This window comes from Roseateles sp. GW821-FHT03B02, from assembly GCF_059421025.1.
Window position 1 is genome coordinate 1 of record NZ_JBWKUV010000009.1, and the last position, 221,114, is coordinate 221,114.

Genomic DNA, 221,114 nt, shown 5'->3' on the forward strand with positions numbered 1-221,114 from the left:
CAGGCCCTGACCTCGACCCAGCTCGGCAACCTGACCACGGACAACCTCAACGCGCTGGGCACCGCCCAGTTCGCCGCGCTGACGTCCACGCAATTCGGTGCGCTGACCACCGGCCAGCTCGCCAAGCTCGAAACGGCCGACCTGCGCGCCGTGACGACCGCGGCGCTGAGCGGCCTGTCGTCCGACCAGGTCGGGGCACTCGCCAGCGATGCCGTCGGCTCGATGTCCACCGCGCAGATCGGCGCACTGAGCACCGGCCAGATCAAGGGCCTGACGACCGGCGACATGGTCGCCCTGACCTCGGCCCAGGTGGGCGCGCTGAACTCGGCCCAGGCCGGTGCGCTGTCCACCGCCCAGCTCGCCGCCATCGAAACCGGCGACATCAAGTCCATCACGACGACGGCCCTGCGCAACCTCTCGTCCGATCAGCTCGACGCCTTCACCAGCGATCAGCTGCGTGCGCTCAGCAGCGGCCAGGTCAACAGCCTGACCACCGCGCAGATCTCCACGCTCGGCACGGCTGATCTGAACAGCCTGTCCAGCAGCCAGTTCGGCAACCTGTCGTCCACCCAGGTGCAGGCGCTGACGAGCACCCAGCTCGGCAACCTCGCCACCGACAACCTCAACGCGCTGGGCACCGCCCAGTTCGCCGCGCTGAGTTCCGTCCAGGTGGGTGCGCTGACCACCGGCCAGCTCGCCAAGCTCGAAACGGCCGACCTGCGCGCCGTGACGACCGCGGCGCTGGGCGGCCTGTCGTCCGATCAGGTCGGGGCGCTCGCCAGCGATGCCGTCGGCTCGATGTCCACCGCGCAGATCGGCGCACTGAGCACCGGCCAGATCAAGGGCCTGACGACCAGCGACATGGTCGCCCTCACCTCGGCCCAGGTGGGCGCGCTGAACTCGGCTCAGGCCGGCGTGCTGTCCACCGCCCAGCTCGCCGCCATCGAAACCGGCGACATCAAGTCCATCACGACGACGGCCCTGCGCAACCTCTCGTCTGACCAGCTCGACGCCTTCACCAGCGACCAGCTGCGTGCACTGAGCAACGCCCAGATCAACAGCCTCACGACGGCGCAGATCAACACCCTGGGCACGGCCGACCTCAACAGCCTGACCAGCAGCCAGTTCGCCAACCTATCTTCCACCCAGGTGCAGGCGCTGACGAGCACCCAGGTCGGCAACCTGACGACGGACAACCTCAACGCGCTGGGCACGGCCCAGTTCGCCGCACTGAACTCTGCCCAGTTCGGCGCGCTGACCACCGGCCAGCTCGCCAGGCTGGAGACGACCGACCTGCGCGCCGTCTCGACGGCCGCACTGAACGCGCTGAGCTCCGACCAGGTCGCGGCCCTGGCCAGCGATGCCGTCGGCGCGCTGACCACCGCGCAGGTGGCCTCGCTCGGCGCGACGCAGCTCGATGGTCTGGGCACCGCCGACATGGTGGCGCTGACCTCCGCCCAGATCGGCGCGCTGACCTCCACGCAGCTGGGCAGTCTGTCCACGGCCCAGCTGGCCGCCATCGAGACCGGCGACATCAAGTCCATCACGACGGCCGCGCTGCGCAACCTGTCGTCCGACCAGCTCGACGCCTTCACCAGCGACCAGTTGCGCGCACTGAGCAGCACGCAGGTCAACGCGCTGACGACCGACCAGATCAGCACCCTGGGCACGGCCGACCTCAACAGCCTGACCAGCAGCCAGTTCGCCAATCTGTCATCGGCCCAGGCCGAAGCGCTGACGACGGCGCAGCTCGGCAACCTCGCCACCGACAACCTCAACGCAATGGGCACGGCGCAGTTCGCCGCGCTGGACTCCGCCCAGATCCACGCGCTGACCACCGGCCAGCTCGGCAAGCTGGAAACGGCCGACCTGCGCGCTATCACGACGGCGGCCCTCGCCGGCCTGGATTCCGACCAGTTCGCCGCTTTCAGCACCGACCACATCGCCGCGCTGAGCACCGGCCAGGTGATGTCGCTGACGGCGGGCCAGCTCGACGGTTTCTCCACGGCCGACATGGTGGCGATGGGCTCGGCGCAGTTCGCCGTGCTGTCGACGGACCAGGTCGTCTCGCTGTCCACGGCGCAGGTCATGGCCATCGAAGCCGCCGACCTCGCCAAGCTGTCCACGTCTGCCATCCGTGCGCTCACCGACGCCCAGCTCGGCGCGCTGACCACCGATCAGCTGACGGGCCTGGGCGGCCGCGTGTCGGTGCTGTCGACGAGCCAGATCAACCACCTGGCCACGGACGACTTGAACGCCTTCACGAGCTCGCAGTTCGGCGTCATGACCTCCACCCAGGTCCAGGCCTTCAGCACCGCCCAGATGGCGGCACTGGAAACCGACGACCTGCGCACGCTGACCACGGCCAACTTCGCGGCCCTGGGCACGGCCCAGATCGATGCCCTGACGACGGCCCAGTTCAGCGCGCTGAAGGTGACCCAGATCACCGCACTGACGACCGACCAGGCCGCCGCGCTGACGACCGACCAGATCCACGCCATCACGACCGACCAGATCCATGGCCTGGAAACCAGTGACATCGCAGCGATGAGCATGGCCCAGCTCAATGCGCTGAACGGCTCGGTCTTCGCCGAGATGACCGGCTCGCAGCTGGACGCCTTCTTCTCCAAGACGCCCATCGTGCTGGACCTGGACGGCCACGGCGTCAACACGCTGGCCGCCGCCCAGGGCGTCAACTTCGACCTGCTGGGCACCGGCCAGGTCAACAAGGTCGGCTGGGTGGCCGGTGGCGACGGCCTGCTGGTGATGGACCGCAACCACGACGGCATCATCAACAACGGCAACGAGCTGTTCGGCATGGGCACCCTCCTGGCCAACGGCAAGCATGCCAAGGACGGCTATGCCGCCATGGCCGAGCAGGACAGCAACCACGACGGCAAGCTCGACGCCCACGACGCCAACTGGAAGGAACTCAAGGTCTGGGTCGACGCCAACCACGACGGCAAGACCGACGCCGGCGAGCTCAAGACCCTGGACGAGGCCGGCGTCGCCGCCATCGACTTGCACGCCGCCCAGAGTTCGGCCAGCGACAACGGCAACCTCATCGGCCTGGTGTCCAGCTACACGAGCACCGACGGCAGCAAGCACGACGTGGCCGACGTCTGGTTCACCAAGGACGTGCAGCCGCAGAAGGCCGACGACGGCAAGGACGCCACGGTCAGCCTGCACGACGTGCTGGCTCCGCCGAGCGAGGCGCTGCTGGGCGGCGCGCCGGCAGACCTCGTCAAGGCCGGCACCCACCCGGCCGGCCCCGACGCCCACCTCGCCAGCATCGACCGCAAGCTCGCCGAGGAAGACGAGCACCGTCGCAACAACAACGGCGGCAACTGGATCTGACGCCCTTCTGACCTCCCTCTCCCGGCTCGGCGGAGCCGGCCCAAAGGCCCATCGGATCGCTCCGATGGGCCTTTCTTCAGGCCTCCTCGCCCGACGACGCTTGTCCGATCAAAACCGGGCGGCCATGAAAAACGGCCCCGCGGGGCCGTTGAAGAGGATCTGAAAAGACCGCCGCGTCAGCCTCCGCCGGCCTCGGCAGAGAAGGAAGGGAACACCACCGTCTTGCCGCCCACCCCCATCGCGTTGTGGGTGTAGGCAAAGCCCCGCGGGTAGTTCGCCAGCTCCACCACCCAGTTGGCATGGAACAGCACGTTGGCGGTCAGCAGCTGAGCCGCGGGCGACTGCGGGTTGCGCACGAGCACATAGGTCGGAAAGTTCTCCATCGTCAGCACCAGGAAGTGCCAGCCCTCCCTGCGGCAGAACGCGTTGACAGCCTCCACGACGCCGAACCCCGACGCGCGCGCCGGCTGATGGTTGGTGTAGTCGTGGCCCAGCAGGAAGCCGTCCTCGCGCACCTTGGGTGCGAAATCGGCCAGGTCGGCCGCCACCCCGGCCTCGCTGTGCAGGCCATCGAGATAGACCCAGTCCAGCTGGCCGGTGTCGAAGCGCGGCGCCGCCCGGCTGGAGTAGTCGCGGATGAGATGGACCTGCCCCTGCTGCACTTCCGCTGCGAACGCGGCCGATACCTGCTGGAATCGCCCTTCCTGCACGTCGGCCGCCACGTTGCCATAGGCATCGGTCTGGTAGTCGTCACGGGCCTGGTGCTCCCAGGGGTCGATGAGGTGCAGACGCCGGGGCGCCGCCTCGCGCAGGATCTGCCGCGAGAAGGCGCCCTCGGCCACGCCGATCTCAGCGGCCTCGCCGCCCTTGGGCAGCAGCTTGAGCAGGTCGATCCGGCTCAGGTTGGTCAGGAACATGGAAGACCTCGTCTTTCAGGAGGGACAGCCGCAGGTTCAGCGCCAGCCGATCACGGCGCCGAAGCCGGGGTGCTGGGCCACGAAGTTCTCGCTGCCGTCGAAGTTCATCACGACATAGCCCAGCCCCTGGAGGAAAGCCTCGATCTCCGCCTTCTTGCCGGCATACCAGTCGAAAGCCCAGGCCTCGTAGATGACGGGCGGGAAACCGCTGCGCAGCAAGGTGCCGGCCGCGCCGCGCAGCACCTCAAGCTCCAGGCCTTCCACGTCGATCTTCACCAGCCGCACGCGTTCGAGATAGAGGCTGTCCAGATTGACGACCTTCACCTTCACCGTCTCGCCGCGGAATTCGCCACCCCGCACACCCTGGCGCATCGCCGGATCGAGGCTGAAGGAGCCGATGTTGATCTCGTCGGCGTAGTTGGGAAGCGCTACCTCGATCTCGCTGGCGCGCTGCGCCAGTCCGAACGGGTGGGCCGACACATTGCCCAGGCCGTTGAGCAGGATGTTGGCGCACAGCTGGTAGTAGATGGGCGGCTGCACCTCGTAGCTGTGGAAGGCCAGCGTCGGGAAGGCCCGCGCCATCGGCACCGTGAAGCTGCCGAGGTTGGCGCCGATGTCCAGCACGACGCCCTCGCCCGGGTTGGCGTTCAGCAACGCGCCGGCCAGCACCTGCATATTGGGCTCGTAGTTGCCCCTGCTGCGCAGGCTCTGCGAGACGCCGTGGGTGTCCGGGCCCCTCAGCAGCAGGTAGCGCAGGCCCTGGGGGGTCTGGATCAGGTCGACTTCGGGCAGGGCGGGCATCGGGCCTCCTTGGCGTTGTAATTGCTGCGCGCGGTGCGCGCTCGTCCGGCAGGCCGCCCGGCCCTCACCGGTAGTTGGTGAAACTGGGGGCGATCCGGTCGTGCAGCACGCGCTCGCGCAGCGCCAGCACCAAGGGGTGAAAGACGTTGCCGAGCAGTTCGGTCCAGGCCAGCGGATAGCTGCTGATGCTGCCGTCGGGCAGCTGCACGCCGGTTTGGTCCTGCGGATGGCGGGCGGGATGGGCCATCAACGCTTCGAGCTTGGCGTCCAGCAGCGCATGCGTGTTGGCCAGCCACGCCGTCGTGAAGGGCGAATAGCGCCGGCAGACGAAAGCGCACAGACCGATCAGGTGCTGGTAGTTCGCACGCAGCAGGTCGCCCATGGGCGGCGGCAGGGGAGCCACACCCTGGGGGCCGACCTCCGTGTAGCCCAGCACATCGTGCCCGGGCGCGGCGCGCAGCCGGACAAAGAACGGCGCCCAAGGCACGGAGGTGTGCTTGATGTCGGTGTAGCCCCCACCGTAGTGATGCATCAGGTAGACGCGCAGATAGTCCGCCTGGTGCACCGCACTCAGCTGCCCGAAGGCCGGGTGGAAGGGATGCTCCGGATGCTGCCAGTCGGGAATGTTGGCAGCCGTGAGCAACTGCACCGGGCAGCCCGTCTGAACCTGGATGGACAGCAAGGCCTGCACGCGCTGGACCGACATCGGGTTCAGCCCCGTCCAGGCGCAGAAGACCACGCCGCTGCGCAACCCGTCGAAGGCCCTCAAATCGTCTACCGCCTGCATGGCCGCATCCTAAGCGCCGTCCCCCGGCCGGCTAAGCCGGGAAATCCGCGCCCATCCCCATGCTGTTCGGCGCCTGCGGCGCCACGGCCCGTCTAGCATCGCGCCATGCAGAGCCCGACCCCAGCGCCCTTCTTCTCCATCGTCATGGCCACGCACAGGCGGCCGGCCACGCTCGCCCGCGCAATCGCTTCGCTGCGGGCGCAGACCTGCGCGGACTTCGAGATCCTGCTGGTGGCCGACGCGCTGGACGCCGAGACGGCCGCCGTCGTCGCCCGCGACCTGGGGCCGGCCGACAGCTTCCTCAAGCGCGTCGGCCCCAACGGCCCGGCCGAAAGCCGCAACCGTGGCCTCGCGATGGCGCGCGGCGAGTGGATCATCTTCCTGGACGACGACGACACGTTCGAGCCTCACCATCTGGCCACGCTGAAGCCGTCCTGCGAGCGCGTCGATGCCCAGGTGCTGTTCACCGACATCACCGTCGTCACCGAGGACCGCCAGCAGCCCGGCATCCCCGAACTGGGCCGTCAGGCCACCCCGCTGGGCGGCGCCGCCGTGGACACGCTGTGGGTGAAGAACTTCATCCCGCTGCACTGCCTGGCCTACCGGCGCAGCCTGCTGCAGGGGCTTGCCTTCGACGCCCACCTGGCGTCGCAGGAGGACTGGGACTGGCTGCTGGGCGTGTGCTCGCGTGCAATGCCCGTCCACGTGCCCGGTGGTGGCTCGGTCATGCACAAGGACTACGTCAACCCCGGCGCCCGCCGCGGCCAGCAGGAGGCGTCCAACAACACGACCGTCGTGCTGGACTTCCTGCACGTCTACCGCCGCTGGCCGGCGCCCACGCCGGCGCTGAAGGAGGCCCGTGCGGGGCTGCTCAAGGGCGTGGGGCTAGCGCTGCCGGTGGAGTGGTTCTGAGCGCTAGCTTCCCCACTTGCCGATGTACTTCCTGTAGCTCTCCAGCCAGCCATTCGACCCGAACCCACCCTCGCTCTGGTGGGTGATGGCGATGGGCCAGGTGGCCAGCCGCAGACCGGCGTTGCGGGCGCTGCGGCAGAAGTCCATGTCGTAGAAGTGGAAGTCGAAACGCTCGTCGAAGCCGACCTGCTTCGCACGCAGCGTGTCTCGCCGGGCGATCAGCAGCACGCCGTCCAGCAGCTCGCACTCGGCCGGCACGGGGCCGAAGGCCGAGAGGATGCCGAAGGGTGACGGGCCGTGGGACACCACGCCGCTCAAGTTGGCGCGGTCGTCCCACTCGAACTTCGTGGTCGGGAAGGCCCAGGAGGGCTGCATCGGCGCTCGGCGCTTGTTGCCGGCCACGCCGACGACGTCGAAGGTATGCACGGCGGCCATGGCGTGCTCGAAGAAGAAGCAGTCGTCCAGCCAGACGTCGTCATGAATGAAGGCCAGCACGGGCGCGCAGTCGGCAGCGGCAATGCGCTCGTTGTAGAGCGCCGGCAGGCCGCGCCGGTTCTCGAAGTAGACACGTGGCAGCAGTCGGTTCTCGTGCGCCATGCGGCGCAGCGACAGGCCCAGGGCCGACTTGCTCCAGAACTCCGCTTCGGTGGCGCGCGTGGCGCAGACGAGGTCGATCACGGCCGGCTACCTCAGGTAAAGCGCCAGCGTGTCGCAGGGCGGATTGCGCGCTGGCGGGCAGGGGGCGGTGCGGCGGGCGCCGTTCAGCGCATAGGCCAGCTCGCGGGGGTGGTGCCACTGCTCGTAGAAGCGCCGCGACGCGCGGGCCTGCCCGGCGAGGGACTCGGGCGTCAGCGCGGCCAGGACGCGTACGAGGTCGTCCGGCGTTTCCCACCACAGTGCCTCCTCGTAGATGAGGTCGCGCGTCGAATGGTGCTTGGACAGCGTGCTCTGCTGGATCAGCACCGGCAGGCCGGCGCCCTGGGTCTCGACCAGCCCCTTGGCGCCCTGGAAGGGGAAGGAGGAGATGCACAGGTCGACGTCGCCGTCGCGCAGATAGCTCCACAGGCCGCGCACCGGCGGCTGATGCTGGAAGCGGGCCGGGTCCACGCCGGCGGCGCTCAACCGCTCGCGGAAGGCATCGATGACAGGGCCGGGAAGCATGCCGATGTGCAAATGGGTGCCGTTCACTTCAGCCAGGCGGCGGAGCATGACGTCGAAGTAGTCGTAGCGCGCCGGGGCCATGAATTTGCCGGCCGAGCCGTGCGAGCAGGTGCGCAGCGCACCGGTGGCCATGTAGGCATGCCCGGCGCGAGCGCCCTGGTCCGGCGCCGTCAGCGGCCAGTAGACCGCGTTGTGAACGCCCAGGAAATGCTGGCACTTGTGGAAGGACAGGTTGGTGCAGTCCACATGCAGCGCGTGCGGCAGATAGACGCCCAGGGCCATGTCGTGGTCGGCATGGTGGAAGTAGGCGATCTCGCGCGCCACGCCCGGCTGCGCCGCGCCGATGGCCGCCACGTCGTAGTGGTGGTTGAACAGCGTCAGCAGGCCGGGCTTGAGCGCGGCGAGCTGCAGGTGCAGCCATTGCAGCTTGTCGCGCAGCTGCATGGGCGGCGCCAGCAGCATCTGCACGTTGGGCGGCAGGTCGGCGAGGAAGTTCTGCAGCGGCAGCTGGCGGTCGTGCAGGTTCGTGACGAGCACCACATGCGTCAGGTCGGGCCGCGCGCGGATCACGTCCTTCAGGGCCAGGGAGTGCCCGCCCTGGCCGTCGTACAGCTCGGTGGCCACATGCGCGGCGATGTGCGCGTGATGCCCCTCGGGCGGCTGCAGCTTGAGCTCGCGCGCCGCCAGGGCGCCCGCGGCCAGGCAGAAGCGGTCCATCTCGGCCGAGCCGAAGACCAGCCCCTTGGCACGCGGGTCGTTCAGCAGCGCGATGACGGTGTTGCTGAGTTCCATCAGCATGGCCGGCCAGTCGCCCGCGGCCTGCAGGCCGTCCAGGCGCTGCACGAGGTTCAGGTATTGGGTCATTGAAGGAGCGTCGGGTCAGCGGGCCACGACGGTGATGCCGTCGGGCAGGTACTTCCTGTACTTCTCGAAGGAGGCCTCGATGGCCTCGCGGGAGATGGCGTAGAAGTAGTCCTCGCCCTCCTCCCGGATGCGCACGGCGCCGAAGCGCTCGTGGAATTTCCACACCGATTCATTGCCCACGCGCACGCTGAAGTGCGAGGCCGTGAAGCCCAGGCTCAGCGCGTAGCGATAGACCATCAGCGCGGACTCGACCGCGAAGCCGCTGGGCCGGTCGTCGGCCAGGATCCAGGAACCCCAGGAGAAGGAATCGCCCTGCTGGTCGTACAGGCGGACCGTGCCGTGCCGGCAGCCCTCCCGGTCCTCGATGACGAAGTAGACCTGACTGTCGTCGCCGGCATAGGCCTGCAGCCAGGCGCGCTGCGCGGCCACGTCGGGCGAGGTGGTGGACAGGTACTGGCCTTTGACGGGGTCGGTGCGCAGGCCGACGATGAACTCGGCGTCATCGGGCGTCGCATCGCGCAGCACGATGTTCTTGCCCAGCACCCGGGCGGGCTTGACGAGGGTGGTCGGCATGGCGGCTCCTTGCATCAGGCCAGCGATCTCATGGCGCGGATCACCTCATCCACCTGGACCTCGCTCATGCCCGGCCACAGCGGCAGGCTCAGCACCTCGCGGTGGATGGCCTCGGCGACGGGGAAATCGCCCTGCGCAAAGCCCAGCTCGGCATAGGCCGGCTGCAGATGCGGCGGCACCGGGTAGTGGATCAGCGTGCCGACGCCACGCTCGGCCAGCGCGGCCTGCAGGCGATCTCGCGCCTCGTGTCGGATGACGAAGCAGTGCCAGGCCGGCTCGGCGCCCTCGGCGACCGCGGGCAGGATGATTGGCGTGCCGGCCAGGCCATCCAGCAGCCGGGCGGCGATGGCACGGCGCTGGTCGGTCAGGCGGTCCAGATCGGGCAGCTTGGCGGCCAGCACCGCCGCCTGCATCTCGTCCAGCCGAGAGTTCAGGCCCTTGACCTCGTTGTGGTACTTGATGCGCGAGCCGTAGTTGCGCAGCACGCGCACCGCGTCGGCCACGGCAGCGTCGTTCGTCGTCAAGCCGCCGCCGTCGCCCATCGCGCCGAGGTTCTTGCCGGGATAGAAACTCCAGGCCGACACGTCCGCCAGCCCGCCCACGACGCGGCCGCGCCAGCGCGCAGCATGGGCCTGGGCGCAGTCGTCCAGCACCTTCAAACCGTGCTTTGCTGCGATGGCATTGATCGCGTCCATGTCCGCCGGCTGTCCGTACAGGTGCACCGGCAGGATGGCCTTGGTCCGCGGCGTGATGGCCGCCTCGATGCGGGCAGGGTCGAGGTTGTAGGTGGCGGCCACGGGCTCCACCGGCACCGGCGTCGCGCCGCACTGGCTGACGGCCAGCCAGGTCGCGATGTAGGTGTTGCTGGGCACGATGACCTCGTCACCCTCGCCCACGCCGAGTGCGCGTAGGCCCAGGTGCAGCGCATCCAGCCCGTTGCCCAGGCCCACGGCATGCGCCGAACCGCAATAGGCCGCCCACTGGCGCTCGAAGGCCTCGACTTCCCTGCCGAGGATGAACCAGCCACTGGCGGCGACGCGGGCCAGTGCCGCATCGATGGCGCCGCGCGAGGCGGCATAGGTGGGCTGCAGGTCGAGGAAGGGAAGCTTCATGCAGATGCCTTGCCGACCGTGGCGAGGAAGTCGTCGTAGTCGCGGATGTAGTCGGCCGCGTCGTAGGTGTCGGAGGCCAGCACCAGCAGCACAGCGTCGGTCGAGAAGCGGTACTGGATGCCCCAGACGAGCGTGGGGATGTGCAGGCCCACCTTGGGGCTGTCCAGGCGCACCTCGTCGCGGTGCTCGCCGTCGTCCAGCACGATGGTGCAGCTGCCTTTCACGCAGATCAGGAACTGGTGGCAGGCCCTGTGGGCGTGCTCGCCGCGCACCTCCTCATTGGGCACGTCGTAGACGATGAAGAAGCGCCGCGGCGTGAAGGGCAGATGGGCGTCGACCTCGCCGAAGCTCAGCGCGCCGCGCAGGTCCACGATCTTGGGCAGCGCATGCAGCCGGGCGCCGCGCGCCTGCAGCGCGGGCAGTGCGTCACCCAGGCGCTGCGCCGAGATGGCAGGGCCACCGACCTGCACCTCGGGCGTGTCGAGATACCCCACGATGTGGGCCGGGTTGCCCGCGACGATGGCGCGCGGCGGCACGTCGCGCGTGACGACGGCGCCATCGGTCACGAGCGCTCCCGGGCCGATGGTCAGTCCGGCCTGGATGGTGGCGTTGGCGCCGATGCTCGCACCGGCGCGCACGCGGGTCTTCATGAACTCGACGGGCCTGCGCCGGCTGCGCGGCGCGGGGTCGTTGCTGAAGGCGGCATTGGCGCCGACGAAAACGTCGTCTTCCAGCGTGACGCCGTCCCAGAGATAGACGCCGCACTTCACGGTGACCCGGTCCCCCACGGTCACGTCGTTCTCGATGAAGACGTGGTCGCAGATGTTGCAGTCGGCGCCGATGCGGGCGCCGGGAAGGACGTGGGCAAAGGCCCAGACGCGCGTGCGCGGCCCGATCTGCGTGGATTCGACCAGGGCGTGCGAATGCACGAAAGCGCCGCTGCCAGCCGTCATCGATTCGTCTCCCATGCTTGGAGGTTTCAGTATCCCTCGGGGCAGCCTCACCTCAGCGGCGCGGCGACGCCCCGGCCCATGCTCCAGATCAGCGCCACGACCTGCTGCGCGTCGAACATCGCGTTCACATGGGCCACGCGCATGGAGTAGTAGTCGCCCTCGGCGGCCATCACGTCGAACAGCGAACGGCGGCCCAGCTGCTGCCACTGCTGCAGCGTGGAGGCCCGCACGCGGTCGCTGCTGCGCAGGATCTCGACGATGCGGCGCGCGCGGTCCAGCGTGGACGTGCCGACCTCGTTCATCTCCAGCAGTCGGTAGCGCTTGGCCTCGATGGCCTCGTCGCGCTGCAGCACGGTGGCGCGGTAGCGCTGCACGGCTGCGCTGGCCTGGGCCTGGGCGCCGGGCTGCAGGATGGGGATGGTGACGGACACGCCGGCGCCGATGTCGGTCGTGCGCTGGTCGTTCGGCCCCCCGCCGCGGAACATCGCGCTGGCACTGCCGGTCAGGTTGACGCTGGGCTTCTGGCCGGCGATTACGGACTCGGCAAAGCTGCGCTGCGAGCGCGCCTGGGCCTCGGCCTGGGCGACGTCGGCACCGAGCAGGATGTCGCTCTGCATCTGGTCCAGATCGGGCATCACGGACAGCTGGGCCGTCATGCCGATGCTGGGCGGCAGCGGCTCGCCCACCAGGCGCTTCATGCGCACCTCTGTCTGGCGCAGCGCCGACATGGTTTGCTCCAGCGACAGGTCGGCCTGCTGCAGACTCTTCTGGGCCTGCACCAGCTCGCTGGCACGGCCGCGGTCGGCCTGGGTGATGATCTGCAGCGCATCGACCAGGCAGGCCATCTTGCGCACGTACTGCGAGTAGACCTGACCCTGCAGCACGTAACGGCTGCGGTCCAGCGCCAGCGAGACGGCGGTCAGCGACAGCTGCTCCTCGGCGCTGCGCTGGCCCTGCTGCGCCACTTCGGCCAATTCCTTGCGCCATTCGGTCAGCTTGGCGATGCGGCCGGCGTCCCACAGCGGCATGCCGGCGGAGAGCGTCGCACCGAACTGCCCGCCGTTGCCGACTGTGACGCCGCCGACGGTCTGGCGCACGCCGTTGGCGGCCAGGCTCAGCGTTGCTGTCGGCAGGGCCAGGGCCCGGGTCTCGTCGAGATCGAAACGGGCCGCCTCGCTCAGCAGGCGCACGGCACCCAGGGCCTTGCTGCGCGACAGCGTCTTGTCGATCAGCGTCTGCAGCTCGGCGCGGGGATCGCCGCTGGTGGTCTCCAGCGCCGTCATGTCGCGGCCCAGCCGAGAAAGGCCGGCGTCGTCCTCGTTGCAGCGGCCGTTTTGCGCCGGCGCCTCCACGGGGGGCGGGGGCGGCGGCACGGCCTTCCTCGCCGGGCGCGCCTGTGCGAGCGCGAGCGAGCCAAAGACGGCGAGGCCGAGGGCGGTGAGGGGGCGGAGCAGGTACAGCATGGCCCCGTCACTAGACCATCCAGCCCCTTCACCCAAAGCCCGGAAAAGCGGGCCGCAGCGGGCGCAGTTACCGCTCGCGAAGCGCTTCCTGGGACTTCATCATCGGCCGCAGCAGATAGCTCAGCACGGAGCGCTCCCCGGTCTTGATCTCGACCTGAGACGTCATGCCCGGAATGACCGGCAGCTTCTCGCCCTTGTACTTGAGGTTGTTGCGCTCGGCAGTCACGATGACGCGGTAGTGCCCCTCGCCGGTCTTGTCGCCTTCGGTGACGGCGTCCGGGCTCATGTAGGTGACCTTGCCTTCCAGGCCGCCATAGGTGTTGAAGTCGTAGCCGGCCAGCTTGACCTCGGCCGTCTGGCCCAGGCGCACGAAGCCGATGTCCCTGGGCTTGATCCTGGCCTCCACCAGCACCTTGGGGCCGATGGGCGAGATCTCCAGAATGGGCGCTCCGCTGCCGACGACGCCGCCGATGGTGCCCGCCTTGATGCTCTTGACGACGCCATGCACCGGCGACTTCAGCACGGTGCGCGTGAGGGCATCCTGGCGCACCACCATCTGCTCGTCGAGCTGGGCCATCTCGCTCTGCACCCGCACCAGCTCCTGGCTGGCCTCCTGGCGGTAGCGTGACAGGCGCTCGGCGCGCTGCTGCTGGATCTCGTTGACCTGTCGGTTCAGCCGCATCACTTCCACGTCGCTCATCAGGCCGCTGCGGCTCATGTCCTGGGCCAGCTTGAGCTCCTTGGAGATCATGCCGAGGCTGCGGTTGATGGCGCCCACGGCCTCGTCCAACAGCCGCTTGCGGGCCTCGAAGGACTCGGCCTCGGCTTGGGCGTAGCGGGCCTTCGGATCGACATCCGCCGGCCAGCGCACGGCGGCGCGGCCGTTGGCCTCGGCGTCCAGCCGCGCGGCGGCCGCCTTCAGCGACAGCAGCTTGGCCTGGCCTTCGGCCTGCTGAGCCTCGACGCGGGTCGGGTCGAGCGTGGCCAGCTCCTGGCCGACCTGCACCTCCTGGCCTTCACGCACTTTCAGCTCGCGCAGGATGCCGGCATCCAGGCTTGCGATGACCTGCTCGCGGCCATCCGGCACGATGCGGCCGTCGCTGCGGGTGATCTCGTCCACCCTGGCCAGAGCCGACCAGGTGATCGCCGCCGTGACGACGATGCACAGCAGGTACAGCGCCCAGGTTGCGCGCGGCAGCGGCTCGTCGATGTGCGCGGCATGGATGGCGCTGACGAAGACGCCTTCTTCCTTGGTCAGCGAGCTCATACGGACGCGCTGCGCTGCACGGGCTGCGCCGACGGGTGCATGTGCACGCCCTCGCTGGGTGCGGCCGGACGCACGCCGGACAGCGCCGCGAGCACCTGGTCACGTGGGCCGTCCATGACGATGCGGCCACCGTCGACGACGACGATGCGCTGCACCAGCTCCAGCACGGCCGGGCGGTGGGTCACGACGACGAGCGTGGCGGTGCCGGCCGCGTCGCGCAGCTGGCGCAGGAAGGCCATCTCGCTCTGTGCGTCCATGGAGCTGGTGGGTTCGTCCATCAGCAGGATCTGCGGCTTGGTGACCAGGGCGCGGGCGAGCGCGACGAGCTGGCGCTGGCCGCCGGACAGCAGTTGGCCCATTTCGCCGACCGGCAGGTCCCAGCCCATGGGGTGGGCAGCGACGACGCGGTCCAGCCCGGTCAGCTTGGCCACTTCGACGAGTCGGCCGGCGTCCAGGTGGGCGCGGCCCATCAGCACGTTGTCGCGCAACGTACCGAGGAACAGGCGCGGCTCCTGGCTGACGAAGCCGACGCGCGAGCGGTACTCGGCGGGGTCGATCTGGCGCAGGTCGATGCCGTCGACCTCGACCATGCCCTCGGTCGGCAGATAGAGGCCGCCGAGCAGGCGCAGGATGGTGGACTTGCCGCTGCCGATGCGACCCAGGATGGCGACGCGCTCGCCGGCCTCCAGCCGCATCGTGACGTTGCGCAGCACCTTGGGCGAGGCCGCCTCGCCGGTCGTCTGGCCATGCGAGGTGGCCGCGGCCGGATAGGCGAAGCCCACATCATGCAGGCCGACCTTGCCGCTGACGTTGGCCAGCGGCACGTAGTTGCGCGTGCTGTCGCGCTCGACCGGCGCATTCATCATCTGGTTCAACGCCATCATGGCCGCGCGCGCGCCCTGGTAGCGGGTGGCCAGGCTCACCAGACTTCCGAGCGGCGCGATGGCGCGGCTGGCGAACATCACCGAGCCGATCAGCGCGCCGGCACTGATGGCGCCATCGTGGATCAGGTAGACGCCCCAGACCAGCAGGATCAGGTTCACCGCCTGCTGCAGCGTGCTGGAGAGATTCATGCTCCAGCTCGACAGCGCGCGCGAGGTGAGCGCCGTGTCGGCCACCACGGCCGTCGTGCGCTCGTAGCGGCGCAGGAAGCGGCCCTCGGCACCCGAGGTCTTGAGGTCTTCCAGACCCTCGAGCGACTCGACCAGCGTGCCGTGCAGGTCGGCCGTCTCCTGCATGTTGGTACGCATGGCTCGGCGCAGCGCGCCCTGGATGGCCCAGGACAGGCCGATGATGACCGGCACCGCCAGCACCAGCACCCAGCCCAGCGGCCCGCCGATGACGAAGGTCATGCCGATGAAGATGACGAGGAAGGGCAGGTCCGACAGCGCCGACAACGTCGCGCCAGTGAAGAACTCGCGCACCATCTCGACCTGCGCCAGATAGGCGGCGTAGGCGCCGGCCGAGGCGGGCTTGTGCTCCATGCGCACGCCCAGCGTCTGCCGGTAGAGCTTGGCACCGATGACGAGGTCGGCCTTACGGCCGGCCAGATCGATGAGGTGGGAACGCAGCTGGCGGGCGAACAGGTCGAACAGCAGCGCCACGGCCGCGCCCACGGCCAGGGTCCACAGCGTGACCATGGCCTGATGGGGGATGACCTTGTCGTAGATGACGGACGTGACCAGGCCCGAGACCAGCATCAGCACGTTGGACAGCAGCGCCGCCAGCATGGATGCGCGGTAGTAGGGCGTGAAGCGCTTGAGCGTGCCCCACAGCCAGTGCGAGGACAGGCCCTGGTCGCCGAACTTGAGCAGGGAGGATTCCGGGCTCTTGCCCGGCGCCGACTCGACCGGCGACACGGCCAGCATGAAGCCGCTGTACTCCGGTTCCAGCTCGGCTGTCGTGGCCGGCACGGCGGCCGCCTCGGGGCCGGGGAAGACGACCTCGTAGCGGCAGGCACCCGGGGCCACGGCGGCGGGGTCGTCCAGCCGGCGCACAAGCACGCAGGCGTCGCCACCGCCCAGCAGCAGCACGGCCGGCAGCAGCAGGCCGTTGATGTCGTCAATGGTCTTGCGCAGCAGGCCGGCGTTGTAGCCCGCCTCGCGCATGATGCGGATGGCGGAGTCCGGCGTCAGCGCGCCCTCCACCGGCGCGCCGGCGCGCAGCGAATCGGGCGAACGCGGCTTGCCGTGGTGGCCCGTCAGCCAGGACAGGGCCTGCAGCAGCGGATCGCCGGCGGGCTGGTTGGCGAGGTTCTCCAGCGGGTCCGGCGGCGCCGCCGGCTCGCCGTTGGCGGCCAGGCGCAGGCCCGGCGCCTGGGGCTGGCCGTCGAAGAAGGGGTCGTGCTGGCGTGGCATTTAGGCTTTCGCGCGCGCCTCAAGGGCCAGGCGCTCGAACTCGTGCTCTATATCGCGCACGATGGCCGGGATGTCAAACAGCGGCGAACTGTGGCCGTACTCGGCCAGGTAGCGCTTGTAGGACGCCGCGCGGGCCGGCTGGTTGCCGATCTGCACGGCGCGCTGCTCGTACTCCTCGATCGTCGTGGTGACGAGGTCGGGCAGGCCGACAGCCGTCAGCAGGCTGCCGGCCATGCGGGAGATGTAGGTGCGGCCCGAGCGCGTCAGGATGGGCGTGCCCATCCACAGGCAGTCGCTGGCGGTCGTGCCGGCGTTGTAGGGGAAGGTGTCGAGGAACAGGTCGGCGAGCTGGAAGCGGGCCAGGTAGTCGGCCGGCTGGGCGCGGCCGGCAAAGACGAGGCGCTCAGGGGCGATGCCCTCTTCCACCGCCACGCGGGTCAAGTTGGCCTTGGCGAAGGGGTTGTCGGCCAGCAGCCACAGCACGCTGCCGGGCACCTGGCGAAGCACTCGCATCCAGCAGCGCCAGACCTGCTCGCTCATCTTGTGGTTGTTGTTGAAGGCGCAGAAGACGAAACCGTCCTGCGGCAGCCCGGCTTCGGCGCGTGTGGGCGGGGCGCTGGCCACGCGCTGGCGGTCGCTGACCTGGTAGCAGTGCGGCAGGTAGATGGGCTTCTCGGTGTAGTAGGGCAGCGCCTCGGGCGGCATCACGAAGCGGTCCGCCAGGATCCAGTCCACGCCCGGGATGGCCGAGGTGGCCGGCAGGCCGAGGTAGCTCACCTGCACGGGCGCGCCGCGGTGGGTGAGGATGCCGGCACGGGCGCCGCTGGTCAGGCCCTGCAGGTCCACCAGCACGTCGATGCCGGCCTCGGCGATCATCTCCGCAGCGCGCCGGTCGGGCACGCCGTGCAGCGGGGTGTAGCTGTCCATCGCCGCCTTGATGCGGGCGCGCAGCGGCGTGCCGTCCTCGCGGCTCCAGCTGAAGGCGTGCACCTCGAACCTTCTCTTGTCGTGCAGTTCGTAGAGCTCGGCCGTCAGCAGGCCGACGGCGTGCATGTGCAGGTCGCCGGACAGATAGCCGATTCTGATCTTGCCCTCGCGCTTGCGCCCCAGGTGCAGCGGCGGTGCGCTGACCTTGGGCACCTTCTCCAGCACGAAGCGCTGGGAGGTCAGCAGCTGCAGCGCCGGGTCGTCGCTCTCGTCCAGCATGCCCAGCAGCGAGGTGCTCATCAGCAGGTGGTTGTGCGTGACCTCGCCGAAGGTCTGGTAGACCGGCCAGGCGCATTGCTTCTGGCGGATGTGGACGTAGTGCTGGGCAACGTCGCTCTGGCGCGGGTCGATCTCCAGCGAGCGGCGCATCAGCGCCTCGGATTCGTCGTAGCGCTTGAGCTGCTCCAGCAGCCGCGCGGCGTTGTTGAAGGCGTGCAGACGCAGGCTCTGCGGTTCGGCGCCCAGGCTTTCCGGGCTGGCGTTCTCGTACACGGTGCGCCACTCGGCCAGCGCCTCTTCCTCGCGCCCCTGGTGTTCGAGCTGGTGGCCCAGGTTCAGCCGGGCCTGGGCGAAATTCGGCGCCACGCCCAGAGCCGTGCGGTAGACGGCCTCGGCGTCGGTGTGGCGGCGCAGTTCGCCCAGGATGGCGCCCCAGTTGAAGCAGGCCACATGGCGCAGCGGCGAGGCGGTGGCGGCCACCCAGGTCTGGTACAGCAGCGCAGCCGGCTCCAGCGCGCCGGCCGCCTGCAGGCGGGAGGCGGCGTCCATGACCTGAGGCAGCGGCCACTGGCCGCTGCGGGCCAGGTCCAGCCATTGCTCGACGAGGGCAATGCCCTGCATGCCTTGAGGCTGGGTGGCGGGAGGCGTCGACATGTCCATGCGGCAGGCGGCTTGAGCGAATGTTCCTCCGATTTTCAAGCCGCGCCGCTGGGTCTGGGCGGGGGAATAGGCTGCGGATTGCGCAGCATTTCCCGTCCCCGGGGGCGATTTAGCCGCCCAGGTAGTCGTTCTTGCCCAGCGGCACGCCGGCGTGGCGCAACAAGGCGTAAGTCGTCGTCGCGTGGAAATAGAAGTTCGGCAGGGCGAAATGACGCAGGTAGGCCGAGCCGTCGAACTTCAGCGGGTCGCCGCTGCGGCGCGGGATGGTGATCTCGCGCCCCTCGCTGCCCGCGAAGCCGGATGCAGGCACGGACAGGACGAAATCGCGCGTCTTCTTGATGCGTTCAACCAGTTCGTCGAGGGTGGCCTCGTTGTCCTCGTACTTGGGGATCTCCACGCCGCCCAGGCGGGCCACGCAGCCCTTGGCGGTGTCGCTGGTGATCTGGATCTGCTTGGTGAAGGGCAGCATGTCGGGCGCCAGGCGCAACGTCAGGTAGACGTCGGTCGAGAACTTCTTGGCTTCGGCATGGGCCTTGGCGGCCTCCAGCCAGTTGAGCATGTTGCCCAGCATCTTGACGAAGACGGGCGCACTGGCGTCGTGCATGGAAAGCGTGGTCATCGGATGGTCTCCATTGAGGGAAACCGATGGTAGCCAGCATGCCGCGAGCCTGCATCGCCCCGGGGCACAATGCCCCAAAACCTGAAGCCTTCACACGCTCGCGCTCGCCGCCCCGCCGCAGCGGCCTCGGTGCCCTCCGGGCGTCCGCGCGGGCCTAGCCCATGAACGTCATCATCCTCGACGACTACCAAGACGCCGTGCGCAAGCTGCGCTGCGCGGCCAAGCTGGAGCCGCTGAACGCCAAGGTGTTCACGAACACGGTCAAGGGCATCGGCCAGCTGTCAGTGCGGCTGCGCGATGCCGAGGTGCTGGTGCTGATCCGCGAGCGCACGGCCTTCCCGCGCCAGCTGCTGGAGAAGCTGCCCAAGCTCAAGCTCATCTCACAGACCGGGCGCGTCGGCAGTCACATCGACGTGGACGCTTGCACGCGGCTGGGCATTGCCGTGGCCGAGGGCGTGGGCGACCCCGTCGCACCCGCCGAGCTGACCTGGGCCCTGATCATGGCCTCCATGAGGCGGCTGCCGCAGTACATCGGCAACCTCAAGCACGGTGCGTGGCAGCAGGCGGGGCTGAAATCCGCCTCCATGCCGCCCAACTTCGGCGTGGGAATGGTGCTGCGCGGCAAGACGCTGGGCGTCTGGGGCTATGGCCGCATCGGCCAGCGCGTGGCCGGTTTCGGCCGTGCCTTCGGCATGGACGTGATGGTGTGGGGCAGCGAGGCCTCCCGGCTCAGCGCTGCGGCCGACGGCTACCGCATCGCCGAGAGCCGCGAGCATGTGTTCGCCGAGGCCGATGTGCTCACCATGCACCTCAGGCTGGGCGAGGCCACGCGCGGCATCGTCGTACCCGAGGACCTGGCACGCATGAAGCCCACCGCGCTGTTCGTGAACACCTCGCGCGCCGAACTCGTCACCGAGGGCGCGCTGGTTTCGGCGCTGAACCGGGGCCGCCCCGGCATGGCGGCCATCGACGTCTTCGAGAGCGAGCCCATCCTGCAGGGCCACCCGCTGCTCCGGCTCGAGAACGCGGTCTGCACGCCGCACATCGGCTACGTGGAGCAGGACAGCTATGAGCTCTACTTCGACGCGGCCTTTGACAACGTGCTGAACTTCATCAAGGCGCAGCCGACGAACGTCGTCAACCCCGATGCGCTGAAGGTCCATCGCTGAAGCCTCCCGTGCCGAATCGCCCGCAGTCCCTCACCGACCTCTTCCTGGCGTTCACGTGGCTGGCGCTTCAGGGTTTTGGCGGCGTGCTGGCGGTGGCCCAGCGCGAGCTGGTCGAACGCCTGGGCTGGATGAGCAAGGAAGAGTTCGTCGAAACCCTCGCCATCGCCCAGGTGCTGCCGGGGCCCAACGTGGTCAACCTGTCGATGATGGTGGGCGACCGGTTCTTCGGCGCACGCGGGGCCATGGCCGCCCTGGCCGGCATGCTGGCTGCACCGGCCGTCATCGTGCTGAGCCTGGCCGTGGCCTATGGCCAGCTGGCGCAGCATCCGATGGCTGCCAACGCGCTGCGCGGCATGGGCGCAGTGTCGGCCGGGCTCATCCTGGCCACCGGCATCAAGCTCCTGCCCGCACTGAAGAAGAGTCCGCTGGGCCGCCATGTGGCCCTGGGCCTGGCGCTGGCGGCCTTCGTGCTCATCGGCCTGCTGCGCTGGCCGCTGGTGGCCGTGCTGCTGCTGGTGGGCGGTGGCGGCATGGCGCTGGTCTGGCGCAAGCTGAAATGAGCGGGGCGGATTTCCTCAGCCTGTTCCTGCACTTCCTGGTGCTGTCGCCGATGTCCATCGGTGGTGCCATCACGACAGTGCCGGAGATGCACCGCTTCCTCGTCGACCAGACGGCCTGGCTGACCGAGACCGAGTTCACGACGTCCATCGCGCTGGCCCAGGCCGCGCCGGGACCGAACATCCTGTTCGTGGCCGTGCTGGGCTGGAACGTCGCCGGCCCGGCCGGTGCGGCGACGGCCATGGCCGGCATCATGCTGCCGTCGACGCTGCTGACGCTGACCGCCACGCGCTGGGCCGCCGCCCGCCGCGAGCACATCGCCGTGCGGGCCTTCTCGGCCGGCATGATGCCGCTGACGTTGGGCCTCATCATCGCCACCGGCTGGCTGCTGGCCCTGCCCTTCCTGCGCGCCGACGATCACCGCTGGGGCACGCTGGCGCTGATCGCCGTCACCATACTGTTGACGCTGAAGACGAGGCTGGGCCTCGTCTGGATGGTGCTCGGTGGCGGCGTGCTGGGGGCCCTCGGCCTGGTCTGAGGGCTCATGCCGGGTGGCTTGCAGGCCGCCCGTCTTCCGTGTGGTGTCGGACAGTCCGCGGGGACTGTCCTCGGTCCTGACTCAGCCTTCCTTCGTGCCGAAGATCTTGTCGCCCGCATCGCCCAGGCCCGGGATGATGTAGCCGACCTCGTTGAGGTGGCTGTCGATGGCGGCCGTCCAGCAGCGCACGTCGGGATGCGCCTCGTTGAGCGCCTTCACGCCCTCGGGCGCGGCCACCAGCACCAGCGCGCGGATGTCCCTGCAGCCGCGCGCCTTCAGCAGGTCGACGGTGGCGATCATGCTGCCGGCCGTGGCCAGCATGGGGTCGATGATGAGCGCCGTGCGGGCTTCAAGGTTGCCGACGAACTTGTCGAAGTAGTTCACCGGCTTGAGCGTCTCGTGGTCACGCGCCAGGCCCACGACCGACACCTTGGCGTTGGGAAGGATGTCCAGCACGCCATCCAGCATCCCTAAGCCCGCGCGCAGGATGGGCACGACGGTGACCTTGCGGCCGGCGATCTGGTCCACCTCGGCCGGGCCGCTCCAGCAGTTGATGGTCACCTTCTCCAGCGGGAAGTCCTCGGTCGCCTCGTAGGTCAGCAGCCGCGCGACCTCGCCGGTCAGCTCGCGGAACTTCTTCGTCGAGATGTCGGCCTCGCGCATCAGGCCGATCTTGTGCTTGACGAGGGGGTGCTTGACTTCGATGACGGCCATGATGGAGTTCCTTTTTCTACTAAGTAGTCGGAATTATCGACTGCGCTGGCGCAGCGCCTCGTAGAGGCAGACCCCGGAGGCGACGGACACGTTCAGGCTCTCGACGGCACCGGCCATCGGGATGCGCACCAGTTCGTCGCAGGTCTTGGCCGTCAGCTGGCGCATGCCCTCGCCTTCGGCGCCCAGCACGAAGGCGACGGGGCGCCTCAGGTCCAGGTCGTAGATGGAGCGCTCGGCCTGGTCGGAAGTGCCCACCACCCAGATGTCGCGCTCCTTGAGCTCATTGAGCGTGCGGGCCAGGTTGGTGACCATCAGATAGGGCACCGTCTCGGCGGCACCGCTGGCCACCTTGGCCACCGTGGCGTTCAGGCCCACGGCACGGTCCTTGGGTGCGACGACGGCATGCGCGCCGGCGCCATCGGCCACGCGCAGGCAGGCGCCGAGGTTGTGGGGGTCGGTCACGCCGTCCAGCACCAGCACGAGAGGCGGGCCTTCCACCGCATCCAGCACGTCGTCCAGCGAGTGCAGCTGCGCGATGGCCGCCACACGCGCCACGACACCCTGATGGCGCGGGCTGCCGGCCAGCTGGCTCAGGCGCTCGTCGCTGCTCTCCACCAGCTTGGCGCCGGCTTCCTTGGCGCGCTCAATAAAGGCGCGCATGCGCTGGTCGCGCCGGGCGGGGTCGAAATGAACCTCGGCGACGGAATCGGGGTGGGTCTTGAGGCGGACGGTGACGGCGTGGAAGCCGAACAGGACGGACTTGGGAGAACTCATGGCCGCATTGTCGGGCCGAGCGCCGGGCCGCCCCAAGCCGGCCCGGCGCCCCCACGGGGGACGGGCCAAGGTACACCTTGGACGAGGGGCTGCATACCTTTCAGCGCCCCGCCTGCTTCCTCGCTTCCTCCATGATGTTCACGAAGCTGTCGGTCCAGAAGCGCGCCTTGTTTTTCGCGAGGTGGTCCAGCAACTGGTCATGCGCCTCGCGCGTGACGCTCAGGTGCTCGGCGCCCACGCCGTGGAAGAGCAGCGACACCAGCGCGCCCTGGGCCGCCGCCTTCTCCACTAGCGCGATCAGTTGCTCGCCGCTCATGCCCTCGACGAAGTAGACCGGCATGGCGTAGGGGTCGAGCTGGGTTGCGTCCGACACCAGCCCCGGGCCAGCCGCGCGGTAAGCGACGAACTGCGGCTGCAGCGCCTTCACGAAATCCTGACCGCCAGCCTGCATGTCCAGGCAGGGCGGCGTGAAGGTGCGACGCGTCCTGCCGTCCAGCGACTGCAGCCAGGTGTTGGCCGCGATGACCTGCTCCTGCACGGCAGCCGCCATCTGCTTGTCCAGGTCGCGATGCGGCAGCACCCACTCCCGCCCTGGCCCCTTGGCCGAGCAACTGTGGAACAGGCTGTGGTTGCCCAGTTCATGGCCGGCCGCGGCGGCCGCCTTCCATTCGTTCTGCCGGCCGGGCAGCGTCGGCCCGTTGATGGGCACGTAGAAGCTCGCCCGCAAGCCGCGCTTGTTCAGCGCGGGGATGACGTGATCGAGCTGGCTGTCCAGGCCGTCGTCATAGCCCAGGCTGACGGCCGCCTTGGCGCCGCCCGGCCATGCCAACGGCGCCGCAGTGGCAGCCGCGCAAACGAGCAGGCCGAGCACGGCCACGAGCATCTTGCTTCGCATCACATCCCCTTCAGGAACTGAACCGCCATCAGCCCGCCGATCAGCACCGGCTGGTGGACCATGTAGAAGCTCAGCGACCAGCACCCCAGCACGGCCAGCGGCCGCGGCGCGCTGCCGGTCCACATGCCCGGCCGGGCACGCGTGACGACGAAGCCCAGCAGCATCACGCCCAGCCAGGGCAGCACGGGCACATAGTCCTCGGTGACGGGCTTGTGCGTGACGAGGCCGACCCAGTTGGTCCAGCGCGTGTCGAAAAACTCGGCCTGCACGAGCCGCGGCGCGGCGACGGCGAGCACCGCCAGCACCAGCAACGCCGCATTCGGCAGACGGCTCAGGCCCATGCGCAGCAGCAGCAACATCACCGCGATTCCATGCAGCACGCCGAAGCTGATCCAGCTGTTCGGGAACATGAACCACGAGCCCACCGACACCAGCAGCGCGCAGCCCGCCACCTGGCCCCAGCGCCTCCAGAAACGTTGCGCGCCTTGGCGCCCCAGCACGGCAAAGGCCTGCCCACCGCCAGCGCAGAACATGAACAGGCTGACGATGCAGATGCGCTGCCAGGTCCAGACCGGGTCGCGGTAGAAGTCCTGGCGGATCCAGCCGAAGTGGTTCAGGTCGAAGCCGAAATGAAACACCGCCATCCAGACGATGGCCGCGCCGCGCAGCGCGTCGAGGCGGTCGGAACGAGAAGGCTGCGCAGGCATCGAGGAAGATCAGGGGCTGGGCATAGACGCGGCATTCTGGCCCCTCTGCTGCACCAGCTGGTTACGGCGCTGCATCCTTTCCTCGGCGATGCGGCGGCGCGCGATGCGGTCGCCCTCCTCCGGGTCGGCGGCGCTGTGCATGGCCTCGGCGCGCAGCCGCGCGTCGGCGCGGGCCCGGTCGCTCAGCTGCGTCTGCGCGGCCTGGGCCGCTCGGCTGACGGCCCAGTCGGCCTCCGTGTAGCGGCCTCGCCCGCCGCGGCACTGCAGCGCGCGGCGCACCTCGTCCTGCAGAAACGCGCGCTCGGCGTCGCCCAGCGTCGTCGAGTTGCCACGCGTCTCCATGCCGCGGATCTCGCCGTCGCCCGGGCAGGCGTTGCCCGGCGGCGCGATGGGTGCGGAGGCCGCGGAAGCCCCGCCCATCGCCGCGCGCACCACCTCGGGCTTGAGGCTCTCCACCACGTTGGGCTGCAGGCTGCGCTCGGCCACCGGCTGGCCGCTGCCCGGGCAGGGCTTGTCGCTGAAGCGCACCTGGCCTGCCACCTCGCATTTCCACACCTGCTGCGCCCAGGCGCCCGACATCAACAGGCACAGCGCCAGGCCGAGGCCCGAACGCTTCACCGGCGCCATCGCGCCGCCCACCAAAATACGCACCATCGCCACCGCCCCTTTGCTCGGTCCATGCCCAAGCATCTGCTGACATTCGCGCTAATCCTAGGCTTGGCCGCCGGCCTCGCCGATGCCCAGCCCAAGACCCACGCCCCACCCCGGGCCGTCACCGCCCGCGGCGCGCTGGACGCCGAGGAGATGAACAACGTCGGCGTATTCAAACGCGTCAGCCCGTCGGTGGTGCACATCACGACGCTGAGCGTGCAACGGGATTTCTTCTCGCTGCGCACCAGCGAGCAGCCCAGCGGCACGGGCACCGGCTTCGTGTGGGATGACGCCGGCCACATCGTCACCAACTTCCACGTCATCCAGGGCGGCGACCGCGCCACCGTCACGCTGGCCGACCAGAGCAGCTACCCGGCCAGGCTGGTGGGCGCCTTCCCCGACCGCGACATCGCCGTGCTGCGCATCGAGGCGCCGCGCGACAAGCTGCCCGCCATTTCCATCGGCAGCAGCCGCGAGCTGCAGGTGGGCCAGAAGGTCTACGCCATCGGCAACCCCTTCGGCCTGGACCAGACGCTCACCACCGGCATCGTCTCGGCGCTGAACCGCGAGATCGAGTCCGTCACGCGGCGCACCATCAAGGGCGCGATCCAGACGGACGCCGCCATCAACCCGGGCAACTCGGGCGGGCCGCTGCTGGACTCGGCCGGGCGGCTGATCGGCGTCAACACAGCGATCTACAGCCCCAGCGGGGCCAGCGCGGGCATCGGCTTCGCCATCCCCGTGGACGAGGTCAACCGCATCGTGCCGCGGCTGATCCGCGACGGGCGCTTCATCCGGCCGGCGCTGGGGGTGACGGCCGGGCCGGCGAATCTGGCGCAGGCGCTTGGCGCGCCCAAGGGGGTGTTGCTGGTCAACGTGGCGGACGCCAGCCCGGCCGCGGCGGCTGGCTTGAAGCCGTTCGGCCGCGACCGCAGCGGGCGCATCGTGCAGGGCGACGTCATCACTGCCGTCGATGGGCAGGCAGTGGCAGACCTGGACGACATGCTGTCGCTGCTGGAGACGCGGCAGATCGGGGACAGGGTGACGTTGACCGTCTGGCGGGCGGGGCAGACGAGGAAGGTCGCGGCGACGCTGGGCAGCTCGGATTGAGCCCCTCGTAAAGTAGTGCCCCCTGCCCGACGCCACGCCGGGCTCACAGACAGACGACAGGAATCCCCATGGGCGCTCAATGGAAAGCCAAACACAAGGACATCGCCGCCAATGCCAAGGGCAAGCTGTTTGGCAAGCTGGCCAAGGACATCATGATCGCGGCGCGCAACGGCGCCGACCCCAAGGACAACGCCAGGCTGCGCATGGCCGTCGAGGCGGCGCGCAAGGTATCCATGCCCAAGGACACGCTGGAACGCGCCATCAAGAAGGGCGCCGGGCTGACCGGTGAGACCGTGCACTTCGAGCAGGTCATCTACGAGGGCTTTGCGCCGCACCGCGTACCGGTGATGGTGGAGGTGCTGACCGACAACACCAACCGCGCCGCGTCGGACATGCGGGTGCTGTTCCGCAAGGGCCAGCAGGGCACGCCGGGTTCGGTGAGCTGGGACTTCGACCACCTCGGACTGATCGAGGCCGAGTCCGCCACGCCGGGCGCCGATGCCGACACGGCCGCCATCGAGGCCGGCGCCCAGGACCTGCTGCCGGCCGACGAAGACGGCGTGACCGTGTTCCTGACGGACCCGACCGACCTCGATCTCGTCGCCCGCGCCCTGCCCGCCCAGGGCTTCACGGTGCTGAGCGCCAAGCTGGGCTACCGGCCCAAGAACCCTGTCGACCCCGCCAGCCTCAGCGCCGAGCAGCTGGAAGAGGTGGAGAGCTTTCTCGCCGCCATGGACGACAACGATGACGTGCAGAACGTCTACGCCGCACTGGCCGGCTGATACAGACACCACATGGTGCTTTCCCAACGCCTCCTGGCCACCGCGGCAGCAGTTCTGGCCCTGGCCTGCTCCGGCGCCTGGGCGCAACCCGCCTCGCAGGCCTCGCTTTACGCTCGGTTGGCCGCCTTGGCGCCCGCCGGCAATCCCGAGGTCCAGTACAACCTGGGCATGTTCCTGAACAACGGCATCGGCACCCCGCCGGACCGCGCCGCCGCGTTCAAGCAGATCTCGCAAGCGGCAGAAGCCGGCCACCTGCTGGCTGCCTACAAGGTGGGCTGCTATTTCGCCGGCCAGTTCCCAGGTGTCGTACCGCCAGACCCGACCCAGGCGCTGAAGTTCAAGCTTCGCGCCGCCGAGGCGGGCTACGAGCTGGCCCAGCTCGACGTGGGCACGCTTTACGCCCGGCAGGGTGATGCCGACCAGGCCGCGCGCTGGTGGGAACTCGCCTCTCGCCAGGGCAACCTGGAAGCGACGGCCAGGCTGGCGCATGCGTTGTCAGGCGATGCGCCGGCACATCGGGCCAAAGCTGTTGCGCTGATGCAGCGGCTCACGACGATGGCGCCTTCAGCCCCGAAGGAATTGCTCGCGCGCCTGGAAGACCTGCAGTCGCGCCTGACCGCCGAGGAAACAGCCACTGCCGCAGACATCGGCGCATCGTGGCTGCAAGCCAGGTCGCCGCTGACTGTTCAGGCCCAACAAGGCATGGCCGCCGTGCCGGCGCTGCTGGCTGCGCTGGAACGCCGCCCCTGAGCCGTGCCGTCAGGCTGGCGCGCACTCAGCCAGCAACCAGCGCTCGAAGGCCTGGACCGCCGGCCTTGACCGGGCCGCCGGGTCGACGATGAGCTGGTAGGCCCGCGCCGAGGCGATGCCGGCGTCGAACGGCGTGACGAGCTGGCCGCCGGCCAGCAGCGCGTCCACTAGCGGCCGCCGCCCCAGCGCCACGCCCTGCCCCGCCACGGCGGCGGCAATCGCCTCCGAGTAGCTCGAAAAGCTCAGCCGCGCCGCCGGCCGCAGGTCGGCCAGCCCCCAGGCGCTCAGCCAGGGCTCCCACTCGGCCGGCATGCCGGCGCTGTCGCCGTCCATGGCCAGGTGCAGCAGGGTGTGGCGGGCCAGGTCGGCGGGCTCGCGCAGCGGCAGGCCCAGTTCGCCCACCAGGCGCGGGCTGCAGACGGGCAGCATGGCCTCGGCGAACAGCTGCTTGCCCTGGCCAGTGCCGATGGGGCTGTAGCGGATGGCGAGATCAAAGCCCTCGCTGGCCAGGTTGCGGTTGCCGAGGCCCGCATCCAGCCGCACATCAATGCCCGGATGCGCCCGCGTGAACGCCGTGAGGCGCGGGATCAGCCACAGCGAGGCGAAGCCGGGCGTCGTCGTCAGTGCCAGCACCTGGCGCTGATGAGGCTCACGCACGGTGCGCACGGCCACGCGCAGCGTGTTCAGCGCCGCGGCACAGGCGGCGTGCAGGCGCTGGCCGTCCTCGGTCAGCACCAACGAGCGATGGCGGCGCTCGAACAGCGCGACACCCAGTTCCTCCTCCAGCGCGCGCATCTGCCGGCTCATGGCCGACTGCGTGACGAAGCGCTCCGCTGCGGCCTGCGTGAAGCTCAGATGCCGCGCCGCCGCCTCGAAGGCGGCCAGCAGCTGCAGCGGCGGGAGGTGGTCGAGCGGCTTGTTTGACATGCGCTGGCGGAATGCCAACCCTTCCGAATCATCGTTTGTCGGCAGAGGGCCGAGCCGCCACTATCCACGCCAGACGGCCCCGGCGCAAGCATGCCAACCCGGCATGCAGCGCGACCGCCCGAGGAGCACACCATGCTGATCGACGTTCCCCGCACCCGGCTGCTGCTGCAACGCGGCCAGACCTCCCGACTGCCCGAGGCGCGCGCCACCCACCTGTGCAGCGCGGCCGGCACGCTGTGGATCACCGTGGACCACGACAGCCGCGACATCGTGCTGGAGCCCGGCCAATGCTTCGTCGTGCCCAGCGACGAGGCCGTGACCATTAGCGCGCTGAGCGGCCCGGCCGTGCTGGACTTGCGGCCCGCCGGCGAGGCACGGCCGTGACAGCCGCCCTAGGCCTCGCAGCCGTCGCCACCCCGGCGGCCGCGCAGGACTGGCCTCTGCACGGCGGTCACAGCGCCCGCCTGCGGCCGCTGGCGCCGGGCGACGCCGGCGCCGAGCAGCGCTTCTTCAACGGCCTGTCACTGGACTCGCGCCACCAGCGCTTCCACTTCGGCCTGCGCGAGCTGAGCCCGGCGCTGCTGAAGCTGCTGACCGAGGTGGACCAGCGCCTGCACCGCGCCTGGTTGGTGGAACTGCCAGCGCCCGCGGGGCCGACCGTCATCGCCGATGCCCGCTTCGTCTGCGACCCGGAGCACCCCGCGGTGGCCGAGTTCGCGCTGGCCGTGGGCGACGACTGGCAGGGCCGCGGCCTGGGCCGGCGGCTGATGGCCCACCTCGTCGCCCAGGCGCGGCGCCAGGGTGTGCAGGCCCTGTTCGGCGACATCCTGGCCGACAACCGCCGCATGCTGGCCCTGATGCGCGACCAGGGCGCCCGCCTCACGGCGCATCCGGACGGCGCTCAAATGGTGCGGGCCATCCTGGATCTCTGAGGCCGCGGACCGGCGATCATGCCGGCATGCAACGACTCCTCATCGCCGGCCTGGCGCTGGCGGCCGCCCTCCTGCTCGCCAGCCTGCTGGCGGGCGAACTGCTGACGCGGCCCGCCCGTGCGGCCATCGGCCCGCTGCCGGCGGATCTGCAGGCCGAGGCTGTGCGCATCGGCTACGGCGACGGCCAGCAGGTCAGCGGCTGGTTCCTGCCCGGCCGCAGCGGCGCGGGCGCGGTGCTGCTGCTGCACGGCGTGCGCGGCAACCGCCTGCAGATGCTGGCGCGGGCCCGCTGGCTGCAGCGCGAGGGCCTGGCCGCCCTGCTGGTCGACCTGCCCTCGCATGGCGAGAGCAGCGGCGACCGCATCGGCTTCGGGCGCCTGGAGGCCCCCGGCGCCACGGCCGCTCTGGCCTGGCTGCGCCAGCGCCTTCCAGGCGAAAGACTGGGCGCCATCGGCGTTTCCCTGGGCGGGGCGTCGCTGCTGTTCGCCGAGCACCGGTCGCCACTGGCGGCCCTGGTGCTGGAGTCCGTCTACCCGAGCATCGACGCAGCCGTGCAGGACCGGCTCGCGATGCGCCTGGGCGACGCGGCCGCACGGCTGCTGTCGCCGCTGCTGCTGATGCAGGTCCCGCTGCGCCTGGGCTTTGGCACCGACCGGCTGCGGCCCGTCGATGCGCTGGCCCGCGTGACCGCGCCGCTGGTCGTGGCCTCGGGCACGGCGGACCTGCATACACGCTGGCCGGAGACAGAGGCCTTGTTCGCCGCCGCGCAGGACCCCAAGTCGCTGTGGCCCGTGCCGGGCGCGGCCCACGTCGACCTGCATGCCTTTGCCCCCGCCGCCTACGAGGCCAGGCTCGGCCCCTGGCTCCATGAGAAGCTCCGCACACCATGACCGTCACTCTCGAATCCGCCAACCAACCCGAAGTCGTCGCGCTGATCGCCGAGCTCGACGCCTACCAGGACTCGCTCTACCCCGCCGAGGCGCGCTACGCCCTCGACCTGGACGCGCTGTGCCGGCCGGACGTGCTGTTCGCCGTCGCACGCGACACGCAGGGCGTGGCGCTGGGCTGCTGCGCCGTGGTGCTCGGGCCTGAGCATGGCGAGGTCAAGCGCATGTACGTGCGGCCCGCGGCGCGCGGCCAGGGCGCGGCGCGGCGGCTCATCCGGGCGCTGGAGCAGGCCGCTCTGGAGCGCGGCTGCCGGCTGCTGCTGCTGGAGACGGGGCCCTACCAGCCCGAGGCACTGGCCTTCTACGCCAGTGAAGGCTATGCGCGACGCGGCGCGTTCGGCGACTACCCGGACCACCCGCTGAGCGTGTTCATGGGCAAGGCGCTGCAGGCACAAGCCGGCAAATCCTCGCCCTGACAAGGCCAAGCCCGGCTCGGCAAGATGGCGCCCATGCCTTCCCTGCCCCCGCTTTCCATCCTCGATCTCGCGCCCGTCGTCGACGGTGACACCACCCGCCAGGCGCTGCTCAAAAGCCTGGACCTCGTGAAGCTCGCCGACAGCCTGGGCTACCGGCGCTACTGGGTGGCCGAGCACCACAACATGGAGGGCGTGGCCAGCTCGGCCACGGCCGTGCTGATCGGCCAACTGGCAGCAGCGTCCTCGCGCATCCGCGTGGGGGCCGGCGGCATCATGCTGCCCAACCATGCGCCGCTGACGATCGCCGAGCAGTTCGGCACGCTGGCCGAGCTCTTCCCCGGGCGCATCGACCTGGGCCTGGGCCGCGCGCCCGGCACCGACCGGCCGACGATGCGCGCGCTGCGGCGCAGCCTGGAGAGCACGGGCGAGGATGCCTTCCCCAACGACGTGCTGGAGCTGCAGAGCTACCTCGCACCGGCGGCTACCGAGGCGCCCGTGCGTGCCGTGCCGGGCCAGGGCACGGAGGTGCCGATCTGGCTGCTGGGCTCCAGCCTCTACGGTGCCCAGCTGGCCGCCTACCTGGGCCTGCCGTTCGCCTTCGCCTCGCACTTCGCGCCGGAGATGCTGAAGCAGGCGCTGCAGATCTACCGCGCCACCTACAAGCCCAGCGCGCGGCACCCCAGGCCGCATGCGATGGTGGGGCTGAACGTCATCGTGGCGCCCACCGACGAGGAGGCGCGGTTCCTGTTCACGTCGGCGCAGCAGCGCTTCCTGGGCATGGTGCGCGGCCGGCGCGGCAAGCTGCCGGCGCCGGTGACGAGCATGGAGGCCCTGTGGTCGGCGCCCGAGCGGCTGCAGGTGGAGCGCATGCTGAGCGAGTCCATCGTGGGCTCGCCGGAGACGGTGCGGCCAGGCCTGCTGGCGACCGCGGAACGGACCGGCGCCGATGAGTTCATCGTGGCCTGCGCCGTGCACGACCACGCGCTGCGACGACGCAGCTATCAGCTCCTCGACCAGCTTGCTACTTGATCCGCTGCTTTTCGAGCTTGCGGGCCAGCGTGCGCCGGTGCATGCCCAGGCGCCGCGCGGTCTCGCTGATGTTGAAGCCGGTCTCGGCAAGCACCTCGTGGATGCGCTCCCACTCCAGCGTCTTGATGGACGCCGTCTGGCGCTCCGTCACCTCCACGTCGGCATCGCCCTGCCGGCGGGCAAAGGCGGCCTCGATGTCGTCGGTGTTGGCGGGCTTGGCGAGGTAGTGACAGGCGCCGAGCTTGATGGCCTCCACGGCGGTGGCGATGCTGGCGTAGCCGGTCAGCACGACGATCAAGACCTCCGGGTCCCAGGCATGCAGGGCCTGCACGCAGGCCAGCCCTGACGCGCCACCGGCGAGCTTGAGGTCGACCACAGCGTGGCCGAGTTCATCGTCCTCGGGCAGCGCATCGAGCAGCGCCTTCATGTCGTCCAGGCCCGTGGCGCGCATGACGCGCCAGCCGCGGCGCTCGAAGGAGCGGGTCAGCGTGCGGGCGAAGCTGTCGTCGTCCTCGACGATCAGCAGGAAGCGGTCTTCTTCAGCGGCGGGCATCGGGCAGGGATTGTCGAGGCAGCAGCGAGACCAGCGGCAGCGTAAGGACGACCTCGGCACCGCCCTCGGCGCGGTTGCGCGCTTCGAGCCGCCCGCCCAGCGTGCGCGCGACGTTGACGCTCAGGAACAGACCCATGCCGCGGCCGGGCTGGCCCTTGCTGCTCTGGTAGGGGTCGCCGAAGTGTTCCAGCATCTCCGCGCTGAAGCCGGGGCCATGGTCGAGCACGCTGAGCACCAGCGTGTCTTCGTCGGGACAGGTGGCCTGCAGCACAAGCGGCGTGCCGGGCGCCGCCTCGGCGGCGTTGTCCAGCAGGTTGCCGACGACCTGCTGCAGGGCCGTGTCGGAAATGATGTCCACCTCGGGCAGCATGTCGCTGACCAGCGCCAGCTCGGCCTGCGGCCGGGCGCTGCGCCAGTCGGCGGCCAGGCGCCCGACGAAGTCCGGCAGGCGGGTGAGGCCGGGCGCTTCGCCGCGCATCTCGCCGGCCGACATCAGGATGCCGGTGACGATGGCCTTGCAGCGCAGGATCTGGCGCTGCATCTCCTCGATCTCCTCGCGCAGCTCGGGCTCGCCGGCAAAGGGGGCCATGTGGGCCCAGTCGCCGAGGATGACGCTGAGCGTGGCCAGCGGCGTGCCCAGCTCGTGCGCGGCGCCGCTGGCCAGCAGGCCCATGCGCACGATGTGCACCTCCTCGGCGGCGCGCTGCTGCAGCTCGGCCAGCTCGGCGTCGCGCTGGCGCAGGTTGCGGTTGATGCGCACGATGAAGATGGACAGCAGCCCCACGTTGAGCAGGAAGCACAGCAGCAGGCCGCCCAGGTAGTTGGGCGACAGCGAGGTGGGCGTGGACGCATCCAGCACCAGCGGACGGTGCCACAGCATCAGCGCGACGAAGCCCGAGGCCGCGCTGACGATGACGGCCATCAGATAGGCCGGCCGCAGCAGCACCGACGCGACGGCGACCTGCAGCAGATAGAGGTAGATGAAGGGGTTGTCACTGCCCCCCGACAGGTAGAGCTGGCCGGTCAGCACGCCCACATCCACCAGCAGCGCCACGCAGAGCTCGATCTGCGAGACCGGCTGCGACAGCTTGTTGCGCCACAGGCTGAAGAGGTTGAAGACGACGAGGATGCCGAGCAGGCTGAGCATCTCGGCCCAGGGCAGCAGGATGCCCAGCGCTACGTGCACGACCAGCACGGTGGCAAGCTGGCCACCCACCGCCAGCCAGCGCAGCTCGATGAGCTGGCGCAGGTTGGCGCGGCCGGCGCGGCGTTCGGGCGCGACGGCAACGGCTTCGACGGGGACTGGCGTGTGGTGGTTCAAGGCGGCGCGCGCCGGCGCTCTTCGCGGACAAGATAGATCGCCGCAGCGGCGGACATGGCCGCGAGCGCCAGCCAGGTGATGGCGTAGACGGCGTGATTGTTGGCGAAACGGATGACCGTCAGGCCGGGGCGCGGCCAGCGCTGGGGCTGGGCGGGGTCGGCGGACTCGTCGACGAAGTACGGCGCAGCCGCGACGCCCAACTGGGCGGCGATGCCGGCCACATCGCGCGAGTACCAGCGGCCTTGCGCTGGCTCGTTCTTGCGCAGCGGCCCGCCGCCGGGCTCGGTCAGGCGCAGCAGGCCGATCAGCTCGACGGGACCGGTGGGCGCGGCGTGCTGCTCGGGAGCGCGCTGCTCGGGCGGCACGAAGCCGCGGTTGACGAGGATGGCACTGCCGTCATCCAGACGCAGCGGCGCGATGACCCAGTGCCCGCCGCCGAGCTCTGTCGTGGCCTGCACCAGCACCTCGCGCGGCTCGAACCGGCCGCGCAGGCGCAGGCGGCGGTACTCGTCGGCCTTGGAGACTTCCGCCAAAGCAAGCGGCGGCGCGACAGGCTCCGCGTGGACCCGCCGCTCGACGCGGGCAATCAGGTCTTGCTTCCAGCCCAGCCGCTGGAACTGCCAGGTGGCCAGCGCGAGAAAGCCCAGGCTGGCCAGCGCCGCAGCGGCGATCAAGGCGATCCGTGCGGCGCGGCCCATACCCATTCAGGGCATGTTGCGCATGGCTGCCGGGTCCGGCGTCGGCATCATGTTGGCGTTCATGTGATACATGACCCACACCGAGCCGGCCAGCATGATGACCACCAGCGCCACCGTGAACAGCAGCGCCAGCATGGACCAGCCGCCTTCGACCTTGGCGTTCATGTGCAGGAAATACACCATGTGTACCACCATCTGCACGGCCGCGAAGGCCAGGATGACCAGGCCGGTCATCTTGGGGCTCGGCAGCAGCTTGCCCATCACCAGCCAGAAGGGAATGGCGGTCAGGATGACGGACAGGATGAAGCCCGTCGCATAGCCCTTGTAGCTGACGTGGAAGTCTTCCTCGCCGTCGAGGTGGTCGTCGTGACCGTGATCATGTGCATGGCCGGCCATCACAGCACCCCCATGAGATAGACGAAGGTGAAGACGCCGATCCAGACGACGTCCAGGAAGTGCCAGAACATCGACAGGCACATCAGGCGGCGGCGGTTGGCCGGCGTGAGGCCGAGCTTCTGCACCTGGAACATCAGCGTGACCAGCCAGATGCAGCCGAAAGTGACGTGCAGGCCGTGGGTGCCCACCAGCGTGAAGAAGCTGGACAGGAAGGCGCTGCGGCCGGGGCCGGCGCCCTCGTGGATGAGGTGGTGGAACTCGTAGAGCTCGATGCCCAGGAAGCCCAGGCCGAACAGGCCCGTAACCGCCAGCCAGGCCAGCAGCGGGCCCTTCTTGCGGGCCTGCATCGCGATCATCGCGAAGCCGTAGGTGATGGACGAGAACAGCAGCAGGCCGGTGTTGACGGCCACCAGCGGCAGGTCGAACAGGTCGGCTCCCGACGGACCGGCCGCGTAGGAGCGGCCCAGCACGGCATAGACGGCGAACAGCACCGCGAAGATGAGGCAGTCGCTCATCAGGTAGAGCCAGAAGCCCAGCATGGTGCTGTTGGGCGGATGGTGCTCGCCGCTGTGGTCGTAGTAGACCGGGGCGCCGTTCACATGGGTGGCAATGCTTGCAGACATGTCAGGATCTCCCGGTCAGGCAGCGGACGCGAGGGCGCAGCTGCGCTCGTCCTCGGTACGCGTCACCGCATCGGCCGGGATGTGGTAGTCGCGGTGGTAGTTGAAGGTGTGCCAGATGGCCGCGATGACGGTGGCGGCGAAAGCCAGGCCGGCGAGCGGATACATGCGCCAGATCAAGGCGAAGCCCATGGCCGTGGCCAGCATGCCGATGACGAAGCCGGCGCCGGTGTTCTTGGGCATGTGGATGGCGACGAAGCCCTTCGTGGGGCGCGCGACGCCGCGCTGCTTCATGTCCTGCCAGGCATCCAGCTCATGGGTGATGGGCGTGAAGGCGAAGTTGTAGTCCGGCGGCGGAGAGGCCGTGGACCACTCCAGCGTGCGGCCGCCCCAGATGTCACCCGTCGTGTCGGCCAGTTCCTTGCGGCGCAGGATGCTGACGCCAATCTGGATCAGGAAGGACGCGATGCCCAGGGCCACGATGCCGCCACCGATGGCGGCGACGACGAAATAGGGCTGCAGCGACATGTCGTCGAAGTGGCTGACGCGGCGCGTGATGCCCATCAGGCCGAGGATGTAGAGCGGCGTGAAGGCGACCCAGAAGCCGATGAACCAGCACCAGAACGAGACCTTGCCCCAGAAGGCGTCCAGGCGGAAGCCGAAGGCCTTGGGGAACCAGTAGTTGATGCCGGCGAACACGCCGAACACCACGCCGCCGATGATCACGTTGTGGAAGTGGGCGATCAGGAACAAGCTGTTGTGCAGCACGAAGTCCGCCGCGGGCACGGCCAGCAGCACGCCGGTCATGCCACCGATGACGAAGGTGACCATGAAGCCCACGGTCCACAGCATCGGCACCTCGAACTTGATGCGGCCGCGGTACATCGTGAACAGCCAGTTGAAGATCTTGGCGCCCGTCGGGATCGAGATGATCATCGTCGTGATGCCGAAGAAGCTGTTCACGCTGGCGCCCGATCCCATCGTGAAGAAGTGGTGCAGCCAGACGAGGTAGGACAGGATGGTGATGACGACCGTGGCATAGACCATGGACGCATAGCCGAACAGCTTCTTGCGGCTGAAGGTGGACACCACTTCCGAGAAGATGCCGAACACCGGCAGCACCAGGATGTAGACCTCGGGGTGGCCCCAGATCCAGATCAGGTTCACGTAGAGCATGGCGTTGCCGCCGAGATCGTTCGTGAAGAAGTTGGTGCCGAGGTAGCGGTCCGCGGTCAGCAGCGCGAGCGTGGCGGCCAGCACCGGGAAGGTCGCGACGATGAGCACGTTGGTGCAGAGGGACGTCCACGTGAAGACGGGCATCTTCATCATCGTCATGCCGGGGGCGCGCATCTTGATGATGGTGGCGATCAGGTTGATGCCCGACAGCGTCGTGCCCACGCCCGCGATCTGCAGTGACCAAAGGTAGTAGTCCACCCCGACGTCGGGACTGGCGAGCAGGCCGGACAGCGGCGGATAAGCAAGCCAGCCGGTCTTGGCGAACTCGCCGATGAACAGCGAGATCATCACGAGGATGGCGCCGCCGGCAGTCATCCAGAAGCTGAAGTTGTTCAGGAAGGGGAAGGCCACGTCGCGCGCGCCGATCTGCAGCGGCACGACGTAGTTCATGAACCCAGTCACGAAGGGCATCGCGACGAAGAAGATCATGATGACGCCGTGGGCCGTGAAGACCTGGTCGTAGTGGTGCGGCGGCAGGAAACCGGCATTGTCACCAAAGGCCATGGCCTGGTGGGCACGCATCATGGCTGCGTCGGCGAAACCGCGCAGCAGCATCACGACGCCCAGCACGATGTACATGATGCCGATCTTCTTGTGGTCGATGCTGGTGATCCAGTCGCGCCACAGCGGGCCCCAGAGGCGGAACTTCGTCAGCAGGGCCAGCACGAAGAGGCCGCCGAGGACCACGGCCGCGAAGGTGCCGACGAGGATGGGCTCGTGGTAGGGGATGGCATCCAGGCCGAGCCGGCCCAGGAGGGGGTGAAGCTGCTCGGCAGCGGGGAGTTGTGCAGTGGACATGGGCGGACTCAGTTCTTCTGCGCGACGGTCTCGACGGGCAGACCCAGCAGGTTCGTGGGCGTGCAAAGGCCGGCGACGACGGTGCGCTCGCGCTGCACGCCTTCGGCATCACGCCAGGCGCTGCGCATGGTGCTGGCCACGCCGCCCTTGCCGGCACCGCCGGCGGCGTCGATGGCCATCATGGTGCTGGAGCACATCTTCTTGCCGTCGACGCAGCGGTCGACGATGGCGCTCCACAGGCCCGCCTCGACGCTGGCGAAGCGGCGGATGGGTTCCTTGGTGCTGGGCTGCTCCAGCTTCAGCACCTCGGCGCGGGTCAGCGCGCCGCCGGCGGTCTTGTTGGACTCGATCCAGCGCGCGAATTCCTCGTCCGTCAGGCCGTGGAACTTGAAGCGCATGTCCGAGAAGCCGGCGCCGCTGTAGTGCGCCGACAGGCCGTCATAGACGCCGGCCTTGTTGATGACGGCGTGCAGTTGCGTCTCCATACCCGGCATCGTGTAGATCATGCCGGCCAGGGCGGGCACGTAGAAGGTGTTCATCACCGTCGTGGACGTGAAGCGGAAGTGGATGGGGCGGTCCACCGGCGCGGCCAGTTCGTTGACGGTGGCGATGCCCTGCTCGGGGTAGATGAACAGCCACTTCCAGTCCATCGACACCGCATAGACCTCCAGCGGCTTCACGCCGGCGGCCAGGGGCTTGTCCTCGGCGATGCGGTCCAGCGGGCGGAACGGGTCCAGCTTGTGGGTGCTGATCCAGGTGATGGCGCCCAGCGCGATGATGATCAGCAGCGGCGCGCCCCAGATGACCAGTTCCAGGCGCGTGGAGTGGTCCCAGTCCGGCGCATAGGTCGCCTCGGTGTTGGACTGCCTGTAACGGTAGGCAAAGAACAGCGTCAGCGCGATCACCGGGACGATGATCAGCATCATGAGCAGCGTCGAGGTGACGATGAGCTGGGCCTGCTGGTTCGCGATGTCGCCATGCGGCTTCATGACGATCCAGTCGCAGCCGGTCAGCAGGGCGCTGGCTGACAAGACCAGAGCGCGGATAAGGAGAGTCTTGTTGGGGTACATCCTGAGAGGCACGCGAGGGTTAACGATCTTGCGGGCAGCGACGGAATGTAAGTTGATTGAGCCAGATCAACGATTGGACATTTTGTCCTAGGCACAGACGGAGACAAGCCGCCATGGCAAGCGCAAGCAGTACCTTCCAGACCCCCCAATCCGCCCCCCTGACGACCCGCACGGACGAGGACCTCGCACCCGGCGACATCGCTGTCGGCGTCATCATCGGCCGGGCTTCCGAGTATTTCGATTTCTTCGTCTTCGGCATCGCCTCGGTGCTGGTCTTCCCTCAGGTCTTCTTCCCCTTCGTCGACGGCCTGACCGGCACGCTCTACGCCTTCTTGGTCTTCGCGCTGGCTTTCGTCGTCCGCCCGGTCGGCACGCTAATCGGCATGGAGATCCAGCGCCGCTTCGGCCGCTCGACCAAGCTGACCGCCGCCCTCTTCCTGCTCGGCTGCTCGACGGTCGGCATGGGCCTGCTGCCCGGCTTCAAGGACGCGGGCAACACCGCCATCCTGCTGCTGGCGCTCTGCCGTGTCGGCCAGGGCCTGGCCCTGGGCGGCTCCTGGGACGGCCTGCCCTCCCTGCTGGCCCTGAACGCCCCCCCGCAACGCCGCGGCTGGTATGCCATGCTGGGGCAGCTTGGCGCGCCGCTGGGCTTCTTTGTGGCCTCGGGGGTGTTCCTGTACGTCTACGGCAGCCTGGATGCCAAGGATTTCCTCTCCTGGGGTTGGCGCTTCCCGTTCTTCACGGCTTTTGCGATCAACGTTGTCGCGCTGTTCGCCCGGCTGCGCCTCGTCGTCACGCACGAGTACGAGAAGCGCATGGAGGAACATGAGCTCGACCCGGCCCACCTGCACGAGTTGCTACCTGCCCAGGGCCACCACATCGTCATCGGCGCCTTCGCCGCGCTGGCCAGCTACGCCCTCTTCCACCTGGTGACGGTGTTCCCGCTGTCCTGGGTGAACCTGTTCGCCGAGGACCGGGGCGTGGTGGACTTCATGAAGATGGAACTACTGGGCGCCGCCTTTGCGGCGGTTGCCATGCCCATGTCGGGCCTGATAGCCGACAAGATCGGCCGCCGCAGCTTCCTGGGCACGCTGGCCGTGGCCATCGGCGCCTTCGCGCTGTTCGCCCCCTTCATGCTGGGTGGCGGCAAGCCAGGCCAGGCGGCCTTCATCCTGATCGGCTTCGTGCTGCTGGGCCTGTCTTACGGCCAGGCGGCCGGCTCGGTCACCTCCAACTTCCTGCCGCACTTCCGCTATACCGGCGCCGCGCTGACGGCGGACATGGCCTGGCTGCTGGGTGCGGCGTTTGCGCCGGTCATCGTGCTCTACCTGTCGTCGCGCTTCGGCCTCGGCTCGGTCAGCGTCTACCTGCTGTCCGGCGTGGTCGGCACGCTGGCGGCGCTGCGGGTGAACAAGCGGCTGCAAGCCGCCGCCGTGGTGCAGGACTGACTCAACCATCTCGACCGTTCAGCAAGGGCGGGCTGCGGCCCGCCTTTGTTTTCCCGGACAGTTTCCGAATTCGGAAAGTTTCAATACACTTAGCCAGATCGGCAACAAATGAGATCCCCATGGCCCTGACACTGCACTACCACCCGCTGTCCTCCTACTGCTGGAAGGTGCTGATCGCGCTGTACGAGAACGGCACGCCCTTCGAAGCCAGGATGGTCAACCTGGGCGACCCCGCCGAACGCGCGGCCTATGCCGCGCTGTGGCCCACGGCCAAGATTCCGCTACTGGTCGACGGCGATCGGGTCGTGCCCGAGACCTCGATCCAGATCGAGTACCTCGACCACCACCACCCCGGCCATCCCGGTCGTCAGCGCCTGCTGCCCGTCGACTTCGACGCCCAGCTCGAAGCGCGCCTCTGGGACCGCGTCTTCGACTGCCATGTGATGACGCCCATGCAGCGCTTCATCGCCCAGCAGCTGCGCCCCGAGGCCGAACGCGACGCGGCCACGCTGACCGGCACGGTCGCCGAGCTGGGCGTGTCCTACGACCTCATCGAAAGCCGCCTGGGCGAGCGCACCTGGGCGGCTGGCAACGCCTTCACGATGGCCGACTGCGCCGCGGCGCCAGCGCTGTTCTACGCAGCCATCGTGCGTCCCTTCTCGCCCGGGCACACGCGCCTGGCCGCCTATTTCGAGCGCCTGCTGGCCCGGCCGTCGGTGTGGCGCTGCATCGTCGAGGCCCGCCCGGTCTTCCAGTACTACCCTTTGCGCCATGCCCTCCCCGCGCGCTTCCTCGCCGACTGAGGGGCTGGACCGCCTCTTCGCCGCGCTGGCCGACGGCAACCGCCGTGCCATGGTGGACCAGCTCGCCCGCGGCCCGGCCTCGGTGTCGGACCTGGCCAAGCCCCTGTCCATCGCCCTGCCCTCGGCCCTCAAGCACCTGGCCGTGCTGGAGGCCGGCGGCCTGGTGCAGTCCGACAAGACGGGCCGCGTACGCACCTACCGCATCGCGCCCGAGGCCTTCAACGGGCTGGAGGACTGGGTAGCCCGGCGCAAGGCTCAGTGGCACCGGCAGTTCGACGCGCTGGACGCGCTGCTGGCCGAACAGGATCACAAGCCATGACGACCGCCCACACCAGCTTCGTGCTGGACCGGACTTTCAAGGCCTCGGCCGCCCGCGTCTTCGCCGCCTGGGCCGACCCCGCCACCAAGCTGCGCTGGAACGACTGCCATGTCGCAACTCACACGCCTGAGTTCAGCATGGACTTCCGGCGCGGCGGCTTCGAGATCTACCGCAGCCGGCTCGACGACGGCACGCCGCTGGCCGTGGACAAGGTATTCCTCGACATCGTCACGAACTCGCGCATCGTCTTCGCCTACTCGATGGCGGTGGACGGCCGCGCGCTGTCGGCCTCGCTCGTCACGGTGGAGTTCGCGGACACCGCCAGCGGGTCAATGTTGAAGCTGACTGAGCAGTTGGCCTACTTCGACGGCCACATGGACATCGAGCAGCGCCGCCAAGGCACCGAAGAGGGCCTCGACCGGCTGCTGCTCGAAGTCGACGCGGCTTAGCCGAGCGCCTTGCGCGCGTTCTGGAACATGCGCAGCCAGGGGCTGTGCGCGCTCTTGTCGCCCGAGGTCCAGCTCATCAGCACATTGCGGAAGACGCGCTCCGGGTGGGGCATCAGCGCGGTGAAGCGGCCATCAAGCGTCGTCACCGAGGTCAGGCCACCGGGGCTGCCGTTCGGGTTGAACGGGTAGGCCTCGGTCGCCTGGCCGTGGTTGTCGACAAAGCGCATGGCGGGGATGACCTTGCTGGCGTCACCTTGGCGGGCGAAGTTTGCAAAGCCCTCGCCGTGGGCGACGGCAATGGGCACGCGGCTGCCGGCCATGCCCTTGAAGAAGACGCTGGGCGAGTCCAGCACCTCGACCAAGGCCAGGCGGGCCTCGTACTGCTCGCTCTGGTTGCGCGTGAAGCGCGGCCAGGCCTCGGCGCCAGGGATGATGGGCGCGAGTGCTGCCAGCATCTGGCAGCCGTTGCAGACGCCCAGGGCCAGCGTGTCGGGGCGCGAGAAAAAGGCGCGGAACTGCTCGGTCAGCACCGGGTTGAACATGATGCTGCGCGCCCAGCCTTCGCCGGCACCCAGCGTGTCGCCGTAGCTGAAGCCGCCGCAGGCCACAAAGGCCGCAAAACCGTCCAGCTTGACCGCGCCGGACTGCAGGTCGCTCATGTGCACGTCGAAGCTGTCGAAGCCGCCCAGCGACATGGCATAGGCCATCTCGACGTGCGAGTTGACGCCCTGCTCGCGCAGGATGGCGACCTTCGGCTTGGCGCCTGTGGCCACGAACGGCGCCTCCGGCGTGAACGTGAGATGCACATGCAGGCCCGGGTCGTCGGCCTTGCCGGCGGCGCCGTGCTCGGCGTCGGCGCAGGCCGGGTTGTCGCGCAGCTGGGCAATGCGCCACGACACTTCGTCCCAGGTCTGCTGCAGAACGCCCAGATCGGCGCTGAAGACCTTCTTGGCATCGCGCCAGACTTCCATCTGCCGCGCCGCGTTGGGCTTGGCGACGACGTGGGAGTGCCTGGACAGGCCGTGGGCGCGCAACACCTGCATGACGGCGTCGCGGTCCGCGGCGCGGACCTGGATCACGGCACCCAGTTCCTCGGCGAACAGCGCGCGCAGCGTCAGCTCGTCGCGGCGGCCGCTGACCTGGGCCGCCCAGTTCTTGGAGTCGCCCGTGTCGGCGCGGCTGTCGCTGATGCCGTCGCCTTCGGTGACCAGCATGTCGATGTTCAGGCTCAGGCCGGTCTGGCCAGCGAAGGCCATCTCGCAGGCCGCCGCCCACAGGCCGCCGTCGGAACGGTCGTGGTAGGCCAGCAGCTTGCCCGCGGCGCGCAGTTCGTTGATGGCGTTGACCAGCGAGACCAGCAGTTGCGGGTCGTCCAGGTCGGGCACGTCGCTGCCGAACTGGTTCAGCGTCTGCGCCAGGATGGAGCCGGCCATGCGGTGCTGGCCCTGCCCCAGGTCGATGAGGATGGCGCAGGAGTCCTCGCGCTGCCACTCGGGCGTCAGCGTGCCGCGCACGTCAGCGATGCTGGCGAAGGCGGTGACGATCAGCGACACCGGCGCGGTGACCTGCTTGTCATCCCACTTGGTGCGCATGGACAGCGAATCCTTGCCCACGGGAATCGAGACGCCCAGGGCCGGGCACAGCTCCATGCCGACGGCCTTCACCGTGTCGAACAGCGCGGCGTCTTCGCCGGCCTCGCCGCAGGCCGCCATCCAGTTGGCACTGAGCTTGACGCGCGGCAGCTCGAAGGGGGCTGCCAGCAGGTTGGTGATGGCCTCGGCCACGGCCATGCGGCCCGACGCGGGCGCATTGACGGCCGCCAGCGGCGTGCGCTCGCCCATGCTCATGGCTTCGCCGGCAAAGCCTTTGAAGTCGGCCAGCGTGACGGCGCAGTCCGCCACCGGCACCTGCCAGGGGCCGACCATCTGGTCGCGGTGGTTGAGGCCGCCCACGGTGCGGTCGCCGATGGTGACGAGGAAGCGCTTGTTGGCCACGGTCGGGTGGCGCAGCACGTCGAGGGCGGCCTGCTCCAGCTTCACGCCGGTCAGGTCCAGCGTGCCGCCGTCGCGGACCACGCGGCTCACGTCGCGGTGGGTCTTGGGTGGCTTGCCGAGCAGCACGTCCATCGGCATGTCGATGGGGTGGTTGTTACCAGCCTGCTCATCGACGAGCTTGAGCTCACGCTCCTGCGTCGTCACGCCGACAACGGCGAACGGGCAGCGCTCACGCTCGCAGAAGGCCTTGAACTGTTCCAGGCTCTCGGGCGCGATGGCCAGCACGTAGCGCTCCTGGCTCTCGTTGCACCAGATTTCCTTGGGCGCCAGGCCGGACTCCTCCAGCGGCACCTTGCGCAGGTCGAAGCGAGCGCCGCGGCCGGCGTCGTTAACCAGCTCGGGGAATGCGTTCGAGATGCCGCCCGCGCCGACGTCGTGGATGGCCAGAACAGGGTTGTCCTGACCCAGGCCCCAGCAGTGGTTAATGACCTCCTGCGCGCGGCGCTCGATCTCGGGGTTGCCACGCTGCACGGAGTCGAAATCGAGGTCGGCCGTGTTCGTGCCCGCTGCCATCGACGACGCGGCGCCGCCGCCCATGCCGATGCGCATGCCGGGGCCGCCGAGCTGGATCAGCAGTGTGCCGGCGGGGAACTCGATCTTCTTCGTCAGGTCCGAGCGGATGGTGCCCAGGCCACCCGCGATCATGATGGGCTTGTGATAGCCGCGGCGCAGGCCGGCGACGGTCTGCTCGAAGACGCGGAAATAGCCCGCGAGGTTGGGGCGGCCGAACTCGTTGTTGAAGGCCGCGCCGCCCAGCGGGCCGTCGACCATGATCTGCAAGGCCGACGCGATGTGGGCCGGCTTGCCGACCGGGTTCTGCTCCCAGGGCTCGGACAGGCCCGGCAGATGCAGGTTGGACACCGAGAAGCCCGTCAGGCCGGCCTTGGGGCGGGAGCCGCGGCCGGTGGCGCCTTCGTCACGGATCTCGCCGCCGGCGCCCGTGGAAGCGCCGGGATGCGGCGAGATGGCGGTCGGGTGGTTGTGCGTCTCCACCTTCATCAGCACCTGCGCCTGCTCGGACCGGGCAACGTAGGCGGCGCCGGCCTGGGGCGCCGGCATCCACCGCTCGATGGCATGGCCTTCCATGATGGCCGCGTTGTCCGAATAAGCCACCACCGTGTGCTGCGGGTTCAGCTTCTCGGTGTTGCGGATCATGCCGAACAGCGACAACGGCTGGGCCTCGCCGTCCACCGTGAAGCTGGCGTTGAAGATCTTGTGCCGGCAGTGCTCGCTGTTGGCCTGCGCGAACATCATCAACTCCACGTCGCTGGGGTTGCGGCCCAGCTTTCTGAAGTTGGTCTCGAGGTAGTCGATCTCGTCGCCCGACAACGCCAGGCCGAACTCGACGTTGGCGGCCTCCAGCGCGGCGCGGCCGGCGCCCAGCACGTCCACATGGGCCAACGGCTCGGCGGTGCGTTCGTCGAAGAGGTGGGCCGTGTCCTCGCGGCTGAAGCAGGCCGACTCGGTCATGCGGTCGTGCAGCAGCGCGGCGCAGGCGTTCAGCTCGTCGGCCGTCAGCGGCTTGGCACCGCCGAGCAGGCCGCTCTTGGTGGCGATGCGGTACTCGACGACGCGCTCCACCCGCTTCAGCGCCAAGCCGCAGTTGCGCGCAATGTCGGTGGCCTTGGACGCCCAGGGGCTGACCGTGCCGAAGCGCGGCGTGACGACGACGAGGTCGCCCTGCGCCCCCTCGACGGCAGGCTCGCCGTAGGTCAGCAGCGCCGCGAAGCGCTCGCGGGTCTCGCCGTCCAGCGGGGCTTCCGTCCAGACCCAGTGCACCGCGCGGGCGCTGATGCCGGTGATGCGGCCACTGACCTCTTGCAGCCGGGCCAGCAGGGCCTGGGCGCGGAAATCGGAAAGGGCGTTGCCGCCCTCGAAATGGGTCAGATGCGAGGTCAGGGCCATGGAATCCGGGGAGGCTGGGCGCGGGCGGGCGCGCGGTTCTCGGAAATGCTCGGCCCCAACAGCAAGGGGCAGCGTGCGCAAGCACGGGATTCTACTGAGGGCCTCGACGCCCCCGGCCGGATTCGCGCAACTTGCCGCCCGATGGCCCTGGGCACCCAGGGCATGGCCATACGAACTGCCAAAATTGCCTGCCGATGAATGCGCTGCAGAAAATCCTCGCCCTGCTGCTGGCCCTCGTCGCCACGGGCAGTCTCGCCCAGGCCGATGCGGCGGCCGGTCTGCCCCGGGAGCGCCTGCACATCTATCTGCTGATGGGCCAGTCCAATATGGCTGGCCGCGACACGCGCGGCATGCTCTTCCAGCAGAGCGATCCGCTCGTCCTCGCGCTGAGTGCCGATGGTCGGTGGCTCGTCGCCCGCGACCCCATCCACGCCAAGATCGGCCGCTCGGCACCAGGCGTCGGCCCGGGGATTGCCTTTGCACGCGCCATGCGGGCCAACGACCCGGCAACGGCCATCGGCCTCATTCCGACCGCCGTGGGCGGCTCGCCGCTGCAGCGCTGGGTCAAGGGAGGCGACCTGTACGAGCAGGCCCTGGCACGTGCCCGCGCAGCGGCCGCTCGCGGCGTCATCCGCGGCGTGCTTTGGCACCAGGGCGAGGCCGACGCCGAGAACCCCGCCGACGCCGCCAGCTATGGCGAGCGCCTGACGCGCATGTTCCGGGACTTACGCCAGGATCTCGGCCAGCCCGACCTGCCCATCGTCGTAGGCCAGCTCGGCGACTTTCTGTCCCGCGTCCGATGGCCAGCGGCCTACAGGGTGCGCGACGCCTTACGCTGCATGCCCGAGGCCCTGCCCGGCGTGGGGTTTGCGGACGCCACCGACCTGGATCACCTCGGCGACGAGCTGCATTTCTCGGCCAACGCCAGCCGCGAACTGGGCCGGCGCTTCGCAACTGCGATGCGCACCCTCAAAACCCACTAGGCCGGACAGGTCACCACGGGGAAGTACGGATCGCCGCCCTTCTGCGCCAGGTTAGGATAGCGCTATCCAATCTTGCTGCCTTGAACCCGGGCGGCACCATCCCGCTTCTCAGCCCACGCCTCCCAATGACTTCTTTCACGCCCGATTCCCTCGTCGTCATGGGCGTTGCCGGCAGTGGCAAATCCACCCTGGCCGCCGCGGTGGCGGCGCGTCTGGGCCGCGTCTGGCTGGAGGGCGACCGTTTCCACAGCGAGTCCAACCGCCGCAAGATGGCCGACGGCCAGGCGCTGACCGACGGCGACCGCGCCAGCTGGCTGGCCAGCCTGTGCGAGCAACTGCGCCGGCATCCGGGCGGCGTCGTCGTGGCCTGCTCAGCCCTCAAGCAAGCCTATCGCGAGCAGCTCCGGCAGGCCTCTCCCGGGCTGCGCTTCGCCTACCTGGACATCGACAAGGCAGAGGCTGGCCGGCGCGTGTCCACGCGCGGCTCGCACTTCTTCGCCGCCAGCCTCATCGACAGCCAGTTCGAGACGCTGGAGTCGCCCGTGGGCGAGCCGGGCGTGCTGCGGCTGGACGCGCTTCAGCCCCTCGCCGCGCTGGAAGCCGAGGTTTGTGCCTGGCTGCAGCCATGACCCATGCCCGCCTCACCAAGCGCGAGATCGTCGGCTACGGCCTGGGCGACATGGGTTTCAACTTCTACTGGACCAACATCTCGACCTTCCTGCTGATCTTCTACACCGACACCTTCGGCATCACCGCGGCCGCCGCGGCAACGATGCTCTTCGTCGTGAAGATCTTTAACGCCTTCACCGACCCGATGATCGGCGCCTTCGCCGACCGCATGCAGACACGCTGGGGCAAGTTCCGGCCCTTCCTGCTCTTCATGCCGCTGCCGCTGGCCGTCATCGGCGTGCTGACCTATTCAACGCCCGACCTCGGCCCCACGGGCAAGATGGTGTGGGCCTACGCGACCTACCTGCTGCTGATGACGCTCTACACCAGCGTCAATCTGCCCTACAGCGCCTTGTCGGGCGTGATTTCGGGCGATGCACGCGAGCGCAACGCGATCAACGCGTCCCGCTTCGTCGCCGGCTTCGCTGGCGGCACGATCGTCACGGCCCTGTCGCCGCGCCTCGTGGCCTGGTTCGGCGGCGGCGACGCGGCCCACGGCTGGACGCTGACCATGGTGTTCTGGGGCCTCGCCGCCGCTGCCATCTTCGCCATCACCTTCAGCACCACCACCGAACGCGTGCAGCCGCCGCAGGCCCAGCCCTCCAGCGTGCGCCAGGACCTGGCGGACCTGCGCAGCAACCGGCCGTGGATCCTGTTGTTCTTCCTCGCGCTCATCATCATGGGCGGCATCACGCTGCGCATGACCAGCGCGGCCTACTACTTCAAGTACGTGGTCAACCGGCCCGAACTGCTGGGCAGCTTCGTGCCGGCCTATCTGTTGGCCGCAGCCGCGGGCACGGCGTTCACGCCGCTGCTCACGCGCTTCATCGACAAGCGCAAGCTGATGATCGGGCTCATGCTCGCATCCACCGTGCTGTCGACCGCCTTCCTGTTCGTGCCCAGCGACCAGATCGCGCTGATGTACGTGCTGCAGATCGCACTGGGCCTGGTGCTGGGCCCCAAGTCACCGCTGTCGTTCTCAATGCTCGCCGACACGGCCGACTACAACGAATGGCGCAACGGCCGCCGCGCCACCGGCATGACCTTCGCGGCCAGCTCCTTCGCGCAGAAGCTCGGCACGGCGGTCGCGGTCGGCGTCATCGGCACGCTGTTCACGTCGCTGGGCTATGTGCCCAATGCCGTGCAGTCGGCCGAGTCACAGGCCGGCATCGTCTGGCTGATGTCCGTGATCCCTGCGGCCTTCACGCTGATGGCCGCCGTCATCATGATCTTCTACAGGCTGGACAACCCCACCATGGCGCGCATCCAGGCTGACCTCGCGGCCCGCAAATCTGCTCCCTGACACCATGCTTCACCACCTCGACGACGGCGCGCGCTGCGAACTGCCCAGCCCCACCGCCCTGCCCCAGGCCGGCGGCTTCCTCTGGAACCGCCGCATGATGATCCAGGTGACCTGCCGCGGCTATGCCACCGCGCAGTTCATGCAGCCCGAACCGGCCAAGTACGCGCATGCGCCCAACCTGGAGGCCAAGACCTTCATGCAGCCGGAGCAGGCCTACTACGCCCACCACCCCGGCCGCTTCGTCTACGTGAAGGACGAGGACACGGGCCAGCTGTTCTCGGCGCCCTACGAACCCGTACGCGCGCCAGTAGACACCTTCCGCTTCACCGTCGGTCGGCGTGAGCTGGCCTGGACCGTGGAGCACCTGGGCCTGCGCGTGGAGATGACGCTGGGCCTGCCGACCGACGACGTGGTGGAGCTGTGGGAGCTGCGCGTGACCAACCTGTCGGGCCGCGCGCGGCGCATCAGCGTCGTGCCCTACTTCCCCATCGGCTACATGTCGTGGATGAACCAGTCGGCCGAGTGGCGCGCCGACCTCGGCGGCATCGTCGCCAGCAGCGTAACGCCGTACCAGAAGGTCGCGGACCACTTCAAGAACCTGCACCTCAAGGACAAGACCTACTTCCTCTGCGAGACACCGCCCGACGCCTGGGAGGCCAGCCAGGCTGCCTTCGAGGGCGAAGGCGGCCTGCACGCCCCCAGCGCCTTGCAGGCTGACCGGCTGGCCTGCGGCGATGCCCGCTACGAGACGCCCGCCGCCTGCGTGCAGTACCGGCTGGCGCTGGAGCCGGGCGACGGCCAGACACATCGATTCCTGTTCGGCCCCGCGCTGGACGACGCCGAGATCGCACGCGTCCGCGAGGCCTACCTGAGCAAGGCCGCCTTCGCCCGCACCCGCGAGGCCTACGCCGCCTACATCGACGGCGGCCGCGGCTGCCTGCGCATCACCACGCCCGACCCCGACTTCGACCGCTTCGTGAACCACTGGCTGCCGCGCCAGGTCTTCTATCACGGTGACGTGAACCGCCTCAGCACCGACCCGCAGACGCGCAACTACCTGCAGGACAACCTGGGCATGGCCTACATCGCGCCCGGCGTCACGCGCGCCGCGCTGCTGCATGCGCTGGGCCAGCAGCACGCCAACGGCTCCATGCCCGACGGCGTCCTGATAGTCGAAGGCGCCGAGCTGAAGTACATCAACCAGGTGCCGCACACCGACCACTGCGTGTGGCTACCCGTGTGCCTGCAGGCTTACCTGGACGAGACCGGCGACTTCGCGCTGCTGAGCGTCGTGGTGAATGGGCTGACCGTCGCGCAGCGCCTGGACGCCGCCATGGCCTGGCTGCAGCAGGACCGGGACGCGCGCGGCCTGAGCTTCATCGCCCAGGGCGACTGGTGCGACCCGATGAACATGGTGGGCTACAAGGGCCGCGGCGTGTCCGGCTGGCTGACCGTGGCCGCCGCGTTTGCAATGAAGCTGTGGGCCGGCATCAGCGCCGACGCCGGCCGCACCGAAGCCGCCGAGCGCTGGCGTACGGCTTCACAGGAGCTGAACGACGCCGCCAACCGCCACCTGTGGGACGGCGACTGGTTCGCCCGCGGCATCACGGACGACGGCGTCGTCTTCGGCGTCAAATCGGATGCCGAGGGCCGCATCTACCTGAACCCGCAGTCCTGGGCCATGCTCAGCGGCGCCGCGAATGACGAGCAGCGCAGGAGGATGCTCGCGGCCATCGACGCGCAACTGGAAACGCCGCATGGCGTGGCCATGTTCAACCCGCCCTACTCCCGCATGCGCGACGACGTGGGCCGCGTCACGCAGAAGCATTCGGGCTCGGCCGAGAATGGCGCGGTCTACAACCACGCGGCCAGCTTCTACGTGCACGCGCTCTACGACGCTGGCGAGGCCGACCGCGCCTTCAGCGCGCTGCGCCGCATGATCCCGGGGCCGGAGGAGGCCGACCTGCTGCAGCGCGGCCAGTTGCCCGTCTTCATCCCCAACTACTACCGCGGCGCTCACCAGCAATATCCGCGCACCGCCGGCCGCTCCAGCCAGCTCTTCAACACCGGCACGGCGGCCTGGGCCTATCGCAGCGTCATCGAGGGCCTGTGCGGCCTGCGAGGCCACGCCGAGGGCTTGCGGGTGGATCCGCAGTTGCCGACGGGCTGGGGCCGTCTCAGCGCCGAGCGCGAGTTCCGCGGCGCGCGCTTCCTGCTGCAGGTGCGCCGCACTGGCCAGGCTCGCGTGCTGCTGGACGGGCAACTGCTGCCAGACGGCCTGGTTCGCAGCATCGAGGCCGGTCGCGACTACCGGCTCGACGTCGAACTAGCTTGACGCCCGCCGCACCACCTGGAAGCCCAGGTCCAGATGCGGCGTCTCCACCGGCTGGCCGCGCATGAGCTTCATCAGCATCTGCGCCGCCTGCTCGCCGATCTCGCGGCGCGGCGTGGCCACGGTGGTCAGCGGCGGCACCATCTGGTCGCTGCCGGGCAGGTCGTTGAAGCCGGCCACCGCCACACGGCCTGGCACGGCCACGCCCAGGCGCAAGGCCGCCAGCAGCGCGCCCTGGGCCAGGTCGTCGTTGCAGAAGAAGATGGCGTCGGTCTCGGGCGCCTCGCGCAGCACGCGCTCCAGCATCGCGCCGCCCAGCGCCATCGACGACGGCTCGGCGCTCAGCACCTTGTTCACGCGGCCGCCCAAGCCGGCCCCGACGAGGGCGGCTTCATAGCCCTCGCCACGCTCCAGCGTGCGCGGGTCCAGTTGGGCGGCGACGTAAGCAATCCGGCGCCGGCCACCGTCCAGCAACTGCTGCGTGATGGCCCGCCCGGCATCGCGCTGCGAGAAGCCCACGCTGTAGCCACCCGCGTCCTCGCCGACCTCCATCACACGAACGCAGGGAATGCCGCTGCCTTCGATCATGGCCGTCGCCGCCGGGCTGCGGTCGCTGCCGGTCACGATGAGCCCCGCCGGCCGGTGGGCCAGGAAGCTGCGCAGCACGGCCTCTTCCTCGCCCGCGTCGTAGTGCGTGACGCCGATCAGCGTCTGGTAACCGGCCGGTACCAGCGTGTTCTGCACAGCGTCCAGCAGTTCCACGAACAAGGTGTTGCTGAGCTTGGGGATCAGCACCGCCACGTGAGAGCTGCGGGCCGAGGCCAGCGCCCGGGCTGCCGGGTCGGGCACATAGCCCAGCGAGGCGGCGGCCGCCTGCACGCGCTCGACCAGATCCTGCGCCACGGCGCGCTCCCCGCGCAGGGCGCGGGACACCGTGATCGGGCTGACGCCCGCCGCCTCCGCCACATCGGCCAGCGTGACCCGGCCTGTGGCCCGCGTGCGTCGTACTGGAGCGGCGGAATCGGGCTTGAAAGGGGGCATGGCTAGATAGTATCCCCCATACCATTGGGGTGACTCGGCGCGTAGGATAGCGCAATCCCACCTTGAAACACGCTGTACCTGCGAATGCTTCAAGACGGGCGACAGGCTCCGCTTGCCGAAGACCTGAATGGCTGACGCCATTTTTTTTGAATCTTCGGACAGCGCTATCCAGTTCATCGACAACAAGACAGCACACCCGCTGCCGAACCAGGAGACATCCATGCGTACCCCCGGTCATCGAACCCTGATCCATCTCGCCGCCCTCACCACCTGCGCCAGCCTGGCTCTGGCCGCCCACGCCCAGGACGCCGCGCCGCCCGCCGCCGAGGCCCAGCCCGCCGAGGGCAACGTGCTCAGCCCGGTCGTCATCTCCGGCTCGCGCATTTCCGCACGCGGCTTCACCCAGCCCACGCCGACGACGCGCATGGTGGCCGCCGACCTGGAGAAGGTCGCCAAGCCCAACCTCTTCAACGCGATTGCCGAACTGCCCGCGTTGCAGGGCAGCACAGGCCGCACCACCAGCACCAACAGCACCAGCAGCGGCATCCAGGGCCTGAGCTCGCTGAGCCTGCGGGGCCTCGGCCCCATCCGCACGCTGACGCTGTTGGACGGCCAGCGCGTCGTCGGCGCCAACGTGACAGGCGTGACAGATGTAAGCCAGTTCCCTCAGCTGCTCGTCAAGCAGGTGGACGTGGTAACCGGCGGCGCCTCGGCCTCCTACGGCTCCGACGCCGTCGGCGGCGTGGTGAACTTCATCACCGACAAGCGCTTCACCGGCTTCAAGGCCAATGTCGAGGCCGGCGAGACCAATTACCACGACGACCGCAACACCACGCTGCAGGCAGCCTGGGGCAGCGACTTCCTGGACGGTCGCGCCCACCTCGCCGCGAGTGTCGAATACAGCCGCGAGCACGGCGTGCCCTCCCCCCGCTTCGGCGGCGCCGGCGCCAACGGCCGCACCTGGTTCAAGAACCCGGCCTTCCAGGTGCGCCCCATCTCGCAGACGACGGATGGCAAGCCGCAGTACACGGCCATCGAGAACGCCCAGCAGTTCCAGTACGCCAAGTTCGGACTCATCACTAACGGCCCGCTGCAGGGCACGGCCTTCGGCAAGGACGGCGCGCCCTTCAAGTTCAACTACGGCTCCAACGGCGTGCCCACGGGCACCGGCGCCGTCACGGGTTGCATCACGCCCTTCTGCGTCGGCGGCGACCTGGCCGGCACGGTCGGCGGCGGCACGACGCTGGGCATGAACATGGAGCGCCAGGTGTTCTACACCCGCGGCAGCTATGAGCTGAACGACGACCACGAGGTCTTCTTCACGCTGAACTACGGCAAGGTGGACTCCCGCTTCACGCCCAACCCCGGCGCGGCCAAGAACGCCAACCTGACCATCCAGTGCAGCAACCCCTTCGTGCCGGCCTCCATCCAGGCGGCCTGCGCGAGCAACGGCATCACCAGCTTCCAGTTCGGCACGTCCAACGCCGAGTTCCCCAGCGACATCGACGTCAACCCGGTGCGCACGCAGGCGCGCCTGACGGTCGGCGCCAACGGCAAGTTCGACGCCTTCGGCAAGCCCTGGACCTACGACGCCTACGCCACGCACGGCCAGAACACCATCGACATCAGCGTGGCCAACATGACGCTGAACCCGCGCTACAACGCCGCCATCGACGCCATCAAGACGAGCGACGGCCGCATCATCTGCCGTAACCCGGCCGCCGCGGCGGCCGGCTGCGTGCCGCTGAACGTGCTCGGCGACGTTCCCATCGATCCGGCCGCCTGGGCCTACATCGCCCCGGCCAACGGCCCGCACCAGCACTCGCGCCAGCGCCAGTCGGTCGCCAGCTTCAGCGTCAACGGCGAGCCCTTCTCGCTGTGGGCCGGCCCGGTGGCCGTGGCCTTCGGCGGCGAGGTGCGCAAGGAGCAGTACTACGTGCTGGGCGACCCCTACGGCAACGGCGTCTCCGCCACCAGCCCCAACAGCGCCGAGTACCCGGCCGACCCGCTGCTCAACACCGCCATCGGCAACAACTGGTACGCCGGCAACTATCACAACGCCGAGGGCGGCTACAACGTCAAGGAAGGCTTCCTGGAGCTGAACCTGCCGCTGTTCAAGTCCGCCAGCCTGGGTGAAGCCAACTTCAATGTCGCCGGCCGCCACACGCGCTACAGCACCTCGGGCGGTGTCGACGCCTGGAAGGCCGGATCGACCTGGAAGACCGGCATCGATGGCCTACGGCTTCGTGCCGTGACGTCCAAGGACGTGCGCGCACCCAACCTCAGCGAGCTCTACGCCGCGCCGCTGGTTGTCAACAACACCGTCAACTACGGCGGCACGACGCTGACCGTCCAGCAGCGCACCATCGGCAACACGAACCTCCGCCCGGAGACGGCCCGCAACACCACCTTCGGCCTGGTGCTGGCCCAGCCGAGCTGGGCGCCGGGCTTCAGCGCCTCGGTCGACTATTTCGACATCAAGGTCAACGACGTGATCTCTTCGCTCAGCGCCCAGCAGGAGGTGGACCTCTGCGTGGCCGGCAACCAGGAGATCTGCGCCGCGATGGACCTCGTCAGCCCGACCAAGTTCGTCACGCTGCAGGCCTTCAACCTTGCCTCCATGCGCAACAAGGGCATGGACCTCGAAGGCCTGTTCCGCTTCGGCCTCGCTGGCCTGCCCGGCAAGATCACGCTGCGCGGCCTGGCGACCTACACGAAGAGCTTCGTGATCAACTCGGGCGTCGTGGGCACCATCCCGACCGAGGCGGCTGGCGTCAACGTCGCCAACGTCAACAACGTCGGCTTCACGCCCAAGTGGAAGGCGCAGTTCTCGCAGTCTTGGGAGAACGATGCCGTCAGCCTGACCTTGTCGCAGCGCTGGATCAGCAACGGCGTCTACAGCAACGAGTACATCGAGTGCCAGACCAACTGCCCGGTCGCCACGGCCGTCCACCCGACCATCCTGAACAACCAGATGAAGGGGGCGTTCTACTGGGACATCGGCGGGTCCTACAAGGTCAACAAGAACCTGTCGGTCTACCTCAAGATCGACAACCTGACCGACGTGGACCCGCCGTCCGCGCCGCAGACGGGCACGGGCTACGGCATCAACCCCTTCCTGTACGACGTGCTGGGACGCCAGTACCGGATCGGGGCGCGGATGCAGTTCTGAGCGTCAGCCGGCCTTCATCCGGCCAACGACGTCGCGCACCTCGGCCAGCAGGCCGGGGACGTCGATGGTCGTCGGCTGGCGGTCACGCAGCAACTGGCGGCCGCCGACCCACACGCTGCTGACGTGCTCGCGGCCGGCCACGTAGACGAGCTGGGCGGCGGCGTTGTAGACAGGCTGGCACTCAATGCTGTCCAGCGACACGGCCACGACGTCGGCCAGCTTGCCCACTTCCAGCGAACCGAGGTCATCGGCCCGCCCCATGGCCTTGGCGGCGCGGATGGTGGCCATCTCCAGCGCGGTGCGCGCCGACGCGACGGTCGGGTCGCCGGTGATGCCCTTGGCCAGCAGCGCGGCCGAGCGGATCTCGCCGAACATGTCCAGGCGGTTGTTGGACGCCGCACCGTCGGTGCCGAGGATGGCGTTGACGCCGGCTGCTTCCAGTGCTTTCAGCGGCATGACGCCGGAGGCCAGCTTGAGGTTGGAGTTGGGGTTGTGCACCAGGTGCACGCCCTTCCTGGACATCAGCTCGATCTCGCCCTCGTCGAGGTGGACCATATGCACGGCAATCATGCGCTCGTTGAACAGGCCCAGCCTGTCCAGCCGCGCGATGGGACGCATGCCGTGGGCCTTGAGGCCGTCCGACACCTCGCCGGCCGTCTCGTGGATGTGGCAGTGCATCTGGATGTCCAGCTTCTCGGCCAGATCACGCAGCTTGACGAAGGTCTCGTCCGAGACCGTGTAGGGCGCGTGGGGGGCGCTGGTCCAGTCCAGCAGTGGCTCACCCTTGTACTGCTCGTAGGCCGCCACACCCTTGGCGATGTAGTCGTCCGGGCCCGAGGCATAGCCGGTCGGGAAATCGATGACGTTGATCGACACGGCGGCACGCACCCCGGAGTCCACGGCCGCGCGGGCCATCGCCGTCGGGAAGAAATACATGTCGTTGATGTAGGTCGTGCCGCTGCGCAGACCTTCGGCAGCCGCGAGCTTGGAGCCCAGATAGGTCCAGGCTTCGCTGACCCACTTCTTCTCCAGCGGCCAGATGTGGTTCTGCAGCCAGTCCATCAGCGGCACGTCGTCGGCAACGCCGCGCAGCAACGTCATGGCCGAGTGGGCATGACCATTGATGAGGCCGGGGATGAGGATCTGCTCGGGCAGCTCGACGCGTGCGGCCTGGGGGTACTGGGCCAGCAGCGTCTCGCGCGGGCCGATGGCGGCAATGCGCTCGCCATCGATCAGCAGCGCATGGTTCTCCAGCGTGTCTTCGCCGGCCTTCATCGTCAGGATCCAGCGGGGCAGCAGCAGGGTCTGGGACATCTCTTGTTCTCCTTGTGGGATTCGATTCATTGCGCGAGCAGTTGCTCGACTTCTTCGCGGCGCGGCATGGCGTCCTGAACGCCGGGGCGGGACACGGCCAGCGCCGCCGCGGCCTGGGCAAAGGCAAGTGCCTTGTCGATGCCCTGCCCCTCAGCCAGCGCGGTGACAAGTGCACCGACGAGGGTATCGCCTGCACCCACGGTGTCGACCGCCTTCACGGGCCGCGCCGGCACGCGGCGAGCACCATCGGCGTCGACCCAGCACAGGCCTTCAGCACCCAACGACACGAGAACCGCCACCGGCCCCTTCGCCCGCAAGGCCCTGGCCAGTGCTTCGGGCTCGGCCACGCCGCCGCCCAGTGTCGTGACGAGGGCCTGGGCCTCCAGCGCGTTGACGACGAGCAGGTCGACATGCGGCAGCAACGCCTCGCAGCCAGGGCGAAACGGCGCGGCATTCAGCAGCGTCTTCACGCCTTCGGCATGGGCGCGCTGAAAGGCACGCGAGACGCTTTCCAGCGGCAACTCCTGCTGGGCCACCAGCCAGCGCAGACCTGCCAGTTCCAACGCCTCGACCTGCGCCAGCGGCAGCGTGCCGTTGGAGCCGGCGACGGTCACGATCTGATTCTCGGCATCCTCGGCCCCAACGACGATCAGCGCCACGCCCGGCACCTCGTCAGCCGGCTGAGTGACGGCACGCGTGTCGACGCCCTCACCCTTCAGCTGCTCCACCATCCCCGCACCGTTTTCCTTCAGACCCACGCGGGCGGCAAGCGCCACGGACGCCCCAAGGCGTGCCGCCGCGACCGCCTGGTTGGCGCCCTTGCCTCCCAGGCAGGAGCCGAACCGCTGGCCACGCAACGTCTCACCTGGCAGAGGCAGGCGCGGCGCATGCACGATGAGGTCGCGGTTGACGCTGCCGAGGACGAGGATCTCAGGTGCGGACATCAGGATTGCTGGCTCCAAAACGAAAGAACCCCTCGGGGCTCCGAGGGGTTCGCGTAAGGCGAGAAGCTTGTCAGCGCTGGGCGATGGGCTTGACGTCGCGCGGTGCCGCGCCGACGAAGAGCTGGCGCGGGCGGCCGATCTTGTACTCGGGGTCACCGATCATCTCATTGAGCTGGGCGATCCAGCCGACCGTGCGGGCCAGCGCGAAGATGGCGGTGAACAGCGGCACGGGGATGCCGATGGCGCGCTGCACGATACCCGAGTAGAAGTCGACGTTCGGGTAGAGCTTGCGGGCGACGAAGTACTCGTCTTCCAGCGCGATCTGCTCCAGCTTCATGGCCAGCTCGAACAGCGGGTCGTTCTGCAGGCCCAGCTCGGCCAGCACCTCGTGGCAGGTCTCGCGCATAAGCTTGGCGCGCGGGTCGTAGTTCTTGTAGACGCGGTGACCGAAGCCCATCAGCTTGACGCCGGAGTTCTTGTCCTTGACCTTGCTGATGAAGTCGCCGATGCGGGCCACGCCGCCCTGCTTCTGGATGTCGCCCAGCATGTTCAGGCACGCCTCGTTGGCGCCGCCGTGCGCCGGGCCCCACAGGCAGGCCACGCCGGCCGCGATGGCCGCGAACGGATTGGTGCCCGACGAGCCGCACAGGCGCACGGTCGAGGTCGAAGCGTTCTGCTCGTGGTCGGCATGCAGAGTGAAGATGCGGTCCATCGCGCGGACCAGCACGTCGTTGGGCTTGTAGTCCTCGCACGGCGTGGCAAACATCATGCGCATGAAGTTGCCGGCGTACGAGAGGTCGTTCTTCGGGTAGATGTAGGGCTGGCCGATCGTGTACTTGTAGGCCATGGCCACCAGCGTGGGCATCTTGGCGATCAGGCGGATCGCCGCGATCTCGCGGTGCTCGGGGTTATTGATATCGGTGCTGTCGTGATAGAAGGCCGACAGCGCTCCCACCAGGCCCGTCATGACGGCCATCGGGTGGGCGTCACGGCGGAAGCCGCGCAGGAAGAACTGCATCTGCTCGTTGACCATGGTGTGGTGCATCACACGGTCTTCGAAGTTGGCCTTCTGGGCCGGGTTGGGCAGCTCTCCGTACAGCAGCAGGTAGCAGGTTTCGAGGTAGTCGCAGTTCACCGCGAGCTGCTCGATGGGGTAGCCGCGATACAGCAACTCGCCCTTGTCACCGTCAATGTAGGTGATGGTGGAGTTGCAGGACGCCGTCGACAGGAAGCCGGGGTCGTAGGTGAACTTGCCGGTCTGGCCGTAGAGCTTGCGGATGTCGATGACATCCGGACCGATCGTGCCCTTGTACAGGGGCAGGTCCATCGAGGGGCTGCCGTCGGAGAACGACAGGGTGGCTTTGACGTCGGACGGGGTCATGGTGCAGTCCTTAGGGTTTTGAAATCAGGTGCGCAGATCGGCAAGGACGCCTCGCACGGCAGCAGTGTCAATTTCACCACTGGGCTCCTTGCGGCGCAGTAACAGGTCGAGAAGGTCGTTGTCGGCCAGGTCCATCAACATCGTCAAGCCTTCGGCTTGCGCGACGCTGATGCCCGAGTCGGCATGCCGGGTAAAGAATCGTTCGATGAAGAGGTCGTTCTCCAGCAGGCCTCGGCGGCAGCGCCAGCGCAGTTTGGAGAGTTCGCGTTCACCGATCAGTTCAGGCATGCGTCAGACCGCGCGGCGGACCATCAGTTCCTTGATCTTGCCGATGGCTTTCGTGGGATTCAGGCCCTTCGGGCAGACGTCCACGCAGTTCATGATGGTGTGACAGCGGAACAGCCGGTAGGGATCCTCGAGGTTGTCCAGGCGCTCGTTGGTGGCTTCGTCGCGGCTGTCGGCGATGAAGCGGTAGGCCTGCAGCAGGCCGGCCGGGCCGACGAACTTGTCGGGGTTCCACCAGAAGCTCGGGCAGCTCGTGGAGCAGCTCGCGCACAGGATGCATTCGTACAGGCCGTCCAGCTCCTCGCGCTCGACGGGCGACTGCAGCCGCTCCTTCTCGGGCGGGATGTTGTCGTTGACGAGGTACGGCTTGATCGAGTGGTACTGCTTGAAGAACTGCGTCATGTCGACGATGAGGTCGCGCACGACGGGCAGGCCCGGCAGCGGCTTGAGCACGATGGTGCCCGGCAGCGTGCGCATGTTCGTCAGGCAGGCCAGGCCGTTCTTGCCGTTGATGTTCATCGCGTCCGAACCGCAGACGCCTTCGCGGCAGGAGCGGCGGAAGGACAGTGTGGGGTCGACCGCCTTCAGCTTGACCAGGGCGTCGAGCAGCATGCGCTCGTGCCCGTCCAGCTCGACCTCGAGGGTCTGCATGTAAGGCTTGGCGTCCTTGTCGGGGTCGTAGCGGTAGATCTGGAAGGTGCGCTTCATGTCTGGCTCACTTAGAAGGTACGGACCTTCGGGGGCACGGATTCAACCGTCAACGGGGTCAGGTTCACAGGCTTGTAGTCCAGGCGGTTGCCTTCGGAATACCACAGCGTGTGCTTCATCCAGTTTGCGTCGTCGCGGTTCGGGTAGTCGTTGTGCGCGTGGGCACCACGGCTCTCGGGGCGGGCGGCTGCGGAGATCATCGTGGCCTGCGCGGCTTCGATGAGGTTCTCCACTTCCAGCGCCTCGACACGCTCGGTGTTGAAGACCTTGGACTTGTCCTTCAGGCCGATGCCGGCGACGCGCTTGGCGACTTCCTTGATCTTGGCCACGCCTTCGTCCATGGAGGCCTGCGTGCGGAACACGCCGGCATGCTTCTGCATGGTCGAGCGGATGTCGTTGGCAACGTTCTGGGCGTACTCGCCGTCGGTGGCCGACTCCAGCCGCGCCAGGCGGGCCAGGGTCTTGTCGGCGGCGTCCTTGGGCAGGTCCTTGTGGGACTTCGTCTTCAGGTTGAAATCGACGATATGGTTGCCCGCGGCGCGGCCGAAGACGACCAGGTCCAGCAGCGAGTTGGTGCCCAGGCGGTTGGCGCCGTGCACCGACACGCAGGAGCACTCGCCCACGGCGTAGAGGCCGTTGATGATGTCGTTGTGCTTGCCGTTTTTCGGAATGACGACCTGGCCGTGCACGTTGGTCGGAATGCCACCCATCTGGTAGTGGATGGTGGGCACCACGGGGATGGGTTCCTTCGTGATGTCGACGTTGGCGAAGTTGTGGCCGATCTCAAGCACCGAGGGCAGGCGCTTGGCGATGGTCTCGGCACCCAGGTGGGTCATGTCCAGCAGCACGTAGTCCTTGTTGGGACCGCAGCCGCGACCTTCCTTGATCTCCTGGTCCATCGAGCGGGACACGAAGTCGCGCGGGGCCAGGTCCTTCAGCGTCGGGGCATAGCGCTCCATGAAGCGCTCGCCGTTGGCGTTGCGCAGGATCGCGCCTTCACCGCGGCAGCCTTCGGTCAGCAGCACGCCCGCGCCGGCCACGCCGGTGGGGTGGAACTGCCAGAACTCCATGTCTTCCAGCGGAATGCCTGCACGCGCCGCCATGCCCAGGCCGTCACCGGTGTTGATGAAGGCGTTGGTGGAGGCCGCGAAGATGCGACCGGCGCCGCCGGTGGCCAGCAACACGGTCTTGGCGTGCAGGATGTGGACCTCGCCGGTTTCCATCTCCAGCGCGGTCACGCCGACGGCATCGCCTTCGGCGTCGCGGATGATGTCCAGCGCCATCCACTCGACGAAGAACTGCGTGCGGGCCTTGACGTTCTGCTGGTACAGCGTGTGCAGCAGCGCGTGGCCCGTGCGGTCGGCCGCGGCGCAGGCGCGCTGCACGGGCTTCTCGCCGTAGTTGGCGGTGTGGCCGCCGAACGGGCGCTGGTAGATGGTGCCGTCGGCGTTGCGGTCGAACGGCATGCCGAAATGCTCGAGCTCGTAGACGACCTTGGGAGCCTCGCGGCACATGAACTCGATGGCGTCCTGGTCACCCAGCCAGTCCGAGCCCTTGACGGTGTCGAAGAAGTGGTAGTGCCAGTTGTCCTCGGACATGTTGCCCAGGGACGCGCCGATGCCGCCCTGGGCGGCGACAGTGTGCGAGCGGGTCGGGAAGACCTTGGACAGCACGGCCACGTTCAGGCCGGCCAGCGCCAGCTGCAGCGAGGCGCGCATGCCGGAGCCACCGGCCCCGACGATGACCACGTCGAACTTGCGGGTCGAAATCTTTGCCGTCATCACAGTCTCCACAGCACCTGGATTGCCCAGCCGGCACAGCCAAGCAACCACACGATCGAAAACACTTGCAGGGCCAGCCGGACACCGACGGGCTTCACGTAGTCCATCCAGATGTCGCGCACTCCCACCCAGGCGTGGTAGGCCAGCGCCAGGATGGTGACGAAGCTCAGAACCTTCATCCACTGCTGGGAGAAGATGGCCGCCCAGCGGTCATAGCCCAGCGCGCCGGGCATCAGCAGCTGCGCGAGCAGCACGATGGTGAACAGGGCCATCAGCACGGCCGTCGCACGCTGGGCCAGCCAGTCGCGCAGGCCGTAATGGGCGCCCACGACGAGGCGCTTGGAGCCGAAAGTGCTCATTGTTGTTGTCCTTCCGAAGATGTCAGTACAGGCCGAACAGCTTGGCGCCGAGCGCCAACGTCAGCACCACGCTCAGGGCCAGCGTGACGATGGCCGAGCTGTGCCCCTGGGCCTTGCTGACGCTGTGCGTCGCGTCCATCCACAGGTGGCGCACGCCGGCAATGAAGTGGTGCAGATAGGCCCAGATCAGCCCCAGCGCCACCAGCTTCACGAACCAACCCGGAATGCCCGCGGCGCCGGCGACGAAGACGTTGGTGAACACGTCGAAGGAGATCTCCGAGCTCAGGCTGTTGTCCAGCATCCAGACCACGAAGGGCAGCAGCACGAACATCAGCAGGCCGCTGACGCGATGCAGGATGGAGACGATGCCGGCAGGCGGGAGGCGATAACTGACGATCTGCGTAACGTGAATATTTCGGTAAACCGGTCTTGCCTTGGCGCTGTCCGTCATGGTCTAGCCTGCGTAATCAGTGTGAAACCGAAAGATTCTAGGGCCAAGACAGAGTCCGAGCTTCGCGGTTGCTGCACTGCGGCATTGTCAGATTCAGTTCAACTCATTGCGGTAGTGGTCCACGTCCGTGTGGTAGAGGCCGCGGCGCAATTCGACCGGTCGGTCGCCGTAGGTGTAGGCCACGCGCTCGACGCTCAGCAGCGGCGCCCCCTCCCCCACGCCCAGCAATTTGGCAGCGTCGACCCCGGCCGCGACGGCGCGCAGCTTTTCCTCGGCGCGCACCATGTGCACCTGGTACCGCTCCTCGAACAGCGCATAGAGCGTGCCCGGATAGGCATTGATCACGTCGCTGTTCAGCCCCTGGAAGTGCCGCTCGGGCAGCCAGAGGTCGTCCAGCACGACGGCCTGGCCACGCCGCAGCAGCAGGCGCCGCACCTCGATGACGGGCTCGGAAGTGCGCAGGTGCAGTGCCCGCGCCGTCTCCGCCGTGGCGCGCGCGCGTCGGCAATGGACCAACTCGCGGGTGAAGCCCTTGACGCCGTCGTCGGCCACGAGACGCAGGAACCGGTAGGCGTCGCGCGGCGCCGTATGCGTCGCCACGAAGGTGCCGCTGCCCTGGCGGCGCTCGACGACATGGGCCGCAGTCAGTTCGTCAAGCGCCCGCCGCACCGTGCCCGGGCTGGCATGGAAGCGTTCCGCCAGGGCGGCCTCGCTGGGCAGAGCATCACCCGGCCGCCATTCGCCGGCCGCGAGGGCAGCCACGATCAACTGGCGAATCTGTTCGTACAAAGGCGCGGCGGTCTTCGGCATAAGCGCATTGCAGCACAGGGCCAGCAGGGTAAGCCCGTACACTTGCCCGCCTTCAGGCGATGCGCATGGCGCCGCCTCGACGTCAGCTTTATCAACTGTCCCCGGAGATTTCCATGAGCAAGAAACCCGTTCGCGTCGCCGTTACCGGCGCTGCCGGCCAGATCGGCTACGCCCTGCTGTTCCGCATCGCTTCCGGCGAAATGCTGGGCAAGGACCAGCCCGTCATCCTGCAGCTGTTGGAGATTCCCGACGAGAAGGCTCAGAACGCGCTGAAGGGCGTGATCATGGAATTGGAAGACTGCGCCTTTCCGCTGCTGGCCGGCATCGAAGCGCACAGCGATCCGATGACCGCCTTCAAGGACACCGACTACGCGCTGCTGGTGGGTTCGCGTCCGCGCGGCCCTGGCATGGAGCGCGCCGAGCTGCTGTCCATCAACGGCGCCATCTTCACCACGCAGGGCAAGGCGCTCAACGCCGTCGCCTCGCGCAACGTCAAGGTGCTGGTGGTCGGCAACCCCGCCAACACCAACGCCTACATCGCGATGAAGTCGGCCCCGGACCTGCCGGCCAAGAACTTCACCGCCATGCTGCGCCTGGACCACAACCGCGCCGCGTCGCAACTGGCCGCCAAGACCGGCAAGGCCGTCGCCTCCATCGAAAAGCTGGCCGTCTGGGGCAACCACTCGCCCACGATGTACGCCGACTATCGCAATGCCACCATCGACGGCCAGTCGGTCAAGGCCCTGATCAACGACGAGCAGTGGAACCGCGAGGTCTTCCTGCCCACCGTCGGCAAGCGCGGCGCGGCCATCATTGCCGCTCGCGGCCTGTCGTCGGCCGCCTCGGCCGCCAACGCCGCCATCGACCACATGCGCGACTGGGCCCTGGGCACCAACGGCAAGTGGGTCACGATGGGCATCCCGTCGAATGGCGAATACGGCATCCCCAAGGAAGTCATGTTCGGTTACCCCGTCACCTGCGAAGGCGGCGAGTACAAGATCGTCCAGGGCATCGAAATCGACGCGTTCTCGCAGGAATGCATCAACAAGACGCTGAAGGAACTGACGGACGAGCAGGACGGCGTCAAGCATCTGCTGTAAGCAGCGGCAGCCACCTGCCAGACGAAAGGGCCAGCGATGCTGGCCCTTTTTCGTTGTCAGCCGTGAGTTGCCGGCAACCTGAAGGTCGCCACAGTCTGGACCAGTTGCTGGGCCTGCGCCTTCAGACCGTCGGCCGCCGCCGCCATTTCCTCGACCATGGCGGCGTTCTGCTGCGTGGCCTGATCCATCTGCGTGACGGCCGCCCCCACCTGGGTCACCCCCGAGCTCTGCTCCGCGCTGGACGAGCTGATCTCGCCCATGATGTCGGTCACGCGCTGAATGCTGCTGACGACCTTCTCCATCGTCTCGCCGGCCTGATCGACCAACGTGTTGCCGCGATCGACCCGCTCCATGCTTTGCGTGATGAGCTGCTTGATCTCGCGCGCCGCCTCGGCACTGCGGCCGGCCAGCAGCCGCACCTCCCCCGCCACCACGGCAAATCCCCGTCCCTGCTCACCGGCGCGCGCCGCCTCGACAGCGGCGTTCAGCGCCAGGATGTTGGTCTGGAACGCGATGCCGTCGATGACCGAGATGATGTCGCCGATGCGGCGCGAGCTGTCGTTGATGCCCTTCATCGTCTCGACGACCTGGCGCACGACCTGCCCACCTTCGGCCGCCACATGCGAGGCGTTCTGCGCCAGCTGGTTGGCCTGCATCGCGTTGTCGACGTTGTTGCGCACCGTCGCGCCCAGTTCATCCATGGACGCGGCCGTCTGCTGCAGGGCGCTGGCCTGGCTCTCGGTGCGCGCGCTGAGGTCCTGGTTGCCGGAAGCGATCTCGGAACTGGCATTGGCCACCGACTCCGAGCCGTCACGCACCTGCCGAACGATGCTGGCCATGCTGTCGCGCATGGCCTTCACGCCCTGCATGACGCTGTCGTGATCGCCTGCCCGCACGTCGATATCGACGCTGAGATCCCCCTCAGCCAGCCGGTGCGTGATCGCATTCACCCGCGTCGGCTCGCCGCCGAGCTGGCGCGTGATGCTTCGCGTGATGGCCATGCCCAGGGCCAGCAGCACGCCGACGAGGACGACCACCCCCAGGCCCGCCTGCCAGACGCGGCGCCAGATGGTCGCGTCGACGGTGTCGACATAGACCCCCGAGCCGATGATCCAGCCCCACGGCGCAAAACCCTTCACGTAAGACACCTTGGGCACCGGCTGATCGCTGCCCGGTTTCGGCCACATGTAGGGCAGAAAACCGGCGCCGTTAGCCTTGACGATGTCCACCATCTCGACGAAGAGCAGCTTGCCCGTCGGATCCTTGCTGCCCGTCAGCGTCTTGCCCTCCAGCTCCGGCTTCATCGGGTGCATGACCATGACCGGCGTGTTGTCGTTGATCCAGAAATACTCGCTGCCGCTGTAGCGCAGCCCCCGGACCGCGGCGAGGGCCGCCTTCCTGGCGTCCTCCTCGGCCAGCTTGCCCTGGGCGACCTGGGCATGAAAGTGCGCGACGACACCATGCGCCGCCTCAACTGCCTGCTGCACCGCCTGCTGCCGCTCGTTCATGATGAGCGTGCGCTCCGAGTACAGCAGGAAGCCGGCCACCAGAAACACGCCGAGGACCGCACCCAGCGTCTGCAGGGCCAGGCGCCGGGCGCAGCTTAGGGATTCGAGTCGAATCATGGTTGTCTCCAAGTATCATTGATGACTTATGTTGACACATATGACATGTCGGTGACAGTGCGGATTACACGTCCTGGCCTCGGTACATTGGAGCAATGAGCACCCTCCTCCACCCCCTCCAGGCCCTGTTCGGCCACGAAGCCGCGCGGCCCACGCTGCCCGTCGTTGACCATTACTGCGGCGTCGAGGCCCGCATGAAGAAGAGCCTGGCCTTGCAGGCCGAACTTGGCCCCGTCTTCGACATCACACTCGACGCCGAGGACGGCGCGCCGGTCGGTGGCGAAGCCGAGCACGCGCTGCTGATCGCCGAACTGGCAACCAGCGATGCCAATCGCTTTGGCCGCGTCGGCGCCCGCGTCCACCCCTGGGGCCATGCGGCCTTCGAAGCCGACGTCGACACGCTGATCGGCAAGGCCGGCGCCCGCCTTGCCTACCTGATGATCCCCAAGCCCGAAGGCGCCGACGACGTGGACAGCGCCGCCGCCGCCATCGATGCCGCGTGCGAGCGCCATGGCCAGCCGAAGCTGCCGCTGCAAGTCCTCGTCGAAACCCATGGCGCGCTGCGCGAGGTCTTCCGCATCGCCGCCCATCCACGCATCGAATCGGTCTCCTTCGGGCTGATGGATTTCGTGTCGGCTCACTGCGGCGCCATCCCGAAGACCGCGATGGAGTTGCCGGGACAGTTCGAGCACCCGCTGGTCGTGCGCGCCAAGCTCGAAGTGGCCGCGGCGTCTCATGCCTTCGGCAAGACACCCTCGCATTGCGTCGTCACCGAGTTCCGCGACACCGAGCGGCTGGCCGCCGCGGCCCGCCGCGCCGCGCGCGAGTTCGGCTACACGCGCATGTGGAGCATCCACCCCGACCAGATCCGCCCCATCGTCGAGGCCTTCGCGCCGGCGGCCGACGAGATTGCCGAAGCCGCCGAGTTGCTGCTGGCCGCCCAGGCCGCGGGCTGGGCACCGACCTCTTTCCGTGACCGATTGCACGACCGTGCCAGCTACCGCTATTTCTGGACCGTGCTGGAGCGCGCCGAGCGCACCGGCAGGCCGCTTCCGGCCGAGGCTCGACGGGCGTTTTTCCCAGCCTCCATCGGGTAAAGCACGGGCCTGGGCGCCAGATGGCCGGGCGGACAATCCTCACACCTGCTCACCCATGGCCGGCCATGTCTCGGCCATGATGCACCGCCCCCATTCCACCCACCCCTCCCGCCGACCTCCGATGCTGTTCCCCACGCTCCGCGGCTGCGCCGCCGCCCTCGTCCTCTGCGCCACCCTGCCCACCCTGGCCCAGACCCAGCCGGCCAAGGCCGCTGCCGCCAAACCCGCGCCCAAGGCTGCACCCAAGGCCGCCCCTGCCAAGAAGACGCCCCCGCCGCCGCCCGAGCCCGTGCTGAACGACGCCGACGAGCCCCAGCTCGCCGCCGCCGAGCGCGCCTACCTCGGCGACTACGCCTGCGAGTTCAAGGAATCCGTGCACATCGACAAGCACCCCAAGGTCGCGGGTTACATCAATGTGGCGTGGAAGAAGCAGCTCATCACGATGAAGCCGGTGCTGTCGTCCACCGGCGCGCTGCGCCTGGAAGACGTGACCGGCCGCACGCTGATGATCCAGATTGCCAACAAGTCCATGCTGTTGGACACCAAGATCGGCCAGCGCCTGCTGGATGACTGCATCCACCCCGAGCAGGAAAAGCTGATCGCCGCCGCCAAGGCGGCCAAGATCGCCGATCCCGAGGCCGAAGCCGCCGAGGCCGCGCGCAGCGGCCTGGGCATCACGCCCACGGCAGCTGAAACGCCCGCCGCGCCCCCGGTGGCCGCAAAGTTGGCCAAGCCGGCCAAGACCGGCAAGTAAGTCCTACGGCTTGAAACAGGCCCGGCGAGGTATGTAGAATGCATGCATACTTTCTGATGCATACCTGAGCCGCCGCCTCCAGCGGCGCTCAGTCGCTGGAGGCCCCATGGAAGCCACCGTTGCCGAACGCGGGCAGATCACACTGCCCAAAGCCGTCCGAGACGCCCTCGGCCTGACCAAGGGCACCACGCTCAAGGTCGAACTGGACGGCGGCCGCATCATCCTGCGCAAGAACGTCGATGACGCGATCTCGCGCCTGCGTGGCCGCTTCAAGCTCGACGGCTTCGCCAGCACCGACGAGGCCATGCGCTCGATCCGCGGGCACGCCCCCGGGGACCCCTACCTGCCTCCCGAACCCGAGGCCGAAACGAAGGGTGGGGAGCCCACGCCTTGATCGCCACCGACTCCTCCGTGCTGATCGACCTGATCGCCGGTGACGACGAGGCCAGCACCAGCGCTGCCGAGGCCGTGCGCCAGGCGCTGCACGTCGGCCCGGTCGTGCTGTGCGAGGTGGCGCTGGCGGAGGTGTGCACCGCATTCAAGGGCGGCACCGACGTGCTCCAGTTCCTCGAGGAACTGGGCATCCGCTTCGACGCGATGGAGGCCAAGTCGTCCCTGCGCGCCGGCGAGATGCAGCGGCGCTACCGCCAGCGCGGTGGCAACCGCACCCGCACTGTCGCCGACTTCCTGATCGGCTCGCACGCCATGATGCAGTGCGATGGCCTCATCACGCGCGACGACGGCTTCTACAGAGACTATTTCAAAGGGCTGAGGGTGGTCGTACCAACCTCTGCCTGACCTGCTGCTTCAACGGAGAAACACCATGCTTCAAGCCTACCGCCAACACGCTGCCGAGCGCGCCGCCCTCGGCATTCCGCCCCTGCCCCTGGATGCCAAGCAGGTCGCCGAGCTGATCGAGCTGATCAAGGCCCCGCCGGCCGGTGAGGATGCCTTCCTGCTGGATCTGCTGACCCACCGCGTGCCCCCGGGCGTGGACGATGCCGCCAAGGTCAAGGCCAGTTTCCTGGCCGCCGTCGCACACGGCGACATCAAGGTCGGCCTCATCTCCAAGGCTAAGGCCACCGAGTTGCTGGGCACCATGGTAGGCGGCTACAACGTGCATCCGCTGATCGAGTTGCTGGATGATGCCGAAGTCGCCGGCGTGGCCGCTGCAGGCCTGAAGAAGACGCTGCTGATGTTCGACTACTTCAACGACGTCGCCACCAAGGCCAAGGCGGGCAATGCCAAGGCCAAGGAAGTCATGCAGTCCTGGGCCGACGGCGAGTGGTTCACGACCCGCCCCGAAGTCGAGAAGAAGATCACCGTCACCGTCTTCAAGGTCCCCGGCGAAACCAACACCGACGACCTGTCGCCCGCCCCCGACGCCTGGAGCCGCCCGGACATCCCGCTGCACTACCTGGCCATGCTGAAGAACACCCGCTCCGACGCGGCCTTCAAGCCCGAGGAAGACGGCAAGCGCGGCCCGATGCAGTTCATCGAGGATCTTAAGAAGAAGGGCAACCTCGTGGCCTACGTCGGCGACGTCGTCGGCACGGGCTCCTCGCGCAAGTCCGCCACCAACTCTGTCATCTGGGCCACGGGCCAGGACATCCCCTTCGTGCCGAACAAGCGCTTCGGCGGCGTGACGCTGGGCGGCAAGATCGCTCCCATCTTCTTCAACACCCAGGAAGATTCCGGCTCGCTGCCCATCGAAGTGGACGTCAGCAAGCTCGAGATGGGCGACGTCATCGACGTGCTGCCCTACGACGGCAAGCTGGTGAAGAACGGCGAGACCGTCGCCGAGTTCAAGCTCAAGAGCGACGTGCTGTTCGACGAAGTGCGCGCCGGCGGCCGCATCAATCTCATCATCGGCCGCTCGCTGACCGCCAAGGCGCGCGAGTTCCTGGGCCTGCCCGCCTCCACGCTGTTCCGCCTGCCCTCGGCCCCCGCCGAGACCAAGGCCGGCTTCACGCTGGCGCAGAAGATGGTCGGCCGCGCAGTCGGCCTGCCCGAAGGCCAGGGCGTGCGCCCGGGCACCTACTGCGAGCCCAAGATGACCACGGTCGGCTCGCAAGACACCACCGGCCCGATGACCCGTGACGAGCTGAAGGACCTGGCCTGCCTGGGCTTCTCGGCCGACTTGGTCATGCAGTCCTTCTGCCACACGGCCGCCTATCCCAAGCCCGTGGACGTGAAGACCCACCGCGAACTGCCCGCCTTCATCAGCAACCGCGGCGGCGTGGCCCTGCGCCCAGGTGACGGCGTCATCCACAGCTGGCTGAACCGCCTGCTGCTGCCCGACACCGTCGGTACCGGTGGCGACTCCCACACCCGCTTCCCCATCGGCATCAGCTTCCCCGCAGGCTCGGGCCTGGTGGCCTTCGGCGCCGCCACTGGCGTAATGCCGCTGGACATGCCTGAATCGGTGCTCGTGCGCTTCAAGGGCGAGATGCAGCCGGGCGTGACGCTGCGCGACCTCGTGCACGCCATCCCGCTGTACGCCATCAAGGCCGGTCTGCTGACCGTCGCCAAGGCCGGCAAGAAGAACGTGTTCTCGGGCCGCATCCTCGAGATCGAAGGCCTGCCTGACCTGAAGGTCGAGCAAGCCTTCGAGCTGAGCGACGCGTCCGCCGAGCGCTCGGCCGCCGGCTGCACGATCAAGCTCAACCCGGCGCCGATCAAGGAGTACCTGACCTCCAACGTCGTGCTGATGAAGAACATGATCGCCGACGGCTATGCCGACGCGAAGACGCTGCAGCGCCGCATCGAGAAGGTCGAAGCCTGGCTGGCCAAGCCCGATCTGCTGGAAGCCGACAAGGACGCCGAATACGCCGCCGTCATCGAGATCGACCTGGCCGACATCAAGGAACCCATCCTCTGCTGCCCCAACGACCCGGACGACGCCAAGACGCTATCCGACGTGGCCGGCACCAAGATCGACGAGGCCTTCATCGGTTCGTGCATGACCAACATCGGCCACTTCCGTGCGGCAGCCAAGCTGCTGGGCGGCCAGCGCGACATCCCGGTCAAGCTGTGGGTCGCGCCGCCCACCAAGATGGACCAGAGCGAGCTGATCAAGGAAGGCCACTACGCCGCATTCGGCACGGCCGGTGCGCGCACAGAGATGCCGGGCTGCAGCCTGTGCATGGGCAACCAGGCTCAGGTGCGCGAAGGCGCAACCGTCGTGTCCACCTCCACCCGCAACTTCCCCAACCGCCTGGGCAAGAACACCAATGTGTTCCTGGCCTCGGCCGAACTGGCGGCCATCGCTTCCAAGCTGGGCAAGATCCCGACGGTGGCCGAGTATCACGAGGCCATGGGCATCATCAACAAGGACACGGCCAGCGTCTACAAGTACCTGAACTTCGACCAGATCGAAGAGTACGCAGACACCGCCAAGACCGTGGCCGCCTGAGCCTGAACGACCTCAAGGCCAGCCCGCCGTGCGCAAGCCCGGCGGGCTTCTTTTCTTGGAGAGGCCCCGACCTGGCGCTCGACCAGGCTCCCCGAAAACGACCGACAGCCTGGGCACAACCATTGCTAGTGCCCATCCATGATCGTCCTGCTGACCCGCTTCAAGATCGGCCCCCGCCTGGCCGCCAGCTTCTTTGCGCTGCTGATCGCCATGGGTGGTCTTTGCGCGCTCGCCCTGTCGGGCCTGCATGAACTGGCAGGCCAGTTGCGCTTCATCCGCGACGACCGCCTGCCCAAGGTCGAACGCCTGGTGGCCGTGGCCGACAACGTCAACGTCATCGCCCGCCAGACCCGCAACATCCTGCTATTCGACGACACCGCCAAGCGCGACGACTGGCTGGCTTCCATCGACAAGGCGCGTGCAGACACCGCCGCGCTGTGGGCCCAGATCGACCCTGGCATCCGCTCCCCGGAGGGCCGCAGGATGATGGCGGACGCGATGCGACTGGGGCAGGCCTTCGACACCAGCCTGACGGCCTTCATGGGCCATGCCAAGGCCGGCCAGATCCGCGAGGCGAGCGAGCTGCTGCAGACCGGCCTGCGGGATACGCAGCTGGCCTACATGAAACAGGTGGACATCATCAAATCGCGCGAAATCGCCCGCATCGGCAAGACGGCAGACGACGCCGATGCCCTCTACGAACGCTCCCGCCTGCTGGTGCTGGCCGGTAGCGTCGCGCTGCTGGGCCTGGGCGCCCTGCTCTGCTGGGTCATCACGCGCTCCATCGTCGCGCCGCTGCGCCGTGCCGTGCGTGACGCTCGGCGCATCGCCGCCGGCGACCTCAGCGCGCCCGTCAAGGCCCGTGGCCGCGACGAAGCCGCCGAGATGCTGAAGGCGCTGGGCGAGATGCAGCAGGGCCTGCGCGGCATCGTCCACGAGGTGCGCGCGGGCGTGGCCTCCGTGGCCACGGCCAGCCAGCAGATCGCGCAAGGCAACCAGGATCTCAGCGCACGCACCGAGGAACAGGCCTCCTCGCTGCAGCAGACGGCCGCCAGCGTCGAGCAGATCAGCGGCAACGTGCGCGAAGGCGCCGAGCATGCCTTCGAGGCCAACGAGCTGGCGGGCCGCGCGCGCAGCGTCGCCGAGCGCGGCGGCGCGCTGGTGGAGCGCGCGGTCGGGCAGATCGGCCAGCTGGAGGCATCCAGCCAGCGCATCGCCGACATCGTCGGCGTCATCGACGGCATCGCCTTCCAGACCAACCTGCTGGCGCTGAATGCCGCGGTCGAGGCGGCGCGCGCCGGTGAGCAGGGCCGCGGCTTCGCCGTCGTGGCGGGTGAAGTGCGTCAACTGGCCCAACGCTGCGGCGAGGCGGCCCGCGAGATCAAGGGGCTGGTGCAGGGCTCGGTCGATCAGGTGCAGGGCAGCAGCCAATTGGTGCGCGGCACCGGCGAGGTGATGGGCGAGATCGTGCAGCAGATCCAGCGCGTGTCAGCCATGGTGGGCCAGATCAGCCAGAGCTCGCGCGAGCAGGACCAGGGCATCGTCGAGATCCACCAGTCCATGGGCCAACTCGACGACATGACCCAGCGCAACGCCGCGCTGGCCGAGGAGAGCACGGCCGCCGCCGAGAGCCTGCGCCTGCAGGCCGAGCGCCTGACCCGGGCCGTGGCCAGCTTCCGGCTGGAGGCCTGAGGCCGCTCAGCCGCGCGCCGCCCGCCAGCTGCGGTAGCGGCGCGTCAGCCGACGGGTGCGCAGCTGGTCGGCAATCAGCGTCCACAGCGGCGAAGCCTGCCGCTGCGGCGCCTTGCCGGCGGCCATGCGCTGCAGCTGCCGCCGCACCAGGGCCATGGTCGCCAGGCCCACCATCACCTTGTCCTTCCAGCCCACCTCGGGCCGAGGCGCCACGCGGGCCTCACCGGCCTGCCACTGGCGCGGCAGCTCGGGCGCCATGGCCAGCGCCGTGCCCAGGCCCACCAGGGCCACGCCGCCAGCCAGCACGCTCTCGGCCACGGCCGGGCGGCTGATGCCGCCGGTCGTCATCAGCGGCATTGTGGCCACGCCGGCCAGCGTTGCGGCGAACTCCAGGAAATAGGCTTCGCGCGCCAGCGTGCGCCCGTCGGCCGTGCGGCCCTGCATGGCCGGACTCTCGTAGCTGCCGCCGGACAGTTCCAGCAGGTCCAGACCCTCGCCGTTCAGCAGCTCGACCACGCCGCGCGCGTCCTCCTGGCTGAAGCCGCCGCGCTGGAAGTCGGCCGAGTTCAGCTTCACGCCGACGCCAAAGCCCGCCGGCACCGCCGCCTTCACGGCCCGCACCACCTCGATCAGCAGCCGCGCGCGGTTGGCCAGGCTGCCGCCCCAGCGGTCCTCGCGCCGGTTGCTCAGGGGCGACAGGAACTGGTTAAGCAGATAGCCGTGGGCGGCATGGATCTGCACGCCGTCGAAGCCCGCCTCGGCCGCCCGCCGCGCCGTCGTCGCGAAGCGCTGGATGACCGCGATGATCTGCGCCTCGCTCATCGGCTGCGGCGCGGCGAAGCGGCTGGAGTGCTTGCCCAGGTCGAGGGCCACGTCGGAGGCGCTCAGCGCCACCTCGCCCATGGCCGCGAACACCTGGCGGCCGGGGTGGTTGATCTGCATCCAGACCTGGCCGCCGCCGCTGCGCGCGGCCTCAGCCCAGGCCTTGAAGCCGTCCAGCGGCGAGTGCTCGTCCAGCACGACACCGCCCGGGCCGGTCAGGGCCGCGGGGTCCACCATGACGTTGCCGGTCAGCATCAGCCCCGCGCCGCCCTCGGCCCAGCGCCGGTACAGACGCCCGAACTCGGGGCCGGGCAGTTGCCCAGGGCCGGCCAGCCCCTCCTCCATGGCCGCCTTGACGAGGCGGTTGGGCAGCTGGCGGCCGTTGGGCAGGGTCAGGGGCTGGAACAGCGGGCTGGTAGGCATGGCAAGGCGCGGTGGCAGTTAAAGCGCTGCAGATGCTAAGCTTCAAGCCAACTTTAAAGTCAAGCCCATCCACCATGAAGATCGGCGAACTGGCCCGACGCACCGGCATGGCCACGTCAGCCATCCGCTTCTACGAGTCCAGCGGCCTGCTGCCGGCAGCCGAGCGCGGCGCCAACGGCTACCGCCAGTACGGCGACGCTGCCCTGCAGCGCCTGCAGATGATCCAGCTCGGCCAGAGCCTGGGCTTCGGCCTGGAGCAGCTCCGCGAGCTCTTCGCCGCAAGCGGCGACGGCCTGCCCCATGACCTCATCCTGGAGGGGCTGGGCGAGCGCTTGGCCCAGATCGACCGCCTGGCAGCCGACCTCGCACGCCAGCGCGCCGAGACGCTGGCCCTGCGCGAGCGCCTCACGGCCGAATGGGCTGCCGGTCGCTGCGTGAGCTTGGCCGAGCCGGCCAAAGAAAAAGCGGCCTGAGGCCGCTTCTGTCGCCGGTGGCGGGGCCGCTCAGGCCTTGATGTCCAGCAGCGCGCCGGTCGTGTTGATCTGCGTCTGCAGCACCTTCAGGTTGGCCACGAAGGCATAGGACGCCGACTGCTGCTCGACGATCTCGTTGGCCGGGTTGATCTCGCGTTCCGGCACCTTGTCGACATTCGTCGGCTCGACGCTGGCGCGGGCCTGGTTGCCGGCGGCCAGGTTGGCGATGTTGGACGCCGACGCCCGCAGGCGCTCGTTCGCGGCCGAGATGCCGGACAGGGCGGTGGAGATGGCGACGTTCATCTGGATCCAGTTCTTGAGCACTCACGCCGTACATCGGCAGCGCCCGGGTGAACTTTAGAACAATCGGCGAAAAACCCCGCATTTCCGGGGATCACCGCGCCGCTGACCGTGAAATCAGCCCGCCAGTTCCTCGTAGCCGCCGGCGGACACGAATACGCGCACGCTGTCGCCGCCCGCCGCCTTGGCCTCGGTACAGGCCAGCGCCCCCGCGCCGAGCACGGCGTCGACGGTGCCCAGCGTCGGCTGGATCTGCACCACGCCCAGCGAGGCCTTCACGCGCGTGCGGTGCAGGCCCCAGCGCAGCCGGTAGCCGGCCACGGCCGAGCGCACCTTCTCGGCAATGATCTGGGCGTAGTGCTGGTCGCAGTCGGGCAGCAGGATGGCGAAATGGTCTTCCTCCAGCCGCGCAACGAGGTCGGAGGCGCGCACCTTGCTGATCAGCATCTGGCCCAGGCCGTAGAGGAAATGATCGCCCACCTCGGCCCCCATGTCCTTGACGACCTCGGCAAACCGGTCCACGTCCAGCCACAGCACCGACACCGGCTCGTTGCGGCGGCTGCCCACATGCTCGGAGAGCCGGCGCTCGAACTCGCGCCGGTTGGCCAGCTCGGTGACGCTGTCGTGCTTGGCCGTCCAGGTCGGCTGCAGGCGCGCCGCGCGGGCGGCCGTCACGTCCTCGACGATCCACAGCGCCTCGCCCGTGGGTGCGTCCCAGTGCACTGGCGTGGCCTGCAGCCGGCCCCAGAAGCGATGGCCGTCGCGCTTGACGTACTCGATCTCCTCGTCCAGCGGCCGGCCGGCGGTGAAGGCCGCCGCGGCACGCTCCAGCAGGGCCGTGTGGGCCATGTCCGTGGTGTGGACGCCGCGCGTGGGCTGGCCGGTCAGGTCGCTGTCGTCGCCGAAGCCGAACAGGTGGTTGAACTCCTCGCTGACGACCTCGAAACGCTGGCCGGACACGAAGGCCATTGCGGTAGGCGCACGCACCAGCAGGGCACGCAGGCGGGCGGCGGTGGTGTCCTCGGAATGGGCGGGGGCAGCGCTGCTCATGAGGGTCTCCGAATCGATCTTCTAAGCCCGACTATCGCAGGACTGCCGGCTTTCGGCCATGACGCACATCACACCGTTAGAGTCCGGGGCTTCGCCGCATTGCGGCGCCATGACAAGACGCGACGATGCGCTTGCTTCCCCTCTTCTCGCTCACCCTGCTGGCGCTGGCCGCCCAGGCCCAACAACTCAGTGAAATCCCTCAGGGCCTGCGCGACGCGACGCCGCGCTGGCACGCCCTGACCGGCGCCCGCCTGGTGCTCGCGCCGGGCCAGGTGGTGGAGAACGGCACGCTGGTGATGAAGGACGGCGTCATCGTCGCCGTCGGTGCGGACGTCAAGCCGCCCGCCGGCGCGCGCGTCTGGGCCCTGCAGGGCCGCACCGTCTACGCCGGCTTCGTCGACGCGGCCAGCGGCCTGGGCCAAGGCCGCATCGAGCTCCCCAAGGCCAAGGGCCTGACGCCCGGCCAGCGCTGGGTGCGCGCCGAGTTCCACCAGGCCGCGGCGCTGGAGATCAGGCCCGACGAGCTCAAGGCCGCACGCGAGCAGGGCTTCACGACCGCGCTGTCGCTGCCGCCGGCCAGCGGCGTCTTCCGCGGCCAGAGCGCGCTGATCAGCCTGCGCGACGGCGCCGACGCCCGCAGCCTCGTGCTGGCGGCCGACGTGGCCCAGCACGTGGCCCACGACTACCAGGCCTTCGACTTCGAATCTGGCGGCCGCGCGGGTCTGGTGACCTACCCGACCTCGCTGATGGGCAGCGTCGCGCTGATGCGCCAGACCTGGCTGAACGCCCGCTGGGCGGCCGGCCCCCAGCCCGTGGGCGAGCGGCGTGAGTTCAACGCCGGCCTGGCCGCGCTGGCGCCCGCCGCGGCCGGCAGGCAGCCGGTCATCCACGAGGCTCTGGACGAGCAGGACCTGGCCCGCATCGCCAAGACCCGTGACGAGTTCGGGCTGAAGGTCATCGCCCAGGGCACCGGTCACGAGTACCGCCGCGCGGCCCAGCTCAAGGCCCTCGGCCTGCCCGTCATCCTGCCGCTGGCCTACCCGGCCGCGCCCGAGGTCGAGCAGCCCGAGAGCGCGCTCGACGTGCCCCTGCATCAGCTGCAGCACTGGGAACGGGCGCCCGGCAACGCGGCGGCGCTGCAGGAGGCCGGCGTGGAGTTCGCGATCTCCACGCAGGGCGTCAAGGATTTGCGCAAGGACTTCTGGCCCCGGCTGCGCCAAGCCGTACAGCGTGGCCTCAAGCCCGAAGCAGCGCTGGCCGCGCTGACGACCACACCCGCGCGCCTGCTGGGCCAGCCCCGTCTCGGCCGCCTCGCGCCGGGGCAACTGGCCGACGTCGTCGTCGCCAGCGGCGACCTGTTCACCAGCGACCAGGCCGAGGTGGAGATCGCCTTCGTCGACGGCCAGCCGCTGCCGACCGAGGCCTGGGAGCGCTTCGACGCCCGCGGCCGCTGGACGGTCAAGCCCGCCGGCAGCGCCGAGCAGAGCTGGCAAATCGCCGGCACGCGCGCCCGGCCGACGCTGCAGGTGGACGGCAAGGCCTGCGAGCTGCAGCAGCGCGGCCGCGAGCTGCTGCTGCGCTGGCCCTGCGAGGGGAACATCAGGGACAGCCTGCGCCTGGAAGGCCGCGGCGCGGCGATGGCCGGCGCGCTGACGATGGCCGACGGCCGCACCCAGGCCTGGACGGCCACTCGCGTCGCGCCGTATCAGCCGCCCCTGGCCCAGCCCGCCGCCCAGCCTTCGCCTCCGCCCGCCACCTTCCCGGCCGGCGTCTTCGGCCGCGCCGCAGCGCCCGAGCGGCCGGCTGTCGTACTCGTGCGCAACGCGACGGTCTGGACCAGTGCCGCCGCCGGCAACCTGGAAGCCACCGACCTGCTCGTGCGCGACGGCCGCATCGCCGCCATCGGCAAGGTCCTCGCCACACCGGCCGGCGCCCTCGTCGTCGACGCCACGGGCAAGCACCTCACACCCGGCATCATCGACGCCCACTCCCACACCGCCGTCAACCGCGGCATCAATGAGTTCGCCCACTCGGTGACGGCCGAGGTGCGTGTGGCCGACGTCGTCGACGCGACCGACATCAGCCTCTACCGCCAGCTGGCTGGCGGCGTCACGAGCAGCAACCTGCTGCACGGCTCGGCCAACGCCATCGGCGGGCAGAACCAGGTCATCAAGCTGCGCTGGGGGCTGGACGCCGAGGCGCTGAAGTTCGAGGGCGCGCGGCCCGGCATCAAGTTCGCGCTGGGCGAGAACGTCAAGCGCGCGAACTTCCCTGCCACCGAGACTGACCCACGCTACCCGACAACGCGCATGGGTGTCGAGCAGGTCATGCGCGACGCCTTCCTGGCCGCCAAGGCCTACCGCGAGCAGCGCCGCGCCGACCCGGCTACGCGCCGCGACCTGCAGATGGACACGCTCGTCGAACTGCTCGAGCGCAAGCGCGTCATCCACATCCACAGCTACCGCGCCGACGAGATCCTGATGTTCATCGCGCTGGCCAGGGAGTTCGGCCTGGAAGTGGCCACCTTCCAGCATGTGCTGGAGGCCTACAAGGTCGCGCCGGAGATCGCGGCACTGGGCGCGGGCGCCTCGGGCTTCTCGGACTGGTGGGGCTACAAAGTCGAGGTGCAGGACGCCATTCCCTACAACGGCGCCATGACGCAGAAGGCCGGGGTGCTGACCAGCTTCAACTCCGACAGCGACGAGCTGGCCCGCCGCCTGAACACCGAAGCCGCCAAGGCGCTGCGCTACGGCGGCAAGGCCTGGGGTATGACCGAGGCGGACGCGTTGAAGTTCGTCACCATCAACCCGGCGAAGCAGCTGCGCATCGACGGCCGGGTGGGCTCGCTGGAAGTGGGCAAGGACGCCGACTTCGTGCTGTGGAGCGCCAACCCTCTGTCCAGCGCGGCCAGGGCCGAGCAGACCTGGATCGACGGCCGCCGCTACTTCGACCTCGCCGAAGACGCGCAGCTGCGCGAACGCGACCGCGCCGAGCGCGCCCGCCTCGTGGCGCTGGCCTTGCCGGAACGCGCCAAGGCAGCGGCGTCACCCGAGGGACGCCCCGCCACACCGCTGGCCGCCGCGCTGGACCAGCTCGAACTGCAGCGCTGGCTGCACCAGGCCAACCGCGACCGTCAGAGCTACTTCGGCGGCGATGCCTGGCATGAGTGCACCCTGGATGCGTACTGACATGAAGCTCACCCTCACCCCTCTTCTGCTGGCCGCCGCCCTGGCTGCCCAGGCCACGCCCAACACGCCGCCCCCGCCGCAGCGCGAGCCGCTGCTGCTGCGCAATGCGACGCTGCACCCGGTCAGCGGCCCCGTCATCGCGGGAGGCAGCCTGCTGATCGAAGCCGGCAAGATTCGCGCGATCGGCACCGACATCGCGGCGCCGGCAGGTGCCAAGGCCATCGACCTCGGCGGCCGCCACGTCTACCCGGGCATGGTGGCGGCCAACACCAGCCTGGGCCTGGCCGAGATCCGCTCAGTCAATGCGTCCATGGACAGCACCGAGACCGGCCCGCTCAACCCCAACGCGCGCGCCCTCGTCGCCTTCAATGCCGACAGCGAGCTGCTGCCCGTCACGCGGGCCGGCGGCGTGCTGGCCGCGCTGTCCGTGCCCGAGGCCGGGCGCACGGGGCTCATCGCCGGCACCTCGGCGCTGCTGCAGCTGGAAGGCTGGAACTGGCAGGACATGGCGCTGGTGCCCGAGGTCGGCCTGCACATCGCCGTGCCGCGGCTGCGGCTGAACAGCGCCCTCTTCCCGACCCAGCCCGAGGCGCGGCTGGCCGAGATCCGCCGCTCCACCGAGGCGCGGCTCAAGCTGCTCGACGATGCCTTCGAGAGCGCCCGCGCCTACGCCCTGGCCCGCACAGCCGACCCGGCCACACCCATCGACACCCGCTGGGAAGCGATGCGCCCCGTGCTGCCCGCCACGCCGGGCGCTGCGCCTGCGCGGCCGGTCATCATGCATGCCGACGACATGGCGCAGATCCGCTTCGCGCTGGACTTCGCGGCGCGGCACGGGCTCAAGCTCATCCTCAGCGGCGGCGCCGATGCCTGGCGCGTGGCCGACACGCTGCGCGAGCGCAACGTGCCCGTCATCATCGACGGCCTGCTGCGCCTGCCCATGCGCCGCGACGACCCGCCGGACGCCCTCTTCAGCCTGCCCGCCAAGCTGGCCGCCGCCGGCGTGCGCTACTGCATCGCCGACGGCGGGCGCGATTCGACGAATGCCCGCAACCTGCCCTTCGAGGCCGCGCATGCCCGGGCGTTCGGCCTCTCCGACGACGAGGCGCTGAAGGCCGTGACGCTCTACCCGGCGCAGATCCTCGGCGTGGCCGACAGGCTGGGTTCGCTGGAGGTCGGCAAGCTGGCGAATCTCTTCGTCGCTGATGGCGATCCGCTGGAGCCGGCAACGCGCATCGAGCGCGTCTTCATGCAGGGCCGCGAGGTGGAGTTGAGCGACCGGCAGACGGTACTGAGGGACAAGTACCTGAAGCGAACGCCGTGACGCCGCTGGAAGTGGTGGACCTTGCGCTGTCGCTGGCCAAGGCACGGCTGGCGCAGGCGCCCACCTTCAGCCTCTACCAGTCGATCCACGCACAGCTCGACTACCTCCACAGCGTCCTCGCCGGCACAGAGCACAACCGCAGCCGGCTGCGGGATCTCAACTTCGGCGTGTACGCGGCCAAGGAGTTCGAGGACTCGGACCCCGAATTCGCAGCCGCACTGCACCCGGCCTACTGGGTCGCATCACAGATGGCCAAGGGCCTGAAGCTTGTAGACGTTCCGCGCTGACTACGGCGCGATCTGCTCGGCGTAGTCATACAACGCCGACAGGATCTCCTCGCCGCGCTCGTCCGCCGATTCGCCCAGCTGATCGATGCGCTCCATGAAGGCCGACAACGTCTGCGCGCCGCCCTCCCCTTCGTGCAGGCGCGCGGCCAGATGGGCCTGCCAGCGCTCGGCCTCCTCGGCCGACAAGGTCGCGGGGAAGTTGCGGGCACGCCAGCGGAACACCAGCTCATCAAGCCGCCCATCCTGGAAGGCCAGCTTGCCCTGGGCTGCACGTTCGGCGAGTTGCTCGGGCGCCGAGGTGCGCACGCGGTTCAGCGCGCGGCGGTCCTCGTTGCCGATGAAGCCGCCGTAGAGATCTTCATCGACGTCGGCCGGCGCGAAGGGCTCGCGCTGGAAGACGTCCAGCCACAGCCCGTCCAGCAGCCGGCCCTTCTCGGCCAGCAACTTCGCGTTCGCCAGTTGCGCCTCAACGTCATGCCCCCAGCGCTCGGCCATGGCCGGGCTGAGCGTCTTCAGGTTGCCGATGACGATGGGACTCTTGTTGACGTGTATGGTCTTGATCGGCAGCCGCGTGACGCCCTCGGGCAGCGCATCCTGCTTGGTGAACATGCGCTCGCGGATGGCTGCAGCGTTCAACGTCAGCAGCTCTTCGGGCGAGGCCGAGCAGTCCCAGACGATGAGCTCGTTCTTGTTGGTCGGGTGTGGCGCCAGCGGCCAGACGACGGCGATGCAGCCGCGCTCGGGGCCGTACATGCCGGAGATGTGCAGGAAAGGTTTGCCGATACCGATCTCGTCCCACACGGCCTGCTTGGTCCTCAGCTTGACGCAGAAGTCCCACAGCTTGGGCTGGGCGTTGCGCAGCTTGCGCGCCAGCGCCACGGTGGCACGCACGTCGGACAGCGCATCGTGCGCCGCCTCGTGGGACACGCCGTTGGCCACGGTCAGGTGCTCGAGCTTGAAGCTGGGGCGGCCGTCCTCGTGCTTCGGCCATTCCATGCCGTCGGGCCGCAGCGCGTAGGCGCAGCGCACGACGTCCAGCAGGTCCCAGCGGCCGCAGCCGTTCTGCCACTCGCGGCCGTAGGGGTCGATGAGGTTGCGCCAGAAGAGGTGGCGCGTGACCTCGTCGTCAAAGCGGATGGAGTTGTAGCCCACGCCCACCGTGCCCGGCAGGGCCAGCACGGTCTCGATGGCGGCAGCGAACTCGTGCTCGGGCACGCCGCGCTGCAGGCAGTGCTGGGGCAGGATGCCGGTGAGCAGGCAGGACTCGGGGTCCGGCAGGTAGTCGGGCGCGGGCTGGCAGTACAGCATCAGCGGCTCGCCGATCTCGTTGAGCTCGGCATCGGTGCGCAGGCCGGCGAACTGGGCGGGGCGGTCGCGCTTGGGCACGCGGCCGAAGGTCTCGTAGTCGTGCCAGAAAAAGGTCAGGTCGCTCATGCCGGCACGATAGCCGATGGGCCGCGGGCTCAGAGCTTGGCGATCTGGATCCTCAGCACGTACTGCATATTGCAGGGCGTCCCGGCGCACCGACCGGGCTTGAAGGGCGTGGCCGCCAGCACCTGGGCCACGAAGCGCGCAAAACCGGCATCGACCTTGCCGAAAGTGTCGACATGCCGGACCCGCCCCGTGCTGTCCACGTCGGCCAGCAGCGTGAGATCGCCCAGCGCGGGCAGCTTGTCGCCGCCGGTCTGGACGGCCCTGAAGACGGGCAGCAGCCCCTGTTCGGGAAAGGGTGGCTCGTCGCCGGCCGGCATGCCTTCGTAGTTGGCCCTCACCAGCGCTTTCTCGCTGGCGTCGAGTTCGGCATAACGCCGGTTCAGCGGCAGGCCATCCGCACGGCCAGCCGTGCCCGCGATGTGCGAGCCCACCTCTTGCACCCGCAGCTCGAACTGCTTGCGCGGCGGCTCCTGGCCGAAACCGGCCTGACTGGCCACCGAAAGCACACAGCAAGCCACCACCCGGCCAACAAGGAAAGACATGGAGACACTCCCTGGGTTGATTCTGCAGACATGCGACCGCCCCACGATAGCGGATGCGGCCCGCCCACAAGCACCCTACATTGCCGACGATGCCCCGCCACCGCGCCATGAAAGCCCTGATCCTCGCCGCGCTGCTCGGCAGCTGCGTCGCCGCCGAAGCCGACGACGCGATCTCGCCCGACCGGCCCGACTTCACCAACGGGCCCGACGTGATGGCCGCCAGCCGCTTCCAGATCGAAACCAGCGGCGCGTGGCAGCGCGACGGCTCGACACGGCTGCGTTCGACGCCGACGCTGCTGCGCCTGGGCGTGGGCCATGACCTGGAGCTGCGGCTCGAGACGGACGGCGCGCTGCGCCAGCGCAACCCGGATGCCAGCGGCCGCGGCGATCTCGCCGTCGGCTTCAAGTGGCAGTTGCAGGACGGCGACGAGGGCAAGCCCGGCATGGGCTGGCTGTTCGAGGTGCGCACGCCCACGGGCAGCGGCGATTTCAAGGGCCGGGGTCTGCGGCCGGCACTGAGCCTGCTGACCCAATGGCAGCTGCCGGATGGCTGGTCGCTCGGCACGATGGCCGGCGCCTTCGTCGACCGCAACGACGCCGATCAGCGCTACACGGCCGGCCTGCTGTCGGCCAGCCTCGGCATCCCGCTGGGCGAGAAGCTGCACGGCTTCGTCGAGATCGCCGGCCAGCAGCTCGCGTCCCGCCGCAACGGCGGCAATGTCGTCACGGCCGGCACGGGCCTGGCCTGGCAGCTGACGAACGATGCCCAGCTCGACAGCGCCGTCTTCCGCGGCCTGACCCGCAACACACCCGACTGGGCGTGGACGGTCGGCCTGTCGCTGCGCTTCTGATCAGCGCTTCTTCACGACGACGCTGCCGATGGAGTAGCCGGCGCCGAAGGAGCAGATGACACCGGTGTCGCCGGCCTTCAGGTCGGCGCGGTGGTGATGGAAGGCGATGATGGAGCCGGCCGACGCCGTGTTGGCGTACTCGTCCAGGATCAGCGGCGCCACCTCGCTGCCCGCCTCGCCACCCACCAACTTCTTGATGACGAGCTGGTTCATGCCCTGGTTGGCCTGGTGCAGCCAGAAGCGGCGCAGCTGCGTCGGCTCCAGGCCCAGCTTGGCCAGATGCGCCTCGATGTGGGCGGCGGCCATGGGCACCACTTCCTTGAAGACCTTGCGGCCCTCCTGGTAGAAGGTCAGGTCGCGGGCGTCGGGATCACGGTCTTCGGCGCGGTTCATGAAGCCGAAGTTGTTGCGGATGTTGCTGCTGAACTGCGTGGCGAGCTGGGTGCCGAGGATCTCCCAGGCGTCGGCACCCGTGGCCGTGTCGGCGCGCTCGACGACGAGCGCCGTGCAGACGTCGCCGAAGATGAAGTGGCAGTCGCGGTCGCGCCATTCCAGGTGGGCTGAGGTGATCTCGGGGTTGACCACCAGCACGCATTTGCTCGCCCCCGTGCGCACCGCGTTGAAGGCCTGCTCCAGCGCGAAGGTGGCCGAGGAGCAGGCCACGTTCATGTCGAAGCCGTAGCCGCCGGCGCCCAGCGCCTGCTGGATCTCGACCGCCATAGCCGGGTAGGCGCGCTGCATGTTGGCGCTGGAGCAGAGCACGGCGTCCACGTCGGCGCCCGTCTTGCCGGCGGCAGCGAGCGCCTTCTGCGCGGCGTCGACGGCGATCTCGGCCATCAGCGACAGCTCGCCGTCGGCGCGCGGCGCGAAGCGCGGATACATGCGGGCCGGGTCCAGCACGCCGTCCTTCTCGATGACGTAACGCTGCTTGATGCCCGAGGCCTTCTCGATGAACTCGACGCTGGAATGCGTCAGCGGCTGGCGCTCGCCGGCGGCAATAGCGCCGGCGTGGATCTCGTTCTGGCGGTCGGCATAGGCGTTGAAGGCCTCGACGAGCTCGGCATTGGTGATGACGTGGGGCGGGCGGTACAGGCCGGTGCCGGAGATGACGACGGCCGGGAATGATGCTTGCATGAGGAGGACGCCCTGCTGATGTACGAAGCCTGAAAGTTTATCGAGCCAGGCTGGTGCATCCTCTAGGCACTAGTCTGGAGCCGTGGACTCAGCCATGCACGAAGACAGCCTCCTTCCCCCCGACGACGCCCTGCGCCTGGCCCTGCACAACGAGGTGCATGCCCGCCCGCCAGCGCGCATCCGCCTGCCAGCCGTCATCGTGCATGTGGCCGTGCTCAACGACGGCATCAGCCGGGCCGACGAGCATGCGCATCTGCGCCGGCTACCCGGCCAGCATGAGCTGGTCGAGGAGGCGCTGAACGCCAACTTCCTGCGCCTGCGCTGCGGCGAGTTCTCGCTGAAGTGGGAACGCCATGCCGAGTTCACGCGCTATGCCGTCATCCAGCCGCTGCCCGCCGACGCCGAGCCCGGCGCCCAGACGCTGGACGGCCTGGCGCTGCGCGTCGCACCCGACTGGCTGGCCCGCATCCCGGGGCGCACCTTCGCAGCCATCAAGCTGGTCATGATCGAGCGGCCGCTGACCTTCGCGCCAAGCGCACTGGCGGAGGCCCGCGCCTGGTTCGGCGCCCATGCCGTCGTCGCGTCGACGATGGGCGGCCATTCGCTGGTCGTCACCGACTTCTGCCTGCGCGCCAGCGGCTTCGAGCACATCCTCGTGCTGGCCGAGCCCGGCACGCCCGAGACCCGCGCCGGCCGCATCTGCCAGCGCCTGCTGGAGCTGGAGACCTACCGGTTGATGGCCCTGCGCGGCCTGCCGGCGGCGAAGTCGCTGGGCGGCACCCTGGCCGAGGTCGAGGCGACGCTGGCCAGCATCACCGCCCGGCTGGAGCGGCGCGGCGCCTCGGAAGCCGAGCTGCTGGACGACCTGATCTCGACCGCCGCCCGCATCGAGCACGCGACGGCCGAGCACCAGTACCGCTTCGGCGCGACGCAGGCCTATCACGCCATCGTCGAAGCCCGCATCGAGGAGCTGCACGAAGGCAAGGTGGCCGGCACGCAGTCGCTGGGCGAGTTCATGCAGCGGCGCCTCTCGCCCGCCATGGCCACCGTTAACGCGACGGCGCAGCGTCTGGCGGGGCTGTCGCAGCGCATCTCACGCGCCAGCGCCCTGCTGCGCACACGGGTGGACATCGCCACCGAGGCACAGAACCAGCAGCTGCTGGCCCAGCTCAACAGCGGCCAGCGCACCCAGCTGCGCATGCAGGCCACGGTGGAGGGCCTGTCCATCGCAGCCATCACCTACTACGTCGTCAGCCTGCTGCTCTACTTCTTCAAGGCGCTGAAGGCCGAGGGCTGGCTGCCGGTGCAGCCGGAGCTGGCAGCGGGGGCGGCCATTCCACTCGTGCTGCTGGCCGTGTGGCAGACGACGCGGCGCATCCACCGCCGCTTCTTCAAGCACTGACGGTCACGATCTCCAGGCCCGGTCGGCGCAACGCCTCCACCTGGGCCGCGTCTGCCTGCGGCGTGACCAGCAGCGTGCCCAAGGCCGACAGCGGCGCGACGCGGTAGGGAGAAACCTTGCCGAGCTTGTCGCTGCTGGCCATCAGCACGGTCTCGGCCGCGCCGGCCATCAGCAGGGCCTTGACCTGAGCCTCCTCGGCATCGCCGGTGGACAGGCCGAAGCCCGCTTCCACGCCGGTCACGCCGAGGAAATAGCAGTCCGCCCGCAGTGCCTGGATGGCCTGGGCCACGCCCGCGCCGACGGCCACGCCGGAGTGCTTGAAGAGCCGCCCGCCCAGCATCAGCACCTCGACGCAGGGGTGCTCGATCAGCGCAGCCGCGACGACGGGGCTGTGCGTGGCCACCGTCGCGCGCAGCGTGGCCGGCAGCTGCCGGACCATGGCCAGCGTGCTGGTGCCACCGTCGACGAAGACCAGTTGGCCGTCGGCAATCAGCGAGGCGGCGTGGCGGCCCAGCGCCTGCTTCTCGTCCACCGCGATGACGCTGCGCCGCGCCAGGTTGGCCAGGGCCGGGGACACCGGCAGCGCGCCGCCGTGCACGCGCTGCAAGGCGCCGCGGGCGGACAGCTCGCGCAGGTCGCGGCGGATGGTGTCCTCCGACACCCGCAGGCGTTCGGCCAGTTCGCGGGCCAGCACACGGCCGGCGCGCTGCAGTTCTTCCAGGATGGCGAGGTGGCGTTGCTCGGTCAGCATCTGCGGGCTTGCATGGTTTTGCGAGATTGTGCATGCTTTATTTTCAATACAGGAATCATCATGCAAATATCGACACATTCAGGCATCGCCGATCTGCCCCTCGCCGAACGCGTGCGGGTGCGCCGGGAGACGCTGCTGTCCGACAACTGGTACACGCTGAAGACCACGCGCTTCGACTTCCTGCGCAGCGACGGCCGGTGGCAGACCCAGGACCGCGAGACCTATGACCGGGGCAACGGCGCCTGCATCCTGCTCTACCAGCGTGCGCGGCGCCGCGTGCTGCTGACGCGGCAGTTCCGCTATCCCGTCTTCGTGAACGGCTGGCAGCGCCTGATGGTGGAGGCGGTGGCCGGGCTGCTGGACGAGGCCGACCCGGTCAGCTGCATCCGCGCCGAGGCCGAACAGGAGGCCGGCGTGAGGCTGCGCGAGGTGCAGCCGCTGTTCGAGGCCTACATGAGCCCCGGCTCCGTCACCGAAAAGCTGCACTTCTTTGCCGCCGAGTACGAGGACGACGACCTGTTCGGCGAGGGCGGCGGCCTGGTCGACGAGGGCGAGGACATCGCCCGCTTCGAGATCGGGTTCGACGAAGCCATGCGCCAAGTCGAGGCCGGCGAGATCGTCGATGCCAAGACGATCATGTTGCTGCGCTGGGCCGCGCAGCATGTCTTTGGCACGACACCGCGGCCAGGGCCGCTGCTGGTCTTCATTGCCGGCCCCTACCGCAGCGGCACGGGCGACCGCGAGGACCTGATCGCGGCGAACGTGCAGGCCATGCAGGACGCCGCCGTGCAGGTCGCTGCCCTGGGCCATGTGCCCATCCTGGGCGAATGGGTCACGCTGCCGCTGATCGAGGCCGCCGGCGGACAGCGCGGCGACGCGGTCTGGGACCGCTTCTTCCACCCCCATGCCCAGGCCCTGCTGGAGCGCTGCGAGCTGCTGCTGCGCATCGGTGGCGCCTCGGCCGGCGCCGAGGCCATGGTCCGGGCCGCCCTGGCCCGCGGCCTGGCCGTGCACTATGCGCTGGCCTCGATGCCAACAAGGCCTGCGTAGAATCAATCACCGGGCCCAAATTTTGTCTTCGGCCCGGCGCGTCGCGCCTTGACCTCGCAAGCGAAGTCAAGGCGCGACGCGACGGCCTCCACGGCCGTCGAGGGCGCCCGCCCTCTTGCCGAAGCAAGTCAAGCGCTCGCAGCCCAGGTCGCGCACTGCCTAACGCGCGCCGCAACTGTGAACACCACTGACATGGAAATCTTCGACTACGACAACATCCTGCTGCTGCCGCGCAAATGCCGCGTGGAGAGCCGCTCCGACTGCGACACCTCCGTGCAGTTCGGGCCGCACCGCTTCCGCCTGCCGGTGGTGCCCGCCAACATGAAGACCGTGGTGGACGAGCCCATCACCGAGATGCTGGCCCGCGAGGGCTTCTTCTACGTGATGCACCGCTTCGACCTCGACAGCCTGGCCTATGCCAAGGGCATGCGCGACAAGGGCCTGCTCGTGTCGCTCAGCGTCGGCGTCAAGCCGGCCGATTACGAACTGGTCGACAAGCTCGCCGCCGAGGGCGTCGGCGCCGACTACCTGACCATCGACATCGCCCACGGCCATGCCGAGAGCGTGCAGCGCATGATCGCCCACATCAAGCGCAAGCTGCCCGCCACCTTCGTCATCGCTGGCAACGTCGGCACGCCCGAGGGCGTCATCGACCTGGAGAACTGGGGCGCGGACGCAACCAAGGTGGGCGTGGGCCCCGGCAAGGTCTGCATCACGCGGCTCAAGACGGGCTTCGGCACCGGCGGCTGGCAGCTCTCGGCGCTGAAGTGGTGCTCGCGCGTCGCCACCAAGCCCATCGTCGCCGACGGCGGCATCCGCCACCATGGCGACATCGCCAAGAGCGTGCGTTTCGGCGCCTCGATGGTGATGATCGGCTCCCTGTTCGCCGGCCACGAGGACTCGCCGGGCCAGACCGTCGAGGTCGACGGCAAGCTCTACAAGGAGTACTACGGCTCGGCCAGCGACTTCAACAAGGGCGAGTACCGCCACGTGGAGGGCAAGCGCATCCTCGAGCCGGTGAAGGGGCGTCTGGCCGACACGCTGCGCGAGATGCAGGAAGACCTGCAAAGCTCGATCTCGTACGCCGGGGGCACGCAGCTGACGGATCTGAAAAAGGTGAACTACGTGATCCTCGGCGGCGAGAACGCGGGTGAACATTTGTTCATGTGATTTCCTGCTGCCCCAGGGAATCACCGACCGCGCCAGCGTGAGCCTCGCGCGCCGGCGCAGTCAAAACGCCGCCAAGCACCTCTGCTTGTAGCAACCCGCCTGTGCACCGGCGTTGCGGCAAGCCCTTCGGGGTGCAGCCAAAATGCAGGCACATGTCTGCAAGCGCCCTCATGGACTTCGTCACCTACCGCCGCCACGATGCCACTTCCCTGGCCGCCGAGGTGGCGGCAGGCCGGGTCAGCGCCGCAAGTCTGCTCGATCTGGCCCTGGCCAGGCTGGCCGAAGTGCAGCCCCGACTCAATCCGGTCTGCCGGCCGATGGAGGCCGAGGCCCGCGCCCAACTCGCGCGCGGCATGGGCAGCGGCCCGCTGCCCGGCGTGCCCTGCCTCATCAAGGACGTGGCGGAGGACTACGCCGGTGTGCCAACGAGCTGGGGCAGCCGGGCGCTGGCCGCACTGCCGCCGCCGCGCGAGCACGCCCATGTCGTGCGGCGTCTGCTGAATGCCGGCCTCGTCGTCTTCGGCAAGACCAACGCGCCCGAGCTGGGGCTGAAGGGTGTCACCGACCCGCTGGCCTTCGGCCGCAGCAGCAACCCTTGGGACACGCGCCGCACGCCGGGCGGCAGCAGCGGCGGCTCGGCAGCGGCCGTCGCGGCGGGTGTCGTGCCCATGGCCGCGGGCAATGACGGCGGTGGTTCCCTCCGCATCCCGGCCGCCTGCTGCGGCCTGGTCGGACTCAAGCCGTCGCGGGGGCGCGTCTCGGTCGGCCCCGGCGCCGGCGAGGTCTGGTTCGGCGCCTGCAGCGAGGGCGTCATCTCGCGCAGCGTGCGCGACACGGCCCTGGCACTGGACATCCTCAGCGGCCCCGAGCCTGGCGACCCGGTCGCCCTGCCCGCACCGGCCACGCCGTTCGTCGAGCAGATGCGGCTGCCGCTGCGCCGGCTGCGCATTGCCTGGTGCGCGGACTCGCCCATCGGCGAACCCGTGCACGACGAGGCGCGTCTCGCTGTCGAGCGCAGCGTTGCGCTGCTGAAAAGCCTCGGCCATATCGTGGAGCCGGCCAAGCCCGATCTCGACGGCCGCGCGCTGGCCAACAGCTATCTGCACCTCTACTTCGGCCAGGTGCCGGCGGCCCTGCGGCAAGCCGTGGCCCAGGGCGGCCGCGAGGGAGACTTCGAGCCGCTGACCCGCCTCATCGCCACGCTGGGCCGCGCCACCAGCGCCGAGACGCTGACGCTGGAACTGCTGCGCTGGAACGACTACGCCCGCAGCCTCGCAGCGCTGCACGCGCGCTACGACGTCTACCTGACGCCAACGCTGGCCTCGCCGCCCGTGCTGCACGGCACGGGCGACCCGCCGGCGCTGCAGATCGCCGTGCTCGGCGCCCTGCGGGCCTCGGGCCTGCTGAGCCTGCTCAAGCGTGCCGGCCTGCTGGACGGTGTCGTGCGGCAGATGGCAACCGACAGCCTGCGCCATGTGCCGTTCACCCAGCTCGCCAACCTGACCGGCACGCCCGCCCTCTCGCTGCCCTTGCACTGGACGGCCGATGACCTGCCCCTGGGCGTGCACTTCAATGCCGCGCCAGGCCAGGACGGCTTGCTGCTGCAGCTGGCCGCCGAGCTGGAAACCGCACAGCCCTGGTTCGACCGCGTGCCGCCCTAGAAGCGGGCATTCAGCCCGCTTCCAGCGCCAGGCCGGCCTCGGTCCAGGCCTCGATGCCGCCGCGCAGCACCCGGGCCTGCCGGCCCTGCTGCTTCAGCCATTGCGCGGCCCGCACCGCCGAGGCGTCGTTGGGGCAGGCGCAGAAGGTGATGAACTCGCCGTCCTGTGGCCAGCCAGTCAGGGCGGCGCCACCCGGTGCGCCCAGCGCGCCGAGATCCAGATGCCGGGAGCCGGGAATGCGGCTCGCCAGCGGCATTCCCGGCGGCATCGCGCGCACATCGACGAGGACGAGGTCGCGCCCCTGCTTCAGCCACAGCGCCACCTCATCGGGCCCTACCCGTTCGAAACGGATCAGCTCGCGGCGCACCACGGCGCGCCGCCACAGCCGCCAGGCAAGATAGGCTGCGACGGCCGCCAGCGCCAGCAGCACGGCGGCACTGCCCAGGCTGCTGAGGGCGCGCAGCAAGGCGTCGATCTGCTCATGGAAGGCGCGGCCGGCGGCGATGGCTGCCCCGGCCCAGAGCGCCGAGCCCAGCAGGTTCCAGCCAAGGAAGCGCCGCGCCGACATGCCCAGGGCACCGGCCAGCGGCGGCGCGAGGATGGAAAGGCCCGGCACGAACTTGGCGATCACCAGCGTCAGCACGCCACGGCGGGCGAAGCTGGCCTCGTTCTGGCGCACGCAGCTGTCCGGCGAGATGGAGATGACGCACAGCGCTGCCAGCACGCGCCGGCCCAGGCGACGGCCGGCCCAGAACCACAGGCCGTTGGCGGCCATCGCGGCCAGCGTCGCGGCGAGGAAGGAGCGCAGCGCAAAGCCTTCGCGCAGGGCCGATTCCACGCCCGCCAGCAGCAGCACCGGCGTGGACGGCAGCGGCGCGCCGAGCTGCTCCAGCAGCACGGCCAGAGCCACGGCGACGAGGCCGTGGCGCGAGAAGAGGTCGGTCAGCAAGTCCATGGTGGCGTGCCGGCCAGCATAGCCCCGGGGCCTTTTCCCCGAAGGCGCAGGTCCATCGTGATGTAGTTGAGTACATTACGACAACATGCCTACCGATCTCTGGACCCAGTTCGATGCCGCTCCGCTGGTGCTGACGCTGCGCGTGGCCGTCGTGGCAACGCTGCTGGCGCTCGTGCTGGGCATCGCGCTGGGCTGGATGTTCGCCCGCACGCGGCTGCCCGGCCGCGGCCTGCTGGAGGCCGTCTGCATGCTGCCGCTGGTACTGCCGCCCACGGTGCTGGGCTACGGCATCCTCGTGCTGATGGGCCGGCGCAGCGCCCTCGGATCCTGGCTGCGCGATCACTTCGACTACACGGTCATCTTCAACTGGCATGGCGCCGTCATCGCCTCCACGCTGGTCGCTCTGCCCCTGGTGCTCAAGGGCGCCAGCAGCGCCTTCGCCCAGGTGGATCGAAGCCTGGAGGCCGCCGCCCGCACACTGCGCCAGTCGCGCTGGAGCACCTTCCTGCGCGTGACGCTGCCGCTGGCCTGGCCCGGCATCCTGGCCGGCACGCTGCTGGCCTTCGCCCGTGCCATGGGCGAGTTCGGCGCCTCGCTGATGGTGGCCGGCTCCATTCCCGGCCAGACGCAGACCGCCTCCATGGCGATCTACGACGCGGTGCAGGCCGGCCGCGACGACCTGGCCCTCATGCTCGCCGTCATCGTTTCGGCCGTCTCGGTCACCGTGCTCGTGCTGTCCAACCGCTATCTGCAACGCCCCTCGCCATGAATCGCTGCCTGCTCGTCCTGCTCGCCGCCCTGCCGCTGCTCGCCTCGGCGCAGCAGCTCACCGTGTCCGCCGCCGCCAGCCTGACCGACGCCTTCAAGGAGATGGCCCCGCGCTTCGAAGCCGTCCGCCCCGGCACCACGCTGCGCTTCAACTTCGCCGCCTCGGGCGTGCTGCTGCAGCAGATCGCCCAGGGCGCGCCGGTGGACGTGTTCGCAAGCGCCGACCAGGAGACGATGAACCGCGGCGCCGAGCAGAAGCTGATCGCTGCCGATACGCGGCACGACTTCGCGGCCAATGCCCTGGTGCTTGTCACGCCGCCCGCGGGCACGGTCATGGCCCTGGGCGACTTGACGGCGCCCGGCGTGAAACGCATCGCCATCGGCAAGGTCGCCTCCGTGCCCGTGGGCCGCTACACGCAGCAGGCGCTCGGCACGGCCCGGCTCTGGTCCGCGCTGAGCCCCAGACTCGTATTCGCCGACAACGTGCGCCAAGTGCTGGACTACGTCTCGCGCGGCGAGGTGGAGGCGGGCTTCGTCTATCGCACCGATGCCGAGATCGCCCGGGACAAGGTGCGCATCGCGATGACGGTAGGCGGCCATGCGCCCATCACCTACCCCGTCGCCGTGGTGGCGGACAGCAGGCAGGCAGCGCTGGCGCGGGAGTTCGTCAACTTCCTCGCCGGCGCCGAGGCGCAGGCCATCCTCGCCAAGCACGGCTTCGTCAAACCTTGATCGACGTCCGCCTCCAGCTCTCGGTCAACGACGGACGCCGCCGCTTCGACCTCGACATCGGCTTTGCCACCGACGCACCGTTCGTCGCCCTCTACGGCCCGTCGGGCGCCGGCAAGTCGCTGACGCTGCAGGCCATGGCCGGCCTGCTGGCCGTGCGCTCCGGCCACGTGAAGCTCGACGGCCGCACACTGCTGGACACGGCCGCCGGCATCGACCTGCCGCCCGAGCAGCGCGGCGTGGGCTATCTCTTCCAGCACTACGCCCTCTTCCCTCACCTCAGCGTCCGCGACAACATCGCCTTCGGCCTGACCAGCTGGCGGCGCCGGCTCGCGGCGGCGGACGCGGCGCGGGTGGACGAGCTCATCGAGGCCTTCGGCCTCGCGGCGCTGGCGCGCAGCCGCCCGGCCACGCTATCCGGCGGCCAGCAACAGCGCGTGGCACTGGCGAGGGCCCTGGCCTGCAACCCGCGCGTGCTGCTGCTAGACGAGCCCTTCGCCGCGCTGCACACGACGCTGCGCCGCCAGCTGCGCGAGGAATTGCGCGCGCTGCGCCAGCGCCTGGGCATCCCGGCCGTCATCGTCAGCCACGACCCCGACGACGTGCTCGCACTGGCCGACGAGGTCTTCGTGCTGGATGGAGGCGGCGTGCAGCGCCGCCTGCTGGCCAGCGACCAAGACCTGCGCGCGACGCAGGAGCAGCCGATTTGAGTCTCGCCGATCACCCCCTGCTGCAAGGCGAGCTGCGCCTGGCCGGCCGGCTGGACGGCCGCTTCTTCGACCTGCTCGCCGCGCTGGCACTGACCGGCTCGCTGCAGAAGGCTGCCCGCGTGGCCGGCTACAGCTACAAGGGCGCGTGGCTGGTGCTGGACGCAGCCCAGGCCCTCGCCCACGCGCCGCTGCTGGAACGCGCCACCGGCGGCAACGGCGGCGGCGGCTCCCACCTCACGCCCGAGGGCCAGGCCTTGCTCGCCGCCTGGCGCACGCTGCAAGCCCGCCACAGCGATTTCCTGCGCAAACAGGCCACCTGGCTCGCCACCCAACCCGCGCTCGACGCCCTTCTGAAGAGGATGGCCATGAAGACCACCGCTCGCAACCAGTTCACCGGCACCGTCAAGGCGGTGCAGCCCGGCCCGTCCACGACCCTGGTGCGCATGGCGCTGGCGGGCGGCGACCCCGACATCAGCATCTCACTGACCACGCCGGCCGCGGATGAGCTGGGCGTCGCCGTGGGCCAGGACGCGCTGGCCCTGGTCAAGGCCTCCGAGATCGTGCTCGTGGCCGACTTCGCCGGCTACCGCCTCTCGGCCCGCAACCAGCTCGCCGGCACCATCGCCCGCGTCGAACGCGGCGCGGTGTCGTCACTCATCGGCCTGACGTTGCCCGGCGGCACCACCGTCACCGCGAGTGTCACCAATGACGCCGTGGACGGCCTGGGCCTGGCCGTCGGCCAGCCGGCCACAGCCTGCTTCAAGGCATATGCCGTCATGCTGGCCGTGCGGGCCTGACGGCGGGATTCGCATAAGGAAATAAGAAAACTGTCCTTCCTCGAATAAGGGAGTTTGGGCACCCTCTCGGCTTTCGTTCACCCGACGACCCTGCCATGCCCTTCTTCCTGCCCAACCGCCGTACCGTTCTTGCGCTGATCGCCTCCACTGCCGCCCTGCCGGCCATGGCCGCCGACGCCACGCTGCTGAACGTCTCCTACGACGTGGCCCGCGAGCTGTACAAGCAGATCAACCCCGCCTTCATCGCCGCACAGAAGACCAAGGGCCAGACCGTCGTCGTCAACCAGAGCCACGGCGGCTCCAGCAAGCAGATCGGCGCCGTCATCGGCGGCCTGGAGGCCGACGTCGTCACGATGAACCAGGCCACCGACGTTGATCAGCTCGCCAGCGCCGGCCTCACGCCGGCCGACTGGCGCAGCCGCTTCCCGAACGGCGCGGCGCCTTATTCGTCCACCATGACCTTCCTCGTGCGCAAGGGCAACCCCAAGGGCATCAAGGACTGGAGCGACCTGGCCCGCCCCGGTGTCCAGGTCATCATCCCCAACCCCAAGGTGACGGGCAACGGCCGCTACAGCTACCTGGCCCTGTGGGGCAGCGTCATTGCCACCGGCGGCAGCGAGGCACAGGCCAAGGAGCTGGTCACCAAGGTGCTGACCAATGTGCCCGTGTTGGACGGCGGCGGCCGTGGCGCCACCACCACCTTCACGCAGCGCGGCATCGGCGATGTGCTCGTCACCTTCGAGGCCGAGGTGGAGCTGATCGAGAACGAGTTCGGCAAGGGTCAGTTCGAGCAGGTCAACCCCAGCATCTCCATCGAGACCGATGCGCCCGTGGCCATCGTCGACAAGGTGGCCGCCAAGAAGGGCACGGCCGCGCTGGCCAAGGCCTACCTGGACTTCCACTGGAGCCCGGAAGGCCAGGAAATCATCGCGAAGAACAACTTCCGCCCGCGCGACCCGGCCGTCTTCAAGAAGCACGCCCAGCGCTTCGCCAACATCAAGCTCTTCACGGTCGACCAGACCCTGGGCGGCTGGGCCAAGGTCAGCAAGCAGCACTTCGCTGATGGCGGCACGTTCGACCAGGTGATGGCCTCGATCAAGCGCTGATGGCTTCCTTCCTCTCGGCACGCCGCCGCGTGCTGCCCGGCTTCGCGCCGACGCTGGGCTTCACGCTGTTCTACCTGTCGCTGATCGTGCTGGTGCCGCTGGCCGCGGTCTTCCTGAAGTCCTCGGGCCATGGCTTCGACGCCTTCTGGGCGGCCGCCACCTCGCCGCGCGTGATGGCTTCCTACAAGCTCAGCTTCGGCGCCTCACTGATCGCGGCCTTCATCAACCTTTTCTTCGGCCTCATCCTGGCCTGGTGCATCGTGCGCTATGAGTTCCCGGGCAAGAAACTGGTCGATGCCCTCATCGACCTGCCCTTCGCCCTGCCCACCGCCGTGGCCGGCATCGCGCTGACGGCGCTGTACGCGCCCAACGGCTGGGTTGGCTCGATCTTCGCCAGGTGGGACGTCAAGATCGCCTTCACGCCACTGGGCGTGCTGCTGGCGCTGATCTTCATCGGCCTGCCCTTCATCGTCCGCACGGTGCAGCCGGTGCTGGAAGACATGGAGACCGAGCTGGAAGAAGCCGCCGCAAGCCTCGGTGCCCAGCGCTGGACGACCTTTCGCTACGTGGTGCTGCCCACGCTGCTGCCGGCGCTGCTGACCGGCTTTGCCCTCGCCTTCGCGCGCGCCGTCGGCGAATACGGCTCTGTGATCTTCATCGCCGGCAACATCCCCATGGTCAGCGAGATCACGCCGCTGATGATCATCGCCAAGCTGGAACAGTACGACTACGTCGGCGCCACGGCCATCGCGGCCGTCATGCTGATCGTCAGCTTCGTACTGCTGCTGGTCATCAACGGCCTGCAGGCCTGGAGCTCTCAGCGGGGAGCGCGCAAATGAGCACCGCCCTTCACCTCGCCCCGGCGCGTGCCCGCGCCAAATACCAGGACAACCCCGCCACACGTGAGGCGCCCTGGGTGCGTTTCTCGCTGCTCGCGCTGGGCCTGGGCTTCTTCGGCATCTTCCTGCTGCTGCCACTGGTCGCCGTCTTCACCGAGGCCTTGCGCAAGGGCTGGGCCCTGTATTTCTCGTCGCTGGCCGACGAGGAGACGCTGTCGGCCATCAAGCTGACGCTTACCGCCGCCTTCATCGCCGTGCCGCTCAACCTGGTATTCGGCGTCAGCGCAGCCTGGCTGATCGCCAAGCACGAGTTCCGCGGCAAGCAGCTGCTGATCACGCTGATCGACCTGCCCTTCTCGGTCTCGCCCGTCGTGGCCGGCCTGATGTACGTGCTGATCTTCGGCGCGCAGGGCTGGTTCGGACCGTGGCTGCAGGCGCACGACGTGAAGATCATCTTCGCCGTGCCGGGCATCGTGCTGGCGACCGTCTTCGTGACCTTCCCCTTCGTCGCCCGCGAGCTGATCCCGCTGATGCAGGCTCAGGGGCGGGACGAAGAAGAGGCGGCGACGGTGCTCGGCGCCAGCGGCTGGCAGACCTTTCGCCGCGTGACCCTGCCCAACATCAAGTGGGGCCTGCTCTACGGCGTCATCCTGTGCAACGCCCGCGCCATGGGCGAGTTCGGCGCGGTGTCGGTCGTGTCCGGTCACATTCGCGGCCTCACGAACACGCTGCCGCTGCACGTCGAGATCCTCTACAACGAATACCAGTTCGCCGCCGCATTCGCCGTGGCCTCGCTGCTGGCGCTGCTCGCGCTGGTGACGCTGGTGATCAAGCAATTCATCGAGTGGCGTGCCAGCCAGTCGACGACCAAGGAAGCGTGATGGGCATCCAGGTTCAAAATATCCACAAGAGCTTCGGCAACTTCACCGCCCTCGGTGACGTCTCACTGGACTTCCCCCGCGGCGAACTCGTCGCGCTGCTCGGCCCCTCGGGCTGCGGCAAGACCACGCTGCTGCGCATCATTGCCGGTCTGGAGCAGGCCGACCGTGGCCGCGTGCTGCTGGACGGCCAGGATGCGTCCGACACCCATGTGCGCGAGCGCCAGGTGGGCTTCGTGTTCCAGCACTACGCACTGTTCCGCCACATGACAGTGTTCGACAACGTCGCCTTCGGCCTGCGCGTCAAGCCCAGGAAGCAGCGCCTGCCTGAAGCGGAAATCAAGAAGCGCGTCACCGAGCTGCTCCAACTCGTGCAGCTCGACTGGCTGGGCGACCGCTTCCCGCCGCAACTCTCCGGGGGCCAGCGCCAGCGCATCGCGCTGGCCCGGGCCCTCGCCGTCGAGCCCCGCGTGCTGCTGCTGGACGAACCCTTCGGCGCGCTGGACGCCAAGGTCCGCAAGGAACTGCGCCGCTGGCTGCGCCGCCTGCACGACGAGCTGCACATCACCAGCATCTTCGTCACCCACGACCAGGACGAGGCCCTGGAAGTGGCCGACCGCATCGTGCTGATGGACCACGGCCGCGTCGAGCAGGTCGGCACGCCGCAGGAGGTCTACGAACGCCCGGCCACGCCCTTCGTCTACGGCTTCCTCGGCGCGGTCAACCGCTTCGTCGGCCATGCCCGCGGCGGCGTACTGCACATGGGCGAACACCAACTGCCCGGCGCCCACGGTGAAGGCGAATTCCAGGCCTATGCCCGCCCGCACGAGCTGCAGATCGCCACGGACGAAAGCGCTCCGGGCCTGGCCGCGACGGTGGAGCGCGTGCTGTCCTTCGGCGCCAGCGCGCGCGTTGAGCTGATCGGCCCGGATGGCCAGCCGCTGGAGGCGGAGCTGACACGGGACGAAGCCGAGGCGCTGAGCCTGCGCGGTGGCCAGCGCGTGAAGCTGAGCGCCAACCGCCTCAGCCTTTTCGAAGCCGGCGCTGGCATCTGACCCCTAACTTGCATAGCTGGCGGCCTCCTCAAGCCTGATGAGGCCGGCCCACTGCCTTCGACCGGGCCGCCTAGGCTCGTCTGGCAGGGCTGCTGCCGGCTTGGCCCCGCCCACGAAGACGCCGGCAGGGAGATGCCCATGTCCGGCCACGTCACCTCGCGGCTGCGTGCCGCCGCCGTGCTGATCTGCCTAGGCAGCCTGCTGCCGCTGGCGGCCGCAGCGCCCAAGACGCACAAGCAGACGCCGCTGCGCTTCGACCCGCCCGCTGCCGGGCCGGCCCAGCGCGGCAATCCTGGCTACGAAGCCTGCATCGACAACCCGGGCCCCGATGGCGCCATGATGGACTGCCAGGCCCTGCTGCGCCCGACCCTCGCGGCCAGGCCCAAGCCCCGGCCACGCTGATATTCGGCGCGCGCATGGGCTGCTGAGATTTGCTTCGTTCCCCGCGGCTGGCGGGCTGCGCACACTGGCTCCACATCATCCCGTCTGGAGCCAGCCATGAGCATCAACGCCATCAACGTCCGCAACCAGTTCCGCGGCACGATCAAGGAAATCATCGAAGGGCCGGTCGTGTCCGAGGTCGACGTCGTCACGCGCAGCGGCGACGTGGTTACCTCGGTCATCACGACGCGTTCGGTCAAAGACCTCGGCCTTGAAGTCGGCCGTGAGGTGGTGGCCCTCGTCAAGTCCACCGAAGTCTCGATCGCGACGCTCTGAGCCATGCCCTACCAGCCGCCGCGCGTCCTCATCATCCCGGGCCTGCACGACAGCGGCCCGGCCCATTGGCAGACCTGGCTGCAGGCCCAGTACCGCGACGCCCGCCGCGTCACGCAGCGCGACCCGAGCAGACCGGCGCTGGAGCGCTGGGCCGAGCGCATCCAGCGCACGCTGGAAGTGGCCGGCGACGGGGAGTGGCTGGCCGTGGCGCACAGCTTCGGCTGCCTGGCCCTGGCTCGTCACCTGGCCGAGCGGCCTGATTCGCCCATCCGCGAGGCGCTGTTCGTCGCGCCGGCGGAACCGGACAAGTTCGGTATCGCCGAGTCCCTGCCCCACCAGCGCCTACCACGCCGCACCCGGCTGATCGCCAGCAGCACCGATCCCTGGATGAGCGCCGCCAGCGCCGCCCGCTGGGCGCATCGCTGGGGCGCCAGCTACAGCAACCTCGGCAACGTCGGCCACATCAACGCCGAGGCCGGCTTCGGCCCGCTGCCCGTGGCCAAGAGTTGGGTCGAAGCCGCGCGGGCCCGCGCCGCGGCGGAGCAAAGGCCTCGCCACGCGGAGTTCCGCGAGTGGGCCTTCGCCGTCTGATCCTCAGCCGAGCGCAGCCTTGAATGCGGCCAGCGTGCGCTCCCAGGCGAGCTGGGCCGATGCGGCGTCGTAGCGTGGCGTCGTGTCGTTGTTGAACCCATGCTGCGTGCCTGCGTAGGTGAAGGCTTCGTAGCGCACGCCAGCCGCCTTCAGCGCTGCCTCGTAACCTGGCCAGCCGGCGTTCAGGCGCTCGTCGTTGCCGGCATAGTGGATCAGCAGCCGCGCCTTGATGCGCGGCACGTCCTCGGCAGCGGGCGCACCGCCGTAGAAGGGCACGGCCACGGCGAGCTCAGGCACTTGGGTCGCGACATGGTTGGCCAGGCTGCCGCCCCAGCAGAAGCCGACAACGCCCAGCCTGCCATTGGCATCCGCCAGCGAGAGCAGGCCGCGCGCGCCGGCCACGATGTCGGCGCGGGCCTTGGCCGGGTCGAGCTTGGCGAACAGCGCGCGGGCGTCGTCCTCGTTGCCGGGGTAGCCGCCCAGCGCTGCCAGCGCGTCAGGCGCGTAAGCCACGTAGCCGGCCAGCGCGAGGCGACGGGCGATGTCCTCGATGTGCGGGTTCAGGCCGCGGTTCTCGTGCACGACGAGCACGGCCGGCAGCTTTCCCGCGGCGCCGGCCGGCTTGGCCAGATAGCCCTGCACCTGGCCGTTGCCGTCGGGAGACGGGAAGGCCTGACGGCGCGTGACCAGACGTGCGTCGTGGGGCTTGACCTGCTGGGCCGCCGCGAAGTTCGGGCTCAGCGCGGCCAGCAGCGCCGCGGCGCCGGCCGGGCCGCCGCTGAAGGCCGCGGCCTGTTCAAGAAAGCCACGGCGGCTGAGTTCGCCGTGCACATAACGGTCGAACAAAGGCCAGGCCTGGGGCGGGATGGATGGCTTATGCATGAGTGGGCTCCTGAAGGGTGGACCGACTGTAGAGGTCGATCCGGCGTCCGCAACTGCCGGGAATCGAATAACGATATGGCGAATCATTCGACGACAGATGAAGGGCTGGTTCGCAGAATGCCTGCGCATGAACTTCCAGCAACTCCGCTCCGTCCGTGAGGCTCAGCGCCGCGGCTTCAACCTGACCGAAGTCGCCCAGGCCCTGCACACGTCGCAGCCCGGCGTCAGCCGCCAGATCCGCGAGCTCGAAGAAGAACTGGGCATCGAGCTGTTCGTGCGCGTCGGCAAGCGCCTGACGGGCCTGACGGAGCCGGGCGAACATGTGCTGCCCGTCATCGAGCGCCTGCTGCAGGAGGCCGAGAACCTCAAACGCGCGGCCGACGATTTCGCCCAGGCCGGCAGCGGCCGGCTTCGCATCGCCGCCACGCACAGCCAGGCCCGCTACGCGCTGCCGCCCGCGGTGCGTGACTTCCGCGCCCACCACCCCGACGTCAGCCTGCACCTGCAGCAAGGCTCGCCGCAGCAGATTGCGCGGCTGCTGCTCGACGGCGAGGCCGACGTAGGCATCGCCACCGAGGCGCTGGCGCAATACCCCGAGCTCGTCGCCCTGCCCTGCTACCGCTGGACGCACTCGGTCGTCGTGCCGCCGGGCCACCCGCTGCTCGACGGCCCGCTGACGCTGGCCCGCGTGGCGCAGTTCCCCATCGTCACCTACGAGCCCGGCTACACCGGCCGCTCCCACATTGACGACGCCTTCGCCGCCGCACAGCTCACGCCACACATCGTGCTCAGCGCCATGGACGCCGACGTCATCAAGACCTATGTGGAGCTGGGTCTGGGCGTGGGCATCGTCGCGGCCATCGCCTTCGACGAGGAGCGCGACCGCCACCTGCGTGCCATCGACGCCCGCCACCTGTTCGAGGACAACATGACTCGCCTGGCCGTGCGCCGCAGCGCCTACCTGCGCGACTACGTCTACGAGTTCATCCAGACCTTCGCCTCGCCGCTGAGGCGCGAGGTGGTCGACGCGGCCCGCCACGAGTCGCCCGCCGAGCCCGTGCTCGCCTGGTCGAAAGCTGCATGAGCTTGCGCGAACAACTTCTTTGCCCGCCCCACCCCCCATCCCTAGAGTGGACCGCTCCCTTCCCCAACTCGAAAGCCATGCGCCGCCTTCTCACCGCCCTCTCACTCGCCACCGCTGCCGCCGGCGCCGCCTTCCCGGTCTCGGCCCAGACCTCGCTGCTGAACGTCTCCTACGATCCCACCCGCGAGCTCTACCAGGACTTCAACAAGGCCTTCGCCGCCCAGTGGAAGGCCAAGACCGGCGAGACGCTGAGCATCAAGGCCTCGCACGGTGGCTCAGGCAAGCAGGCTCGCTCGGTCATCGACGGGCTGGAAGCCGATGTGGTGACGCTGGCGCTGGCCTACGACATCGACGCGCTGGCCGACCGCAAGCTGCTGCCGCTGGACTGGCAGAAGAAGCTCCCCAGCAACGCCAGCCCGTACACGTCCACCATCGTCTTCCTCGTGCGCAAGGGCAACCCCAAGCACATCGCCAACTGGCCCGACCTGGCGCGCAGCGGCGTCGAGGTCATCACGCCCAACCCCAAGACCAGCGGCGGCGCCCGCTGGAACTACCTAGCCGCCTGGGGCTATGCGCTGAAGAACGGCGGCACGCCGGACTCGGCCAGGGACTTCGTTAAGCGCATCTACGCCAACACCAGGGTGCTGGACTCGGGCGCACGCGGCTCCACGACGACCTTCGTCGAGCGCGGCATCGGCGACGTGCTGATCGCCTGGGAGAACGAGGCCTACCTGGCCGTGAAGGAGCTGGGGCCCAGCAAGTTCGAGATCGTCACGCCCAGCGTCTCCATCCTGGCCGAGCCGCCGGTCGCCGTCGTCGACAAGGTGGTCGACAAGCGCGGCACGAGGAAGCAGGCCCAGGCCTATCTGGACTATCTCTACAGCCCCGAGGGCCAGGAGATCGCGGCCAGGAACTACTACCGCCCGCGTGACGCGAAGGTGGCGGCCCAGTACGCGAAGACCTTCGCGCCGGTCAAGCTCTTCACCATCGACGAGCTGTTCGGCGGCTGGCGCCAGGCCCAGAAGACGCATTTCGACGACGGTGGCGTGTTCGACCAGATCTACACGCCCGGCGCCCGGTGACGCGCATGTGAAGTCTTGTTGCGCCGGTCATCTCCGGATCGACAGACGGCGTTGAGCGGCCTCATCATGAGGCCGCCATGAGAAATCTCGCACTCAGCACCGCCCTCCTCCTCAGCCTCGTCGGCTGCGCCACCGCGCCGCCACCCGCACCCTCGCAGCACGGCCCCGCCCAGGACGCGCTCTGGCTGGACCGCCTCACCTGGGGCGCCAGCAGTGCCGACCTCGCTGCCGTTCGCGCCAGAGGCCGCCAGGCCTGGCTGGACGCTCAGCTCAAACCCGCCAACCCAGCGGCATTGCCCGAGTCCGTCAAGGGGCAGATCCAGGCCCTGGCCGTCACCCAGCAGCCCCTGATGCCGCTGGTGCAGCAGATGGAAGCCCAGCGCAAGGCCGCCGACGCGCTGACCGATGACATGGCCAAGGCCGAGGCGCAGAAGGCCTACCAGCAGGCGCTGACCAAGCTGGCCCGCGAGGCCTCGGCGCGCCAGCTGCTGAACGCGCTGTACTCGCCCAACCAGGTTCAGGAGCAGCTAACCTGGTTCTGGTTCAACCACTTCAACGTTCACCAGTACAAGGCCAACCTGCGCGTGATGGTGGGCGACTACGAGCAGGGCCTGCGCGAGCGGTCGCTCGGGCGCTTCCGCGACCTGCTCGGCTACACGGCCCACCACCCGGCCATGCTGCGCTACCTCGACAACGAGCAGAACGCCGCCAGCCGCCTCAACGAGAACTACGCCCGCGAGCTGCTGGAGCTGCACACCCTGGGCGTGGGCGGCGGCTACAGCCAGCGCGACGTGCAGGAGCTCGCCCGCGTGCTCACCGGCCTGGGCGTGAACCTGAGCAACGTGACGCCGAAGCTCAAGCCGGCTCAGGAAGCCCAGTACCGCCGCGACGGTCTGATGGAGTTCAACCCGGCCCGGCACGACTTCGGCGACAAGCAATTGCTCGGCTTCACGGTCAAGGGCCAGGGACATGCCGAGCTGGACCAGGTGCTGGACCTGCTGGCCAGCCACCCCAGCACGGCCCGCTTCGTGTCGCGCAAGCTGGCCCAGTATTTCGTCGCCGACGAGCCGCCGCCGGCGCTGGTGGAGCGCATGGCCGAGCGCTGGCAGCAGAGCGACGGCCGCATCGCCGAGGTGCTGCGCGCCATGGTGGGCTCGCCCGAGTTCGAAGCGTCGCTGGGTCGCAAGTTCAAGGACCCGACGCACTACGTCGTCTCCGCCGTGCGCCTGGCCTATGCCGACAAGGTGGTGCTGAACACCGGTCCCATGATCGGCTGGCTCTACCGCCTGGGCCAGGCACCCTACAACCGCCAGACCCCAGACGGCTACCCGATGGACGAGAGCGCCTGGGCCGGCCCCGGCCAGATGACGACGCGCTTCGAGATCGCCCGCGCCATCGGCAGCGGCAGCTCGGGCCTCTTCAAGGTCGAGGGCGAGCCCAAGGACCGGCCGGCCTTCCCTCAGATCGCCCATCCGCTGTACTACGAGGGCGTCGCGCCGCGCCTGGCCGCCGCCACGCAGCAGGCCCTGGCCGCCGCCACCTCGCCGCAGGAATGGAACACCTACCTGCTGGCCTCCCCCGACTTCATGCACAGGTGATGCGATGAACCGACGCCTTCTGCTCCAACTCGGCCTGGGTGCCGCCGCGCTGCCGATGCAGCTCTGGGCTGCCGCACCCGACACGCCCCGCCTGCTCGTCGTCTTCCTGCGCGGCGCCTACGACGCGGCCAACCTGCTGGTGCCCACCTCGTCGAGCTTCTACTACGAGGCCCGGCCCAACATCGCCATCGCCAAGACGGCGGCCTCGCCGCTGAACGCCGACTGGGGCCTGGCGCCGGCTGTGGCCGAGAGCATTCACCCGCTGTGGCTGAAGCAGCAGGCCGCCTTCGTGCCCTTCGCCGGCACCAACGACACGACGCGCAGCCACTTCGAGACCCAGGATCACATTGAGCTGGGCCAGCCCGACGAAGGCGGCCGCGACTTCCGCAGCGGCTTCATGAACCGGCTGGCGGGTGTGCTGGGTGCGGGTTCACGCCTGGAAGCCATGGCCTTCACTGACCAGGTGCCGCTGATCTTGCGCGGCGAGCTGCCCGTGGCGAACCAGGCGCTGCGCGATCTCGGCAGGCCGGCCATCAACGCAGCCCAGGCCCAGGTCATTGCCGGCATGTATGCCAACACGCGCCTGGCCGGCACGGTCAGTGGCGGTTTCGAGGTGCGCGACGAAGTCTCGCGCGAGATGGCCGGCGAGATGGAGGCGGCGAGCCGTGGCGCCATCGCGGCCAAGGGCTTCGCGCTGGAAGCGCGCCGCATCGCGCGGCTGATGCGCGAGCGCGTGTCGCTGGGCTTCATCGACGTGGGCGGCTGGGACACGCACGTCGGCGAGGGTGGCGCCACCGGACAGCTCGCCACCAAGCTCGGCGAGCTGGGTCGCGGGCTGGCGCTATTCGCCGACGAGACGGGACCGCAGTGGAAGAACACCGTGGTCGTGGTGGTGAGCGAATTCGGCCGCACCTTCCGCGAGAACGGTAACCGCGGCACCGACCACGGCCACGGCAGCGCCTACTGGGTGCTGGGTGGCAGCGTGAAGGGCGGGCGCGTGGCCGGCGAGCAGGTGGAGGTCAAGGCCGCCACCCTCTTCCAGAACCGCGACTGGCCGGTGCTCAACGAATACCGCGCGCTGTTCGGCGGCCTGCTGCGCCGCATGTACGGCCTGAACGACGCGCAGCTGGCCACCATCTTCCCCGGGGCCACCGCGCGCGACCTCAGCCTCGTTTAGCGCGTCCAGCGCTCGACGGTCGCCTTCACGCGCTCGCCGAAGGCCTTGGCCGTGGCGATGTCGCCCGGCACCATCTCCTCGGCCGAGGCATCGCTGGGCGTCTGGGTGATGAGGCCGGCGTAGCCGCCGAGGTTGTTCAGGTCGTCGCGCGTGGCGGCCTTGTGGTTGGGCGCCTTCATGCCCATGCCCACCCACACCATGCCGTGCTGCTGGCTCAGCGTGTGCAGGTACTGCATGGTGCCCTGCTTGTCGCCGTTCAGCGTGGCGGAGTTGGTGAAGCCGGCGGCGATCTTGTCCTTCCAGACCTGGCTGTACCAGGGCTTGCTGCTGGCGTCGGCGAACTTCTTGAACTGCCAGCTCGGGCCGCCCATGTAGGTGGGCGTACCGAAGACGATGCCGTCGGCCGCGGCCAGCGTGGCCCAGTCGGCCTCGGAGATGTTGCCCTCGGCGTCGATGGGCATCAGCTGCGCGCCGGCGGCAGCAGCCACGGCCTCGGCGACCTTCTTGGTGTGGCCGTAGCCGGAGTGGAAGAGAACGACGATCTTGCTCATGGAGGAATTCCTCGGAGTGGGGGTGGGGAAATCAGGCGGCCAGGTCGAAGACGAGAACCTCGGCATCGCGGCCGCCGGCCAGGGCGAGGCGCGATGTTTGGCGAACTTGCAAGGCATCACCCGCCGTCAGGTCTTGCCCGTTCACGGTCAGCGCGCCGCGCACGAGGTGCACATAGGCCAGGCGGCCCGGCGCTAGGTCCAGCTCGGCGGCTTCGCTGCCGTCGAACAGGCCGGCATACAGCCGCGCATCGGCATGGATGGTCACCGCGCCATCGGCCCCGTCGTTGGCCGCGACGAGCCGCAACTGGCCGCGCTTGGAGCCGGCGTCGAAATGCTTCTGCTCGTAGCTCGGCGCAATGCCGCGCGCATCCGGCTGGATCCAGATCTGCAGGAAGTGCGTCGTCTGGTCCTTGGCATGGTTGAACTCGCTGTGCAGCACGCCGGTGCCAGCGCTCATGCGCTGCACGTCGCCGGGGCGGATGACGCCGGCGTTGGCCGCGCCCTTCTCGCCGTTGCCCATGCTGTCCTTGTGCGCCAGCTCGCCGGAGAGCACATAGCTGATGATCTCCATGTCGCGGTGGCCGTGCGTGCCGAAGCCGGTGCCCGGGGCGATCTTGTCCTCGTTGATGACGCGCAGCGCCCCGAAACCCATGCGGGCGGGGTCGTAGTAGTCGGCGAACGAGAAGCTGTGGAAGGACTTCAGCCAGCCGTGATCGGCATAGCCGCGGTCGCAGGACTTGATCAGTTGCGTTTGCATGCTGGGCTCCTTTTGGGGTCGATGCAGCCAATGTAGGAGCCACCCCGGCGATGACCACCCAGTCCGCCTTGAGGACATCATTCAAATAGACTGAACTGATGCCCGCCCCCCACGACAAACGCCGCGCCCTGACGCCCGAGGCCCTGTCCATGATGGACACCATCGCCCGCACCGGCAGCTTCGCCGCCGCAGCGCGCGAGATGGGCCGTGTGCCCTCGGCGCTGACCTACTCCGTGCGCCAGCTCGAAGACGCGCTGGACGTACTGCTCTTCGACCGCAGCTCCCGCCAGGCCGTGCTGACTTCGGCCGGCCAGGAGCTGCTGCACGAAGGCCGGCGCCTGCTGCAGGAGCTGGACGCCATCGCCAACCGCGTGCGCCGCATCGCCACCGGCTGGGAGAGCGAGCTGACGCTGGCCGTCGACGACGCCGTCGCCCGCCGCGCCCTGTTCGACCTGATGGCGGCCTTCTACGCCGAGCGCGTCGAAGGCGGCGGCCCGCCGCCGACCCGGCTCAAGCTCAAGGTGGAGGTGCTGGCCGGCACCTGGGAGGCGCTGCTGCACGGCCAGGCCGACATCGCCATCGGCGTGCCGGCCCAGCTGCAAAGCAGCAACATCCACTGCGAGCTTGGCGGCGAGCTGGAGTTCGCCTTCTGCGTCGCCCCCCACCACCCGCTGGCCGAGCTGCCCGAGCCGCTGACGGCCGCACAGATCGCCGAGCACCGCATCGTCGCCGTGGCCGACAGCGCCCGGCTGCTCGCGCCGCTGACGGTGGGCCTGCTGCCGGGCCAGGATGTGCTGACCGTCCCGTCGCTCGCCACCAAGCTGGAGGTCATGATGCGCGGCCTCGGCTGCGGCTCCCTGCCCGAGCCCATGGTGAGGCGCCACATCGAGGCCGGCCGCCTCGTGCGCAAGGCCACCTACGAAGGCCGTCGCGCCAGCAAGATGCACTACGCCTGGCGCGACACCGGCCAGGCCACCGGCAAGGCCCTGGCCTGGTGGCTGGACAAGTTGCGTGGAGAGACCACGCGCAAGGCGCTGCTGGAACAGCACGAGGGCCTTCTCCTTTGACGCGCTACCGCGGTCGATTCGCCCCCTCGCCCACCGGCCCGCTGCACGCCGGCTCACTGGTGGCGGCCCTGGCCAGCTGGCTGGACGCTCGCGCCCGGGGCGGCCGCTGGCTGATGCGCATCGAGGACGTCGACGGCCCGCGCTGCCCGCCGGGCATGGACGAGGTCATCCTCGGCCAGCTCGCAGCGCTGGGCCTGGCGCCGGACGAGCCGCCGGTCTGGCAGTCACGCCGCTGCGCTCTCTACCAGGCAGCACTTGACCGGCTCGTCGCCTCGGGTCACGCCTATGGCTGCGCCTGCACCCGCGCCGAGATCGCGGCGGCCGCCGGCCCCCGACCCAAGCACGGCGAGCTGGTCTACCCCGGCACCTGCCGCCAGGGCACGCAGGGCCGGCCGGTGCGGGCCTGGCGCTTTCGGGTGCAGGGCCGGGTGGACTGGCAGGACCGGCGCCTGGGCGCCCAGTCGCAGGATCTCGAAACCGAGGTCGGCGACTTCGTACTCAGGCGCGCCGACGGCCTGTGGGCCTACCAGCTCGCCGTCGTCGTCGACGATGCCGAAGCGGGCATCACCGACGTCGTCCGCGGCGAGGACCTGGCCGACAACACGCCGCGCCAGATCGCGCTGCAGCGGGCGCTCGCCCTGCCCACGCCGCGCTATCTGCACACGCCGCTGGTGCTGGCGGCGGACGGGCACAAGCTGTCTAAGCAGAACGGTGCCGCGGCGCTGGACCTGGGCGATCCCGTGGCGCGGTTGTGCGAGGCGGCGGCGCGCCTGGGCCTGGCCGCCCAGGGCGCCTCCACCGTCGCCGACACGCTGGCCGCCCTGGTGCCCCGCTGGGCGGCGATGCTCCCTGGCTGAGCGAGGCTCAGCCCTGGCGCTCGTGGTCGTCCAGCGCCAGCAGCAGACGTGTGCGATGCTCCCGCGCCACGAGCTGCCAGGCCAGGCCCAGCAACGCGCCCTCCAAGGCCCACAGCAGGTTCAGGCTGGCGTTCGCGCCACTGCGCTTCACGCGGCTGAAGGCCGCCACCGCCCCCAGCGCCCGCAGCTCGTCAAGCGTCGTCACGCCCGCGGCAGCCAGCATCTGCTGCGACTTCGGCCCCAGGTTCAGCTGCGACTGCAGTTCAGCGGCGGCCGGCACGGCACAGGGCTCACTTCCTGGCCTGCCAGACCGACGCGCTCCAGCTCGGCGCCGCGGCCTGGATGACGCGGAGCACCTCGGGCGGCAGGTCGCCGGCACCGGTGAGCTGGCGCACCTCCAACACATCGTCCGAGCCCAGGCCCGACGGCGCACGCAAGGCCCAGGCGATGGCCTCCTCCAGAGAATCCACTTCGAGGATGTAGAAGCCGCCGACCAGCTCCTTGGACTCGGCGAACGGGCCGTCCACGACGAAGCGCCTGCCCTGCGAGACCGCGATGCGGGCACCGCGGGCCGCCGGGTTCAGGCCCTCGGACGCCACCAGCACGCCGGCCTTGTGCATCTCCTCGTTGAACTTCATGTAGGCGGTCAACAGCGCCTCGTCCGGGCCGCCGCCTGGCTGCCGCCCGTTGCCGTCCGGGTCCGCCTGCGCCGTGATGATGAATCGCATCGTCTTTCTCCTTGGGTTGAATGGTGCCTCAAGGACAACGACGAGCCACCAGCCACCGGATCGACAGCCACCCCCGGCGGCAGGGTCATGGGAGGCAACAGCGACAATCGCCCGCTTTCCCAAACCCCGAAGGATTCCCCATGAACACCACGCCCAGCGGCCTGCAGTTTGAAGACACCGTCGAAGGCGACGGCAAGCAGGCGGCGGCCGGCCATGACGTGACGGTGCACTACACCGGCTGGCTCTGGGTCGACGGCGCCAAGACGACCAAGTTCGACTCCAGCCTCGACCGCCGCGAGCCCTTCGAGTTCGAACTGGCCGCCGGCATGGTCATCCGCGGCTGGGACGAGGGCGTGCAAGGCATGAAGATCGGCGGCAAGCGCACGCTGATCATCCCGGCCCAGTTGGGCTATGGCGCGCGGGGCGCCGGCGGCGTCATCCCGCCGAACGCGACGCTGTGCTTCGAGGTCGAGCTGCTGGGCCTGGCCGGCGGCCCCGAGCCCGTGGAGCTGAACCTGCACACCACCTCCAGCGGCCTGCAGTACGAAGACCGCGTCGTGGGCGACGGCGCCGAGGCCGCCCAGGGCCAGCGCGTGTCGGTGCACTACACCGGCTGGCTCTACAAGGACGGCCTGCGCGGCAAGAAGTTCGATTCCAGCAAGGACCGCGGTCAGCCTTTCAAGTTCCGCCTCGGCGGCGGCGAGGTCATTGCCGGCTGGGACGAGGGCGTGAAGGGCATGAAGGTGGGCGGCACGCGCATGCTGGTGCTGCCGCCCGAGCTGGGCTATGGCGCCCACGGCGCCGGCGGCGTCATTCCGCCCAACGCGACGCTGCTGTTCGAAGTGGACCTGCTGGCGGTCTGACGAAGCCCGGCCCGAAAAACGCCCGGCGCCCGCACAGGCGGCCACCGGGCAGCGTGCACCGGTCCGCGCCGCCGGCCGCCCCGGCCCGCCCCTTCACCACGGTGTCACGGGCGACTGGTCTTCTGCGTGGCGTTCGTATCATCCGCACGCCAATTGCAAGGAGTCCACCGCCATGTCCGGGTCCGACCAACGCCGCTTCCCCCGTGTCGAGTTCTTCCTCGTGCCCGACGAACACGAGCAGTTGCCGGTCTGGGTCATCAAGCCCGAAGGCCTGGCCGATGCGCGTGGCGGTGTGGTGGTCAACCTCAGTGAAGCCGGCCTGCAGGTGCTGGCCTCGGCCGAGCCGCCGCTGGATGCGCGGCACTACGAATTGCGCCTGCTGCTCGGCGAAGACGAGGGCGTGCCCCTGTTCAGCGCCGACGTGCGCCGCGTCTGGAGCCGGCCGCTGAGCCGCAGCGTCCAGCTCTGCGGCTTCGAGTTCGGCACGGCCAACTCCCAGGCCGAGGAATTCCTGCTCGCACAGACGGCCCAGATCACCGCGCGCAAGTGGGTGCGCTGCGTGCTCGTCGAGCGCATGACCGCGCTGGCCTGACGCCGCCCGGCGGCGTCCGCATCGGGGCCGCCCCCTCCCTCTCCCCATCTTCAACCGGCGCTGCCGGCCGCTGCGCCGCCTGCCGGGAGGCTCGCGCCATCGCCGGCCGGCGCCGAGGGCCCGGCCGCGCCAAATAGTTCCGGAAAAAAAGAATAGGCGCTGCCGCCTCGCCGGCGCCATGGCTTCCTTGCATCAAATTTGGCAAAATTGATATCAACAGATTCAATTTGCCAATTCTCCTGGCCTACAAGGCCGGGTTGCGCGAAGTTTTTCGCCTGCAAGACAGTCACAAATGATCAAAACAGCATTTTTGCCATTCGATGCACCGGGCTTGCAAGGAGTGGCGCTCCGCCGCTGGCTGCCGGCAGGCGTCGTGTGTGCCTGGCTGGCGGCCGGTGCGGCGCTGGCCGTCGGCGGCATGAGCATGGCCTGGCTGCTGTGGGGCCTGGCCGCCGGGCTGGCCGGCCTCGGCTGGCACCGCACGGTCGGCCACGACGACGGCGCCAGCCGCGCCGCCGGACTCCACGCCGAGCTGGCAGCCCGTGTCGACGAGGCCGCACAGACCTGGACGATCCATCTGGCTACGGCCCAGACTCAGCTGCGCGACGCCATCGAGCAGATGCTGGGCGCGTTCGGCGACATCCTGCAGCAGCTGGACGGGCTGATCGGCCCTGGCGGCGGCGCGGCCGCAGGCGACGCCCGTCTGGCCGTGCTGGCCCACTGCGACGGGCAGCTGCGCGGGCTGCTGCGCAGCTTCGACGGCTTCGTGCAGTCCCGCAACGAGGTGCTGGGCACCGTGCGCACGCTGGACGAGGCCTCGGGCCGCCTGCACACCATGGCCGAAGACGTGTCCAGCCTCGCGCGCCAGACCAGCCTGCTGTCGCTCAATGCCGCCATCGAGGCCGCGCGGGCGGGCCCGGCAGGCCGCGGCTTCGCGGTCGTAGCGGCCGAGGTGAGGCGGCTGTCGGCCGAGTCCGGCGAGACCGGCCACCGCATCGGTGCCCAGGTGGGGGATTTCAACCAGCGCATGCAGCAGGCGCTGCAGCAGGCCACCCGCACCGCGGCCGAGGACACCGCGGCCATCCAGCAGGCGGAACAGACCGTGGGCGAGGTCGTCGAGCAGGTCAACGCCACGGTGGCCCAGCTGCAGCAGCGCAGTGCCGAGCAGAGCGCCCAGGGCGAGCTCGTCAAGGCCCAGGTGGAGCAGCTGCTGATGGCCTTCCAGTTCCAGGACCGCGTGCACCAGATCCTGGATCAGCTGCGCGGCTCCATGGCCCAGGCCACCGCCACGCTGCAGGACGCCACCGCCAGCGGCCGGGCCCCGGATGCCGCCGGCTGGCGCGCGCAGCTGGCGGCCGGCTGCACGACGGCCGAGCAGCGTGCCGTGGCCCGCGGCCAGCCCGTGCATGCCACCCCGGCCCGAAACATCGCGACCACTTTCTTCTGAGGAGGCCAGATGGCCAAGACCATTCTCATCGTCGACGACTCCAGCTCGCTGCGCACCGTCGTGCGCCTGGCCCTGGCGCGCGCCGGCTACGACGTGCTGGAGGCCACCGACGGCCTGGGCGGGCTGGAGGCGCTGAGCAAGGCGCCCAAGGTCCATCTCATCGTCTGCGACGTGAACATGCCCAACATGGACGGCATCAGCTTCGTCACGCAGATCAAGCAGCACCCGCGGCACCGCTTCATCCCCGTCATCATGCTGACCACCGAGGGCGAGGAGGACGCCAAGAACCGCGGCCGCCAGGCCGGCGCGAAGGCCTGGATGGTCAAGCCCTTCAACCCGCCGCAGCTGCTGGACGCCGTCTCCAAGCTGGTGCTGGCTTGAACGGGAGCCAGGCCATGCAAGCCCTGCTGCTCCCTCCCGAACTGAGCATCTACACCGCCGCCGAGCTGCACCCGCTGTGGCTGGCCTGGGCAGGCCACGACGACGGCACGGGGCCCGAGGCGCTGGCCGACGGCACGGCCGTCGACCAGGTCGACGGCGCCGGCGTGCAATTGCTGGTGGCCCTGCAGCACTGCCTGGCCGCCCGCGGCCGCACGCTGCGGCTGCGCGCGCCCAGCCGGCCGCTGCGCGAGGCCTGCACCGCCCTCGGCCTGGACGGCTGGCTGGCCGGGCTGCAAGCCCCAGTCACTGGGGCGGCGACATGACGCAGGACGCCGATTTCATCGCCGAGGCCCTGCCCGCCTTCCTCAGCGAGGCCCAGGAGCAGATCGAGAGCCTGGAAGCGCTGCTGCTGCAGCTGGAGGACTGCCCGGACGACACGGCGCTGCTCAACGCGCTGTTCCGCTGCGCCCACACCGTCAAGGGTTCCGCCGGGCTGTTCGGCCTGGATGCCATCGTGGGCTTCACCCACCATGTCGAGACGCTGTTGCAGCGGCTGCGCGAGGGTCAGGTGGCCCTGACGCCCGCATTGAGCACGCTCCTGCTGCGCTGCAACGACCAGATCCGCACTCTCGTCGGCGAGGCCGGCGGCCAGCCCGCCGACGCTGCCGCGGCCGGCTTGCGCGGCGGCCTGGTGGCCGAGCTGCAGGCCGCGGCCGGCGTCACGCCCGCCGCGGTCGAGGGCAGCTCGCCGGCCGACGCGGCAGGCGCGCCGGCCTCCACGCTGCGCCCCTGGCATGTGTCGGTGGCCTTCGGCCGCGACGTCTTCCGCAACGGCATGGACCCGCTGGCCGTGCTGAACTACGTGCGCGGCCTGGGCGCGGTGCCCCACATCGTGTGCGACGTCGGCGGCATCCCGCCGCTGGACGCGCTGGACCCGGAAAGCTGCCACCTTGGCTTCATCTTCGGCCTCGCCACCGAAGCCAGCCGGGAGCAGATCGAGGACGCCTTCAGCTTCGTGCGCGAGGACTGCCAGCTCCACGTGCTCAACCCCGGCGCCACGCCGGCCCAGTTCGCCGACCTGATCGCCGCAATGCCGGGCAACCCGCGCCTTGGCGAGATCCTCGTCGCCGCCGGGGCCATCAGCCCGGCGCAGCTGCAACAGGGCCTGCGCAGCCAGCAAGCGGCCGCCGAGCAGGGCGACGCAGCCCTGCTGGGCGAGCTGCTGACCGAGCAGACGGGGCTGGCGCCGCAGGTGGTGGACGCCGCGCTGCGCAAGCAGCGCGAGCAGCGCCGCGGCGACGCCGCCACCGCCGGTGAAGACCAGCGCTTCATCCGCGTGCAGGCCAACCGGCTGGACGCGGTGATCAACCTGCTGGGCGAGCTCGTCATCGCCGGCGCGGGCGCTGCGCTGCTGGCCCAGCAGACCCGGCAGCGCCCGCTGCGCCAGGCCAACGACGAGATCTGCCGCCTCGTCGAGGAGATCCGCAACGGCACGCTGCAGCTGCGCATGGTGCCCATCGGCGAAACCTTTGCGCGCTTTCGCCGCGTCGTGCGCGACACCGCGGCCGAGCTGGGCAAGGCCGTGCAACTGGAGATCGTCGGCGGCGAGGCAGAGCTGGACAAGAGCGTCGTCGAGCGCATCGCCGACCCGCTGATGCACCTGGTTCGCAACGCGCTGGATCACGGCCTGGAGACGGCCGGGCAGCGCGAGGCCGCCGGCAAGCCCGGCCAGGGGCGGCTGACGCTGTCGGCCCGCCACGAGGCCGGCAGCATCGTCATCTGCATCAGCGACGACGGCCGCGGCATCCAGCGCCGCAAGGTGCTGGAGCGGGCCTGGGAGCGCGGCCTGGTGGAGCCCGGCGTCGTGCCGGACGACGCGGCCATCCTGCGCCTGATCTTCGAACCCGGCTTCTCCACCGCAGAGAAGGTCACCAACCTCAGCGGCCGCGGCGTCGGCATGGACGTCGTGCGCAGCAACATCGAGGCGCTGCGCGGCAGCGTGCTGCTGACCAGCATCGAAGGCGAGGGCTCGACCATCGAGATCCGCCTGCCGCTGACGCTGGCCATCATCGACGGCTTCCTCGTCGCCGTGGGCGCCTCGCGCTTCATCTTCCCGCTGGACGCGGTCGTCGAGGTCATCGAAGGCCGCGACAGCGAGGCCGCGCTGGACGCCCGCGGCCGCGGCGTGGTGGAGCTGCGCGGCCAGGTGCTGCCGGTCGTCAGCCTGCGCACCCTCTACGCCATCGAAGGCCCGTGCGCCGCGCGCGGCAGCATCGTGGTACTGAAGTCCGGCCACACCCGCTTCGGCGTGCTGGTCGATGCGCTGATGGGCCAGCACCAGACCGTCATCAAGCCCCTGGGCCGGCTGTTCCGCAGCCTGCGCGGCATGGCCGGCTCCTCCATCCTCGGCAACGGCGAGGTGGCGTTGATCTTCGACGTGCACGCCCTCGGCCAGCTGGCCGCCGAACCCGCCGTGCCGCAGCGCGCCGCGCTGCCGCTCGCCGAACGCCTCATCGCCTGAACACCCTCTTGCCTCCCGCGCCCCGACAGAAAAAAAGGATTTCGCCATGACCACGATCACCCCCTCCTGGATCGCCCGCCTGCTGGCCGGCAACGCCCTGCGCGCCGCGCACGCCGAAACCCGACAGGCCCTGGCCGCCCAGCAGGCCGCCGAGACCGCCCGTGCGGAGGCCGAGTCGCGGCTCAAGCAGGCCGAGTCCGAGCTCAAGGTGCGCACCGACATCATGAACGTCACCAGCATCGTCTCGGAGGCGGACAAGAAGGGCGACATCCTGAGCATCAACGAGAAGTTCCTGCAGGTCTCCAAGTACGGCCGCAGCGAGCTGATCGGCCACGGCCACAACACCACGCGCCACCCCGACATGCCCAAGGAGGTGTTCAAGCAGATGTGGGCCACCATCGGCCGCGGCGAGATCTTCCGCGGCGTCGTGAAGAACCGCGCCAAGGACGGCACGCCGTACTACGTGGACGCCGTCATCGCCCCCATCCTGGGCGACAACGGCAAGCCGATGAAATACCTCGGCGTGCGCTACGACATCACCGAGCAGGAGATCGAGCGCCAGAACGCCCGCGGCATCCTGGCGGCCATCGATGCGAGCTACGCCTACATCGAGTTCGACCTCACCGGCCAGGTGCTGCAGGCCAGCCAGAATTTCCTGACAACCATGGGCTACACGCTGGACGAGGTACGCGGCCAGCACCACCGCATGTTCTGCGCCCCCGCGCTGGCCGCCAGCCCCGCCTACGCCCAGTTCTGGCGCGACCTCAACGCCGGCCAAGCCCAGAACGACATCTATCCCCGCGTCACCAAGGCCGGCACGCAGGTCTGGATCCAGGCGGCCTACGCGCCCGTGAAGGACGAGATGGGCCGCGTGATCAAGGTCGTCAAGATCGCCACCGACGTGACCGCCCGCATCACTGCGTCGCAGATGCTGGAGCAAGCCGTCGAGCAGGCCCGCGAGGTGGCCACCGCCGCGCGCGGCGGCGACCTCTCGCAGCGCATCCCGATGGCGGGCAAGTCCGGCCCCATCGCCGCGCTGTGCGAGGGCGTCAACGCGCTGATGGAGACGACCTCCGTCATCTTCGACGACGTCGGCCGCGTCTTCGGCGCACTGGCCGCCGGCGACCTGTCGCAGCGCATCACGCGCGACTACGAGGGCGTGTTCGGCCAGGTTCGCAACGACGCCAACGCCACCAGCGAGAAGGTCGCGGCCATCATTGCCGACGTGGGCCGCGTCTTCAGCGCCATGGCCGCGGGCGACCTGACGCAGCGCATCAGCCGCGAGGCCGAGGGCGTGTTCCAGCAGGTCAAGGACGATGCCAACAGCAGCTGCGAGAAGCTGGCCGCCATCATCGAGGAGGTGCGCGCCGCGGCCGACTCGCTCACCGGCGCGGCCAACCAGGTCAGCGCCACGGCGCAGAGCCTGTCCCAGGGCGCCAGCGAGCAGGCCTCGTCCGTGGAGCAGACGACGTCGTCCATCGACCTGATCTCGGCCAGCATCAGCCAGAACAGCGACAACGCCCGCATCACCGACGGCATGGCCACCAAGGCCAGCCGCGAAGCCGCCGACGGCGGAACGGCCGTGACGCAGACGGTGTCGGCCATGAAGCAGATCGCGCAGAAGATCAGCATCGTCGACGACATCGCCTACCAGACCAACCTGCTGGCACTGAACGCCGCCATCGAGGCCGCCCGCGCCGGCGAGCACGGCAAGGGCTTCGCCGTCGTGGCCGCCGAGGTGCGCAAGCTGGCCGAGCGCAGCCAGGAGGCGGCCAAGGAGATCGGCGACCTCGCCGGCAACAGCGTCAGCACTGCCGAGCGTGCCGGCAAGCTGCTCGACGAAATCGTGCCCAGCATCCAGAAGACCAGCGAGCTGGTGCAGGAGATCGCCGCGGCCTCGCAAGAGCAGAGCCAGTCGGTCACGCAGATCGGCGGCGCCATGGGCCAGCTCAGCAAGGCCACGCAGCAGAACGCCAGTGCTTCAGAGGAACTGGCCGCCACGTCGGAAGAGCTCTCCGGCCAGGCCGAGCAGCTGCAGCAGGCCGTGGCCTTCTTCAACACCCAGGGCGAGTCCGGCCGCAGCCAGGTCGAGCCGGCGCCCTTCGTCGAACGCCGCGCGCCGAACTCGCCCATGCGCGGCCAAGGCGCCGCGCGCACCAGCCAGCCGCGCCCGCAGGCCACCGGCACGCACGGCAACTTCCGCCCCTTCTGAGCCCGGAGACCGGCATGAGCACATCCCCTGCCCAGGCAGCCGGCGCAGCGGCCCGCCAGTTCCTCAGCTTCTCGCTGGATGGCGAGCTGTTCGCGATGGACATCCGCACCGTGCGCGAGATCATCCAGCACGGCACGATGACACCGGTGCCGCTGATGCCCGACTTCGTGCGCGGCGTCATCAACCTGCGCGGCGCGGTCGTGCCCGTCATCGACCTGCAGGCCCGCTTCGGCCGCGGGCCGGCCAGCGTTGGCAAGAAGACCTGCATCGTCATCTTCGACGCGCTGCGCGATGGCGAGCGTGCCGAGCTGGGCCTGATGGTGGATGCGGTCAGCGAGGTGATCTCGCTGGACCCGTCGCAGATCGAGCCGCCGCCGCAGTTCGGCGGCGCCACGCGGCGCGACTTCATCGCCGGCATGGGCAAGCGCGGCGAGCGCTTCGTCGTGCTGCTGGAGCCGGACCGCGCCTTCGACATCGGCGAGATGGCAGCCCTTTGCGAGGCCAGCCATCCAGCCCTGGCCGCCTGAGAGCCGGGCATGAGCACGCCCCAGCTGAGCAGCCGCGGCTTCGACCGCATCGCCTGGCTCATGCACGCCTCGGTCGGGCTGTCGTTCGCGCAGAGCAAGATGCCGCTCGTCAGCTCGCGGCTGGCACGCCGCGTCCAGCACCTGGGCCTGGCCAGCTTCGAGGACTACGCCGACCTGATCGAGGACGCTGACGACGGCGGCGAGTTCCAGATGGCCGTGGATCTGCTGACGACCAACGAGACCTATTTCTTCCGCGAGCCCGCCCACTTCGCGCTGCTGCAGGCCGAGCTGCAGCGCAGCCGCCCGCAGCGCCTGGCCGTGTGGAGCGCTGCCTCGTCCTTCGGCGACGAGGCCTACAGCACGGCCATGTTGCTGGCCGACCTGGAGCTGCAGGGCTGCATCGGCAGCGACTGGTCCATCCTGGGCACCGACATCAGCGAGCGCGTGCTGCAAAGCGCGGTGCAAGCCATCTACCCCGCCGAGCGGCTGCGCGAGGTGCCCACGCGGCAGCTCAAGCGCTACTGCCTGCGCGGCGAGGACGAGAGCGCTGGCCTCGTGCAGATGCGCGAATCGCTGCGCCGGCAGGTGCGCTTCGGCCAGCTCAACCTGTGCGCGCCCATCGAAGACATCGGCACCTTCGACGTCGTCTTCCTGCGCAACGTGCTGATCTATTTCGACGCTCCCACCAAGAGCGCGGTCGTGGACCGCGTGCTCGCCCGGCTGCGCCCGGGCGGCCTCTTCTTTCTCGGCACCGCAGAAGGCCGCGTGCCCTGCAGCACGCCGCTGACCGTGCTGGCGCCCGGCGCCTATCGCAAGACCCCTGACCGATGAAACCCCGCATCCTGACCCTGCACCCCGGCGACGTCGCCTGCGTGGAGCGCGGCGATCGCCTGGAGACCCTGCTGGGCTCCTGCGTCGCCATCCTGCTAACTGACCCCCGCCGCACCGTGGGCGCGATGTGCCACGTCGTGCATGCCGGCGCGCCCAGGGGCGCCCCCACGCGCGAGACGGCCTATGGCGACGCCGCGCTGACCAGCATGCACAGGCTGCTGCGCGGCCGCGGCATCGACCCGCAGCAATGCCTGGCCTGGGTCTATGGCGGCGGCAACATGTTCCCCGGCCAGGCCGGCACGTCGGCGGAGCAGGGGCACGTCGGTGCGGCCAATTTCGAATGGGCGCTGGAGGCCTTGCACCTGACCGGCACCCGCGTGCTGGGCGTTGCGCTGGGCGGCTACGCCTACCGCAAGCTGCGCTGGACCGTCGGCCCCCAGGCGCCCGAGGTCGAGACGGTTCCCATGGCCCGCCCGCCGCTGCCGCTGCCGAGCCTTGCATGACCCGCGTCTTCGTCATCGACGACTCCGCCGTCGTGCGCCAGACCATGACGGCCTTGCTGCAGGGCGACCCCGAGATCGAGGCCGCGGGCAGCGCCCCCAACCCCCTCATCGCCGCGCCGCTGATCCGCAAGCAGCGCCCCGACGTGCTGCTGCTGGACATCGAGATGCCCGGCATGGACGGCCTGACCTTCCTGCGCCAGCAGATGGCCGAGGCGCCCATCCCCACCGTCATCTGCTCGTCCCTGAGCACGGAGGGCAGCCGCATCGCGCTGGATGCGCTGGCCGCCGGCGCGGTGGCGGTCGTGGCCAAGCCGCGGCTGGGCCTGCGCCAGTTTCTCGAAGACTCGCGCCGCGAACTCATCGCCACGCTCAAGGCCGCCGCGCGCTCGCGGCCCCGCCTGCCGCGCGTGCCGGCGGCGGTGGCAGCCGGCCCGGTCCACCGGAGCACCGTGGCAGGCCTGCATGCGCTGTCGGTCAACAAGCCCGTCGTCATCGGCAGCTCCACCGGCGGCACCCAGGCCATCGAGCAGATCCTGAGGGCCCTGCCGGCCGACGCGCCGGGCATCGCCATCGTGCAGCACATGCCCGAGCGCTTCACGGCCATGTACGCCCAGCGCCTGGACGGCCTGTGCGCCATGCGCGTAAAGGAGGCCCGCGACGGCGACCGGCTGGAGCGCGGCGTCGTCCTCATCGCGCCGGGCGGCAGGCACATGAAGCTGCGCAAGAGCGGCGGCCAGTACTTCGCCGTCGTGCTGGACGGCCCGCCGGTCAACCGCCACAAGCCCTCGGTGGACGTGCTCTTCCGCAGCCTGGCGGAGCACACCGGCGGCGACGCGCTGGCCATCATGCTGACCGGCATGGGCGACGACGGCGCCCGCGGCATGAAGCAGCTGCACGACCTGGGCGTGCGCACGCTGGCCCAGGACGAGGCCAGCTGCGTCGTCTTCGGCATGCCCATGGAGGCCATCAAGCTCGGCGCCGTGGACGAGGTGCTGCCGCTGGACGGCATCCCCGCGGCACTGACGCGCTTCGACGCACGAGGCTGAGGCGGGCGCACCCCGCTGGCGCAGCCTGGCGAACTGGGCTACGGTAGTGCCGCCCTGCCAACCACGCCCGGCCATGCTCGAAGCCGATCCACTGCAGCGCCAACGGACCCTGTCGCAATGGCAGGCCGGCCTGCCGAGGCCCCTGCGGGGCTGCGGGCACGCCTTGCTCGGCCGCGCGGCGGACATGCGCAGCCATGCCCTGGCCGGCCACCGCATCGCGCACGCGAGGACCGAGGGATGACGGGCCCGTCATGCGCGCGTTGATGAGGTTTCCCACCGCGACGAGCCGGGATGGGGCCGTCGACGCCTGGCTGGCGAACCACGGCGGCGACCTCGGCGACATCGCGGGCCGCTGGTTTGCCGCGCTGCGCCGCTGCGGCGCCGACGTGACCGAGCTGCTGCACGACGGCATGCCCACCGCCTGCGTGGGCGATGCGGCCTTCGCCTACGTCAATGCCTTCAAGGCCCACGTCAACGTCGGCTTCTTCTGCGGCGCCGAGCTGCCGGACCCCGCCGGACTGCTGGAGGGCCGCGGCAGGTTCATGCGCCACGTCAAGCTCAGGCCCGGCGCTGCGGTGAATGCCGCCGCCCTGCAGGCGCTGATCGACGCGGCCTATGCCGACGTGAAGGTCCGCCTGCGGGCGCAGGCGGATCAGTCGATCGCCGGATAATCGCCCAGCCCGTCCGGCCAGGGCGTCAGGATCTCGAAGCCATCGGCCGTCACTGTCACCATGTGCTCCCATTGGGCGGACAGCGAGTGGTCGCGCGTGACGACGGTCCAGCCGTCGTTCAGCTCGCGGATACCGGCGCCACCGGCGTTGATCATGGGCTCGATCGTGAAGATCATGCCCTCCTGCAGCTTCAGGCCTTCGCCGGGGCGGCCGAAGTGGTTCACGTGCGGGTCATCGTGGTAAATGTCGCCGATGCCGTGGCCGCCGTACTCGCGCACGACGCTGAAGCCGGCCGCGTGCGCGACCTGCTGGATGGCGAAGCCCACATCGCCCAGCGTCGCCCCCGGGCGCACCTGGCGGATGCCGGCACGCAGGGCCTCATAGGTCGTCATCACCAGCCGGCGCGCCAGCACATTGGCCTCGCCGACGATGAACATGCGGCTGCTGTCGCCGAACCAGCCGTCCTTGGTCAGCGTGACGTCCACGTTGACGATGTCGCCCTTCTTCAGCTTCTTGTCCTTGGACGGGATGCCGTGGCAGACGACATGGTTGGGCGAGATGCAGGCCGTCTTGGGGTAGCCGTGATAGCCCACGTTGGACGGGATGCACTTCAGTGTGCCCACGATGTAGTCGTGGCAAAGGTCGTCCAGTTCCCCGGTCGTCACGCCGGGCACGACGTGCGGCTTGAGCATGGCCAGCACCTCGGCGATCAGGTGGCCGGCCTCGCGAGCCTTGGCCACCTCGTCGGGCGTGCGCAGTTTCAGGCTCTTCATGCCCGGGCTCCCTTGGCCTTGGCCGGTTGAGCCCAGCCCGCCAGCCGGGCCAGGTCCAGCCCGCCCTCCTGCTCGGCGCGGATCAGCAGCTGGCAGATCTCGCTGTGGCTCAGCTGCGGATGCAGCTCGGCCAGCATGCCGATGCGCATCCAGTGCTCGGCCTGGGCATTGATGGAGCGCGACAGGGCCTGGCTGGCAACGCGCAGGCTCTCGTGCAACGGATCGGAGATTTTGACGATTCCCATGCCACGACTATATACGATTCATATACGAAACGTATAAGAACTTTTTACACCGCGGACCGTCGAGCGAGCCCCGTAGAGTCGCAGCATGCGTCTCACCACTGCCCTGCTGGCCGCACTGGCCCTGCTATCGAATGCGATTGCCGCGCCACCCTTGCCCGCCGCGGTTCGAGAGGCCGTGAACCGCATGACGGCCGACTGCCAGGGCGTCGGCGGCAAGCCCGGCGCCTCGCCGGGCCTGGTCAGCGCCGTAGATCTGAACGGCGACGGCCTCAACGACTACGTGATCTACACCGCCGCCTTCTCTTGCCAGGGCGCGGAGTCCTTGTTCGTCGGGGCCGGTGGAGGATCGGTCGAGGTGTACCTGTCGGCCGCCGATGGCAGCGCGGCCAGTGCCTTCGCGCATGGCGTGCTCGGCATGCGCGTGGCGCAGGGCAAGCTCTGGCTCGCGGTGGGCGGGCCGCTCTGTGGCCAGAAGGTCACCGACAACACGCTACGCAGCGAGATGCAGGCCTGCTGGCGTCCGCTTCAGTGGGACGCCGGCCGCCGCGAGCTCGACTTCGCGCCGCTGTCCAGCGTGCGCCCGTACCACTAGCCTTGGGTGACGACGGCCGCCTGGTAGCCCGCTAGGAACTCCGCCGGCATGCGCTTCGGCCTACCACTGCTGATCTCGATGCAGACCAGCACCCAGCGCCCCCGCACCAGCGTGACGCCATCGCTCGCCCGGCGCAGCTGGAAGCGCCGCTCCATAGTCAGCCGGCCGTCGCTGGCCGTCAGCCAGGTGCCCAGCACCAGCGCCTCGCCCTCGAAGGACGGCAGCAGGTAGTCGTAGTGCCCTTCGCGGATGGCCATGGCGCGGTCCAGGCGCCGGTAGTCTTGCAGCGACAGGCCCAACGCCTCGGAATGCGCCCAGCCCGCCTGCTCGCACCACTGCACGTAGACCGCGTTGTTGGTATGGGCCAGCCCGTCGATGTGCTCGGCCGCCGGCGTCAGTGCCAGCGTGAACGGCGACGGGTAGTCCCAGTCATTCATAGACCGACACTTCCGGCCGGCGCGCCAGCACGGCGATGGGCGGCGCCCAGCGTTCGCCGCGCGGCTTCTTGCTCGTCACCAGCGTGATCTCGCTGGGCTCGAAGACCTCGACGTTGTGCGTGATAGGCGTCGTCAGCAGGTACTGAGCGCGGGTCGAACGCAGGAAATGGCCGACGAGCTGGATGTTGCGCACGTCCAGGTGGGCGAAGGGCTCGTCGATGAAGACGAAGCCGCCGGGCGTCTCGTCGTCCTTCATCAGGCCCACCAGCAGGATCAGGCTCTTCAGCACCTGCTGGCCGCCCGAGGCCTCGCCGTCGTTCAGGCCCACCTCGCCCTTGCCGTCGAAGTTGAACTTGACCTGCAGGCCAGCCTGCGACAGCACGGTGTCGTCGTTGTCCAGGTGCGGCAGCACGGCCTCGGCCGTCGTGCCGGCCAGCTCGCCCAGCTCGGCTACGTTCTTCTTGTAGCGGCGCACCGTGGCGCGCAGCACGTCGATGTAGCGCTCGCGGGCGTTGAAGGCGGCGATGCGGGCCATCTCATTGCTGGCGCGGCGGTCGCTGAGCTGGCTGTCCTGCTCATGCACCTGGGCGGCCATGCGCGCGTGGCGCTCGACGACGCTGGCGTCCACCTCCCAGTGGCCGCCTTGCAATTCCTGGTCCACGTGATGCGCGCGGATCTCGGCCTGGCGGGCGTTCTCGAATTCGTCGCGCACGGCGGACAGCGCGGCGGGCGTGACCCAGGACTTGGGAAACTGGCGTTGCTGCTTGCGCGATTCCTGCGAAGCCTTGCGCAGCGCGTCGCGCTTCGCCTCGTGCTCGCGCAGCCGACCGGCGGCCGAGCCCTCGCCATCCTTCAGCGCGATCTGCGCCCCCTCATAGGCCTGCTCGCTACGCGTGGACTCGCGCACAACGCGGTCGTGCTCGCTGTCCAGCGTGCTCATGCGCGTGGACGCCTCGGCGCGCGCCTGGCGCAGCACCGGCAGGCGCGCGCGGGCTTCGGCGAACTCGTCGGCACGCTCGGAAAGCTCCTGCGCGGCCTTGTGGCCCACGGCAGCGCGCTGCACATCCTTGAACTGGCGCTCGACCTCGGCCTGCGCCTTCGCGATGCGGCTCAGCTCGCCGTCCCAGCGGGCCAGCTCGGCTTCCAGCGCGGCGCGACGCGAGTCGACGGCGGAGGCGCCGAACTGGTGGTCGCGCGGTTCGACGAACACGCTGCGGCCGCCGCGGCCGTCGCGGTAGTAAGCGTCGGTGGTGATCCATTCGCCGCCGACCTGGGCGCCCTCTTCTGTCGACGTCACGCAGCGGATGCCGCTGAGCTGTCGCGCCAGCCAGGCCGGCAGCGGCGCGCTGACGCTGAGCGCGGCCAGCAGCGAGCCGGCCGGCGCCTGCGTGACGGGCGAGGTGTCGGCCACGACGTAATGGCGGTAACGCTGCTTGGCGGCGATGTCGAAGGCACGGCCTTCGTCGCTGCGGTGCTTCAGCACGACGACCCAGCGCGATGGGCGCAGCAGGCCTTCGGCGGCGGCGCGCCAAGTTTCATCGGCGATGTCGATGCTGTCGGCGACAAGGTAGTGGGCGATGCCGGCATCGTCCAGCGCGCGCTTCATCGGCGCGACCTCGGGGGGCGGCGGGGGCAGGCGCTTGCCGCTCAGCTCGCCGAGCTGGGTCTGCACGCGCGAGGCCTTGTCGCTGGCGCGGGTGTAGTCGGCGCGCAGGCGTTCGCGTTCGGACGCCAGCTCCTGCATCCTGGCGGTCAGCGCGGCGGCGTCGGCCTCCACGTCGGCCAGCGCCTTCAGCTCGTCCTCGCGCTTGACCAGCGACTCGGCCGGCCGCTCGGCTTCGCGGGCGGCGTCGAAGGCGGCACGGGCCTCACGCCTCTCGACATCGAGAGACTTCAGCCGTTCCTTCGCGGCTTCCTGTGCCGTGAACAAGCCATGCAGCGCCGCGCGCTTCTCGCTCAGCGCCTTCACGTCACCCGAAGCGAACAGACGCTGGCGGTGCAGCTCGCGCGCATCGCGGGTGATGCGCTCGCGCGCCTCGCTCCAGCGCAGCACGGGCAGCACCTCGGTGGCCAGGCGCTCGCGCTCCTGGATCTTGAGCTGGTACTGGCGGTGGCTGTTGACGCGGTTGGCCAGGTCGCTGAGCTGGGCCTGGGTGTGGGCCAACTCGGCGCCGGCCTGCTCGACCTCCTTGCCCAGCTGCTGCTGGTGGCTGCGTGCCTGCTCGTAGCGGTCCAGCACCTCCTGGTCGCCAAAGACCTCGAAGACGAGGCGCAACAGCTCCTTCGGGCTCAGCTCGCAGAGCCGGTCGGTCTGGCCCTGCTCCAGCGCCAGCACGCGGCCGATGGCACGCGTCAGGCCAGCCGCTTCCAGCCGCTTCTTCCAGGCTTCGATGCCCAGCCAGTCGCGGTCGCCCTTCTCGGCGAGCTGCTCGATCTCGTGCACGCCGTCGAGAATGACGTAACGCCGCACCCAGTCGCCGCCGTGGCGCTCGATGCGGCAGGCCAACGTGACCTGGTCGGCATACAGCAGCGACGAGGCGAAGGGCCGGCTGCTGTTCTGACGCGTGCGCGGGCGGTTGTCCACCAGCGCGCGCAGCCAGGCCGTCTCGGCGTTGGCGTGGCGGGCGTAGGTCTTGTACGTGCGACCACCCGAGCACTCCAGGCCGAGCAGCGTGCGCATCGCGTCCAGCAGCGTGGTCTTGCCCGAGCCGTTGGGGCCGGCGATGGTGATGATGGCGCCGTCCAGCGGCAGCGTGACGCGCTGGCAGTAGTCCCAGTGCAGCAGTTCAAGCGATTGCAGGTGGAACATCAGTCGTCGATATCTTGTTGTTCGGCCTCGTCGGGGCGCGGCAGCGGATGGCCGGCGCGGGCCAGTACGTCGCCCAACGCGCCGTCGAGGATGCGCGGCGCCAGCAGGTCGTAGTCGATCAGCAGGTCCAGCAGCGGCCCTTCGGCGATGTCCTCGCCGCGGCGCGTGACGAAGCCGTGGCGCTCCAGCAGCTTGAGGTTGGTGTCCAGCCGCAGCTTCTTGCCGAGCTGGTCGCCGAAGTCGGCCAGCAGGCTGCGGTAGCTGATCAGCGGCGCGACGCTGGCGGCCTGCGGCATGGGCTTGTCGGTGGCGAAGAACTCGCCCTGCCCGGCGTGGATGGCATCGCTGCGCGCGACCTGGCGCTGACGCTTGGGCAGCACGATCAGCGACCACAGCACGACGAGAAGTGCCACGCCGTCGCGCGGCAGGTCGAGGTTGTTGTTGGCGGCCAGGCCCGTCTCGCCGAACACGGCGCTCTCGGCCGGGCGCAGCAGCGCGACCGAAATGTGGTCGGCGTGCACGTTGTCCACCAGCTGCAGGCCCACGCCGGCCAGTCGGGCGCTGAGCTGGTTCCACAACTCGGTGTCGATCAGCGCGCGCTTCACGAGAGGGTGGCTGCGCGGCAGCCAGCGGCGGGCCAGCAGTTGCGCGGCGAGTTGCTGGGAGTCGTCGAGTGGGCTCATGAAGCAGTTGAATCAGGGGTGAGGACGCCGCGGCTCATCCATTTGACGAACTCGTCGTCCACGGGGCCTTGTTCGGCGGACCAGCGCACCGACCACGGCTGGCGCGCCATGTCGCCGGTGGCGCCCTTCAGGTGGCGGGCCTGGGCATCACCCAGCAGCGGCAAGAGCTGGGCACGGTAGGCGGCGCGGGCATAGCTGCCACCGAGGATGGCGGGGGTCAGGTCGCGCTCGACGGGCTCGGCGGACCAGGCGGCGAGCAGCGCCTGCATCTGATCCATGTCGGGCGGCAGCTGCATGACGGCCAGCTCGCCGGTCGGCGCGGCCTGGCCCTGCGGCAGCGCGGCGGCCTCGGCGGGCTTGGGGCGGTCGCGCTCGAACTCGGCCTCGGCCGTATCGACGAGGTCGCGCTGCGCCACCAGCACCGGGTGCACCGGCCGCTCCCAGGCGCCTTTGATCAGCGCGGCCAGGTCGCTCTGGCTTTGCAGCCAGCGGCGCACGTCGGTCGTCGTGATGCCGGTGGAGCCCAGCGTCACGCGCTGGCGATCGGCTTGCTGCAGCGCACGGTTGAACTGGCTGGCCATCGCCAGCAGCCGCGCCTGGGCCAGGCCCAGCTCGCGCGCCAGGCGTTCCAGGCGCGCCTCGCCGGCGGACTCGGCCTGGGCAATGATTGCGCCCAAGGCCTCGCCAGCCCGGTCCACCAGCGTCAGCGCCTTCTCGAAACGGGTGCGGGCTCGCCGCAGCGCGAACTCGCTGCCGCTGGCGATGGCATCGGCAAACTCGTCGTACAGGCGGGACAGCTGGGCCAGCAGATGCTGCAGCTGCGCGGGTTGAAGCGTGCCGAGCTGGTGGGCGCCTGCCACGCCGGCCAGCAGCGAGGCCAGGTCGCCGTCAGGTGCCTGCTCCTGCGTCAGCGGCTGCAGGATGCCCACCAGCTGCTGGGCCAGCGGCGTGACGGCATAGGTCTGGGCCGTCGCGTCCCAGGCCAGCAGGTCGGCGTCGCGCAGGCGCTTGAGCACGCTGTCCAGCACTTCGTCGCGCAGCACGTGGAAGGCCTGGTTCAGTGCGTCCCGCGTCAGGCGAGATTCGCGCAGCGCCATCAGCTCGAAGAACACCCAGACGCGCAGCTTCACGAGTGGCGCAGGCCCGCCGAACAGCGCGCGCTGGGCGGCCAGCAGCGCGTCCTGGCGCTCCAGCTGCCACCACAGCAGCGCGTCCGCGGGGGCGGCGCCGTCGCGAAAGTAGTCCTCGACGCGGAGGGCGTCGTCGGCGGCTTCCGGCGGCGGTTGAAAGGAGGTGGGTGCGGCCATGGGGCGCGGATTATCGACGGCGGTCCGAATCGACCCGCCGGCACCCGACTCAGGGGTGTCGGCAGCTTTGACAACCACCCGGCCTTCGGCGCCCGTAAAGCCCCGCCGCTCCCCTGCGATCACTGGCGTGGCACCGAATTTGCCTCTCGTTTGAAAACCCCTGAGGAGGAGAAGCATGTCACGCCGTTCCCTGTTCGCCGCCGCTGCCTTGGCGCTCGCCGCAGCCGCTCCGCACGCCAACGCCGCACTGGTCATCGACTACAGCAGTTTCACCGGCGCCTGCGGCTCCACGCTGACCTGTGTCGGCTCGGCCGCCGACATCGCCAGTGGCGAGCTGCGGGTGACCCCCGCGAGCGGCGGCAACGGCGCGGGCTACAGCACGACCGCCATCGCACTGGGCGCCGGCGCGACCTTCAGCACCAGCTTCCAGTTCCGCATGAGTCAGGCCGGCGGCATCGACCCCGCCGACGGCTTCACCTTCGTGCTGGCCAAGGCCAGCAGCGGCCTGGGCGGCGCGGGTGGCGGCATGGGCTATTTCGGCGTGGCGAACAGCGTCGCCATTGAGTTCGACACCTTCGACAACGGCGAGGCCGGTGCCAGCAACCACATCGGCCTGGACGTCAACGGCTCCCTGGCCAGCTCCCCGGTCAGCAGCCCCTACGGCGTGTCGTACTGCCATCTGTTCGACAGCTCCTACCTGAACGACGGTTGCATGAGCAACGGCAAGGTCTGGTCGGCCTTCATCAACTATGACGGCACGACAAAGAAGCTCAACGTCAGCGTGCAGCAGGATGGCTTGGCGCTGATCCAGCTGATCACCGACTACAGCATCGACATTGCCAGCGATCTGACTACCAACGCGGCCTACGTGGGCTTCACGGCGGCGACAGGTGCCGGCCTCCAGAACCACGACATCCTGAACTGGCGCCTGGCCAACGACACGTCCATCAACCCCGGCCGGCTGCCGGAGCCTGCCAGCTTGGCCTTGCTGGCCTTGGCAGGGGGCGCCGCGCTGGCCGCAGGCCGCCGTCGCCGCGGCTGAACGCAGCTCCCGGCATCGGCATTCGACTTTTGCGAATGCCGGGCTCAAGTCGACTGAAACGCGCCCGCACTTTGCGGGCGTAGTCTTTCGGGCATGAAGACACGCATGCCCACCTTCTTCCTCTCCCACGGCGGCGGCCCCTGGCCGTTCATGGACGGCGACTACCGCCGGGCCCATGCGCAGCTGGAAGCCTCGCTGCAGGCACTGCCGTCCACGCTGCCCGAAAAACCGAAAGCCATCCTGATGGTCTCCGCCCACTGGGAGGAGGCTGCCTTCACGGTGATGACCTCGCCGGCCCCGGGCATGCTCTACGACTACGGCGGCTTCCCGCCGCACACCTACGAGGTGATCTACCCCGCCCCGGGCGACCCCGAGCTGGCCGGACGCGTCGTCGCGTTGATCCAGGCGGCCGGGCTGCCAGCGGCCACGGACGCCCGGCGCGGCTTCGACCACGGCGCCTTCTGCACGCTGGTGCCGATGTATCCCGACGCCCGGGTGCCCGTGGTGCAGCTGTCGCTGAAGCGCGGCCTGGGCCCGGCCGACCACCTCGCCCTGGGCCGGGCGCTCGCGCCGCTGCGCGACGAAGGCGTGCTCATCCTCGGCAGCGGCTTCAGCTTCCACAACTTGCGGCTCTACAACGAGGCCGGCCGGGCGCCCTCGGCCCAGTTCGATGCCTGGCTGCAGAGCGCCCTGCCCCCGCCGGATGGACGTGCCGAGCGCCTGCTGGCCTGGACGCAGGCGCCGGCCGCCCGGCTGGCCCACCCGCGCGAGGAACATCTACTGCCGCTGATGGTGGCCGCCGGCGCCGCCGAGGGCGAGACGGGCAGCTGCAGCTATCACGAGACCGGCTTCCTCGGCGGCGTGACGGCATCCAGCTTCCGCTTCGGCTGATGTCGTCATCCTGCTGAGCGCTACACGGTGCCGCTCTCCGCGACACTGCGGCAACGCCTGCCGGAGCCGCCATGACCCAAGCCCTCGTCGAAGCCCTCACCGCCTGCCACCGCCAGGGCACGCGCCTGAACGCCGCCGGCTGGGAGGGCACCGTGCGCGACGAGGCCGATGCCTATGCCGTGCAGGAGGGCGTCGCCGCAGCGCTGGGCTGGCCGCTGGACCGCTGGAAGTCCGGCGGCGCCGGCCGGCAGGGGCCGTTCAGCCATTCGCCGGTGAACCCCGTGGCGGGCACGGCGCTGCTGGGCGTGGAAGCCGAGGTGGCGCTGCGCGTCGGCGCCGACGGCACGCCCGAGGCGATGTGCATCGCCGTCGAGCTGGTCGCCTCCCGCTGGGAGGAAGGGCTGGACGCGCCGGCCCTGCTGCGCATGGCCGATCACCAGTCCAACGCCGGCTTGCTGCTGGGCCCCTGGCAGCCCTGGCGCGCGCTGGATTGGGCCCGGCTCGAATGGCGCCTGACCCTGCCCGGCCAGGCCGACATCGTTCGCCGCGGCGGCCACTCGCTGGCCGAGCCGGCCGGCGTGCTGCCGGCCTGGCGGGCGCACGTGACACGCCATGGCCGTGCAGTCAAGGCCGGCACCGTCGTGACGACCGGCGCCTGGGGCGGCCTGCACGCGCTCGACGGCGCGGCCCGCGGTCGCCTGGGCATCGAAGGCCTGGGCGAGTTCAGCTTCTGAACAGCGGTGTGAAGAGCGCGACGAAGGCCGCGATATTGACGGCGACCGTCAGCCAGTAGACGCGGCGGAACGCCGGCTTGGCGCTCTTGTGCCGAAGCAGCTGACGGGCCAGCAGGGCGCCTGGCCAGCCGCAGGCCAGCGACAACGCGTGCAGCGTGCCCTCGGCGACGCGCCAATCCCCACGCAGCGCCGCGCGCTTGTCCAGCCAATAGACGATGAAGGTGGCCGTGCTCATGGCCGAGTAGGCGCCCCAGAACCAGTTGGGCACGCCCCACCGCAGGTGCACGGCCAACACGAAGCCGGCGAAGGCCGGGATCAGCAGCAGCACGAGACCGCCGTCGCGGGCCTGGGACGCCACCGGCGCGGTGCGGGGCGCCAGGCTCTGCACATCCTGTGCGCGACGCTTGCCCTGGGCGTCCGCGCCTTCGCGGTAGCTCAGCCGCTCGCCGACGAAGGGCCGGTGAGGCCGCAGGCCGAAGGCCCTGATGTGCACGAACAGCCGCGGCCCGCCACCGTCGGGCGTGATGAAGCCATAGCCCTTGGCGTCGTCCCATTGCGTCAGGGTGCCCTTCATGCCGCCTCCGTCAGATGCGCCTTCAGCGCCGCGATGGCATGGCGCACCTTGGCGGGCTGGGCGTCGCGCTGCGGCGTCATGGCCCAGATGGGCAGCTCCGGCAGCGCAAACTCGGTGTGCAGACGCAGCAGGCGACCGGCGGCAACGGCTTCGGCCACGTCCTCGTCGCCCAGCGGCGCCAGCCCCAGGCCCGCTTCGCAGAGCTGCTGCAGCGTCAGCTGGTTGTTGCTGGTGAAGCGCGGCTGCACGCTGAGCTCCGTGCCGGGCAGGCGGCGGGCCTGGTCAGTGCCGTCCTGCAGCATCAGCCAGTCGGCGGCGAGCAGCGCGTCCAGCGTGGCAGGCACACCGCGCTGCGCGAGGTAGGCCGGCGCGGCGTAGAGGCTGGTGTGGACGCTGCCGATGCGCTGAGCGACCCACTGGCTGTCGGGCAGACGTCCGAAGCGGATGGCGAGGTCGATGCGGTGCACGACGAGGTCGGTGAAGCCATCTTCCACCTGCAGATGCAGGCGCAGCGCCGGGTGGTTCGCCAGCAGCGGCGCCAGCGCAGGCCCGAGCCGGCGGCCGAAGCCCACCGTCATCGCGATGCGCAGCTCGCCCTCGGGCGCATCGCGCAGCTGGGCGAGCTGGGCCTGGGCCGCCTCGGCGGCGGCCACCATGGCCGCGCAGCCCGCGTGAAAGCGCTCGCCGGCCGGCGTCAGGCTGAGCTTGCGCGTGGAGCGGTGCAGCAGCGTGACGCCCATGTCCTTCTCCAGCGCCCTCACCTGCTGGCTGACGGCCGAGGTGCTGGTGCGCAACTGGCGCGCCGCCGCGGCAAAGCTGCCGTGGCGCACAACGCTGGCCAGGACGGCCATCCGCTTGAGCTGGTCGAGCATGAAGTTTTTCTAAACAGTTCTGGCAATTCAACCCGTCTTATCGACAGATTGTGAAGCGAAAACAATAGCGCCATCGCAACTCGACAGATGGAGAACCCCATGAACATCGCCCTGATCGGCGCCACCGGCTTTGTCGGCAAGGCCTTGCTGGAAGAACTGCTGAGCCGCGGCCACCAAGTGCGCGCGCTGCAACGCGACACGGCCAGGCTGGCCGCCCGCCAGGGGCTTGAAGCGCGTGCGGTAGACGTGCTGAACGGAGCCAACCTCGCGGCCGAACTCCAGGGCGTGGACGCCGTCGTCAGCGCCTTCAATGCCGGCTGGAGCAACCCCCATCTGCATGACGACTTCCTGCGCGGCAGCGACGCCATTGCCGCGGCGGCGCGCGAGGCCGGCATGCGCCTGATCGTCGTGGGCGGCGCGGGCAGCCTCTACATCGCGCCGGGCCAGCAGCTCGTCGACTCGCCGGCCTTCCCGGCCGAGTGGAAGCAAGGGGCGCTGGCTGCCCGCGAGGCGCTGAACCGGTTGCGCGCCGACCAGACCTCCCTGGACTGGACCTTCGTGTCGCCGGCCATGCACCTGGAGCCGGGCGAGCGCACCGGCCAGTTCCGGCTGGGCGGCGAAGAACCGGTGTTCGATGCCAAGGGCGAGAGCCGCATCACGGTCGCCGACCTGGCCGCAGCCATCGTGAACGAGCTGGAGGCGCCCCAACACCGGCGCCAGCGCTTCACGGCCGGCTACTGACCGCAGCAACGAAAAAGCCCTGCAGGCCGTGAACGCCTGCAGGGCTTTGTTGCTTTCCTGGGCAGGCCGATACGGCCTGCCGGGGCTTCAGCGGCCGAAACCGCCCTTGCGCGGGCCGCCGGGACCGCGACGCTCACCGCCGAAGGCGGGGCGCTCTTCCCGGCCGAAGGACGGGCGATCACCGCCGCCACCGAAGCTGGGCTTGCCACCGAAGGCCGGCTTGCCACCACCGTGGAAGGGACGGTCGCCGCGCGGGGCGAAGCCGCGCTCGTCACCGCCACGCTGCGCGAAACCACGGTCTTCGCCGCGGGGGGCGAAGCTGCGCTCGTCGCGCGGCTGGAAGCCACGGTCGGCGCGCGGGGCAAAGCCGCGATCGTCACGGGGCTGGAAGCCGCGGTCTTCACGCGGCGCAAAGCCACGGTCGTCGCCACCACGCGGCTGGAAGCCCTCGTGGCGCGGCTGGAAGCCGCGATCGCCGAAGGGCTTGCCGCCGCCGTGATGCGGACGGCCACCTTCTTCACGGCGGAAGGGCTTGTTGCCGAAGCCGGGGCGGCCACCGCCGAAGTGGCCGCGCGGGCCGCGGTCGTCGAAGCTGCCTGCCGGGCGCGGCGGGAAGATGCGCGGCTCCTGCGTCTTGGGCTCCAGGCCGGCGATGTGGCTCACGGGAATCGTCTGCGTCGTGAACTGCTGGATGCGGCGGATCATGGACACGTCGTCGCGCAGGCCCAGCGTGATCGCCAGGCCCTGGCGGCCGGCGCGGCCGGTGCGGCCGATGCGGTGCACATAGTCCTCGGCCTTCATCGGCAGGCCGTAGTTGATGACGTGGCTGATGGTCGGCACGTCGATGCCGCGGGCAGCGACGTCGGTGGCCACCAGCACCTTCAGGTCACCCCGGCGCAGGCCCATCAGCACGCGGTTGCGCTTGCCCTGGGGCATGGCACCGTGCAGCGGGGCCACGGCATGGCCGATCTCGGCCAGGCGCTCGGCCAGCCAGTCAGCGTCGCGCTGGGTGCTGGTGAAGACGACGGCCTGGTCCAGCTCGGGCTGGGCCAGGATGGCTTCCAGCAGCTGGTCCTTGTGGTGGGGGTTGTCGGCCCAGTGCAGGCGCTGCTCGATGTTCTCGTGCGTGTCGGTGTGCGAGGCCACCTCGATGCGCTGCGGGTCCTTCAGCAGCTGCTGCGCCAGGCGGCCCACGTGGCCAGCAAAGGTGGCGCTGAACATCACGGTCTGGCGCTCGGCCGGCGTGTTGCTGGCGATCATGTTGATGTCGTCGATGAAGCCCATGTCCAGCATGCGGTCGGCTTCGTCGAGCACCAGCATTTCCACATTGCTCAGCACGCACTTGCCCGAGTTGATGTGGTCGATCAGGCGGCCCGGGGTGGCGATGAGGATGTCCAGCGGACCGGTCAGCTGACGGATCTGCAGCGGGTAGGGCATGCCGCCCAGCACGGTCGCGACCTTCAGGCCCGGGATGAAGCGGCCGTAGGTCTGCGCGGCCTTGCTGACCTGCATGGCCAGCTCACGGGTGGGGGCCAGCACCAGGATCTTGGGGCCGTAGATGACGCCCTTCTCGCGGCGCTTGGTGTTGTCGCCGCGGGCGGCGAGGATCTTCTCCAGCGCGGGCAGGATGAAGGCGGCCGTCTTGCCCGAGCCGGTGCGCGACGAGACCATCAGGTCCTTGTTCGCGATGGCCGCAGGAATGGCTTGCGCCTGCACGTCGGTGGCGTTCTCGTAGCCGGAATCTTTCACGGCCTTCAGGACCACGTCGCTCAGGCCCAGGTTCTCGAAACTCATGTCGTTCTTTCAGTCAAAAGCCCGTCCCTGCCGCTGTTCGAGCGGGCATGCGGGCGCCGAACAGCTCGTGCCGTTCAGCAGTCAAAGTCGCTGGGAGAAAGCTCGTGTCGGGCGGCTCGGGTTGCCTGAATCACTTCATGGGGCAACGCCGGGTGCGGCACGGGGGAACAGTCAAAGCGACGGCTTCATCGCCGCCGACCGATCCACGAGGGGTGTTCGAGATGCCGCAAGAACTGCGGGCCGAACGAGGTCAGAGGAGACGTACGAAGCTCGGGGTCAACCGAGCGAAGCTGCTAGTCTAGCACGGGATCAGGGTTTTCACCAAATTCCGGTCGGCCTGCGCCGAGAAACTGCCGGACGAGGACGCGATGGCGCCGATGCGGGCGCTACGCCAGCGTGGCAGTCAGCCAGCCCCGCAGGCTGTTGAAGAAGGCCAGGCCCGAGGCGCGGGCCAAGTCGTCACGCGTGAGCCGGGCCTCGCGGATGCGCCCCTGCGCCAGCAGCTCGGCGCGCAGCACGCCGGGCAGCAGGCCCGCGGCCAAGGGCGGAGTCAGCCATTGACCGTCGATCTGCAGCGCCAGGTTGCCGAAGCTGCATTCGGTCAGTTCGCCGGCCTCGTTCCAGAGGATGAGGTCGAAGGCGTCGGCAGGCTTGTCGAAGGCGTAGAGCTCGCGGCGCGTCGTCTTGTGCGCCAGGTATTCGGCGCGCGGCCCGAGCGTCGGCATGGCGCGGTCGGCCAGGGCGAGGCGCACGGGCTCGGCGGTCGGCGCGAAGGCGGCCAGCGTGTGCGAGAAGCGGCCGTCGGCGTCGCAGGTCAGGCGCAGCCGCCAGCTGCCCTGTGCGTTGCCCTCGGCAATCGCCTTGAGAAGAGCGCGCGCGTCGGCGAGCGAAAAGCGAAGCCCGAAGTGCCGCGCGGTACGCTGCATGCGGGCAAGGTGGGCCTCGCCACGGACGGCGATGCCGTTCTCCAGCCGCAGTGTCTCCAACGCCTCGACGGGAGCCTCCGCACGGGCCAGGAAGCGTGACTTGGCCCGCCATTCGGCAATCTCGGCGGCAGGCTCGCTGTCCAGCGTGATGGCGCTGCCGATGCCGCAGGTCAAGGCCTCGCCGTGGAACTCGACGGTGCGGATGGGCACGTTGAAAGTGGCGACGCCACCCGGCTGGATCAGGCCCAGGGCACCGCAGTACCAGCCGCGCGGCGAGGATTCCAGCTCGCGGATGATCTGCATGGCTCGGATCTTGGGTGCGCCGGTCACGGAGCCGCAGGGGAAGAGCGCCGCGAAGGCGCCGGACAGCGTCAGCCCGCCGCGGCCGACGGCAGTGACGGTGGATGTCATCTGCCAGACCGTCGGCAGGGCATGCAGCTCGAACAGCCGCGGCACGCGCACCGTGCCCAGCTGGGCGATGCGGCTGAGGTCGTTGCGCAGCAGGTCCACGATCATCAGGTTCTCGGCCCGCTCCTTCTCGCTGGTGCGCAGGTACTGCTGGGCCGCCTCGTCCTCCACGCGGTCACGGCCGCGCGGCGCCGTGCCCTTCATGGGCTGGGCGGCCAGCAGCCAACTGGCCTTGGCGCCGGGCACGGGGCGCCAGTCGAAGAACAGCTCGGGCGACACGCTGGCTGCACCGGCCTCGCGCAGGAACAGGCTGAAGCCGCCAGGCTGGCTGGCATGCAGGGCAAGAAAGAGCTGTCCGGGGTCCAGCGAGCCCGCCGCGGCGCGCAGCCGCGTCGTCAGGTTGACCTGGTAGCAGTCGCCATCCCGGATGTAGCTGCGGATGCGCTCGATGGCGCCGGTGGCTTCGGCCCCGCAATCGCACCAGCCGAGCAAGCCGCTGCAGGCGGGCGGCAGCTCCGGCCAAGGGTCGGGTTCGTCGTCGTAGACGGCGAATTCGGCCAGCGGCGCGTCCGCTGCATGCGTGACCAAGGCCTTGTCGAACGCCGCGGCGGCCTCGTAGCGCAGGCCGCCCAGCACCCAGGCCCCGGCCCGTGCCGCGGTCTCCGCCTCGGCGATGACGCCGCCCACATCCTCCAGCCGCACCGCTCTCAACCAGCGCGCCGGCGGCGTGCGCCAGCAGCCGCGGACACGCTCGCCGTCCTCGCGGGCCAGCGGATGTCGGGGAAAGTCGAAGGCCGCTTGGATCAAAGCGCCAGGAAGGTCGTCCGGTAGTGCACCAATTCGTCGATGGACTCGTGAATGTCCGCCAGCGCCGTGTGCGCCTGGGCCTTCTTGAAGCCCTCCAGTGCGGCCGGCTTCCAGCGCTTGGCCAGTTCCTTCAGCGTGGACACGTCGAGGTTGCGGTAGTGGAAGAAGCTCTCCAGCTCCGGCATGTAGTTGGCGAGGAAACGGCGGTCCTGGCAGATGCTGTTGCCGCACATCGGGCTCTTGCCCTTGGGCACATAAGCTTTCAGGAAGGCAATGGTCTGCGCGGCGGCGTCGGCCTCGGAGACGGTGGAGGCCTTGACGCGGTCGATGAGGCCGCTCTTGCCGTGCGTGCCCTTGTTCCAGGCATCCATCGCGTCCAGCGTCGCGTCGCTCTGGTGCACGGCGAAGACGGGGCCTTCCACGCGCTTGTCGAGGTTGGCATCGGTGACGACGACGGCGATCTCGATGATGCGGTCGGTGTCGGGATACAGCCCTGTCATTTCAAGGTCGATCCAGATCAGGTTGTTTTCGCTGGGGGCAAGGGTGTCGGACATGGCAGGTCTCTGCAGAGGATGCCGAATTCTCGCAGCCTAAAATTCGAGCCATGTCCCCCACGCTGTTGTCCCTCGCGTTCGCCGTCGCGCTCGCGGTCTCCACCCTCATCAAATTCTGGCTGTCCTCGCGCCAGATCCGCCATGTCGCCGCCCACCGCGGCCAGGTGCCGGCGGCATTTGCCGGCAACGTGACGCTGCCGGCCCACCAGAAAGCCGCCGACTACACGGTCGCCCGCGCCCGCTTCGGCCTGCTGGCCCTGGCCTTCAGCTCGGCCGTGCTGCTGGGCTGGACGCTGCTGGGCGGGCTGAACCTGCTGAACGGCTGGGTGCTGGAGGCGAGCCGCGCCCTGCCCGAAAGCTGGCAGCCCATGGGCTACCAGCTCGGCCTCGTGGCCGCCTTCGTGCTGATCGGCTCACTGCTGGACCTGCCCTGGGAGCTGTGGTCCACCTTCCGGATCGAGCAGGCCTTTGGCTTCAACCGCACGACGCTCAAGCTCTTCGTCGCCGACATGCTCAAGGGTGTGCTCCTGGGCGCGCTGCTGGGCCTTCCCATCGTGGCGCTGATCCTGTGGCTTATGGGCGCCGCCGGCCCGCGCTGGTGGCTGTGGGCCTGGGGCGCGTGGATGGGCTTCAACTTGGCTCTGATGGTCATCTACCCAAGCGTCATCGCGCCGCTGTTCAACAAGTTCGAGCCGCTGACCGACGTGGCGCTGAAGGCCCGCGTCGAGCAGTTGATGGCGCGTTGCGGCTTTGCGGCCAAGGGACTGTTCGTCATGGACGGCAGCCGGCGCTCGGCGCATGGCAACGCCTATTTCAGCGGCTTCGGGCCGGCCAAGCGCGTCGTCTTCTTCGATACCCTGCTGGCCAAGCTCAACGGCGCCGAGGTGGAGGCCGTGCTGGCCCACGAGCTGGGGCACTTCAAGCACCGGCACATCACCAAGCGCATCGTGCTGATGTTCACGCTGAGCCTGGCCGGCTTCGCGCTGCTGGGCTGGCTGGCGCAGCAGCCGGCCTTCTACCTGGGCCTGGGCGTGCAGCCCTCGCTGAGCGCACCCAATGACGCGCTGGCGCTGATGCTGTTCCTGCTGGCCGGCCCGGTGTTCGGCTTCTTCGTCACGCCGCTGGCCAGCCACTTCTCGCGCCGCGACGAGTTCCAGGCCGACGCCTATGCCCGCGCCCAGGCGAGCGGCCAGGATCTCTCCTCGGCCCTGCTGAAGCTGCACGAGGACAACGCCGGCACGCTGACGCCCGACCCGGTGTACGCCCGCTTCTACTACTCCCACCCACCGGCCGCCGAGAGGCTGGCCGCGCTCGCCACATGAAACTGCATTGGTCACCTCAGTACCGGGCCGAGCGACGGGCCGCCCCTGGCCGGCCCGGCATCCCCTCGGGGAATCGGCCGGCTTACTCGACAGACGAGGGACTCGCATGACAGACCTCCTGCTCGCCCAATGTGACCCCAAGGCCCCGTTGATGGACGCCGACACGCGCGGCCGCGTGCTCGCCGGCCTGCCCGGCTGGCTGCCCGATGCCGAGCACAAGGTCATCGGCCGGCGCTTCGGCTTCGACAACTTCTACCAGACCATGGCCTTCGTCGACGCCGTCGCCGAGATCGCTCACGCCCAGGACCATCATCCAGAGATGCTGGTCGGCTACAACGCCTGCACGGTCAGCTGGACGACGCATTCGCGCGGCGGGCTGACGCTGAACGACGCCATCTGCGCAGCACAAGTGAGCGCCTTGCCCGAAGCGTCGGCTGAATGAGCAAGTTCCAGGCGCTGGACCTGGGACTGGTCGTGCGCGGCCATGGCCGCCACTACATCGTCGAGGACGCCGACGGCCACCGCTTCGTCTGCCATCCGCGCGGCAAGAAGAGCGACGCCGTCGTCGGCGACCAGGTGCGCTTCGCCGAGTCCGGCGACGAGGGCGTCATCGAGGCCGTGGAGCCGCGGCGCAACCTGCTGTTCCGCCAGGACGAGTGGAAGACCAAGAGCTTCGCGGCCAACCTCGACCAGCTCCTCGTGCTGGTTGCCGTCGAGCCGGTGTTCAGCGAGTCGCAGCTCGCCCGCTCGCTGATCGCCGCCGAGTCGGCCGGCATCCGCATGGCCATCGCGCTGAACAAGACCGACCTGCCCGGCACGGCGGACGCGCGCGAGCGGCTCGCGCCCTACCGGGCGATGGGGCTGACGATGTTCGAGGTGGCGCTCAAGGCCGACCGCGACGGCTCGCGCGCCACGCTGGCCACCTGGCTGGCCGGCCAGCGCACCTTCGTCCTCGGCCCCAGCGGCACGGGCAAGAGCACGCTGATCAACCTGCTGGTGAAGGACGCCCAGGCCCAGGTCGGCGAGATCTCGCAGGCCCTGAACTCAGGCCGCCACACGACGACGACAACGCAGTGGTACTGGACCGACGACAGCCGCACGACGGCGCTGATCGATTCGCCCGGCTTTCAGGAATTTGGCCTGCGCCAGATCGAGGCGGCAGACCTGTGGCGCTACATGCCCGACCTGCGCGAACACGCCGACTGCCGCTTCCACAACTGTTCACATATTCACGAACCGGGCTGCGGCGTGCGCACGGCAGTGGACGGGGGCTTGATCAGCGCCAGCCGCTACCGCATATATGGCGAGATCCTCGAAGAGCTTCAACGCAAGACATGGTGATTCGCCGTTTTCTCTGCCTCTGCGCACCGGCCCTGCTAGCTGGCTGCGCAGCTACCGTCACGCCGCCTCCGCCCACCGCGCAGGGCTGGCAGCCCCTCACCCTGCCGGGCAAGGCACCCACGCGCTACAACTGGACCGAGAAGGACGGCCGCCCCGCGCTGGAAGCCACCTCCGAGCGCTCGGCCAGCATCTGGCGCAAGCGCCTGGAGCCGGCCGTGGCCAGCGTCGGCGAGGTCGACTTCTCCTGGTGGGTACAAGGCCTCATCCCGGGCGCCAATGTGTCGGACGTCGACCATGAAGACGCGGTCGCCCGCGTCATCTTCGGCTTCGGCGGCGACATCGACAGCCTGCCGCTGCGCACGCGCATGAAATTCGAGCTCGCCCAGGCGCTGACGGGCGAGGTCCCGCCCTACGCCACGCTGATGTACGTCTGGGACAGCAAGCTGCCTGTCGGCACGGTCGTCATCAACCCGCGCAGCGACCGCATCCGCAAGATCGTCGTCGACTCGGGACCGGCCGAGTTGCGCCGCTGGCGCGACCACCGCCGCGACCTGGCCGCCGACTTCCGCCTGGCATTCGGCGAAGCACCGGGCCCGCTGACCTCGATGGCCGTGATGACCGACAGCGACAACAGCCGCGCCTCGGCCCACACTTGGTACGGGCCGGTGGAGCTCAAGTAAGGCGCGTCAACGCCGCTCGGGCGCGCGCAACGGCAGCGGCACGGCGTCCTGGACCTCACGGGCCTCGACGTCCACGACATCGCCCGCCGGCTGCGTCCGGCTCGCCCAGGGGTTTTTGTTGACCCGGAACTGCAGATCGGGCTTGCGCCCGGTCAGCAGGCTGACCAGCAGGAAGGCGACGAAGACCAGCACGGCCACGAGGAACAGGCCGAGCCCGATGAGGGCACCGGCGGCGAGCATCAGCAGACGAAGCAGCGAACGGAACAGGCGCATGGGTTGGATTCTGAACCCGCTCAGCCCCGCCCGACAAAAGGCATGCTCGTCGCCATGACCGTCATGGTCTGCACATTAGCCGATAGCGGCAGGCCGGCCATGTAGACGACGGCGCGGGCGACGTCCTCGACGTCCATGCGCGGCTCCACCGCCAACGTGCCGTTGGCCTGGGGCACGCCGCGTGCCATCTTCTCGGTCATGTCGGTGGCGGCGTTGCCGATGTCGATCTGGCCGGCCGCGATGTCGAAGGCGCGACCGTCCAGGCTCAGCGACTTGGTCAGGCCCGTGATGGCGTGCTTTGTGGACGTATAGGGCGCCGAGAACGGTCGTGGCGCGTACGCCGAGATGGAGCCGTTGTTGATGATGCGGCCGCCGCGCGGCGCCTGCGTCTTCATCAGCCCGAAGGCCGCGCGGGCGCAGAGGAAGCTGCCGGTCAGGTTGGTGTCGACCACCGCGCGCCACTGGGCCACCGTCAGTTCGTCGATGGGCACGGGTGGCGCCGAGATGCCGGCGTTGTTGAACAGCAGGTCCAGCCGGCCGAACTGCTGCCGCAGCGTGGCGAAGGCGGCGTCCACCTGGGCCTCGTCGCAGACGTCGGCAGGCAGCGCCAGGGCCTCGGGCAAGGTCTCGCGCAGCGCCGCCTCGCGGCGCCCCATCAGCGCCAGCGTCCAGCCGTCGGCGGCCAGCGCGCGGGCGACGGCGCGGCCGATGCCGGAGCCGGCACCGGTGATGAGGGCAAACCGGGCCATCGGCGACCTCAACGGCCGATGGGCATCAGCAGCGTGCGCTGCACCCAACCGCTGAAGTTGGCCGCGTCCACCTTGACGAAGCCGTCCTTGACCTCGCCGGTGGCGACGAGTTCGTCGCTGCGGTTCAGCGTCGCGATGACCTTGCTGTCGCGCGACGGCGCGGCATAGGCCTTCACGTTGGAGATCTTGGCAGCCATCATCTGGCCGGCGTTGATCGGGGCCCCGGCCTGGGTGGAAGCGCTGGCGTTGGCATCGCCTGCGGCGCTGCCCGTGCGGATCAGGCTGCCCTGGTCGCGGATGGCCAGCACGATCTTGTTGTAGTTGTCCAGGAAACTGGCCGCGATGAGCTTGCCCTCGGCCGTGCTGGTGTAGCCGCCCAGGCCGCCCACGGCGCCGCCGCCGAAGCCCCAGCCGCCGATGGAGAAATCGGTCTTGCTGGCCTTGCCCTCGGCCGCCGCCACCTGGATGCTGGAGCGCACGTCGGCCAGCAGCAGGCTGGTGGAGGCGTCCTTGAACTTCAGGCCGCCGGCAATGGCGCCGACGATGCCCAACTTGCCGCCCAGGAAACCGCCCAGGCCGCCGCTGGTGTTGGCGCCGACCTGCACATTGGGCGTCATGACGAAGTCGGCCGCCTGCATCTGGCCCTTGCCGATGTTGGACTCCTGGCGCATCTCGCCGGCCGCGGCCAACGAGCGCTCCTGCTGGATGTTCTGCATGGCCTGGCCGCGCTCGACGACGTCGAAGCAGCCCGACTGCTGCACCATCATGCGCAGCAGCGACGCCGGCGAGCCCAGGCCGTAGTGGGACAGGTGGTTCCAGCCGTTCTGCGGCTCGGCCACGGCCAGCACGCCCAGCTTCTTCTGACATTTCTCGACGGTCGAATCCGCCTCGTCGGCACGGGCAGCCATCGAGGTTGCCAGGCCGGCCAGCAGCAGTGCATACAGGGTCTTGTTCATCGCAGCGGTCCTCCAGAAAACTCGCGAATATTGGATTGTGCCCAGCGCGCCGGGCGCCGGGCATCCTCAGCCCGCACGGGCGGTGTCGCCCGGATCAGGGTCGCAACACGAGCCGGTGCATCGTTTCGCCGGGCAGGAAGGGCAAGGGCTCGCCGGCCAGCCAGGCGGCATGGTCACCGCGGTAGAAGGGCGACAGCGGATGGCCACTCTGGCCACCAGGGATGACGAGGATGCCACGCTCCTCGTGGCCGGGCGAGACGACCATGCGCTCGCTCTGGCCATGGCCGTGGTTGTGCACGCGCGGCATGTGGCTGTCGCCGGCCATGCCCTGCGAGGCCTGGTCCAGCCAGCCGGCAAGCGGCGGCAGGGCGGCGCTCAGCGGGTGGCGCATGCTGGTCGTGTTGTCAGCCCCCCACGTGGCGGCGGCCAGGCTGCCGTACTTGTCGAGCAACTCCCTGCGGCTGTCCAGCACGGCGCGCTGCAGCAGCTCGGGCCAGCTTTTGAAAGCCGCCGGCAGGGTGTCCGGGCGAGCGGCCTGGATCAGCGCCCAGCCGGGAGTCTCGGGCACCATCTTCAGGTCGCCGAGCTTGAGCCCCTGCGCCTCCAGCAGGCCGGCCAGCGGCGCGAACAGGCTCTTGAGGGCCTGCAACCGGAACGAGCGCAGCAGCAGGTAGCCGACGGCGTCGGGCCGCGCGGCGCCAGCACTCTTCTCGATCTCGGCCCGGTAGTCGGCCAGCCCGTTGGCGGCGACGAAGTCCGGCGTCAGCACCTGCTCCAGCAGCAGCTTGCGCCAGCGCTGGTGGAATAGCGCGCGGTGGTCGAGCTGGAGGGCGTGCAGGCCGGCCTCGTCGAACTTGTCCTGGGCGCGCAGGCCATCGCGGATCTGCTGGGCGCGAGCGCCGAGGTCGTAGCCGCCGTTGCCCAGGGCCTTCAGCGCATCGCCGCCCACCATGCGCGAGTTGGCCGTCCACAGCCGGCCGTCGGCGGGGTCGACGATGCGCGGCTGCTCGGCCGCCGGCAGCCAGCCCTGCCAGCGCGAGCGGCCATCGCTCCAGTCCTGCGGGCGGTCCATGTCGCTGGCGTCACCCAGGCCGACACGGCGCGGCATGGCGCCGATGACGGTCCAGGCGATACGCCCGCTGGCGTCGGCGACGACGAGGTTCTGCGCCGGCATGCCGGCCCCCGCCGCCAGCTGCACGGCGTCGTCGACGCTGGCCGCGGTTTCCATGTGCATCAGGCGCAGGTTCATGCCCTCGCGGTCATGCGCCACCCAGCGCAGCGCATAAGCCTGGCCGGCCGGTGCCTGCTGGGGCATGACGGGCCCCCATTCGCTTTCCAGCACGACGTGGTCGACCGCCGCCTCGCCCGCCACCTCGATGCGCTCCACGACGCGCTGCAGCGGCTTCTCCGCGCCGCCTGCCAGGTAATGCGTGCCCGCGGCGTTGAGCTTGAGCGTGACGACGTCGGCCCAGTCGGAGGTCGTGTTCGTGAAGCCCCAGGCCACGCGGCCATTGCTGCCGACGACGAGCAGCGGCGCGCCGGGCAGCGTCACGCCGGCCACGTCATGGCTGCCGGCGGTGTCCTTCCACCGCATGCGCGCCTTGAACCAGGTGCCGGGCGCGCGCAGGCCCAGGTGCATGTCGTCCGCAACGATGGCACGGCCGTCCGCGCCATGCGCCGCCGCGACGGCGAAGTTGTTGCTGCCGAGATCGCGCGCGTCGCGCAGGCTGCAGTCGCTGCAGGCGGTCTTCGTGGCACGCAGGGCATCCGGCAAGGGGCCCGGCGGCAACGACACCGCGCTCGCGCGGCTGTCGTCCATGGCGGCCTGCCAATCGGCGCTGTGCTGGGTCAGGAAGGCGTACCAGTCGGCCGGCACGGCGTCGTGCAGCAGGCCTGTGGCAACGTCATCCCGGCCCTGGGCGCCCTGCAGGTCCAGGTACATGCCGTAGGCGACGAGGACGCTGTCGGCCAGACCCCAGGGCTGGGGCTGCTGGCGCAGCAGCAGGTATTCGGGCGGGCGGGCGCCGAGGGCGGACAGCCCGGCGTTGACGCCGCCGACGTAGGCCTCGAGCAGCGCGCGCTCGTCGGCCGGCAGGGCCGCCAGACCCGCCTCGGCACGGTGACGGAAGCGATGCAGGCGACGCGCCTCGTCCAGCGGCAGGGCCTTGGCGCCGACCAGGGCAGACAGCTCGCCGGCCGCGTTGCGGCGCATCAGGTCCATTTGGAAGAAGCGTTCCTGGGCGTGCACGAAGCCCAGCGCCCGGGCCGCGTCGAGGCGGTCCTCGGCCGTGATCGTCAGGTAGCCACGCGCATCGCGCTGCAGCTCGGCCGGCGCGCCCAGGGTTGCCACGGCGCGCTCGCCGTCGAGCTGGGCGAGGCTGCCGCGCAGCGTCAGCCACAGCGCCAGCGCCAGAAGGAGGACCAGCAGCAGCAGGCCGCCAAGGATGCGCTTGAGCCAGGTCATCAGAAGGTTCCCGGGTAGCTGCCGCCGTCGAGCAGGATGTTCTGGCCGGTCAGATAGCCCGCCTGCGCGCTGCACAGCATGGCGCAGATGGCGCCGAACTCCGCCGCCGTGCCGAAGCGCTGCGCCGGGATGCCGGCGCGCCGCCGGGCGGCCACCTCCTCGACGGCCTGCCCGGCCTTGGCGGCGCCGGCGGCCAGCGTCTTCTTCAGCCGGTCAGTGTCGAAGGCGCCAGGCAGCAGGTTGTTGATCGTCACGTTGGCTGCGGCCAGGCGCGGCTGGCGGGCCACGCCGGCGACGAAACCGGTCAGCCCCGAGCGCGCGCCGTTGGACAGGCCCAGCGTGTCGATGGGCGCCTTCACGGCGCCCGAGGTGATGTTGACGATGCGGCCGAAGCCGCGCGCCGCCATCGCGTCCACCGTGGCCTTGATGAGTTCGATGGGCGCCAGCATGTTGGCGTCCAGCGCCGCGATCCACTGCTCGCGCCCCCAGTCGCGGAAGTCTCCGGGCGGCGGGCCGCCGGCGTTGTTGACGAGGATGTCGACCTGCGGGCAGGCCGCCAGCGCTGCAGCACGGCCTTCGGGTGTCGTGATGTCGCCCGCCACTGCGCGCACATCCACGGCCGGGTTCAGCGCACGCAAGGCAGCCGCGGTGGCGAGCAGGTCTGCCTCGCCGCGCGCCGTGATGACGACGTTGGCCCCCTCCCCCGCCAGCGCCTGTGCGCAGCCGCGACCAAGACCTTTGCTCGCGGCGCAAACCAAGGCCCAGCGGCCCTTCAATCCAAGATCCATCACACCCTCCTTACGCAACCTGCAACGCGGGGCTGCATCATCGCGCGGCTCTCGCTGATGCGGCTGTGCCGGGCAGACAAGAGCGCCCCCGTCACGGGGCCGGCGCAGCCGGCAGGGGGTGGGCTGTCACCGCCAGAACTTGCCATCGGGCCCGACGATGGACACGTCGGTGAACTCCAGCCCGTTGTGTTCCTTGTCGCTGTAGTGCACCTGCAGGCCGCCGAGATCGATGCGAGCACCGTCCAGGGCCTTGGTGAAGGCCTCTCGGCCGATGTCCTTGCCGTTGGCCCGCTTGATGGTCTCGACAACCAGCTTGGCCGCCGCAAAGCCCTCCAGCTGGGCCGGCGTCAGCTCGGAACGGCCCGAGGCCTTGGCCAGCCCCAGCGCCTCGCGCACCAGCGGGTTGGCGGTGGACCGCTCGTAGGGGAAGAGCTGCGTCACGACGACGCCTCGGGCGTTCTCGCCGAGCTGCTTCACGAAGTCGCTGGAGGCGTTGTTGGACAGCGTCGCGACGTGGGCCGTGGAGCCCGCCGCGCGCAGCGCGTTGACGCCCTCGACGACAGCGTACGAAGGCCCGATCAGCACGACGGCCTCGATGCCGGCCTTGGCGATGGCCTGCATGGTCGGCGCGAGATCGGGCTTGTTGCGATCGAAGCGCAGGTGCGACAGCGCACGCAGCTTCATGTCGTCCAGGCCCTTGATGGCCCCCTTGCCGGCGTCGTTGCCGAAGGGGTCGTTGACCTGCACGATGGTGATGCGCTTGACGCCGATGCCGGCCAGGTGCCTGACCGCGCGCTCGGCCTCCTTCTGGTAGCTGGCGCGCAGGTGGTAGACCCAGGGCTGCACGGGGTCGCGCAGGCTGATGGCGCCGGTGGCCGGGGCGATCAGCGGCAGCTTGTTTTCCTTCAGCACCGGCAGCATGGCCTCGGTGGGGCCGGTGCCACGGCTCAGCATCAGGCCCAGCACGCCCTGGCTGGCCAGGGACTTGGCGGCAGCCACGGCGGCCGCGGGGTCGTACTTGTCGTCCTGGGTGACGAGCTCGATGTTCTGGCCCTTGATGCCGCCCTGGGCGTTGATGGCGTCGAAGTACAGGCGCGCGCCTTCGGCGCTCTCCTGCACGATGCCGGCCACAGGCCCGGTGAAACCGGCCACCATGCCGATGCGCAGCGTGCTCTGTGCGAACGCGCCATTCGTACTGATGCAGGCAGCGAGCAATGCCGCCAGGCCAACCCAACGCTTCACTGTTTTTCTCCAGGCCGGGCGCCGCAAGGGGCGCGTTGATGGCGGCGGATTGTGAGGCCAGCCCCCCCGCGGCCAGCAGACCCCTCGCCCCAGGAAAAACCCGGGCTCGGGCGGCTCCGAATGCGCATTTCCACCGCTTTCGCGCGGCCTACACTCTGGCGGCCTTTGCGCCCGAGTCGCTGCCCCACATGCCGGAAAGCTCTTTGCCATCGTCCGCTGCCCCATCGCCCCAGAAGCCTGCACACCGCTTCGGCTGGCAGCGCAATTCGCTGACCTTCGCGGTCGTGCTGGCGCTGCTGCTGGGCCTGCTGCTGCCGACGACGGCCGTGCTGCTCTACGACGGCCAGAAGACCCGCGAGACGGCGATGGAGGACCTCAGGCGCGACCTGGCGCGCGCCACCGAGGTGATGGCCCTGTCGCTGGCCGAACCGGTGTGGCAGGTGTCGCCCGACCTGGCCGACCCCATGGTCAAGGCGCAGATGGATGACCCGCGTTTCGTGTCGGTGCAGGTCATCGAGCCGGCGTCGTCGGCCCCCTTCCTGTCGCAGCAGCGGCCGGGCGATCAGGCCGACAACGACCTGGTGCTGGCCCAGACCCGCCCCATCCAGCGCGACGGCCGCGAGATCGCCAAGCTGACGGTACGAATGAGCGCAGCGCCCTTGCTGCAGGCCAAGCAGGCCGAGGTCTGGCGCACCGTCTGGCGAAGCGGCCTGACGCTGACCCTGTCGCTGGTGCTGATGCTATGGGTGCTGCAGCGCTATGTGCTGCGCCCGATGACGGAGCTGACCGGCGCGGCCGAGGCGCTGGCCGCCGGCCGGCTGGAGCAACCGCTGCACGTGGGCGGCGCCGACGAAATCTCGCGTGTCGGCGTGGCGATGGAGCGCATGCGCCAGGCCCTGCTGTCGGCCTTCGAGGCGCTGCGCCAGCACAACCTCAACCTGGAAGAGACCGTGGCCCAACGCACGGCCGAGCTGACGGCCAGCAATGCGGAGCTGTACGACGCGCTAGACACGCTGCAGAAGGCGCAGCGCGAGCTGGTCGAATCGGAGAAGCTGGCCTCACTGGGCCGGCTGGTGGCCGGCGTGGCCCACGAGCTGAACACGCCGCTGGGCAACGCGCTGACCGTCGTGTCGGCGCTGGAAGACCGCTACAGGCAACTGGAAGCCATGCTGGGCGGCACCGCGCAGCTGCGTCGCAGCACGCTGGAGGAACTGGCACGCGACACGCGGCGCGGCCAGGACATCCTGCAGCGCAATGTGCAGAAGGCCGCCGACCTGGTGCGCGACTTCAAGCAGGTCGCCATCGACCAGACGGCCGACCTGCGGCGCGACTTCGACCTGGCCAAGGTCGTCGAGGACGTGCTGGTCATGGTGGAGCCCAGCTTCAAGCACACGCCCTTCGTCATCGACACGGAGCTCTGCCGCGGACTGGCGATGAACAGCTACCCCGGCGCGCTGGGCCAGGTGCTGACCAATCTGCTGATGAACGCACTGCTGCACGGCTTCGAGGGGCTGGAACAGGGGCGCGTGCGCGTGCACTGCGCGCGGCTGAGCGAGACCGAGGCCGAGCTCAGCGTCAGCGACGACGGCCGCGGCATGGACGAGTTGGTGCGGCGCCGCATCTTCGACCCCTTCTTCACGACCAAGCTCGGCACCGGCGGCTCGGGCCTGGGCATGCACATCGTGCACAGCATCGTGACGAACGTGCTGGGCGGCCAGATCGAGGTGAAGTCCTCGCCCGGACAGGGCACCCAGATGCTGATGCGCCTGCCGCTGGTTGCGCCGCAGCGCGCCGGCGGCGAGGTGTCAGCGACTCACTGAGACGCGGCGGAGGCCGGGGCGGAAGCGGCCTCCACGACGGCCGAGGCGGCCGCCGAAGCGGCAGGCTCGTGTCCGCCGGTCACGTCGTGCTTCTCGCCACTCAGGTCGATGTTGCCGCCGCTCTTGGTCAGGATGTAAAGCGCCAGCGCGGCAAAGGCGATGAAGCCCACGATCAACTTCCACATGCTCGGGTCTCCCCAGGTTTGAACTGCCGGGGATTCTGCGGCCCGAGGCTGACGCTCAACTGAAGGCGAAACCGGCGCGGTCGCCGTCGTCGCTGCTGAAGCTCAGCTCGTGGGCCTGGCTGGCGAAGTCGACGCGCAGCTCCGCCCAGTCTGCGGCCTGCTGCCAGCGCAGATGCAACACCTCGTCGCCGCTGGCGAGCAGCTCGAAGCTGCCACCAAAGGCCGGGTGGCGGTTGCGCAGCCGGATCAGCTCGATGAGGCGGCACACGACCGGGCGCTCGCAGTCGCGCGCGATCTCGTCCTCGCCGTAGTAGTGGCGGTTGATGTCGCGGCCGACCTGGCTGCGCGCGAGCAGTTCCATGTCGTTGTGGCCGGCCAGCAGGCCCACGTAGTAGACCTGCGGCACGCCGGGCAGGAAGAACTGGATGGCGCGGGCCAGCAGATAGGCGGTTTCGTCGCGGCCCATCGCATCGAAGAACGTGCAGTTGACTTGGTAGAGGTCGAGGTTGCTGGCGGCAGCACCCGTGGCCTTGCGGCTCTCGCCGTTGCTCGCGGCATGGATGCGCTCGACCAGTTCATCGAGCTCCTGCGGCGGCACCAGGCCGGGGTGGCCGGCGCGGTCGCCCGCGTCGGCACCGATGTCGATGATGCCGATGCCGTCGTGGGTGTCGAGCACGGTCAGCGCATTGGTCGGGCGGACGGCGATCCAGCGCTTGAGGGCTGTGGCGGTGTGGAAGTTGAAGGCGTGCAGCACCAGCGGCGGCAGCGCGAAGTCGTAGACCCAGTCCACCCGGGAGGCGATCTCGATCTGGCGCTGGTAGTAGGAGTGGATTTCCACCAGCACTTCGATGCCCAGCGCCCGCGCCTCATTGGCGAACTCGGCGATGAAGTCGAAGGTCTCCGGCATCATGAAGCAGTTGGCGCCGGCCTTCTTGATGGCGTAGCCGACGGCATCCAGCCTCACCATGCGGATGCCGTTGGCGGCGAAGGTGCGCAGGATGCCGCTGAGGTAGGCCCGGCCCTGCGGGTGGCGCACGGCGATGTCGATCTGCGCGGCGGTGAAGGTAGTCCAGAGGATGCGGCGCTCGCCGTTCTTCAAGCTGGCATAGGTCAGCGGCAGACCGGGGCGCGGGCGGTAGACGGCCAGCAGGTCGCGCTCGCCGGCGCCGTCGGGGAAGACGGCGTCAAGCGTCAGGAACAGGCCGGCGTAGGCCGACGCCTCGCCCTTCTCGGAGTAGTCGCGGAACTGCGGCGACTCGGCAGACATGTGGTTGACGATGACGTCAGCCATCACGTCCAGGCTGTCGGTCAGCGCCTTGATGTCGCCCCAGCCGCCCAGGCGCGGGTCGACCTGGGTGTGGTCGATGGGGTCGAAGCCCGCGTCGGCGCCGTCGATGGCATGAAAGAAGGGCAGCAGGTGCACGCCGCCGAACACGCCGGCCAGCGGCGAGCCGGGCTGGCCGAGCAGGTTCTTCAGCCGCACCAGGTCGGCGCCGTCGCGCCGGCCGCCCAGGCGGTCGACATAGGTGATGAGCTGGACTTGGTTCTTCATTTCGCGTCGGAGTCAGAGGTTTTCACGCGCAACACGCACAGGGCGGCCAGGGCCAGCAGCACGCCGGCCAGGCGAATCACGTTTTCGGGGCGGCCGCCGAGCAGGCCGTCGTAGAACAGCGGCAGCGTCAGGGACTGGATGAGCATCGGGATGACGATGAACATGTTGAAGATGCCCATGTAGACCCCGGCGCGCTCGGGCGGGATGCTGCCGGCCAGCAGCACATAGGGGTTGCCCATGATGGAACCCCAGGCGAGGCCGATGCCCACCATGGGCAGGAAGAGCCAGGCCTTGTCGTGGATGCCGGGCAGGTACCACATGCCCGCAGCGGCACAGGCGAGCGCGAAGGCGTGCACCCATTTCGCGCCCAGGCGCTTGGTGAACGGCACCATCGCGAAGGCGGCGACGAAGGCGATGACGTTGTAGAAGCCGCCGACCTGGCCGTTCAGCAGGGCCGCGTCGCGAAAGCCCGCGCTCTTGGCGTCGTCGGTGCCGAAGATGGTGGCCGCCAGCGTCGGCACGATGTAGATCCAGTAGCAGACCATGCCGTACCACTGGAACAGCGCCATCCACCACAGCCGGCGCATCGTCGGCGGCATCTCGCGCAGCGCCTGCCAGATTTCGGTCAGCGCCGGCCCGACCCCGCGCGGCAGTGCGCGCAGGCGCGCCACCTCCTCGGGCGGCAGCGGCAGCTCGGGCACCCGGCGGATGGACCAGTACACCGTCGTGAAGGAGAGCAGCGCGCCCACCATGAAGGCCAGCGTCGTGACGACCGGGATGCCGTTGGCGCCCAGCGCGTCCTTGTTCATCCCCAGGCCGACGAGGATGCTGGGCGTCAGATAGGCCAGCGTCTGGGCCAGGCCGGTGAAGGAGGCCTGGGTCAGGAAGCCGCTGGCATGCTGCTCCTCGCGCAGGCGGTCGCTGACGTAGGCGCGGTAGGGCTCCATCGTCACGTTGTTGGCCGCGTCCAGGATCCACAGCAGGCCGGCAGCGAACCACAGCGTCGGGCTGAACGGCATCAGCAGCAGGCCGAGGGAGCAGAGCAGAGCACCGATCAGGAAGTACGGCGTGCGTCGGCCCATGCGGTGGGTGGTGCGGTCGCTCATCGCGCCGATCACGGGCTGCACCAGCAAGCCCGTGATGGGGCCGGCCAGCCAGAGATAGGGCAGGTCCTTGCCCTCGGCGCCGAGCATCTGGTAGATCGGGCTCATGCTGGCCTGCTGCAGGCCGAAGCTGAACTGGATGCCCAGGAAGCCGACATTCATGTTGACGATCTGGCCGACCGACAGGCGCGGCTTGTCGAAGAACGGTGTGCTCATGCCAGGGCCTCCTCGGGCTCGGTGCGCAGGGCCTGCAGGGCCTCGCGCCAGGGTTGCAGCACGGTCGGGTCGGCCGGCAGGGGCCCGCGCAGCCCGCAGATCGCCGCCGCATAGCGGTTGGCCAGGCCCAGCGTGACGGCCAGCGGCCGCCGCAGCGCCAGGCCCGCCAGCAGCATGGCCGTGAAGGCGTCGCCGGCGCCCACCGTGTCCACCAGCCGCGGCAGGGCCACGCCCTCCCCCGCCACCAGCGTGTCCCCCGCGGGGCCCAGCAGCGCGTAGCCTGCCGCGCCGCGCGTCAGCACTAGGCGCTGCAGCGCAAAGCGGCCCATCAGCGCCGCCACGCCCTCGGGCGCGAACCAGTCCAGCAGCATGGCCAGTTCGTCCTCGTTGACCTTGACCCAGTCGGCCAGCATCAGCGACTCGGCAGCCAGTTCCCGAAGTTCCAGCCCCGGGCGCAGGTTCAGGTCGAGGAAGGCCAGACCGCGCCCGCGCTTGACCGCAGCGCGCAGGCTGGCCCGCGACGTTGCGCTGCGCTGGGCCAGCGTGCCGAAGTAGACGATGCCGCCCTCGCGCGCGTCGCCCGGCGCCTCGATGTGGTCCCAGGCCGCATCGGCGTGGATCTCGAAACGGTGGCCGTCATCGGCCAGCTCATGCACGCTGACGCGGCCGGTCGCGTGGCTGGCGTCGCGCTGCAGGCCGGCCGTGTCCAGGCCGTAGCGGCTGGCACTGTCCAGCAGCAGCCGGCCGGCCGCGTCGTCGGCGCCGATGCGGCTGACGAAACGCACCGGCGCCCCCAGCCAGGCCAGCGACCGCGCCACGTTGAAGGGCGCGCCGCCCGGCACGGCGCCGTCGCTGAACTGGTCGACCAGCGCCTCGCCAAGCACGAGGACGGCCCGGTCCGCCGGCTGCACCGATTGCATTGCTGTCTCCTGTCGTTGTCGTCGCGCCAGCCATTGGGTGGACCGGCGCCTGGGCGGATTGTGGGCTTAAGGCAGCCCGATTGCAATCGATTGCATCTCAGGGAAAACCAACCCGCGACCGCGGCCACATGCGCCGCCGTCGAGCGATCTCGCCCTGCAAGGCCGGCGCCGCCGATGAGGGCCTGTCAGCACGCGCCGGCACCGGCACTGGCCCGGCAGACCCAGACGGTCGGCGCCTCGCCACCGGGCGCGCGGTAGCCGGATTCGACCGCCGCCCGCACCGCGTCGACACGCTCGCGCGGCATCAGGCCCACCACGCAACCACCGAAGCCGCCTCCGGTCATGCGCGCCCCGCCCTGCGGGCCGATGGCCTGCTGCAGGATCTCGACGAGCCGGTCGACGGCCGGCACGGTGATTTCGAAATCGTCGCGCATGGACGCATGCGAAGCCGCCATGAGCCGGCCCAGCGCCGTCAGGTCGCCGCCGGCCAGCGCCTGGGCCGCCGCCTCGGTACGGGCGTTCTCGGTGACGATGTGCCGCGCGCGGCGGTAGACCACCTCGTCCAGCCCCGCGGCGCCGGCTTCCAGCCGCTCCAGGTCGACGTCGCGCAGCGCCGGCACGCCGTAGTGCCGCGCGGCGGCCTCGCACTGGCGGCGGCGGGTGTTGTATTCGCTGTCCACCAGGCCGCGCTTGACGCGCGAGTGCACGATCATGACCGCGAGGTCCGGCGGCAGCGGCACCGGCACGGCGGCCAGGCTGCGGCAGTCGATCAGCAGCGCATGGCCGGCCTCGCCGCGAGCGGAGATGAGCTGATCCATGATGCCGCAGTTGCAGCCGACGAACTCGTTCTCGGCGCGCTGGGCCGTCAGCGCCAGCGTCGTGGCATCGAGCTCCAGCCCGTACAGCGACTTGAAAGCCTGGCCCACGGCCACCTCGAACGAGGCCGACGAGGACAGCCCCGCCCCCTGCGGCACGTCGCCGGCCACGGCGAGGTCGGCGCCGCGCAGCGGCAGGCCGCGGGCGGCCAGCATCTGCACCATGCCGCGCGCGTAGTTGGCCCAGGCCGCGTCCTCGCGGTGCGCAATGGCCGCGCCGACGCGGAAGCGGTCGATGGCGCCGTCGTAGTCGGCCGCGACGATCTGCACCTGGTCGTCGTTGCGCGGCCGCGCGGCGATGCGGGTGCCGAAGTCGATGGCGCAGGGCAGCACGAAGCCGTCGTTGTAGTCGGTGTGCTCGCCGATCAGGTTGACCCGCCCCGGCGCCTGCACGCGCAGCGTGGGCTCGACGCCGAAGGCAGCGCGGAAAGCCTCATCGGCGCGTGTGCGGGGTGTCATGCCGGCTCCCGGTAGTGGACGTCGCTGACCGCACGCAGCCGCTCGGCCGCCTGCTCGGGCGTCAGGTCGCGCTGGGCCTCGGCCAGCATCTCGAAGCCGACCATGAATTTGCGCACCGTGGCCGAACGCAGCAGCGGCGGGTAGAAGTGGGCGTGCAGCTGCCAGGGGCGCGCATAGCTGGCGTCGAAAGGCGCACCGTGCCAGCCCATCGAGTACGGGAAGGCACAGCGGAACAGGTTGTCGTAGCGCGAGGTCAGACGCTTGAGGGCGTCGGCGAGGCTGGCCCGCTGGGCGGGCGTGAGCTGCGGCAGGCGCTGCACGGCGAAGCGCGGCAGCAGCAGGATCTCGAAGGGCCAGGTGGCCCAGAAGGGCACGAGGGCCAGCCAGTCCTCGTTCTGCACGACCACGCGCTCGCCACCGGCCTCGCGCTCCGCCACGTCGAGCAGCAGCGGGCGGCCCTGGGCGGCGAAATAGGCGCGCTGCTGCGCATCTTCGGTGGCGGCCTCGTTGGGCAGGAAGCCGGTGGCCCAGATCTGGCCGTGCGGATGGGGCTGGGAGCAGCCCATGATCTCGCCCTTGTTCTCGAACACCTGCACCCAGGCATGGTCACGGCCGAGCTCCGCGCTCTGCGCGCACCAGGTGTCGACGACGCCGACGATCTCGGCCTGCGACAGCTCCGGCAGGGTGCGCGAGTGGTCTGGCGAGAAGCAGATGACGCGGCTGGTGCCGCGCGCGGCCTGGGTCTGGAACAGCGTGTCGCCAGCCGGCGCCTCGGGCACCTCGGGCATCAGCGCAGCGTGGTCGTTCGTGAAGACGAAGGTGCCGCGGTAATCCGGGTTGACCTGGCCGTTGACACGGGTGTTGCCGGCGCAGAGGTAGCAGGCCGGGTCATGGCGAGGCAGCACAACCTCGGCGGCGGCCTCCTCCCGCCCCTGCCAGGGCCGCTTGGCGCGGTGGGGCGAGACGAGGACCCACTGGCCGGTCAGCGGGTTGCGGCGGCGGTGGGAGTGTTCGGTGGGGTCGAAGGTCATGATCTGTCAGTGGCGATCGCAGCCAGCGCGTCCAGTGGTAGGCGCAGGAGGGCGGGCAAGCCTGATGCTTCGTGTCCCCCGGCCCGCTGCGCGGGCCTCCTCCTTTACCTGCGCATCAGGCCTGCCCGCCCTCCTGCTGTCGTTGTGATCGGTGGACGCGGAAAACCACCGGCGCCAGCGGCGGGATGTGGCGGGGCGCAATTGCGCAGGTAAAGGAGGAGCGCCGCGCAGCGGCGCGGGGGACACGGAGCAATGGCGCCCCGCCGCAGCCCGTCGCTCGTCCATCACGGCTCGAATGATTCACAGCCTCTCCAGCTTCACCATGAAGCAGGTTTCCGCCACGCAGCGCTGCACCGGCAGACCCGCGTGCATCAGCCAGGCGCCATCCGCCTCCACGCCCTGCTCCAGCGCGTCGAAGAAGGGCGCCGAAGGGCCGAAGCCGTCTTGACCGGTGGACGGCGCCTGGCGGACTCGCGTGACGCGGTAGCGGGCGCCGGCGTCCAGCATGGGCAGGCGCGCGGCGGGGTTGTACTTGAAGCTGCTGGGCTCCGTGCGGTAGACCATCAGCAGCAACTCATCTGCCGCTTCGTCGCCATGGGCCTGCCACACCAGCCCATCGCCGGCCTCGCCCAGCCACACGCGGCCGTGGTGCAGGCGTTCGCGCCATTGCTTGTAGAGCGCAATCCACTGCGACACCTCGGCGCGCGTGGCCTCGTCGAACAGCCGCGCATCCAACTCCACGCCCAGATGGCCGGGCAGTGCGACGGCGGCGCGGAAGGCCATGCTCTGCGTGCGGCCGGTCGTGTGGGCCGGCGAGGTGCCGATGTGGGCGCCCATGATCTCGGGCGGGAAGAACTGCAGGAAGCCGCGCTGCATGCTCACGCGGGAAAGTGCGTCGATGCAATCGCTGGTCCAGACGCGATGCGTGTGGCGCAGCACGCCGAAGTCGATGCGCCCGCCCCCGCCCGAGCAGCTCTCGATCTCGACCTCGGGGTGGGTGGCGCGCAGACGGTCCATCAGCGCGTAGGCGGCGCCCACCTGGGCGCGGTAGCCGGCCGTGCCGTCGGCGAGGCCGGCGGTGGTGAGGTCGCGGTTGTGGTCCCACTTCAGGTAGCCGATGGGATGGGCGGCCAGCAGCGCGGCGATCTTGCCGAACAGGTAGTCCGACACCTCGGGTCGCGAGATGTCCAGCACCAACTGGTTGCGTGCAGTGATCAGCGGCCGGCCGGCGAGCTGCAGCGCCCAGTCGGGATGGGTACGGAACAACTCGCTGTCGGGGTTGACCATCTCGGGCTCGACCCACAGGCCGAACTCCATGCCCAGCCCGTTCACGTGGGCGATCAGCTCGCCCAGGCCCTCGGGGAACTTGCTCGCGTCGGGCCACCAGTCACCCAGGCCGGCGCGGTCGTGGTGGCGGGCGTTGAACCAGCCGTCATCCAGCACGAAGCGCTCCACGCCCAGGCCGGCGGCGGCGGTGGCGAGCTCCTTCACCTTCTCCGGCCGGATGTCGAAGTAGAAGCCCTCCCAGGTGTTGAGGTGAACGGGCCGCGGCTTCATCGCGCCGCCATGCCAGGGCAGCCGGGCACGCAGTTCGGCATGGAAGTTGGCGGCCAGGCCGTTCAGGCCTTCGGTGGAGCAACTGGCGACCAGCTCGGGCGTCGTCACCGTCGCACCGGGCGCCAGGCGAAGCTCACCGGGCGCCAGCCATTCGCCGAACTGCCACTGGTACTGGCCGTCGTTCAGCCATTCGATGGTCTGGGCATGGTTGCCAGACCAGGCCAGGTGGGCGCCAAACACCAGACCGGCATGCGCGGTGGCACCGGGCGTCGTGACAACGGCACCGGGGAAGCAGTCCTGCGTGGTGCGGCCACGCCGGCTCTCGCGCCGCCACAGCGAGCGCGTCAGCGCCTCGGTCTGCAGCAGGAACTCGTGCATGTGCTGGCCAGCGTAGAAGCGCACCTGCTCGGCGTCGCCCGGCAGCGGCAGCGTGGCGGCGGCCAGCCATTGCACGTCGAGCTCGGTGGCGCCGAGGTTGGTCAGCGTCGAGCACGCGACGAGCACGTCGCTGGCCTCATCCAGCCGCAGCTGCAAGTCCAGCCGCAGTTGCGCAACCGTGTCGGTCAACCGCAGCACGACGGCCCGGCCGGGCACCGCCCACTCGACCTCGCACTGCGTGAAGGCCTGGGCGAAGTCGCGCCCGCCGCGGTGGGCCAGGAGCGCGCTCTGGCCGAACCAGCCGACGCCGAAGGTGGGCGCCACCGTCAGCGGCTGGTCGACGTCCAGCATGAAGGACGGCAGCGGCCGCGTCTCGCGCAGCGCCGCGCCGGGGGCCACGGAATCGGGCAGGCGCGGGCCCCAGTAGCGCCACAGCGGCGCCTCGCCGGGCGGCAGTTCGAGGACAAGGCTGCTGCGGCGGCTGTGCAGGAAAAGGAAATCGGTCGTCATGGGTTCAGGCGGCGACGGGCAAGCGTTGATCCGGCTCGGGGATACAGCGTGGCAGGGCCAGGCCTTGTCCGTCAAACAGGTGCAGGGCCATGGCCGGCAGCGTGACGGCGATGCGCTGGCCGGCGTCGGCATGAGCCTGGCCGGGCGCCTTCACGGTCAGCTCGCCGTCGAGGTAGAGGTAGGTGGACTCGCCCAGGCGCTCCTGCCAGCGCACTTCGCGGACGATGTGCTGGCTGGCCGTGCCGGGCTCGGCATGCTCGGGCCGCACGCCCACGGTGACGGGCGCGCCCGCAGGCAAGGCGGCGGCGTCCACAGCCACGTCCAGCAGCTCGCCGGTGGCCAGGCGCACGCGCGCGCCGTCGCTGCGCCCCTGCACCAGCGTGGCCGGCAGGAAGTTCATCCGGGGCGAGCCGATGAAGCCGGCCACGAAGAGATTGCGCGGCCGGTGATAGAGCTCCAGCGGAGAGCCGCACTGGGCCACGCTGCCCTCGCGGGCGACGGCCTCGCCGGCGTTGAGCAGCAGGATGCGGTCGGCCAGCGTCATGGCCTCGACCTGGTCGTGGGTGACGTAGATGGTGCTGGCGCGGCCGAAGTCGCGGTGGATCTTGGCGATCTCGAAGCGGGTCTGCACGCGCAGCGCGGCGTCGAGGTTGGACAGCGGCTCGTCGAACAGGAAGACGCCGGGCTCGCGCATGATGGCGCGCCCGATGGCCACGCGCTGGCGCTGGCCGCCCGACAGGGCCTTGGGCTTGCGGTCCAGCAGGGCCTGCAGCTGCAGCTTGGCGGCCACGCCTTCGACCTTGGCGCGGATGGTGGCCTTGTCGACCCCGGCCAGGCTCAGGCCGAAGCCCAGGTTCTCCTCGACGCTCAGGTGCGGGAACAGCGCATAGCTCTGGAACACCATGGCCACGCCGCGCTTGGCGGGCGGGGTGTCGTTCATGCGCTGGCCGCCGATGCGCAGCTCGCCGGCGCTGATCTCCTCCAGGCCCGCCACCATGCGCAGCAACGTGGACTTGCCGCAACCGCTGGGGCCGACGAAGACGCAGAACTCGCCGTCGCGGATGTGCAGGTCGACGTTGCGGATGACGGGCACGCCACCGGCGTAGGTCTTGCAGACGGAGGAGAGTTCGATGCCGGCCATGGGTGTGCGTCGTTGGGCGTTCAGGGTTGCAGCAGGCGCTGCACGCGGGCGTCGACCGTGCGCAGGGCGGTGGCGGCGTCGACCTTGCCGATGAGGACCGACTCGATGGCCGTGCCGACCCAGTCGTAGATCTCGGCGCCGTGGTCGGCGATGGGCATGGGGAAGTTGCGCTCGCGGCTCATGGCCAGGAAGGCCGTGCTGTCCACGCCGCGCTTGGCCTGGGCCTGCACGGCCAGCTCGGCCATGCCCTTCAGCGCCGGGTAGGTGACGCCGGCCTCGGCCACCAGGCGCTGACACGCCGGCGTGGCCATGAAGCGCACCCACTGCCACGCTTGTTCCTTGACCTTGGAGCCGGCCCAGACGGAATCGCCCAGGCCGTTCATCATGCTGGCCCGCTTGCCGATGGGGCCCACGGGCAGCGGCACCCAGGCGTGGCGGAAGCGCGCGTTGCGCGCGAAGTTGGCGATCATCCAGGAACCCTCGGGCACCATGGCTGCCTTGCCGGCGATGAACATCGCGGCCGAGCCCAGCGAGCGGGTCAGCTCGAAGCTGGCCGACACGCCCTTGGCGGGCAGGCTGGCGATGTAGCCGATGGTCTGGGCCAGGCGCGGGTCGTCGTAATGCAGACGGGGCGACCAGGGCTGATCCTGCAGCGTGAAGCCGGTGGACGCGGCGAAGTGGCTCCATTCGGTCTGGCCCAGGGCGCCGCCGGGGCCGGGGGTCTGGAAGCCGTAGACCTTCACGCGGCGGCGGTCGAAGCCGGGGTCGGCAGCGGAGCGGCCCTCCCGGTCGCGCGTGAGGCGGCGGGCGATGCGCTCGAAGCTGCCGCCGTCCACCGGGTTCCAGGTCATGGACCACAGCTCCTCGCGCGTGATGCCGGCGCGCTCGGCCACGTCCAGGTTGACGGCCAGGGCCACCATGTCCCAGTCCTTGGGCAGGCCGTACTGGCCGCCGGCGCGGCCCCAGATGCCGAAGGCGCCCGTCACGTAGGCGTCGGGGTCCAGCGGCTCGCGCTTCAAGTAGGGCGCCAGGTCCAGCAGCTGGCCGTTCTTCATCAGCTCGGGAAATTTGGCGAGGTGGTTGACGAAGACGTCGGGCGCGGTGCCGGCGATGAAGCCGGTGGACAGGGCCGTCCAGTAGTCGGCCCAGCCGGCCTGCTGGAACTTGATGGTGATGCCGGGGTGCTGCTGCTCGAAGCGCTGGGCGCACTGGCGGTAGGCGGGCTGCTGGTCGGAGTCCCACAGCATGTAGCGCACCTCGACGGCCTGGGCCAGCGAGGCGGCCAGGGCGAGGGCTGCGGCGAAGAGTCGCTTCATCGTCACTTGCCTCCGCTGTGCTGCACCGACTCGATGACGCGTCGACCGAACACAGCCAGCAGCAGCAACACCGGCAGCAGCGCCACGACGGTGGCCGCCATCAGGCCGGTCCAGTCCGGCTGGCCCTGGGGCGTCTGCGCCTTGAAGGTCTGCAGGGCCACGGTCAGCACCTGGTGGGCCTCGTCCTTGGCGACGAGGTAGGGCCAGAAGAACTCGTTCCAGAGATTGATGCCGGTCAGCATGGCGATGGTGGCCAGCGCCGAGGACGACAGCGGCAGCACCACGCGGGCGAAGATGTAGGCCTGCGAGGCGCCTTCCAGCAAGGCGGCCTCTTCGATGTCGCGCGGGATGGCGAGGAAGAACTGGCGCAGGAAGAACACCGAGAAGCCCTGCATCAGGCAGAACGGCGCCACCATGCCGGCGAAGGTGTCGAGCCAGCCGAGTTCCTTGATGAGGATGAAGTTGGGGATGAAGGTGACGACGCCCGGCACCATCATCGTGCCGACGAAGAGGGCGAACAGCAGGTTGCGGCCCGGGAAGCGCAGCCGCGCGAAGGCATAGGCCGCCATCGCCGCGCAGCCCACCTGCAGCGTGACGATGACGACGGTGAACAGCACCGAGTTGGCCAGCGCCCGCAGGAAGTTGATTTCCGCGCCCGAGCCGCCGACCGCCAGGCTCTGCTCCGGCGACAGCAGGCCCAGCACGCGGCGGAAGTTCAGCAGCGTCGGGTCGCGCGGCACCAGCGTGGCGGACTGGTCGTAGAGCTGCTGCGGCGGCACCAGCGCCGTCTTCAGCGCGAACCACAGCGGCAGCAGCGTGACCAGCAGCATGCCCAGCAACGCTGCCCAGGCGAGCACGCGGCCCAGGCTCCAGCGGCGACCCGCGGCGCTCATGCCAAGTCGCTTTCGTTGGCGCGCATGATGCGCATCTGCACGACGGTGTAAGCCAGCATGACAAGGCACAGCACCATGGACATCGCCGAGGCGTAACCCATCTTGTAGAAGCTGAAGGCGTTCTGCACGATGTAGTAGACGATGACCTGGGTGGAATCCAATGGCCCGCCCTTGGTCGTCACGGCGATGGTGTCGAAGATCTGGAAGGAGCCGGTCACACTGGTCACCAGCACGAAGACCATGACCGGCCGCAACAGCGGCAGCGTGATGCGGCGGAACATCTGCCACTCCGACGCTCCCTCCAGCCCGGCCGCCTCGTAGAGCGAGCGCGGGATGTTCTGCAGTCCCGCCAGGAAGAGCAGCGCCACCAGCCCCATGTGGCGCCAGATGTTGACGGCGGCCACGGTCAGCAGCGCCTGGTCAACGCCGCCGAAGAAGGGCTGGCGGTCGATGTCCAGCGTGGCCAGCATCTCGTTCGTCCAACCGAGCAGCGGGTCCAGCATCCACAGCCAGATCATGGCCACCAACACGTTGGACAACAGATAGGGCAGCAGCACGATGGACTTGACCCACAGCGAGCGGGTCAGCCGGTCCATGGCGACGGCGAGGAAGAGGCCGAAGGCAATCTGCAGCGGGATGTTCAGTAGCACATACCAGGCGCTGAGCTTCATGCCCTGCCAGAAGCCGCCGTCCTGCAGCAGCTCGGCGTAGTTGGCCAGGCCCACGAAGCGCGGTTCACGCAGCAGGTTCCAGTCGGTGAAGCTGATCGTGATGGCACGCCACGTGGGCCAGGCATGGAAGAGCAGGAAGCCGACGAAGGCCGGCCCCACCAGCGCGATGGCGGTCAACGTCTCGGCCCGGCGAGCGGAGCCGAAGGCGGCGACTAAGGGGGCGAGAAGGCGGCTCACTGGTGCATGCATCTTCGGTGGATGCACTCATTCTGGGCGCGTTTGCAATCGTTTGTATTCGGGATTATCCCAGGAAGCTGAAACGAGGCTGACATGCGCCGCCCCACAACTGAACCAGGCTTGCTTCATCACCACGCCCCGGCGCCCGCCGACCACCTCCCCACAGCCCCAGGACCAAACCGCCACGGACTCGACCCCCGCGATGAATGCCTTCCACATTGGGAAAACCTCCCACGACACCGAGTGCAGTCCGATCCGGCGGCGCCGCCATGACACCATGACATGCACAGCCATCCAGGGCACCCCACGGCATCTCCATTCAGCAACATCACTGGTTTTCCCTAGCATTGCAATCGATTGCTTTTTTTGCCACCAAAACCTATCCTTCGATCGACAACACCAGAAAGGCGCCGCCACGGCAGGCGCCACCGACAAACCATTCCAATGAAGGAGACAACGTGAAGTCCATCCCCGTTCGCCACCCTGCCCTCACCCCGCTGGCCCAACTGCTGGCCGCGTCTTTCGCCGCCCTGGCCTTGCCGGCCCTGGCGCAGAGCACCGAGGCCGCCAAGTCCGACGTCGTCGGCCTGGACCGTGTCGTCACGACCGCCACCTCATCCGTCAAGTCCAAGCTGCGCAGCTCGGTGTCGGTCACCGACGTCGACCAGGAACAGGTGCAGGCCCTGGGCGCGCGCACCGAAGCGGAAGTGCTGTTGCTGATCCCCGGCATCCGCACCGAGGCCACGGCCGGCCCCGGCGGCAACGCCAACATCTCCGTGCGCGGCCTGCCCATCTCCTCGGGCGGTTCCAAGTACGTGCAGTTGCAGGAAGACGGTCTGCCGACCGTGCAGTTCGGCGACATGAACTTCGGCAACAACGACTACTGGACCCGCTTCGACAACAACGTCGACCACATCCAGACGCTGCGCGGCGGCTCGTCGTCGGTGTTCGCCTCGCACGCCCCCGGCGCCGTCATCAACTACATCAGCAAGACCGGCAAGCAGGCCGGCGGCAGCATCGGCCTGTCACGCGGCCTGAACTTCAAGGAAACGCGCGTCGACGGCGACTACGGCGCCAAGCTCGCCCCTGACCTGTACTACCACGTCGGCGGCTACTACCGCGAGGGCGAAGGCGCCCGCCATTCAACCTCGAACTCCCTGCTCGGCTACCAGCTCAAGGGCAACATCACCAAGGAGTTCAACGGCGGCAAGGGCTACATCCGCGCCTACTTCAAGGCCCTCGACGAGCATGCGCCGACGACGCCCCAGACCTTCCTGACGGCCAGCAAGTCGGGCAACTTCATCGGCGGCTTCGGCAAAGTCGCCAACTACGACGGCACCCGCGACTCGCAGTACTCCATCTACAACGCCAGCGTCCCCGGCATCGACCCCATCACCCGCGAGCGCATCAACTCGTCGCTGGTCAACGGCATCACGGTCAAGTCGCAGTCGCTCGGCTTCGAATTCCACAACGAGCTCGCCAACGGCTTCACCGTGGACGACAAGTTCCGCGTGTCGCGCAACTCGGGCGCCTTCCAGGCCCAGTTCTGGGACGTGCAGACGCTAGCCAACCTGCTCGGCGGCTTCGGCACCGGCGCATCGGCCAAGTACTTCAACAGCGCCAAGGCCGGCACCGCCGTGACGGCGGCCAACCTGTCCACCGGCCTGGTGTCCAAGAGCGCTGCGATCAACACCCAGCTGCCGGACATGGGCAACCTGGTCAACGACCTGTCGGTGGCCAAGCAGTTCAAGACCGACGTGGGCACCGTGGACCTGCGCGGCGGCCTGTTCTACTCGCGCCAGAACGTCGTGCAGCGCTGGATGATCAGCGAGCGCGTCATGGAAGCCGGCCGTGACGGTGCCGTCATCGACGTCTACGACGCTGCGGGCGCGGCCCTGACCAGCGCCGGCCTGACGGGCTACAACAACCAGTGGGGCGGCTGCTGCGCCCGCGACATCGACACCCACTTCACGACGACGGCGCCCTACCTGTCGCTGAACCTCGGCGCGGGCGACCTCGACCTGGATGCCGGCGTGCGCCGCGAGAGCTTCAAGGCCAACGGCAGCTACGCGGCCGGCGCAGCCCAGGCCTACGACGTCAACGGCGACGGCAAGGTCACCGGTGCCGAGAAGAACGTCTACCTGATCGACACCAACGCGCCGCGCGGCCTGGCCAACTATTCGCGGGACTACACCAACTACTCGCTGGGCGCCAACTACCGCCTGACCACCGACCTGAGCGCCTTCGTGCGCTACAGCAAGGGCACGCGCGCCGTCGCCGACCGCCTGCTGTTCTCGTCCAACATCGACGCGGCCACCGGCCTGCTGACCTCCGGCGGCATGTCGGCGGTGCTCGCGCCGGTCAAGCAGTCGGAAGTGGGCGTCAAGTACCGCGGCTCGGCCGACTGGGGCAACTATGGCCTGGCCGCCACCTTCTTCCACTCGACCACGACCGAGTTCGACTACGACCAGACGCGCCAGGACGACCCGAACAAGCCCAACTACCAAGGCCCCAAGCTCAACGTGCTCGGCTACAAGGCCGACGGTGTCGAGATCGAGACTGCAGGCGGCATCGGCAACTTCGCGCTGAACTTCAACGTCGTCTACTCCAAGGAGGTCATGACCTCCAACCTGGGCGACGCCAGCCAGGTCGGCAAGACTTCGGGCGGCGTGCCGAAGTGGCGTTACACGATCTCGCCGCGCTACGCCATCGGCGACCTGACGCTGAGCGCGACCGTGCGCGGCCAGGGCGAGGTGTATGCCGACAACAGCAACACCACCAAGATCAAGGGCCACTACATCGTCAGCGCGGCGGCCAACTACGACTTCGGTGGCGGCATCTCGGCCGGCGTGAACGTCAACAACCTGTTCGACAAGGTCTTCCCGGCCAGCGGCGGCGGCTTCATCGGCGGCTCGACGACGGTATTCGGCGCCGGCGTCGAGACCGGCCGCACGATCAACGCCAACGTGCGCTACACCTTCTGAGCGCGTGCGCCGGGCAGGTGGCCAGCCTGCCCGGCCTTCAACGAGGCCTCGCGTCATCCCCATGTCCGACTGGCAACTCGATCCGGCCGACGCTGCGCTGAGCAGCGGCGGCCGGACCCATTTGAGGCTCGCGCCCGGCTGGCGCCTGCTCGCCGACGCGGGCGGCGTCGGGTGCTTCCTCGCACCGCCCGATGCCGAGCCTGCAAGCCATGTCGAGCACGCGCTCGGCCGTTTCGAAGGCCTGGAGCGCTTCACCAGCCTGCAGCGCTTCTCGCCCTTCTGGACAACGCCCGCCATCGGCGCGGACGAGTCCGACGTGCAGCCCGAGACCGTCTGGCTGCTGGCCCGCGATGCGCGCGGCTGCTACACGCTGCTCGTGCCCCTGCTCGACCCGCGCACGCGCTTCTCGCTGTGCGCCGGCCCGGCCGGCCTCGCGGTCTGCGCCGAGACCGGCGACCCCGACCTTCCCTGCACCGGGGGCGCGGCGCTCTTCGTCGGCCACGGGGCCGACCCTTACGCCCTGGTCCACGCCGCGGCGCGCGCCATCGCAGCCCGGCTCGGCGGCCGCCTGCGCGCCGACCGCCCGCTGCCCGACTTTGTCGATCTCTTCGGCTGGTGCACCTGGGACGCCTTCTACAAGGACGTGTCGCCCGAGCAGGTGCAGGCCGGCCTGCGCAGCTTCGCCGAGGCCGGCGTGCCGCCGCGCCTGCTGATCCTCGACGACGGCTGGCAGCGCTGGCAGCGCGCCGCCAGCGGCGAGGACCGCCTCGTCGCGCTGGCTCCCAACGAACGCTTCGGCGGCGATCTCGCCCCCCTCGTGCGCAGCGCCAGGGCGGACTTCGGCGTGCGGCGTGTCATCGTCTGGCACGCGCTGCTGGGCTACTGGGGCGGCCTGGATGCCGAGGCTTTTCCGGACTGGGGCGTGCGCCGCGTCGCGCGCTCGTTCGGCCCGGGCCTGCTCGCGCAGGAGCCGCGCTGGAACGTCTGGCCCTGGGGCGCCCAGCTCGGCGTGCCGTCCACCGCGAGCTTCGCCCGTTTCTACGACGACCTGCACCGCAGCCTCGCCAGCCAGGGCGTGGACGGCGTCAAGGTCGACGCCCAGGGCCTGCTCGAAGGCGTGTCGGCCGGCCAGGGCGGCCGCGTGGCCCTCGGCGCCGCCAGCCGCCGCGCGCTCGAAGCCTCGGTGCAACGCCACTTCGATGGCCGCCTCATCAACTGCATGGCCTGCACGCCGGAGTGCCTGTACCAGAGTCGCGACAGCGTGGTGCTGCGCACCTCCGACGACTTCTTCCCGAATCGCCCCGAAAGCCACGGCCTGCATCTCTTCGCCAACGCCATGGCCGGCATGTGGTTCGGCGAGTTCATGCTGCCTGACTGGGACATGTTCCAGTCGGCCCACCCCCGCGGCGCCTTCCATGCCGCGGCCCGGGCGATCTCCGGCGGCCCGGTCTACGTGTCCGACGGCATCGGCCGCCACGACGCCGAGCTGCTGCGCAAGCTCGTGCTCAGCGACGGCAGCGTGCTGCGCGCCGACGGCCCCGGCCGCCCCTGCCCGGACAGCCTGTTCACCGACCCGACACGCGAGGCCGCGCTGCTGAAGATCTTCAACCGCAACGGCGCAGCTGCCGTCGTCGGCCTCTTCAACGCCGGCGAGACCGCTACGCTGAGCGGTCAGGCCGGCCCGGGTGACGTGCCCGGCCTGGCCGCAGACTGCATCGCCTTCGCACACCGCCTCGGCCGCGCCTGGCGCTGCGGCAGCGACACGGCGCCGCGCTTCGAGCTTGCGCCGGGCGAGTGGGAGCTGGTGTCCTTCGCGCCCATCGAGCGCGGCGTCGCCGTCATCGGGCTGGCCGACAAGTTCAACTGCGCGGCGGCCATCACGAGCTGCAGCTGGCAGGAAACCGAGATGAACCTGAGCCTGCGCGACGGCGGCCGCTTCGTCGCCTGGTGCGAACGAGCGCCGCTCGCGCTGCTTTGCGACGGCTTACCCCTGCCCTTCCACCACCTCGACGGCTTGCTGAGCGCCGACCTGCCAACTGGCGGCCCCAGAATGCTCTGCCTGCGAATGGGATGACCGACATGCACGACACGCCCCACCCCCGCGCGCTGCGGCGCATCGTCATCGTCGGCGGCGGCTCGGCCGGCTGGATGGCCGCGGCCTCGCTGGCCACCGCCCTCGCCTCGCGCCGCTGTGCGATCACGCTGGTCGAGTCCGACGAGATCGGCACGGTCGGCGTCGGCGAGGCCACCATCCCACCCATCCGCACCTTCAACCAGACCCTGGGCCTGAACGAGGCCGAGTTCCTGCGGCGCACCCAGGGCAGCTTCAAGCTCGGCATCCAGTTCCTGAACTGGGGCCGCCAGGGCCAGCGCTATTTCCACCCCTTCGGCCCGCATGGCGTGGCCTTCGACTACGCGCCGCTGCACCAGCACTGGCTCAAGAGCCGCCACGACGGCGGCGACACGTCACTCGACGACCACTCCATGGCCTGGGCCGCCGCGCAGCTGAACCGCTTCGCACCGCCGCTGGCCGACCCGCGCGACGTGCGTTCGACCTACGACTACGCCTACCACTTCGACGCCGGCCTCTACGCCCGCTACCTGCGCGAGGTGTCCGAGTCGCGCGGCGTGCAGCGCGTCGAGGGCCGCATCGACGGCGTGCAGCTCGATCCCGGCAACGGCCACGTCGACCGCGTCAGGCTGGCCGACGGCCGCGAGATCGAAGGCGACCTTTTCATCGACTGCTCGGGCTTTCGCGGCCTGCTCATCGAAGAAGCGCTGCAGACGGGCTACGAGAACTGGAGCCACTGGCTGCCCTGCGACCGCGCCATGGCCGTGCCCTGCGCACGCAGCGCCGACTTCACGCCCTACACCCGCTCCACCGCGCATGCCGCGGGCTGGCAGTGGCGCATTCCGCTGCAGCACCGCACCGGCAACGGCCATGTCTACTGCAGCCGCTTCATCTCCGACGACGAGGCCGCGGCAACGCTGCTGGCGCACCTCGATGCCCCGGCCCAGGCCACGCCCCGGCCGCTGCGTTTCACCACCGGCCGTCGCAAGCAGTTCTGGAACCGCAACGTCGTCGCCCTGGGACTGGCCAGCGGCTTCATGGAGCCGCTGGAGTCCACCAGCCTGCATCTCGTGCAGTCGGGCATCTCGCGGCTGCTGGCCCTCTTTCCCGACCGCGACTTCGACCCGCTGACGATCGCCGAATACAACCGCATCGGCATCCAGGAGTGGGAACGCATCCGCGACTTCCTGATCCTGCACTACAAGCTGACCGAGCGCGACGACAGCGAGCTGTGGCGCTACTGCGCGGCCATGCCCATCCCCGACACGCTGCAGTGGAAGATCGACCACTTCAAGCGCTGGGGCCGGCTCGTGTCGGAGGGCAACGACTTGTTCGGCAACCAGAGCTGGCTGGCCGTGCACATCGGCCAGTTCAACTGGCCCGAGCGCCACGACCCGCTGCTGGACCTGCGCGGCGTGGACGGCGCCGCCATGCTCGAACGCCAGCGCCAGGCGATGCGGCAGGCGGCGACTGCCATGCCTTCGCACCAGGACTTCATCGAACGGCACTGCAAGGCACCCGCGCCCTGAAGCAAGGCGCGGCCGCCGCGCACCAGACCTCCCAACCTCCAACGCGACCGCCATGGCCTGCGACCCCACGCCTCAATACCGCCCCGCCTACCACTACACGCCCGCGGCGAACTGGATGAACGACCCCAACGGGCTGGTCTTCCATGAAGGCGTCTATCACCTCTTCTACCAGTACCACCCCGACGGCTCGACCTGGGGGCCGATGCACTGGGGCCACGCCACCAGCGCCGACCTGCTGCACTGGCAGGAGCAGCCCGTCGCCCTGGCCCCGGATGCGCTGGGCATGATCTTCTCGGGCAGCGCGGTGGTGGATCACGGCAACCGCTCCGGCCTGGGCCCGCCCGGCACCTCGCCGCTGGTGGCCATGTTCACGCACCACCGCCCGGCCGATGCGCAGGCGGGCGTGGTTTCAGAGGAAAGCCAGAGTCTCGCCGTGAGCCTGGATGCCGGCCGATCCTGGGCCAAGTTCGATGGCAACCCGGTGCTTCCCAACCCGGGGCTGAAGGACTTCCGCGACCCCAAGGTCTGCTGGCTGGCGGCGCAGCAGCGCTGGCTGACCGTGCTGGCCTGCGGCGACCGCATGCGCTTCTACAGCTCGCCCGACCTGAAGGCCTGGACGCTGGAGAGCGAGTTCGCACACGACCTCGGTACCGGCGGCGTCTGGGAGTGCGGCGACCTGTTCCCCCTGCGCGCCGCTGACGAGTCGACGCACTGGGTGCTGTTGGTGAGCGTAACCCTCGGCGGCCCCAACGGCGGCTCCGCCACGCTGTATTTCATCGGCGACTTCGACGGCCATCGCTTCACGCCACTGGACACGCGGCTCCGCTGGCTCGACCACGGCCCCGACAACTACGCCGGCGTCACCTGGTCGGGCGTGGAGGACCGCGCCCTCTTCATCGGCTGGATGAGCAACTGGCTCTACGCCGCGGCGCTGCCGACGGCCCCCTGGCGCAGCGCGATGACGATGCCACGCGAACTGCAGCTCCGGCTGGGCGCCGACGGTCCGCGTGTGGCGTCGGTGCCCGCTCGCGAGCTGCTCTCGCTGCAGGGGCCGGTGGCGCTGGCCCTGAACGAGGTTTCGCTGCAAACGCCGCTGGACCTCGGCGCCGGGTTGCAGACGGCAGAGGGTGTTTTCGTGCTCCGCCTCGGCATCGCCGTCTTGCGCAGCTTCGCCCTGACACTGGCGGGCCCGGGCGGCGACGAACTCGTGATCGGCTACGACCGCGACACCGACACCTGGTTCATCGATCGGCGCCGTGCCGGCCGGGTCGACTTCCACCCCCAGTTCGCCGGACGCCATTCGGCGCCACGCCTGGCCGGAACGGCGACAGCCGATCTGCAGCTCTGTTTCGACACCACCTCGGTGGAGCTCTTCGCTGACGGTGGGCTGAGTGTGATGACCTGCCTGTTCTTCCCTCGCGAGCCCTTCGCCTCTATGAGCCTGTCCTCGCAGGAGGGCCTGATTCTGGACACGCTGACCGTGCACCCGCTGAACGCACAGCCTCGGCGGTGACACGGCCCTGAGCTCGTGTCTCAGGTGTCGCCGTCCGGCGCGCTCTGGCGCAGCTTCAGGTAGACCGGCATGGTGCGCGGGCCGGCGCGCTCGCCGCGCAGCTGGCCCAGCAGTGCCTCGACAAGCTCGGCGCCGGCTTCGGCCACCGGCTGGTGCACCGTCGTAAGCGGCGGGTCGCAGTAGGCGGCCAGCGGCATGTCGTCATAGCCGATGACGGCCACGTCGCCCGGCACGCTGCGGCCGGCGGCCCGCAGGGCCTGGATGGTCAGCAGCGCCAGCACGTCGCTGCAGCAGACCACGCCGTCGAAGCCCTGCTGCCCGGCACAGAAATCGCGCACGACATCGGTGGCCACGCCGGGCTCGAAGGGCGCCGGCAGCTCCAGCGCCGGATCGGCCTCCAGGCCGGCCTCACGCAAGGCCTGGACATAACCCTGACGACGCAGCCACACCTCGGGCAGCTGGGCGTCGCCGATGAAGGCAATGCGCCGCCGCCCGTGGGCCAGCAGATGACGCGTCGCCAGTTCGCCGCCCAGCACGTTGTCGCCGCCGACGCTGCAATACAGCTGCTGCTGCATCTCGCCGCCCCAGACGACCAGGGGCAGCTTGCGCGCCGCCATCTCGTTGAGCTGGTCGTGATGACGCCACTGGCCGATGAGGATGACGCCGATGGCCTTGCCGGAGTCGAACCAGTGCGAGGCCAGGTCCAGGCGCTCGGCGTCCACGCGCGACAGCAGCATGTCGTAGCCGCGATCGGTCAGCGCATCGGCAATGGAGCCGACGATGGACAGGAAGAAAGGATCGGAGATGTGCTGGCGCGACTTGGCGTCGTAGGGCACGACGACGGCGACCGTCTTGTTCTCCTGCAGGCGCAGATTGCGGGCACCGAAATTGATCGAGTAGTTCAGGGAGCGCGCCAGATCGGCCACGCGCTGGCGGGTTTCGGCGTTGACGAGCTCGCTGCCGTTAAGGGCGCGCGAGACGGTGGAGACGGACACGCCGGCGAGGCGGGCGATGTCGACCATCTGAAGCCGGCGCTGTTCGCTGGCGCCGCCGTCGGCAGGGTCGGGGGAGGCTTTGGACTTGGGCATCCCTGAAATGGTCGCAGGCTGCGCCGCAATCGACAAGCAGGGGTTCCCGGGGAATGGGGTACGCCAATGAGAAGGCCGGCTGAAAGCCGGCCTCGGGTCTTCACAGAACCATGCCGCGTGCAAGCGGCATGGCCTTGCATGGGCGTCGCTGAGTCCGCACGGACTCAGCCCGGTCCCACCTCATGCCACGGCGCCAGCAGGCGCCGTGTCCTTCGGCAGCCGTCGTACAGGCCGCAGGGCCTGTCCTCGGCGCTGCCTCAGTCCTTCGCATAGATGTCCACGTCCTTGGTTTCGCGGACGAAGAGCATGCCGATGACGAAGCTCATCACGGCGATGACGATGGGGTACCACAGGCCGTGATAGATGTTGCCGTTCTGGGCCACCATCGCGAACGTGATGGAGGGCAGCATGCCGCCGAACCAGCCGTTGCCGATGTGGTACGGCAGGCTCATCGAGGTGTAGCGGATGCGGGTCGGGAACATCTCCACCAGCATGGCGGCGATCGGGCCGTAGACCATGGTCACGTACAGCACCAGCACGAACAGGATGGCGATGACCATCGGCACGTTGGCCTTGGCCATGTCGGCCTTGGCGGGGTAGCCCGCGGCCTTCATGGCATCGCCCAGTTCCTTCTTGAAGGCGGCGATGGCCTTGGTGCTGGCTTCGTCGAACTTGTGCTCGGTCAGCTTGGAGGCGGTCGGGACGGCGATTTCCTTCTCGCCCACCTTCACCACGGTCGCGGCGCCGGCAGGGGCCTCGACGGTCTCGGAGCTGGCCGACGACACGGCCAGGGCGCGCTTGGCGATGTCGCAGGCGCTGGTGAAGTCCACCTCACGTGCCAGCGGGCTGCCCTGGAAGGAGCAGCTGGCCATGTTGGTGCTCAGCGTGACCTTGGCGCTGGCCTGGGCCTTGGCGAGGTCGGGGTTGGCCGCCTCGGTCAGGGCCTTGAACAGCGGGAAGTAGGTCACCGCGGCGAGCAGCAGGCCGGCCATGATGATGGGCTTGCGGCCGATCTTGTCGGACAGCGTGCCGAACACGACAAAGAACGGCGTACCCAGGATCAGCGAGATGGCGATCCAGATGTTGGCGCTGGAGGCGTCGACCTTGAGCACCGACGTCAGGAAGAACAGCGCGTAGAACTGGCCGGAGTACCAGACCACGCCCTGGCCGGCCACGAGGCCGAACAGCGCCAGCAGCACGATCTTCAGGTTCTTCCACTGGCCGAAGGACTCGGACAGCGGCGCCTTGGAGGTCTTGCCCTCGGCCTTCATCTTCTGGAAGGCGGGCGACTCGTTCATCGACAGCCGGATCCACACCGAGATGCCCAGCAGCAGGATGGAGACGATGAAGGGCACGCGCCAGCCCCAGTCGGCGAAGTCCTTCTCGCCCAGCGAGGTGCGGGTGCCCAGGATGACCATCAGCGACAGGAACAGGCCCAGCGTCGCGGTCGTCTGGATCCACGAGGTGTAGGCGCCGCGCTTGCCGTGCGGCGCGTGCTCGGCCACGTAGGTGGCGGCACCGCCGTATTCACCGCCCAGGGCCAGGCCCTGCAGCAGGCGCAGGCCGACCAGGATGACCGGCGCCGCGGCACCGATGGTCGCGTAGGTGGGCAGCACGCCGACGATGAAGGTCGACAGGCCCATGATCAGGATGGTGACCAGGAAGGTGTACTTGCGGCCGATCATGTCGCCCAGGCGGCCGAACACCAGCGCGCCGAAGGGGCGCACGATGAAGCCGGCGGCGAAGGCCATCAGCGACGCGATGAACGCGGCCTGCGGGTCCAGGCCCGCGAAGAACTGCTTGGCGATGATGGGCGCCAGCGAGCCGTAGAGATAGAAGTCGTACCACTCGAACACCGTGCCCAGCGAGGAGGCGAAGATGACCTTCTTCTCCTCTTTGGTCATCGGCGCGGCGGCCGTCGAAGTCGCAGTTGCCATGAAAAAGTCTCCGTCAGTTGTCGGGCCGCCCCACAGGCTTCCCTCGGCGCGACTATTGCCACGGCCTCTGACCGTGTTCTGACGCGAGTCTGAATCGACGCTGACAAACCCCGCAGGAACCCGCAGTCGGCGTTTCTCATTGCGAGAGCCAGTGCCTCTCACGGGTAAATCCCGAGACGGTTTGCGTCAGGCTGGAGCGGCCGTCGCCGGCGCGGACAACCCCGCCTAGTGTTTACGCGTGATGCCGGGGCGGGGCTGCGCTGCGGACTCCCAGATGCCGCTGCGGAACCAGGGATCGCCGTCCATCGCGGCGCGCAGCATGGGCAGCGCGTCCTGGCCCCAGAACAGCCGGCCTTCGAACTCGATCGTCGGCACGCCGAAGACGCCCAGGGCGAGGGCCGCTTCGGTTTCGCCGCGCAAGCGCTGCTTGACGGCTTCGCTGGCCGGGTCCTGCACGGGCGCGAGGCGCTCGGTCAGCGCTGCCAGGCGCGCCGGGTCGCCGGCATCGGCGCCGGCGCCGCGCCAGACGTGATGGAAAAGCTGCTCGACGACCCAGCGCCCCGGCGTGTCGCCCGGCTGCCCCTCGGGCGCCGCACAGGCCCAGGCCAGCCGCAGCAGCGGCAGGGGGTTGAAGGGGTGCTGGGCCGGCGGGTCCAGCACCACGCCCTGCGCATGCGCCAGCCAGGCCACCTGTCGGAACGTCCAGCGCCGCTTGGCCTCGATCTCGGCCGGGCCCTTCTGCCCCAGCGCCTGCAAAAGCGCCGCGAACAGGATGGGACGGTAGACCACTTCGACGCTATGCCCGGCCAGCGCCTCGGGCAGCGCCTCGAAGGCCAGCGCCGCATAGGGCGAGATGGGGTCGAAATAGAAGGTCAACTGCTTCATCGATCCTGCTCCTGCGAAAGCGGCCAGGGCCCCAGCCACAGGCCGTGGCGATGCATCTCGACGCGCCGCTCGGGCAACTGGTCGAGGATGTGGCGCTGCACGTCTGCAGGCGCCCCGCCCCACCCGGCGATCTCGTTGATGCTGCGCGCGCAGCCACGGCACCAGCCGGTGGCCGCATCCATCTGGCAGACGTTCACGCAGGGCGAGACAACAGCGGGCCTCATGCCTGGACGACGTCGATCACCGGCGCTCCGGTCAGCTTCTCCAGTTCGCCCGGCGTCAGCTTGAACACCCCGTTCGGATGCCCGGCCGCGGCCCAGATGATGTCGAAGCGGAACAGCTCGCGGTCGATGAAGAGCCGGGGCGCAGCAAAGCCGTGCACCGGCGCGAAGCCGGCGGGCGACACGCCGCCGATGGAGAAGCCCGTGCGGGCCTTGACGAAGTCGGCATCCGCACGGCCCAGCGCGCCTGTGTGAGGCTTGAGCTTGGCTTCGTCCACACGCCGGTCGCCCGAGGTGATGACGAGCACGGCCGCGTCGTCCGCCTTGCGGCGGAAGACAACGGATTTGGCGATCTGGCCGAGCGTGACGCCAAGGGCGTCGGCGGCTTCCTGGGCGGTGCGGGCCGCGACGTCCAGCCACATCGGCTGGTGGGGATGGGCAAGCGCCGCCAGCGCGGCGCTGACGCGTTGAAAACCTTCGGGGCGGGTGTCGGTGTCAGCCATGCCCGCCATTGTGTCGCGGCCGGCGCAGGCGGCCTCAGTCCTTGTCCTTGCCTTTGCCGTGGCCCTTGCCATGTCCCTTGCCGTGGCCCTTGCCCTGGTCGTTGTCGTCGCCACGACGGTCGTCATAGTCGCGACGGCCATCGTCACGGCGGCCGTAGCGCTGTTCGTACCAGTCCTCGCGCACGAAATAGACCGGCACGCCGCAGGCGTTGTAGCTGGCGCAGTGCTTGGCCCAGTTCTTCTGGTGGCCGGGCGGGACACGCATGTAGACGGGCGCCACGTTCACGGGACGGCGCTGGATCCAGACGGGCTCGGCCAGCACCACGGGCGGGGGTGCATTGCCGATGTCGATGCGGCCGTAAAAGCCGGGCTGGCCGACCTGGATGGACACGCCGACATCGGCGGCATGGGCGCCCGCCCCCAGCAGCGCAGCGGCAAGGACGAACGGGGTGATCTTTTTCATGGTGATGGCTCCTTCGCCTTCAGTCGGGCAGGGTGAACTCGAAATCATAGAAATGCTTGTGGCCCTCGACACGGATGCGCATGCTGCCGGTCAGGCCAGCGAGCGCGCCGGTGCCGGAGTCGGGCACGACGCCAATGACCAGCGTCGGCCGGCCACGGTCCATCTCGCCATGATGCACGAGGGCGAAGCTGCCTTCGCGGCCCAGCAGCGAACCGGTCACCGTCTCCAGCGCCACGTAGGCCGCCGAGCCGGCAACACTGCCATGCATGGCCAGCATCTGGCCGGCGCCGTGCGCCTGCAGGGCGCCTTGGTAATGCTTGTCGAGCAGCATGCGCCCGATGGCCGGGCTCTCGACCTGCGCATCCTGGGCTTTCATGCCGACGCTGAATTCGCCGCTGATCTCGCTCATCGCCGTTCTCCTTGCAGCCGTGGCTCCGATTCCACCACGCGCAGCGGCTCGGCCGCCAGCGGCGTGAACAACGGGTTGGCCACGCGCACCGGCACGACGTCGAGGCGGGCACCGAGCACGGTGTAGTCCGCGCTGCCGAGCAGCGCGCTGCACCAGCCGACGAGTCCGGGCTCGCGGCGCAGACGGAACTCGAAGCCGATGTCTGGCTTAGGCTCCCCGGGCCTGGGATTGGCGCGGTAGGCCAGTCCGCGCACCTCGGGCGCGGGGCCGTCCAGCAGCTGGGTCAGCGCTTCGAGGATGCAGCCATCGCCGAGGATGTCGAGGAAATAGCGGTCCGACTGGAGGCCGGGCTCGAAGCCGGGCGCAGCCGGGTCGATGCGGGGTTCCAGCAACTTGTGCGCGGCCGGCGTGGTCTGCCCGCTGGCGAGATCGTGGCGGTCGCCGTGGTCGAGATAGGCCAGGCGGGCGCCACGCAGGTTGAAGGCCGGCAGCGCAGCGTCATGGGTGGCCTCGCCGAGGTCGACGAGGACGGCGCCGCTGCCGCCAATGACCTCGAACCGGCTGCCCTGGATGACGACGGCCGCGTTCTCGTCCACGCCCAGGCCGAAGCGGTAGCCCAGCGCCTGCATCGCCGGCAGCATGCGGCCGATGCGGCCCCGTCTGAGGAAATGCTGGTCGACGAGGAGGTCTGGCGCGAGGAAGCCGAAGCCGCGGTCGTACTCCCGCCCCGCACGCCACTGGCCGCGCAGCACGGCCAGGTTGTCCATCGCGTCGCGGAACATCAGCCGGCTCATGACGGCTGCGCCCGCACTGGTGCCGGCGATGACGCCACCGGCCGCGAAGACGGCGCGGATGGCGTCGAGCATGGCGGTCGCTCGGCCGCCGGGCTGCAGCGTGTCGACGAGGTACTCCTGGGCGCCGCCCGAGAAGAACACGGCCTTGGACGAAGCAACGCGGGCGATCAGGGCCGGGTCGTCGAGCGTGGCCTGCAGGTCCACGCCTTCCAGGTGAGGTGCGAGCGGGATGGCCTCGGCACGGGCGCCGCACCGGTTCAGCGCGGCAACGATCTGGGCCGAGATGCGCTCGGGCTCGTAGGCCGCCGTCGGGAAGACGGCGATGGGCGCACCGGCGCCGCCGGCCTCGTCGACGATGCGCTGCCAGACGGCCTCGCTGTCGGCTTTCAGCGCGCCGCCGATGACGATGACGATGCCGGCTTGGGGGGAACTGTGCAAGATGGGTGCCGGGTGGCGAAAGTCACAGGCCCGCCATCTTGGCAGGGCTGGGCGCAAATCAACAGCGGGTCAGGCCCGAGGAAATTCGACGAAGCGCAACGCTTGTGAGCAGGCGCGGCGGGAGCTGCGCCGCTACTGGCCCGACGGGGCCGAGGCCGGCTGGGCCGGCTGGGCCGACGCCGCAGGCAGATCGACCGGCGCCTTGGCCGGGCCGCCCCAGCCGCCGTACAGCGGCATGGGAAGCCGCACGGGGCTGATGTCGAGGTAGAGGTTGGTGACGGTGAACTGCTCGCCGCCGAACTCCTCGGTGCTCCAGCCCAGCGAGTCCGAACCCTTGTAGAGACGGAACAGGAAGCCCAGTTCGGCCAGCGGGTCGTTGGTGCGCGGCAGCACATCGAAGGCCAGGCCCTTGACCTCGCGCTTGACGCTGTCGATGAGGCGGCTCATCGCGCCGGAGATGGTCGAGTCACCCAGCATGTCGAGGTGGAAGACGTCGTCGGTGTAGTAGGGCTTGAAGCTGGGCGACTCGGCATCGTGCAGGTCGCCGCGCAGCTTGGGCGCCGAGGGCGTCGCCGAGCGGGCGCGCATGTGGTAGCGGTCGCCGTGCTCCAGGTAGGACAGGCGCGCGCCCTGCACGTTGAAGGCCCCCAGGGTGGCGTCGGTCCTGGCTTCGGTCAGGTCGACGATCATGCAGCCGCGGTCGCCGATGACCTCGATCTCGTCGCCCCGGATGATGGCCGCGGTGTTCTCGTCCACGCCCAGGCCCAGCTTGTAGCCCTTGGCCATCATCAGCGGGATCATGCGGCCGAAGCGGCCGCGCTTGAGGAAGTGCTGGTCAACAAAGAGATGCGGGCCGACAAAGCCCAGGCCGCGGTCGACCTGCTTGCCGTCGGCGAAGCGGCCCTTGAGGATGTTCACGACGCTGGGCGCATCGCGGAACATCACGGTGCTCATGATGGCCGCGCCGGCCGAGGTGCCGGCCACGACGCCGCCCTTGCGGTAGACCTCCCAGATGGCTTCCAGCATGGGCGTGCTCTGGCCGCCGGGCTGCAGCACGTCGACGATGCGCTCCTGCACGCCGCCGGTGAAGAAGATGCCCTTGGCCGCCTTGACCTTGGCGATGAGGGCCGGGTCGCGCACGACCTTGTTCAGATCCACCCACAGGAACTTCGGCGCCACCGGCAAGGCTTCGGCGATGGCGCCGCGGCGCTGCAGCAGGTCGACGACCTGCTTGGCGCTGGCCTCGGGATCCTCGCTGGCCGTGCCGAAGACGACGAAGCGCGCGCCCTTGCCGCCGGCCAGCTGCACGATGCGCTGCCAGACCTCCTCGTTGTCGGCCTTGAGCGCGCCGCCGATGGGCACCGCATAGCCACGGATGGCGGGCTCGGACTCGGGCAGGGGCTGCAGCGCGCCGGAGGGCGGCGCCGAGGCCGCCAGCGCGGGTTTGGCGGGAGCCGGTGCTGCCGCCCGCGGCGCCGAGGCGGCCGGCGAGGGCCGCAGCAGCTTGAAGCCCTGAGGCGCACTCGCCGCCTGCGCTGTCGTCGGCGGGGCCGCCTGCACGCCCATGGCCATCGCCATTGCTGCCACACCAGCCCAGATCCATGCCCTCATGCCCACAACCCTCCTTGGTCAGACCGCGCATCATGACAGAGCGCCGGTGACGATTCGCCCCTAATTCGAACGACGCCGCCGTGGCGCGGGCGAGACGAATCCGGGCCCGATGCCCGGGTGGCTAGCAGCACCGTGCCTAGACTCGACCGAACCACGGAGAGCGCCCATGACGACACCCCCCTGCCCCACCCGCATCGCCGCTGCCGCGGCCCTGCTCGCGCTGAGCTGCGCCGCCCAGGCTCAGTCAACGCTGGAGCGCGTCGAGATCACCGGCACGGCCATCAAGCGCATAGAGGGCGAGACAGCCCTGCCGGTGCAGGTCATCACCCGCAACGAGATTGACAAGGCCGGCGTGACGACGGCCGCCGAGCTGATCGCCCGCATCAGCGCCAGCGCCAACAACCTGACCGACGGCGGCAGCGTGGGCTATGGCGGCTTTCGCGACCAGATGGGTTTCAACGCCGCCAACCTGCGCGGCCTGGGCGTGTCGTCCACGCTGGTGCTGCTGAACGGCAGGCGCATGGCCAACTTCGCCTCGCCCGGAGACGCCGCCGGCGTGGACCTGAACAGCATCCCGGCCGCCGCCATCCAGCGCGTCGAGATCCTGCTGGACGGCGCCTCTTCGCTGTACGGCTCGGATGCCATCGGCGGCGTCATCAACTTCATCACCCGCAAAGACTTTTCCGGCGTGGACATCAACGCGCTGGCCGGCAACACCACCGAGGGCCATGGCGCGGCCAAGCGCTCGGCCACGGTGGCCGGCGGCTTCGGCGACTTCGCCCGCGACGGCTTCAACGTCTTCGGCGTGCTCGACGTGCAGAAGACCAGCAGCCTGAACGCGTCCAAGCGCCAGTTCATCAAGGACCTGGACATCCCCGGCCAGCTGCCGGACCTGCTGTCCAGCGCCACCTTCCCGGGCAATATCCGCCTGTCGCGCTACCAGATGCGCACACTGGCCGGCGAGGGCTATTCGAGCAACGGCAGCACGGTCATCGACTCGCGCACCGTCAACCCGGCCGCCGCCACCGGCTGCAACCCGCCGGCCAACCTCTACCTGCCCGACGGCATCGGCGGCGCGGACGGCTGCACCTTCGACTACATGCGCGACATCGAGCTGTATCCGAAGTCGACCAAGAGCAGCGGCTTCGTCCGCGGCGTGTTCAACCTCGGTGGCGGCCACCAGCTCTTCGCCGAGGCCTCGCTGGCGCGCGCCCGCACGCTCTACACCGGCACGCCCAACCGGGTCGATGCCGACATCGACGTGGCCCTGGTGCCCGCCTTCAAGGGCAGCGCCCTGAACAGCCTGGCGGCCGACGACGAGGACCGCGTCATCACCGTGCGCACCCGCATGGTCGAAGCCGGCCTGCGCACCAGCGAGCTGGTGTCCAACACCAACCGCTTCGTCATCGGCACGCAGGGGCTGGTGGCGGGCTGGGACTACGAATGGGCGCTGAACCACAGCACCAGCAAGGTGTCCGACCGCGACCACCAGGGTTATCTGAACGAACAGATGATCCGCGACGCCTTCGCCAATGGCACGATCAGCCCGTTCAAGACTTCCGACGCCAAGGGCCTGGCGCTGTACGAGAAGGCCCAGATCCGCGGCGAGGTGCGCCGCGCCACCGGCACCATGGACAGCCTGGACTTCAAGGCCTCCAAGGCGCTGGCGACGCTGGCCGGCGGCGACCTGGCCGTGGCCGTCGGCGGCGAGCTGCGCCGCGAGAAGCAGGACTACCACCAGTCCGATGCGCTCAAGCAGGACCTCATCCTCGGCGAGACCTCGCAGGGCCCGGACTCCGACTTCGGCAGGTCGCGCAAGGTCAGCGCGCTATTCGGCGAACTGAGCGCTCCCATCACCAAGCAGCTGGAGCTGCAGGCCGCGCTGCGCTACGAGCACTACCAGGTCAGCGGTGGCGCCGCCAGCCCCAAGGTCGGCCTGAAGTACGTGCCCATGCCGGAGCTGCTGCTGCGCGCCTCGGTGGGCAAGGGCTTCCGCGCGCCCAGCCTGTCGGACCTGTACCGCCCCGTCACCCAGGGCTCGTCGGCCACGCTGGTGGACCCGGTCTGCCTGGCCGCCGACCCGAGCAACACCGTCACCGACTGCTCGGACATCTGGAACACGCTGAACTACAGCAACAGCAAGCTCAAGCCCGAGAAGTCGCGCCAGCTCTCGCTGGGCGCCGTCTTCGAGCCCAGGCGCGGCGTCAGCCTCAACGCCGACTACTGGAACATCGAGAAGACCAACCTCATCAGCACGCTGGGCGTGGACGTCATCCTGGGCGACCTGGGCAAATACGGTTCGCTGGTGCACCGCGACGCGGACGGCGTCATCGACGCCATCGACCTCGTCAAGCAGAACCGCGGCAAGCAGCGCATCTCGGGCCTCGACCTGGGCGTCAACCTCAGCGGCCTGAAGACCGCCTTCGGCCAGTTCGGCCTGCGCTTCAACGGCACGCTGACGCTGAAGTCCCAGCAGCAGACCGGCGACGGTGATCCCTTCGTCAGCAACCTGGGCGTCTTCATCAACGACGGCGTCGTGCAGCGCTGGCGCCATTCCCTGGCACTGGACTGGGACAACGGCCCGCTGTCCATGACCCTGTCCAACAGCTATCTGCAGGGCTACGACGACCAGCACGTCATCGGCAAGGCCGACCGCAAGGTGGCAGCCTATTCGCTGTGGAACCTGTCGGCCGGCTGGGAGGCCACCAAGTCCCTCACGCTGCGCACCGGCGTGCAGAACCTGGCGAACAAGGCGCCGCCGTTCTCGCAGCAGGCCTACTTCTTCCTGTCGGGCTATGACCCGAGCTACACCGACCCGCGCGGCCGCTTCATCTACGCGAGCGTGAAGTACACCTTCCGCTGATCAGGAGACGATCTCGCGCACCCAGTCCGGCAGGGCGATGGCCTTGTCGGTCTGGGCGTCGAACCACAGCGTCGTCGCGCCGCCCTCGGCGTAGATGACGCCGGGTTCGTCGAGCCGCTCCAGCGTGATCCAGGTCTCGAAGCTGGTGCGGCCAGGGTCGCTGACGTAGTGCTTCGCGAGCACCTCGCCCGGCACTTTCAGCTGCCGGTAGAAGTTGCAGAAGGCATTGACGATGACCGGCCCCTGCCCGCCCGGGTTGGGCGGCGCGCCGATGGAAGACAGCCAGTCCACTCGCGCCATTTCCAGGTAGCGGAAGTAGAGCGTGTTGTTGATGTGGCCCATCGCGTCCATGTCGCCCCAGCGCATCTGGATGCGCAGCTCGAAGGTCAGCTTCTTCTCGGCCGGAACGACGTACCTCATGGCTGTATGCCCAGTTCGGCCGCGATGCGGTTGACGAGCTGGCGCAGCGAAGCCACCTCGGCGCGCAGCAAAGCCACCTCCTCGTCTCGCGGCTGAGCCACGGCGGCGGCCTGTTCGACGGACGCCACCGGCCCGCACAGCAGATGCGCCCAGCGGGCTTCTCTGGCGCCGGGGGCCTTCGGCAGCTTGATGGCCATCGGCGGCTCGCGCTCGGCCAGCTCTTCGAGGAAGCCTTCCACAGACGACACATCGGCAAAACGATGCAGCCGCTCGGTGTTCTGCCGCAGCTCTGCCGCCGTCTGCGGGCCACGCAGCATCAGCTGGGTCAGCAGGGCCATCGCCGCACCGGGCACACCCAGGCCGCGGGCGAAGTTGTGCTCGTAGCGCAGCACGCGGCTGCCGCTGACGGTGTTGACCAGGCTCAGCGACTTCAGCTCCTCGACCGTGGCCAGCACCTCGGCTTCGGCAACATCCATGACCGGATCACGCGCTGTCTTCTGGTTGCAGCCCGCGGTCAGCGCGTTGGCCGACAGCGGGTAGCTGTCCGGCACGGTGGATTCCTTCTCGACGAGGACGGCGAGGACGCGGGCCTCCAGCGGGGTCAGGTCTCGCTTGGACATTCAGACTCCGAAGCCGTCGTCGGCTTGGATGACGGCGCCGTTGATGAAATGGCTCTCGTTGGCGCACAGCATCAGCAGCGAGGTATCCAGGTCCTGGGGCTGGCCGACGCGCTTCCTGGGCAGCAGCTCGACGAGCTTCTTACCCTGCTCCGTACCCCAGTGGTGGTGGTTGATCTCGGTGTCGATATAGCCCGGGCAGATGGCGTTCACGTTGATGCCGTACTTGCCCCATTCCAGCGCCATCGCCCGCGTCATGTGGATGACGGCAGCCTTGCTCATCGCATAGACGCCGATCTGGCCCAGCACGCGCAGCCCGGCCATGGAGGCCACGTTGACGATGCGCCCGCCGATGAACGTGCCCGGCGCCGAACCGCGCGCGCGGGCGAGCATGCGCTTGCCCACCTCCTGCGCGACGAAGAAGGCGCCGCGCGTGTTGGTGTCCATCACGTAGTCGTAGTCGTTCTCTGTGACGTCGGTGAGGCGCTGCGTGGTGGACACGCCCGAGTTGTTGATCAGGATGTCCAGCGTGCCGACCTCGGTCTCGGCGTGGGCCACGGCAGCCCTGATGCTGGCCACATCGGTCACGTCCAGCTGCACGACATGGGCGTCGCCACCGTTGCCCTCGATCTCGGCACGCAGATCCTTCAGCCGCTCGACGCGCCGGCCGGCCAGCACGACACAGGCGCCGGCCTGCGACAGGGTCTTGGCGAACTGAGCTCCGAGGCCACTGGATGCACCGGTGACCAGGGCCACGCGGCCTTCGAGATTGATGGAGTAACTCATGGGACTGCCTCTTTGGAATGCTGCGCCGATCCTACCGGGCTAGAGCCGCGGCACTAAAAAAGCACGATCGTTCGATTTGCGATCCAGCCTCTCTAGAATCCCGCGCAATTCAATACCGTCGGAGACCCGCATGACGTCCGAAGAAATCCTGGCCCAGTTCGGCCCCCGAGAGTCCATGGAGTACGACGTGGTCATCGTCGGCGGCGGCCCGGCAGGACTGGCCACGGCCATCCGGCTCAAGCAGATCAAGCCCGACGCCAACATCGTCGTGCTGGAGAAAGGCTCCGAGCCCGGCGCCCACATCCTGTCGGGCGCCGTCATGGACCCGCGCGCCATCACCGAGCTGTTCCCGAACTGGAAGGAGCTCGGCGCGCCGCTGAACCAGGCGGTCACCGGCGACGACGTGCTGTTCCTGTCCGAGACCGGCAGCACCCGCACGCCCGACTGGCTCGTGCCGCGCAACTTCCACAACCATGGCTGCTACGTCATCAGCCTGTCCGACGTCGTCAAGTGGATGGCAGCCCAAGCCGAGAGCCTGGGCGTCGAGATCTTCCCGGGCTTCGCCGCCGCCGAGGTGCTGTACGACGAGCAGGGCCGCGTGAAGGGCGTCGCCACCGGGAACATGGGCATCGGCAAGGATGGCCAGCCCGGCGACAACTTCCAGCTCGGCATGGAACTGCTAGGCAAATACACCATCTTCGCCGAGGGCGCTCGCGGCCACCTGGGCAAGCAACTGCTTGCCAAGTACAAGCTGACAGAAGGCAAGGACACCCAGACCTTCGCCATCGGCATCAAGGAGCTGTGGGAGATTACGGCCGACAAGGCCCAGCCGGGCAAGGTGGTCCACACCGCCGGCTGGCCCATGGAGGGCGACACCTTCGGCGGCGGCTTCCTGTACCACCTGGACGGCAACAAAGTCACGCTGGGCTTCGTCATCGGCCTGGATTACGACAACCCCTACCTCAGCCCCTTCGAGGAAATGCAGCGCTGGAAGGCGCACCCGGCCATCCGCGCCCACATCGAAGGCGGCAAGCGCATCGGCTACGGCGCCCGCGCCATCAACAACGGCACGCCGCAGGCACTGCCTAAGACGGTGTTCCCGGGCGGCGCGCTGATCGGCTGCGACGCCGGCTACCTAAACGCCGCCCGCATCAAGGGCAGCCATGCGGCGATCAAGAGCGGCATGCTGGCCGCCGAGGCGCTCAGCGCCGCGCTGGACGCCGGCCGCGCCCAGGACGAGCTGGCGGCTTATCCCGAGGCCTTCGAGAAGAGCTGGCTCAACGAGGAGCTGCAGCAGACCCGCAACTTCAAGCTGTGGTTCAAGAAGGGCAAGTCCACCGGCCAGCTGATGACCGGCATCGAGCAGTGGCTGCTGCCCAAGCTGGGCGTGGCCTCGCCGCCGTGGACGCTGCACAACCACAAGGCCGACAACACCGCCCTGCGCCCGGCTGCCGAGTGCCAGCCCATTGCCTACCCCAAGCCCGATGGCAAGCTGACGTTCGACCGCCTCTCGTCGGTGTTCATCTCCAACACCAACCACGAGGAAAATCAGCCCGCCCACCTGACGCTGAAAAGCGACGCGGTGCCGGTGCAGGTCAACCTCGCCAAGTACGCCGGCCCCGAGAGCCGCTACTGCCCGGCGGGCGTCTACGAGTTCGTGCCCAACGAGGCCGGCGGCGGCGAACGCCTGCAGATCAACGCTCAGAACTGCGTGCACTGCAAAACCTGCGACATCAAGGACCCGACGCAGAACATCGTCTGGGTCACGCCCGAAGGCGGCGGCGGCCCCAACTACGCGGGCATGTAAGCCCGCTTGCGCGCCGCCCTCTCTGGCCGATAGACTGGTTTTCCATACAGTCATCAGCCAGGAGTCGGCGTGAGTTCAAAAACCATCAGGGTCGGCATCGGCGGCTGGAACTTCGAGCCCTGGCGCGACAACTTCTACCCCAAGGGTTGGCCGCAGGCGCGTGAGCTGGAATACGCCAGCCGGCGCCTGACGACCATCGAGATCAACAGCACCTACTACGGCGCCCAGAAGCCGGCCACCTTTGCCAAGTGGCGCAAGGAAACGCCCGACGGCTTCATGTTCTCGCTGAAGGCCATCCGCTTCGCCACGCAGCGCCGCGTGCTGGCCGATGGCGCCGACTCCATCCGGCGCTTCATCGAGTCGGGCATCGCCGAACTGGGCAACAAGCTCGGGCCCATCGTCTGGCAATTGGCACCGACGCACAAGTTCGACGCGGCCGACCTGACTGCCTTCCTGGAGTTGCTGCCGGCCAGCGTCGACGGCCTGCCGCTGCGCCACACGCTGGACGTGCGCCACGCCAGCTTCCAGAGCCCGCAATACCTGGCCCTGGCCCGCCAGTACAAGGCGGCGACGGTGTTCACGGAGTCTGACGACTACCCGCCGATCGCCGAGCCCACGGGCGACTTCGTCTACACCCGCATCATGCGCACCCATTCGGAGGAGCCGCTGGGCTGCAGGCCCGAGGTCTTCCCGTCGCTGGCCGCGTCAGCCCGCGCCTGGTCCGAGGGCTGCGAGCCGCAAGGCGTGCCGCGCATCGAGCCGGCCGCGCCCGCGGCAGCCCCGCGCGACGTCTTCGTCTATTTCATCAGCGGCGCCAAGGAACGCGCCCCGCATGCCGCCATGGCGCTGCGACGGGCCCTGGGCGAAGAGGTCGCCGGCTAGGGCGCGACCAGTCCCTGCGGGGCCAGCTCGGCAGCCGGAGTTCGGCGGGCGCTGCCTGGGTGCAGCCCGGGTAGGCGGCCAAGGTCTGCGCCGTGGCCCGGGCAAAGGAGTCGTGCAACACGCTTCAGCCCTGCATCGGCCACGCCGATGTCTGCCTGCACCTGGATGCTTCAGCCTGCTGCAGGCACCAGGGCCCGCCGGCGCGCCAGGCCCATGCCCACCAGGCCGGCCGACGCCACGCCCATCAGGAGCGCCGCCGCCGAGCCGGCGAACACGCCGCGCGGCATGCCATGGTCCAGGATGGCGCCGAACACCGGCGCGGCCAGCGCGAAGCCGAGGTCCAGGCCCGAGTAGACGGTGCCGTACACGCGCCCCGTCGCCCCGGGCGGCGCGGCGCGCTTGATGAGCATGTCGCGCGAGGGGCCGGCCAGGCCGGTGCCGAAGCCGGCCAACGCAGCCACCGTGGCAGCCATGAGGCCGGGCAACCAGCCTGTGGCCGTCAGCAGCAGCAGGCCTGCCGCCAACGCCAGCGCGAAGGCGATGGTGCGCTCCAGCCGCTCGGCCCGGGCCACCAGGAAGCCGCCGCAGACCATGCCCGCAGCACCCGCCAGCATGTAGCCGGTGACGACATAGGCCGTCAGCCCCAGCGGCAGGCCGTACATCTGGTGCAGGGCCGGGCTGGCGAAGCTCTGGATGGCCGACAGCGCCGCCGTGCTCCAGAAGAAGAAGGAGAAGCACAGCCACACCGATGGCAGCTTCAGGAAGGCCATGGGGTGCTCTTCCTTGGCGCCCGGCGCCGGCTTGGCGTGGCCCCAGGAGCCCTGGCGGTCGTCGATGGCCGCGCGCTGCCAGAACAGCAGGCCCATCACCGTCAGCGCCACCAGAGCCGTGCCGAGGTAGGCGAAGCGCCAGTTGCCACTCGCCTCGGCGATGCCGATGGAAAACACCGGCGCGAACGCCCACCCCAGGTTGCCGCTGATGCCATGCACCGAGAAGGCATGGCCCAGGCGTGGTTGCGACACGCGCTTGTTCAGGATGGTGAAGTCCGCCGGGTGGAACGGCGCGTTACCCACGCCGGCCAGGGCCGCTGCCAGCATCAGCCCGCCGAAGCCCTGGGCCAGAGCTGCCGCGACGGACGCCAGGAAGAAGCTCGCCATCGCCGCGAACAGCACCGGCCGCGCGCCAATACGGTCGACGATGAAGCCCGACAGCGCCTGGCCGGCGCCGGAGATGACGAAGAAGGTCGTCACCAGCAGGCCCAGCTCCGAGTAGCTCAGCCCGAAGGCCTGGATGAAGGCCGGGAACAGTGGCGGCAGCAGCATGTGGAAGAAATGCGAGGTGCCGTGGGCGACGCCGATGGTCGAGATCGTCGTGACGTCGCGCCGGCGCTGCTGGCCGGCATCGAGCGAGGAAGCGAGGGCAGTGTTCATGGGTTCAATGTAGGCAGGCCCGGGTCGGCGCGGTTACGATGGTTAGTCAAGTTCTATCGAAATCCAGCCATGCCCGGTCGCCAGAGCTTTCCCGCCGTCTCGCCCGAGCGCTTTGCGCCCACGCCCGGACGCCCGTTGCGCGCCAAGTCGCGCGTGCTGGAGCACCTGGCCGACATCCAGCCCCACCGGCATGACTGGGCCCAGCTCGTCTTCTCGATGACGGGTGCGGTGCGGGTGAGCACCGAGGTCTCGACCTACATCGTGCCGCCGTCCCGGGCGGTCTGGATACCGCCGGGCATCGTCCACGCGGTGACGGCCATCGAGCAGTGCGATCTGCGCACCCTCTACCTCGCCCCCGAGCTGCTGGCCGGCGATGCCTGGCTGGTGGGCCGGGTGCTGGAGGTGTCGCCGCTGCTGCGCGAATTGGTGCTGGCCCTGCCCGCCATCCCCGACCCGGCGCCGCCGGAAAGCGCGGAGGACGGCGAGCGCCGCCGCGGCATCGAGTCGCTCCTGCTCGTCGAGCTCAGGCGCGCCCGCCCGCTGGCGCTGGGCGTCGCCCTGCCCCAGGACGCCCGCCTGCGCAGGCTTTGCGAGGCCATGCTGCGCGAGCCCGGCCGCCATGCCGGACTGGAGGAATGGGCCGCCGAGACCGGTGCCAGCCCGCGCACGCTGAGCCGGCTGTTCCGCGAACAGCTGGGCACCAGCTTCGCGCAGTGGCGCTCGCAGCTGCTGCTGGCTCACGCGCTGACGCTGGCCGCGCGCGGCCGGCCCATGAGCCACATCGCCGCCGAGCTCGGGTACGCCAGCGCCAGTGCGTTCACGGCCATGGTGACGCGCACGGTGGGCATGCCGCCCAGCCGCTTTTTTGCCGAGGCCTGAGGGCCAGGCACGGCACCGAAGCCGGCGGCGCGACACGCGTCGTTACGAAGCTGACGGCATGTCTCGTCAGGCCGACGACACCGCCCGCGCGTTGAGTCGCCATAGGATGGCCCACAAACGACAACAAGGTAGCTCACCATGATGCAAAGACGTCACCTTACCCTGGGCCTGACCGCCGGCCTGCTTGGCGCTCTGACGCTGCCGGCGCGCGCGCAGGACGACGGCGAATTCGTCATCCTGCAGGCCCGCTACGGCACCGAAAACGGCCATGTGGACGTGACCGGCCGCCTGCGCGAGCTGGCGCGCCAGGACAGGCGCTTTCGCCTGACCAACGACCTCTTCGGCGTCGACCCCGACCCGGGCCGCACCAAGACGCTGCGCATCTATGCGCGCGACCGCTCGGGCCAGGAACGCCAGTTCGAGTACCGCGAGCGCGACTGGGTGGACGGCGCCCAGTTCATCGGCTGGGGCGGCGGCAACTGGGGCGATGGCGGCGGCTCGCGCGGCTGGCACGGCGACCGCGGAGAACGCGGAGAACGCGGAGAACGCCGAGATGACGGCGAGTTCACCATCCTCTACGCCACCTATGGCGCCAGCGGCCGCGATGTGGACGTCACCGACCGCCTGCGCGAACTGGCACGCCGCGACCAGCAGTTCCGCCTCACCAACGATCTCTTCGGTGTGGACCCGCTGCCGGGCCAGACCAAGATCCTGCGCATCGTCGCCCGTGACCGCGCCGGCCAGCAGCGCACCTTCGACTACCGCGAATACCAGACCGTGGACGGCGCCCAGTTCGTCGGCTGGGGCCGCGGCGATTGGGGCGGCCGAGGCGATCGCGGTCCGATGCGCCCCATGCCCGCGGGCCGCCTCGTCATCGAGAGTGCCAGCTACGGCGGAGGCGAAGGCCGCTGGATGGACGTGACCCAGGCCGTGCGCGCCCAGGTGCGCGGCGACCGCCTGGACATCGAGGTGCGCAACGAGCTGTTCGGCTTCGACCCCGCGCCGGGCCAGCGCAAGACCTTGAGCGTGACCTATCGCCGGGGCAACGAGCCGACCAACACTGTGCGCGTCAGCGAGCGCGATGTGATGCGCCTGCCCTGAGCGCGGGCTTGGCGCAGCAGCGCGCCCGGCCGGCCCGCTCTGCGCGACACTTGCGGTTCGAACCGCGGCCCTCCCCGGCCGATGCCAAGATGTCCCAGACCCTCTTCGACTACACCCGGCAGGATGCCGCCGGCACCTGCTCCACCGCCCACGCCTGGGCCAAGACGCCCGCGCCGCTGACGCCACCCGAGCGCCAGGCCCTGACCGAGCGCGCCAAGGCCTTGCTGGCAAGGCACAACGCCGTCCTCGTCGCCCACTACTACGTGGACGGCGCGCTGCAGGACCTCGCGCTGGCCACCGGCGGCTGCGTCGCCGACTCGCTGGAGATGGCCCGCTTCGGCCGCGACCACGCCGCACAGACGCTGGTGGTGGCCGGCGTGCGCTTCATGGGCGAGACGGCCAAGATCCTCAGCCCCGAGAAGCGCGTGCTGATGCCCGACCTGGACGCCACCTGCTCGCTGGACCTGGGCTGCCCGGCCGACGACTTCGCGCGCTTCTGCGACGCCCACCCGGACCGCCAGGTCGTCGTCTACGCCAACACCAGCGCCGCCGTGAAGGCCCGCGCCGACTGGATGGTGACCAGTTCCTGCGCGCTGGAGATCGTGGCCGACCTGCACGCCAAGGGCCAGAAGGTCCTGTGGGCACCCGACCGCCACCTCGGCCGCTACATCCAGGAGCAGACCGGCGCCGACATGCTGATGTGGAACGGCGCCTGCATCGTGCACGACGAGTTCAAGGGCCTGGAGCTGGAGCTGCTGCGCGACGAACACCCTGGCGCGCTGGTGCTGGTGCATCCGGAGTCGCCCCGCAGCGTGGTCCAGCAGGCCGACGTGGTGGGCTCCACCTCGGCGCTGATCAAGGCCGTGGTGGAAGGCAACGCGCCGGCCTACATCGTCGCCACCGACAACGGCATCCTGCACCGCATGCGCCAGCTGGCGCCGGGCAAGACGCTGATCGAGGCGCCCACGGCCGGCAACAGCGCGACGTGCAAGAGCTGCGCCCACTGCCCCTGGATGGCGATGAACGGCCTGGCCAATCTGGTGGATTGCCTGGAAAGCGGCCAGCCCGAGATCCAGGTCGACGAAGCCACCCGCGTGAAGGCCCAGCGCTGCATCACGCGCATGCTGGATTTCGTCGCTGCGCGAAAGGCCGCGCCCAGCGGGATGACTCCGGGCATCGGTGCGGCCTGAACACGCTATAAATCTGCCATCGCATCCGGAAAGCCCGCCATGAACGCCGACTTCAGCTCCCTCTACAACCATCACGAGCGCGAAGTCTTCGCGGCAGTCATGGACTCGTCCAAGGACTATCCCGAGATCGCCGCCAGCAACGACCTGCTCTGCGACGTCTGCTGCGTGGCGCTGAACCGCCTGCCCCCGCGCTACATCCGCCACGAGGTGGACTTCAGCTTCTACCTGACCGAGCACGAGCGCCTGGAGATCGACAACGCCATCGTCGAGGCGGTCAGCTATGCGTTCAACTTCGTGCAGGCCCGCACGGCGCTGAGGTCGCGCAAGTAAACCCTAGCGGCGGCGGCGCTCGCTGATCAGCACCGTCGGGAAGCTCACCGGCAGCGTCTGCGGATAGTCGCGGCTGTAGTGCAGGCCGCGGCTCTCGTGGCGCATCAGGGCCGAGCGCACGATGAGCTCGGCGCAGTCCACCAGGTTGCGCAGCTCCAGCAGGTCGCGCGTAACGCGGAAGTTGGCGTAGTAGTCGTCGATCTCGCCGCGCAAGAGGTCGATGCGGTGCAAGGCCCGCTCCAGGCGCTTGGTGGTGCGCACGATGCCGACGTAGTTCCACATCAAGAGGCGCAGTTCGTCCCAGTTGTGGGCGATGACGACCTGCTCGTCGGCGTTCTCGACCTGGCTCTCGTCCCAGGCCGGCAATGGCGCCGGTTCCTGCGGTGCGTGGCTGAGGATGTCGGCCGCGCAGGTCTGGCCCAGCACCACGCATTCCAGCAACGAGTTGCTGGCCAGCCGGTTGGCGCCGTGCAGGCCGGTGTAGCCGGTCTCGCCTACGGCATACAGGCCCGGCAGGTCGCAGCGGCCAGCCAGGTCGGTCACGGCACCGCCGCAGGTGAAGTGCACGGCCGGCACGACGGGGATGGGCTGCTTGGCGATGTCGATGCCGAGCTTGAGGCAGCGCGCGTGAATCGTCGGGAAGTGCTCAATGAGGAAGGCCTCGCCGAGGTGGGTGGCGTCCAGCCACACGTGGTCCAGGCCGTGCTTCTTCATCTCGAAGTCGATGGCGCGGGCGACGATGTCGCGTGGCGCCAGCTCCATGCGCTCGTCGTGGGCGGCCATGAAGCGGGTGCCATCGGGCAACTTCAGATGACCGCCCTCGCCGCGCAAGGCCTCGGTGATGAGGAAGCTGCGCTCCTGCGGGTGGTAGAGGCAGGTCGGATGGAACTGGATGAATTCCATGTTCGCCACCCGGCAGCCGGCCCGCCAGGCCATGGCGATGCCGTCGCCGGTGGAGGTGTCGGGGTTGGTGGTGTAACGGTAGACCTTGCCGGCGCCGCCGGTAGCCAGCACGACGGCACGCGCGGACAGTGTCTCGACGCGCTGCGTGTCGATGTCCAGCGCGTAGACGCCGTAGACGCGCGGCGGCTCATCGCGCTGGGCGTGGCGCGACGTGATGAGATCCAGCGCCATCCAGCGCTCGCGCAGGGTGATGTTAGGGTGCCTGCGCGCCACCTCCAGCAGTTGGTCGTGGATGGCCTTGCCGGTGGCGTCGGCAGCGTGGGCGATGCGACGCACCGCGTGGCCGCCCTCGCGCGTGAGGTGCAGGCCCATGGGGCCGGTGTCGTCGGGCGTGAAGGGCACGCCCTGGTCCACCAGCCAGCCCACGGCCGCGGCGCTGCGCTCGGCGATGAAGCGGGCCGTGGCTTCGTCGACGAGGCCGGCGCCAGCGTCCTGGGTGTCGCGCACGTGGCTTTCGATGCTGTCGTCGCTGCCCAGCACACCGACGATGCCGCCCTGGGCCCAGGCGGTGGCCGCCTCGGTGAGCTCGCGCTTGGCGAGGATGACGACAGGCACGCTGTCGGCCAGGTGCAGGGCCACGGTCAGACCGGCCAGGCCAGCACCGATGATGACGACGGGGGCGTCTTGGGGAGCAGCAGTCATGGCCGAGCATTGTCCCGCAGGGGCGCCACCCTGGCCCGGGGTGAGGATTGCCCAGTCGCGCAGCCTCGCTACGCGGCGCCCGGCCCTATGCTGTCCAGCGCTGTCAACGAAGCAGCACAGGGAGGCATCTTGGAGACTTTGAAACGCTTGGCCGGCGTCCTCGCCGGCTTTTTGCTGTCCGCTGGCATGGCGCAGGCCGCGCTAACCGCACCATTGCCCGCCGAGGTGTTCTTCAAGGACGCCGACATCGTCGAGGCCCAACTGTCGCCCTCGGGCCGGCGCCTGGCCATCACCTCGGCCAAGGGCGCGCCGCGCGTCGGCCTCGTCATCGTCGACATGGGACCCGACGGCAAGATGCAGCGCGTCGCGCAGTTCAGCGACGGCGACGTCAGCCAGGTGCGCTGGGTCAACGAGGAGCGGCTGATCTTCAGCATCGTGGACCTGTCGGAAGGCAGCGGCCGCCCCAGCGGCGCGCCGGGGCTGTTCGGCGTCAACGCCGATGGCAAGCAGCTGCGCCAACTCGTGCGCCGCATGGGCAAACCCTTCGTCACCTCCGGCGGCGTGGACGAGCGCATCCTGGACTGGAACCACCGGCTGCTGCGCGTGCCGGCGCCGCAGGCAGGCGCCGTGAACGACGAGGTGCTGATCGCCGAGTGGGCGCTGGACGACGTTCACACGCTGACGCCGCTGTGGCTGAACGCGCGCACCGGCCGCACGCGCTCGGTCAGCTTCGACCAGCCGCGCAACACCGTGGGCTGGCTGACAGACGACCAGGCCGAGCCGCGCGTCGCCATCACGCTGAACAAGGGCCGCCAGGCGGCTTGGTGGCGGGCGCCGGGCAGCAAGGAATGGGCGCAGCTCTACGAGGCCGACCTGTTCAACGCGCCCTTCGCGCCCAACTCGGTGGACAACGCCGGCAACCTCTACGTGACGCGCAACGACGGCCCGCAGGGCCTGCAGGTGCTGACGCGCTACGACTTTGCCGCCAAGGCGCCCGAGCCCAAGCCGCTGGTCGTCACGCCGGGCTTCGACTTCGCCGGCAGCCTCATCACCGACGGTACCGGCCGCGCCCGCGGCGTGCGCGTGACAGTAGACGGCGAGACGACGGTCTGGTTCGACGAGGCGCTGAAGGCCCTGCAGGAACGGGCGGACCGCCTCTTCCCCGGCCGCATCAACCAAATCAGCTGCCGCCGCTGCGGCGAGCCCGACATGGTGGCCCTGGTGCGCAGCACCAGCGACCGCGACCCCGGCCGCCTCTGGTACTTCCAGGCCAGGCCGCCCGTGGGCGAAAAGCCCTGGGCCTCGCTCGGCGCCATGCGCGCCGACGTCAAGCCCGAGCAGATGGCGGTGCTGGACCTGCACCGCTTCCCCGCCCGCGATGGCCGCGACCTGCCGGTCTGGGTCACGAGGAGCGCCGAGGCCAAGGGCCCGCTGCCCGCCGTCGTCCTCGTGCACGGCGGCCCCTGGGTGCGCGGCAGCAGCTGGGGCTGGCATCCCATGGCGCAGTTCCTGGCCTCGCGCGGCTATGCCGTCATCGAGCCCGAATTTCGCGGCAGCGCGGGCTATGGCGAAGCGCACTTCAAGGCTGGCTTCAAGCAGTGGGGCCAGGCCATGCAGGACGACGTGGCCGACGCGCTGCGCTGGGCGCAGAAGCAAGGCATCGCCAGCGACAAGGCCTGCATCGCCGGCGCCAGCTACGGCGGCTACAGCACGCTGATGGGCCTGGTGAAGGACGCCGAGCTCTACCGCTGCGGCGTCGCATGGCTGGCCGTGACCGACCTCGACCTGCTGCTGCGCGGCTCCTGGTGGATCAAGGACGACGCCAGCAGCTTCGGCCGCAAATACGCCCTGCCCGAGATGATCGGCGACCCCGACAAGGACGCCGCCATGGTGGCAGCCAACTCGCCGGTCAAGCAGGCCGCCCGCATCAAGGCGCCGCTTCTGCTCGCCTTCGGCGAGGCGGATCTGCGCGTGCCGCTGGCCCACGGCGAACGCATGCGCAAGGCACTGAAGGAAGCGGGCAACGAGCCGGTCTGGGTCAGCTATCCCGGCGAGGGCCATGGCTTCAGCATCCTGAAGAACCGCGTGGATTTCGCCGAGCGCCTGGAGGCCTTCCTGGCCAAGTACCTGCAGCCTTGAGCCAGACCGCGGCTCCGCTATCCTCCCGCCCCGCAAAACAATCGACATCAGGGAGGAGGCCATGGCCTCGACATTGCGCACCGCCGCGCTCGCACTCGCCTGCCTGGGCGCCTCGCTCGCCCAGGCCGCGCCGCCGCCCGCGGAGGCCTTCTTCAAGGACGCCGACATCGGCGAAGCCGTGTTGTCGCCCTCTGGCCGGCGCCTGGCCATCACCACGGCCAAGGGCACGGCCCGCGCGGGCCTTGCCGTCTACGACTTGGCACCCGGCGGCCGCGCCATCCGCGCCGCCCAGTTCCCCGAGGCGGACGTGATGAATGTGCACTGGGTGAACGACGACCGCCTCGTGTTCGGCGTGACCGACTTCAGCGCCGGCAGCGGCCGCCCGGCCGGCGCGCCGGGGCTGTTCACCGTGAAGACCGACGGCTCGCCGGCCCGCCAGCTGGTGCGTCGCCAGTTCAAGGCCGTCATCAGCGATGGCCGCGACGACCGCATGCTGGACTGGAACCACCGCCTCGTGGCCGTGCCGCCGTCGCGGCCGGGCAAGGTCAACGAAGAGGTGCTGCTCGTCGAGTACTCGTACACCGGCGAGGCGGTGGAGACACCGGTCTGGCTGAACACCGCCAGCAACACCACGCGCAGCGTCGACTACAAGGAGCCCGTGCACACCGTGGGCTGGGTGGCCGACAGCCTGGGCGAGCCGCGCGTCGCCCTCACCCAGTTCAAGGGCCGCCAGGCAGCTTGGTGGCAGCCGCCCGGCACGCGCACCTGGACCCAGCTATACGAGAGCGACCTGCTCACCCTGCCCTACCGCGTCGAGGCGGTGGACGATGCGGGCACGCTCTGGGTCTCGCGCGCCGAAGGCGCCGGCGGCCACCGCGCGCTGTCGCGCTTCGACTTCAAGAGCAGCGCGCCCGAGGCCAAGCCGCTGATCGCCGTGCCGGGCTTCGATTTCCGCGGCGACCTCGTCACAGACGAGAACGGCCGCACGCTGGGCGTGCGCGTCATCGCCGAGGCCGAGACCACGATCTGGTTCGACGACGCGATGAAGGCCTTCCAGCAGCGCGCCGACGGTCTTTTCCCCGGCCGCGTGAACCGCATCGACTGCCGCCGCTGCGGCGCCCCCGACATGGTGGCCCTGGTGCACAGCTACAGCGACCGCAACCCTGGCCAGCTCTACCTCTTCCAGGGCAAGCCGCCGGAGGGCGAGCGCAACTGGCGACTCTTCCGCGCGGTGCGAGAGGACATCCGCCCCGATCAGATGGCCACGCTGGAGTTCCAGCGCATCAAGGCCCGTGACGGCCTGGACCTGCCGGTCTGGATCACCCGCGCGCCCGAAGCAAAGGGGCCGCTGCCGGCCGTCGTCCTCGTGCACGGCGGCCCGTGGATCCGCGGCAGCCAGTGGCACTGGGACGCCGACGCCCAGTTCCTCGCCTCACGGGGCTACGTCGTCATCGAGCCCGAGTTCCGTGGCAGTGCCGGCTATGGCAGCGCCCATCTGGAAGCCGGCTTCAAGCAATGGGGCCAGGCCATGCAGGATGACGTGGCCGACGCGCTGCGCTGGGCGCAGAAGCAAGGCGTTGCCAGCGACAAGGCCTGCATCGCCGGCGCCAGCTACGGCGGCTACAGCACCCTGATGGGTCTGATCAAGGACCCGGCCCTCTACCGCTGCGGCGTGGCCTGGCTGGCCGTCACCGACCTGGAGCTGCTGGTGACCGGCTCCTGGTTCGTCGATGACGACCTGGGCGGCGACTTCCGCAAGTTCGAGATGCCCGACCGCGTGGGCGACGCCGTCAATGACGCCGTCATGCTGGCCGCCAACTCACCGGCCAGGCAGGCCGCCCGCATCAAGGCGCCGCTGCTGCTGGCCTTCGGCGAGCAGGATCAGCGCGTGCCGCTGGCCCACGGCAAGCGCCTGCGCGAAGCCCTGCGCGCGGCGGGCAACGACCCGGTGTGGGTGACCTATGCCGGCGAGGCCCATGGCTTCGGCGTCCTCAGGAATCGGGTGGACTTCATGCAGCGCATGGAAGCCTTCCTGGCGAAATACCTTCAGCCCTGATCTCGGAAACCGTTGCTGTGCCGCCGCCACTCCGGCGGCTTCCACAGATGCGCCAGGCGCATGCCCCAGGTCTTCTCGTGCGCCATGTCGCGGAACATCGCACGCCACTCGTGGGCGTTCAGCCAGAACAGGTTGTGGGTCGGGAAGGGATGCTCCAGGCCGTAGTCCACCGGCGCCTCCTCGGGCACGAAGGTGCCGAACAGCCGGTCGAACACGATCAGCATGCCGCCGAAGTTCCTGTCGATGTACTGCGGGTTGCGGCCGTGGTGGGCGCGGTGGTGCGAGGGCGTGTTGAAGACGAACTCGAACCAGGCCGGCATCCTGCCCACCCAGGTCGTGTGCACGAAGAACTGGTAGCCCAGGTTGAGCGACAGCGCGAACAGCACCCAGCGCGGCTCGAAGCCCAGCCACACGGCCGGCAGGTAGAACAGCCAGTTGCCGGCGATGGGGTAGAACCAGCTCTGCCGCAGCGCCGTGCCGAAGTTCATCTTCTCGGAACCATGGTGCACGACGTGCGCGCACCAGAACCAGCGGATGCGATGGCTACCACGGTGGAACCAGTAGTACAGGAACTCCACCAGCAAGAACAGTCCGACGAAGCGCCACACGGTCACGTCGATGGTGAAGAGGCGATGGTCGTGGACCCAACCCATGGCCGGCAGCACCAACACCGTCAGCAGGAAAAGGTCGGCCACCAGGTAGCTGCCACCGCTGTTCAGGCTGTCGAAGCTGTCCCAGAGATCGAAGACGCCGGTCTTGCGCAAACGCCAGGCCTCCATCGCGATGAAGACGGCGAACACGGGCGACAGCATCACCAGCGTCAGGTCGCGCCAGTCGAAGTGGCGTTGGTAGAGGTCGAGCAGCCAGTCCATGCCGCGATGTTGACGCCAAACGGCCGCGGCTTCTTGACGGCAAAACCCGGGTTTTTGACGGATCGCGCCAGGCTTGGGGTCATCACGCAGCAGCCGGTCGGGGCCGTGGCGGCATCATGCGCGTCCCATGGATGAAACCCGCGTCGCCGCCAGCTATGTCCAGCTGCTCTTCGAGCACATGGGCGCGCTGGGCCTCGCGCTGGCCCTGGGCGAGCCGCCGGCGCCGGCCGAGAGCTTCGTCGCGCTGCGCCGCTGGCAGGCCCTGCTGGAGCGGGCGCGCGAGCTCGACCCCGGGCCGAAATCCACCTTCCCGCTGCGCCTGGCGCGCGGCATCGCGCCACGCCACTTCGGCGTCGTCGGCTTCGCGGCCCTGGCCTGCGGCACGCTGGCCGAGGCCCTGCAGCGGCTGGAGCGCTATCACCGCTCGGTCTACGACGTGAACGTCGCCCTGATCCATCCCTGCGCCGAGGGGCTGTGCATCGAATGGGGCGTGGAGCGCGGCCGGCCCGGCGCGCTGGTGGACGAAACAGCCCTCGCCGCCCTGGTGCAGCTGACGCGCGAGTTCACGGGCAGGCCGCTGCGCGCGCTGGCCGTGGACTTCGTCAACCGCCGCCCGGCGGACGCGCGGCCCTACGAGGACTTCTTCGGCGGTCCGGTGCGCTTTGACCAGCCCAGCACCCGCCTCGTGCTCGCCCGGCGCGACCTCGCCCTGCCCTTGCGCGGCGCCGACGCTGCCCTGCTGGCGCTGCTGGACGCCCAGGCCGAGGCGCTGCTGCAGCAGGTGGCGGCCGTCAGCGAGCCGGTCGGCGTCTGGCGCCAGGCCCTCGTCGGGCTGATACGCAGCGGCCGCACGCAGCTGGCCGACCTGGCCCGCAGCCTGCAGATGAGCCCGCGCAGCCTGCAGCGGCGGCTGGCCGAGCAGGGCCAGAGCTTCCAGGCCCTGCTGGGCGAGACCCGCCGGCAGCTCGCCGAGGCCTATCTGCGCGACGCCAGCGTCGAGCTCGCCGAGGTGGCCCTGCTGCTGGGATATTCCGAACAGAGCGCCTTCACGCGCGCCTTCCGGCAGTGGACCGGCCAGGCGCCGCTGCAGTGGCGCAGGCTGCACACACGATGAAACCCGCCCCCACCTCCGTCCTCGTCGACGGCTCGCCCGTCCATGGCCGCTATGCCGGCCGCATCGAACGCATCGACTGGACAGGCCTCGCCGAGCGCCGCTCCTGGCTGTGGCACCAGCTGCACCACAAGCGCTGGCACTACGTCGGCCTGGGCAACAACGAGGTCTTCATCGGCGTCGCCATCGTCGACGTCGGCTGGGCCGCCTCGGCCTTCGCCTATCTCTTCGACCGGCGACGCCGCACGCTGCTGGCCGACTGGAGCCAGGATGGCCTGCCGGGACTGCAGGCCGGCGTGTCAGACGCGCCGCTGCAGGGCGCCCACGCCTGGTTCCGCGGCCCGCGAGCCCGACTGACGCTGCGGCACGAGGCTGGCGACGTGCTGCGCCTGGACGTGGCCACGCCGGGCCTGCGCCTGCAGGCCGAGCTCGGCCTGCAGGCCATGGCGCCGCCGCTGCTGGCCGTCGGCCCCATTCCCGGCGGCCTGGTGCATGCGACGCAGAAGACCAGCGCCCTGCCCGTGCTGGGGCGCGCCGAGGCCGGCGGCCGACGCTTCGAGCTGGACGACGCCTGGGCCGCGGTCGATGCCTCCAACGGCCTGCTCGCCCGCGACACGGCCTGGCGCTGGGCCAGCGCCCATGGCCCTGACATCGGCTTCAACCTGCAGCAGGGCTATTTCGGCGACCAGGAGAACGTGCTGTGGCTGGACGGTCGCCCCATCGCCCTCGGCGCCGCGCAGTTCGAGTTCGACGCCGCACGGCCGCTCGACCCCTGGCACGTGCACACCGACGACGGCCTGCTCGACCTCGTCTTCACGCCGGAGGGCGCACGCGCTGCGGACAAAAACTTCGGCTTTGCAGCCAGCCGCTACGTCCAGCCGGTGGGGACCTTCTCGGGCAGCGTGAAGGCCGACGCCACCGCACAAGCGCGAGCCGTCACCGCGCTGCTTGGCGTCACCGAGGATCACCAGTCGCGCTGGTGAGATTGCCGCCCGCCGTGACGGATGCGGCAGACACCGCGCCCGGCAGGCCCTAAAGTGGCCCGAAATCCGACCTCGCCCCTCGCGTGCGCCACTCCCCGAGCAAGCCTGAACTCCTAGTCGGCGGCATCCTGCTGACGCTGGCCGCGCTCATCGGCCTGGAATGCCTGCCGGCGCGCACGCTGACGCTGACCGAGCCCGGCGCCGTCAGCAACCTCTTCCTGATGACGCCCGGCGACACCCCGGGCAGCGCCGCGCCGGTGCAGTGGCTGGACGCCGAGCACCTGCGCTGGCAATGCCGCTACACCGCACGAGTGGCCTACCAGCCCTGCGGCCTGACCCTGGTGCTGAGCGGCGACGATCCCCGGCGCGGGCGCGACCTCAGCGGTTTCGACAGCCTGGAGATGGACCTGCGCTACTCGGGGCCCGCCCCTTTCGTGCGCCTGGCCGTGCGCAACTTCGACCCCCGTTTTGCCAGGCTGGAGGACGGCAACAGCGCGCGCATCCAGTCGGTCAACCTGCGGCCGCGCGACGTCGCCAGGCCGGTGCATGTGGAACTGGGCGAGCTGACCGTGCCGGAGTGGTGGATCCAGCAGTTCGACCTGGCCCGCGAATACCTGCGGCCCAGCCTGGAGAACGTCACCACCGTGACCGTGGACCTGCCCTCCGAGCTGACCGGCCAGCAGCATGAGCTGCAACTGCGCAGCCTGGTGCTGAAGGGCGAATGGGTCAGCCGCGACCGCGTCTACCTGGCCATCCTGTGCGCCTGGCTGCTGGGCGCCAGCCTGGTAGCGCTGCAGGGATGGCGCAGCCTGCGCCGCAGCCACAACCGCCAGCAGCGCGAGATCGACGCGCTGACGGCACGCACGCGGCAGCTGCGCATCGAGCAGGAAAAGCTGCGCCGCCTGGCCACCATCGACGAGCTGACCGGCGTGCTGAACCGCCGTGGCCTGGAGCAGGCGCTGGACGATTTCGAGGAGGCTGCCCAGGGCATGACGCTGCTCCTGCTGGACATCGACCACTTCAAGCATGTCAACGACCGCCACGGCCACGACGGCGGCGACGAGGTGCTCAAGCGCGTGGCGGCCGCCGTGGCGGCCAATCTGCGCGGCAGCGATGTCTTCGGCCGCTGGGGCGGCGAGGAGTTCCTGATCGCCTGTCAGGGCACGCGCATCCGCGACGCCGCCCGTCTGGCCGAGAAGCTGCGCGAGCGCGTGCAACAAAGCGAGATCAGCGTGGCGGGCAGCCGCATCGCGGTGACGGCCAGCTTCGGCGTGGCCCTGGCGCCGCCGGGCGCCTCAGCGGCCGAGGCCCTGAAGCGGGCCGACGCGGCGCTGTACCGGGCCAAGAAGGCCGGCCGCAACCGCGTCGAAACCGATCAGGCGCTGCAGAGCGACGCGCCCACCACGGTCTAGTGCACCACCCGGCCGAACGAGAACTCGCCGCCCTCGACGTTCACGGGAATCACGTCCTTCGGCCCGAACCTGCCTTCCAGGATCAGCTTGGACAGCGGGTTCTCGACGCGCTGCTGGATGGCCCGCTTCAGCGGCCGCGCGCCGAACACCGGGTCGAAGCCCACCTTGGCCAGCTCGTCCAGGGCCGCCTCGCTTACGTCAAGCTTCATCTCCAGCTTCTCCAGGCGCGATTCGAGCTGGCGCAGCTGGATGCGGGCGATGGACTTGATGTGGTCGGCGCCCAGCGCGTGGAAGATGACGGTCTCGTCGATGCGGTTCAGGAACTCGGGCCGGAAATGGCTCTTGACCTCGCCCCAAACCGCCTCGCGGATGACCTCGTCCTTCTCACCCGACAGCGCCATGATGTGCTGCGAGCCGAGGTTGCTGGTCATCACGATGACGGTGTTCTTGAAATCCACGGTGCGGCCCTGGCCGTCGGTCAGGCGACCATCGTCCAGCACCTGCAGCAGCACGTTGAACACGTCCGGGTGAGCCTTCTCGACCTCGTCGAGCAGCAGCACGGAATAGGGCTTGCGGCGCACGGCTTCGGTCAGCGTTCCGCCTTCCTCGTAGCCCACGTAGCCCGGGGGCGCGCCGATCAGGCGGCTGACCGAGTGCTTCTCCATGAACTCGCTCATGTCGATGCGCACCATGTGGTCTTCGCTGTCGAACAGGAAGCCGGCCAGGGCCTTGCACAGCTCGGTCTTGCCGACGCCGGTGGGGCCCAGGAACAGGAAGGAACCCAGCGGGCGGTTGGGGTCTGACAGCCCGGCGCGCGAACGGCGGATGGCGTCGGACACGGCCTGGATGGCCTCGTCCTGGCCGATGACACGCTCGTGCAGCTTGGCTTCCATCTGCAGCAGCTTCTCGCGCTCGCCCTGCATGAGCTTGGACACCGGAATGCCGGTGGCACGCGCCACGACCTCGGCGATTTCTTCCGCGCCCACCAGCGTGCGCAGCAGCTGCGGCTTGTTGGAGCCGGCCTTGCCGGCTTCCTTGGCCTGGGCTTCTTTGAGCTGCTTCTCCAGCTCGGGCAGACGGCCGTACTGCAGCTCGGCGACCTTGTTGAAGTCGCCCTTGCGCTTGAGTTCCTCGATTTGCTGGCGGATGCGGTCGATCTCTTCCTTCACGTGCGCCGAGCCCTGGGCCTGGGCCTTCTCGGCCGTCCAGATCTCTTCCAGGTCGTCGTACTCGCGCTGCAGCTTCAGCAGCTCTTCCTCGATGAGTCCGAAGCGCTTCAGCGAGCCCTCGTCCTTCTCCTTGCGCACCGCCTCGCGCTCGATCTTGAGCTGGATCATGCGGCGGTCGAGCCGGTCCATCGCCTCGGGCTTGGAATCGATCTCGATCTTGATCTTGGCCGCCGCCTCGTCGATCAGGTCGATGGCCTTGTCGGGCAGGAAGCGGTCGGTGATGTAGCGGTGGCTCAGCTCCGCCGCGGCGACGATGGCCGGGTCGGTGATCTCCACGCCGTGGTGCACCTCGTACTTCTCCTGCAGGCCGCGCAGGATGGCGATGGTGGCCTCCACGCTCGGCTCGTCCACCAGCACCTTCTGGAAGCGGCGCTCCAGCGCGGCGTCCTTCTCGACGTACTTGCGGTATTCGTCCAGCGTGGTCGCGCCGATGCAGTGCAGCTCGCCGCGCGCCAGCGCGGGCTTGAGCATGTTGCCGGCGTCGATGGCGCCCTCGGCCTTGCCGGCGCCCACCATCGTGTGGATCTCGTCGATGAAGAGGATGGTCTGGCCCTCGTCCTGGGCCACTTCCTTCAGCACGCCCTTCAGGCGCTCCTCGAAGTCGCCGCGGTACTTGGCGCCGGCCAGCAGCAGGGCCATGTCCAGCACCAGCACGCGCTTGTTCTTCAAGGAATCCGGCACCTCGCCGTTGACGATGCGCTGGGCCAGGCCCTCGACGATGGCCGTCTTGCCCACGCCCGGCTCGCCGATCAGCACCGGGTTGTTCTTGCTGCGGCGCTGCAGCACCTGGATGGCGCGGCGAATTTCCTCGTCGCGGCCGATCACCGGGTCAAGCTTGCCCAGGCGGGCGCGCTCGGTCAGGTCCAGCGTGTACTTCTTGAGCGCCTCGCGCTGGCCTTCGGCTTCGGCGTTGTCCACGCTCTGGCCGCCGCGCACGGCTTGAATGGCGGCTTCCAGCGACTTGCGCGACAGGCCATGGCCGCGCACCACGCCGGCCAGGTCGGTCTTGGCGTCGGCCAGGGCCAGCAGGAACATCTCGCTGGCGATGAACTGGTCGCCGCGCTTGGTGGCCTCCTTCTCGGCGGCCTGCAGCAGCGCGACGAGGTCGCGGCCCGCCTGAACGGTCTGGCCCGCGCCGCTGACCTGGGGCAGGCCGGCCATCAGGCCGTCCAGCGCCGTCTTCAGCCCGGCGGCCTTGACGCCGGCGCGCTCCAGCAGCGCCCGCGGCCCGTCATCCTGGGCCAGCATCGCCGACAGGACATGGACGGGTTCGATGTAGGGGTTGTCGCGGGAGAGGGCCAGGCTCTGCGCCTCGCCCAGGGCTTCCTGGAAACGGGTGGTGAACTTGTCGGCACGCATGGATGAATCCTCCGGTTGCGAAGCCAAGTGGGCGCCCTTCAGCGCTTTTCAAGTTGCCTTAGATCAAGGCCTGAACGAGTTTCATGCCCACCCACGCGGCGAACAGCGACCCCACGACGTGAGCCAGGGTGTGGGCCAGCGCCATGCCCAGCTCGCCATGCTTCAACAGCGCCAGGGACTCGCCCGAGAAGGCTGAAAACGTCGTCAGCCCGCCCAGGAAGCCGGTCACCAGCAGCAGCTTCAGCAACTCGTTTGGCTGGCGGCCGAACCATTCCAGCGCCATGCCGATGAGCAGGCCACCCACCAGGTTGACCAGCAGCGTGCCGAGCGGAAAACCCGCCCAGCGGGTGTTGAACATGAGGCCAGCCTGCCAGCGCGCCAGCGCGCCCAGCGCGGCGCCGATCGAAACGGCCATGGCATTCAAACCGCGTTCCCCCCCGCGATGCCCCAGCGCGCCAGTGCCTCGTCGTCCGCCACCCGGGCGTCCACCCAGTGGGCGCCGTCGGGCGTGTGCTCCTTCTTCCAGAACGGCGCCTGGGTCTTCAGGTAGTCCATCAGGAATTCGCAAGCCTGGAAGGCCTGTCCCCGGTGGGCGCTGCTGACCAGCACCAGAACGATCTGATCGCATGCCTGCAGCGTGCCGACGCGGTGGATGACCTTGGCCGCCCGGATGTCAAAGCGGGCAAAGGCCTCGTCCACCATGGCCTCGATAGCCGCCTCAGTCATGCCGGGGTAGTGCTCCAGCTCCATGGCCGACACGGCGGCGCCGCTGCCGTGCTCGCGCACGGTGCCGACGAAGGCGACGACCGCGCCGACGCCGCCATCCCCCGCTCGCAGGGAGGCTGCCTCTGCTGAAAGGTCAAAGTCACCGGACTGGATGCAAACTCTTGCCATGTCACGGATTCTCACCTTCGCGCGCGGTGAGATTCACCTGTTTGGGCGTTGAAGTCTTCTGCCGCCGCCGGATACTCGTCGTCATTTCCCATTTACCGCACGCAGGAACCAACATGGCCCTGATGGATTTCATCAAGAAACAGTTCATAGACATCATCCAGTGGACGGAGGATGGCGATGGTGTGCTGGCCTGGCGCTTCCCGATGTCCGGCATGGAAATCCAGAATGGCGGCCAGCTGGTGGTGCGCGAATCCCAGGTCGCCGTCTTCGTCAACGAAGGTCAGGTCGCCGACGTCTTCGGCCCCGGCACCCACAAGCTCACCACGCAGACGCTGCCGGTGCTGACCTACCTGAAGAACTGGGACAAGCTGTTCGAGTCGCCGTTCAAGAGCGACGTCTACTTCTTCAGCACCCGCCAGCAGATCGACCAGCGCTGGGGCACCAGCCAGCCGGTGGCCATCCGCGACAAGGACTTCGGCGCCGTGCGCCTGCGCGCCTTCGGCAACTACGCGTACCGCATCCAGGACCCCAAGACCTTCCACAGCCAGATCTCCGGCACGCGCGAGCGCTACACGGTGCAGGACCTGGAAGGCCAGTTGCGCGGCACCATGCTGCAGCACATCAGCGACGCCGTGGCCAGCAGCGGTACGCCCTTCCTGGACCTGGCCGCCAACCAGGTCGAGTTCGCTGCCGCCTTGAAGAACGCCACCGCGCCGGCCTTCGCTGCGCTGGGCCTGGAACTGCTGTCGGTGACGATGCAGAACGTCTCCCTGCCGGAGGAACTGCAGAAGATCCTCGACCAGCGCATCGGCATGGGCATCATCGGCCAGAACATGGGCCAGTTCATGCAGTACCAGGCCGCGCAGGCGCTGCCCGAGATGGCCAAGGGCGCAGCAGGTGGCGGCAGCGGCATCGCCGGCGAGGCCATCGGCCTGGGCGCCGGCGTGGCGCTGGGCCAGACGCTGGCGCAGACGCTGGGCCAGGGCCTGGCCGGCGTCGGCACCGCGGCGCCCGCGCCGGCGGCCAGCAAGCCGGAAGACATCGTCTCGCTGCTGGAAAAGCTCGGCGACCTCAAGGCCAAGGGCATCCTGACCGACGAGGAATTCGCCGCCAAGAAGGCCGACCTCCTCAAGAAACTTGGCTGAACAAGCCCAGCGTCGCTGGCGGGCGGCCTGCCCGAATTGCGGCGCGCCCGTCGAGTTCGCGAGCGCCGCGTCGGCGAGCGCCGTCTGCGGCTTCTGCCGCAGCACGCTGCTGCGCGACGGCGAGACGCTGAGCCAGATCGGCAAGAGCGCCGAGATCTTCGAGGACTACTCGCCGCTGCAGCTCGGCGCCAGCGGGCGCTGGTCGGGCCGCGGCTTTGCCGTCGTGGGCCGCGTGCAGCGCGGCTCGGAGCTGGGCAACTGGAACGAGTGGCATCTGCTCTTCGACGCCGGCGGCGACACGCCCCGCGTGGCCTGGCTCAGCGAGGACAACGGCCAGTTCGTCCTCAGCCTGGAGGCGCCGCTCGCCGAAACGCCGCCGCCGACGCTGCAGGTCGGCCTGCCGCTGACGCTGGGCGGCCAGCGCTGGCAGGTGGCCGCCATCGTCGAAGCTGCCGTCCGCGCGGCCGAGGGCGAGCTGCCGCGCGTGCCGCGCGCGGGCCGCGTCGTCGAGCTGCGCAACGCCCAGGACGAGGTCGGCACGCTGGAATTCCGCGAGGACGGCCCGCCGGTCTGGTCCGTCGGCCGCAGCGTGCCGCTGGCCGACCTGGCCCTGCAGGGCCTGCGAACGACGGCCGAGGGCGAGTCCGTTGCCGAGGCGAAGTTCAAGGGCAGATCCATCGCCTGCCCCAGCTGCGGCGCGCCGTTGGAACCCAAGCTCGCGCAGACCAGGAGTATGGTCTGCGCCCAGTGCAATGCCGTGGTGGACCTGCCCGAAGGCGACGCCAAGGCGCTGGGCTTCACGCCGCAGGACCGTGGCCTGCCGCCGCTGATCCCGCTGGGCCGCACCGGCACGCTGGGTGTCGACGGCAAGCCCGAGGCCTGGACCGTGGTCGGCTACCAGGAGCGCTGCGACATCCCCGAGGACGCCGACGACGAGCAGAGCTACTGGCGCGAATACCTGCTCTACAACCGGCTGGCAGGCTTCGCCTTCCTCGTCGACACGCGCGAGGGCTGGAGCTTGGTGCGCACGCTGACCGGTGCGCCCACCCAGACCCGCGGCGGTGTCGGCTGGCAGGGCCGCGACTACACGCAACGCTGGGTCTACGGTGCCAAGACCACCCACGTGCTGGGCGAGTTCTACTGGCCCGTGAGGCTGGACGACCGCGTCCAGGTCACCGACTACGTCACCCGCGATGGCCAGCATCTGCTGAGCCGCGAGCAACAAGGCCCCGAGATCACCTGGAGCGGCGGCAGCCCGCTGCCGGCCGAGGCCGTGAAGAACGCCTTCGGCCTGACGGCGCCGGACGTGCAGTTCACGCGCGACGCCTCCGCGTTCAAGGACAACAGCGGCAAGCTGCTGCGCAACATCATCATCGGCCTGTTCCTCATCGTGCTGCTGTTCGCGCTGCTGCGCGCCTGCTCCAGCGACGACTGCCAGAGATACAAGGACAGCTTCGGCGAGAACAGCAACGAGTACCGCCAGTGCCGCGCCAACGCGCGCGGCAGCGGCGTCTACACCGGCAGCAGCGGCGGCAGCTGGGGCGGCTACAGCAGCGGTGGCGGTGGCCACAAGTAAGAAGGAGCAATCAACATGACCCTCGACTGGCTCAAACCCGAAGTCATCCTCGGCTCGACGATGTACGCCGTTATCGGCGTCGTCATCTTCTGGGTCTCCTTCGTCATCGTCGACAAGATCACGCCCTACAAACTGTGGGAAGAACTCGTCGAGCACAAGAACGTGGCGCTGGCCATCGTGGTCGGCGCAATGTGCCTGTCCATCGGCAACATCGTCGCGGCCGCCATCCACGGCTGAGGCCGGCCATCGGACGGTAGAGCCGTCCTTCCCTGCCTGCACGCGGCCCGTCGCTGCGGGCGCCACCGCATACATGATGCGCTGGCACGAGGCCATGGGCACAGCTTGATGACGACACCACCGCACGACTTCGCCGCGCTGACCGGCAACGCCCACGAGGACTGGACGTTGTTCGCCATCCGTTTCCACGACAAGCCCGGTGCGGGCGAGCTTCGCAGGCAGTTGCTGCAGGCCCACCTCGAGTGGGCTGCGACCAACGCCGGGATGGTGCGCGCCATCGGCTCGCTGCGCGAGTCGCCCGGGGCGACGCCCGTGGGCGGGTTGTGGGTTGTGCGGGCGCCCGACAAGGCCGCCGTCGAGGCCCTGATCGCCACCGACCCGTTCACGACCGGCGGCCTGCGCGCCGGCTGGGACATCTTCTACTGGAGCAAGGCCCTGCCCCAGCCGGTGTCTTTCTAGCCGCGCTGTCGAGCGCCGGCCCGGCCCCGGGCCCTAGACTGCCCGCCTCGCCACACCCTGCCCCTGCCATGCCGACGCGCCGACTCGCCCTGCAAGCCCTGCTCGCCACCACGGCGCTGCCAAAGCCCGCGCTGGCTGCCGACGCCAGGCCCGACGTGAACGTGTTCCTGGCGCGGCTGGAGCTGGCCGCGGGCCGGCTCGACGAAGTGCGCAACATCACGCCAGGCAAGGGCGCCAACTTCCAGCCGGCCTTCACCGGCGACGGCGGCGCCGTGCTGTTCGCGTCCGACCGCTCGGGCAGCAACAACATCCACCGCCACGACCTCGCCAGCGGCCGGACGACGGCGGTGACGAGCACCCCAAACAACCTCTACTCGCCCACGCCGCTGCCGGATGGCAGCGGCTTCTCGGCCATCCGCGTCGTGGACGCCGACCCGGCCTACGGCATCGAGAGCAAACAGCCGTCGCTGTGGCGATTCGGCTGGGATGGCAGGGAAGTCGGCCCGGTCGTGCCGGTGATGCGCGTCGGCTACCACGCATGGGTCGACGAGCAGCGCCTGGCCCTCTTCATCGTCGACGACGTGGCGGAGCGCAACGCCCACAAGGCCGTGCTGTTCAACCGCGCCACCGGCAAAGCCACGCCGCTGACCGACAAGCCCGGCCGGTCGCTGGGCCGCACGCCCGACGGCAGACGCGCCCTGTTCGTGGACCAGACCGACCCGGCGCACTGGCGCATCTGCGCATTCGGTGACGGCGATGCCGCGCCGCTGGTGCGGGTCGAGACCCCGGTCGGCCCCGAAGGCGAGAGGGACCCCAACCGCAGCCAGTATTTCGTGAGCCTGCCCGACGGCTCGATGCTGATGGCGCACGGCACGCTGCTGCTGCGCTGGGACGGCAAGCCCGGCGGCAGCTTCGAGCCCTTCGCCGATCTGCCGGAGGTTGGTGGTGCCATCCGCAATATCGCCGCCAGCCCCGACGGCAAGCACCTGGCCTTCTCGGTGCTGCTCAAGCCGTGACGGAGCAGCCGTCCAACGCCCGCGCCTCGCTGGCCGAGCTGCTGCTGCTCGCCAGCGTCTTCGTCATCGCCGCCTGCGGCCTGGTCTACGAGCTGGCGGCCGGCGCGCTGGCCAGCTATCTGCTCGGCGACTCGGTGCTGCAGTTCTCCACCGTCATCGGCGTCTATCTGTTCGCGATGGGCCTGGGCTCGTGGCTGTCGCGCTTCGTCGAGCGCCAGCTGGTGGGCGTCTTCCTGCAGGTGGAGCTGCTGGTGGGCGTCATTGGCGGCTTGATGCCGGCGGCGCTGTTCGCCGTGCACAGCCTGCTGCCGCCCGGCGAGGCGGCGCCGTTTCGCGTGCTGTTGTATGCGCTGGTGCTGCTGGTGGGCACGCTGGTCGGGTTGGAGATCCCGCTGGTCATGCGCATCCTGAAGCGCCACTTCAGCGCTCGCTACGGCTTGAAGGACCTGGTCTCCCAGGTGCTGACCTTCGACTACCTCGGCGCCCTGCTCGTAGCCCTGGCCTTCCCGCTCGTGCTGGTGCCCCACCTGGGCCTGGTGCGCACCGGCGTCGCCTTCGGGCTGCTGAACGTGGCCGTCGCCGCATGGGCGCTGTGGCTGTTCCGCGCCGATCTGCGCGGCCGCAACGCCCACACCGCCGCCTGCGCGCTGTCGGCCGGGCTGCTGCTGGCGGCCATGGCCGGCGCCGAGCAGCTGACGACCTGGGCGGAGGATCGCTTCTACGGCGAGCACATCGTCTTCAAGCAGAGCAGCGCCTACCAGCGCATCGTCGTCACTGACGGCCAGGCCGGCACGCGGCTGTTCCTGAGCGGCAATCTGCAGTTCCATTCCAAGGACGAGTACCGCTATCACGAGGCCCTGGTGCAGCCCGCGATGGCCGCGCACGGCGCCCCGAAGCGCGTGCTGGTGCTGGGCGGTGGCGACGGCATGGCCGTGCGCGAGATCCTCAGGTACCCGAGCGTCGAGCAGGTCACGCTCGTTGAGCTGGATCCGCTGATGACGACGCTGTTCCGCGACACACCCAAGCTCGCCGCGCTGAACGGCCACTCGCTGTCTTCACCCAAGCTGCGCATCGTCAATGCCGACGCCTTTGGCTGGCTGGAGCAGCAGAAGGACGTCTTCGACGTTATCGTCATCGACTTCCCCGACCCCTCCAACTTCGCGCTCGGCAAGCTCTACACGGCTAGTTTCTACGAGCTGGTCGACCAGCATCTCAGCGCCTCCGGCTACGCCGTCGTGCAGACCACCTCGCCGCTGATCGCGCGGCGCAGCTTCTGGACCGTCGTCACCACCATCGAGGCCGCTGGCCTCACCGCCACGCCCTACCACGCCCATGTGCCTAGCTTCGGCGAATGGGGCTTTGTGCTGGCGTCGCGGCGACCGTTCCGCATGCCCACCCGGTTCCCCGGCGGCCTCCGCTTCGTCAGCGCCGCCAGCCTGCCCGCCCTGCTGGACTTCCCGCCCGACATGGCTCGCGTGCCAACCGAGGTCAATCGGCTGTCCAACCAGGTGCTGGTGCAGGAGTTCGAGGCGGAATGGGGACGGGTGCATTGAAGCGGCGCGAGCTGCTGCTGGCCGGCCTGGCGACGGCGGGTTGCACGCCCGGCGCACCGGCGCTGCAGGGCGGCTGGGTCGGCATGCATCCCGAGCGCGGCCATCGGCTGCGCGGCGAGCTGCCGATGGCCGGCGGGCCGGCAAGGAAGGCCGGCGTCGTCATCGTCGGCGCCGGCATTGCCGGCCTGGCCTGCGCGCGGGCGCTGGCCAGGCGCGGCGTGGACGACGTCGCCCTGCTCGACCTCGAAGACCAGGCCGGCGGCAACTCCCGCGGCCACCGCCTGGCCGGCTCGCCCTGCCCGCTGGGCGCCCACTATCTGCCCTTGCCCGGCGAGCAGGCGCACGAGGTCAGCGAGCTGCTGCACGAACTGGGCCTCGCCCGCTCCCACCTCGGCCGCACCGAGTGGGACGAGCGTCAGCTCTGCCACAGCCCGCAGGAGCGCCTCTTCATCGACGGGGAATGGCACGAGGGCCTGCTGCCGCCGCCGGACGGCGCAGCCGCGCTGGTCCAGTACCGCCGCTTCTCGACCCTCGTCACCCAGGCGCAGCGCGAGATGGGCTTTGCGATGCCCAGCCGCCGTGCGCAATGGACCCCAGGCCATGAGGCGCTGGATGCCCAGACCTTTGCTGCCTTGCTGGACCGCGAGGGTTTGAACAACAGCCGCCTGCGCTGGTACCTCGACTACTGCTGCCGCGACGACTTCGGCGCGGGGGCCGACACCGTCTCGGCCTGGGCCGGCCTGCACTATTTCGCCAGCCGCCATGGCTTCCACGCGCCGGGCGACGAAACCGCCGAGCGCGAGCCGGTGCTCACCTGGCCCGAAGGCAATGGCTGGCTCAGCGCGCGCATGGCCGAGCCGCTTCGCGAGCGCATCCACCTGGGCCGCACGGTGCTGCGCGTGACCGAGCAGCGCCAGGGCGTGGAGCTGCTGGCCTGGAACGACGCCGCGGGCGCGCCCGAGCGCTGGGCCGCGCGGGCCGTCGTCATGGCCACGCCGCTGTTCGTGTCGGCGCGGCTGCTGGCGGCGCCGCCCGCTGCGCTGCGCTCTTTGAAGCAGAGACACGCGCCGTGGCTGACGGCCAATCTCCTGCTGCGCGAGCCGCTGCTGGACCGCGCGGGCGCGCCGCCGTCCTGGGACAACGTGCGCTACGGTTCGACGGCGCTGGGCTATGTCGACGCCCGCCACCAGTCGCTGGACCCCACGCCGCAGCCGCCGCTGCTGACGGCCTATCTCGCGCTGCCCGAAAACAGCCGCGGCGAGCTGCTGTCCCGGCCCTGGCAGCACTGGGCCCAGGTCGTCAGCGCCGAACTCGCGGCGACGCATCCCGATTTGCCCGCCAAGCTCGACCGCATCGACCTCTGCCGCTTCGGCCACGCGATGAGCATCCCCGCGCCGGGCCTGCGCGGATCGACCGAGCTGGCCGCACTGGATGCCCAGCGCGGCCGCATCGTCTTCGCGCACAGCGACTTGGGCGGCTATTCGGTGTTCGAGGAGGCCTACACGGCCGGCGTCGAAGCCGCGGCGCGGCTCAGCCTCTGAGCAGCTGCTGGCGGCTGACTTCGGTGGGCTCGAAGACGCGGATCAGCGCGTCGAGCAAGGTCCTGGCCTTGTCGCTGTTGTCGCCGCCGTAGTTGCAGACATAGACGTCCAGCGTCACCGCGCCCAGCTCGGGCCAGGTGTGCACGGCCAGGTGGGACTCGGCCAGCAGCACGACGCCGGTGATGCCGCTCTGTCCGTCGGCCGGGCCGAAGCGGTGCATTAGCTCGGCCACACCGGTCAGCCCCGCCGTTTGCACCGCTGCCTGGCAGGCGGCGGTGAGCCGCGTGGTGTTCGTCATCAACGCCAGCGCCGGGTTCACGCCGCGCAAGTCGGCGGTCAGGTGCAGGCCGTTCATCCGCCGGTCACGGGCGGGAAGAAGGCGAGCTCGTCGCCGTCGGCCAGCACGGCGGACTCGGGCACCATCTTCTGGTTCAGCGCCGCGCGCACGGCGCGGCCACGGGCCAGGGCCTCGGCATGCACGCCACCGCGCGCCTGCAGCGCTTCGCGCGCCGCGCCGACCGTGCTGCCTGCCGGCAGCGGGAGCGCCTCGCCCTCGCCCAGCTTCTCGCGCAGCGAGGCGAAGAAGCGCAGCTTGACGGTGATCGTCGTCATGCGAGCAACTCCGAGAAGGGGATGAAGCGCACCGGCTCGCCCTTGGCGAAGGCCTGGCCGGCCGGGTTGTCGAGCAGGCCGTCGGCCCAGAAGGCCGAGGTCAGCACGCCGCTGCTCTGGTTGCCGAACATCGCCAGCCCGTGTTCCTCGTCCAGGCGCACGCGCAGGAACTCGCGGCGCTTGTCGGGCTTCGGCCAGTCGAAACCGGCGGCGATGCGGTAGCCGCGCGGGGCCAGGCGTGCCGCGCCCTGCAGCTTGAGCAGGAAGGGCCGCACCAGCACCAGGAAGGTCACGAGGCTGGACACCGGATTGCCGGGCAGGCCGATGAAGTGGGCAGCCCCCACGTGGCCATACGCGAACGGCTTGCCCGGCTTGATGGCGATGGCCCACAGGTCCAGCCGGCCCTCGGCCTGCACGGCGGGGCGCAGATGGTCTTCCTCGCCCACCGACACGCCGCCAGAGGTCAGGATGACGTCGGCCCTAGCCGCCGCCTCGCGCAGCGCGGCACGGGTGGCCTCCAGCTTGTCGGGCACGATGCCGAGGTCGATGACCTCGCAGCCCAGGCCTTCGAGCAGCGCCCGCAGCGTGAAACGGTTGGAGTTGTAGATGGCGCCCGGCGGCAGTGGCTGGCCGGGCATGACGAGTTCGTCGCCGGTGGAGAACAGGGCCACGCGCGGGCGGCGCGTCACGGTCAGCTCGGCCGCACCGGCCGTGGCCGCGAGGCCCAGGGCCACGGCATCCAGCCGCGTGCCGGCGGGCAGCACCACCGAGCCCGTGCGCAGGTCTTCACCGCGCAGCCGCACATGCTGGCCGGGCGTGACGGGCTGGCTCACACGCACGCAGCCATCGGCGATTTCGGTGTGTTCCTGCATCACCACCGTGTCTGCACCCGGTGGAACCTGGGCGCCGGTGAAGATGCGCGCGGCTTCGCCGGCGGCCAGCGGCTGGGGCACGCTGCCGGCCGGGATGCGCTGCTTGACCGGCAACGCGGCGCCGACGTCCTCGGCGCGCAGCGCGTAGCCGTCCATGGCCGAGTTGTCGGCCGGCGGCACGTCCACGGGCGAGATGAGGTCCGCCGCCAGCACCCGGCCGCGAGCGGCCGTGGTGGGCAGGATCTCGCGCTCGGCGAGAGGCTGGATCTGCGCCAGCAGCGTGGCCAGCGCGTCGTCCAGCGGGGTCAGTGCAGGTTTTGTTTTCGGTGCTTCAGACATGGGCGTGAATGTAGGCCTTCACCTGGCCCACATCGGCCGGCATGACCTTCACACGCTTGGGGAGTTGCTCGATGCCTTCCAGGTTCGCCGGCCGCGGCGGCTCGGTGCCCAGCGCTTCGACGATGGTGGCGGCGAACTTGGCCGGCAGGGCCGTCTCCAGCACCAGCATGGTGACGTTGGGGTCGCGCTTCTCCAGCGCCACCTTGAGGCCGTCGGCCGTGTGCGGGTCGATGACGACGCCGTGCTCGGCATGGCAGCTGCGGATGGTGGCCACGCGGTCGGCATGCGTGCTGCGGCCGGAGACGAAGCCGAAGCCGGCGATCTCGGCATGCTCGCCGGCCGTCAGCTCGAAGGACGGCGCGGTGAAGCACTGCTTCACGCGGGCGCCGTCACGGCCCAGCAGGTCGAAGACGAAGCGCTCGAAGTTGCTGGCCTTGGAGATGTCCATGGAGGGACTGGACGTCTCGTGCGTGTCGGCCGTGCCGCGCGGACGGTAGGCGCCGGTGCGGAAGAACTCGTCGAGCACGTCGTTCTCGTTGGTGGCCACCACCAGCTTGGCAATCGGCAGGCCCATCTGGCGCGCCACATGCCCGGCGCAGACGTTGCCGAAGTTGCCGGACGGCACCGTGAAGCTGACCTTCTCGGCGTTGCTCTTGGTGGCCTGGAAGTAGCCGGCGAAGTAGTAGACGACCTGGGCCAGCAGCCGCGCCCAGTTGATGGAGTTGACCGTGCCGATGCGGTGCTCGCGCTTGAAGGCGAGGTCGTTGGACACGGCCTTGACAATGTCCTGGCAGTCGTCGAACACGCCGTCGATGGCGATGTTGTGGATGTTGGCGTCCTGCAGGCTGAACATCTGGGCCTGCTGGAAGGGGCTCATGCGGCCGTTGGGGCTGAGCATGAAGACCGAGACGCCCTTCTTGCCGCGCATGGCGTACTCGGCGGCGCTGCCGGTGTCGCCCGAGGTGGCGCCCAAGATGTTCAGCGTCTCGCTGCGGCGGCCGAGTTCGTACTCGAACAGCGCGCCCAGCAGCTGCATGGCCATGTCCTTGAAGGCCAGGGTCGGGCCGTTGGACAGACCTTGCAGCGCGATGTGCTCGCCCAGCCAGGTCAGCGGCGTGATTTGCTCCGTGCCGAAAACCTCGGCCGTGTAGATCTTGCGCGTGATGGCGCGCAGGTCGTCGGCGGGAATGTCGTCGATGTAAAGCGACAGGATCTCGAAGGCCAGGTCGGCGTAGGCCAGGCCGCGCCAGCGCGTGAGCGTGGCGTCGTCGACCTTGGGATAGGTCTTGGGCAGGTAGAGGCCGCCATCGGGCGCCAGGCCTTCGAGCAGGATGTCGGAGAAGCCGCGCTCGGTCTGGTCGCCGCGGGTGGAGATGTACTTCACGCGAGTTCTTCCTTGCGGATGCGGACGATGGGCGCGAGGACCGTGGGCAGGCCCTGCATCTTGGCCAGGGCCTCGTTCATGCGGCCCTCGACGGTGTCGTGCGTCAGGATGATGAGGTCGGTCTGGCGCTCGCCCTCGGCGGATTCGCGCTGCAGCACGGCGTCGATGGAGATGTCGTGCTCGGCCAGGATGGTGGTGATGCGCGACAGCACGCCCGGCTGGTCGGCCACGACGAGGCGCAGGTAGAAGGCGGTATGCACCGCGGCCATGTCGAGGATGGGCGTGTCGCTCATCGCATCGGGCTGGAAGGCCAGGTGGGGCACGCGGTGGTCGGGGTCGGCAGTGGCCAGGCGGGTCACGTCCACCAGGTCGGCAACTACGGCCGAGGCAGTGGGTTCGGCGCCGGCGCCCTTGCCGTAGTAAAGCGTCGTGCCCACGGCGTCGGCCTGCACGACGACGGCGTTCATCGCGCCCTCGACGTTGGCGATCAGCCGGGTCGACGGAATCAGCGTGGGGTGCACGCGCAGCTCGATGCCGTTGTCGCGACGGCGCGTGATGCCCAGCAGCTTGATGCGGTAGCCAAGCTGCTCGGCGTACTTGATGTCGGTGGCCTGCAGGCTGGAGATGCCCTCGACATGGGCCTTGTCGAACTGCACCGGCACGCCGAAAGCAATGGCGCTCATCAGCGTCAGCTTGTGGGCGGCATCGACGCCTTCGATGTCGAAGGTCGGGTCGCTCTCGGCATAGCCCAGTCGCTGGGCCTCCTTGAGCACGACGCCGAAGTCCAGGCCCTTGCCGCGCATCTCCGACAGGATGAAGTTGGTGGTGCCGTTGATGATGCCGGCGATCCACTCGATGCGGTTGGCCGTCAGACCTTCGCGCAGCGCCTTGATGATGGGGATGCCGCCGGCCACGGCCGCTTCGAAGGCCACGGTGACGCCCTTCTCGCGCGCCGCCGCGAAGATCTCGCTGCCATGCAGCGCCAGCAGGGCCTTGTTGGCGGTGACGACATGCTTGCCGTTGGCAATGGCCTGCAGCACCAGCGTGCGCGCAGGCTCGATGCCGCCGATCAGCTCGACGACGATGTCGATGGCCGGGTTGTTGACGAGCTGCTGGGCGTCGCCGACGCAGGGCACGCCGTCACCCACGATGGCCTGGTAGGCCTTGGCGCGCTCGGCGTTGCGGGCGGCCACCATCGCGATCTCGATGCCCCGGCCGGCACGGCCGCGAATCTCGGCCTGGTTGCGCTGCAAGACGTGGAAGGTGCCGGCACCGACGGTGCCGAGGCCGATCAGGCCGACTTGGATGGCTTTCATTGCAGGGCTCTCGGGAACAGGGATCAGGAAGAGTGGCGCCGGCGGTAACCGGCCAGGAAACGTTCGATGCGGCCGATGGCTTCGCGCAGGTCGTCCACGTTGGGCAGGAAGACGAGACGGAAATGGTCGTGCTCGGGCCAGTTGAAGCCGGTGCCCTGGACGATGAGCACCTTCTCCTCGGCCAGCAGCTCGTAGGCGAACTGCTGGTCGTCGGCGATGGGGTAGATCTTGGGGTCCAGGCGCGGGAACATGTAGAGCGCCGCCTTCGGCTTGACGACGCTGACGCCCGGGATCTGCGTCAGCAGTTCGTAGGCCAGGTCGCGCTGATGGCACAGCCGCCCGGTGGGCGCGACGAGGTCCTTGATGCTCTGGTAGCCGCCCAGGGCCGTCTGGATGGCCAGCTGGCCCGGCGTGTTGGAGCACAACCGCAGCGAGGCCAGCATGTTCAGGCCCTCGATGTAGTCGCGGGCATGGCGCTTCTCGCCGCTGACGATCATCCAGCCGGCGCGGTAGCCGCAGCTGCGGTAGTTCTTGGACAAGCCATTGAAGGTAATGAAGAGCACGTCGTCGGCCAGGGACCCCATGCTGGTGTGGACGTTGCCGTCGTACAGCGTCTTGTCGTAGATCTCGTCGGCGAAGACGACGAGCTGGTGCTTGCGAGCCAGCTCGATGATGCCCAGCAGCAGGTCCGTCGGGTAGAGCGCGCCGGTCGGGTTGTTGGGGTTGCAGACCATGATGCCGCGGGTGCGCGGCGTGATCTTGGCCTCGATGTCGGCCAGGTCGGGCAGCCAGCCGGCGCCCTCGTCGCACAGGTAGTGCACGGGACGGCCGCCGGAGAGGCCGACGACCGCCGTGTAGAGCGGGAAGTCGGGGCTGGGGATGAGAATCTCGTCGCCGTCGTTGACCAGGGCGTTGATGGCCATCTGGATCAGCTCGGAGGCACCGTTGCCGAGGTAGACGTCGTCCACCGTGACACCCTTGATGCCCTTCTCCTGCGTGTAGTGCACCACCGCCTTGCGTGGCGCGAACAGGCCCTTGCTGTCGGTATAGCCGCCGGCGTCGCCGAGATTGCGGATCATGTCCTGCACGATCTCGTCCGGGGGCGTCAGGCCGAACACCGCCGTGTTGCCGATGTTCAGCTTGATGATCTTCTGGCCCTCTTCCTCCATCTGGCGGGCCTTGTCCAGCACCGGGCCACGGATGTCGTAGCTGACGCTGGCGAGCTTGCTGGACTTGGCGATGGGCTTCAAAGGGGGCTCCGGCGCAGCGATTGCTGCAGTGCAAGTTGGGGCAAATAGGGGATCTTGGAGTTTAAGCAAGCCCCAGGCACGCAGCTCTTCGTTCTGAGGGACACTCGCGCCCGGCTTTCTGCCCTGTTTCCATGAAGTTCCAGCTCGACGAGCCGCAAGGCGGCAACAGCATCTCCCGCCATGACGCCCAGGGCGTCTGGGTCAACGGCCGGCCGCACACGGCCAGCGTCCTCGTGCCCTGGAAGGGCGATGTCGCAGCCTGGGCGCCTTCGCACTTCGAGGAACTTGAGCCTGCGCATTTCGAAGCGATCAAGGCACTGCACCCGGAGCTGGTCGTCTTCGGCAGCGGCGCCCGGCTGCGTTTTCCGAGCCCTGCACTGTGGCGCGGGCTGGTCGAGGCACGCATCGGCTTCGAGGTCATGGACAACGCCGCCGCCTGCCGCACCTACAACGTGCTGGCCAGTGAAGGCCGCAACGTTCTGGCAGCATTGCTGATCGAGGGATGACCGGATCCGACCGGGAGGTCGGGGCGAGGCTTTATAATCACCGGCTATTGCTTGCGGGCGCCCGCGTGAAATGCTTCACAGCAGCACTCACGAACCGGGGACCCCGTGAGCCCAACTTGCCGCACCCCCCAATGACGCCTGCGCTCAACAAACCCCTGCCGGAAATTGAGGCTCAAGCCACCGGCGGCGTGAAGTTCACTGCCAACGCCTTCATGGGCAAATCGGTCGTGCTGTATTTCTATCCGAAAGACAACACACCGGGTTGTACCACCGAGGCGATGCAATTCCGCGACCGCCACAAGGACTTCGTGAAGGCCGGCGCAGTCGTGCTGGGCGTCTCGCGCGACAACATGGTCTCGCACGAGAAGTTCAAGCAGGCCCTGGAGCTGCCCTTCGAGCTGATCGCCGACACCGAGGAAAAGCTCTGCCACATGTTCGGCGTGGTCAAGAACAAGATCATGTACGGCAAGAAGGTCAAGGGCATCGAGCGCTCGACCTTCCTGATCAGCCCGACGGGCATCCTGGTCGGCGAATGGCGTGGCATCAAGGTCGCCGGGCACGTCGACGAGGTGCTCAAGGCTGTCAAGGGGCTGAAGAAGGAAGCTGCCTGAGTCCGATTCATCGGGTTCTTCCCTGACGCGGCGGCGCCCGCCGGCATGTGCATAATTAGCCCATGCCCCGGGTCGAATCCTTGTCTCAGACTTCAAAAGCCGCGCTCATCCTGCGCGGCTTTTTGCTTTCTGGGCGACGGATGTCGTGGGGCCCACCCCCTGCTGCCTAGCCGTACATGCCACTGCCCAAGCCTCCTGCACAACGCGCCAGCCGCCTCGAAGCCACCGCCTACTCGGCCAACCTGACTCCCAGCAAACCCCGCGCCGTCCCGCCCAGCGTGGCGCCGGCCGCAGCTCCCGCCACCGCCCCGGTCGCGGCCCAGACAGCCGAAGTGCTGCGCCTCCCCACCCCTGCAAGCGCCCCCGCAGCCGCCAGGCCCGGCCTGCCCGCAAAAGCCGCGACCAAGGCACCTGCCAAGGCTGCCGCCCCCAAACGCACGCGCAAGCCGGCTGAGACGCCCAAGCTCTTCGTGCTCGACACGAACGTGCTGATGCACGACCCGATGTCGCTGTTCCGCTTCGAGGAGCACGACGTCTTCCTGCCCATGATCACGCTCGAGGAGCTGGACGGACACAAGAAGGGCATGACCGAGGTCGCCCGCAACGTGCGCCAGGTCAGCCGCGAGCTGGACCAGCTCGCCGCCAGCCTGAAGACCAGCGGCATCGAGGAGATGGCCAAGGGACTGCCGCTGGCCGGCACGGGCCACCGCGAGGCCGAGGGCAAGCTCTTCTTCCAGACCGAGCTGATCGACACGCCGCTGCCCCAGGGCCTGCCCCAGGGCAAGGCAGACAACCAGATCCTGGGCGTCGTGCAGGCGCTGAAGGGCCGCCACCCGGGTCGCGAAGTGGTGCTGGTGTCCAAGGACATCAACATGCGCATCAAGGCCCGTGCGCTGGGCCTGCCGGCGGAAGACTACCGCAACGACAAGACGCTGGAAGACTCCGACCTGCTCTACACCGGCGTCCAGGCCCTGCCCGCGGACTTCTGGGAGCGGCACGGCAAGACCATGGAGAGCTGGCAGCAGGGCGGCACGACCTACTACCGCATCAGCGGGCCGCTGGTACCCACGCTGCTGATCAACGAGCTGGTCTACCTGGAGGCGCCCGGCGCCACGCCGCTGTACGCCAAGGTCACCGAGATCACCGGCAAGACGGCCGTGCTGCGCACGCTGAAGGACTACGGCAACCAGAAGCACGCCGTCTGGGGCGTCACCTCGCGCAACCGCGAGCAGAACTTCGCACTGAACCTGCTGATGGACCCAGAGTGCGACTTCATCACGCTGACCGGCACGGCCGGCACCGGCAAGACGCTGATGACGCTGGCCGCCGCACTGGCCCAGGTCTTCGATGACCGCCGCTACAGCGAGATCATCGTGACCCGCGTGACCGTGCCGGTCGGCGAGGACATCGGCTTCCTGCCCGGCACCGAGGAAGAAAAGATGGGCCCCTGGATGGGCGCACTGGACGACAACCTCGAAGTGCTGGCCAAGGGCGGTTCGTCCGCCGGCGAGTGGGGCCGCGCGGCCACCAACGACCTGGTGCGCAGCAAGATCAAGATCAAGAGTCTGAACTTCATGCGCGGGCGCACCTTCCTGAACAAGTTCGTCATCATCGACGAGGCCCAGAACCTGACACCCAAGCAGATGAAGACGCTGATCACCCGCGCCGGCCCCGGCACCAAGATCGTCTGCCTGGGCAACCTGGCGCAGATCGACACGCCCTATCTCACCGAGGGCAGTTCGGGCCTGACCTTTGCCGTGGACCGTTTCAAGGGCTGGGCTCACAGTGGTCACGTGACGCTGGCCCGCGGCGAGCGCTCGCGGCTGGCGGACTTCGCTTCCGAGGTGCTTTGATCCGGCAGGAGACACTCATGGCCCTGGTTTCACGTCGCCGTCTCCTCCAGATCGTCCCGCTGCTGGGTGCAGGCCTGGCGCACGCCCAGTCGCAGACGCTGCTGCAGGAAGACGACGACGAAGCCAAGGCCACGGGCTACCGGGCCGATGCCACCAAGGTCGACAAGGCGAAATTCCCGAAGTACGCCGCAGGGCAGACCTGCGCCAACTGCCAGTTGTACGCGCCCGACGGCAACAAGCCCTCGGGCGGCTGCGCCCTGTTCTACGGCAAGGACGTGGCGGCCAAGGGCTGGTGCAACGCCTGGGAGAAAAAGCTCTAGCGGGCGAACAGTCCGCCCAGCAGGCCCGTCAGCTCACCCAGGCCGCCCGCGCCACCAGCCGGCAACT

207 protein-coding genes and 4 pseudogenes (1 of these 211 running past the window's edge) are annotated in these 221,114 nt (G+C 69.4%); 107 read left to right on the forward strand and 104 right to left on the reverse strand.

The window, feature by feature from the left end; translation table 11 throughout:
* Positions 1 to 3,357: beta strand repeat-containing protein (locus AC07VX_RS21210; RefSeq protein WP_493183946.1), on the forward strand; the 3,357-nt coding region annotated here is incomplete at its 5' end.
* Between the two features lie 176 nt (positions 3,358 to 3,533).
* On the opposite strand, the gene AC07VX_RS21215 is transcribed toward AC07VX_RS21210, so the two are convergent.
* The 3 genes from AC07VX_RS21215 to AC07VX_RS21225 all read right to left on the reverse strand — a co-directional run bounded on the left by AC07VX_RS21215 (position 3,534) and on the right by AC07VX_RS21225 (position 5,862).
* A complete protein-coding gene (locus AC07VX_RS21215; protein WP_493167533.1) occupies positions 3,534 to 4,274 on the reverse strand; it encodes a class I SAM-dependent methyltransferase in 741 nt (246 codons plus the stop codon).
* A 36-nt stretch (positions 4,275 to 4,310) separates the two neighbouring features.
* Complete coding sequence (locus tag AC07VX_RS21220; protein WP_493167532.1) at positions 4,311 to 5,075, reverse strand: FkbM family methyltransferase; 765 nt, start codon at positions 5,073 to 5,075, stop codon at positions 4,311 to 4,313.
* A gap of 64 nt (positions 5,076 to 5,139) precedes the next feature.
* Positions 5,140 to 5,862, reverse strand: a complete 723-nt coding sequence (locus AC07VX_RS21225; protein WP_493167531.1) for a glycosyltransferase family 32 protein — start codon at positions 5,860 to 5,862, stop codon at positions 5,140 to 5,142.
* A gap of 105 nt (positions 5,863 to 5,967) precedes the next feature.
* On the opposite strand from AC07VX_RS21225, the gene AC07VX_RS21230 reads away from it, so the two are divergent.
* The gene (locus tag AC07VX_RS21230; RefSeq protein ID WP_493167530.1) at positions 5,968 to 6,774 is read left to right on the forward strand and encodes a glycosyltransferase family 2 protein; all 807 of its coding nucleotides are present in this window, start codon (positions 5,968 to 5,970) and stop codon (positions 6,772 to 6,774) included.
* 3 nt (positions 6,775 to 6,777) lie between these two features.
* On the opposite strand, the gene AC07VX_RS21235 is transcribed toward AC07VX_RS21230, so the two are convergent.
* From AC07VX_RS21235 to AC07VX_RS21280, 10 genes are all read right to left on the reverse strand, one after another.
* On the reverse strand, positions 6,778 to 7,452 hold the full coding sequence (locus AC07VX_RS21235; protein WP_493167529.1) for a hypothetical protein: 675 nt from the start codon (positions 7,450 to 7,452) through the stop codon (positions 6,778 to 6,780).
* Between the two features lie 6 nt (positions 7,453 to 7,458).
* Positions 7,459 to 8,799 carry a hypothetical protein gene (locus AC07VX_RS21240; protein ID WP_493167528.1) on the reverse strand — a complete coding sequence of 447 codons (1,341 nt, stop codon included), beginning with the start codon at positions 8,797 to 8,799 and terminating at the stop codon, positions 7,459 to 7,461.
* Positions 8,800 to 8,814: 15 nt separating this feature from the next.
* Positions 8,815 to 9,372: a GNAT family N-acetyltransferase gene (locus tag AC07VX_RS21245; protein WP_493167527.1), complete on the reverse strand. Its 558-nt coding sequence runs from the start codon at positions 9,370 to 9,372 to the stop codon at positions 8,815 to 8,817.
* A 14-nt stretch (positions 9,373 to 9,386) separates the two neighbouring features.
* Positions 9,387 to 10,484, reverse strand: coding sequence for a DegT/DnrJ/EryC1/StrS family aminotransferase (locus AC07VX_RS21250; protein ID WP_493167526.1), 1,098 nt, complete (start codon positions 10,482 to 10,484; stop codon positions 9,387 to 9,389).
* Complete coding sequence (locus AC07VX_RS21255) at positions 10,481 to 11,452, reverse strand: WxcM-like domain-containing protein (RefSeq protein WP_493167525.1); 972 nt, start codon at positions 11,450 to 11,452, stop codon at positions 10,481 to 10,483. The genes AC07VX_RS21250 and AC07VX_RS21255 overlap by 4 nt, the downstream gene beginning before the upstream one ends.
* A gap of 32 nt (positions 11,453 to 11,484) precedes the next feature.
* The gene (locus AC07VX_RS21260; RefSeq protein WP_493167524.1) at positions 11,485 to 12,900 is read right to left on the reverse strand and encodes a TolC family protein; all 1,416 of its coding nucleotides are present in this window, start codon (positions 12,898 to 12,900) and stop codon (positions 11,485 to 11,487) included.
* Between the two features lie 67 nt (positions 12,901 to 12,967).
* Positions 12,968 to 14,167, reverse strand: a complete 1,200-nt coding sequence (locus AC07VX_RS21265; protein WP_493167523.1) for an HlyD family type I secretion periplasmic adaptor subunit — start codon at positions 14,165 to 14,167, stop codon at positions 12,968 to 12,970.
* Positions 14,164 to 16,524: a type I secretion system permease/ATPase gene (locus AC07VX_RS21270; RefSeq protein ID WP_493167522.1), complete on the reverse strand. Its 2,361-nt coding sequence runs from the start codon at positions 16,522 to 16,524 to the stop codon at positions 14,164 to 14,166. The genes AC07VX_RS21265 and AC07VX_RS21270 overlap by 4 nt, the downstream gene beginning before the upstream one ends.
* The gene (locus AC07VX_RS21275; RefSeq protein WP_493183947.1) at positions 16,525 to 18,390 is read right to left on the reverse strand and encodes an O-linked N-acetylglucosamine transferase, SPINDLY family protein; all 1,866 of its coding nucleotides are present in this window, start codon (positions 18,388 to 18,390) and stop codon (positions 16,525 to 16,527) included. It lies immediately after the preceding gene.
* A gap of 109 nt (positions 18,391 to 18,499) precedes the next feature.
* Entirely contained in the window at positions 18,500 to 19,009 is a 510-nt protein-coding gene (locus tag AC07VX_RS21280; protein WP_493167520.1) for a DUF1993 domain-containing protein, read from the reverse strand.
* 161 nt (positions 19,010 to 19,170) lie between these two features.
* On the opposite strand from AC07VX_RS21280, the gene AC07VX_RS21285 reads away from it, so the two are divergent.
* The 3 genes from AC07VX_RS21285 to AC07VX_RS21295 are packed head-to-tail and all read left to right on the forward strand — an operon-like array spanning position 19,171 to position 21,274.
* Positions 19,171 to 20,178 carry a D-2-hydroxyacid dehydrogenase family protein gene (locus tag AC07VX_RS21285; protein ID WP_493167518.1) on the forward strand — a complete coding sequence of 336 codons (1,008 nt, stop codon included), beginning with the start codon at positions 19,171 to 19,173 and terminating at the stop codon, positions 20,176 to 20,178.
* 8 nt (positions 20,179 to 20,186) lie between these two features.
* Positions 20,187 to 20,738, forward strand: a complete 552-nt coding sequence (locus tag AC07VX_RS21290) for a chromate transporter (RefSeq protein WP_493167517.1) — start codon at positions 20,187 to 20,189, stop codon at positions 20,736 to 20,738.
* Positions 20,735 to 21,274, forward strand: a complete 540-nt coding sequence (locus AC07VX_RS21295; RefSeq protein ID WP_493167516.1) for a chromate transporter — start codon at positions 20,735 to 20,737, stop codon at positions 21,272 to 21,274. The genes AC07VX_RS21290 and AC07VX_RS21295 overlap by 4 nt, the downstream gene beginning before the upstream one ends.
* 81 nt (positions 21,275 to 21,355) lie before the next feature.
* Here AC07VX_RS21295 and upp read toward each other — a convergent pair whose 3' ends face one another.
* From upp to AC07VX_RS21320, 5 genes are all read right to left on the reverse strand, one after another.
* Entirely contained in the window at positions 21,356 to 21,988 is a 633-nt protein-coding gene (upp, locus tag AC07VX_RS21300) for a uracil phosphoribosyltransferase (RefSeq protein WP_493167515.1), read from the reverse strand.
* A gap of 33 nt (positions 21,989 to 22,021) precedes the next feature.
* A complete protein-coding gene (gene rlmB, locus AC07VX_RS21305) occupies positions 22,022 to 22,762 on the reverse strand; it encodes a 23S rRNA (guanosine(2251)-2'-O)-methyltransferase RlmB (protein ID WP_493167513.1) in 741 nt (246 codons plus the stop codon).
* 100 nt (positions 22,763 to 22,862) lie between these two features.
* Positions 22,863 to 23,657, reverse strand: a complete 795-nt coding sequence (locus AC07VX_RS21310; RefSeq protein ID WP_493167512.1) for a polysaccharide deacetylase family protein — start codon at positions 23,655 to 23,657, stop codon at positions 22,863 to 22,865.
* Positions 23,657 to 24,364: an acetyltransferase domain-containing protein gene (locus AC07VX_RS21315; protein ID WP_493167511.1), complete on the reverse strand. Its 708-nt coding sequence runs from the start codon at positions 24,362 to 24,364 to the stop codon at positions 23,657 to 23,659. The genes AC07VX_RS21310 and AC07VX_RS21315 overlap by 1 nt, the downstream gene beginning before the upstream one ends.
* Positions 24,365 to 24,373: 9 nt before the next feature.
* Complete coding sequence (locus tag AC07VX_RS21320; RefSeq protein ID WP_493167510.1) at positions 24,374 to 25,018, reverse strand: DUF4124 domain-containing protein; 645 nt, start codon at positions 25,016 to 25,018, stop codon at positions 24,374 to 24,376.
* Positions 25,019 to 25,042: 24 nt separating this feature from the next.
* Between AC07VX_RS21320 and AC07VX_RS21325 the strand changes: the two genes are divergently transcribed.
* The 3 genes from AC07VX_RS21325 to AC07VX_RS21335 all read left to right on the forward strand — a co-directional run bounded on the left by AC07VX_RS21325 (position 25,043) and on the right by AC07VX_RS21335 (position 27,657).
* On the forward strand, positions 25,043 to 26,125 hold the full coding sequence (locus tag AC07VX_RS21325) for a S1C family serine protease (protein ID WP_493167509.1): 1,083 nt from the start codon (positions 25,043 to 25,045) through the stop codon (positions 26,123 to 26,125).
* Between the two features lie 68 nt (positions 26,126 to 26,193).
* Entirely contained in the window at positions 26,194 to 26,907 is a 714-nt protein-coding gene (locus AC07VX_RS21330; protein WP_493167508.1) for a YebC/PmpR family DNA-binding transcriptional regulator, read from the forward strand.
* Between the two features lie 12 nt (positions 26,908 to 26,919).
* The gene (locus tag AC07VX_RS21335; RefSeq protein WP_493167507.1) at positions 26,920 to 27,657 is read left to right on the forward strand and encodes a tetratricopeptide repeat protein; all 738 of its coding nucleotides are present in this window, start codon (positions 26,920 to 26,922) and stop codon (positions 27,655 to 27,657) included.
* A gap of 9 nt (positions 27,658 to 27,666) precedes the next feature.
* Here the strand turns inward: AC07VX_RS21335 and gcvA are convergent, their stop codons facing one another.
* Positions 27,667 to 28,584, reverse strand: a complete 918-nt coding sequence (gcvA, locus tag AC07VX_RS21340; RefSeq protein WP_493167506.1) for a transcriptional regulator GcvA — start codon at positions 28,582 to 28,584, stop codon at positions 27,667 to 27,669.
* Positions 28,585 to 28,716: 132 nt separating this feature from the next.
* Between gcvA and AC07VX_RS21345 the strand changes: the two genes are divergently transcribed.
* Genes AC07VX_RS21345 through AC07VX_RS21365 form a run of 5 tightly spaced genes read left to right on the forward strand, consistent with a single transcriptional unit; the run spans position 28,717 to position 31,908 of the window.
* The gene (locus AC07VX_RS21345; RefSeq protein WP_493167505.1) at positions 28,717 to 28,968 is read left to right on the forward strand and encodes a DUF2917 domain-containing protein; all 252 of its coding nucleotides are present in this window, start codon (positions 28,717 to 28,719) and stop codon (positions 28,966 to 28,968) included.
* Complete coding sequence (locus tag AC07VX_RS21350) at positions 28,965 to 29,516, forward strand: GNAT family N-acetyltransferase (protein ID WP_493167504.1); 552 nt, start codon at positions 28,965 to 28,967, stop codon at positions 29,514 to 29,516. Before AC07VX_RS21345 ends, AC07VX_RS21350 begins: the two co-directional genes overlap by 4 nt.
* A gap of 26 nt (positions 29,517 to 29,542) precedes the next feature.
* Complete coding sequence (locus AC07VX_RS21355) at positions 29,543 to 30,406, forward strand: alpha/beta hydrolase (protein WP_493167503.1); 864 nt, start codon at positions 29,543 to 29,545, stop codon at positions 30,404 to 30,406.
* A complete protein-coding gene (locus AC07VX_RS21360; protein WP_493167502.1) occupies positions 30,403 to 30,879 on the forward strand; it encodes a GNAT family N-acetyltransferase in 477 nt (158 codons plus the stop codon). The genes AC07VX_RS21355 and AC07VX_RS21360 overlap by 4 nt, the downstream gene beginning before the upstream one ends.
* Before the next feature lie 42 nt (positions 30,880 to 30,921).
* Complete coding sequence (locus AC07VX_RS21365) at positions 30,922 to 31,908, forward strand: LLM class flavin-dependent oxidoreductase (RefSeq protein WP_493167535.1); 987 nt, start codon at positions 30,922 to 30,924, stop codon at positions 31,906 to 31,908.
* Here AC07VX_RS21365 and AC07VX_RS21370 read toward each other — a convergent pair.
* From AC07VX_RS21370 to cyoA, 7 genes are read right to left on the reverse strand one after another with little or no spacing between them, the layout of a single operon-like run.
* Positions 31,901 to 32,461, reverse strand: coding sequence for a response regulator transcription factor (locus tag AC07VX_RS21370; protein WP_493167500.1), 561 nt, complete (start codon positions 32,459 to 32,461; stop codon positions 31,901 to 31,903). The two genes, AC07VX_RS21365 and AC07VX_RS21370, sit on opposite strands and share 8 nt — an antisense overlap.
* Complete coding sequence (locus AC07VX_RS21375; protein ID WP_493167499.1) at positions 32,448 to 33,782, reverse strand: ATP-binding protein; 1,335 nt, start codon at positions 33,780 to 33,782, stop codon at positions 32,448 to 32,450. Before AC07VX_RS21375 ends, AC07VX_RS21370 begins: the two co-directional genes overlap by 14 nt.
* Entirely contained in the window at positions 33,779 to 34,486 is a 708-nt protein-coding gene (locus AC07VX_RS21380; protein WP_493167498.1) for an SURF1 family protein, read from the reverse strand. Before AC07VX_RS21380 ends, AC07VX_RS21375 begins: the two co-directional genes overlap by 4 nt.
* Positions 34,487 to 34,876: a cytochrome o ubiquinol oxidase subunit IV gene (gene cyoD, locus AC07VX_RS21385; protein ID WP_493167496.1), complete on the reverse strand. Its 390-nt coding sequence runs from the start codon at positions 34,874 to 34,876 to the stop codon at positions 34,487 to 34,489. It lies immediately after the preceding gene.
* Positions 34,876 to 35,499 carry a cytochrome o ubiquinol oxidase subunit III gene (cyoC, locus tag AC07VX_RS21390; RefSeq protein ID WP_493167495.1) on the reverse strand — a complete coding sequence of 208 codons (624 nt, stop codon included), beginning with the start codon at positions 35,497 to 35,499 and terminating at the stop codon, positions 34,876 to 34,878. The genes cyoD and cyoC overlap by 1 nt, the downstream gene beginning before the upstream one ends.
* 15 nt (positions 35,500 to 35,514) lie before the next feature.
* Positions 35,515 to 37,530: a cytochrome o ubiquinol oxidase subunit I gene (cyoB, locus tag AC07VX_RS21395; RefSeq protein ID WP_493183948.1), complete on the reverse strand. Its 2,016-nt coding sequence runs from the start codon at positions 37,528 to 37,530 to the stop codon at positions 35,515 to 35,517.
* A gap of 8 nt (positions 37,531 to 37,538) precedes the next feature.
* Positions 37,539 to 38,600, reverse strand: coding sequence for a ubiquinol oxidase subunit II (gene cyoA / locus AC07VX_RS21400; protein WP_493167493.1), 1,062 nt, complete (start codon positions 38,598 to 38,600; stop codon positions 37,539 to 37,541).
* Positions 38,601 to 38,713: 113 nt separating this feature from the next.
* Between cyoA and AC07VX_RS21405 the strand changes: the two genes are divergently transcribed.
* The 4 genes from AC07VX_RS21405 (at position 38,714) to AC07VX_RS21420 (ending at position 41,619) form a co-directional block, all read left to right on the forward strand.
* Complete coding sequence (locus AC07VX_RS21405; RefSeq protein ID WP_493167492.1) at positions 38,714 to 40,048, forward strand: MFS transporter; 1,335 nt, start codon at positions 38,714 to 38,716, stop codon at positions 40,046 to 40,048.
* A gap of 119 nt (positions 40,049 to 40,167) precedes the next feature.
* Positions 40,168 to 40,851, forward strand: coding sequence for a glutathione S-transferase family protein (locus tag AC07VX_RS21410; RefSeq protein ID WP_493167491.1), 684 nt, complete (start codon positions 40,168 to 40,170; stop codon positions 40,849 to 40,851).
* Positions 40,820 to 41,170: an ArsR/SmtB family transcription factor gene (locus AC07VX_RS21415; protein WP_493167490.1), complete on the forward strand. Its 351-nt coding sequence runs from the start codon at positions 40,820 to 40,822 to the stop codon at positions 41,168 to 41,170. The genes AC07VX_RS21410 and AC07VX_RS21415 overlap by 32 nt, the downstream gene beginning before the upstream one ends.
* Positions 41,167 to 41,619, forward strand: coding sequence for an SRPBCC family protein (locus AC07VX_RS21420; protein WP_493167489.1), 453 nt, complete (start codon positions 41,167 to 41,169; stop codon positions 41,617 to 41,619). Before AC07VX_RS21415 ends, AC07VX_RS21420 begins: the two co-directional genes overlap by 4 nt.
* Here the strand turns inward: AC07VX_RS21420 and purL are convergent.
* Positions 41,616 to 45,578, reverse strand: coding sequence for a phosphoribosylformylglycinamidine synthase (gene purL, locus AC07VX_RS21425; protein WP_493167488.1), 3,963 nt, complete (start codon positions 45,576 to 45,578; stop codon positions 41,616 to 41,618). The two genes, AC07VX_RS21420 and purL, sit on opposite strands and share 4 nt — an antisense overlap.
* A gap of 194 nt (positions 45,579 to 45,772) precedes the next feature.
* Here purL and AC07VX_RS21430 point away from each other — a divergent pair, with 194 nt between their 5' ends.
* The 4 genes from AC07VX_RS21430 to AC07VX_RS21445 all read left to right on the forward strand — a co-directional run bounded on the left by AC07VX_RS21430 (position 45,773) and on the right by AC07VX_RS21445 (position 50,868).
* A complete protein-coding gene (locus AC07VX_RS21430) occupies positions 45,773 to 46,561 on the forward strand; it encodes a sialate O-acetylesterase (RefSeq protein ID WP_493167487.1) in 789 nt (262 codons plus the stop codon).
* 125 nt (positions 46,562 to 46,686) lie between these two features.
* A complete protein-coding gene (locus tag AC07VX_RS21435; protein ID WP_493167486.1) occupies positions 46,687 to 47,190 on the forward strand; it encodes a gluconokinase in 504 nt (167 codons plus the stop codon).
* On the forward strand, positions 47,187 to 48,533 hold the full coding sequence (locus AC07VX_RS21440) for an MFS transporter (RefSeq protein ID WP_493167485.1): 1,347 nt from the start codon (positions 47,187 to 47,189) through the stop codon (positions 48,531 to 48,533). The genes AC07VX_RS21435 and AC07VX_RS21440 overlap by 4 nt, the downstream gene beginning before the upstream one ends.
* 4 nt (positions 48,534 to 48,537) lie before the next feature.
* Complete coding sequence (locus AC07VX_RS21445; RefSeq protein WP_493167484.1) at positions 48,538 to 50,868, forward strand: GH36-type glycosyl hydrolase domain-containing protein; 2,331 nt, start codon at positions 48,538 to 48,540, stop codon at positions 50,866 to 50,868.
* Here AC07VX_RS21445 and gntR read toward each other — a convergent pair.
* Positions 50,860 to 51,906 carry an HTH-type transcriptional regulator GntR gene (gene gntR / locus AC07VX_RS21450; RefSeq protein WP_493167483.1) on the reverse strand — a complete coding sequence of 349 codons (1,047 nt, stop codon included), beginning with the start codon at positions 51,904 to 51,906 and terminating at the stop codon, positions 50,860 to 50,862. The two genes, AC07VX_RS21445 and gntR, sit on opposite strands and share 9 nt — an antisense overlap.
* 220 nt (positions 51,907 to 52,126) lie before the next feature.
* On the opposite strand from gntR, the gene AC07VX_RS21455 reads away from it, so the two are divergent.
* Positions 52,127 to 55,078 carry a TonB-dependent receptor plug domain-containing protein gene (locus tag AC07VX_RS21455; RefSeq protein ID WP_493167482.1) on the forward strand — a complete coding sequence of 984 codons (2,952 nt, stop codon included), beginning with the start codon at positions 52,127 to 52,129 and terminating at the stop codon, positions 55,076 to 55,078.
* A 3-nt stretch (positions 55,079 to 55,081) separates the two neighbouring features.
* On the opposite strand, the gene AC07VX_RS21460 is transcribed toward AC07VX_RS21455, so the two are convergent.
* The 9 genes from AC07VX_RS21460 to AC07VX_RS21500 form a co-directional block, all read right to left on the reverse strand.
* Positions 55,082 to 56,392 (reverse strand): TRZ/ATZ family hydrolase, encoded by a 1,311-nt coding sequence (locus tag AC07VX_RS21460; RefSeq protein ID WP_493167481.1) that lies wholly within the window; start codon positions 56,390 to 56,392, stop codon positions 55,082 to 55,084.
* Between the two features lie 26 nt (positions 56,393 to 56,418).
* Positions 56,419 to 57,336 (reverse strand): ribokinase, encoded by a 918-nt coding sequence (locus AC07VX_RS21465; RefSeq protein ID WP_493167480.1) that lies wholly within the window; start codon positions 57,334 to 57,336, stop codon positions 56,419 to 56,421.
* 70 nt (positions 57,337 to 57,406) lie between these two features.
* On the reverse strand, positions 57,407 to 58,717 hold the full coding sequence (gene gltA / locus AC07VX_RS21470; protein WP_493167478.1) for a citrate synthase: 1,311 nt from the start codon (positions 58,715 to 58,717) through the stop codon (positions 57,407 to 57,409).
* A gap of 24 nt (positions 58,718 to 58,741) precedes the next feature.
* Entirely contained in the window at positions 58,742 to 59,005 is a 264-nt protein-coding gene (locus tag AC07VX_RS21475) for an FAD assembly factor SdhE (RefSeq protein ID WP_493167477.1), read from the reverse strand.
* 3 nt (positions 59,006 to 59,008) lie between these two features.
* Positions 59,009 to 59,710 (reverse strand): succinate dehydrogenase iron-sulfur subunit, encoded by a 702-nt coding sequence (locus tag AC07VX_RS21480; protein ID WP_493167476.1) that lies wholly within the window; start codon positions 59,708 to 59,710, stop codon positions 59,009 to 59,011.
* Between the two features lie 11 nt (positions 59,711 to 59,721).
* Positions 59,722 to 61,491, reverse strand: a complete 1,770-nt coding sequence (sdhA, locus tag AC07VX_RS21485) for a succinate dehydrogenase flavoprotein subunit (RefSeq protein WP_493167475.1) — start codon at positions 61,489 to 61,491, stop codon at positions 59,722 to 59,724.
* Entirely contained in the window at positions 61,491 to 61,850 is a 360-nt protein-coding gene (gene sdhD / locus AC07VX_RS21490) for a succinate dehydrogenase, hydrophobic membrane anchor protein (RefSeq protein ID WP_493167473.1), read from the reverse strand. The genes sdhA and sdhD overlap by 1 nt, the downstream gene beginning before the upstream one ends.
* Positions 61,851 to 61,872: 22 nt before the next feature.
* Positions 61,873 to 62,301, reverse strand: coding sequence for a succinate dehydrogenase, cytochrome b556 subunit (gene sdhC, locus AC07VX_RS21495; protein ID WP_493167472.1), 429 nt, complete (start codon positions 62,299 to 62,301; stop codon positions 61,873 to 61,875).
* Positions 62,302 to 62,394: 93 nt separating this feature from the next.
* Entirely contained in the window at positions 62,395 to 63,111 is a 717-nt protein-coding gene (locus AC07VX_RS21500; protein ID WP_493167471.1) for a GntR family transcriptional regulator, read from the reverse strand.
* 113 nt (positions 63,112 to 63,224) lie between these two features.
* On the opposite strand from AC07VX_RS21500, the gene AC07VX_RS21505 reads away from it, so the two are divergent.
* Positions 63,225 to 64,211 carry a malate dehydrogenase gene (locus tag AC07VX_RS21505; RefSeq protein WP_493167470.1) on the forward strand — a complete coding sequence of 329 codons (987 nt, stop codon included), beginning with the start codon at positions 63,225 to 63,227 and terminating at the stop codon, positions 64,209 to 64,211.
* 56 nt (positions 64,212 to 64,267) lie between these two features.
* Here AC07VX_RS21505 and AC07VX_RS21510 read toward each other — a convergent pair whose 3' ends face one another.
* Positions 64,268 to 65,836 carry a methyl-accepting chemotaxis protein gene (locus tag AC07VX_RS21510; RefSeq protein ID WP_493167469.1) on the reverse strand — a complete coding sequence of 523 codons (1,569 nt, stop codon included), beginning with the start codon at positions 65,834 to 65,836 and terminating at the stop codon, positions 64,268 to 64,270.
* Positions 65,837 to 65,931: 95 nt separating this feature from the next.
* On the opposite strand from AC07VX_RS21510, the gene AC07VX_RS21515 reads away from it, so the two are divergent.
* The 6 genes from AC07VX_RS21515 (at position 65,932) to AC07VX_RS21540 (ending at position 72,794) form a co-directional block, all read left to right on the forward strand.
* A complete protein-coding gene (locus AC07VX_RS21515) occupies positions 65,932 to 66,933 on the forward strand; it encodes an HpcH/HpaI aldolase/citrate lyase family protein (protein WP_493167468.1) in 1,002 nt (333 codons plus the stop codon).
* A gap of 121 nt (positions 66,934 to 67,054) precedes the next feature.
* Entirely contained in the window at positions 67,055 to 67,687 is a 633-nt protein-coding gene (locus tag AC07VX_RS21520) for a hypothetical protein (RefSeq protein WP_493167467.1), read from the forward strand.
* 106 nt (positions 67,688 to 67,793) lie between these two features.
* Entirely contained in the window at positions 67,794 to 68,081 is a 288-nt protein-coding gene (locus tag AC07VX_RS21525) for an AbrB/MazE/SpoVT family DNA-binding domain-containing protein (protein ID WP_493167466.1), read from the forward strand.
* Positions 68,078 to 68,485, forward strand: coding sequence for a type II toxin-antitoxin system VapC family toxin (locus AC07VX_RS21530; RefSeq protein ID WP_493167465.1), 408 nt, complete (start codon positions 68,078 to 68,080; stop codon positions 68,483 to 68,485). The genes AC07VX_RS21525 and AC07VX_RS21530 overlap by 4 nt, the downstream gene beginning before the upstream one ends.
* 25 nt (positions 68,486 to 68,510) lie before the next feature.
* On the forward strand, positions 68,511 to 71,102 hold the full coding sequence (gene acnB, locus AC07VX_RS21535) for a bifunctional aconitate hydratase 2/2-methylisocitrate dehydratase (RefSeq protein ID WP_493167464.1): 2,592 nt from the start codon (positions 68,511 to 68,513) through the stop codon (positions 71,100 to 71,102).
* Positions 71,103 to 71,240: 138 nt separating this feature from the next.
* Entirely contained in the window at positions 71,241 to 72,794 is a 1,554-nt protein-coding gene (locus AC07VX_RS21540) for a methyl-accepting chemotaxis protein (RefSeq protein ID WP_493167462.1), read from the forward strand.
* 6 nt (positions 72,795 to 72,800) lie between these two features.
* On the opposite strand, the gene AC07VX_RS21545 is transcribed toward AC07VX_RS21540, so the two are convergent.
* A complete protein-coding gene (locus AC07VX_RS21545) occupies positions 72,801 to 74,039 on the reverse strand; it encodes an NADH:flavin oxidoreductase/NADH oxidase family protein (protein WP_493167461.1) in 1,239 nt (412 codons plus the stop codon).
* Between the two features lie 74 nt (positions 74,040 to 74,113).
* On the opposite strand from AC07VX_RS21545, the gene AC07VX_RS21550 reads away from it, so the two are divergent.
* Positions 74,114 to 74,512, forward strand: a complete 399-nt coding sequence (locus tag AC07VX_RS21550; protein ID WP_493167460.1) for a MerR family transcriptional regulator — start codon at positions 74,114 to 74,116, stop codon at positions 74,510 to 74,512.
* Positions 74,513 to 74,542: 30 nt separating this feature from the next.
* On the opposite strand, the gene AC07VX_RS21555 is transcribed toward AC07VX_RS21550, so the two are convergent.
* Both AC07VX_RS21555 and AC07VX_RS21560 read right to left on the reverse strand, forming a co-directional pair.
* Positions 74,543 to 74,836 carry a flagellar basal body rod protein FlgC gene (locus AC07VX_RS21555; RefSeq protein WP_493183949.1) on the reverse strand — a complete coding sequence of 98 codons (294 nt, stop codon included), beginning with the start codon at positions 74,834 to 74,836 and terminating at the stop codon, positions 74,543 to 74,545.
* A 93-nt stretch (positions 74,837 to 74,929) separates the two neighbouring features.
* On the reverse strand, positions 74,930 to 75,862 hold the full coding sequence (locus tag AC07VX_RS21560) for a GGDEF domain-containing protein (protein ID WP_493167458.1): 933 nt from the start codon (positions 75,860 to 75,862) through the stop codon (positions 74,930 to 74,932).
* A 125-nt stretch (positions 75,863 to 75,987) separates the two neighbouring features.
* On the opposite strand from AC07VX_RS21560, the gene AC07VX_RS21565 reads away from it, so the two are divergent.
* Genes AC07VX_RS21565 through AC07VX_RS21575 form a run of 3 tightly spaced genes read left to right on the forward strand, consistent with a single transcriptional unit; the run spans position 75,988 to position 80,661 of the window.
* On the forward strand, positions 75,988 to 79,050 hold the full coding sequence (locus AC07VX_RS21565; protein ID WP_493167457.1) for an amidohydrolase family protein: 3,063 nt from the start codon (positions 75,988 to 75,990) through the stop codon (positions 79,048 to 79,050).
* A 1-nt stretch (position 79,051) separates the two neighbouring features.
* Entirely contained in the window at positions 79,052 to 80,374 is a 1,323-nt protein-coding gene (locus tag AC07VX_RS21570) for an amidohydrolase family protein (RefSeq protein WP_493167456.1), read from the forward strand.
* Positions 80,371 to 80,661, forward strand: coding sequence for an immunity protein Tsi6 family protein (locus tag AC07VX_RS21575; protein ID WP_493167455.1), 291 nt, complete (start codon positions 80,371 to 80,373; stop codon positions 80,659 to 80,661). The genes AC07VX_RS21570 and AC07VX_RS21575 overlap by 4 nt, the downstream gene beginning before the upstream one ends.
* Here AC07VX_RS21575 and sbcB read toward each other — a convergent pair whose 3' ends face one another.
* Both sbcB and AC07VX_RS21585 read right to left on the reverse strand, forming a co-directional pair.
* A complete protein-coding gene (gene sbcB, locus AC07VX_RS21580; protein WP_493167454.1) occupies positions 80,662 to 82,095 on the reverse strand; it encodes an exodeoxyribonuclease I in 1,434 nt (477 codons plus the stop codon).
* A gap of 29 nt (positions 82,096 to 82,124) precedes the next feature.
* Complete coding sequence (locus AC07VX_RS21585; protein WP_493167453.1) at positions 82,125 to 82,637, reverse strand: hypothetical protein; 513 nt, start codon at positions 82,635 to 82,637, stop codon at positions 82,125 to 82,127.
* Between the two features lie 107 nt (positions 82,638 to 82,744).
* On the opposite strand from AC07VX_RS21585, the gene AC07VX_RS21590 reads away from it, so the two are divergent.
* Complete coding sequence (locus AC07VX_RS21590; RefSeq protein ID WP_493183951.1) at positions 82,745 to 83,488, forward strand: transporter; 744 nt, start codon at positions 82,745 to 82,747, stop codon at positions 83,486 to 83,488.
* Here the strand turns inward: AC07VX_RS21590 and AC07VX_RS21595 are convergent, their stop codons facing one another.
* Positions 83,489 to 84,622, reverse strand: coding sequence for a beta-ketoacyl-ACP synthase III (locus AC07VX_RS21595; protein WP_493167451.1), 1,134 nt, complete (start codon positions 84,620 to 84,622; stop codon positions 83,489 to 83,491).
* A 94-nt stretch (positions 84,623 to 84,716) separates the two neighbouring features.
* Between AC07VX_RS21595 and AC07VX_RS21600 the strand changes: the two genes are divergently transcribed.
* Positions 84,717 to 86,024, forward strand: coding sequence for a DUF3422 family protein (locus AC07VX_RS21600; RefSeq protein WP_493167450.1), 1,308 nt, complete (start codon positions 84,717 to 84,719; stop codon positions 86,022 to 86,024).
* Here AC07VX_RS21600 and AC07VX_RS21605 read toward each other — a convergent pair.
* Complete coding sequence (locus tag AC07VX_RS21605; protein WP_493167448.1) at positions 86,014 to 86,775, reverse strand: DeoR/GlpR family DNA-binding transcription regulator; 762 nt, start codon at positions 86,773 to 86,775, stop codon at positions 86,014 to 86,016. The genes AC07VX_RS21600 and AC07VX_RS21605 overlap by 11 nt on opposite strands.
* A 60-nt stretch (positions 86,776 to 86,835) precedes the next feature.
* On the opposite strand from AC07VX_RS21605, the pseudogene AC07VX_RS21610 reads away from it, so the two are divergent.
* The 3 genes and pseudogenes from AC07VX_RS21610 to AC07VX_RS21620 form a co-directional block, all read left to right on the forward strand.
* Positions 86,836 to 87,438 (forward strand): annotated as a pseudogene (locus AC07VX_RS21610) (NUDIX domain-containing protein); the annotation flags it as partial.
* Positions 87,439 to 88,017: 579 nt separating this feature from the next.
* The gene (locus tag AC07VX_RS21615; protein WP_493167104.1) at positions 88,018 to 88,995 is read left to right on the forward strand and encodes a GMP reductase; all 978 of its coding nucleotides are present in this window, start codon (positions 88,018 to 88,020) and stop codon (positions 88,993 to 88,995) included.
* Between the two features lie 152 nt (positions 88,996 to 89,147).
* Positions 89,148 to 90,656: an amidase gene (locus AC07VX_RS21620; RefSeq protein WP_493167105.1), complete on the forward strand. Its 1,509-nt coding sequence runs from the start codon at positions 89,148 to 89,150 to the stop codon at positions 90,654 to 90,656.
* Between the two features lie 10 nt (positions 90,657 to 90,666).
* On the opposite strand, the gene AC07VX_RS21625 is transcribed toward AC07VX_RS21620, so the two are convergent.
* Positions 90,667 to 91,611, reverse strand: coding sequence for a VTT domain-containing protein (locus tag AC07VX_RS21625; RefSeq protein ID WP_493167106.1), 945 nt, complete (start codon positions 91,609 to 91,611; stop codon positions 90,667 to 90,669).
* Positions 91,612 to 91,696: 85 nt separating this feature from the next.
* Between AC07VX_RS21625 and modB the strand changes: the two genes are divergently transcribed.
* From modB to AC07VX_RS21680, 11 genes are all read left to right on the forward strand, one after another.
* The gene (gene modB, locus AC07VX_RS21630; protein WP_493167107.1) at positions 91,697 to 92,380 is read left to right on the forward strand and encodes a molybdate ABC transporter permease subunit; all 684 of its coding nucleotides are present in this window, start codon (positions 91,697 to 91,699) and stop codon (positions 92,378 to 92,380) included.
* Complete coding sequence (gene modA, locus AC07VX_RS21635; protein ID WP_493167108.1) at positions 92,377 to 93,111, forward strand: molybdate ABC transporter substrate-binding protein; 735 nt, start codon at positions 92,377 to 92,379, stop codon at positions 93,109 to 93,111. The genes modB and modA overlap by 4 nt, the downstream gene beginning before the upstream one ends.
* Positions 93,108 to 93,818 carry an ABC transporter ATP-binding protein gene (locus tag AC07VX_RS21640; protein ID WP_493167109.1) on the forward strand — a complete coding sequence of 237 codons (711 nt, stop codon included), beginning with the start codon at positions 93,108 to 93,110 and terminating at the stop codon, positions 93,816 to 93,818. The genes modA and AC07VX_RS21640 overlap by 4 nt, the downstream gene beginning before the upstream one ends.
* A complete protein-coding gene (locus AC07VX_RS21645; RefSeq protein WP_493167110.1) occupies positions 93,815 to 94,615 on the forward strand; it encodes a TOBE domain-containing protein in 801 nt (266 codons plus the stop codon). Before AC07VX_RS21640 ends, AC07VX_RS21645 begins: the two co-directional genes overlap by 4 nt.
* Positions 94,616 to 94,710: 95 nt before the next feature.
* Positions 94,711 to 95,721: a sulfate ABC transporter substrate-binding protein gene (locus AC07VX_RS21650; protein WP_493167111.1), complete on the forward strand. Its 1,011-nt coding sequence runs from the start codon at positions 94,711 to 94,713 to the stop codon at positions 95,719 to 95,721.
* Positions 95,721 to 96,560, forward strand: coding sequence for a sulfate ABC transporter permease subunit CysT (gene cysT / locus AC07VX_RS21655; RefSeq protein ID WP_493167112.1), 840 nt, complete (start codon positions 95,721 to 95,723; stop codon positions 96,558 to 96,560). Before AC07VX_RS21650 ends, cysT begins: the two co-directional genes overlap by 1 nt.
* Positions 96,557 to 97,441, forward strand: a complete 885-nt coding sequence (gene cysW, locus AC07VX_RS21660; protein ID WP_493167113.1) for a sulfate ABC transporter permease subunit CysW — start codon at positions 96,557 to 96,559, stop codon at positions 97,439 to 97,441. The genes cysT and cysW overlap by 4 nt, the downstream gene beginning before the upstream one ends.
* A complete protein-coding gene (locus AC07VX_RS21665; RefSeq protein WP_493167114.1) occupies positions 97,441 to 98,493 on the forward strand; it encodes a sulfate/molybdate ABC transporter ATP-binding protein in 1,053 nt (350 codons plus the stop codon). The genes cysW and AC07VX_RS21665 overlap by 1 nt, the downstream gene beginning before the upstream one ends.
* A gap of 138 nt (positions 98,494 to 98,631) precedes the next feature.
* Positions 98,632 to 98,895: a hypothetical protein gene (locus AC07VX_RS21670; protein ID WP_493167115.1), complete on the forward strand. Its 264-nt coding sequence runs from the start codon at positions 98,632 to 98,634 to the stop codon at positions 98,893 to 98,895.
* Positions 98,896 to 98,991: 96 nt separating this feature from the next.
* Positions 98,992 to 99,210 carry a TOBE domain-containing protein gene (locus AC07VX_RS21675; protein WP_493167116.1) on the forward strand — a complete coding sequence of 73 codons (219 nt, stop codon included), beginning with the start codon at positions 98,992 to 98,994 and terminating at the stop codon, positions 99,208 to 99,210.
* A gap of 3 nt (positions 99,211 to 99,213) precedes the next feature.
* Positions 99,214 to 99,801: an RBBP9/YdeN family alpha/beta hydrolase gene (locus tag AC07VX_RS21680; protein ID WP_493167117.1), complete on the forward strand. Its 588-nt coding sequence runs from the start codon at positions 99,214 to 99,216 to the stop codon at positions 99,799 to 99,801.
* Between the two features lie 3 nt (positions 99,802 to 99,804).
* On the opposite strand, the gene AC07VX_RS21685 is transcribed toward AC07VX_RS21680, so the two are convergent.
* Positions 99,805 to 100,683 (reverse strand): dienelactone hydrolase family protein, encoded by an 879-nt coding sequence (locus AC07VX_RS21685; RefSeq protein ID WP_493167118.1) that lies wholly within the window; start codon positions 100,681 to 100,683, stop codon positions 99,805 to 99,807.
* 127 nt (positions 100,684 to 100,810) lie between these two features.
* Between AC07VX_RS21685 and AC07VX_RS21690 the strand changes: the two genes are divergently transcribed.
* The 4 genes from AC07VX_RS21690 to AC07VX_RS21705 all read left to right on the forward strand — a co-directional run bounded on the left by AC07VX_RS21690 (position 100,811) and on the right by AC07VX_RS21705 (position 105,624).
* Positions 100,811 to 101,767, forward strand: a complete 957-nt coding sequence (locus AC07VX_RS21690; protein ID WP_493167119.1) for a CysB family HTH-type transcriptional regulator — start codon at positions 100,811 to 100,813, stop codon at positions 101,765 to 101,767.
* A gap of 77 nt (positions 101,768 to 101,844) precedes the next feature.
* Positions 101,845 to 102,849, forward strand: coding sequence for a sulfate ABC transporter substrate-binding protein (locus AC07VX_RS21695; protein WP_493167120.1), 1,005 nt, complete (start codon positions 101,845 to 101,847; stop codon positions 102,847 to 102,849).
* A gap of 77 nt (positions 102,850 to 102,926) precedes the next feature.
* On the forward strand, positions 102,927 to 104,447 hold the full coding sequence (locus AC07VX_RS21700; RefSeq protein ID WP_493167121.1) for a DUF1800 domain-containing protein: 1,521 nt from the start codon (positions 102,927 to 102,929) through the stop codon (positions 104,445 to 104,447).
* A gap of 4 nt (positions 104,448 to 104,451) precedes the next feature.
* Positions 104,452 to 105,624, forward strand: coding sequence for a DUF1501 domain-containing protein (locus tag AC07VX_RS21705; RefSeq protein ID WP_493167122.1), 1,173 nt, complete (start codon positions 104,452 to 104,454; stop codon positions 105,622 to 105,624).
* On the opposite strand, the gene AC07VX_RS21710 is transcribed toward AC07VX_RS21705, so the two are convergent.
* On the reverse strand, positions 105,621 to 106,175 hold the full coding sequence (locus AC07VX_RS21710) for a flavodoxin family protein (protein WP_493167123.1): 555 nt from the start codon (positions 106,173 to 106,175) through the stop codon (positions 105,621 to 105,623). The two genes, AC07VX_RS21705 and AC07VX_RS21710, sit on opposite strands and share 4 nt — an antisense overlap.
* Before the next feature lie 31 nt (positions 106,176 to 106,206).
* Complete coding sequence (locus tag AC07VX_RS21715) at positions 106,207 to 106,932, reverse strand: pirin family protein (protein WP_493167124.1); 726 nt, start codon at positions 106,930 to 106,932, stop codon at positions 106,207 to 106,209.
* Positions 106,933 to 107,030: 98 nt separating this feature from the next.
* On the opposite strand from AC07VX_RS21715, the gene AC07VX_RS21720 reads away from it, so the two are divergent.
* Positions 107,031 to 107,999: a LysR family transcriptional regulator gene (locus AC07VX_RS21720; protein ID WP_493167125.1), complete on the forward strand. Its 969-nt coding sequence runs from the start codon at positions 107,031 to 107,033 to the stop codon at positions 107,997 to 107,999.
* Positions 107,996 to 108,856 (forward strand): tRNA glutamyl-Q(34) synthetase GluQRS, encoded by an 861-nt coding sequence (gene gluQRS / locus AC07VX_RS21725; protein ID WP_493167126.1) that lies wholly within the window; start codon positions 107,996 to 107,998, stop codon positions 108,854 to 108,856. Before AC07VX_RS21720 ends, gluQRS begins: the two co-directional genes overlap by 4 nt.
* A gap of 7 nt (positions 108,857 to 108,863) precedes the next feature.
* On the opposite strand, the gene AC07VX_RS21730 is transcribed toward gluQRS, so the two are convergent.
* Together AC07VX_RS21730 and AC07VX_RS21735 are read right to left on the reverse strand one after the other, a co-directional pair.
* Positions 108,864 to 109,136: a TfoX/Sxy family protein gene (locus AC07VX_RS21730; protein WP_493167127.1), complete on the reverse strand. Its 273-nt coding sequence runs from the start codon at positions 109,134 to 109,136 to the stop codon at positions 108,864 to 108,866.
* Between the two features lie 10 nt (positions 109,137 to 109,146).
* The gene (locus AC07VX_RS21735; RefSeq protein WP_493167128.1) at positions 109,147 to 109,584 is read right to left on the reverse strand and encodes a YciI family protein; all 438 of its coding nucleotides are present in this window, start codon (positions 109,582 to 109,584) and stop codon (positions 109,147 to 109,149) included.
* Positions 109,585 to 109,724: 140 nt separating this feature from the next.
* On the opposite strand from AC07VX_RS21735, the pseudogene AC07VX_RS21740 reads away from it, so the two are divergent.
* From AC07VX_RS21740 to AC07VX_RS21810, 15 genes and pseudogenes are all read left to right on the forward strand, one after another.
* Positions 109,725 to 110,069 (forward strand): annotated as a pseudogene (locus AC07VX_RS21740) (FKBP-type peptidyl-prolyl cis-trans isomerase); the annotation flags it as partial.
* Between the two features lie 30 nt (positions 110,070 to 110,099).
* Positions 110,100 to 110,447 carry an FKBP-type peptidyl-prolyl cis-trans isomerase gene (locus tag AC07VX_RS21745; protein WP_493167319.1) on the forward strand — a complete coding sequence of 116 codons (348 nt, stop codon included), beginning with the start codon at positions 110,100 to 110,102 and terminating at the stop codon, positions 110,445 to 110,447.
* A 172-nt stretch (positions 110,448 to 110,619) separates the two neighbouring features.
* Positions 110,620 to 111,039 (forward strand): PilZ domain-containing protein, encoded by a 420-nt coding sequence (locus tag AC07VX_RS21750; RefSeq protein ID WP_493167129.1) that lies wholly within the window; start codon positions 110,620 to 110,622, stop codon positions 111,037 to 111,039.
* A gap of 340 nt (positions 111,040 to 111,379) precedes the next feature.
* Entirely contained in the window at positions 111,380 to 112,486 is a 1,107-nt protein-coding gene (locus AC07VX_RS21755) for a methyl-accepting chemotaxis protein (RefSeq protein WP_493167130.1), read from the forward strand.
* Between the two features lie 9 nt (positions 112,487 to 112,495).
* Positions 112,496 to 112,867 (forward strand): response regulator, encoded by a 372-nt coding sequence (locus AC07VX_RS21760; RefSeq protein ID WP_493167131.1) that lies wholly within the window; start codon positions 112,496 to 112,498, stop codon positions 112,865 to 112,867.
* Between the two features lie 14 nt (positions 112,868 to 112,881).
* Complete coding sequence (locus AC07VX_RS21765) at positions 112,882 to 113,190, forward strand: STAS domain-containing protein (RefSeq protein WP_493167132.1); 309 nt, start codon at positions 112,882 to 112,884, stop codon at positions 113,188 to 113,190.
* Entirely contained in the window at positions 113,187 to 115,388 is a 2,202-nt protein-coding gene (locus tag AC07VX_RS21770) for a chemotaxis protein CheA (protein ID WP_493167133.1), read from the forward strand. The genes AC07VX_RS21765 and AC07VX_RS21770 overlap by 4 nt, the downstream gene beginning before the upstream one ends.
* Positions 115,389 to 115,434: 46 nt before the next feature.
* Positions 115,435 to 116,310, forward strand: a pseudogene (locus tag AC07VX_RS21775) (PAS domain-containing protein); the annotation flags it as partial.
* Positions 116,311 to 116,985: 675 nt separating this feature from the next.
* Positions 116,986 to 117,600: pseudogene (locus AC07VX_RS21780) on the forward strand (methyl-accepting chemotaxis protein); the annotation flags it as partial.
* A gap of 14 nt (positions 117,601 to 117,614) precedes the next feature.
* Positions 117,615 to 118,127, forward strand: a complete 513-nt coding sequence (locus tag AC07VX_RS21785; protein WP_493167134.1) for a chemotaxis protein CheW — start codon at positions 117,615 to 117,617, stop codon at positions 118,125 to 118,127.
* A gap of 9 nt (positions 118,128 to 118,136) precedes the next feature.
* Entirely contained in the window at positions 118,137 to 118,958 is an 822-nt protein-coding gene (locus AC07VX_RS21790; RefSeq protein WP_493167135.1) for a CheR family methyltransferase, read from the forward strand.
* Entirely contained in the window at positions 118,955 to 119,461 is a 507-nt protein-coding gene (locus AC07VX_RS21795) for a chemotaxis protein CheD (RefSeq protein WP_493167136.1), read from the forward strand. The genes AC07VX_RS21790 and AC07VX_RS21795 overlap by 4 nt, the downstream gene beginning before the upstream one ends.
* The gene (locus AC07VX_RS21800; protein WP_493167137.1) at positions 119,458 to 120,507 is read left to right on the forward strand and encodes a protein-glutamate methylesterase/protein-glutamine glutaminase; all 1,050 of its coding nucleotides are present in this window, start codon (positions 119,458 to 119,460) and stop codon (positions 120,505 to 120,507) included. Before AC07VX_RS21795 ends, AC07VX_RS21800 begins: the two co-directional genes overlap by 4 nt.
* Before the next feature lie 73 nt (positions 120,508 to 120,580).
* The gene (locus AC07VX_RS21805) at positions 120,581 to 120,748 is read left to right on the forward strand and encodes a hypothetical protein (RefSeq protein ID WP_493167138.1); all 168 of its coding nucleotides are present in this window, start codon (positions 120,581 to 120,583) and stop codon (positions 120,746 to 120,748) included.
* 22 nt (positions 120,749 to 120,770) lie between these two features.
* Positions 120,771 to 121,178: a DUF1801 domain-containing protein gene (locus AC07VX_RS21810; protein WP_493167139.1), complete on the forward strand. Its 408-nt coding sequence runs from the start codon at positions 120,771 to 120,773 to the stop codon at positions 121,176 to 121,178.
* Here the strand turns inward: AC07VX_RS21810 and map are convergent.
* Positions 121,160 to 121,951, reverse strand: a complete 792-nt coding sequence (gene map / locus AC07VX_RS21815; RefSeq protein ID WP_493167140.1) for a type I methionyl aminopeptidase — start codon at positions 121,949 to 121,951, stop codon at positions 121,160 to 121,162. The genes AC07VX_RS21810 and map overlap by 19 nt on opposite strands.
* Positions 121,948 to 122,196 (reverse strand): ParD-like family protein, encoded by a 249-nt coding sequence (locus AC07VX_RS21820; protein WP_493167141.1) that lies wholly within the window; start codon positions 122,194 to 122,196, stop codon positions 121,948 to 121,950. Before AC07VX_RS21820 ends, map begins: the two co-directional genes overlap by 4 nt.
* Before the next feature lie 85 nt (positions 122,197 to 122,281).
* On the opposite strand from AC07VX_RS21820, the gene AC07VX_RS21825 reads away from it, so the two are divergent.
* Positions 122,282 to 122,788 (forward strand): hypothetical protein, encoded by a 507-nt coding sequence (locus tag AC07VX_RS21825; RefSeq protein WP_493167142.1) that lies wholly within the window; start codon positions 122,282 to 122,284, stop codon positions 122,786 to 122,788.
* Here the strand turns inward: AC07VX_RS21825 and AC07VX_RS21830 are convergent.
* Genes AC07VX_RS21830 through AC07VX_RS21845 form a run of 4 tightly spaced genes read right to left on the reverse strand, consistent with a single transcriptional unit; the run spans position 122,785 to position 128,024 of the window.
* Positions 122,785 to 123,225, reverse strand: coding sequence for an acyl-CoA thioesterase (locus tag AC07VX_RS21830; RefSeq protein WP_493167143.1), 441 nt, complete (start codon positions 123,223 to 123,225; stop codon positions 122,785 to 122,787). The genes AC07VX_RS21825 and AC07VX_RS21830 overlap by 4 nt on opposite strands.
* Positions 123,218 to 126,034: an ATP-binding protein gene (locus AC07VX_RS21835; protein WP_493167144.1), complete on the reverse strand. Its 2,817-nt coding sequence runs from the start codon at positions 126,032 to 126,034 to the stop codon at positions 123,218 to 123,220. Before AC07VX_RS21835 ends, AC07VX_RS21830 begins: the two co-directional genes overlap by 8 nt.
* Entirely contained in the window at positions 126,034 to 126,717 is a 684-nt protein-coding gene (locus AC07VX_RS21840) for a hypothetical protein (RefSeq protein WP_493167145.1), read from the reverse strand. Before AC07VX_RS21840 ends, AC07VX_RS21835 begins: the two co-directional genes overlap by 1 nt.
* Complete coding sequence (locus AC07VX_RS21845; protein ID WP_493167146.1) at positions 126,714 to 128,024, reverse strand: hypothetical protein; 1,311 nt, start codon at positions 128,022 to 128,024, stop codon at positions 126,714 to 126,716. The genes AC07VX_RS21840 and AC07VX_RS21845 overlap by 4 nt, the downstream gene beginning before the upstream one ends.
* A gap of 175 nt (positions 128,025 to 128,199) precedes the next feature.
* On the opposite strand from AC07VX_RS21845, the gene AC07VX_RS21850 reads away from it, so the two are divergent.
* The 3 genes from AC07VX_RS21850 to AC07VX_RS21860 all read left to right on the forward strand — a co-directional run bounded on the left by AC07VX_RS21850 (position 128,200) and on the right by AC07VX_RS21860 (position 130,691).
* On the forward strand, positions 128,200 to 129,066 hold the full coding sequence (locus tag AC07VX_RS21850) for an L-type lectin-domain containing protein (RefSeq protein WP_493167147.1): 867 nt from the start codon (positions 128,200 to 128,202) through the stop codon (positions 129,064 to 129,066).
* 105 nt (positions 129,067 to 129,171) lie between these two features.
* A complete protein-coding gene (locus AC07VX_RS21855; RefSeq protein ID WP_493167148.1) occupies positions 129,172 to 129,957 on the forward strand; it encodes a DODA-type extradiol aromatic ring-opening family dioxygenase in 786 nt (261 codons plus the stop codon).
* Positions 129,958 to 130,028: 71 nt separating this feature from the next.
* A complete protein-coding gene (locus AC07VX_RS21860; RefSeq protein WP_493167149.1) occupies positions 130,029 to 130,691 on the forward strand; it encodes a 2-keto-4-pentenoate hydratase in 663 nt (220 codons plus the stop codon).
* Here AC07VX_RS21860 and AC07VX_RS21865 read toward each other — a convergent pair.
* Together AC07VX_RS21865 and AC07VX_RS21870 are read right to left on the reverse strand one after the other, a co-directional pair.
* Positions 130,681 to 131,265, reverse strand: coding sequence for a DUF1294 domain-containing protein (locus AC07VX_RS21865; protein ID WP_493167150.1), 585 nt, complete (start codon positions 131,263 to 131,265; stop codon positions 130,681 to 130,683). The genes AC07VX_RS21860 and AC07VX_RS21865 overlap by 11 nt on opposite strands.
* Positions 131,262 to 132,137 (reverse strand): LysR family transcriptional regulator, encoded by an 876-nt coding sequence (locus tag AC07VX_RS21870; protein ID WP_493167151.1) that lies wholly within the window; start codon positions 132,135 to 132,137, stop codon positions 131,262 to 131,264. Before AC07VX_RS21870 ends, AC07VX_RS21865 begins: the two co-directional genes overlap by 4 nt.
* Before the next feature lie 99 nt (positions 132,138 to 132,236).
* On the opposite strand from AC07VX_RS21870, the gene AC07VX_RS21875 reads away from it, so the two are divergent.
* Entirely contained in the window at positions 132,237 to 132,878 is a 642-nt protein-coding gene (locus AC07VX_RS21875; RefSeq protein ID WP_493167152.1) for an NAD(P)-dependent oxidoreductase, read from the forward strand.
* Between the two features lie 87 nt (positions 132,879 to 132,965).
* Here the strand turns inward: AC07VX_RS21875 and AC07VX_RS21880 are convergent, their stop codons facing one another.
* The 3 genes from AC07VX_RS21880 to orn all read right to left on the reverse strand — a co-directional run bounded on the left by AC07VX_RS21880 (position 132,966) and on the right by orn (position 137,367).
* Complete coding sequence (locus AC07VX_RS21880; RefSeq protein ID WP_493167153.1) at positions 132,966 to 134,672, reverse strand: DEAD/DEAH box helicase; 1,707 nt, start codon at positions 134,670 to 134,672, stop codon at positions 132,966 to 132,968.
* Between the two features lie 386 nt (positions 134,673 to 135,058).
* Positions 135,059 to 136,813 (reverse strand): chorismate-binding protein, encoded by a 1,755-nt coding sequence (locus AC07VX_RS21885; RefSeq protein ID WP_493167154.1) that lies wholly within the window; start codon positions 136,811 to 136,813, stop codon positions 135,059 to 135,061.
* On the reverse strand, positions 136,810 to 137,367 hold the full coding sequence (gene orn / locus AC07VX_RS21890; protein WP_493167155.1) for an oligoribonuclease: 558 nt from the start codon (positions 137,365 to 137,367) through the stop codon (positions 136,810 to 136,812). The genes AC07VX_RS21885 and orn overlap by 4 nt, the downstream gene beginning before the upstream one ends.
* 50 nt (positions 137,368 to 137,417) lie before the next feature.
* On the opposite strand from orn, the gene AC07VX_RS21895 reads away from it, so the two are divergent.
* The 4 genes from AC07VX_RS21895 to AC07VX_RS21910 all read left to right on the forward strand — a co-directional run bounded on the left by AC07VX_RS21895 (position 137,418) and on the right by AC07VX_RS21910 (position 140,710).
* Positions 137,418 to 138,689 (forward strand): M48 family metallopeptidase, encoded by a 1,272-nt coding sequence (locus tag AC07VX_RS21895; protein ID WP_493167156.1) that lies wholly within the window; start codon positions 137,418 to 137,420, stop codon positions 138,687 to 138,689.
* 106 nt (positions 138,690 to 138,795) lie between these two features.
* Positions 138,796 to 139,131, forward strand: coding sequence for a 4a-hydroxytetrahydrobiopterin dehydratase (locus tag AC07VX_RS21900; RefSeq protein WP_493167157.1), 336 nt, complete (start codon positions 138,796 to 138,798; stop codon positions 139,129 to 139,131).
* Positions 139,128 to 140,030 carry a ribosome small subunit-dependent GTPase A gene (rsgA, locus tag AC07VX_RS21905; protein ID WP_493167158.1) on the forward strand — a complete coding sequence of 301 codons (903 nt, stop codon included), beginning with the start codon at positions 139,128 to 139,130 and terminating at the stop codon, positions 140,028 to 140,030. The genes AC07VX_RS21900 and rsgA overlap by 4 nt, the downstream gene beginning before the upstream one ends.
* Complete coding sequence (locus tag AC07VX_RS21910) at positions 140,024 to 140,710, forward strand: DUF3047 domain-containing protein (protein WP_493167159.1); 687 nt, start codon at positions 140,024 to 140,026, stop codon at positions 140,708 to 140,710. The genes rsgA and AC07VX_RS21910 overlap by 7 nt, the downstream gene beginning before the upstream one ends.
* A gap of 6 nt (positions 140,711 to 140,716) precedes the next feature.
* On the opposite strand, the gene AC07VX_RS21915 is transcribed toward AC07VX_RS21910, so the two are convergent.
* The 6 genes from AC07VX_RS21915 to AC07VX_RS21940 form a co-directional block, all read right to left on the reverse strand.
* Complete coding sequence (locus tag AC07VX_RS21915; protein WP_493167160.1) at positions 140,717 to 140,983, reverse strand: hypothetical protein; 267 nt, start codon at positions 140,981 to 140,983, stop codon at positions 140,717 to 140,719.
* A 20-nt stretch (positions 140,984 to 141,003) separates the two neighbouring features.
* Positions 141,004 to 141,732 (reverse strand): SDR family oxidoreductase, encoded by a 729-nt coding sequence (locus tag AC07VX_RS21920; protein ID WP_493167161.1) that lies wholly within the window; start codon positions 141,730 to 141,732, stop codon positions 141,004 to 141,006.
* A gap of 8 nt (positions 141,733 to 141,740) precedes the next feature.
* A complete protein-coding gene (locus AC07VX_RS21925; RefSeq protein ID WP_493167162.1) occupies positions 141,741 to 142,688 on the reverse strand; it encodes a CsgG/HfaB family protein in 948 nt (315 codons plus the stop codon).
* Positions 142,689 to 142,782: 94 nt separating this feature from the next.
* Positions 142,783 to 145,152 carry a penicillin acylase family protein gene (locus AC07VX_RS21930; protein WP_493167163.1) on the reverse strand — a complete coding sequence of 790 codons (2,370 nt, stop codon included), beginning with the start codon at positions 145,150 to 145,152 and terminating at the stop codon, positions 142,783 to 142,785.
* A complete protein-coding gene (locus AC07VX_RS21935; RefSeq protein WP_493167164.1) occupies positions 145,152 to 145,940 on the reverse strand; it encodes an SDR family oxidoreductase in 789 nt (262 codons plus the stop codon). The genes AC07VX_RS21930 and AC07VX_RS21935 overlap by 1 nt, the downstream gene beginning before the upstream one ends.
* A 126-nt stretch (positions 145,941 to 146,066) precedes the next feature.
* Positions 146,067 to 147,182: an ABC transporter substrate-binding protein gene (locus AC07VX_RS21940; RefSeq protein WP_493167165.1), complete on the reverse strand. Its 1,116-nt coding sequence runs from the start codon at positions 147,180 to 147,182 to the stop codon at positions 146,067 to 146,069.
* Between the two features lie 203 nt (positions 147,183 to 147,385).
* On the opposite strand from AC07VX_RS21940, the gene AC07VX_RS21945 reads away from it, so the two are divergent.
* Complete coding sequence (locus AC07VX_RS21945; RefSeq protein WP_493167166.1) at positions 147,386 to 149,002, forward strand: sensor histidine kinase; 1,617 nt, start codon at positions 147,386 to 147,388, stop codon at positions 149,000 to 149,002.
* Here AC07VX_RS21945 and AC07VX_RS21950 read toward each other — a convergent pair.
* The 11 genes from AC07VX_RS21950 to AC07VX_RS22000 all read right to left on the reverse strand — a co-directional run bounded on the left by AC07VX_RS21950 (position 148,996) and on the right by AC07VX_RS22000 (position 162,046).
* Positions 148,996 to 149,187, reverse strand: a complete 192-nt coding sequence (locus AC07VX_RS21950; RefSeq protein WP_493167167.1) for a hypothetical protein — start codon at positions 149,185 to 149,187, stop codon at positions 148,996 to 148,998. The genes AC07VX_RS21945 and AC07VX_RS21950 overlap by 7 nt on opposite strands.
* Positions 149,188 to 149,242: 55 nt before the next feature.
* On the reverse strand, positions 149,243 to 150,739 hold the full coding sequence (gene gtfA, locus AC07VX_RS21955; protein ID WP_493167168.1) for a sucrose phosphorylase: 1,497 nt from the start codon (positions 150,737 to 150,739) through the stop codon (positions 149,243 to 149,245).
* A complete protein-coding gene (locus AC07VX_RS21960; RefSeq protein ID WP_493167169.1) occupies positions 150,736 to 152,058 on the reverse strand; it encodes an MFS transporter in 1,323 nt (440 codons plus the stop codon). Before AC07VX_RS21960 ends, gtfA begins: the two co-directional genes overlap by 4 nt.
* Complete coding sequence (locus AC07VX_RS21965) at positions 152,055 to 152,978, reverse strand: carbohydrate kinase family protein (RefSeq protein ID WP_493167170.1); 924 nt, start codon at positions 152,976 to 152,978, stop codon at positions 152,055 to 152,057. The genes AC07VX_RS21960 and AC07VX_RS21965 overlap by 4 nt, the downstream gene beginning before the upstream one ends.
* Positions 152,979 to 153,163: 185 nt before the next feature.
* Complete coding sequence (gene galK / locus AC07VX_RS21970) at positions 153,164 to 154,312, reverse strand: galactokinase (RefSeq protein WP_493167171.1); 1,149 nt, start codon at positions 154,310 to 154,312, stop codon at positions 153,164 to 153,166.
* Positions 154,309 to 155,343 (reverse strand): UDP-glucose--hexose-1-phosphate uridylyltransferase, encoded by a 1,035-nt coding sequence (locus AC07VX_RS21975; protein ID WP_493167172.1) that lies wholly within the window; start codon positions 155,341 to 155,343, stop codon positions 154,309 to 154,311. The genes galK and AC07VX_RS21975 overlap by 4 nt, the downstream gene beginning before the upstream one ends.
* A gap of 300 nt (positions 155,344 to 155,643) precedes the next feature.
* The gene (locus tag AC07VX_RS21980; protein ID WP_493167173.1) at positions 155,644 to 157,788 is read right to left on the reverse strand and encodes an alpha-galactosidase; all 2,145 of its coding nucleotides are present in this window, start codon (positions 157,786 to 157,788) and stop codon (positions 155,644 to 155,646) included.
* 4 nt (positions 157,789 to 157,792) lie between these two features.
* Positions 157,793 to 158,929, reverse strand: coding sequence for an ABC transporter ATP-binding protein (locus AC07VX_RS21985; RefSeq protein ID WP_493167174.1), 1,137 nt, complete (start codon positions 158,927 to 158,929; stop codon positions 157,793 to 157,795).
* Positions 158,930 to 158,949: 20 nt separating this feature from the next.
* Positions 158,950 to 160,245: an ABC transporter substrate-binding protein gene (locus AC07VX_RS21990; RefSeq protein ID WP_493167175.1), complete on the reverse strand. Its 1,296-nt coding sequence runs from the start codon at positions 160,243 to 160,245 to the stop codon at positions 158,950 to 158,952.
* 2 nt (positions 160,246 to 160,247) lie between these two features.
* Positions 160,248 to 161,138, reverse strand: coding sequence for a carbohydrate ABC transporter permease (locus tag AC07VX_RS21995; protein ID WP_493167176.1), 891 nt, complete (start codon positions 161,136 to 161,138; stop codon positions 160,248 to 160,250).
* Entirely contained in the window at positions 161,135 to 162,046 is a 912-nt protein-coding gene (locus tag AC07VX_RS22000; RefSeq protein ID WP_493167177.1) for a carbohydrate ABC transporter permease, read from the reverse strand. Before AC07VX_RS22000 ends, AC07VX_RS21995 begins: the two co-directional genes overlap by 4 nt.
* A gap of 458 nt (positions 162,047 to 162,504) precedes the next feature.
* Here AC07VX_RS22000 and AC07VX_RS22005 point away from each other — a divergent pair, with 458 nt between their 5' ends.
* The 4 genes from AC07VX_RS22005 to AC07VX_RS22020 all read left to right on the forward strand — a co-directional run bounded on the left by AC07VX_RS22005 (position 162,505) and on the right by AC07VX_RS22020 (position 170,143).
* Complete coding sequence (locus AC07VX_RS22005; protein WP_493167178.1) at positions 162,505 to 165,030, forward strand: TonB-dependent receptor domain-containing protein; 2,526 nt, start codon at positions 162,505 to 162,507, stop codon at positions 165,028 to 165,030.
* Between the two features lie 61 nt (positions 165,031 to 165,091).
* Positions 165,092 to 167,104 carry a Sip1-related alpha-galactosidase gene (locus AC07VX_RS22010; RefSeq protein WP_493167179.1) on the forward strand — a complete coding sequence of 671 codons (2,013 nt, stop codon included), beginning with the start codon at positions 165,092 to 165,094 and terminating at the stop codon, positions 167,102 to 167,104.
* Between the two features lie 5 nt (positions 167,105 to 167,109).
* On the forward strand, positions 167,110 to 168,630 hold the full coding sequence (locus AC07VX_RS22015; protein WP_493183954.1) for a tryptophan halogenase family protein: 1,521 nt from the start codon (positions 167,110 to 167,112) through the stop codon (positions 168,628 to 168,630).
* A gap of 52 nt (positions 168,631 to 168,682) precedes the next feature.
* Positions 168,683 to 170,143 carry a glycoside hydrolase family 32 protein gene (locus AC07VX_RS22020; protein WP_493167181.1) on the forward strand — a complete coding sequence of 487 codons (1,461 nt, stop codon included), beginning with the start codon at positions 168,683 to 168,685 and terminating at the stop codon, positions 170,141 to 170,143.
* Positions 170,144 to 170,163: 20 nt separating this feature from the next.
* Here AC07VX_RS22020 and AC07VX_RS22025 read toward each other — a convergent pair whose 3' ends face one another.
* From AC07VX_RS22025 to AC07VX_RS22065, 9 genes are all read right to left on the reverse strand, one after another.
* Positions 170,164 to 171,231, reverse strand: coding sequence for a LacI family DNA-binding transcriptional regulator (locus tag AC07VX_RS22025; protein WP_493167182.1), 1,068 nt, complete (start codon positions 171,229 to 171,231; stop codon positions 170,164 to 170,166).
* Between the two features lie 257 nt (positions 171,232 to 171,488).
* The gene (locus AC07VX_RS22030; protein ID WP_493167183.1) at positions 171,489 to 173,168 is read right to left on the reverse strand and encodes an MFS transporter; all 1,680 of its coding nucleotides are present in this window, start codon (positions 173,166 to 173,168) and stop codon (positions 171,489 to 171,491) included.
* A gap of 225 nt (positions 173,169 to 173,393) precedes the next feature.
* Positions 173,394 to 174,053, reverse strand: coding sequence for a 2-hydroxychromene-2-carboxylate isomerase (locus AC07VX_RS22035; protein ID WP_493167184.1), 660 nt, complete (start codon positions 174,051 to 174,053; stop codon positions 173,394 to 173,396).
* Entirely contained in the window at positions 174,050 to 174,277 is a 228-nt protein-coding gene (locus AC07VX_RS22040) for a DUF1289 domain-containing protein (protein ID WP_493167185.1), read from the reverse strand. Before AC07VX_RS22040 ends, AC07VX_RS22035 begins: the two co-directional genes overlap by 4 nt.
* Positions 174,274 to 174,786, reverse strand: a complete 513-nt coding sequence (locus AC07VX_RS22045) for a YbaK/EbsC family protein (RefSeq protein ID WP_493167186.1) — start codon at positions 174,784 to 174,786, stop codon at positions 174,274 to 174,276. Before AC07VX_RS22045 ends, AC07VX_RS22040 begins: the two co-directional genes overlap by 4 nt.
* A gap of 25 nt (positions 174,787 to 174,811) precedes the next feature.
* Positions 174,812 to 175,240 (reverse strand): hypothetical protein, encoded by a 429-nt coding sequence (locus AC07VX_RS22050; protein ID WP_493167187.1) that lies wholly within the window; start codon positions 175,238 to 175,240, stop codon positions 174,812 to 174,814.
* A gap of 19 nt (positions 175,241 to 175,259) precedes the next feature.
* A complete protein-coding gene (locus AC07VX_RS22055; RefSeq protein WP_493167188.1) occupies positions 175,260 to 175,649 on the reverse strand; it encodes a DUF3224 domain-containing protein in 390 nt (129 codons plus the stop codon).
* Positions 175,646 to 176,881 carry a cyanophycinase gene (locus tag AC07VX_RS22060; RefSeq protein WP_493167189.1) on the reverse strand — a complete coding sequence of 412 codons (1,236 nt, stop codon included), beginning with the start codon at positions 176,879 to 176,881 and terminating at the stop codon, positions 175,646 to 175,648. Before AC07VX_RS22060 ends, AC07VX_RS22055 begins: the two co-directional genes overlap by 4 nt.
* 132 nt (positions 176,882 to 177,013) lie before the next feature.
* A complete protein-coding gene (locus AC07VX_RS22065; RefSeq protein ID WP_493167190.1) occupies positions 177,014 to 178,492 on the reverse strand; it encodes a cyanophycinase in 1,479 nt (492 codons plus the stop codon).
* Positions 178,493 to 178,658: 166 nt separating this feature from the next.
* On the opposite strand from AC07VX_RS22065, the gene AC07VX_RS22070 reads away from it, so the two are divergent.
* Positions 178,659 to 181,355, forward strand: a complete 2,697-nt coding sequence (locus AC07VX_RS22070; protein ID WP_493167191.1) for a TonB-dependent receptor — start codon at positions 178,659 to 178,661, stop codon at positions 181,353 to 181,355.
* Here AC07VX_RS22070 and AC07VX_RS22075 read toward each other — a convergent pair whose 3' ends face one another.
* From AC07VX_RS22075 to AC07VX_RS22085, 3 genes are read right to left on the reverse strand one after another with little or no spacing between them, the layout of a single operon-like run.
* The gene (locus AC07VX_RS22075) at positions 181,356 to 181,775 is read right to left on the reverse strand and encodes an acyl-CoA thioesterase (protein ID WP_493167192.1); all 420 of its coding nucleotides are present in this window, start codon (positions 181,773 to 181,775) and stop codon (positions 181,356 to 181,358) included.
* A complete protein-coding gene (locus tag AC07VX_RS22080; protein ID WP_493167193.1) occupies positions 181,772 to 182,395 on the reverse strand; it encodes a YceH family protein in 624 nt (207 codons plus the stop codon). The genes AC07VX_RS22075 and AC07VX_RS22080 overlap by 4 nt, the downstream gene beginning before the upstream one ends.
* On the reverse strand, positions 182,396 to 183,178 hold the full coding sequence (locus tag AC07VX_RS22085; RefSeq protein ID WP_493167194.1) for an SDR family oxidoreductase: 783 nt from the start codon (positions 183,176 to 183,178) through the stop codon (positions 182,396 to 182,398).
* Positions 183,179 to 183,308: 130 nt separating this feature from the next.
* Here AC07VX_RS22085 and AC07VX_RS22090 point away from each other — a divergent pair, with 130 nt between their 5' ends.
* Positions 183,309 to 184,985 carry an electron transfer flavoprotein-ubiquinone oxidoreductase gene (locus AC07VX_RS22090; RefSeq protein WP_493167195.1) on the forward strand — a complete coding sequence of 559 codons (1,677 nt, stop codon included), beginning with the start codon at positions 183,309 to 183,311 and terminating at the stop codon, positions 184,983 to 184,985.
* Positions 184,986 to 185,054: 69 nt separating this feature from the next.
* Positions 185,055 to 185,867: a DUF72 domain-containing protein gene (locus AC07VX_RS22095; RefSeq protein WP_493167196.1), complete on the forward strand. Its 813-nt coding sequence runs from the start codon at positions 185,055 to 185,057 to the stop codon at positions 185,865 to 185,867.
* A 170-nt stretch (positions 185,868 to 186,037) separates the two neighbouring features.
* On the opposite strand, the gene AC07VX_RS22100 is transcribed toward AC07VX_RS22095, so the two are convergent.
* A complete protein-coding gene (locus AC07VX_RS22100; protein WP_493167197.1) occupies positions 186,038 to 187,297 on the reverse strand; it encodes an MFS transporter in 1,260 nt (419 codons plus the stop codon).
* A gap of 69 nt (positions 187,298 to 187,366) precedes the next feature.
* Here AC07VX_RS22100 and AC07VX_RS22105 point away from each other — a divergent pair, with 69 nt between their 5' ends.
* The 4 genes from AC07VX_RS22105 (at position 187,367) to AC07VX_RS22120 (ending at position 190,797) form a co-directional block, all read left to right on the forward strand.
* Positions 187,367 to 188,176: an AraC family transcriptional regulator gene (locus AC07VX_RS22105; protein WP_493167198.1), complete on the forward strand. Its 810-nt coding sequence runs from the start codon at positions 187,367 to 187,369 to the stop codon at positions 188,174 to 188,176.
* Between the two features lie 138 nt (positions 188,177 to 188,314).
* On the forward strand, positions 188,315 to 189,277 hold the full coding sequence (locus AC07VX_RS22110) for a hypothetical protein (RefSeq protein ID WP_493167199.1): 963 nt from the start codon (positions 188,315 to 188,317) through the stop codon (positions 189,275 to 189,277).
* Between the two features lie 89 nt (positions 189,278 to 189,366).
* Positions 189,367 to 190,467: a quinolinate synthase NadA gene (gene nadA, locus AC07VX_RS22115; protein WP_493167200.1), complete on the forward strand. Its 1,101-nt coding sequence runs from the start codon at positions 189,367 to 189,369 to the stop codon at positions 190,465 to 190,467.
* A gap of 39 nt (positions 190,468 to 190,506) precedes the next feature.
* Positions 190,507 to 190,797 (forward strand): late competence development ComFB family protein, encoded by a 291-nt coding sequence (locus AC07VX_RS22120; RefSeq protein WP_493167201.1) that lies wholly within the window; start codon positions 190,507 to 190,509, stop codon positions 190,795 to 190,797.
* A gap of 3 nt (positions 190,798 to 190,800) precedes the next feature.
* Here AC07VX_RS22120 and nadB read toward each other — a convergent pair whose 3' ends face one another.
* Positions 190,801 to 192,402: an L-aspartate oxidase gene (nadB, locus tag AC07VX_RS22125; RefSeq protein ID WP_493167202.1), complete on the reverse strand. Its 1,602-nt coding sequence runs from the start codon at positions 192,400 to 192,402 to the stop codon at positions 190,801 to 190,803.
* Between the two features lie 129 nt (positions 192,403 to 192,531).
* Between nadB and AC07VX_RS22130 the strand changes: the two genes are divergently transcribed.
* A complete protein-coding gene (locus AC07VX_RS22130; protein WP_493183955.1) occupies positions 192,532 to 194,541 on the forward strand; it encodes an alpha/beta hydrolase family protein in 2,010 nt (669 codons plus the stop codon).
* 61 nt (positions 194,542 to 194,602) lie between these two features.
* The gene (locus tag AC07VX_RS22135; RefSeq protein ID WP_493167204.1) at positions 194,603 to 196,597 is read left to right on the forward strand and encodes a S9 family peptidase; all 1,995 of its coding nucleotides are present in this window, start codon (positions 194,603 to 194,605) and stop codon (positions 196,595 to 196,597) included.
* Here the strand turns inward: AC07VX_RS22135 and AC07VX_RS22140 are convergent.
* On the reverse strand, positions 196,588 to 197,469 hold the full coding sequence (locus AC07VX_RS22140) for a sterol desaturase family protein (protein WP_493167205.1): 882 nt from the start codon (positions 197,467 to 197,469) through the stop codon (positions 196,588 to 196,590). The two genes, AC07VX_RS22135 and AC07VX_RS22140, sit on opposite strands and share 10 nt — an antisense overlap.
* A 127-nt stretch (positions 197,470 to 197,596) precedes the next feature.
* On the opposite strand from AC07VX_RS22140, the gene AC07VX_RS22145 reads away from it, so the two are divergent.
* The 3 genes from AC07VX_RS22145 (at position 197,597) to AC07VX_RS22155 (ending at position 200,975) form a co-directional block, all read left to right on the forward strand.
* Positions 197,597 to 198,583: an AraC family transcriptional regulator gene (locus AC07VX_RS22145; RefSeq protein ID WP_493167206.1), complete on the forward strand. Its 987-nt coding sequence runs from the start codon at positions 197,597 to 197,599 to the stop codon at positions 198,581 to 198,583.
* Positions 198,580 to 199,563, forward strand: a complete 984-nt coding sequence (locus tag AC07VX_RS22150) for a DUF2804 domain-containing protein (protein ID WP_493167207.1) — start codon at positions 198,580 to 198,582, stop codon at positions 199,561 to 199,563. The genes AC07VX_RS22145 and AC07VX_RS22150 overlap by 4 nt, the downstream gene beginning before the upstream one ends.
* 83 nt (positions 199,564 to 199,646) lie before the next feature.
* Positions 199,647 to 200,975 (forward strand): GGDEF domain-containing protein, encoded by a 1,329-nt coding sequence (locus AC07VX_RS22155; protein WP_493167208.1) that lies wholly within the window; start codon positions 199,647 to 199,649, stop codon positions 200,973 to 200,975.
* On the opposite strand, the gene clpB is transcribed toward AC07VX_RS22155, so the two are convergent.
* Genes clpB through AC07VX_RS22170 form a run of 3 tightly spaced genes read right to left on the reverse strand, consistent with a single transcriptional unit; the run spans position 200,972 to position 204,457 of the window.
* Positions 200,972 to 203,563: an ATP-dependent chaperone ClpB gene (clpB, locus tag AC07VX_RS22160; protein ID WP_493167209.1), complete on the reverse strand. Its 2,592-nt coding sequence runs from the start codon at positions 203,561 to 203,563 to the stop codon at positions 200,972 to 200,974. The genes AC07VX_RS22155 and clpB overlap by 4 nt on opposite strands.
* 58 nt (positions 203,564 to 203,621) lie before the next feature.
* Entirely contained in the window at positions 203,622 to 203,978 is a 357-nt protein-coding gene (gene crcB, locus AC07VX_RS22165; RefSeq protein WP_493167210.1) for a fluoride efflux transporter CrcB, read from the reverse strand.
* Positions 203,979 to 203,983: 5 nt separating this feature from the next.
* A complete protein-coding gene (locus tag AC07VX_RS22170) occupies positions 203,984 to 204,457 on the reverse strand; it encodes a molybdenum cofactor biosynthesis protein MoaE (protein WP_493167211.1) in 474 nt (157 codons plus the stop codon).
* 113 nt (positions 204,458 to 204,570) lie between these two features.
* Here AC07VX_RS22170 and AC07VX_RS22175 point away from each other — a divergent pair, with 113 nt between their 5' ends.
* The 7 genes from AC07VX_RS22175 to AC07VX_RS22205 all read left to right on the forward strand — a co-directional run bounded on the left by AC07VX_RS22175 (position 204,571) and on the right by AC07VX_RS22205 (position 211,984).
* Positions 204,571 to 205,602: an SPFH domain-containing protein gene (locus AC07VX_RS22175; RefSeq protein ID WP_493167212.1), complete on the forward strand. Its 1,032-nt coding sequence runs from the start codon at positions 204,571 to 204,573 to the stop codon at positions 205,600 to 205,602.
* Positions 205,595 to 207,178 carry a DUF4178 domain-containing protein gene (locus tag AC07VX_RS22180; protein ID WP_493167213.1) on the forward strand — a complete coding sequence of 528 codons (1,584 nt, stop codon included), beginning with the start codon at positions 205,595 to 205,597 and terminating at the stop codon, positions 207,176 to 207,178. Before AC07VX_RS22175 ends, AC07VX_RS22180 begins: the two co-directional genes overlap by 8 nt.
* Before the next feature lie 15 nt (positions 207,179 to 207,193).
* Complete coding sequence (locus tag AC07VX_RS22185; RefSeq protein ID WP_493167214.1) at positions 207,194 to 207,415, forward strand: DUF350 domain-containing protein; 222 nt, start codon at positions 207,194 to 207,196, stop codon at positions 207,413 to 207,415.
* A 108-nt stretch (positions 207,416 to 207,523) separates the two neighbouring features.
* The gene (locus AC07VX_RS22190) at positions 207,524 to 207,874 is read left to right on the forward strand and encodes a YciI family protein (RefSeq protein ID WP_493167215.1); all 351 of its coding nucleotides are present in this window, start codon (positions 207,524 to 207,526) and stop codon (positions 207,872 to 207,874) included.
* Positions 207,875 to 207,942: 68 nt separating this feature from the next.
* Positions 207,943 to 208,890 (forward strand): TolB family protein, encoded by a 948-nt coding sequence (locus AC07VX_RS22195; RefSeq protein ID WP_493167216.1) that lies wholly within the window; start codon positions 207,943 to 207,945, stop codon positions 208,888 to 208,890.
* Entirely contained in the window at positions 208,887 to 210,443 is a 1,557-nt protein-coding gene (locus AC07VX_RS22200; RefSeq protein WP_493167217.1) for a polyamine aminopropyltransferase, read from the forward strand. Before AC07VX_RS22195 ends, AC07VX_RS22200 begins: the two co-directional genes overlap by 4 nt.
* Positions 210,425 to 211,984, forward strand: coding sequence for a flavin monoamine oxidase family protein (locus AC07VX_RS22205; RefSeq protein ID WP_493167218.1), 1,560 nt, complete (start codon positions 210,425 to 210,427; stop codon positions 211,982 to 211,984). Before AC07VX_RS22200 ends, AC07VX_RS22205 begins: the two co-directional genes overlap by 19 nt.
* On the opposite strand, the gene speD is transcribed toward AC07VX_RS22205, so the two are convergent.
* The 6 genes from speD to AC07VX_RS22235 are packed head-to-tail and all read right to left on the reverse strand — an operon-like array spanning position 211,974 to position 217,757.
* A complete protein-coding gene (speD, locus tag AC07VX_RS22210) occupies positions 211,974 to 212,339 on the reverse strand; it encodes an adenosylmethionine decarboxylase (protein ID WP_493167219.1) in 366 nt (121 codons plus the stop codon). The two genes, AC07VX_RS22205 and speD, sit on opposite strands and share 11 nt — an antisense overlap.
* Entirely contained in the window at positions 212,336 to 212,596 is a 261-nt protein-coding gene (moaD, locus tag AC07VX_RS22215) for a molybdopterin converting factor subunit 1 (RefSeq protein WP_493167220.1), read from the reverse strand. Before moaD ends, speD begins: the two co-directional genes overlap by 4 nt.
* Positions 212,593 to 213,807, reverse strand: coding sequence for a molybdopterin molybdotransferase MoeA (locus AC07VX_RS22220; protein WP_493167221.1), 1,215 nt, complete (start codon positions 213,805 to 213,807; stop codon positions 212,593 to 212,595). The genes moaD and AC07VX_RS22220 overlap by 4 nt, the downstream gene beginning before the upstream one ends.
* Complete coding sequence (gene thrC / locus AC07VX_RS22225; protein WP_493167222.1) at positions 213,800 to 215,191, reverse strand: threonine synthase; 1,392 nt, start codon at positions 215,189 to 215,191, stop codon at positions 213,800 to 213,802. Before thrC ends, AC07VX_RS22220 begins: the two co-directional genes overlap by 8 nt.
* Positions 215,188 to 216,507, reverse strand: a complete 1,320-nt coding sequence (locus tag AC07VX_RS22230; protein ID WP_493167223.1) for a homoserine dehydrogenase — start codon at positions 216,505 to 216,507, stop codon at positions 215,188 to 215,190. The genes thrC and AC07VX_RS22230 overlap by 4 nt, the downstream gene beginning before the upstream one ends.
* A gap of 23 nt (positions 216,508 to 216,530) precedes the next feature.
* Positions 216,531 to 217,757, reverse strand: a complete 1,227-nt coding sequence (locus AC07VX_RS22235) for a pyridoxal phosphate-dependent aminotransferase (RefSeq protein WP_493167224.1) — start codon at positions 217,755 to 217,757, stop codon at positions 216,531 to 216,533.
* Positions 217,758 to 217,888: 131 nt separating this feature from the next.
* On the opposite strand from AC07VX_RS22235, the gene AC07VX_RS22240 reads away from it, so the two are divergent.
* The 4 genes from AC07VX_RS22240 to AC07VX_RS22255 all read left to right on the forward strand — a co-directional run bounded on the left by AC07VX_RS22240 (position 217,889) and on the right by AC07VX_RS22255 (position 221,047).
* Entirely contained in the window at positions 217,889 to 218,263 is a 375-nt protein-coding gene (locus tag AC07VX_RS22240; protein WP_493167225.1) for an Mth938-like domain-containing protein, read from the forward strand.
* Between the two features lie 131 nt (positions 218,264 to 218,394).
* On the forward strand, positions 218,395 to 218,874 hold the full coding sequence (locus tag AC07VX_RS22245; RefSeq protein ID WP_493167226.1) for a peroxiredoxin: 480 nt from the start codon (positions 218,395 to 218,397) through the stop codon (positions 218,872 to 218,874).
* 176 nt (positions 218,875 to 219,050) lie between these two features.
* Positions 219,051 to 220,727, forward strand: coding sequence for a PhoH family protein (locus AC07VX_RS22250; protein ID WP_493167227.1), 1,677 nt, complete (start codon positions 219,051 to 219,053; stop codon positions 220,725 to 220,727).
* Between the two features lie 17 nt (positions 220,728 to 220,744).
* Complete coding sequence (locus tag AC07VX_RS22255; RefSeq protein ID WP_493167228.1) at positions 220,745 to 221,047, forward strand: high-potential iron-sulfur protein; 303 nt, start codon at positions 220,745 to 220,747, stop codon at positions 221,045 to 221,047.
* Here AC07VX_RS22255 and AC07VX_RS22260 read toward each other — a convergent pair.
* Positions 221,044 to 221,114, reverse strand: partial view of a YidB family protein gene (locus AC07VX_RS22260; protein WP_493167229.1) — the 3' end only. The gene runs 364 nt beyond the window's last position; 71 of the gene's 435 nt are visible here — the last part of the coding sequence; its start codon lies off the right edge, out of view; the stop codon is at positions 221,044 to 221,046. The two genes, AC07VX_RS22255 and AC07VX_RS22260, sit on opposite strands and share 4 nt — an antisense overlap.

What these genes read in the sequence shown, in the direction of transcription:
- AC07VX_RS21215 (WP_493167533.1), bottom strand. Translation starts at nt 4,274, where the DNA reads ATGTTCCTGACCAACCTGAGCCGGATCGACCTGCTCAAGCTGCTGCCC.
- AC07VX_RS21220 (WP_493167532.1), bottom strand. Translation starts at nt 5,075, where the DNA reads ATGCCCGCCCTGCCCGAAGTCGACCTGATCCAGACCCCCCAGGGCCTG.
- AC07VX_RS21225 (WP_493167531.1), bottom strand. Translation starts at nt 5,862, where the DNA reads ATGCAGGCGGTAGACGATTTGAGGGCCTTCGACGGGTTGCGCAGCGGC.
- AC07VX_RS21230 (WP_493167530.1), top strand. Translation starts at nt 5,968, where the DNA reads ATGCAGAGCCCGACCCCAGCGCCCTTCTTCTCCATCGTCATGGCCACG.
- AC07VX_RS21240 (WP_493167528.1), bottom strand. Translation starts at nt 8,799, where the DNA reads ATGACCCAATACCTGAACCTCGTGCAGCGCCTGGACGGCCTGCAGGCC.
- AC07VX_RS21245 (WP_493167527.1), bottom strand. Translation starts at nt 9,372, where the DNA reads ATGCCGACCACCCTCGTCAAGCCCGCCCGGGTGCTGGGCAAGAACATC.
- AC07VX_RS21250 (WP_493167526.1), bottom strand. Translation starts at nt 10,484, where the DNA reads ATGAAGCTTCCCTTCCTCGACCTGCAGCCCACCTATGCCGCCTCGCGC.
- AC07VX_RS21255 (WP_493167525.1), bottom strand. Translation starts at nt 11,452, where the DNA reads ATGGGAGACGAATCGATGACGGCTGGCAGCGGCGCTTTCGTGCATTCG.
- AC07VX_RS21260 (WP_493167524.1), bottom strand. Translation starts at nt 12,900, where the DNA reads ATGCTGTACCTGCTCCGCCCCCTCACCGCCCTCGGCCTCGCCGTCTTT.
- AC07VX_RS21265 (WP_493167523.1), bottom strand. Translation starts at nt 14,167, where the DNA reads ATGAGCTCGCTGACCAAGGAAGAAGGCGTCTTCGTCAGCGCCATCCAT.
- AC07VX_RS21270 (WP_493167522.1), bottom strand. Translation starts at nt 16,524, where the DNA reads ATGCCACGCCAGCACGACCCCTTCTTCGACGGCCAGCCCCAGGCGCCG.
- AC07VX_RS21275 (WP_493183947.1), bottom strand. Translation starts at nt 18,390, where the DNA reads ATGGACATGTCGACGCCTCCCGCCACCCAGCCTCAAGGCATGCAGGGC.
- AC07VX_RS21280 (WP_493167520.1), bottom strand. Translation starts at nt 19,009, where the DNA reads ATGACCACGCTTTCCATGCACGACGCCAGTGCGCCCGTCTTCGTCAAG.
- AC07VX_RS21285 (WP_493167518.1), top strand. Translation starts at nt 19,171, where the DNA reads ATGAACGTCATCATCCTCGACGACTACCAAGACGCCGTGCGCAAGCTG.
- AC07VX_RS21295 (WP_493167516.1), top strand. Translation starts at nt 20,735, where the DNA reads ATGAGCGGGGCGGATTTCCTCAGCCTGTTCCTGCACTTCCTGGTGCTG.
- upp (WP_493167515.1), bottom strand. Translation starts at nt 21,988, where the DNA reads ATGGCCGTCATCGAAGTCAAGCACCCCCTCGTCAAGCACAAGATCGGC.
- rlmB (WP_493167513.1), bottom strand. Translation starts at nt 22,762, where the DNA reads ATGAGTTCTCCCAAGTCCGTCCTGTTCGGCTTCCACGCCGTCACCGTC.
- AC07VX_RS21310 (WP_493167512.1), bottom strand. Translation starts at nt 23,657, where the DNA reads ATGCGAAGCAAGATGCTCGTGGCCGTGCTCGGCCTGCTCGTTTGCGCG.
- AC07VX_RS21315 (WP_493167511.1), bottom strand. Translation starts at nt 24,364, where the DNA reads ATGCCTGCGCAGCCTTCTCGTTCCGACCGCCTCGACGCGCTGCGCGGC.
- AC07VX_RS21320 (WP_493167510.1), bottom strand. Translation starts at nt 25,018, where the DNA reads ATGGTGCGTATTTTGGTGGGCGGCGCGATGGCGCCGGTGAAGCGTTCG.
- AC07VX_RS21325 (WP_493167509.1), top strand. Translation starts at nt 25,043, where the DNA reads ATGCCCAAGCATCTGCTGACATTCGCGCTAATCCTAGGCTTGGCCGCC.
- AC07VX_RS21330 (WP_493167508.1), top strand. Translation starts at nt 26,194, where the DNA reads ATGGGCGCTCAATGGAAAGCCAAACACAAGGACATCGCCGCCAATGCC.
- AC07VX_RS21335 (WP_493167507.1), top strand. Translation starts at nt 26,920, where the DNA reads ATGGTGCTTTCCCAACGCCTCCTGGCCACCGCGGCAGCAGTTCTGGCC.
- gcvA (WP_493167506.1), bottom strand. Translation starts at nt 28,584, where the DNA reads ATGTCAAACAAGCCGCTCGACCACCTCCCGCCGCTGCAGCTGCTGGCC.
- AC07VX_RS21345 (WP_493167505.1), top strand. Translation starts at nt 28,717, where the DNA reads ATGCTGATCGACGTTCCCCGCACCCGGCTGCTGCTGCAACGCGGCCAG.
- AC07VX_RS21355 (WP_493167503.1), top strand. Translation starts at nt 29,543, where the DNA reads ATGCAACGACTCCTCATCGCCGGCCTGGCGCTGGCGGCCGCCCTCCTG.
- AC07VX_RS21360 (WP_493167502.1), top strand. Translation starts at nt 30,403, where the DNA reads ATGACCGTCACTCTCGAATCCGCCAACCAACCCGAAGTCGTCGCGCTG.
- AC07VX_RS21370 (WP_493167500.1), bottom strand. Translation starts at nt 32,461, where the DNA reads ATGCCCGCCGCTGAAGAAGACCGCTTCCTGCTGATCGTCGAGGACGAC.
- AC07VX_RS21380 (WP_493167498.1), bottom strand. Translation starts at nt 34,486, where the DNA reads ATGGGTATGGGCCGCGCCGCACGGATCGCCTTGATCGCCGCTGCGGCG.
- cyoD (WP_493167496.1), bottom strand. Translation starts at nt 34,876, where the DNA reads ATGGCCGGCCATGCACATGATCACGGTCACGACGACCACCTCGACGGC.
- cyoC (WP_493167495.1), bottom strand. Translation starts at nt 35,499, where the DNA reads ATGTCTGCAAGCATTGCCACCCATGTGAACGGCGCCCCGGTCTACTAC.
- cyoB (WP_493183948.1), bottom strand. Translation starts at nt 37,530, where the DNA reads ATGTCCACTGCACAACTCCCCGCTGCCGAGCAGCTTCACCCCCTCCTG.
- cyoA (WP_493167493.1), bottom strand. Translation starts at nt 38,600, where the DNA reads ATGTACCCCAACAAGACTCTCCTTATCCGCGCTCTGGTCTTGTCAGCC.
- AC07VX_RS21405 (WP_493167492.1), top strand. Translation starts at nt 38,714, where the DNA reads ATGGCAAGCGCAAGCAGTACCTTCCAGACCCCCCAATCCGCCCCCCTG.
- AC07VX_RS21410 (WP_493167491.1), top strand. Translation starts at nt 40,168, where the DNA reads ATGGCCCTGACACTGCACTACCACCCGCTGTCCTCCTACTGCTGGAAG.
- AC07VX_RS21415 (WP_493167490.1), top strand. Translation starts at nt 40,820, where the DNA reads ATGCCCTCCCCGCGCGCTTCCTCGCCGACTGAGGGGCTGGACCGCCTC.
- AC07VX_RS21420 (WP_493167489.1), top strand. Translation starts at nt 41,167, where the DNA reads ATGACGACCGCCCACACCAGCTTCGTGCTGGACCGGACTTTCAAGGCC.
- purL (WP_493167488.1), bottom strand. Translation starts at nt 45,578, where the DNA reads ATGGCCCTGACCTCGCATCTGACCCATTTCGAGGGCGGCAACGCCCTT.
- AC07VX_RS21430 (WP_493167487.1), top strand. Translation starts at nt 45,773, where the DNA reads ATGAATGCGCTGCAGAAAATCCTCGCCCTGCTGCTGGCCCTCGTCGCC.
- AC07VX_RS21435 (WP_493167486.1), top strand. Translation starts at nt 46,687, where the DNA reads ATGACTTCTTTCACGCCCGATTCCCTCGTCGTCATGGGCGTTGCCGGC.
- AC07VX_RS21440 (WP_493167485.1), top strand. Translation starts at nt 47,187, where the DNA reads ATGACCCATGCCCGCCTCACCAAGCGCGAGATCGTCGGCTACGGCCTG.
- AC07VX_RS21445 (WP_493167484.1), top strand. Translation starts at nt 48,538, where the DNA reads ATGCTTCACCACCTCGACGACGGCGCGCGCTGCGAACTGCCCAGCCCC.
- gntR (WP_493167483.1), bottom strand. Translation starts at nt 51,906, where the DNA reads ATGCCCCCTTTCAAGCCCGATTCCGCCGCTCCAGTACGACGCACGCGG.
- AC07VX_RS21455 (WP_493167482.1), top strand. Translation starts at nt 52,127, where the DNA reads ATGCGTACCCCCGGTCATCGAACCCTGATCCATCTCGCCGCCCTCACC.
- AC07VX_RS21460 (WP_493167481.1), bottom strand. Translation starts at nt 56,392, where the DNA reads ATGTCCCAGACCCTGCTGCTGCCCCGCTGGATCCTGACGATGAAGGCC.
- AC07VX_RS21465 (WP_493167480.1), bottom strand. Translation starts at nt 57,336, where the DNA reads ATGTCCGCACCTGAGATCCTCGTCCTCGGCAGCGTCAACCGCGACCTC.
- gltA (WP_493167478.1), bottom strand. Translation starts at nt 58,717, where the DNA reads ATGACCCCGTCCGACGTCAAAGCCACCCTGTCGTTCTCCGACGGCAGC.
- AC07VX_RS21475 (WP_493167477.1), bottom strand. Translation starts at nt 59,005, where the DNA reads ATGCCTGAACTGATCGGTGAACGCGAACTCTCCAAACTGCGCTGGCGC.
- AC07VX_RS21480 (WP_493167476.1), bottom strand. Translation starts at nt 59,710, where the DNA reads ATGAAGCGCACCTTCCAGATCTACCGCTACGACCCCGACAAGGACGCC.
- sdhA (WP_493167475.1), bottom strand. Translation starts at nt 61,491, where the DNA reads ATGACGGCAAAGATTTCGACCCGCAAGTTCGACGTGGTCATCGTCGGG.
- sdhD (WP_493167473.1), bottom strand. Translation starts at nt 61,850, where the DNA reads ATGAGCACTTTCGGCTCCAAGCGCCTCGTCGTGGGCGCCCATTACGGC.
- sdhC (WP_493167472.1), bottom strand. Translation starts at nt 62,301, where the DNA reads ATGACGGACAGCGCCAAGGCAAGACCGGTTTACCGAAATATTCACGTT.
- AC07VX_RS21500 (WP_493167471.1), bottom strand. Translation starts at nt 63,111, where the DNA reads ATGCCGAAGACCGCCGCGCCTTTGTACGAACAGATTCGCCAGTTGATC.
- AC07VX_RS21505 (WP_493167470.1), top strand. Translation starts at nt 63,225, where the DNA reads ATGAGCAAGAAACCCGTTCGCGTCGCCGTTACCGGCGCTGCCGGCCAG.
- AC07VX_RS21510 (WP_493167469.1), bottom strand. Translation starts at nt 65,836, where the DNA reads ATGATTCGACTCGAATCCCTAAGCTGCGCCCGGCGCCTGGCCCTGCAG.
- AC07VX_RS21515 (WP_493167468.1), top strand. Translation starts at nt 65,932, where the DNA reads ATGAGCACCCTCCTCCACCCCCTCCAGGCCCTGTTCGGCCACGAAGCC.
- AC07VX_RS21520 (WP_493167467.1), top strand. Translation starts at nt 67,055, where the DNA reads ATGCTGTTCCCCACGCTCCGCGGCTGCGCCGCCGCCCTCGTCCTCTGC.
- AC07VX_RS21525 (WP_493167466.1), top strand. Translation starts at nt 67,794, where the DNA reads ATGGAAGCCACCGTTGCCGAACGCGGGCAGATCACACTGCCCAAAGCC.
- acnB (WP_493167464.1), top strand. Translation starts at nt 68,511, where the DNA reads ATGCTTCAAGCCTACCGCCAACACGCTGCCGAGCGCGCCGCCCTCGGC.
- AC07VX_RS21540 (WP_493167462.1), top strand. Translation starts at nt 71,241, where the DNA reads ATGATCGTCCTGCTGACCCGCTTCAAGATCGGCCCCCGCCTGGCCGCC.
- AC07VX_RS21545 (WP_493167461.1), bottom strand. Translation starts at nt 74,039, where the DNA reads ATGCCTACCAGCCCGCTGTTCCAGCCCCTGACCCTGCCCAACGGCCGC.
- AC07VX_RS21550 (WP_493167460.1), top strand. Translation starts at nt 74,114, where the DNA reads ATGAAGATCGGCGAACTGGCCCGACGCACCGGCATGGCCACGTCAGCC.
- AC07VX_RS21560 (WP_493167458.1), bottom strand. Translation starts at nt 75,862, where the DNA reads ATGAGCAGCGCTGCCCCCGCCCATTCCGAGGACACCACCGCCGCCCGC.
- AC07VX_RS21565 (WP_493167457.1), top strand. Translation starts at nt 75,988, where the DNA reads ATGCGCTTGCTTCCCCTCTTCTCGCTCACCCTGCTGGCGCTGGCCGCC.
- AC07VX_RS21570 (WP_493167456.1), top strand. Translation starts at nt 79,052, where the DNA reads ATGAAGCTCACCCTCACCCCTCTTCTGCTGGCCGCCGCCCTGGCTGCC.
- sbcB (WP_493167454.1), bottom strand. Translation starts at nt 82,095, where the DNA reads ATGAGCGACCTGACCTTTTTCTGGCACGACTACGAGACCTTCGGCCGC.
- AC07VX_RS21585 (WP_493167453.1), bottom strand. Translation starts at nt 82,637, where the DNA reads ATGTCTTTCCTTGTTGGCCGGGTGGTGGCTTGCTGTGTGCTTTCGGTG.
- AC07VX_RS21590 (WP_493183951.1), top strand. Translation starts at nt 82,745, where the DNA reads ATGAAAGCCCTGATCCTCGCCGCGCTGCTCGGCAGCTGCGTCGCCGCC.
- AC07VX_RS21595 (WP_493167451.1), bottom strand. Translation starts at nt 84,622, where the DNA reads ATGCAAGCATCATTCCCGGCCGTCGTCATCTCCGGCACCGGCCTGTAC.
- AC07VX_RS21600 (WP_493167450.1), top strand. Translation starts at nt 84,717, where the DNA reads ATGCACGAAGACAGCCTCCTTCCCCCCGACGACGCCCTGCGCCTGGCC.
- AC07VX_RS21605 (WP_493167448.1), bottom strand. Translation starts at nt 86,775, where the DNA reads ATGCTGACCGAGCAACGCCACCTCGCCATCCTGGAAGAACTGCAGCGC.
- AC07VX_RS21615 (WP_493167104.1), top strand. Translation starts at nt 88,018, where the DNA reads ATGGAAATCTTCGACTACGACAACATCCTGCTGCTGCCGCGCAAATGC.
- AC07VX_RS21620 (WP_493167105.1), top strand. Translation starts at nt 89,148, where the DNA reads ATGTCTGCAAGCGCCCTCATGGACTTCGTCACCTACCGCCGCCACGAT.
- AC07VX_RS21625 (WP_493167106.1), bottom strand. Translation starts at nt 91,611, where the DNA reads ATGGACTTGCTGACCGACCTCTTCTCGCGCCACGGCCTCGTCGCCGTG.
- modB (WP_493167107.1), top strand. Translation starts at nt 91,697, where the DNA reads ATGCCTACCGATCTCTGGACCCAGTTCGATGCCGCTCCGCTGGTGCTG.
- modA (WP_493167108.1), top strand. Translation starts at nt 92,377, where the DNA reads ATGAATCGCTGCCTGCTCGTCCTGCTCGCCGCCCTGCCGCTGCTCGCC.
- AC07VX_RS21650 (WP_493167111.1), top strand. Translation starts at nt 94,711, where the DNA reads ATGCCCTTCTTCCTGCCCAACCGCCGTACCGTTCTTGCGCTGATCGCC.
- cysT (WP_493167112.1), top strand. Translation starts at nt 95,721, where the DNA reads ATGGCTTCCTTCCTCTCGGCACGCCGCCGCGTGCTGCCCGGCTTCGCG.
- cysW (WP_493167113.1), top strand. Translation starts at nt 96,557, where the DNA reads ATGAGCACCGCCCTTCACCTCGCCCCGGCGCGTGCCCGCGCCAAATAC.
- AC07VX_RS21665 (WP_493167114.1), top strand. Translation starts at nt 97,441, where the DNA reads ATGGGCATCCAGGTTCAAAATATCCACAAGAGCTTCGGCAACTTCACC.
- AC07VX_RS21670 (WP_493167115.1), top strand. Translation starts at nt 98,632, where the DNA reads ATGTCCGGCCACGTCACCTCGCGGCTGCGTGCCGCCGCCGTGCTGATC.
- AC07VX_RS21675 (WP_493167116.1), top strand. Translation starts at nt 98,992, where the DNA reads ATGAGCATCAACGCCATCAACGTCCGCAACCAGTTCCGCGGCACGATC.
- AC07VX_RS21680 (WP_493167117.1), top strand. Translation starts at nt 99,214, where the DNA reads ATGCCCTACCAGCCGCCGCGCGTCCTCATCATCCCGGGCCTGCACGAC.
- AC07VX_RS21685 (WP_493167118.1), bottom strand. Translation starts at nt 100,683, where the DNA reads ATGCATAAGCCATCCATCCCGCCCCAGGCCTGGCCTTTGTTCGACCGT.
- AC07VX_RS21690 (WP_493167119.1), top strand. Translation starts at nt 100,811, where the DNA reads ATGAACTTCCAGCAACTCCGCTCCGTCCGTGAGGCTCAGCGCCGCGGC.
- AC07VX_RS21695 (WP_493167120.1), top strand. Translation starts at nt 101,845, where the DNA reads ATGCGCCGCCTTCTCACCGCCCTCTCACTCGCCACCGCTGCCGCCGGC.
- AC07VX_RS21700 (WP_493167121.1), top strand. Translation starts at nt 102,927, where the DNA reads ATGAGAAATCTCGCACTCAGCACCGCCCTCCTCCTCAGCCTCGTCGGC.
- AC07VX_RS21705 (WP_493167122.1), top strand. Translation starts at nt 104,452, where the DNA reads ATGAACCGACGCCTTCTGCTCCAACTCGGCCTGGGTGCCGCCGCGCTG.
- AC07VX_RS21710 (WP_493167123.1), bottom strand. Translation starts at nt 106,175, where the DNA reads ATGAGCAAGATCGTCGTTCTCTTCCACTCCGGCTACGGCCACACCAAG.
- AC07VX_RS21715 (WP_493167124.1), bottom strand. Translation starts at nt 106,932, where the DNA reads ATGCAAACGCAACTGATCAAGTCCTGCGACCGCGGCTATGCCGATCAC.
- AC07VX_RS21720 (WP_493167125.1), top strand. Translation starts at nt 107,031, where the DNA reads ATGCCCGCCCCCCACGACAAACGCCGCGCCCTGACGCCCGAGGCCCTG.
- AC07VX_RS21735 (WP_493167128.1), bottom strand. Translation starts at nt 109,584, where the DNA reads ATGCGATTCATCATCACGGCGCAGGCGGACCCGGACGGCAACGGGCGG.
- AC07VX_RS21750 (WP_493167129.1), top strand. Translation starts at nt 110,620, where the DNA reads ATGTCCGGGTCCGACCAACGCCGCTTCCCCCGTGTCGAGTTCTTCCTC.
- AC07VX_RS21760 (WP_493167131.1), top strand. Translation starts at nt 112,496, where the DNA reads ATGGCCAAGACCATTCTCATCGTCGACGACTCCAGCTCGCTGCGCACC.
- AC07VX_RS21765 (WP_493167132.1), top strand. Translation starts at nt 112,882, where the DNA reads ATGCAAGCCCTGCTGCTCCCTCCCGAACTGAGCATCTACACCGCCGCC.
- AC07VX_RS21770 (WP_493167133.1), top strand. Translation starts at nt 113,187, where the DNA reads ATGACGCAGGACGCCGATTTCATCGCCGAGGCCCTGCCCGCCTTCCTC.
- AC07VX_RS21785 (WP_493167134.1), top strand. Translation starts at nt 117,615, where the DNA reads ATGAGCACATCCCCTGCCCAGGCAGCCGGCGCAGCGGCCCGCCAGTTC.
- AC07VX_RS21790 (WP_493167135.1), top strand. Translation starts at nt 118,137, where the DNA reads ATGAGCACGCCCCAGCTGAGCAGCCGCGGCTTCGACCGCATCGCCTGG.
- AC07VX_RS21795 (WP_493167136.1), top strand. Translation starts at nt 118,955, where the DNA reads ATGAAACCCCGCATCCTGACCCTGCACCCCGGCGACGTCGCCTGCGTG.
- AC07VX_RS21800 (WP_493167137.1), top strand. Translation starts at nt 119,458, where the DNA reads ATGACCCGCGTCTTCGTCATCGACGACTCCGCCGTCGTGCGCCAGACC.
- AC07VX_RS21805 (WP_493167138.1), top strand. Translation starts at nt 120,581, where the DNA reads ATGCTCGAAGCCGATCCACTGCAGCGCCAACGGACCCTGTCGCAATGG.
- AC07VX_RS21810 (WP_493167139.1), top strand. Translation starts at nt 120,771, where the DNA reads ATGAGGTTTCCCACCGCGACGAGCCGGGATGGGGCCGTCGACGCCTGG.
- map (WP_493167140.1), bottom strand. Translation starts at nt 121,951, where the DNA reads ATGAAGAGCCTGAAACTGCGCACGCCCGACGAGGTGGCCAAGGCTCGC.
- AC07VX_RS21820 (WP_493167141.1), bottom strand. Translation starts at nt 122,196, where the DNA reads ATGGGAATCGTCAAAATCTCCGATCCGTTGCACGAGAGCCTGCGCGTT.
- AC07VX_RS21825 (WP_493167142.1), top strand. Translation starts at nt 122,282, where the DNA reads ATGCGTCTCACCACTGCCCTGCTGGCCGCACTGGCCCTGCTATCGAAT.
- AC07VX_RS21830 (WP_493167143.1), bottom strand. Translation starts at nt 123,225, where the DNA reads ATGAATGACTGGGACTACCCGTCGCCGTTCACGCTGGCACTGACGCCG.
- AC07VX_RS21835 (WP_493167144.1), bottom strand. Translation starts at nt 126,034, where the DNA reads ATGTTCCACCTGCAATCGCTTGAACTGCTGCACTGGGACTACTGCCAG.
- AC07VX_RS21840 (WP_493167145.1), bottom strand. Translation starts at nt 126,717, where the DNA reads ATGAGCCCACTCGACGACTCCCAGCAACTCGCCGCGCAACTGCTGGCC.
- AC07VX_RS21845 (WP_493167146.1), bottom strand. Translation starts at nt 128,024, where the DNA reads ATGGCCGCACCCACCTCCTTTCAACCGCCGCCGGAAGCCGCCGACGAC.
- AC07VX_RS21850 (WP_493167147.1), top strand. Translation starts at nt 128,200, where the DNA reads ATGTCACGCCGTTCCCTGTTCGCCGCCGCTGCCTTGGCGCTCGCCGCA.
- AC07VX_RS21855 (WP_493167148.1), top strand. Translation starts at nt 129,172, where the DNA reads ATGCCCACCTTCTTCCTCTCCCACGGCGGCGGCCCCTGGCCGTTCATG.
- AC07VX_RS21860 (WP_493167149.1), top strand. Translation starts at nt 130,029, where the DNA reads ATGACCCAAGCCCTCGTCGAAGCCCTCACCGCCTGCCACCGCCAGGGC.
- AC07VX_RS21865 (WP_493167150.1), bottom strand. Translation starts at nt 131,265, where the DNA reads ATGAAGGGCACCCTGACGCAATGGGACGACGCCAAGGGCTATGGCTTC.
- AC07VX_RS21870 (WP_493167151.1), bottom strand. Translation starts at nt 132,137, where the DNA reads ATGCTCGACCAGCTCAAGCGGATGGCCGTCCTGGCCAGCGTTGTGCGC.
- AC07VX_RS21875 (WP_493167152.1), top strand. Translation starts at nt 132,237, where the DNA reads ATGAACATCGCCCTGATCGGCGCCACCGGCTTTGTCGGCAAGGCCTTG.
- AC07VX_RS21880 (WP_493167153.1), bottom strand. Translation starts at nt 134,672, where the DNA reads ATGAGTTTCGAGAACCTGGGCCTGAGCGACGTGGTCCTGAAGGCCGTG.
- orn (WP_493167155.1), bottom strand. Translation starts at nt 137,367, where the DNA reads ATGTCCGACACCCTTGCCCCCAGCGAAAACAACCTGATCTGGATCGAC.
- AC07VX_RS21895 (WP_493167156.1), top strand. Translation starts at nt 137,418, where the DNA reads ATGTCCCCCACGCTGTTGTCCCTCGCGTTCGCCGTCGCGCTCGCGGTC.
- AC07VX_RS21900 (WP_493167157.1), top strand. Translation starts at nt 138,796, where the DNA reads ATGACAGACCTCCTGCTCGCCCAATGTGACCCCAAGGCCCCGTTGATG.
- rsgA (WP_493167158.1), top strand. Translation starts at nt 139,128, where the DNA reads ATGAGCAAGTTCCAGGCGCTGGACCTGGGACTGGTCGTGCGCGGCCAT.
- AC07VX_RS21910 (WP_493167159.1), top strand. Translation starts at nt 140,024, where the DNA reads ATGGTGATTCGCCGTTTTCTCTGCCTCTGCGCACCGGCCCTGCTAGCT.
- AC07VX_RS21915 (WP_493167160.1), bottom strand. Translation starts at nt 140,983, where the DNA reads ATGCGCCTGTTCCGTTCGCTGCTTCGTCTGCTGATGCTCGCCGCCGGT.
- AC07VX_RS21920 (WP_493167161.1), bottom strand. Translation starts at nt 141,732, where the DNA reads ATGGCCCGGTTTGCCCTCATCACCGGTGCCGGCTCCGGCATCGGCCGC.
- AC07VX_RS21925 (WP_493167162.1), bottom strand. Translation starts at nt 142,688, where the DNA reads ATGAACAAGACCCTGTATGCACTGCTGCTGGCCGGCCTGGCAACCTCG.
- AC07VX_RS21930 (WP_493167163.1), bottom strand. Translation starts at nt 145,152, where the DNA reads ATGACCTGGCTCAAGCGCATCCTTGGCGGCCTGCTGCTGCTGGTCCTC.
- AC07VX_RS21935 (WP_493167164.1), bottom strand. Translation starts at nt 145,940, where the DNA reads ATGGATCTTGGATTGAAGGGCCGCTGGGCCTTGGTTTGCGCCGCGAGC.
- AC07VX_RS21950 (WP_493167167.1), bottom strand. Translation starts at nt 149,187, where the DNA reads ATGTGGAAGTTGATCGTGGGCTTCATCGCCTTTGCCGCGCTGGCGCTT.
- gtfA (WP_493167168.1), bottom strand. Translation starts at nt 150,739, where the DNA reads ATGAAGAACCAAGTCCAGCTCATCACCTATGTCGACCGCCTGGGCGGC.
- AC07VX_RS21960 (WP_493167169.1), bottom strand. Translation starts at nt 152,058, where the DNA reads ATGAGCACACCGTTCTTCGACAAGCCGCGCCTGTCGGTCGGCCAGATC.
- AC07VX_RS21965 (WP_493167170.1), bottom strand. Translation starts at nt 152,978, where the DNA reads ATGCAATCGGTGCAGCCGGCGGACCGGGCCGTCCTCGTGCTTGGCGAG.
- galK (WP_493167171.1), bottom strand. Translation starts at nt 154,312, where the DNA reads ATGACACCCCGCACACGCGCCGATGAGGCTTTCCGCGCTGCCTTCGGC.
- AC07VX_RS21975 (WP_493167172.1), bottom strand. Translation starts at nt 155,343, where the DNA reads ATGACCTTCGACCCCACCGAACACTCCCACCGCCGCCGCAACCCGCTG.
- AC07VX_RS21980 (WP_493167173.1), bottom strand. Translation starts at nt 157,788, where the DNA reads ATGACGACCGATTTCCTTTTCCTGCACAGCCGCCGCAGCAGCCTTGTC.
- AC07VX_RS21985 (WP_493167174.1), bottom strand. Translation starts at nt 158,929, where the DNA reads ATGGCCGGCATCGAACTCTCCTCCGTCTGCAAGACCTACGCCGGTGGC.
- AC07VX_RS21990 (WP_493167175.1), bottom strand. Translation starts at nt 160,245, where the DNA reads ATGAAGCGACTCTTCGCCGCAGCCCTCGCCCTGGCCGCCTCGCTGGCC.
- AC07VX_RS21995 (WP_493167176.1), bottom strand. Translation starts at nt 161,138, where the DNA reads ATGAGCGCCGCGGGTCGCCGCTGGAGCCTGGGCCGCGTGCTCGCCTGG.
- AC07VX_RS22010 (WP_493167179.1), top strand. Translation starts at nt 165,092, where the DNA reads ATGTCCGACTGGCAACTCGATCCGGCCGACGCTGCGCTGAGCAGCGGC.
- AC07VX_RS22015 (WP_493183954.1), top strand. Translation starts at nt 167,110, where the DNA reads ATGCACGACACGCCCCACCCCCGCGCGCTGCGGCGCATCGTCATCGTC.
- AC07VX_RS22020 (WP_493167181.1), top strand. Translation starts at nt 168,683, where the DNA reads ATGGCCTGCGACCCCACGCCTCAATACCGCCCCGCCTACCACTACACG.
- AC07VX_RS22025 (WP_493167182.1), bottom strand. Translation starts at nt 171,231, where the DNA reads ATGCCCAAGTCCAAAGCCTCCCCCGACCCTGCCGACGGCGGCGCCAGC.
- AC07VX_RS22030 (WP_493167183.1), bottom strand. Translation starts at nt 173,168, where the DNA reads ATGGCAACTGCGACTTCGACGGCCGCCGCGCCGATGACCAAAGAGGAG.
- AC07VX_RS22035 (WP_493167184.1), bottom strand. Translation starts at nt 174,053, where the DNA reads ATGAAGCAGTTGACCTTCTATTTCGACCCCATCTCGCCCTATGCGGCG.
- AC07VX_RS22040 (WP_493167185.1), bottom strand. Translation starts at nt 174,277, where the DNA reads ATGAGGCCCGCTGTTGTCTCGCCCTGCGTGAACGTCTGCCAGATGGAT.
- AC07VX_RS22045 (WP_493167186.1), bottom strand. Translation starts at nt 174,786, where the DNA reads ATGGCGGGCATGGCTGACACCGACACCCGCCCCGAAGGTTTTCAACGC.
- AC07VX_RS22050 (WP_493167187.1), bottom strand. Translation starts at nt 175,240, where the DNA reads ATGAAAAAGATCACCCCGTTCGTCCTTGCCGCTGCGCTGCTGGGGGCG.
- AC07VX_RS22055 (WP_493167188.1), bottom strand. Translation starts at nt 175,649, where the DNA reads ATGAGCGAGATCAGCGGCGAATTCAGCGTCGGCATGAAAGCCCAGGAT.
- AC07VX_RS22065 (WP_493167190.1), bottom strand. Translation starts at nt 178,492, where the DNA reads ATGAGGGCATGGATCTGGGCTGGTGTGGCAGCAATGGCGATGGCCATG.
- AC07VX_RS22070 (WP_493167191.1), top strand. Translation starts at nt 178,659, where the DNA reads ATGACGACACCCCCCTGCCCCACCCGCATCGCCGCTGCCGCGGCCCTG.
- AC07VX_RS22075 (WP_493167192.1), bottom strand. Translation starts at nt 181,775, where the DNA reads ATGAGGTACGTCGTTCCGGCCGAGAAGAAGCTGACCTTCGAGCTGCGC.
- AC07VX_RS22080 (WP_493167193.1), bottom strand. Translation starts at nt 182,395, where the DNA reads ATGTCCAAGCGAGACCTGACCCCGCTGGAGGCCCGCGTCCTCGCCGTC.
- AC07VX_RS22085 (WP_493167194.1), bottom strand. Translation starts at nt 183,178, where the DNA reads ATGAGTTACTCCATCAATCTCGAAGGCCGCGTGGCCCTGGTCACCGGT.
- AC07VX_RS22090 (WP_493167195.1), top strand. Translation starts at nt 183,309, where the DNA reads ATGACGTCCGAAGAAATCCTGGCCCAGTTCGGCCCCCGAGAGTCCATG.
- AC07VX_RS22100 (WP_493167197.1), bottom strand. Translation starts at nt 187,297, where the DNA reads ATGAACACTGCCCTCGCTTCCTCGCTCGATGCCGGCCAGCAGCGCCGG.
- AC07VX_RS22105 (WP_493167198.1), top strand. Translation starts at nt 187,367, where the DNA reads ATGCCCGGTCGCCAGAGCTTTCCCGCCGTCTCGCCCGAGCGCTTTGCG.
- AC07VX_RS22110 (WP_493167199.1), top strand. Translation starts at nt 188,315, where the DNA reads ATGATGCAAAGACGTCACCTTACCCTGGGCCTGACCGCCGGCCTGCTT.
- nadA (WP_493167200.1), top strand. Translation starts at nt 189,367, where the DNA reads ATGTCCCAGACCCTCTTCGACTACACCCGGCAGGATGCCGCCGGCACC.
- AC07VX_RS22120 (WP_493167201.1), top strand. Translation starts at nt 190,507, where the DNA reads ATGAACGCCGACTTCAGCTCCCTCTACAACCATCACGAGCGCGAAGTC.
- nadB (WP_493167202.1), bottom strand. Translation starts at nt 192,402, where the DNA reads ATGACTGCTGCTCCCCAAGACGCCCCCGTCGTCATCATCGGTGCTGGC.
- AC07VX_RS22135 (WP_493167204.1), top strand. Translation starts at nt 194,603, where the DNA reads ATGGCCTCGACATTGCGCACCGCCGCGCTCGCACTCGCCTGCCTGGGC.
- AC07VX_RS22140 (WP_493167205.1), bottom strand. Translation starts at nt 197,469, where the DNA reads ATGGACTGGCTGCTCGACCTCTACCAACGCCACTTCGACTGGCGCGAC.
- AC07VX_RS22145 (WP_493167206.1), top strand. Translation starts at nt 197,597, where the DNA reads ATGGATGAAACCCGCGTCGCCGCCAGCTATGTCCAGCTGCTCTTCGAG.
- AC07VX_RS22150 (WP_493167207.1), top strand. Translation starts at nt 198,580, where the DNA reads ATGAAACCCGCCCCCACCTCCGTCCTCGTCGACGGCTCGCCCGTCCAT.
- clpB (WP_493167209.1), bottom strand. Translation starts at nt 203,563, where the DNA reads ATGCGTGCCGACAAGTTCACCACCCGTTTCCAGGAAGCCCTGGGCGAG.
- crcB (WP_493167210.1), bottom strand. Translation starts at nt 203,978, where the DNA reads ATGGCCGTTTCGATCGGCGCCGCGCTGGGCGCGCTGGCGCGCTGGCAG.
- AC07VX_RS22170 (WP_493167211.1), bottom strand. Translation starts at nt 204,457, where the DNA reads ATGGCAAGAGTTTGCATCCAGTCCGGTGACTTTGACCTTTCAGCAGAG.
- AC07VX_RS22175 (WP_493167212.1), top strand. Translation starts at nt 204,571, where the DNA reads ATGGCCCTGATGGATTTCATCAAGAAACAGTTCATAGACATCATCCAG.
- AC07VX_RS22185 (WP_493167214.1), top strand. Translation starts at nt 207,194, where the DNA reads ATGACCCTCGACTGGCTCAAACCCGAAGTCATCCTCGGCTCGACGATG.
- AC07VX_RS22190 (WP_493167215.1), top strand. Translation starts at nt 207,524, where the DNA reads ATGACGACACCACCGCACGACTTCGCCGCGCTGACCGGCAACGCCCAC.
- AC07VX_RS22195 (WP_493167216.1), top strand. Translation starts at nt 207,943, where the DNA reads ATGCCGACGCGCCGACTCGCCCTGCAAGCCCTGCTCGCCACCACGGCG.
- AC07VX_RS22205 (WP_493167218.1), top strand. Translation starts at nt 210,425, where the DNA reads ATGGGGACGGGTGCATTGAAGCGGCGCGAGCTGCTGCTGGCCGGCCTG.
- speD (WP_493167219.1), bottom strand. Translation starts at nt 212,339, where the DNA reads ATGAACGGCCTGCACCTGACCGCCGACTTGCGCGGCGTGAACCCGGCG.
- moaD (WP_493167220.1), bottom strand. Translation starts at nt 212,596, where the DNA reads ATGACGACGATCACCGTCAAGCTGCGCTTCTTCGCCTCGCTGCGCGAG.
- AC07VX_RS22220 (WP_493167221.1), bottom strand. Translation starts at nt 213,807, where the DNA reads ATGTCTGAAGCACCGAAAACAAAACCTGCACTGACCCCGCTGGACGAC.
- AC07VX_RS22230 (WP_493167223.1), bottom strand. Translation starts at nt 216,507, where the DNA reads ATGAAAGCCATCCAAGTCGGCCTGATCGGCCTCGGCACCGTCGGTGCC.
- AC07VX_RS22240 (WP_493167225.1), top strand. Translation starts at nt 217,889, where the DNA reads ATGAAGTTCCAGCTCGACGAGCCGCAAGGCGGCAACAGCATCTCCCGC.
- AC07VX_RS22245 (WP_493167226.1), top strand. Translation starts at nt 218,395, where the DNA reads ATGACGCCTGCGCTCAACAAACCCCTGCCGGAAATTGAGGCTCAAGCC.
- AC07VX_RS22250 (WP_493167227.1), top strand. Translation starts at nt 219,051, where the DNA reads ATGCCACTGCCCAAGCCTCCTGCACAACGCGCCAGCCGCCTCGAAGCC.
- AC07VX_RS22255 (WP_493167228.1), top strand. Translation starts at nt 220,745, where the DNA reads ATGGCCCTGGTTTCACGTCGCCGTCTCCTCCAGATCGTCCCGCTGCTG.